At 40.8% G+C, this 230,686-nt stretch carries 211 protein-coding genes, 21 tRNA genes, 3 rRNA genes, 6 pseudogenes, 2 riboswitches and 2 other annotated features (1 of these 245 cut by a window edge); of the genes and pseudogenes, 164 read left to right on the top strand and 77 right to left on the bottom strand.

Features of this window, described 5'->3' with window-relative positions; all coding sequences use genetic code 11:
* Nucleotides 1-193: 193 nt before the first annotated feature.
* The gene (locus tag NYE65_RS09860; RefSeq protein WP_057277968.1) at nt 194-901 is read right to left on the bottom strand and encodes an MgtC/SapB family protein; all 708 of its coding nucleotides are present in this window, start codon (nt 899-901) and stop codon (nt 194-196) included.
* Nucleotides 902-1,051: 150 nt separating this feature from the next.
* Here NYE65_RS09860 and NYE65_RS09855 point away from each other — a divergent pair, with 150 nt between their 5' ends.
* Nucleotides 1,052-1,951 carry a DMT family transporter gene (locus NYE65_RS09855; protein ID WP_412762716.1) on the top strand — a complete coding sequence of 300 codons (900 nt, stop codon included), beginning with the start codon at nt 1,052-1,054 and terminating at the stop codon, nt 1,949-1,951.
* 32 nt (nt 1,952-1,983) lie between these two features.
* Here the strand turns inward: NYE65_RS09855 and NYE65_RS09850 are convergent, their stop codons facing one another.
* The gene (locus NYE65_RS09850) at nt 1,984-2,169 is read right to left on the bottom strand and encodes a hypothetical protein (protein ID WP_034310479.1); all 186 of its coding nucleotides are present in this window, start codon (nt 2,167-2,169) and stop codon (nt 1,984-1,986) included.
* Between the two features lie 434 nt (nt 2,170-2,603).
* Between NYE65_RS09850 and NYE65_RS09845 the strand changes: the two genes are divergently transcribed.
* From NYE65_RS09845 to NYE65_RS09730, 24 genes are all read left to right on the top strand, one after another.
* Nucleotides 2,604-4,154, top strand: a 16S ribosomal RNA gene (locus NYE65_RS09845).
* Nucleotides 4,155-4,329: 175 nt separating this feature from the next.
* A 23S ribosomal RNA gene (locus NYE65_RS09840) occupies nt 4,330-7,262 on the top strand.
* Between the two features lie 119 nt (nt 7,263-7,381).
* Nucleotides 7,382-7,497, top strand: a 5S ribosomal RNA gene (gene rrf, locus NYE65_RS09835).
* Together the 16S, 23S and 5S rRNA genes with 21 tRNA genes alongside form the textbook arrangement of a ribosomal RNA operon.
* An 11-nt stretch (nt 7,498-7,508) precedes the next feature.
* Nucleotides 7,509-7,584: transfer RNA gene (locus NYE65_RS09830), tRNA-Val, on the top strand.
* Nucleotides 7,585-7,594: 10 nt separating this feature from the next.
* Nucleotides 7,595-7,670 (top strand) — tRNA-Thr (locus NYE65_RS09825).
* A 22-nt stretch (nt 7,671-7,692) separates the two neighbouring features.
* Nucleotides 7,693-7,768: transfer RNA gene (locus NYE65_RS09820), tRNA-Lys, on the top strand.
* 7 nt (nt 7,769-7,775) lie between these two features.
* Nucleotides 7,776-7,857: transfer RNA gene (locus NYE65_RS09815), tRNA-Leu, on the top strand.
* Nucleotides 7,858-7,865: 8 nt separating this feature from the next.
* A tRNA-Gly gene (locus tag NYE65_RS09810) sits at nt 7,866-7,940 on the top strand.
* Between the two features lie 12 nt (nt 7,941-7,952).
* Nucleotides 7,953-8,041, top strand: a tRNA-Leu gene (locus NYE65_RS09805).
* A gap of 10 nt (nt 8,042-8,051) precedes the next feature.
* Nucleotides 8,052-8,128: transfer RNA gene (locus tag NYE65_RS09800), tRNA-Arg, on the top strand.
* Between the two features lie 11 nt (nt 8,129-8,139).
* Nucleotides 8,140-8,216, top strand: a tRNA-Pro gene (locus NYE65_RS09795).
* Between the two features lie 17 nt (nt 8,217-8,233).
* Nucleotides 8,234-8,309: transfer RNA gene (locus NYE65_RS09790), tRNA-Ala, on the top strand.
* A 28-nt stretch (nt 8,310-8,337) separates the two neighbouring features.
* Nucleotides 8,338-8,414: transfer RNA gene (locus tag NYE65_RS09785), tRNA-Met, on the top strand.
* Between the two features lie 10 nt (nt 8,415-8,424).
* Nucleotides 8,425-8,501, top strand: a tRNA-Ile gene (locus NYE65_RS09780).
* A gap of 20 nt (nt 8,502-8,521) precedes the next feature.
* Nucleotides 8,522-8,614, top strand: a tRNA-Ser gene (locus NYE65_RS09775).
* Nucleotides 8,615-8,717: 103 nt separating this feature from the next.
* A tRNA-Met gene (locus tag NYE65_RS09770) sits at nt 8,718-8,791 on the top strand.
* Between the two features lie 6 nt (nt 8,792-8,797).
* Nucleotides 8,798-8,873 (top strand) — tRNA-Asp (locus NYE65_RS09765).
* A gap of 23 nt (nt 8,874-8,896) precedes the next feature.
* Nucleotides 8,897-8,972: transfer RNA gene (locus tag NYE65_RS09760), tRNA-Phe, on the top strand.
* 16 nt (nt 8,973-8,988) lie between these two features.
* Nucleotides 8,989-9,064, top strand: a tRNA-His gene (locus NYE65_RS09755).
* Nucleotides 9,065-9,068: 4 nt separating this feature from the next.
* Nucleotides 9,069-9,142 (top strand) — tRNA-Gly (locus NYE65_RS09750).
* A gap of 5 nt (nt 9,143-9,147) precedes the next feature.
* A tRNA-Ile gene (locus NYE65_RS09745) sits at nt 9,148-9,224 on the top strand.
* Between the two features lie 12 nt (nt 9,225-9,236).
* Nucleotides 9,237-9,311, top strand: a tRNA-Asn gene (locus NYE65_RS09740).
* A 1-nt stretch (nt 9,312) separates the two neighbouring features.
* Nucleotides 9,313-9,403 (top strand) — tRNA-Ser (locus tag NYE65_RS09735).
* A gap of 3 nt (nt 9,404-9,406) precedes the next feature.
* Nucleotides 9,407-9,478 (top strand) — tRNA-Glu (locus NYE65_RS09730).
* Between the two features lie 41 nt (nt 9,479-9,519).
* Here NYE65_RS09730 and NYE65_RS09725 read toward each other — a convergent pair.
* Complete coding sequence (locus tag NYE65_RS09725; RefSeq protein WP_340860808.1) at nt 9,520-10,269, bottom strand: TraR/DksA C4-type zinc finger protein; 750 nt, start codon at nt 10,267-10,269, stop codon at nt 9,520-9,522.
* Nucleotides 10,270-10,420: 151 nt separating this feature from the next.
* The gene (locus tag NYE65_RS09720; protein WP_063574831.1) at nt 10,421-11,341 is read right to left on the bottom strand and encodes a 1,4-dihydroxy-2-naphthoate polyprenyltransferase; all 921 of its coding nucleotides are present in this window, start codon (nt 11,339-11,341) and stop codon (nt 10,421-10,423) included.
* A gap of 298 nt (nt 11,342-11,639) precedes the next feature.
* Between NYE65_RS09720 and NYE65_RS09715 the strand changes: the two genes are divergently transcribed.
* The 7 genes from NYE65_RS09715 (at nt 11,640) to NYE65_RS09685 (ending at nt 19,597) form a co-directional block, all read left to right on the top strand.
* Complete coding sequence (locus NYE65_RS09715; protein WP_340860806.1) at nt 11,640-13,049, top strand: isochorismate synthase; 1,410 nt, start codon at nt 11,640-11,642, stop codon at nt 13,047-13,049.
* Nucleotides 13,042-14,793, top strand: a complete 1,752-nt coding sequence (gene menD, locus NYE65_RS09710; protein WP_340860804.1) for a 2-succinyl-5-enolpyruvyl-6-hydroxy-3-cyclohexene-1-carboxylic-acid synthase — start codon at nt 13,042-13,044, stop codon at nt 14,791-14,793. The genes NYE65_RS09715 and menD overlap by 8 nt, the downstream gene beginning before the upstream one ends.
* Nucleotides 14,790-15,611, top strand: a complete 822-nt coding sequence (gene menH, locus NYE65_RS09705; protein ID WP_340860802.1) for a 2-succinyl-6-hydroxy-2,4-cyclohexadiene-1-carboxylate synthase — start codon at nt 14,790-14,792, stop codon at nt 15,609-15,611. The genes menD and menH overlap by 4 nt, the downstream gene beginning before the upstream one ends.
* 7 nt (nt 15,612-15,618) lie before the next feature.
* Entirely contained in the window at nt 15,619-16,431 is an 813-nt protein-coding gene (menB, locus tag NYE65_RS09700) for a 1,4-dihydroxy-2-naphthoyl-CoA synthase (RefSeq protein WP_370029151.1), read from the top strand.
* An 86-nt stretch (nt 16,432-16,517) separates the two neighbouring features.
* Nucleotides 16,518-17,999 carry an o-succinylbenzoate--CoA ligase gene (locus tag NYE65_RS09695; RefSeq protein ID WP_328175685.1) on the top strand — a complete coding sequence of 494 codons (1,482 nt, stop codon included), beginning with the start codon at nt 16,518-16,520 and terminating at the stop codon, nt 17,997-17,999.
* The gene (gene menC, locus NYE65_RS09690; RefSeq protein ID WP_340862120.1) at nt 17,996-19,099 is read left to right on the top strand and encodes an o-succinylbenzoate synthase; all 1,104 of its coding nucleotides are present in this window, start codon (nt 17,996-17,998) and stop codon (nt 19,097-19,099) included. The genes NYE65_RS09695 and menC overlap by 4 nt, the downstream gene beginning before the upstream one ends.
* 351 nt (nt 19,100-19,450) lie before the next feature.
* The gene (locus NYE65_RS09685; protein ID WP_153246142.1) at nt 19,451-19,597 is read left to right on the top strand and encodes a hypothetical protein; all 147 of its coding nucleotides are present in this window, start codon (nt 19,451-19,453) and stop codon (nt 19,595-19,597) included.
* Between the two features lie 46 nt (nt 19,598-19,643).
* Here NYE65_RS09685 and NYE65_RS09680 read toward each other — a convergent pair whose 3' ends face one another.
* The gene (locus tag NYE65_RS09680) at nt 19,644-20,339 is read right to left on the bottom strand and encodes a response regulator (RefSeq protein WP_340860796.1); all 696 of its coding nucleotides are present in this window, start codon (nt 20,337-20,339) and stop codon (nt 19,644-19,646) included.
* Nucleotides 20,332-21,942, bottom strand: coding sequence for a sensor histidine kinase (locus NYE65_RS09675; RefSeq protein ID WP_340860794.1), 1,611 nt, complete (start codon nt 21,940-21,942; stop codon nt 20,332-20,334). The genes NYE65_RS09680 and NYE65_RS09675 overlap by 8 nt, the downstream gene beginning before the upstream one ends.
* Nucleotides 21,943-22,082: 140 nt before the next feature.
* Between NYE65_RS09675 and NYE65_RS09670 the strand changes: the two genes are divergently transcribed.
* Nucleotides 22,083-23,147: a DctP family TRAP transporter solute-binding subunit gene (locus tag NYE65_RS09670; protein ID WP_328175683.1), complete on the top strand. Its 1,065-nt coding sequence runs from the start codon at nt 22,083-22,085 to the stop codon at nt 23,145-23,147.
* A gap of 188 nt (nt 23,148-23,335) precedes the next feature.
* Here NYE65_RS09670 and NYE65_RS09665 read toward each other — a convergent pair whose 3' ends face one another.
* From NYE65_RS09665 to yidD, 3 genes are all read right to left on the bottom strand, one after another.
* Nucleotides 23,336-23,566 carry a hypothetical protein gene (locus NYE65_RS09665; RefSeq protein WP_340860792.1) on the bottom strand — a complete coding sequence of 77 codons (231 nt, stop codon included), beginning with the start codon at nt 23,564-23,566 and terminating at the stop codon, nt 23,336-23,338.
* Nucleotides 23,567-23,746: 180 nt separating this feature from the next.
* Nucleotides 23,747-24,715, bottom strand: coding sequence for a metal ABC transporter solute-binding protein, Zn/Mn family (locus tag NYE65_RS09660; RefSeq protein WP_328175681.1), 969 nt, complete (start codon nt 24,713-24,715; stop codon nt 23,747-23,749).
* Nucleotides 24,716-24,836: 121 nt separating this feature from the next.
* Entirely contained in the window at nt 24,837-25,058 is a 222-nt protein-coding gene (yidD, locus tag NYE65_RS09655) for a membrane protein insertion efficiency factor YidD (RefSeq protein ID WP_206758824.1), read from the bottom strand.
* Between the two features lie 209 nt (nt 25,059-25,267).
* Between yidD and NYE65_RS09650 the strand changes: the two genes are divergently transcribed.
* Nucleotides 25,268-25,741, top strand: coding sequence for an S-ribosylhomocysteine lyase (locus NYE65_RS09650; RefSeq protein ID WP_340860790.1), 474 nt, complete (start codon nt 25,268-25,270; stop codon nt 25,739-25,741).
* 37 nt (nt 25,742-25,778) lie between these two features.
* Here the strand turns inward: NYE65_RS09650 and ytzI are convergent, their stop codons facing one another.
* Nucleotides 25,779-25,934 (bottom strand): YtzI protein, encoded by a 156-nt coding sequence (ytzI, locus tag NYE65_RS09645; RefSeq protein WP_340860788.1) that lies wholly within the window; start codon nt 25,932-25,934, stop codon nt 25,779-25,781.
* A gap of 126 nt (nt 25,935-26,060) precedes the next feature.
* Between ytzI and NYE65_RS09640 the strand changes: the two genes are divergently transcribed.
* Entirely contained in the window at nt 26,061-26,501 is a 441-nt protein-coding gene (locus NYE65_RS09640; RefSeq protein WP_048686502.1) for a Dps family protein, read from the top strand.
* A gap of 98 nt (nt 26,502-26,599) precedes the next feature.
* Here NYE65_RS09640 and NYE65_RS09635 read toward each other — a convergent pair whose 3' ends face one another.
* Nucleotides 26,600-26,866: a DUF6154 family protein gene (locus NYE65_RS09635; RefSeq protein ID WP_370020242.1), complete on the bottom strand. Its 267-nt coding sequence runs from the start codon at nt 26,864-26,866 to the stop codon at nt 26,600-26,602.
* Between the two features lie 226 nt (nt 26,867-27,092).
* Between NYE65_RS09635 and NYE65_RS09630 the strand changes: the two genes are divergently transcribed.
* On the top strand, nt 27,093-27,443 hold the full coding sequence (locus NYE65_RS09630; protein ID WP_048686500.1) for a hypothetical protein: 351 nt from the start codon (nt 27,093-27,095) through the stop codon (nt 27,441-27,443).
* A gap of 113 nt (nt 27,444-27,556) precedes the next feature.
* A complete protein-coding gene (gene ytkD, locus NYE65_RS09625) occupies nt 27,557-28,027 on the top strand; it encodes an RNA deprotection pyrophosphohydrolase (protein ID WP_340860783.1) in 471 nt (156 codons plus the stop codon).
* Nucleotides 28,028-28,248: 221 nt separating this feature from the next.
* Here the strand turns inward: ytkD and NYE65_RS09620 are convergent, their stop codons facing one another.
* Genes NYE65_RS09620 through NYE65_RS09610 form a run of 3 tightly spaced genes read right to left on the bottom strand, consistent with a single transcriptional unit; the run spans nt 28,249 to nt 30,829 of the window.
* Nucleotides 28,249-29,040, bottom strand: a complete 792-nt coding sequence (locus NYE65_RS09620; RefSeq protein ID WP_223255909.1) for an ABC transporter permease — start codon at nt 29,038-29,040, stop codon at nt 28,249-28,251.
* Complete coding sequence (locus tag NYE65_RS09615) at nt 29,030-29,800, bottom strand: ABC transporter ATP-binding protein (protein WP_057279181.1); 771 nt, start codon at nt 29,798-29,800, stop codon at nt 29,030-29,032. The genes NYE65_RS09620 and NYE65_RS09615 overlap by 11 nt, the downstream gene beginning before the upstream one ends.
* 27 nt (nt 29,801-29,827) lie before the next feature.
* The gene (locus NYE65_RS09610; RefSeq protein ID WP_063595925.1) at nt 29,828-30,829 is read right to left on the bottom strand and encodes an ABC transporter substrate-binding protein; all 1,002 of its coding nucleotides are present in this window, start codon (nt 30,827-30,829) and stop codon (nt 29,828-29,830) included.
* Between the two features lie 135 nt (nt 30,830-30,964).
* On the opposite strand from NYE65_RS09610, the gene NYE65_RS09605 reads away from it, so the two are divergent.
* The 4 genes from NYE65_RS09605 (at nt 30,965) to NYE65_RS09590 (ending at nt 33,545) form a co-directional block, all read left to right on the top strand.
* Entirely contained in the window at nt 30,965-31,753 is a 789-nt protein-coding gene (locus NYE65_RS09605) for an alpha/beta hydrolase family protein (RefSeq protein ID WP_328133983.1), read from the top strand.
* Between the two features lie 50 nt (nt 31,754-31,803).
* Nucleotides 31,804-32,046 (top strand): DUF2584 domain-containing protein, encoded by a 243-nt coding sequence (locus NYE65_RS09600; RefSeq protein ID WP_034310541.1) that lies wholly within the window; start codon nt 31,804-31,806, stop codon nt 32,044-32,046.
* Nucleotides 32,047-32,267: 221 nt separating this feature from the next.
* Nucleotides 32,268-32,732 (top strand): DUF523 domain-containing protein, encoded by a 465-nt coding sequence (locus NYE65_RS09595; protein WP_340860777.1) that lies wholly within the window; start codon nt 32,268-32,270, stop codon nt 32,730-32,732.
* 42 nt (nt 32,733-32,774) lie between these two features.
* On the top strand, nt 32,775-33,545 hold the full coding sequence (locus tag NYE65_RS09590; protein WP_340860775.1) for a sulfite exporter TauE/SafE family protein: 771 nt from the start codon (nt 32,775-32,777) through the stop codon (nt 33,543-33,545).
* A gap of 254 nt (nt 33,546-33,799) precedes the next feature.
* Here the strand turns inward: NYE65_RS09590 and NYE65_RS09585 are convergent, their stop codons facing one another.
* Together NYE65_RS09585 and wecB are read right to left on the bottom strand one after the other, a co-directional pair.
* A complete protein-coding gene (locus NYE65_RS09585; protein WP_328175677.1) occupies nt 33,800-33,970 on the bottom strand; it encodes a Fe3+ hydroxamate ABC transporter substrate-binding protein in 171 nt (56 codons plus the stop codon).
* Nucleotides 33,971-34,174: 204 nt separating this feature from the next.
* The gene (gene wecB / locus NYE65_RS09580) at nt 34,175-35,311 is read right to left on the bottom strand and encodes a non-hydrolyzing UDP-N-acetylglucosamine 2-epimerase (RefSeq protein ID WP_412761229.1); all 1,137 of its coding nucleotides are present in this window, start codon (nt 35,309-35,311) and stop codon (nt 34,175-34,177) included.
* Nucleotides 35,312-35,506: 195 nt separating this feature from the next.
* Between wecB and NYE65_RS09575 the strand changes: the two genes are divergently transcribed.
* The 3 genes from NYE65_RS09575 to NYE65_RS09565 are packed head-to-tail and all read left to right on the top strand — an operon-like array spanning nt 35,507 to nt 39,395.
* Nucleotides 35,507-36,712: a glycosyltransferase family 4 protein gene (locus NYE65_RS09575; RefSeq protein WP_328175675.1), complete on the top strand. Its 1,206-nt coding sequence runs from the start codon at nt 35,507-35,509 to the stop codon at nt 36,710-36,712.
* 23 nt (nt 36,713-36,735) lie between these two features.
* A complete protein-coding gene (locus tag NYE65_RS09570) occupies nt 36,736-38,052 on the top strand; it encodes a glycosyltransferase (protein ID WP_057279174.1) in 1,317 nt (438 codons plus the stop codon).
* 41 nt (nt 38,053-38,093) lie between these two features.
* Nucleotides 38,094-39,395, top strand: a complete 1,302-nt coding sequence (locus NYE65_RS09565; RefSeq protein WP_034310561.1) for a nucleotide sugar dehydrogenase — start codon at nt 38,094-38,096, stop codon at nt 39,393-39,395.
* 677 nt (nt 39,396-40,072) lie between these two features.
* Here NYE65_RS09565 and pckA read toward each other — a convergent pair.
* Nucleotides 40,073-41,659 carry a phosphoenolpyruvate carboxykinase (ATP) gene (gene pckA / locus NYE65_RS09560; RefSeq protein WP_239859612.1) on the bottom strand — a complete coding sequence of 529 codons (1,587 nt, stop codon included), beginning with the start codon at nt 41,657-41,659 and terminating at the stop codon, nt 40,073-40,075.
* Between the two features lie 429 nt (nt 41,660-42,088).
* Nucleotides 42,089-42,251, top strand: a riboswitch (SAM riboswitch).
* Between the two features lie 163 nt (nt 42,252-42,414).
* Between pckA and metK the strand changes: the two genes are divergently transcribed.
* Nucleotides 42,415-43,608 carry a methionine adenosyltransferase gene (gene metK, locus NYE65_RS09555; protein WP_048686467.1) on the top strand — a complete coding sequence of 398 codons (1,194 nt, stop codon included), beginning with the start codon at nt 42,415-42,417 and terminating at the stop codon, nt 43,606-43,608.
* Nucleotides 43,609-44,083: 475 nt separating this feature from the next.
* Here metK and NYE65_RS09550 read toward each other — a convergent pair whose 3' ends face one another.
* The gene (locus tag NYE65_RS09550) at nt 44,084-44,602 is read right to left on the bottom strand and encodes a gamma carbonic anhydrase (RefSeq protein WP_053537396.1); all 519 of its coding nucleotides are present in this window, start codon (nt 44,600-44,602) and stop codon (nt 44,084-44,086) included.
* Nucleotides 44,603-44,812: 210 nt separating this feature from the next.
* Between NYE65_RS09550 and NYE65_RS09545 the strand changes: the two genes are divergently transcribed.
* Nucleotides 44,813-45,616 carry an alpha/beta hydrolase gene (locus NYE65_RS09545; protein ID WP_134783835.1) on the top strand — a complete coding sequence of 268 codons (804 nt, stop codon included), beginning with the start codon at nt 44,813-44,815 and terminating at the stop codon, nt 45,614-45,616.
* Between the two features lie 62 nt (nt 45,617-45,678).
* Here NYE65_RS09545 and NYE65_RS09540 read toward each other — a convergent pair whose 3' ends face one another.
* The 3 genes from NYE65_RS09540 to NYE65_RS09530 all read right to left on the bottom strand — a co-directional run bounded on the left by NYE65_RS09540 (nt 45,679) and on the right by NYE65_RS09530 (nt 47,738).
* A complete protein-coding gene (locus NYE65_RS09540) occupies nt 45,679-46,074 on the bottom strand; it encodes a hypothetical protein (protein ID WP_340860767.1) in 396 nt (131 codons plus the stop codon).
* A 135-nt stretch (nt 46,075-46,209) separates the two neighbouring features.
* Nucleotides 46,210-46,782 carry a class I SAM-dependent methyltransferase gene (locus NYE65_RS09535; protein WP_328133978.1) on the bottom strand — a complete coding sequence of 191 codons (573 nt, stop codon included), beginning with the start codon at nt 46,780-46,782 and terminating at the stop codon, nt 46,210-46,212.
* Nucleotides 46,779-47,738, bottom strand: a complete 960-nt coding sequence (locus NYE65_RS09530) for a TIGR01212 family radical SAM protein (protein ID WP_328175672.1) — start codon at nt 47,736-47,738, stop codon at nt 46,779-46,781. The genes NYE65_RS09535 and NYE65_RS09530 overlap by 4 nt, the downstream gene beginning before the upstream one ends.
* 168 nt (nt 47,739-47,906) lie before the next feature.
* Between NYE65_RS09530 and NYE65_RS09525 the strand changes: the two genes are divergently transcribed.
* The 4 genes from NYE65_RS09525 to NYE65_RS09510 all read left to right on the top strand — a co-directional run bounded on the left by NYE65_RS09525 (nt 47,907) and on the right by NYE65_RS09510 (nt 55,127).
* Nucleotides 47,907-48,413 carry an SMI1/KNR4 family protein gene (locus NYE65_RS09525; protein ID WP_052137365.1) on the top strand — a complete coding sequence of 169 codons (507 nt, stop codon included), beginning with the start codon at nt 47,907-47,909 and terminating at the stop codon, nt 48,411-48,413.
* Between the two features lie 95 nt (nt 48,414-48,508).
* Entirely contained in the window at nt 48,509-48,772 is a 264-nt protein-coding gene (locus tag NYE65_RS09520; RefSeq protein WP_034310579.1) for a DUF2524 family protein, read from the top strand.
* Nucleotides 48,773-48,925: 153 nt separating this feature from the next.
* Nucleotides 48,926-49,156 (top strand) — a binding site (T-box leader).
* 53 nt (nt 49,157-49,209) lie between these two features.
* Nucleotides 49,210-51,624 carry a leucine--tRNA ligase gene (gene leuS, locus NYE65_RS09515; protein WP_057279170.1) on the top strand — a complete coding sequence of 805 codons (2,415 nt, stop codon included), beginning with the start codon at nt 49,210-49,212 and terminating at the stop codon, nt 51,622-51,624.
* Nucleotides 51,625-51,959: 335 nt separating this feature from the next.
* Nucleotides 51,960-55,127 carry an Ig-like domain-containing protein gene (locus NYE65_RS09510; protein ID WP_340860758.1) on the top strand — a complete coding sequence of 1,056 codons (3,168 nt, stop codon included), beginning with the start codon at nt 51,960-51,962 and terminating at the stop codon, nt 55,125-55,127.
* A 1,011-nt stretch (nt 55,128-56,138) separates the two neighbouring features.
* On the opposite strand, the gene NYE65_RS09505 is transcribed toward NYE65_RS09510, so the two are convergent.
* The 3 genes from NYE65_RS09505 to NYE65_RS09495 all read right to left on the bottom strand — a co-directional run bounded on the left by NYE65_RS09505 (nt 56,139) and on the right by NYE65_RS09495 (nt 58,397).
* Complete coding sequence (locus tag NYE65_RS09505) at nt 56,139-56,738, bottom strand: hypothetical protein (protein WP_268591895.1); 600 nt, start codon at nt 56,736-56,738, stop codon at nt 56,139-56,141.
* A gap of 129 nt (nt 56,739-56,867) precedes the next feature.
* Nucleotides 56,868-57,362 (bottom strand): spore coat protein, encoded by a 495-nt coding sequence (locus NYE65_RS09500; RefSeq protein WP_057279168.1) that lies wholly within the window; start codon nt 57,360-57,362, stop codon nt 56,868-56,870.
* A 132-nt stretch (nt 57,363-57,494) separates the two neighbouring features.
* Entirely contained in the window at nt 57,495-58,397 is a 903-nt protein-coding gene (locus NYE65_RS09495) for a LysR family transcriptional regulator (RefSeq protein WP_063589861.1), read from the bottom strand.
* Between the two features lie 133 nt (nt 58,398-58,530).
* On the opposite strand from NYE65_RS09495, the gene gltB reads away from it, so the two are divergent.
* Entirely contained in the window at nt 58,531-63,081 is a 4,551-nt protein-coding gene (gltB, locus tag NYE65_RS09490) for a glutamate synthase large subunit (protein WP_340860753.1), read from the top strand.
* 16 nt (nt 63,082-63,097) lie between these two features.
* On the top strand, nt 63,098-64,579 hold the full coding sequence (gltD, locus tag NYE65_RS09485) for a glutamate synthase small subunit (RefSeq protein WP_340860752.1): 1,482 nt from the start codon (nt 63,098-63,100) through the stop codon (nt 64,577-64,579).
* 280 nt (nt 64,580-64,859) lie between these two features.
* On the opposite strand, the gene NYE65_RS09480 is transcribed toward gltD, so the two are convergent.
* From NYE65_RS09480 to NYE65_RS09470, 3 genes are all read right to left on the bottom strand, one after another.
* Nucleotides 64,860-65,456: an MEDS domain-containing protein gene (locus tag NYE65_RS09480; RefSeq protein ID WP_340860749.1), complete on the bottom strand. Its 597-nt coding sequence runs from the start codon at nt 65,454-65,456 to the stop codon at nt 64,860-64,862.
* Between the two features lie 89 nt (nt 65,457-65,545).
* The gene (locus tag NYE65_RS09475) at nt 65,546-66,181 is read right to left on the bottom strand and encodes a FusB/FusC family EF-G-binding protein (protein ID WP_340860747.1); all 636 of its coding nucleotides are present in this window, start codon (nt 66,179-66,181) and stop codon (nt 65,546-65,548) included.
* Nucleotides 66,182-66,325: 144 nt separating this feature from the next.
* On the bottom strand, nt 66,326-66,589 hold the full coding sequence (locus NYE65_RS09470; protein ID WP_340860745.1) for a CD3324 family protein: 264 nt from the start codon (nt 66,587-66,589) through the stop codon (nt 66,326-66,328).
* A gap of 358 nt (nt 66,590-66,947) precedes the next feature.
* On the opposite strand from NYE65_RS09470, the gene NYE65_RS09465 reads away from it, so the two are divergent.
* A complete protein-coding gene (locus NYE65_RS09465) occupies nt 66,948-67,592 on the top strand; it encodes an SDR family oxidoreductase (protein WP_096340928.1) in 645 nt (214 codons plus the stop codon).
* A gap of 42 nt (nt 67,593-67,634) precedes the next feature.
* Here the strand turns inward: NYE65_RS09465 and NYE65_RS09460 are convergent, their stop codons facing one another.
* On the bottom strand, nt 67,635-68,201 hold the full coding sequence (locus NYE65_RS09460; RefSeq protein WP_340860742.1) for a sugar O-acetyltransferase: 567 nt from the start codon (nt 68,199-68,201) through the stop codon (nt 67,635-67,637).
* Nucleotides 68,202-68,562: 361 nt separating this feature from the next.
* Here NYE65_RS09460 and brnQ (NYE65_RS09455) point away from each other — a divergent pair, with 361 nt between their 5' ends.
* The 4 genes from brnQ (NYE65_RS09455) (at nt 68,563) to NYE65_RS09440 (ending at nt 73,994) form a co-directional block, all read left to right on the top strand.
* On the top strand, nt 68,563-69,894 hold the full coding sequence (brnQ, locus tag NYE65_RS09455; RefSeq protein WP_328143922.1) for a branched-chain amino acid transport system II carrier protein: 1,332 nt from the start codon (nt 68,563-68,565) through the stop codon (nt 69,892-69,894).
* Between the two features lie 453 nt (nt 69,895-70,347).
* A complete protein-coding gene (locus tag NYE65_RS09450; protein WP_082609479.1) occupies nt 70,348-71,214 on the top strand; it encodes an ATP-binding protein in 867 nt (288 codons plus the stop codon).
* Nucleotides 71,215-71,229: 15 nt separating this feature from the next.
* Complete coding sequence (locus NYE65_RS09445; RefSeq protein WP_340860738.1) at nt 71,230-73,146, top strand: vWA domain-containing protein; 1,917 nt, start codon at nt 71,230-71,232, stop codon at nt 73,144-73,146.
* A 155-nt stretch (nt 73,147-73,301) separates the two neighbouring features.
* Entirely contained in the window at nt 73,302-73,994 is a 693-nt protein-coding gene (locus tag NYE65_RS09440) for a hypothetical protein (RefSeq protein ID WP_340862119.1), read from the top strand.
* 49 nt (nt 73,995-74,043) lie between these two features.
* On the opposite strand, the gene NYE65_RS09435 is transcribed toward NYE65_RS09440, so the two are convergent.
* The gene (locus NYE65_RS09435; protein ID WP_034310614.1) at nt 74,044-74,163 is read right to left on the bottom strand and encodes a DUF4023 domain-containing protein; all 120 of its coding nucleotides are present in this window, start codon (nt 74,161-74,163) and stop codon (nt 74,044-74,046) included.
* Between the two features lie 275 nt (nt 74,164-74,438).
* Between NYE65_RS09435 and NYE65_RS09430 the strand changes: the two genes are divergently transcribed.
* From NYE65_RS09430 to eutC, 6 genes and pseudogenes are all read left to right on the top strand, one after another.
* Nucleotides 74,439-75,812, top strand: coding sequence for a sensor histidine kinase (locus NYE65_RS09430; RefSeq protein WP_328175659.1), 1,374 nt, complete (start codon nt 74,439-74,441; stop codon nt 75,810-75,812).
* A gap of 9 nt (nt 75,813-75,821) precedes the next feature.
* Nucleotides 75,822-76,406 (top strand): ANTAR domain-containing response regulator, encoded by a 585-nt coding sequence (locus NYE65_RS09425; protein ID WP_034311724.1) that lies wholly within the window; start codon nt 75,822-75,824, stop codon nt 76,404-76,406.
* Between the two features lie 144 nt (nt 76,407-76,550).
* Nucleotides 76,551-77,822, top strand: a complete 1,272-nt coding sequence (gene eutH, locus NYE65_RS09420; RefSeq protein ID WP_328175658.1) for an ethanolamine utilization protein EutH — start codon at nt 76,551-76,553, stop codon at nt 77,820-77,822.
* 18 nt (nt 77,823-77,840) lie between these two features.
* A complete protein-coding gene (locus NYE65_RS09415) occupies nt 77,841-79,247 on the top strand; it encodes an ethanolamine ammonia-lyase reactivating factor EutA (protein WP_340860734.1) in 1,407 nt (468 codons plus the stop codon).
* Nucleotides 79,248-79,265: 18 nt separating this feature from the next.
* A complete protein-coding gene (locus NYE65_RS09410; protein ID WP_063574873.1) occupies nt 79,266-80,630 on the top strand; it encodes an ethanolamine ammonia-lyase subunit EutB in 1,365 nt (454 codons plus the stop codon).
* 23 nt (nt 80,631-80,653) lie between these two features.
* Nucleotides 80,654-81,388, top strand: a pseudogene (gene eutC / locus NYE65_RS09405) (ethanolamine ammonia-lyase subunit EutC); the annotation flags it as partial.
* Between the two features lie 515 nt (nt 81,389-81,903).
* Here eutC and NYE65_RS09400 read toward each other — a convergent pair.
* Complete coding sequence (locus NYE65_RS09400; protein WP_328175656.1) at nt 81,904-82,629, bottom strand: DUF4261 domain-containing protein; 726 nt, start codon at nt 82,627-82,629, stop codon at nt 81,904-81,906.
* Nucleotides 82,630-82,889: 260 nt separating this feature from the next.
* On the opposite strand from NYE65_RS09400, the gene NYE65_RS09395 reads away from it, so the two are divergent.
* Nucleotides 82,890-83,609, top strand: a complete 720-nt coding sequence (locus NYE65_RS09395) for a YebC/PmpR family DNA-binding transcriptional regulator (protein WP_053536610.1) — start codon at nt 82,890-82,892, stop codon at nt 83,607-83,609.
* Nucleotides 83,610-83,707: 98 nt separating this feature from the next.
* Here NYE65_RS09395 and NYE65_RS09390 read toward each other — a convergent pair whose 3' ends face one another.
* A complete protein-coding gene (locus tag NYE65_RS09390; RefSeq protein WP_328175655.1) occupies nt 83,708-85,114 on the bottom strand; it encodes a polysaccharide deacetylase family protein in 1,407 nt (468 codons plus the stop codon).
* A 185-nt stretch (nt 85,115-85,299) separates the two neighbouring features.
* On the opposite strand from NYE65_RS09390, the gene NYE65_RS09385 reads away from it, so the two are divergent.
* Nucleotides 85,300-85,815, top strand: a complete 516-nt coding sequence (locus NYE65_RS09385) for a sigma-70 family RNA polymerase sigma factor (protein WP_034310632.1) — start codon at nt 85,300-85,302, stop codon at nt 85,813-85,815.
* Nucleotides 85,800-86,669, top strand: a complete 870-nt coding sequence (locus NYE65_RS09380) for a DUF3298 domain-containing protein (RefSeq protein ID WP_328175654.1) — start codon at nt 85,800-85,802, stop codon at nt 86,667-86,669. The genes NYE65_RS09385 and NYE65_RS09380 overlap by 16 nt, the downstream gene beginning before the upstream one ends.
* A gap of 85 nt (nt 86,670-86,754) precedes the next feature.
* On the opposite strand, the gene NYE65_RS09375 is transcribed toward NYE65_RS09380, so the two are convergent.
* Nucleotides 86,755-86,979, bottom strand: coding sequence for a hypothetical protein (locus NYE65_RS09375; protein WP_328175653.1), 225 nt, complete (start codon nt 86,977-86,979; stop codon nt 86,755-86,757).
* 339 nt (nt 86,980-87,318) lie between these two features.
* Between NYE65_RS09375 and NYE65_RS09370 the strand changes: the two genes are divergently transcribed.
* Nucleotides 87,319-88,812 (top strand): peptide MFS transporter, encoded by a 1,494-nt coding sequence (locus NYE65_RS09370; protein ID WP_328175652.1) that lies wholly within the window; start codon nt 87,319-87,321, stop codon nt 88,810-88,812.
* A gap of 395 nt (nt 88,813-89,207) precedes the next feature.
* Here the strand turns inward: NYE65_RS09370 and bioA are convergent, their stop codons facing one another.
* Genes bioA through NYE65_RS09355 form a run of 3 tightly spaced genes read right to left on the bottom strand, consistent with a single transcriptional unit; the run spans nt 89,208 to nt 91,857 of the window.
* The gene (gene bioA / locus NYE65_RS09365) at nt 89,208-90,590 is read right to left on the bottom strand and encodes an adenosylmethionine--8-amino-7-oxononanoate transaminase (RefSeq protein ID WP_098865843.1); all 1,383 of its coding nucleotides are present in this window, start codon (nt 90,588-90,590) and stop codon (nt 89,208-89,210) included.
* Nucleotides 90,587-91,294 carry a dethiobiotin synthase gene (gene bioD, locus NYE65_RS09360; protein WP_340860724.1) on the bottom strand — a complete coding sequence of 236 codons (708 nt, stop codon included), beginning with the start codon at nt 91,292-91,294 and terminating at the stop codon, nt 90,587-90,589. Before bioD ends, bioA begins: the two co-directional genes overlap by 4 nt.
* Nucleotides 91,273-91,857 carry a biotin transporter BioY gene (locus NYE65_RS09355; RefSeq protein ID WP_034310656.1) on the bottom strand — a complete coding sequence of 195 codons (585 nt, stop codon included), beginning with the start codon at nt 91,855-91,857 and terminating at the stop codon, nt 91,273-91,275. The genes bioD and NYE65_RS09355 overlap by 22 nt, the downstream gene beginning before the upstream one ends.
* 494 nt (nt 91,858-92,351) lie before the next feature.
* On the opposite strand from NYE65_RS09355, the gene bioB reads away from it, so the two are divergent.
* The 5 genes from bioB (at nt 92,352) to modA (ending at nt 97,753) form a co-directional block, all read left to right on the top strand.
* Nucleotides 92,352-93,317 carry a biotin synthase BioB gene (gene bioB, locus NYE65_RS09350; RefSeq protein WP_063577586.1) on the top strand — a complete coding sequence of 322 codons (966 nt, stop codon included), beginning with the start codon at nt 92,352-92,354 and terminating at the stop codon, nt 93,315-93,317.
* Nucleotides 93,318-94,264: 947 nt separating this feature from the next.
* On the top strand, nt 94,265-94,963 hold the full coding sequence (locus tag NYE65_RS09345; RefSeq protein WP_340862118.1) for a polysaccharide deacetylase family protein: 699 nt from the start codon (nt 94,265-94,267) through the stop codon (nt 94,961-94,963).
* Nucleotides 94,964-94,980: 17 nt separating this feature from the next.
* Nucleotides 94,981-95,580, top strand: a complete 600-nt coding sequence (locus NYE65_RS09340; protein WP_340860720.1) for a DedA family protein — start codon at nt 94,981-94,983, stop codon at nt 95,578-95,580.
* A gap of 132 nt (nt 95,581-95,712) precedes the next feature.
* The gene (locus NYE65_RS09335; RefSeq protein WP_340860719.1) at nt 95,713-96,879 is read left to right on the top strand and encodes an MGDG synthase family glycosyltransferase; all 1,167 of its coding nucleotides are present in this window, start codon (nt 95,713-95,715) and stop codon (nt 96,877-96,879) included.
* Between the two features lie 82 nt (nt 96,880-96,961).
* Nucleotides 96,962-97,753: a molybdate ABC transporter substrate-binding protein gene (gene modA / locus NYE65_RS09330; RefSeq protein ID WP_340860717.1), complete on the top strand. Its 792-nt coding sequence runs from the start codon at nt 96,962-96,964 to the stop codon at nt 97,751-97,753.
* 572 nt (nt 97,754-98,325) lie between these two features.
* On the opposite strand, the gene NYE65_RS09325 is transcribed toward modA, so the two are convergent.
* The gene (locus NYE65_RS09325) at nt 98,326-98,820 is read right to left on the bottom strand and encodes a VanZ family protein (protein WP_340860715.1); all 495 of its coding nucleotides are present in this window, start codon (nt 98,818-98,820) and stop codon (nt 98,326-98,328) included.
* Between the two features lie 119 nt (nt 98,821-98,939).
* On the opposite strand from NYE65_RS09325, the gene NYE65_RS09320 reads away from it, so the two are divergent.
* The 3 genes from NYE65_RS09320 to NYE65_RS09310 are packed head-to-tail and all read left to right on the top strand — an operon-like array spanning nt 98,940 to nt 100,356.
* A complete protein-coding gene (locus NYE65_RS09320; protein WP_328175646.1) occupies nt 98,940-99,311 on the top strand; it encodes a hypothetical protein in 372 nt (123 codons plus the stop codon).
* Nucleotides 99,308-99,808, top strand: coding sequence for a hypothetical protein (locus tag NYE65_RS09315; protein WP_340860713.1), 501 nt, complete (start codon nt 99,308-99,310; stop codon nt 99,806-99,808). The genes NYE65_RS09320 and NYE65_RS09315 overlap by 4 nt, the downstream gene beginning before the upstream one ends.
* A 38-nt stretch (nt 99,809-99,846) precedes the next feature.
* Nucleotides 99,847-100,356 carry a GrpB family protein gene (locus tag NYE65_RS09310; protein ID WP_340860711.1) on the top strand — a complete coding sequence of 170 codons (510 nt, stop codon included), beginning with the start codon at nt 99,847-99,849 and terminating at the stop codon, nt 100,354-100,356.
* Nucleotides 100,357-100,431: 75 nt separating this feature from the next.
* Here the strand turns inward: NYE65_RS09310 and NYE65_RS09305 are convergent, their stop codons facing one another.
* Nucleotides 100,432-101,439, bottom strand: coding sequence for a LacI family DNA-binding transcriptional regulator (locus tag NYE65_RS09305; protein ID WP_340860709.1), 1,008 nt, complete (start codon nt 101,437-101,439; stop codon nt 100,432-100,434).
* Between the two features lie 185 nt (nt 101,440-101,624).
* Nucleotides 101,625-102,107, bottom strand: a pseudogene (locus tag NYE65_RS09300) (SDR family oxidoreductase); the annotation flags it as partial.
* A gap of 188 nt (nt 102,108-102,295) precedes the next feature.
* Here NYE65_RS09300 and NYE65_RS09295 point away from each other — a divergent pair.
* The 5 genes from NYE65_RS09295 to NYE65_RS09275 all read left to right on the top strand — a co-directional run bounded on the left by NYE65_RS09295 (nt 102,296) and on the right by NYE65_RS09275 (nt 106,350).
* Nucleotides 102,296-103,051 (top strand): AAA family ATPase, encoded by a 756-nt coding sequence (locus tag NYE65_RS09295; protein WP_034310704.1) that lies wholly within the window; start codon nt 102,296-102,298, stop codon nt 103,049-103,051.
* 178 nt (nt 103,052-103,229) lie between these two features.
* The gene (locus NYE65_RS09290; RefSeq protein ID WP_034310706.1) at nt 103,230-103,610 is read left to right on the top strand and encodes a GntR family transcriptional regulator; all 381 of its coding nucleotides are present in this window, start codon (nt 103,230-103,232) and stop codon (nt 103,608-103,610) included.
* A complete protein-coding gene (locus NYE65_RS09285) occupies nt 103,607-104,293 on the top strand; it encodes an ABC transporter ATP-binding protein (protein ID WP_057279131.1) in 687 nt (228 codons plus the stop codon). The genes NYE65_RS09290 and NYE65_RS09285 overlap by 4 nt, the downstream gene beginning before the upstream one ends.
* Nucleotides 104,290-105,117, top strand: coding sequence for a hypothetical protein (locus NYE65_RS09280; protein ID WP_258249301.1), 828 nt, complete (start codon nt 104,290-104,292; stop codon nt 105,115-105,117). Before NYE65_RS09285 ends, NYE65_RS09280 begins: the two co-directional genes overlap by 4 nt.
* A 24-nt stretch (nt 105,118-105,141) precedes the next feature.
* Nucleotides 105,142-106,350, top strand: coding sequence for a hypothetical protein (locus tag NYE65_RS09275; RefSeq protein WP_340860705.1), 1,209 nt, complete (start codon nt 105,142-105,144; stop codon nt 106,348-106,350).
* A gap of 68 nt (nt 106,351-106,418) precedes the next feature.
* On the opposite strand, the gene NYE65_RS09270 is transcribed toward NYE65_RS09275, so the two are convergent.
* Nucleotides 106,419-107,618, bottom strand: coding sequence for an MFS transporter (locus NYE65_RS09270; protein ID WP_328175637.1), 1,200 nt, complete (start codon nt 107,616-107,618; stop codon nt 106,419-106,421).
* Between the two features lie 12 nt (nt 107,619-107,630).
* Nucleotides 107,631-108,050, bottom strand: a complete 420-nt coding sequence (locus tag NYE65_RS09265) for a MarR family winged helix-turn-helix transcriptional regulator (protein WP_048686687.1) — start codon at nt 108,048-108,050, stop codon at nt 107,631-107,633.
* A gap of 164 nt (nt 108,051-108,214) precedes the next feature.
* Between NYE65_RS09265 and NYE65_RS09260 the strand changes: the two genes are divergently transcribed.
* Nucleotides 108,215-108,616, top strand: a complete 402-nt coding sequence (locus tag NYE65_RS09260) for a hypothetical protein (protein WP_340860703.1) — start codon at nt 108,215-108,217, stop codon at nt 108,614-108,616.
* 208 nt (nt 108,617-108,824) lie between these two features.
* Here the strand turns inward: NYE65_RS09260 and NYE65_RS09255 are convergent, their stop codons facing one another.
* Nucleotides 108,825-109,475 carry a DUF6944 family repetitive protein gene (locus tag NYE65_RS09255; protein ID WP_340860701.1) on the bottom strand — a complete coding sequence of 217 codons (651 nt, stop codon included), beginning with the start codon at nt 109,473-109,475 and terminating at the stop codon, nt 108,825-108,827.
* Between the two features lie 135 nt (nt 109,476-109,610).
* Here NYE65_RS09255 and NYE65_RS09250 point away from each other — a divergent pair, with 135 nt between their 5' ends.
* The 3 genes from NYE65_RS09250 to NYE65_RS09240 all read left to right on the top strand — a co-directional run bounded on the left by NYE65_RS09250 (nt 109,611) and on the right by NYE65_RS09240 (nt 111,805).
* Complete coding sequence (locus NYE65_RS09250; protein ID WP_340860699.1) at nt 109,611-110,084, top strand: DUF4306 domain-containing protein; 474 nt, start codon at nt 109,611-109,613, stop codon at nt 110,082-110,084.
* A 215-nt stretch (nt 110,085-110,299) separates the two neighbouring features.
* Nucleotides 110,300-110,947 (top strand): pentapeptide repeat-containing protein, encoded by a 648-nt coding sequence (locus NYE65_RS09245; protein WP_098186892.1) that lies wholly within the window; start codon nt 110,300-110,302, stop codon nt 110,945-110,947.
* A gap of 168 nt (nt 110,948-111,115) precedes the next feature.
* Nucleotides 111,116-111,805, top strand: coding sequence for a VOC family protein (locus tag NYE65_RS09240; protein ID WP_240520762.1), 690 nt, complete (start codon nt 111,116-111,118; stop codon nt 111,803-111,805).
* Nucleotides 111,806-111,930: 125 nt separating this feature from the next.
* Here NYE65_RS09240 and NYE65_RS09235 read toward each other — a convergent pair whose 3' ends face one another.
* Nucleotides 111,931-112,131, bottom strand: a complete 201-nt coding sequence (locus tag NYE65_RS09235; RefSeq protein WP_098937231.1) for a nucleic acid-binding protein — start codon at nt 112,129-112,131, stop codon at nt 111,931-111,933.
* A gap of 125 nt (nt 112,132-112,256) precedes the next feature.
* Between NYE65_RS09235 and NYE65_RS09230 the strand changes: the two genes are divergently transcribed.
* The 5 genes from NYE65_RS09230 (at nt 112,257) to NYE65_RS09210 (ending at nt 118,277) form a co-directional block, all read left to right on the top strand.
* Nucleotides 112,257-113,534: a glycosyl hydrolase family 8 gene (locus NYE65_RS09230; protein WP_328175633.1), complete on the top strand. Its 1,278-nt coding sequence runs from the start codon at nt 112,257-112,259 to the stop codon at nt 113,532-113,534.
* 45 nt (nt 113,535-113,579) lie between these two features.
* Nucleotides 113,580-113,975, top strand: a complete 396-nt coding sequence (locus tag NYE65_RS09225) for a VOC family protein (RefSeq protein WP_340860693.1) — start codon at nt 113,580-113,582, stop codon at nt 113,973-113,975.
* 457 nt (nt 113,976-114,432) lie between these two features.
* On the top strand, nt 114,433-114,750 hold the full coding sequence (locus NYE65_RS09220) for a thioredoxin family protein (protein WP_258834084.1): 318 nt from the start codon (nt 114,433-114,435) through the stop codon (nt 114,748-114,750).
* A gap of 168 nt (nt 114,751-114,918) precedes the next feature.
* The gene (locus NYE65_RS09215; protein ID WP_034310735.1) at nt 114,919-115,425 is read left to right on the top strand and encodes an RrF2 family transcriptional regulator; all 507 of its coding nucleotides are present in this window, start codon (nt 114,919-114,921) and stop codon (nt 115,423-115,425) included.
* Nucleotides 115,426-115,427: 2 nt separating this feature from the next.
* Nucleotides 115,428-118,277, top strand: a complete 2,850-nt coding sequence (locus NYE65_RS09210) for a YhgE/Pip domain-containing protein (protein ID WP_340862117.1) — start codon at nt 115,428-115,430, stop codon at nt 118,275-118,277.
* An 80-nt stretch (nt 118,278-118,357) separates the two neighbouring features.
* On the opposite strand, the gene NYE65_RS09205 is transcribed toward NYE65_RS09210, so the two are convergent.
* The 4 genes from NYE65_RS09205 to NYE65_RS09190 form a co-directional block, all read right to left on the bottom strand.
* Entirely contained in the window at nt 118,358-118,687 is a 330-nt protein-coding gene (locus NYE65_RS09205) for an ArsR/SmtB family transcription factor (protein ID WP_340860689.1), read from the bottom strand.
* Nucleotides 118,688-119,116 (bottom strand): SRPBCC family protein, encoded by a 429-nt coding sequence (locus NYE65_RS09200; RefSeq protein ID WP_095391274.1) that lies wholly within the window; start codon nt 119,114-119,116, stop codon nt 118,688-118,690.
* Between the two features lie 119 nt (nt 119,117-119,235).
* Nucleotides 119,236-119,679, bottom strand: coding sequence for a DUF6376 family protein (locus NYE65_RS09195; protein ID WP_054399099.1), 444 nt, complete (start codon nt 119,677-119,679; stop codon nt 119,236-119,238).
* Between the two features lie 34 nt (nt 119,680-119,713).
* Nucleotides 119,714-120,319 carry a protein kinase family protein gene (locus NYE65_RS09190; protein WP_063574906.1) on the bottom strand — a complete coding sequence of 202 codons (606 nt, stop codon included), beginning with the start codon at nt 120,317-120,319 and terminating at the stop codon, nt 119,714-119,716.
* A 584-nt stretch (nt 120,320-120,903) separates the two neighbouring features.
* Here NYE65_RS09190 and NYE65_RS09185 point away from each other — a divergent pair.
* Complete coding sequence (locus NYE65_RS09185; protein ID WP_340860683.1) at nt 120,904-124,005, top strand: SH3 domain-containing protein; 3,102 nt, start codon at nt 120,904-120,906, stop codon at nt 124,003-124,005.
* Nucleotides 124,006-124,050: 45 nt separating this feature from the next.
* On the opposite strand, the gene NYE65_RS09180 is transcribed toward NYE65_RS09185, so the two are convergent.
* Nucleotides 124,051-124,485 carry an Rrf2 family transcriptional regulator gene (locus tag NYE65_RS09180; protein ID WP_048690112.1) on the bottom strand — a complete coding sequence of 145 codons (435 nt, stop codon included), beginning with the start codon at nt 124,483-124,485 and terminating at the stop codon, nt 124,051-124,053.
* Nucleotides 124,486-124,797: 312 nt separating this feature from the next.
* On the opposite strand from NYE65_RS09180, the gene NYE65_RS09175 reads away from it, so the two are divergent.
* The 6 genes from NYE65_RS09175 to galE all read left to right on the top strand — a co-directional run bounded on the left by NYE65_RS09175 (nt 124,798) and on the right by galE (nt 133,137).
* Nucleotides 124,798-125,490, top strand: a complete 693-nt coding sequence (locus NYE65_RS09175; RefSeq protein WP_328175629.1) for a DsbA family protein — start codon at nt 124,798-124,800, stop codon at nt 125,488-125,490.
* A gap of 2 nt (nt 125,491-125,492) precedes the next feature.
* On the top strand, nt 125,493-125,903 hold the full coding sequence (locus NYE65_RS09170) for a disulfide oxidoreductase (RefSeq protein ID WP_328175628.1): 411 nt from the start codon (nt 125,493-125,495) through the stop codon (nt 125,901-125,903).
* Nucleotides 125,904-126,400: 497 nt separating this feature from the next.
* The gene (locus tag NYE65_RS09165; protein WP_340860678.1) at nt 126,401-127,042 is read left to right on the top strand and encodes an NAD(P)-dependent oxidoreductase; all 642 of its coding nucleotides are present in this window, start codon (nt 126,401-126,403) and stop codon (nt 127,040-127,042) included.
* Nucleotides 127,043-127,444: 402 nt separating this feature from the next.
* On the top strand, nt 127,445-128,332 hold the full coding sequence (gene galU, locus NYE65_RS09160) for a UTP--glucose-1-phosphate uridylyltransferase GalU (RefSeq protein WP_328175626.1): 888 nt from the start codon (nt 127,445-127,447) through the stop codon (nt 128,330-128,332).
* A 137-nt stretch (nt 128,333-128,469) separates the two neighbouring features.
* Nucleotides 128,470-132,072 carry a CDP-glycerol glycerophosphotransferase family protein gene (locus NYE65_RS09155; protein WP_340860676.1) on the top strand — a complete coding sequence of 1,201 codons (3,603 nt, stop codon included), beginning with the start codon at nt 128,470-128,472 and terminating at the stop codon, nt 132,070-132,072.
* A 93-nt stretch (nt 132,073-132,165) separates the two neighbouring features.
* Nucleotides 132,166-133,137 carry a UDP-glucose 4-epimerase GalE gene (galE, locus tag NYE65_RS09150; RefSeq protein ID WP_328175624.1) on the top strand — a complete coding sequence of 324 codons (972 nt, stop codon included), beginning with the start codon at nt 132,166-132,168 and terminating at the stop codon, nt 133,135-133,137.
* Between the two features lie 196 nt (nt 133,138-133,333).
* Here galE and NYE65_RS09145 read toward each other — a convergent pair whose 3' ends face one another.
* Complete coding sequence (locus tag NYE65_RS09145) at nt 133,334-134,158, bottom strand: hypothetical protein (RefSeq protein ID WP_340860675.1); 825 nt, start codon at nt 134,156-134,158, stop codon at nt 133,334-133,336.
* Nucleotides 134,159-134,222: 64 nt separating this feature from the next.
* Nucleotides 134,223-134,435, bottom strand: a binding site (T-box leader).
* A 147-nt stretch (nt 134,436-134,582) separates the two neighbouring features.
* On the opposite strand from NYE65_RS09145, the gene NYE65_RS09140 reads away from it, so the two are divergent.
* On the top strand, nt 134,583-135,473 hold the full coding sequence (locus tag NYE65_RS09140; protein WP_340860673.1) for a PhzF family phenazine biosynthesis protein: 891 nt from the start codon (nt 134,583-134,585) through the stop codon (nt 135,471-135,473).
* 123 nt (nt 135,474-135,596) lie between these two features.
* Here the strand turns inward: NYE65_RS09140 and NYE65_RS09135 are convergent, their stop codons facing one another.
* Complete coding sequence (locus NYE65_RS09135) at nt 135,597-136,316, bottom strand: pentapeptide repeat-containing protein (protein ID WP_340860671.1); 720 nt, start codon at nt 136,314-136,316, stop codon at nt 135,597-135,599.
* Nucleotides 136,317-136,332: 16 nt separating this feature from the next.
* Nucleotides 136,333-136,611 carry a PadR family transcriptional regulator gene (locus NYE65_RS09130; RefSeq protein ID WP_222620182.1) on the bottom strand — a complete coding sequence of 93 codons (279 nt, stop codon included), beginning with the start codon at nt 136,609-136,611 and terminating at the stop codon, nt 136,333-136,335.
* Between the two features lie 267 nt (nt 136,612-136,878).
* On the opposite strand from NYE65_RS09130, the gene NYE65_RS09125 reads away from it, so the two are divergent.
* From NYE65_RS09125 to NYE65_RS09115, 3 genes are all read left to right on the top strand, one after another.
* A complete protein-coding gene (locus NYE65_RS09125) occupies nt 136,879-137,499 on the top strand; it encodes a class I SAM-dependent methyltransferase (RefSeq protein WP_057279199.1) in 621 nt (206 codons plus the stop codon).
* A 343-nt stretch (nt 137,500-137,842) separates the two neighbouring features.
* Nucleotides 137,843-138,544 carry a class I SAM-dependent methyltransferase gene (locus NYE65_RS09120; protein WP_340860666.1) on the top strand — a complete coding sequence of 234 codons (702 nt, stop codon included), beginning with the start codon at nt 137,843-137,845 and terminating at the stop codon, nt 138,542-138,544.
* A 327-nt stretch (nt 138,545-138,871) separates the two neighbouring features.
* The gene (locus NYE65_RS09115) at nt 138,872-139,705 is read left to right on the top strand and encodes an STAS domain-containing protein (protein WP_034310790.1); all 834 of its coding nucleotides are present in this window, start codon (nt 138,872-138,874) and stop codon (nt 139,703-139,705) included.
* A 118-nt stretch (nt 139,706-139,823) separates the two neighbouring features.
* On the opposite strand, the gene NYE65_RS09110 is transcribed toward NYE65_RS09115, so the two are convergent.
* Complete coding sequence (locus NYE65_RS09110; RefSeq protein WP_340860664.1) at nt 139,824-140,480, bottom strand: potassium channel family protein; 657 nt, start codon at nt 140,478-140,480, stop codon at nt 139,824-139,826.
* A gap of 23 nt (nt 140,481-140,503) precedes the next feature.
* A complete protein-coding gene (locus NYE65_RS09105; protein ID WP_445670412.1) occupies nt 140,504-141,841 on the bottom strand; it encodes a TrkH family potassium uptake protein in 1,338 nt (445 codons plus the stop codon).
* Between the two features lie 173 nt (nt 141,842-142,014).
* Nucleotides 142,015-142,157: riboswitch (cyclic di-AMP (ydaO/yuaA leader) on the bottom strand.
* Nucleotides 142,158-142,486: 329 nt separating this feature from the next.
* On the opposite strand from NYE65_RS09105, the gene NYE65_RS09100 reads away from it, so the two are divergent.
* Nucleotides 142,487-142,678: a hypothetical protein gene (locus tag NYE65_RS09100; protein WP_034310797.1), complete on the top strand. Its 192-nt coding sequence runs from the start codon at nt 142,487-142,489 to the stop codon at nt 142,676-142,678.
* Nucleotides 142,679-143,079: 401 nt separating this feature from the next.
* Here NYE65_RS09100 and NYE65_RS09095 read toward each other — a convergent pair whose 3' ends face one another.
* Nucleotides 143,080-143,679, bottom strand: a complete 600-nt coding sequence (locus NYE65_RS09095; RefSeq protein ID WP_063589913.1) for a TetR/AcrR family transcriptional regulator — start codon at nt 143,677-143,679, stop codon at nt 143,080-143,082.
* A gap of 118 nt (nt 143,680-143,797) precedes the next feature.
* On the opposite strand from NYE65_RS09095, the gene NYE65_RS09090 reads away from it, so the two are divergent.
* The 3 genes from NYE65_RS09090 to NYE65_RS09080 all read left to right on the top strand — a co-directional run bounded on the left by NYE65_RS09090 (nt 143,798) and on the right by NYE65_RS09080 (nt 147,260).
* The gene (locus NYE65_RS09090; RefSeq protein ID WP_340860656.1) at nt 143,798-144,523 is read left to right on the top strand and encodes an ABC transporter ATP-binding protein; all 726 of its coding nucleotides are present in this window, start codon (nt 143,798-143,800) and stop codon (nt 144,521-144,523) included.
* The gene (locus NYE65_RS09085) at nt 144,520-145,536 is read left to right on the top strand and encodes an ABC transporter permease (RefSeq protein WP_340860655.1); all 1,017 of its coding nucleotides are present in this window, start codon (nt 144,520-144,522) and stop codon (nt 145,534-145,536) included. The genes NYE65_RS09090 and NYE65_RS09085 overlap by 4 nt, the downstream gene beginning before the upstream one ends.
* Nucleotides 145,537-146,561: 1,025 nt before the next feature.
* Entirely contained in the window at nt 146,562-147,260 is a 699-nt protein-coding gene (locus NYE65_RS09080; protein WP_340860654.1) for a GntR family transcriptional regulator, read from the top strand.
* A gap of 75 nt (nt 147,261-147,335) precedes the next feature.
* On the opposite strand, the gene NYE65_RS09075 is transcribed toward NYE65_RS09080, so the two are convergent.
* On the bottom strand, nt 147,336-147,923 hold the full coding sequence (locus tag NYE65_RS09075) for a TetR/AcrR family transcriptional regulator (RefSeq protein WP_340860653.1): 588 nt from the start codon (nt 147,921-147,923) through the stop codon (nt 147,336-147,338).
* Between the two features lie 153 nt (nt 147,924-148,076).
* On the opposite strand from NYE65_RS09075, the gene NYE65_RS09070 reads away from it, so the two are divergent.
* A complete protein-coding gene (locus NYE65_RS09070) occupies nt 148,077-148,994 on the top strand; it encodes an ABC transporter ATP-binding protein (RefSeq protein WP_328145168.1) in 918 nt (305 codons plus the stop codon).
* Nucleotides 148,994-150,598 (top strand): ABC transporter permease, encoded by a 1,605-nt coding sequence (locus tag NYE65_RS09065; protein WP_340860649.1) that lies wholly within the window; start codon nt 148,994-148,996, stop codon nt 150,596-150,598. The genes NYE65_RS09070 and NYE65_RS09065 overlap by 1 nt, the downstream gene beginning before the upstream one ends.
* 81 nt (nt 150,599-150,679) lie before the next feature.
* On the opposite strand, the gene NYE65_RS09060 is transcribed toward NYE65_RS09065, so the two are convergent.
* Together NYE65_RS09060 and NYE65_RS09055 are read right to left on the bottom strand one after the other, a co-directional pair.
* The gene (locus NYE65_RS09060; RefSeq protein WP_328175613.1) at nt 150,680-151,429 is read right to left on the bottom strand and encodes a sulfite exporter TauE/SafE family protein; all 750 of its coding nucleotides are present in this window, start codon (nt 151,427-151,429) and stop codon (nt 150,680-150,682) included.
* 766 nt (nt 151,430-152,195) lie between these two features.
* Nucleotides 152,196-152,573, bottom strand: a complete 378-nt coding sequence (locus NYE65_RS09055; RefSeq protein WP_328175612.1) for a hypothetical protein — start codon at nt 152,571-152,573, stop codon at nt 152,196-152,198.
* Nucleotides 152,574-153,028: 455 nt separating this feature from the next.
* Here NYE65_RS09055 and NYE65_RS09050 point away from each other — a divergent pair, with 455 nt between their 5' ends.
* Both NYE65_RS09050 and NYE65_RS09045 read left to right on the top strand, forming a co-directional pair.
* Nucleotides 153,029-154,441 (top strand): LysM peptidoglycan-binding domain-containing protein, encoded by a 1,413-nt coding sequence (locus tag NYE65_RS09050; RefSeq protein WP_340860648.1) that lies wholly within the window; start codon nt 153,029-153,031, stop codon nt 154,439-154,441.
* Nucleotides 154,442-154,744: 303 nt separating this feature from the next.
* The gene (locus NYE65_RS09045) at nt 154,745-155,530 is read left to right on the top strand and encodes a PhzF family phenazine biosynthesis protein (protein WP_328175610.1); all 786 of its coding nucleotides are present in this window, start codon (nt 154,745-154,747) and stop codon (nt 155,528-155,530) included.
* 225 nt (nt 155,531-155,755) lie between these two features.
* On the opposite strand, the gene NYE65_RS09040 is transcribed toward NYE65_RS09045, so the two are convergent.
* Nucleotides 155,756-156,340, bottom strand: coding sequence for a LysE family transporter (locus tag NYE65_RS09040; protein WP_268592120.1), 585 nt, complete (start codon nt 156,338-156,340; stop codon nt 155,756-155,758).
* Nucleotides 156,341-156,443: 103 nt separating this feature from the next.
* Between NYE65_RS09040 and NYE65_RS09035 the strand changes: the two genes are divergently transcribed.
* From NYE65_RS09035 to NYE65_RS09010, 6 genes are all read left to right on the top strand, one after another.
* Nucleotides 156,444-156,998 carry a helix-turn-helix domain-containing protein gene (locus tag NYE65_RS09035; protein WP_268592123.1) on the top strand — a complete coding sequence of 185 codons (555 nt, stop codon included), beginning with the start codon at nt 156,444-156,446 and terminating at the stop codon, nt 156,996-156,998.
* 888 nt (nt 156,999-157,886) lie between these two features.
* Nucleotides 157,887-160,697, top strand: coding sequence for a bifunctional metallophosphatase/5'-nucleotidase (locus tag NYE65_RS09030; RefSeq protein ID WP_340860643.1), 2,811 nt, complete (start codon nt 157,887-157,889; stop codon nt 160,695-160,697).
* A gap of 53 nt (nt 160,698-160,750) precedes the next feature.
* Entirely contained in the window at nt 160,751-165,082 is a 4,332-nt protein-coding gene (locus NYE65_RS09025; RefSeq protein WP_340860641.1) for an endonuclease, read from the top strand.
* A 749-nt stretch (nt 165,083-165,831) separates the two neighbouring features.
* Nucleotides 165,832-166,494 carry an L-serine ammonia-lyase, iron-sulfur-dependent subunit beta gene (sdaAB, locus tag NYE65_RS09020; RefSeq protein WP_034310833.1) on the top strand — a complete coding sequence of 221 codons (663 nt, stop codon included), beginning with the start codon at nt 165,832-165,834 and terminating at the stop codon, nt 166,492-166,494.
* Nucleotides 166,495-166,534: 40 nt separating this feature from the next.
* Nucleotides 166,535-167,410, top strand: a complete 876-nt coding sequence (gene sdaAA / locus NYE65_RS09015) for an L-serine ammonia-lyase, iron-sulfur-dependent, subunit alpha (protein ID WP_053536547.1) — start codon at nt 166,535-166,537, stop codon at nt 167,408-167,410.
* Nucleotides 167,411-168,012: 602 nt separating this feature from the next.
* Entirely contained in the window at nt 168,013-168,552 is a 540-nt protein-coding gene (locus tag NYE65_RS09010) for a DinB family protein (RefSeq protein WP_239859513.1), read from the top strand.
* Between the two features lie 552 nt (nt 168,553-169,104).
* Here NYE65_RS09010 and brnQ (NYE65_RS09005) read toward each other — a convergent pair.
* Entirely contained in the window at nt 169,105-170,445 is a 1,341-nt protein-coding gene (gene brnQ / locus NYE65_RS09005) for a branched-chain amino acid transport system II carrier protein (RefSeq protein ID WP_323603437.1), read from the bottom strand.
* Nucleotides 170,446-170,947: 502 nt separating this feature from the next.
* Nucleotides 170,948-171,328, bottom strand: coding sequence for a GerAB/ArcD/ProY family transporter (locus NYE65_RS27220; RefSeq protein WP_445670446.1), 381 nt, complete (start codon nt 171,326-171,328; stop codon nt 170,948-170,950).
* An 18-nt stretch (nt 171,329-171,346) separates the two neighbouring features.
* On the opposite strand from NYE65_RS27220, the gene NYE65_RS08995 reads away from it, so the two are divergent.
* From NYE65_RS08995 to NYE65_RS08970, 6 genes are all read left to right on the top strand, one after another.
* Nucleotides 171,347-171,931, top strand: a complete 585-nt coding sequence (locus NYE65_RS08995; RefSeq protein WP_340862116.1) for a GerAB/ArcD/ProY family transporter — start codon at nt 171,347-171,349, stop codon at nt 171,929-171,931.
* Nucleotides 171,932-172,717: 786 nt separating this feature from the next.
* Nucleotides 172,718-173,656: an agmatinase gene (gene speB, locus NYE65_RS08990; protein WP_340860631.1), complete on the top strand. Its 939-nt coding sequence runs from the start codon at nt 172,718-172,720 to the stop codon at nt 173,654-173,656.
* A 56-nt stretch (nt 173,657-173,712) separates the two neighbouring features.
* Entirely contained in the window at nt 173,713-175,080 is a 1,368-nt protein-coding gene (locus tag NYE65_RS08985; RefSeq protein WP_340860629.1) for an APC family permease, read from the top strand.
* Between the two features lie 43 nt (nt 175,081-175,123).
* Entirely contained in the window at nt 175,124-176,767 is a 1,644-nt protein-coding gene (locus NYE65_RS08980; protein ID WP_340860627.1) for an amidohydrolase, read from the top strand.
* Nucleotides 176,768-176,878: 111 nt separating this feature from the next.
* Complete coding sequence (locus NYE65_RS08975) at nt 176,879-177,457, top strand: TetR/AcrR family transcriptional regulator (RefSeq protein ID WP_063574937.1); 579 nt, start codon at nt 176,879-176,881, stop codon at nt 177,455-177,457.
* 501 nt (nt 177,458-177,958) lie between these two features.
* On the top strand, nt 177,959-178,453 hold the full coding sequence (locus tag NYE65_RS08970; RefSeq protein WP_057279083.1) for a DinB family protein: 495 nt from the start codon (nt 177,959-177,961) through the stop codon (nt 178,451-178,453).
* A gap of 237 nt (nt 178,454-178,690) precedes the next feature.
* On the opposite strand, the gene NYE65_RS08965 is transcribed toward NYE65_RS08970, so the two are convergent.
* The 3 genes from NYE65_RS08965 to NYE65_RS08955 all read right to left on the bottom strand — a co-directional run bounded on the left by NYE65_RS08965 (nt 178,691) and on the right by NYE65_RS08955 (nt 181,610).
* Nucleotides 178,691-179,221, bottom strand: a complete 531-nt coding sequence (locus tag NYE65_RS08965) for a PadR family transcriptional regulator (protein WP_340860624.1) — start codon at nt 179,219-179,221, stop codon at nt 178,691-178,693.
* A 46-nt stretch (nt 179,222-179,267) separates the two neighbouring features.
* On the bottom strand, nt 179,268-180,449 hold the full coding sequence (locus NYE65_RS08960) for a YhgE/Pip domain-containing protein (protein ID WP_340860622.1): 1,182 nt from the start codon (nt 180,447-180,449) through the stop codon (nt 179,268-179,270).
* A 249-nt stretch (nt 180,450-180,698) separates the two neighbouring features.
* Complete coding sequence (locus NYE65_RS08955; RefSeq protein WP_340860620.1) at nt 180,699-181,610, bottom strand: LysR family transcriptional regulator; 912 nt, start codon at nt 181,608-181,610, stop codon at nt 180,699-180,701.
* 131 nt (nt 181,611-181,741) lie between these two features.
* Between NYE65_RS08955 and NYE65_RS08950 the strand changes: the two genes are divergently transcribed.
* The 3 genes from NYE65_RS08950 to NYE65_RS08940 all read left to right on the top strand — a co-directional run bounded on the left by NYE65_RS08950 (nt 181,742) and on the right by NYE65_RS08940 (nt 183,202).
* The gene (locus tag NYE65_RS08950) at nt 181,742-182,320 is read left to right on the top strand and encodes a LysE family translocator (protein WP_340860618.1); all 579 of its coding nucleotides are present in this window, start codon (nt 181,742-181,744) and stop codon (nt 182,318-182,320) included.
* A gap of 129 nt (nt 182,321-182,449) precedes the next feature.
* A complete protein-coding gene (locus tag NYE65_RS08945; RefSeq protein ID WP_034310870.1) occupies nt 182,450-182,893 on the top strand; it encodes a cell wall hydrolase in 444 nt (147 codons plus the stop codon).
* A gap of 123 nt (nt 182,894-183,016) precedes the next feature.
* On the top strand, nt 183,017-183,202 hold the full coding sequence (locus NYE65_RS08940) for a hypothetical protein (protein ID WP_255256723.1): 186 nt from the start codon (nt 183,017-183,019) through the stop codon (nt 183,200-183,202).
* Nucleotides 183,203-183,319: 117 nt separating this feature from the next.
* Here the strand turns inward: NYE65_RS08940 and NYE65_RS08935 are convergent, their stop codons facing one another.
* Nucleotides 183,320-183,682, bottom strand: coding sequence for a hypothetical protein (locus tag NYE65_RS08935; RefSeq protein ID WP_340860614.1), 363 nt, complete (start codon nt 183,680-183,682; stop codon nt 183,320-183,322).
* Nucleotides 183,683-184,111: 429 nt separating this feature from the next.
* Here NYE65_RS08935 and NYE65_RS08930 point away from each other — a divergent pair, with 429 nt between their 5' ends.
* From NYE65_RS08930 to NYE65_RS08860, 15 genes are all read left to right on the top strand, one after another.
* A complete protein-coding gene (locus NYE65_RS08930; RefSeq protein WP_328178517.1) occupies nt 184,112-185,701 on the top strand; it encodes a bifunctional metallophosphatase/5'-nucleotidase in 1,590 nt (529 codons plus the stop codon).
* A 205-nt stretch (nt 185,702-185,906) separates the two neighbouring features.
* Nucleotides 185,907-186,419 carry a hypothetical protein gene (locus NYE65_RS08925; protein WP_340860612.1) on the top strand — a complete coding sequence of 171 codons (513 nt, stop codon included), beginning with the start codon at nt 185,907-185,909 and terminating at the stop codon, nt 186,417-186,419.
* 262 nt (nt 186,420-186,681) lie between these two features.
* A complete protein-coding gene (locus NYE65_RS08920; RefSeq protein ID WP_328178519.1) occupies nt 186,682-187,350 on the top strand; it encodes a DNA alkylation repair protein in 669 nt (222 codons plus the stop codon).
* 1,037 nt (nt 187,351-188,387) lie between these two features.
* Nucleotides 188,388-189,002: an undecaprenyl-diphosphatase gene (locus NYE65_RS08915; RefSeq protein ID WP_340860610.1), complete on the top strand. Its 615-nt coding sequence runs from the start codon at nt 188,388-188,390 to the stop codon at nt 189,000-189,002.
* Nucleotides 189,003-189,396: 394 nt separating this feature from the next.
* Nucleotides 189,397-189,837 carry a cell wall hydrolase gene (locus NYE65_RS08910; protein ID WP_034310898.1) on the top strand — a complete coding sequence of 147 codons (441 nt, stop codon included), beginning with the start codon at nt 189,397-189,399 and terminating at the stop codon, nt 189,835-189,837.
* A 329-nt stretch (nt 189,838-190,166) separates the two neighbouring features.
* Nucleotides 190,167-190,628 (top strand): GNAT family N-acetyltransferase, encoded by a 462-nt coding sequence (locus NYE65_RS08905; protein WP_340860608.1) that lies wholly within the window; start codon nt 190,167-190,169, stop codon nt 190,626-190,628.
* A gap of 35 nt (nt 190,629-190,663) precedes the next feature.
* A complete protein-coding gene (locus NYE65_RS08900; RefSeq protein ID WP_340860607.1) occupies nt 190,664-191,395 on the top strand; it encodes a class I SAM-dependent DNA methyltransferase in 732 nt (243 codons plus the stop codon).
* 526 nt (nt 191,396-191,921) lie between these two features.
* Nucleotides 191,922-192,119, top strand: coding sequence for a hypothetical protein (locus NYE65_RS08895; RefSeq protein ID WP_054399311.1), 198 nt, complete (start codon nt 191,922-191,924; stop codon nt 192,117-192,119).
* A gap of 210 nt (nt 192,120-192,329) precedes the next feature.
* On the top strand, nt 192,330-192,836 hold the full coding sequence (locus NYE65_RS08890; RefSeq protein WP_340860602.1) for an RNA polymerase sigma factor: 507 nt from the start codon (nt 192,330-192,332) through the stop codon (nt 192,834-192,836).
* Entirely contained in the window at nt 192,820-193,746 is a 927-nt protein-coding gene (locus NYE65_RS08885; RefSeq protein ID WP_340860600.1) for an anti sigma factor C-terminal domain-containing protein, read from the top strand. Before NYE65_RS08890 ends, NYE65_RS08885 begins: the two co-directional genes overlap by 17 nt.
* A 233-nt stretch (nt 193,747-193,979) precedes the next feature.
* On the top strand, nt 193,980-194,183 hold the full coding sequence (locus tag NYE65_RS08880) for a hypothetical protein (protein WP_340860598.1): 204 nt from the start codon (nt 193,980-193,982) through the stop codon (nt 194,181-194,183).
* Between the two features lie 270 nt (nt 194,184-194,453).
* Nucleotides 194,454-195,194: an MBL fold metallo-hydrolase gene (locus NYE65_RS08875; protein ID WP_340860596.1), complete on the top strand. Its 741-nt coding sequence runs from the start codon at nt 194,454-194,456 to the stop codon at nt 195,192-195,194.
* 112 nt (nt 195,195-195,306) lie between these two features.
* Nucleotides 195,307-195,990, top strand: a complete 684-nt coding sequence (locus tag NYE65_RS08870) for a hypothetical protein (protein ID WP_264896878.1) — start codon at nt 195,307-195,309, stop codon at nt 195,988-195,990.
* Between the two features lie 195 nt (nt 195,991-196,185).
* Nucleotides 196,186-196,368: a hypothetical protein gene (locus NYE65_RS08865; protein ID WP_317779271.1), complete on the top strand. Its 183-nt coding sequence runs from the start codon at nt 196,186-196,188 to the stop codon at nt 196,366-196,368.
* A gap of 66 nt (nt 196,369-196,434) precedes the next feature.
* A complete protein-coding gene (locus NYE65_RS08860; RefSeq protein WP_340860592.1) occupies nt 196,435-196,653 on the top strand; it encodes a hypothetical protein in 219 nt (72 codons plus the stop codon).
* A 304-nt stretch (nt 196,654-196,957) separates the two neighbouring features.
* On the opposite strand, the gene NYE65_RS08855 is transcribed toward NYE65_RS08860, so the two are convergent.
* Both NYE65_RS08855 and NYE65_RS08850 read right to left on the bottom strand, forming a co-directional pair.
* Entirely contained in the window at nt 196,958-197,386 is a 429-nt protein-coding gene (locus tag NYE65_RS08855; protein ID WP_340860591.1) for a hypothetical protein, read from the bottom strand.
* Between the two features lie 87 nt (nt 197,387-197,473).
* Complete coding sequence (locus NYE65_RS08850) at nt 197,474-197,920, bottom strand: hypothetical protein (RefSeq protein ID WP_289317031.1); 447 nt, start codon at nt 197,918-197,920, stop codon at nt 197,474-197,476.
* Between the two features lie 160 nt (nt 197,921-198,080).
* Between NYE65_RS08850 and NYE65_RS08845 the strand changes: the two genes are divergently transcribed.
* From NYE65_RS08845 to NYE65_RS08835, 3 genes are all read left to right on the top strand, one after another.
* Nucleotides 198,081-198,302, top strand: coding sequence for a TetR/AcrR family transcriptional regulator (locus tag NYE65_RS08845; protein ID WP_340862115.1), 222 nt, complete (start codon nt 198,081-198,083; stop codon nt 198,300-198,302).
* A 61-nt stretch (nt 198,303-198,363) separates the two neighbouring features.
* A complete protein-coding gene (locus NYE65_RS08840; protein ID WP_340860587.1) occupies nt 198,364-198,648 on the top strand; it encodes a hypothetical protein in 285 nt (94 codons plus the stop codon).
* Nucleotides 198,649-198,906: 258 nt separating this feature from the next.
* A complete protein-coding gene (locus NYE65_RS08835) occupies nt 198,907-199,815 on the top strand; it encodes a PhzF family isomerase (RefSeq protein ID WP_340860585.1) in 909 nt (302 codons plus the stop codon).
* A 255-nt stretch (nt 199,816-200,070) separates the two neighbouring features.
* On the opposite strand, the gene NYE65_RS08830 is transcribed toward NYE65_RS08835, so the two are convergent.
* On the bottom strand, nt 200,071-201,321 hold the full coding sequence (locus NYE65_RS08830) for an MFS transporter (RefSeq protein ID WP_328178689.1): 1,251 nt from the start codon (nt 201,319-201,321) through the stop codon (nt 200,071-200,073).
* Between the two features lie 194 nt (nt 201,322-201,515).
* Between NYE65_RS08830 and NYE65_RS08825 the strand changes: the two genes are divergently transcribed.
* Complete coding sequence (locus tag NYE65_RS08825) at nt 201,516-202,367, top strand: LysR family transcriptional regulator (protein WP_340860583.1); 852 nt, start codon at nt 201,516-201,518, stop codon at nt 202,365-202,367.
* A 560-nt stretch (nt 202,368-202,927) separates the two neighbouring features.
* Here NYE65_RS08825 and NYE65_RS08820 read toward each other — a convergent pair.
* Nucleotides 202,928-203,419, bottom strand: a complete 492-nt coding sequence (locus NYE65_RS08820; RefSeq protein WP_340860581.1) for a staygreen family protein — start codon at nt 203,417-203,419, stop codon at nt 202,928-202,930.
* Nucleotides 203,420-204,851: 1,432 nt separating this feature from the next.
* On the opposite strand from NYE65_RS08820, the gene NYE65_RS08815 reads away from it, so the two are divergent.
* Nucleotides 204,852-205,046: a CDGSH iron-sulfur domain-containing protein gene (locus tag NYE65_RS08815; protein WP_081109037.1), complete on the top strand. Its 195-nt coding sequence runs from the start codon at nt 204,852-204,854 to the stop codon at nt 205,044-205,046.
* 425 nt (nt 205,047-205,471) lie between these two features.
* Nucleotides 205,472-206,194 carry an SDR family NAD(P)-dependent oxidoreductase gene (locus NYE65_RS08810; protein WP_328178692.1) on the top strand — a complete coding sequence of 241 codons (723 nt, stop codon included), beginning with the start codon at nt 205,472-205,474 and terminating at the stop codon, nt 206,192-206,194.
* 183 nt (nt 206,195-206,377) lie between these two features.
* On the opposite strand, the pseudogene NYE65_RS08805 reads toward NYE65_RS08810, so the two are convergent.
* Nucleotides 206,378-206,859: pseudogene (locus NYE65_RS08805) on the bottom strand (IS110 family transposase); the annotation flags it as partial.
* 322 nt (nt 206,860-207,181) lie between these two features.
* Here NYE65_RS08805 and NYE65_RS08800 point away from each other — a divergent pair.
* Nucleotides 207,182-207,619 carry a bleomycin resistance protein gene (locus NYE65_RS08800; RefSeq protein ID WP_328178693.1) on the top strand — a complete coding sequence of 146 codons (438 nt, stop codon included), beginning with the start codon at nt 207,182-207,184 and terminating at the stop codon, nt 207,617-207,619.
* Nucleotides 207,620-207,838: 219 nt separating this feature from the next.
* Here the strand turns inward: NYE65_RS08800 and hutH are convergent, their stop codons facing one another.
* From hutH to NYE65_RS08780, 4 genes and pseudogenes are all read right to left on the bottom strand, one after another.
* Nucleotides 207,839-209,371: a histidine ammonia-lyase gene (hutH, locus tag NYE65_RS08795; protein WP_340860578.1), complete on the bottom strand. Its 1,533-nt coding sequence runs from the start codon at nt 209,369-209,371 to the stop codon at nt 207,839-207,841.
* A 128-nt stretch (nt 209,372-209,499) separates the two neighbouring features.
* Nucleotides 209,500-210,864 carry an MFS transporter gene (locus tag NYE65_RS08790; protein ID WP_340860576.1) on the bottom strand — a complete coding sequence of 455 codons (1,365 nt, stop codon included), beginning with the start codon at nt 210,862-210,864 and terminating at the stop codon, nt 209,500-209,502.
* A 173-nt stretch (nt 210,865-211,037) separates the two neighbouring features.
* Nucleotides 211,038-212,534 carry a helix-turn-helix domain-containing protein gene (locus NYE65_RS08785; RefSeq protein WP_328178696.1) on the bottom strand — a complete coding sequence of 499 codons (1,497 nt, stop codon included), beginning with the start codon at nt 212,532-212,534 and terminating at the stop codon, nt 211,038-211,040.
* A gap of 109 nt (nt 212,535-212,643) precedes the next feature.
* Nucleotides 212,644-212,825 (bottom strand): annotated as a pseudogene (locus NYE65_RS08780) (IS6 family transposase); the annotation flags it as partial.
* A gap of 345 nt (nt 212,826-213,170) precedes the next feature.
* Here NYE65_RS08780 and NYE65_RS08775 point away from each other — a divergent pair.
* Complete coding sequence (locus NYE65_RS08775) at nt 213,171-213,695, top strand: GNAT family N-acetyltransferase (RefSeq protein WP_328178697.1); 525 nt, start codon at nt 213,171-213,173, stop codon at nt 213,693-213,695.
* 612 nt (nt 213,696-214,307) lie between these two features.
* Here NYE65_RS08775 and NYE65_RS08770 read toward each other — a convergent pair.
* The 3 genes from NYE65_RS08770 to NYE65_RS08760 are packed head-to-tail and all read right to left on the bottom strand — an operon-like array spanning nt 214,308 to nt 215,648.
* The gene (locus NYE65_RS08770) at nt 214,308-214,835 is read right to left on the bottom strand and encodes a permease (RefSeq protein ID WP_328178683.1); all 528 of its coding nucleotides are present in this window, start codon (nt 214,833-214,835) and stop codon (nt 214,308-214,310) included.
* A complete protein-coding gene (locus tag NYE65_RS08765; protein WP_340860573.1) occupies nt 214,832-215,314 on the bottom strand; it encodes a hypothetical protein in 483 nt (160 codons plus the stop codon). Before NYE65_RS08765 ends, NYE65_RS08770 begins: the two co-directional genes overlap by 4 nt.
* On the bottom strand, nt 215,307-215,648 hold the full coding sequence (locus NYE65_RS08760; RefSeq protein ID WP_340860571.1) for a PadR family transcriptional regulator: 342 nt from the start codon (nt 215,646-215,648) through the stop codon (nt 215,307-215,309). Before NYE65_RS08760 ends, NYE65_RS08765 begins: the two co-directional genes overlap by 8 nt.
* A 240-nt stretch (nt 215,649-215,888) precedes the next feature.
* Between NYE65_RS08760 and NYE65_RS08755 the strand changes: the two are divergent.
* From NYE65_RS08755 to NYE65_RS08715, 9 genes and pseudogenes are all read left to right on the top strand, one after another.
* Nucleotides 215,889-217,116 (top strand): annotated as a pseudogene (locus NYE65_RS08755) (IS3 family transposase); the annotation flags it as partial.
* 270 nt (nt 217,117-217,386) lie between these two features.
* Nucleotides 217,387-218,616, top strand: coding sequence for an NAD(P)/FAD-dependent oxidoreductase (locus NYE65_RS08750; RefSeq protein WP_340860569.1), 1,230 nt, complete (start codon nt 217,387-217,389; stop codon nt 218,614-218,616).
* 428 nt (nt 218,617-219,044) lie between these two features.
* Nucleotides 219,045-219,358, top strand: a pseudogene (locus NYE65_RS08745) (MmcQ/YjbR family DNA-binding protein); the annotation flags it as partial.
* A gap of 591 nt (nt 219,359-219,949) precedes the next feature.
* Nucleotides 219,950-220,225 carry a hypothetical protein gene (locus NYE65_RS08740; protein ID WP_340860567.1) on the top strand — a complete coding sequence of 92 codons (276 nt, stop codon included), beginning with the start codon at nt 219,950-219,952 and terminating at the stop codon, nt 220,223-220,225.
* 1,512 nt (nt 220,226-221,737) lie between these two features.
* Entirely contained in the window at nt 221,738-222,124 is a 387-nt protein-coding gene (locus tag NYE65_RS08735; RefSeq protein WP_095395526.1) for a DUF1259 domain-containing protein, read from the top strand.
* 689 nt (nt 222,125-222,813) lie between these two features.
* Nucleotides 222,814-223,674: a transporter substrate-binding domain-containing protein gene (locus NYE65_RS08730; protein WP_340860564.1), complete on the top strand. Its 861-nt coding sequence runs from the start codon at nt 222,814-222,816 to the stop codon at nt 223,672-223,674.
* 285 nt (nt 223,675-223,959) lie between these two features.
* Nucleotides 223,960-224,325 carry a DUF2089 domain-containing protein gene (locus NYE65_RS08725; RefSeq protein ID WP_034310939.1) on the top strand — a complete coding sequence of 122 codons (366 nt, stop codon included), beginning with the start codon at nt 223,960-223,962 and terminating at the stop codon, nt 224,323-224,325.
* 13 nt (nt 224,326-224,338) lie between these two features.
* Nucleotides 224,339-224,728 (top strand): SHOCT-like domain-containing protein, encoded by a 390-nt coding sequence (locus NYE65_RS08720; RefSeq protein WP_340860561.1) that lies wholly within the window; start codon nt 224,339-224,341, stop codon nt 224,726-224,728.
* 10 nt (nt 224,729-224,738) lie between these two features.
* On the top strand, nt 224,739-225,020 hold the full coding sequence (locus NYE65_RS08715; protein ID WP_054399329.1) for a hypothetical protein: 282 nt from the start codon (nt 224,739-224,741) through the stop codon (nt 225,018-225,020).
* A gap of 157 nt (nt 225,021-225,177) precedes the next feature.
* On the opposite strand, the gene NYE65_RS08710 is transcribed toward NYE65_RS08715, so the two are convergent.
* A complete protein-coding gene (locus NYE65_RS08710) occupies nt 225,178-225,336 on the bottom strand; it encodes a hypothetical protein (protein ID WP_164468811.1) in 159 nt (52 codons plus the stop codon).
* Nucleotides 225,337-225,573: 237 nt separating this feature from the next.
* On the opposite strand from NYE65_RS08710, the gene NYE65_RS08705 reads away from it, so the two are divergent.
* Together NYE65_RS08705 and NYE65_RS08700 are read left to right on the top strand one after the other, a co-directional pair.
* Nucleotides 225,574-225,735 (top strand): hypothetical protein, encoded by a 162-nt coding sequence (locus tag NYE65_RS08705; RefSeq protein WP_340860556.1) that lies wholly within the window; start codon nt 225,574-225,576, stop codon nt 225,733-225,735.
* 211 nt (nt 225,736-225,946) lie between these two features.
* The gene (locus NYE65_RS08700; protein ID WP_340862114.1) at nt 225,947-226,438 is read left to right on the top strand and encodes a DUF6584 family protein; all 492 of its coding nucleotides are present in this window, start codon (nt 225,947-225,949) and stop codon (nt 226,436-226,438) included.
* 137 nt (nt 226,439-226,575) lie between these two features.
* On the opposite strand, the gene NYE65_RS08695 is transcribed toward NYE65_RS08700, so the two are convergent.
* Nucleotides 226,576-227,214 carry a YczE/YyaS/YitT family protein gene (locus tag NYE65_RS08695; RefSeq protein ID WP_340862113.1) on the bottom strand — a complete coding sequence of 213 codons (639 nt, stop codon included), beginning with the start codon at nt 227,212-227,214 and terminating at the stop codon, nt 226,576-226,578.
* Nucleotides 227,215-227,322: 108 nt separating this feature from the next.
* Here NYE65_RS08695 and NYE65_RS08690 point away from each other — a divergent pair, with 108 nt between their 5' ends.
* The 7 genes from NYE65_RS08690 to NYE65_RS08660 form a co-directional block, all read left to right on the top strand.
* Nucleotides 227,323-227,775 carry a MarR family winged helix-turn-helix transcriptional regulator gene (locus tag NYE65_RS08690; RefSeq protein ID WP_034310961.1) on the top strand — a complete coding sequence of 151 codons (453 nt, stop codon included), beginning with the start codon at nt 227,323-227,325 and terminating at the stop codon, nt 227,773-227,775.
* A 25-nt stretch (nt 227,776-227,800) separates the two neighbouring features.
* Complete coding sequence (locus NYE65_RS08685) at nt 227,801-228,319, top strand: GNAT family N-acetyltransferase (RefSeq protein ID WP_340860553.1); 519 nt, start codon at nt 227,801-227,803, stop codon at nt 228,317-228,319.
* Between the two features lie 293 nt (nt 228,320-228,612).
* Nucleotides 228,613-228,795, top strand: a complete 183-nt coding sequence (locus tag NYE65_RS08680; RefSeq protein WP_034310968.1) for a hypothetical protein — start codon at nt 228,613-228,615, stop codon at nt 228,793-228,795.
* Nucleotides 228,796-228,863: 68 nt separating this feature from the next.
* Nucleotides 228,864-228,995 carry a DUF6254 family protein gene (locus tag NYE65_RS08675; RefSeq protein ID WP_268590235.1) on the top strand — a complete coding sequence of 44 codons (132 nt, stop codon included), beginning with the start codon at nt 228,864-228,866 and terminating at the stop codon, nt 228,993-228,995.
* A gap of 217 nt (nt 228,996-229,212) precedes the next feature.
* Complete coding sequence (locus tag NYE65_RS08670; protein ID WP_340860548.1) at nt 229,213-229,641, top strand: hypothetical protein; 429 nt, start codon at nt 229,213-229,215, stop codon at nt 229,639-229,641.
* A 155-nt stretch (nt 229,642-229,796) separates the two neighbouring features.
* Entirely contained in the window at nt 229,797-230,141 is a 345-nt protein-coding gene (locus NYE65_RS08665; RefSeq protein WP_340860546.1) for a hypothetical protein, read from the top strand.
* A gap of 140 nt (nt 230,142-230,281) precedes the next feature.
* Nucleotides 230,282-230,686: the 5' portion of a GNAT family N-acetyltransferase gene (locus NYE65_RS08660; protein WP_328177403.1), read on the top strand. Its footprint extends 84 nt past the window's final position; the window shows 405 of its 489 coding nt (coding positions 1-405); its start codon is at nt 230,282-230,284; the stop codon falls past the right edge of the window.

The following is a 230,686-nucleotide window of genomic DNA, read 5'->3' as shown; positions in this document are numbered from 1 at the left end:
CGATTGGTTTAGGCAGGTAAGACTTAGCCATTCATTGATGTCCAACTGGACTTGCCAAGGGGGGAAAATGTTTAACGGAGTGGACTCGTATAGGTATGGAGGAAAGTTAAGGAGAATTTCAAAAGGGGTTCGGAATGTTTAATTCCCAACCCCTTTTATGAAATGTTTGAGTGCAGTCAAACGGCCTTTAATTTTATACATTTTCGATCTCCACCCGTGCAATTTCCTTAAGATTGGAGACGGTGTAATACACTTCCGATGTTCTGACTTTGTGATCGACCAGAACTTTAAGGGTCAAAAGGTGGTTGTCATTTGCCACATCTTTGATTCTGAGATTCTTGATGAATATTTTTTCGTCTTTGATTTTTTTCAGTACGATTGCAATGTCATCTTTATTTTGTACGACCAGCTGCAGAAAGATTTCTTTTTGCCGTAACTTCATCGGTCCGAGCCAGGTGACGATTGCAGGCACCAATTCCACACTAATGATCAATAAGATGACGCCGGCTATGGCCTCGAGGAAAAAACCAGCTCCAACGGCAATCCCGATTCCCGCCGCTCCCCAGATGATGGCGGCTGTCGTTAAACCGGATATGCTGTTGTTGTCACGCCGGAGAATGACGCCAGCACCTATAAAACCGACGCCGGAAACGATCTGGGCCGCAAGACGCAAGGGGTCCATTGTGATATTAACGTCTTCGCTACCCGGGAATTTATAAGCGGATTCCATGGAAACGATCGTTAATAAACAGCTGACAATTGAAATGACCAGGCTTGTTTTTAATCCAACGGGTTTTCGTTTCATTTCTCGCTCTAGGCCGATAATTAGTCCAAGTAGAGCTGAAATCCCCAATTTGATTAGGATTTGCAGTTCCGATTGAGGGTCGAATGTCCATTCCATTTTGTTTCACCACTTCCGAATTATTATCGAAGAATAAAATCGTCTGTTGCCATATACCCGTTTTTCAAAAAAACTACCCTAATAATTTTAACATAGTAGAATAGAGTTCTATGTAACGTAATTCCGTTGAAAGGAGGAATCTAAGTGCAAATGCCAAAAGTGAATCCCTATGTAGCGTTGGCAATCGGTGTGGCATCCGTATCGTTTTCAGCCATCCTTGTTAAATTGGCGACCGCTCCATCGGGTGTTATCGCCTTTTACCGTTTATTATTTACCGTCCTTCTTATGTTGCCGGTTTTCGTGGTGAAATACCGTCATGAACTTAAATTCATTGAAAAAAAGGATTGGCTGTATTCGATTGCGGCAGGAGTGTTTTTGGCTTTTCATTTTATCTTATGGTTTGAATCGCTTAATTACACATCGGTCGCAAGTTCAACCGTCCTTGTAACCCTCCAGCCTTTATTCGCTTTTGCCGGAGCCCACCTGTTTTTTAAAGAAAGATTTTCAGTGAAGGCAATATTGAGCGGCATCATTGCGATAGCAGGCAGCCTTGTAATTAGCTGGGGTGATTTGAGAATCAGCGGCATGGCGCTTTGGGGAGATATTCTTTCGCTTGTCGCATGTGCGCTCGTAACCGGATATTTACTGTTTGGTCAAAATGTCCGAAAACGCATCTCTTCTATAACATATACATTTGTCGTGTATGCAATCAGCGCCGTCGCCTTGTTTTTTTATGTGATCTTCAAGGGAGAGGCATTGGCGCCTTATCCTGCTTCCGATTGGATCTATTTCGTTTTGCTTGCCATTTTCCCGACTTTATTAGGACATTCTTTATTCAATTGGTCACTAAAATGGTTAAGCACATCGACGCTTTCGATGGGAATATTGCTTGAACCGGTGGGAGCGACAATTCTGGCTTACTTCATATTAGATGAACCGATACTCTGGACGCAGGTCCTTGGAGGTACCATCATATTGGGTGGTTTGATGATGTTCTTAAAGGATGAAAAGAAAAGCAAGGAACATAAAGAGGCGCAAGTCTCCGTATAAAAGCAGTAAGTCTCCCGACTTACTGCTTTTATCTAATATGGGTGAAACAAATAGGTGATCCGTGTGAAAATCAAAGCGAAAGTAAAGCTGAATAAAAACGTCGTACCGTTCACCTTGCCTTTTTCTCTGCTGAACTTGATGGCTTCATAAAAAGCGGTACTGAATAAGTAAAGGGCCATACTGTAGGAAATGAGTAATCCGATTAATGGCAGATTCATTGCTTCACCTCATGGAAAAAAGATATCTATATATGACTATTTGTGTTTCTTTGGAAATATGCTTCGTTTATTCATAAAACATGGGCATGGCCCGGATGTAGGGGAGGGGTGTGATGATGTAAAGAATATATAGAAGGAAATAGGTGAAAATGTTTTTTTTGAAAAAAGTTTTAAAAAACGTATTGCAAACATTTTTAGTACATGGTATATTATTTCTTGTCGCTAAGACAGCAACTTAAACAGCTAACAAGTTGTTAAAAAAGATTTTAAAAAAGTTGTTGACGAAACGTGACAGAATGTGTTACATTATAGAGGTCGCTTCTGAGAGAAACGACATCGAAATTGCTCTTTGAAAACTGAACAAAACAAAGCGCCAACGTTAAATTTTAAGTGAGCACACACTATCAAAAAAGCAAATGAGCAAGTCAAACATTTCTTCGGAGAGTTTGATCCTGGCTCAGGACGAACGCTGGCGGCGTGCCTAATACATGCAAGTCGAGCGAATCGATGGGAGCTTGCTCCCTGAGATTAGCGGCGGACGGGTGAGTAACACGTGGGCAACCTGCCTATAAGACTGGGATAACTTCGGGAAACCGGAGCTAATACCGGATACGTTCTTTTCTCGCATGAGAGAAGATGGAAAGACGGTTTACGCTGTCACTTATAGATGGGCCCGCGGCGCATTAGCTAGTTGGTGAGGTAATGGCTCACCAAGGCGACGATGCGTAGCCGACCTGAGAGGGTGATCGGCCACACTGGGACTGAGACACGGCCCAGACTCCTACGGGAGGCAGCAGTAGGGAATCTTCCGCAATGGACGAAAGTCTGACGGAGCAACGCCGCGTGAACGAAGAAGGCCTTCGGGTCGTAAAGTTCTGTTGTTAGGGAAGAACAAGTACCAGAGTAACTGCTGGTACCTTGACGGTACCTAACCAGAAAGCCACGGCTAACTACGTGCCAGCAGCCGCGGTAATACGTAGGTGGCAAGCGTTGTCCGGAATTATTGGGCGTAAAGCGCGCGCAGGTGGTTCCTTAAGTCTGATGTGAAAGCCCACGGCTCAACCGTGGAGGGTCATTGGAAACTGGGGAACTTGAGTGCAGAAGAGGAAAGTGGAATTCCAAGTGTAGCGGTGAAATGCGTAGAGATTTGGAGGAACACCAGTGGCGAAGGCGACTTTCTGGTCTGTAACTGACACTGAGGCGCGAAAGCGTGGGGAGCAAACAGGATTAGATACCCTGGTAGTCCACGCCGTAAACGATGAGTGCTAAGTGTTAGAGGGTTTCCGCCCTTTAGTGCTGCAGCTAACGCATTAAGCACTCCGCCTGGGGAGTACGGCCGCAAGGCTGAAACTCAAAGGAATTGACGGGGGCCCGCACAAGCGGTGGAGCATGTGGTTTAATTCGAAGCAACGCGAAGAACCTTACCAGGTCTTGACATCCTCTGACAACCCTAGAGATAGGGCTTTCCCCTTCGGGGGACAGAGTGACAGGTGGTGCATGGTTGTCGTCAGCTCGTGTCGTGAGATGTTGGGTTAAGTCCCGCAACGAGCGCAACCCTTGATCTTAGTTGCCAGCATTCAGTTGGGCACTCTAAGGTGACTGCCGGTGACAAACCGGAGGAAGGTGGGGATGACGTCAAATCATCATGCCCCTTATGACCTGGGCTACACACGTGCTACAATGGATGGTACAAAGGGCTGCAAACCTGCGAAGGTAAGCGAATCCCATAAAGCCATTCTCAGTTCGGATTGCAGGCTGCAACTCGCCTGCATGAAGCCGGAATCGCTAGTAATCGCGGATCAGCATGCCGCGGTGAATACGTTCCCGGGCCTTGTACACACCGCCCGTCACACCACGAGAGTTTGTAACACCCGAAGTCGGTGAGGTAACCTTCATGGAGCCAGCCGCCTAAGGTGGGACAGATGATTGGGGTGAAGTCGTAACAAGGTAGCCGTATCGGAAGGTGCGGCTGGATCACCTCCTTTCTAAGGATAATTACGAGAGCGCTTTTGTTTTGTTCAGTTTTGAATGAGTAATTCATTCAAATAGGAAGACGAACATCACGATGTGATGGATTCTTTCTGCTTTGTTCCTTGAAAACTAGATAATAGATAGAAGGCAATTAATTTTTTTCAAAGCATCTGTAAGATCTTTTTTAACGGTTAAGTTAGAAAGGGCGCACGGTGGATGCCTTGGCACTAGGAGCCGATGAAGGACGGGACTAACACCGATATGCTTCGGGGAGCTGTAAGTAAGCTTTGATCCGGAGATTTCCGAATGGGGAAACCCACTGTTCGTAATGGAACAGTATCTTTACCTGAATACATAGGGTACTGAAGGCAGACCCGGGGAACTGAAACATCTAAGTACCCGGAGGAAGAGAAAGCAAACGCGATTTCCTGAGTAGCGGCGAGCGAAACGGAATTAGCCCAAACCAAGAGGCTTGCCTCTTGGGGTTGTAGGACACTCAACATGGAGTTACAAAGGAACGGGGTAAATGAAGCGACCTGGAAAGGTCCGTCGAAGAAGGTAAAAACCCTGTAGTTGAAACTTCGTTCCCTCCTGAGTGGATCCTGAGTACGGCGGGACACGAGAAATCCCGTCGGAAGCAGGGAGGACCATCTCCCAAGGCTAAATACTCCCTAGTGACCGATAGTGAACCAGTACCGTGAGGGAAAGGTGAAAAGCACCCCGGAAGGGGAGTGAAATAGATCCTGAAACCGTGTGCCTACAAGTAGTCAAAGCCCGTTAATGGGTAATGGCGTGCCTTTTGTAGAATGAACCGGCGAGTTACGATTTCATGCGAGGTTAAGTTGATGAGACGGAGCCGCAGCGAAAGCGAGTCTGAATAGGGCGAATGAGTATGAGGTCGTAGACCCGAAACCAGGTGATCTACCCATGTCCAGGGTGAAGTTCAGGTAACACTGAATGGAGGCCCGAACCCACGCACGTTGAAAAGTGCGGGGATGAGGTGTGGGTAGCGGAGAAATTCCAATCGAACCTGGAGATAGCTGGTTCTCTCCGAAATAGCTTTAGGGCTAGCCTCAAGATGAGAGTATTGGAGGTAGAGCACTGATTGGACTAGGGGCCCCCAACGGGTTACCGAATTCAGTCAAACTCCGAATGCCAAATACTTATTCTTGGGAGTCAGACTGCGAGTGATAAGATCCGTAGTCGAAAGGGAAACAGCCCAGACCACCAGCTAAGGTCCCAAAGTATACGTTAAGTGGAAAAGGATGTGGAGTTGCTTAGACAACCAGGATGTTGGCTTAGAAGCAGCCACCATTTAAAGAGTGCGTAATAGCTCACTGGTCGAGTGACTCCGCGCCGAAAATGTACCGGGGCTAAACGTATCACCGAAGCTGTGGATTGACACCGTATGGTGTCGATGGTAGGAGAGCGTTCTAAGGGCGTTGAAGTCAGACCGGAAGGACTGGTGGAGCGCTTAGAAGTGAGAATGCCGGTATGAGTAGCGAAAGAAGGGTGAGAATCCCTTCCACCGAATGCCTAAGGTTTCCTGAGGAAGGCTCGTCCGCTCAGGGTTAGTCGGGACCTAAGCCGAGGCCGAAAGGCGTAGGCGATGGACAACAGGTTGATATTCCTGTACCACCTATACATCGTTTGAACGATGGGGGGACGCAGAAGGATAGGGTAAGCGCGCTGTTGGATATGCGCGTCCAAGCAGTTAGGCCGGAAACGAGGCAAATCCCGTTTCCATTAAGGCGGAGCTGTGATGGCGAGGGAAATATAGTACCGAAGTTCCTGATTCCACGCTGCCAAGAAAAGCCTCTAGTGAGATGTAAGGTGCCCGTACCGCAAACCGACACAGGTAGGCGAGGAGAGAATCCTAAGGTGTGCGAGAGAACTCTCGTTAAGGAACTCGGCAAAATGACCCCGTAACTTCGGGAGAAGGGGTGCTTTTTAGGGTGAATAGCCCAGAAAAGCCGCAGTGAATAGGCCCAGGCGACTGTTTAGCAAAAACACAGGTCTCTGCGAAGCCGCAAGGCGAAGTATAGGGGCTGACACCTGCCCGGTGCTGGAAGGTTAAGGGGAGAGGTTAGCGCAAGCGAAGCTTTGAACCGAAGCCCCAGTAAACGGCGGCCGTAACTATAACGGTCCTAAGGTAGCGAAATTCCTTGTCGGGTAAGTTCCGACCCGCACGAAAGGTGTAACGATCTGGGCACTGTCTCAACGAGAGACTCGGTGAAATTATAGTACCTGTGAAGATGCAGGTTACCCGCGACAGGACGGAAAGACCCCGTGGAGCTTTACTGCAGCCTGATATTGAATTTTGGTACAGCTTGTACAGGATAGGTAGGAGCCTGAGAAGCCGGAGCGCCAGCTTCGGTGGAGGCGTTGGTGGGATACTACCCTGGCTGTATTGAAATTCTAACCCGCGCCCCTTATCGGGGTGGGAGACAGTGTCAGGTGGGCAGTTTGACTGGGGCGGTCGCCTCCTAAAGAGTAACGGAGGCGCCCAAAGGTTCCCTCAGAATGGTTGGAAATCATTCGTAGAGTGTAAAGGCACAAGGGAGCTTGACTGCGAGACCTACAAGTCGAGCAGGGACGAAAGTCGGGCTTAGTGATCCGGTGGTTCCGCATGGAAGGGCCATCGCTCAACGGATAAAAGCTACCCCGGGGATAACAGGCTTATCTCCCCCAAGAGTCCACATCGACGGGGAGGTTTGGCACCTCGATGTCGGCTCATCGCATCCTGGGGCTGTAGTCGGTCCCAAGGGTTGGGCTGTTCGCCCATTAAAGCGGTACGCGAGCTGGGTTCAGAACGTCGTGAGACAGTTCGGTCCCTATCCGTCGCGGGCGCAGGAAATTTGAGAGGAGCTGTCCTTAGTACGAGAGGACCGGGATGGACGCACCGCTGGTGTACCAGTTGTCTTGCCAAAGGCATAGCTGGGTAGCTACGTGCGGACGGGATAAGTGCTGAAAGCATCTAAGCATGAAGCCCCCCTCAAGATGAGATTTCCCATGGCGCAAGCTAGTAAGATCCCTGAAAGATGATCAGGTTGATAGGTCAGAGGTGGAAGCATGGTGACATGTGGAGCTGACTGATACTAATAGATCGAGGACTTAACCAACGCTTTTTAAAAAATGAAATACCTTCTTATTATCTAGTTTTGAAGGAATGAAAATTTCTTCTTGCATTTTCTCAAAAAGACGTTATAATAATATATGTCTTGGAAAAATGTTAACATTGTTTGGTGACGATAGCGAAGAGGTCACACCCGTTCCCATTCCGAACACGGCAGTTAAGCTCTTCAGCGCCGATGGTAGTTGGGGGTTTCCCCCTGTGAGAGTAGGACGTCGCCAAGCAGGTTTCATATGGAGGATTAGCTCAGCTGGGAGAGCATCTGCCTTACAAGCAGAGGGTCGGCGGTTCGATCCCGTCATCCTCCACCATTTTACACCTGCCGGTGTAGCTCAACTGGTAGAGCAACTGACTTGTAATCAGTAGGTTGGGGGTTCAAGTCCTCTTGCCGGCACCACTTTTTAAGATAGTACAAGCACGAGCCATTAGCTCAGTTGGTAGAGCATCTGACTTTTAATCAGAGGGTCGAAGGTTCGAATCCTTCATGGCTCACCATTTATATGCGGGTGTGGCGGAATTGGCAGACGCACCAGACTTAGGATCTGGCGCCGCAAGGCGTGGGGGTTCAAGTCCCTTCACCCGCATCTTTCATGCGGAAGTAGTTCAGTGGTAGAATACAACCTTGCCAAGGTTGGGGTCGCGGGTTCGAATCCCGTCTTCCGCTCCACTTTTCGTATGTGCCGGGGTGGCGGAACTGGCAGACGCACAGGACTTAAAATCCTGCGGTAGGTGACTACCGTACCGGTTCGATTCCGGTCCTCGGCACCATCATAAATATGCGCCCGTAGCTCAATTGGATAGAGCATCTGACTACGAATCAGAAGGTTGTAGGTTCGACTCCCGCCGGGCGCACCATGTTTTTATTGCGGGAAGTAGCTCAGCTTGGTAGAGCACTTGGTTTGGGACCAAGGGGTCGCAGGTTCGAATCCTGTCTTCCCGACCACGTGATTTTTAATGAATGGGGCCTTAGCTCAGCTGGGAGAGCGCCTGCCTTGCACGCAGGAGGTCAGCGGTTCGATCCCGCTAGGCTCCACCATTTTTCAATCAGAAACTTATATTATATTGGCGGTGTAGCTCAGCTGGCTAGAGCGTACGGTTCATACCCGTGAGGTCGGGGGTTCGATCCCCTCCGCCGCTACCAATAAATATAAGGACCTTTAGCTCAGCTGGTTAGAGCAGACGGCTCATAACCGTCCGGTCGTAGGTTCGAGTCCTACAAGGTCCACCATATTCATTTTTTTAAGCCGTGGAGGTATACCCAAGTTCGGCTGAAGGGATCGGTCTTGAAAACCGACAGGGGAGTCAAATCCCGCGGGGGTTCGAATCCCTCTACCTCCTCCATTTTTTCTAAAAGCAGCAAGTTGTTTTAAAACAACCTTACATAAAGGATGCGGACGAAACAATATTCACGAAAACTTGATGCTAATCGTTTCATTATTACCGTCGCGGGGTGGAGCAGTCCGGTAGCTCGTCGGGCTCATAACCCGAAGGTCGCAGGTTCAAATCCTGTCCCCGCAATTATTAGGTCCCGTGGTGTAGCGGTTAACATGCCTGCCTGTCACGCAGGAGATCGCGGGTTCGATTCCCGTCGGGACCGCCATTATTTAAATTGAATACATATGTGGCTCAGTAGCTCAGTCGGTAGAGCAAAGGACTGAAAATCCTTGTGTCGGCGGTTCGATTCCGTCCTGAGCCACCATATATTACAAATTACGGCGATTGTGGCGAAGTGGTTAACGCACCTGATTGTGGTTCAGGCATTCGTGGGTTCGATTCCCATCAGTCGCCCCATTTCGCGGGTGTAGTTTAGTGGTAAAACCTCAGCCTTCCAAGCTGATGATGAGGGTTCGATTCCCTTCACCCGCTCCAAATATGGGCCTATAGCTCAGCTGGTTAGAGCGCACGCCTGATAAGCGTGAGGTCGATGGTTCGAGTCCATTTAGGCCCACCATATTCATATTGTTCCGCAGTAGCTCAGTGGTAGAGCATTCGGCTGTTAACCGAACGGTCGTAGGTTCGAGTCCTACCTGCGGAGCCATGGGGAAGTACTCAAGAGGCTGAAGAGGCGCCCCTGCTAAGGGTGTAGGTCGCGCGAGCGGCGCGAGGGTTCAAATCCCTCCTTCTCCGCCAGTTGGCCCGTTGGTCAAGCGGTTAAGACACCGCCCTTTCACGGCGGTAACACGGGTTCGAATCCCGTACGGGTCATAACAAAAAAGGAAGCATACATTCATGTATGCTTCTTTTTTTTATTTATTTTCCTTGATATAACCGTCTTTTTGTTTATAGGGAATGTCTCCAAGTTGGGATTGTATATTTTCTTCTTTCAGGGTATCTTCATATTCCTTTTGCTTTTTGTTCGGTATATCCACTCTCGTTTTTCCTTCGATATCATTTGCGGCAAATCCTTCATAGTCTTCAGGAAATCCATCCGTTTCATCCTCGTTTTTATAAAGATCATTGTAATTGTCATGATCACTGGTATAATCAGATGGCGTTTCTGATGTACCGAATTTGGCCACTTCCCCAAAGCTATCTTCTTTAGCCGCCATTTCGATTCCATGACGATTTTCAAAATGATCACCCTTGGATGGAATCAGTATATCCTCTTCCACTGGCCTGTCTTGTGAAAGCGTTCGTTCTGGGGCATGCTCGACACAGTAGAGGGTGCTTGGGATTGCTTCAAGCCTCTCGATGGGGATTTCCTTATTGCAGGTTTTACAATGGCCATACGATCCTTCTTCCATGGCTTTCAAAGCTTCTTCTATTTTCTCCATTTCGGATTGTGCATGCTCATCGAGTGCTTGATTCCGTTCCATTTCGAATAATTCGGTCCCTAGGTCTGCAGGATGATTATCATAGGATGATAATTCACCTACGGATTCCGTCTGGCTTTTATCCAGAACTGATTGTTCATCATTTTGAATTCTATTACATAGCTCATTTTTTTCCTGAAGCAGTTCTTTTTTTAATTTTTGCGTTTGTTGTTTCGTTGCCATATCCAATTCACTCCTTCTAAACTAAAGTCCAAATCTCTTTTTATATTGATAAGGTGGTTGTATTATCTATTACCCGAATCGGAGTATAGGAAAACAATATGGCACGGAAGATAGAAAAAAGGACTGAGCGGATGGGCTCAGTCCCCGGAGACTATATAAGATAGCTGATGAATAATCCAATGGCCATGAGTAAGCCAAAGAAGGTGTTCGTTTGGGCAGTGGCTTTCATTGCCGGCACCATCGTGATCGGCTGTGTTTTACCTACGAAGCCTTTTATTGCGGCCATTGCCTTCGGTATGCTAAGGAAGGCAAGGAGAATCCAAGCCGTAACGCTTCCGGTAAGAACTAGCCCAACAAGCCATAGATAAGAGAAAGCGAACATGATTGCCATGAATGTCAGGGCGTTTTTCCTGCCCATCACGACTGGCATCGTTTTGCGGCCATGTGCCTTATCCCCATCATGATCCCGGAGGTTATTGGATAAGTTGATCAGCCCTACCAGTATCCCACTTGGAATGGCAATTAAGATGGCTGTTGAAGAAACATCACCGGTTTGAATGAAAAAGGCGATCAGGATTATCAAAAAGCCCATGAACAATCCAGAAAAAAGTTCCCCGAACGGTGTATATGAAATGGGCAGGGGACCGCCTGTATAAAGATAGCCGACAAGCATGCAAACGAGGCCTACTGCAGCTAGCCACCAAGACGATGCGGCACAGATATAGATTCCAATGATCAAGGCGATGGCATACATCCCAAGGGCCAAGTTCATGATTAGTCTGGGGGTCATCCCATGGCGGACGATCCCGCCTCCGATGCCTACGGATTCCTCCGTATCCAGGCCTCTCTTGAAATCATAGTATTCATTGAATAAATTGGTTGCAGCTTGAATCAGGATACTTGCAACCATCATGGCAGCGAATAGTAACCAATTCACTCCATCTTCCAAAAGTGCAATCACAGTTCCAAGTAAGACTGGGACAAAAGCTGCGGTTAGTGTATGTGGACGAATTAACTCCCACCAAATCTTCCAGGTCCGTTTAAGGGGAAGTCCGTCGTATTCTGTTTGCATTATTTCTCTCCTCAAAATCATTATTGGTTCTCTCGAAATTATAACAAATATTGAAATGTTGCACAAAAGGTTATCCTAATAAATGCAGGAAAAGTGGGTATGGGTGTAATTGAAATTCATGGGTGATGCATTTCCAAAATCAAGGGTATTTCTCTACATTCGCTAAGATTCATATAATAAGGAAAAAAGCAGGGAAGAATCGTTCGGTAAAGGGGCGTTTTATTGACATGAGGTTCAAGGGAGGTGTATCTTTAAATAGGTTAAATAGCTTTTAAAATGTACATTTGGGGGGATTTTTTTGGCTATCTCAGAGGAAACTGAACAGTTTCAGGGACTGGCTTCAGCTATACAAAAGGCGAAGGACTTGAATGATCAAGTTCTATTCAGTCATATTAAGAAGATTAAATGCAACAGCCCCCTTTCATTTTATCAAGCTGGAAGAGAACGGTATGCAGGTGAACGCTTTTTCTGGGAGGACCCTGCAAAGGAAATAACCATCACCGGTTTAGGCAATGTTAAGAAACTCAAAGCGGCATCGAATGCCGAACGTTATAGAGAAGTCGAAAAGAGCTGGATCAAACTGCAGAATGATGCTGTCAAAACAGGAGTGACCGATGTAGAAGCGACAGGTCCTTTACTGTTTGGGGGCTTTTCTTTTGATTATGAAACTGACAGTACGCTCCTTTGGAATCAGTTCGGGGACAACCTGTTTTATATACCTGCCTTCATGCTGTCAATAGTGGGGAAACAAGCTTACTTAACGACAAACTTACTTTGTTCGCCTGATGATTCAGAAAAACTCTTCATAGATATGATAAATGAACGGGAAGCTTTCCTCTTCGAAAGCTTGGATGGCAATGGATTGGGTGCAAATTCCCTTGTTATGCAGAGGGAAGTCGAACCTAAGGAATGGAAGCGGACGGTCGCAGAGGCTGTTCAGGAAATCAAGACGACAGATCTCGACAAGATTGTTTTGGCAAGGGAGCTTCGACTTGGTTTTGAACGTTCCATCGATTCAGGGAAAGTGCTTGAACAATTGATTGCTGAGCAGCCATTGAGTTATATTTTCAGTTTGGAGGCTGGTGGTGACTGTTTTGTCGGTGCCACTCCCGAACGTTTGATTAAGAAACAGGGAAATGAAGTTTTTTCTACCTGCCTTGCCGGATCGATGCGGCGAGGGAAAGATGAGCAAGAAGATGTTTGTCTTGGTGAAGAATTGCTTCATGACCAAAAGAATTTACAAGAGCATCAATATGTCGTGTCGATGATATCCAATGCTTTTGATTCTGTATGCGAAAAGGTGATGGTCCCAGCCGGACCGACACTTATGAAAAACCGTCATATCCAGCATTTGTACACACCGGTTCGCGGTATATCCAAGGAAGGTGTCACGATTTTTGAATTTGTCGAGAACCTCCATCCCACACCTGCCATGGGCGGACTTCCAAAAGAAAAGGCTGTTGTCCGAATTCGGGAATTGGAAGGTCTGGAACGCGGATTTTATGCGGGGCCTTTAGGCTGGGTGGATACGTATGGGAACGGGGAATTCGCTGTAGGGATACGTTCTGCCCTTATACAGAACAATGAGGCATCGCTCTTTGCCGGGTGCGGAGTAGTGGAAGATTCGACACCCGAAAGTGAATTCCGGGAAACGGGGATTAAATTCAATCCGATGTTAAGTGCTTTAGGAGGAAATCTTAATGAATGACCGAGATGCATTGACAGCGTATGCTGCTTCATTCGTCGATGAGCTTGCACAAAATGAGGTGAAGCATGTGGTGGTGAGCCCAGGTTCACGATCCACGCCACTGGCTTTGCTGCTAGTAGAACATCCTGATATCGAAATTCATATTAATGTGGATGAGCGTTCGGCTGCTTTTTTTGCCCTTGGTTTGGCTAAGGCCTTAAAAGAACCTGTCGGACTTCTTTGTACGTCCGGTACAGCCGCTGCAAACTATTACCCAGCCGTCATCGAGGCTTTCTATTCAAGAGTGCCGCTTATTGTACTTACCGCTGACCGTCCGCATGAATTGCGTGATGTCGGAGCCCCGCAGGCGATCGATCAGATACACCTTTACGGGAGACATGTAAAATGGTTTGTCGAAATGGCACTTCCTGAAAGCACGGATGGGATGATGCGGTATGCCAGAACGGTCGGTGCAAGGGCAGTGGCTACTGCGGCCGCTGAACCGGCAGGGCCTGTACATTTGAATTTCCCGCTTCGGGAACCATTGATTCCGGACCTGGAGCAAGCAAAGGAGTACCGGCAAAATAAAAGGACGCCTGCAGTGTTGATTGACAGTGGAGAACGGTCATTGTCCGCATCACATTTAGAAGCGGTTGCAACTACATTGTCAAAAGCTAAGCAAGGTATCATTGTATGTGGCGAATTACCGCATCCAGAGATGAAGCAAGCCATTGTCGCATTAGCGAAAAAACTTGCTTTTCCGGTACTGGCTGATCCCCTTTCACAGTTAAGGAGCGGAAGTCATGATAAAGCCGTCATCATTGATGCGTACGATACGTTTCTGCGTGATGAAACGGCAAAAGCGGCATTCAGGCCGGAAGTGATCTTGCGATTCGGGGCAATGCCTGTTTCTAAACCGTTATTGTTATTCATGAAAAAACAAAAACAGGCGATTACTTTGGTCGTCGATAGCGGAGCAGGCTGGCGCGAACCAGCCGGTTTGGCAACGAATATGATTTACAGCGAAGAGAAAGATTTTTGTCTGGGAATAGCTCAAAGCATTACTTCTTCCCCTGATGATGAATGGCTTCGCTTATGGCAAACCGTCAACGGAGCGACGAAGGATGCCTTAGCCTCCGTCAGGGATGAAGCGGAGTTAAGCGAAGGCAAGCTGTTCGCCTTGCTTGCTGATATGATGCCATTGGAGTCGACGTTATTTGTCGGGAATAGTATGCCTATACGAGATTTGGATACTTTCTTTTTGAATAATGAAAAAGGAATCCAAACCATTGCCAATCGCGGGGCGAATGGCATCGATGGTGTCGTTTCCACTGCACTTGGCGTGAGCACGGTATCGAAAAATACGGTGCTGGCGATCGGGGATTTAAGCTTTTTCCATGATATGAATGGCTTGCTTGCAGCAAAACTTCAAAAACAAAATATCACGATTTTGCTGGTTAATAATGATGGCGGCGGCATTTTTTCCTTCTTGCCGCAGGCGAATGAGAGGGAACATTTCGAAACGCTATTCGGCACGCCCCATGGGCTTGATTTTTCACATACTGCCCAGCTTTATGGCGGTAAATACAACAAGGTGCAAAATTGGGATGATTTCGAGAAGGTATTTACCGAGTCGTTCGAAATTCAAGGTCTGAAAATCATCGAAGTACCGACAGAAAGAGAGTCCAATTTACAAAAGCATCGAAATTTGTGGAGCTTTGTTTCCCAGGAAATAAAAATGGTGTTAGACGGGGAAATATCATGAATATTGTCAGCAAGGATGTCAATTATGCTGTTGAAATAACGGGAAATGGGGATCCTCTTGTACTTTTGCATGGATTTACGGGAAATCGGGATACATGGAAATTTCTCATCCCGCTACTGAGTGACAGGTATACGCTGATCATGGTCGACATCATCGGACATGGCATGTCTGCGTCACCAGCCGATCATCGAAGGTATGAGCTGGAAAATGTGGCTGAGGATATCAAGTATATTTTGGATGTGTTACATTTCCCGAAAGCCCATATTCTTGGATACTCGATGGGCGGAAGGCTCGGATTGGGATTTGCCTGTTTGTATCCTGAGTATGTTGATACATTGATACTGGAGAGTGCTTCACCAGGTCTTTTAACAGAAGAGGAACGGGAAATCCGAAGGGGAAATGATCGGAGGCTTGCCGAACGGATTCTTGCAAATGGCATGGAAGCGTTTGTGGATCAATGGGAAAGCATCCCGCTGTTTGAAAGCCAAAAACGGTTGTCGGCCAAAACCAGGTCAGCCATTCGGGAGCAGCGGTTGGCAAATGACCCTGCCGGCCTTTCCAATAGCCTTCTTGGCATGGGGACCGGCAGTCAGGCTTCTTACTGGGAACAACTGCAAACCCTTGATTTCCCGGTGCTCCTTGTAACCGGTGAACTTGACCATAAGTTTTGTCGAATAGCGGACTCGATGAAAAAAAAGCTGAAGCGCGCCGAATGGAAAATAATAAATGATGCGGGACATGCGATTCATGTGGAAGTTGGAGAAAAGTTTGGTAAAATAATAAGTGAGTTTTTAAAGCGAAATATAAGGAGGAATTAATGTGACGATTCAATGGGAAACAATACGTGAATATGATGAGATTTTATATGAAAAATATAACGGGATTGCGAAAGTGTCCATCAATCGACCGCATGTACATAATGCATTCACGCCAAAAACGACTGCTGAAATGATTGATGCATTTGCAAGGGCGCGTGATGATTCCAGCATTGGTGTCATTATTTTAACAGGTGTAGGCGGCAAAGCATTCTGTTCAGGCGGAGACCAAAAAGTCCGCGGAAATGGCGGATATGTGGGTGAAGATAACATTCCGCGTCTAAATGTTCTTGATTTGCAACGTTTAATCCGTGTCATTCCAAAACCAGTCGTAGCCATGGTGGCAGGATATGCAATTGGCGGAGGTAATGTCCTGAACGTGGTATGTGACTTGACGATTGCTGCTGACAATGCAATTTTCGGACAAACTGGACCGAATGTAGGAAGCTTTGATGCTGGTTATGGTTCTGGCTACCTTGCACGTATCGTGGGTCATAAAAAGGCGCGTGAAATCTGGTACCTATGCCGTCAATACAATGCACAGGAAGCATTGGATATGGGATTGGTCAACACGGTCGTGCCTTTAGACCAATTAGAAGCGGAAACGGTTAAATGGTGTGAAGAAATGCTTGAGAAGAGCCCCACTGCACTTCGTTTCCTGAAAGCGGCAATGAACGCTGATACGGATGGTCTTGCAGGTCTTCAGCAATTGGCTGGTGACGCTACACTTTTATACTATACAACAGAAGAAGCAAAAGAAGGCCGCGATGCATTCAAAGAAAAACGCACTCCGGACTTTGGGCAATTCCCTCGTTTCCCTTAATGAAACGCGTGAATCGATGAGACTGACAGCTTGGCGGAAAATCGCCGGGCTGTTTTCTATATCAAAAAGGAAGAGGGGAAGCAGCAATGGCAGAAGAAAAGTTGCCGAACTGGCTGAAAAATCGGGCGCATCTTTCACCGGATCGCCCGGCAATTGAGTTTGAAGGTCATACGTATAGCTTTCTTGAACTGTATACTTTATCGGAGAAGATGGCTGGAAGGCTTTCAAGCATTGGTCTGGGCGCTGGCGATTCATGCGCGGTTTTGCTCCGTAACCATATTGATGGTGTTGTCGTTATCCATGCACTATTTCATCTCGGTGTGAAGATTGTGATGCTGAATAATAAGCTAACGGCAAAAGAGCTGTCCTGGCAGATCGAGGACAGCAAAACTGCCTATCTGGTTTCGGAAGGGTCCTTCTCCGGCAAACTCGCTGATATTGGTGAGATTCTCCCGGATTTGAAGCTTCACTTAATGGAAGAATTGCCGGATGAAGGCACAGCAGGGATACTTCAAGAGTTTTACCTTGAGGATACCGCTACGATCATGTATACATCTGGCACGACAGGAAATCCAAAAGGGGTGATCCAAACATTCGGCAACCATTGGTGGAGTGCCGTAGGGTCTGTTTTGAACCTTGGATTGCATGAAGAGGATTCTTGGTATTGTGCGGTTCCGATCTTTCATATTAGCGGTTTATCCATCTTGATGAAAAATGTGATTTATGGCATGAAAGTCGTTTTGGCGGAACGTTTCGATGAACGGGAAGCAAACCGGAGCATTCAGGAAAATGGCGTGACGATCATTTCGGTCGTGACGGCGATGCTGAATAGGATGGTGCAGGATATGAAGGGAACAAGCTATCCAAAAACCTTCCGCTGTTTCCTGTTGGGCGGCGGCCCTGCACCCGTCCATTTGCTTGAGGTATGTAAGGAGAAAGGGATTCCTGTCTATCAAACATATGGGATGACCGAAACGTCTTCACAGATTGTGACGCTGGCACCGGAATATAGCATGACAAAAATCGGCTCTGCGGGAAAGCCTTTGTTTCCTTCGCAGTTACGGATTGAGAAAGACGGCACGATGTGTGAACCGGGTGCAGTGGGGGAAATCGTGGTATCTGGTCCGAATGTGACGAAAGGCTACTTTAATCGGATGGATGCTACACAGCAGGCCATTACCGATGGATGGCTTTATACTGGGGACCTTGGTTATCTCGATGAGGAAGGTTTTTTATATGTGCTTGACCGACGCTCGGATTTAATCATTTCCGGCGGTGAAAATGTCTACCCGGCCGAGATTGAAAATGTCCTTAGTACGCACCCCGATGTGTTCGAAGCGGGAGTGACGGGGACAGAAGATGAAAAATGGGGACAGGTCCCGCTTGCTTTTGTTGTTCTGCATCAAGGTGCAGAGCTAGGTGAGAGCGAACTGCTCGAATATTGCAAGGAGTATTTGGCACCCTATAAGATTCCCCGGAACGTGATATTTTGTAAGGAGCTTCCCCGGAATGGAGCAAGCAAGCTTCTTAGACGGGAACTGAAGAAGGAGATGGGGGAATGGCAATGAAGTTATCCTCCATTTCCCTAAAGCTCATTAAGGCCCCTTTAAAGCGTCCATTCAAGACGCATCTCGGAACGGTAAGCGACCGGGAAGTGATAATAGTCGAAGCCATGGATGAAGACGGATTGATTGGATACGGGGAAGCTGTGCCTTTTACAAGTCCTTGGTATACCGAGGAAACGACCAAAACATGCTTTCATATGTTGGAAGACTTCTTAATCCCGCTGACATTGGCCAGTCAGATCAGTCATCCTGATGAGCTGCCGAACTTATGGAGCGGAATCAGGCGGAATGCAATGGCGAAGTCGGCTTTAGAGCAGGCAATCCTCGATTTGTATGCGAAGCAGAAAGGAGTCTACCTTGGACGGCTGTTTGGCGGCGAACGAAGGGAAGTGTCCGCTGGCGTAGTCATTGCATCGAATGATATAGAAGATGCGATGCGCCAGATCGATGATTTTTCCGGATCCGGTTATCAGCGATATAAAATAAAAATAAATCCTCAAAATGATCTGGAGTTTTTAGCGGAAATCCGTCGGGCCTATTCTGATATCCCGCTAATGGCAGATGCCAATTCAGCGTACACTCTTGATGACATCCCGCATCTGCAGAAGCTTGATGACTTCAAGCTGATGATGATTGAGCAGCCGCTGGGGCATGACGACATTGTGGAACATTCATTTTTGCAGAAACAGCTGCAGACACCCATTTGCCTTGATGAAAGCATAAATTCATTTCATGATGCAAAAAGTGCACTGTCGCTCCAGAGCTGTGGGGTCATCAACATTAAGATGGCTAAAGTCGGCGGCTGGATGGAAGCGGTAAGAATTCATGATCTATGCCTGGGAAATGATGTGCCCGTTTGGTGCGGCGGTATGATTGAATTTGGGATTTCACGTGCACATAATATTGCACTTGCCTCATTAAAAGGGTTCACGATTCCCGGGGATATATCATCTTCATCCCGTTATTGGGATGGAGATATAATCGAGCCTGAAGTCATCGTCGAAAATGGCATGATCCAAGTTCCCGATAAAGCTGGAATCGGTTTTGCCATCAATGAAAAGCGGCTAAAGGAATTGACTACATATAGTAAACTGTACAAATGAAACAACAAAGGAGGTGCATGGGCCACCTCTTTTGATCAAATATTGATCATATCTCCTTTTACTCCCACGATCTATGCAACTTACCCAATTCGTACTTTATTGGACGGAAACCCCACCCTTTTGGAACATGATTTTAATAGGATACTAACATTCTTAGAAAAGAGTACGGCTGACTGAAATCAACCTGAACATTTTTTATTTGTCTGCAGATTTTTTTGAAAAACCATTTAAATGGCCCGATAAAACATTATTTTTTCGGAAAATGGGGCTTTGTCTATTTTTCCTTTATTGGATTATTTTGTATAATGAATGAAAAGAAGGGCAACCAAAGGGAAAAGGAGGGGAGAGTGTATGAAAAAACCATACCTTATTGCGGAAATTCTACTAAGAAGGGGCATGCCTGACTATGTCATAAAAGAAGTGACGGCTTTGAAGGAGTGCGAGCTGTTTCTTTTGAAGCGAAAGTGGGGCCTATATGACCGGAAGACAGGTGCGTAAAGAATGAAAGTAAAAAGGGAACCGTTTCAAGCCGGTCCCCATGCGGTTAAGTTTTTTTTAGCCGGTACCTATTGACTGGACGGCCTATGCTGCCATATTGTACGTCAAGCTGAAGGACTTCTTCGCCATGCAAGTATTCAAGATAGCGCCTAGCTGTAACTCTGGCGATTCCAATTCCATCAGCCACTTCTTCTGCCGATAGTGACCCAGGCTGGGTTCTTATGAACTTCGTCACTTGCTCAAGAGTCGCGCCATTCAATCCTTTCGGAACATCATATTTCGGACGCGCTTCAGAATGTGTTTTATTTTGAAAGAGGATTCGGTCGAGCTGATTTTGGGAAATTTGATGATCAGGTTCAACCTCCATCCGAAAAGCATAATATTGTTCCAGCGTATGTTTTAGCCTATCGAATTTAAATGGCTTGATTAAATAGTCATAAGCCCCGTTCTGTATCATTTTTCGAATCGTTTTCTGATCATTTGCCGCTGAAATGATGATGACATCCACATCAATTTGCTCTTTTCTAATTTGATAAAGTGTATCAACCCCGTTTAAAGATGGCATGAAGATGTCCAAAATGACAAGGTCGGGTTTAGACTGCCTGATTTTTTCCAGACCTTCAAGCCCATTTGAAGCTGTATCAACGATTTTAAAGGCAGGCAGGCGCTCGATGAACTGTTTGTTGACCTCTTGGACCATTGGGTCGTCTTCAATTAATAGTACACGAATTTCGTTAGTCATTTTGGTTCTCCTCTATATCATGCATCGGAAAAGAAAGAAAAAAGCTTGTTCCCTCATTAGGGCGTGTCGTGAATTTCATTTCGCCGTTCGCTTTTTTTACAATTTGGTCTATTAGATAAAGACCAATTCCTGATCCTTCCGCACCTTTTGTTGTAAAACCATATTCGAATATATCTTTATGAATGTCCTCGGGAATGCCGGGTCCATTATCCTCAAGCACGATTTGACAATGACGTTCATCCTGGTAGATGGATAGATAAACCTGTTTTGTTTCCTCTGAACAATACTTTAGCGCTGCGAATGAGTTTTCGATCAGGTTTCCGATTATCAAAACAAAATCGTGATGATCCAAACCAGCGGGGAAGCGGTCCAATTTTGTGTGTTTGTCCATGATGAGCTCGATCCCGAGTTCCCGTCCCAAGGAGATCTTACTTAATATCAGCCCCACTAAATTATCATCGTGAATGTGCTTCGTTAAAAACCTGGTCAATTCCTCTTGTTCTTCCGTGATCTGAAAAATGTAATGCAGCGCTTCGTCAAGATTACCTAGCTGGATCAATCCTGCTATCGTATGAAGTTTGTTCATATGTTCATGGTTTTGAACGCGCAGGGCTTCAACGAATGCTTTGACACTAGTCAACTCTTCAGCTAGCTTCGTCACATCGGTGCGATCCTGGAAAATGGCCACGGCACCGATCGTTTTATCCGCAATCTTTATCGGTACCCGGTTGCTCACAATATTCCTGTTTTGAACGGAGATTTCCTGATTGAAGATGGGAGATGTCCGATCGAGCACTTCCGGGAGACGGGTATCGTGTATGATATCATTGATATTCTTGCCTATGACCGCACCTTTGATCTTGAATATCTGCTTAGCCTTTTCATTGAAAATCGTGATGGCCTGATTATTATCTATGGCGATGACCCCTTCATGCATGGCATTGAAAGCGGCTGTCCTTTCAACCAACATCCGTGAAATTTCATGGGGTTCCAGTTGGAAGGTTTCTTTTTTAATCCTTTTTGCCATGAGCCAAGAGCCGCAAACACCGAATAGAAGGGTAAGAACCAGGATAATCGCGATTTCGCCTTTCAGGTCCTTGATTAATTCCGGTATCGTAGGCAGGATATTCCCGACCAGCACGACGCCGATTTGCTCTCTATCTCCATCGAGGATCGGGACAAAGGCGCGGACGGAAATGCCAAGTTCGCCAGCAGCCTTTGAAAGGTATTCGTGTTCAGCGAACGCAGCGCTTTCATCACTGCTGCTGGATGGGGTCCCCAATTGACTGAACACCGGGTGGGAATAACGTATATGCTGATTGTTGAGTACAACTATATAATCCGCTTGATGGATTTTTCTTAAGTTTTCAATAATCGGATTAAGCTGCGTCCATCCTTCAGGTTCACGGACCAATTTCTGTACTTCAGGGAGTTCGGCAATGGTATGGGCTGTGATCATGGATCGTTTGCCGATTTCATCTTCCCTGACCGAAACGATATTTCCGAATATAAAAATCCCGCCTATAAGTATCGAAAAAGCGACGATTACGAATGATAGCAGGGTGATTTTAATTTGAATGGGCATATGAAAGGATTTATCCATTGGTTTTCCTCCATTACTTCTATACTTAATAGTAACAGAATTTCTATCACTTTTCGCTATTTTTCGCGCAGTGTATTACGACAGCAAAAAGCTGTGATAGAATAGTGATAATGTGAAGTGAGCGGTGAGGAGTTGTCGGTATGCGTGCATTATGGGGGTACTTCTTATTAATTGGCTTGGGGCTGTTGATAGCCGTGTATATATCGTTTCAATCGTTCTTTACAAGCTTCGGTTTCAATTTGCCGAAGGATGAGGAGCAGGTCGGGATGAAGGATCAAATCGTGATTAAGTTCAGTCATGTCGTTGCCGAAAATACACCTAAAGGGCTAGCTGCAAACCGATTTGCCCAACTTGTCGATGAATATACAGACCATCGTGTCAAAATAGAAGTTTATCCTAATCAGTCATTATATAGTGATCAGGAAGAAATCGAAGCATTACAAGAAAACAAGGTGCAGATGATTGCACCGACTGCATCTAAAATCACGAGCATATCAAAGAAATGGATGCTATTGGACCTCCCTTACGTCTTTCCAACGGATGAGGCCTTGCAGGAAGCGTTGAATGGGGAAGTGGGGGAAGAGCTGCTCAAGCAGCTGAATATCATCGATATCGAAGGACTCGCATTTTGGTCGAATAACTATAAACAGATTACAAGCAGTAAGCCGATACGGCATCCAAGTGATTTTGCAGGAAAGCATTTCAGAATCATGCCAAGTGCAGTCCTGGAAAGCCAATTCAAGCATTTTGGAGCGACAACTTCGGTCCTGGAGTTTAATGAAACGTTCAAAAGCCTTGAAATCAACGAAACGGATAGCCAGGAAAATACGATTTCGAATATCTATTCCAAGAAATTATATGAAGTGCAAAAATATTTAACGATCAGTGATCATGGCTATTTAGGGTATGTAGTCATGATAAACGAGCAGTTTTGGAACAAACTCCCGTTGGATATTCAGCAGCAAATCCAACGGGCGATGGATGATACAACGAAATGGCTTTGGATCAAATCAAATGAATTGAATCAGGAACAGCTAAGTGAAATCCAGCAAAAATCGAATATCGACATCTATAAACTGTCAGATGAAGAAAAGAAAGAATGGATGGATGAGATGACCGTCATCTATCCGGAATTCGAATCCACGATTGGAACCGAATTGATGACGAAAATGGAAAAGATCCGTGAGAAGTATTTAAAGGAATAACTAACGTAAGGGAATCCCATTGAAAGGGGGTTCCCTTCTTCTTTATCGTTCCCGATAGAAATACTCTTCTGGATTTTGTAAAAAATCAATCATCTCTTCATAATCATATGTTTTTAAAACCAAACCATTTTCATCAAACACGATGAATGCAGGTTCTTTCTTTAAATCAAGTTTTGGATATTGCTCATTCAATGACTTGTAAAAGATGCTTCATTTGTAATTGGGCCCACATTGGTTATATTACTCTCTTCTAGTAAATCAAATGTAATTTCTTTACCAACGGCTTGGAGCGAATATGTGTGACCCTCACTAGGCAAAAGATTCGGATGAATTCTAGCGTAATCATCTTTTTCATCCGTGCAAGCAACTAGCATCGATAGGAGTAGAAACGTTAAGCTTACATTTATGATCTTTTTCATATTTTCCCCTCTCTAAGCTTACATTTAATTATTCCATAAATTGTAATTATTAAAGCTTATCATAGGTTGCTCAAGAACAGGAAGCTATCATGCTTTGTCAGGAACCGAAACTCCAAGAACTCTTTAGAGTACCGAGGTACAAAAAAGAAGCGAATCCAAAGGGAGCCGCTTCTTTCTCGTCTATTGCAAGGCAGTTTGCAGTGTCTTGACGTTTTTTTCCATTAAACTGAAGTAATCTTCGCCAGCTTCGATATCTTTTTCCGTCAACACGGAAAGGTTATGGAGCTCAAGCGATTTCGCTCCCATTTCCTTTTGGATGATTTCGGTAAGTTTAGAACTGATATTCTGCTCAAAGATGACATAGTTCAAGTCTTCTTTTTCAGCCATGGTTACGATTTTCCCCAGTTCCTTTTGAGAAGGTTCGTTTGAAGACGTTAGTCCTGTGACGCCAATTTGTTCCAATCCGTAGCGTTCCTCCCAATAACCATATGCAGAATGGGAAACGATGATCTTATTGGTACGGCCCGACTCGATCGTCGTCGCGAATTTTTCATCAAGTGCCTCAAGCTTTTCGGAAAGATCATTGAAATGGCTGTTGAAATATTCTTCCTGTTCCGGCATTTTTTTCGTTAATTCGTCCTTGATGGTTTTAGCCATGTCAATGGAATAGACGGGATCTAACCACAAATGCGGATTAACGCCCCCATGGTCATGACCGTCTTCTTCATTTGCATGCTCTTCTTCATGGGCATGTTCGTCTTTATGCTCATGCTCCTCTTCATCAAGATGAACCGTTTCGCCCACCGCAATTGTGCTGACGCCTTCTTTGCTTAGAATTGGTTCAGCCTTGGTTACAAAGCCTTCAAGATTATAGCCAATATAGAAAAATAGGTCTGACTCAGCCATTTTCACAATATCTTTTTGAGAGGGTTCGAATGAGTGTTCATCCGTTCCTGGAGGATAAACCGTCTCGACATTCACGTACTCCCCGCCAATGGCCTCAGTGAAGTATTGTAAAGGGTAAACCGTCGTATATATATCCAAGGCATCCTTGGTTTCTTCTTTACTCGATTCTCCCTTTGAGTTGCCGCAGGCTGACAGAAATACCGCAGTAACAAGGAAAAGGGAGAGCAATGCTCGAATTTTCATATGATATGCTCCTTTATAATTCGTATTGATTACGATTTGAATTTTATGTGGTAAAAACGAAATGATTACGATTTGACTTCTGTATGATACAAAAGATTGCAAAGGAAAGCAAGGGTTTTTTCTATTGGTCCTTACTTTTTTCTTTTTTTTCTGGAACAAGGTCAATGCCCCCTGGATGAAACGGATGACATTTAAGAATCCGGATGAGTGCTAACCAGCTTCCTTTTATAGGTCCGAAACGATTGACCGCTTCCAAACCATAATGGGAACAAGTTGGATAAAAACGGCAGGTGGGCGGTTTTAATGGAGAAATGGCAACTTGGTAAAAACGGATGACTCCCATTACTATTTTTTTCAGCACGATGCTTTCAGCTCTTTTCGAGTAAATTGACTACCCTCAATTATAGCATATTTTCTAAATTTCCCAAAAGGGTAAAAAAGGAATGAGCCTATTGGCAATCCGATTGATATAATGAGAATTAATTTTAAAGGATGAAATATATTGTTATTCAAGGTAAAATAGAGATGACATACAATTAAGGAGTGAATTAAATGCCTTCAGTTGAAAGCTTTGAATTAGATCATAACGCTGTTAAAGCCCCATATGTTAGACATTGCGGTGTCCATAAGGTAGGAACAGACGGTGTTGTTAATAAATTTGATATCCGTTTTTGCCAGCCGAATAAACAAGTGATGAAGCCGGACACGATCCATACCCTGGAACATTTGCTTGCATTCAATATCCGTAAGCATTCCGAGCGCTTCGATCACTTTGATATTATCGACATTTCGCCAATGGGATGTCAAACAGGATATTACCTTGTGGTCAGCGGCGAGCCGACTGTGACGGAAATCATCGATGTTCTTGAAGATACATTCAAGGATGCTGTTACAATTACCGAAATTCCTGCTGCAAACGAAAAACAATGCGGCCAAGCAAAATTGCATGATCTTGAAGGAGCTAAGAAATTAATGAATTTCTGGCTTGCACAAGATAAAGAAGATCTTCATAAAGTTTTCGGTTAATAAAAAAGTTCCTGTCCATTTGTGACAGGAACTTTTTTCATTTTTTGGGTTCTTCTTTTTTTCCCTCATCCTCTGGCAAAGGTTTGACCGGATCCACTGTATGCTTGTAGCTGTAACCTTTTCCGATTGTTAAGACCGATAGTGCCAATACAATCAGAATCACAATAATGGAGATAACTAAAACCGTAATCATATACTTTCCAGCTCCTAACGTTCACAATTTAGATTCATTTTAGCATAAGAACCGAGTCAGATAATGTTTCAATTTTCGAATAGAGGGAATTATAAAGGTATAACCAACTTACGGAGGTAGATATTTATGGCTCAGAAAAAATTAGGAACTTTAGTGAATAAGGAAATAGCAAACTTCAGTGTTCTTTATACAAAAATTCATAATTACCATTGGTTCGTGAATGGACCGCACTTCTTTGAACTGCACCAAAAATTGGAAGAGTTATATAAAGAAGTGACATCCAACTATGACGAATTGGCTGAAAGACTATTGGCCATTGGTGAAAAGCCGGTTGCTACCCTTAAAGAGTACATGGAATTAACGACGATCGAAGAAGCGACAGGTAATGAAAATACAGAAGATATGGTCCAAAGCGTCATAAGTGATTTTGAAAAGCTTTCCGAAGAGTTCCTGGAAATCATCGAAGTTGCCGAACAAGAAGATCCGGTTACGGCCGATATGCTGACAGGCATGAAGAAAAGCTTAAACAAACATGCTTGGATGCTGCGTGCGTATTTAGGACATTAAGATTTAGGAAAAGCCCTGCTTCGGCAGGGCTTTATTTTTTTTTTAAAACCTATAAAAAAGGCATCCATCAAAAGAGGGACACCTGACATGGTATGTATTTAATGAATATTCCTAGGCGGAAAATGTGTAGGTTTCGTGTCGCTCATACTATTTTGAGCAAACTTCCCTTTTAACGTTTCAATAATGTAAAGGCCCATTAAATTGGTTAGTTCCTGATCATCCATCTCTTGAAGCAATTCGAAAATTTCCTTGCGGTCAAGCTGTTCCAGAACCGCAAACGTAAGCATATCAATATCTTCTTCATCACCAGTCATCTTATCACGGTACATATTGTATAATTCTTCAATTAACTTCAAAACTTTCACCTCACATTTATTAGAAATCCGTTATCTCTTTATATGTAGGTTATCAAAAAAACCTCTGGGTGCATATAAAAATCTTAAGGGATGCTTGGGCTTATTATATGTTTTACCCTTTGAAAGATACTTTAATCTATTATTTAACATCTTTGTTCTTCTGTAAACAAAATTTTCCATCGTATGAAGTGGGGAAATACGTGAAAAATAAGCGTAGGATATATGGAAAGGGTGGATGAATGTGTCTGAAGACAGGAAAAAATATTACATTTGGCTTCCGAATGGCCAGATAACACAAGATAGGGAAAGTTCTCCATGGAACTTCGAAATCGAGGCGACAGATAATGAAATCATCAAATTACGTGAATTATTTGATTACAATTATTCAATAGGGGAAGAAAATTTTTACCGGGCACATGTCCCATACCTTCAATATCATTTTGACCGTGAAAATGATAAGCAGGATATCACCCTTCAAAAAATTTACGAAATGATTTACGCCCTGGGAACTGAAGAAGGAAGACGGCATATAGAAAGCATGGGAATACTACAGGCAAAACCAACAGACGATGGCCTCGAATATTGAGGGTCCATCGTTTTTTTGATGTAATGCAGATTCCCGCTGGATAGTGATTTTTTTTACCCATATAATGAAACAAGGAGCATGGCACCATTTCTTATACGGAGAGAAGGGGAAAAATGAAACGATTTCTTGATAAGAACGGATATAAGGTCGAATTCTCCGAGAATCCTGTCTTTGGAGAGCCTTGGCATGTTTTTGTGCTTAGCAGATATAAGGGCAGGTGGGTATTGACCAAACACAAAGAAAGGGGATTCGAGTTCCCTGGCGGTAAACGGGAAGCAGGGGAATCCATTGAAGAAACGGCCATACGGGAAGTTTATGAAGAAACAGGAGGCTTGGTGGGCCAGCTGCAATTTTTGGGACAATATAAAGTGCATGATCCAGTGAAGCCATTCGTTAAATCAATATACTATGCCGAATTGCGTGAAATAGAGAAGAAACAGAATTACCTGGAAACGGATGGCCCGATCTTTATGGAATCATTGCCGGATGTACTCGGTGAGGAGTTTAGCTTCATCATGAAAGATGAGATTGTACCGTTGAGCTTATCGAGACTGGATGATGGCACTTTGCAAAGAAACGAGTGAATGTCTGGAACTCACGAGTAAAACGGTAGAATTCACGAGTAAATCGCGAAAACTCGCGAGTAAAAGTCCGAAACTCACGAGTAAATGTCCGAAACTCAAGAGTAAATGTCCGAAATTCACGAGTAAATCATCAAAACTCGCGAGTAAATCGCCGAAACCAACTACATTCATGTTTTAACTCAGCATGAGTGAAAAACTGCCGAGGGTTATCGGCAGTTTGGTCAGTCTTTGATTAATTTTCGCTCGAGCAGTTCGACTAGTTGATACATGATTGTGGCAAAGACGGCAATGATCATCAAGGCAAGCATTACAAGGGTGAAGTTGAAGACTTGAAAGCCATAAATGATTAGGTAGCCGAGTCCTTTGGCCGAAACAAGGAATTCCCCTACGATGACGCCGACCCAGGAGAGGCCGACATTCACTTTCAATGTCGAGATGATCGTTGGGAAGGATGCGGGTAATATGGCTTCCCGAAAAGCTTGTGTTCTTGTGGCGCCAAAAGTTTGGAGTACTTTCAGGTAGTTCGGGTCCACTTCGCGAAATGCAGTGTAGACGACGATGGTGGTGATGATGATGGAGATGATCGCCCCCATCGAGATGATGGATGGAAATCCAGGGCCGAATGCTACGATGATGATGGGGCCGAGTGCCACTTTCGGCATTGCATTTAATATGACGAGATAAGGATCAAGTGTTTTGGATAATCTTGGCGACCACCAAAGCAGGGATGCCAGGATCGTTCCAAGCAGTGTTCCTATGATAAAGCCGAGAACGGTCTCGAATAGCGTCACTCCGGAATGGGATAGCAGGGTTCCATCACCCAATTTCTGTATGAAAAGATGCCACACTTTAGTCGGGGAGCTGAAGATGAGCGGATCGATCAGTTCCTTCCTGGATAAAAGTTCCCAACTGCTGAAAAAAACGATGAAAATCAGGATCTGATAAAAGCGAATGAGCCTGTTTTCTTTTTTTAATGAGGTTTTATATTGGTTATGAAGCTGTTCAATATTCAAGGCTCTCAAGCTCCTTCCAGATCGTTTGGAATAGCATTGGATACTGCGGATGGTTGCGTGCATGGAAAGGCGTGAGTTCACGCAATTCATCGGGCACCTTGAAGGTTTTGTGCACGCTACCCGGGTTCGCGGAAAACAGAAAGATGCGGTCACTCATTGCAATGGCTTCACCGATATCATGGGTGACGAGGACGGCTGTCTTTCCGAAGGATTTCAGGGTTTCAAAAACAAGGTCTTCCAGTTTCAACTTGGTTTGGTAATCTAGAGCAGAAAACGGTTCATCAAGCAATAGGATTTTTGGGTCGACCGCCAGTGTCCGTGCCAGTGCAGCCCTTTGCCTCATTCCTCCCGATAGTTCGCGCGGATATAATTTTCCGGTGTCTCCCAATCCAACGTCACTTAAAAGTTTAAGCGTTTTTATTCTCTCAAGTCCTTCATCTTTTTTAATCAGTTTCAATCCTAATAAGATATTTTCTTCTATCGTCTTCCATGGAAATAGATAATCCTGCTGCAGCATATAGCCGATTGAAAGGTCGCTGTTGGCTTTCAGCGGTTTGTTTTCGAGCAGGATCTTTCCTGAAGTGGGCGGAAAGAGCCCGGCGATGATGGAAAGCAGGGTGGTTTTTCCGCAGCCGCTCGGACCTAGAAAAGAGACGAATTCACCTTTTTCAATGTCGAGGGAAATGTCCGCAAGTGCGGTCGCTGCCGTCTGATTTGAAAAATAAGTATGGTGAATGTCTTGGATTTTTAAAAAGCTCATCGGACATCCTCCTTACCTTTTGCTATGTTATTTTGTGACTTCTTCAGCAAAGTCGGTATTGACCAGCTCTTCATGGCTAATACGTGATGGAAGCTCGCCTGCTTCATCCATGATGTTTTGCAGATTGTTCCATTCTTCTTCATCAAGAATGGGATCGGTGGCAAAGGATCCTTGTTCTTTGTAGCGGTTGATGACTGTTTCCATCGTCTCGAGATTGGTATCCTCAAAATACGGCTGAATGACTTCGGCAATTTCGGCAGCATCGTTTTCCTGAACCCAATCTTGTGCTTTCTTCAAGGCCCTCGTGAATTTTTCGACAGTCTCTTTGTCTTCTTTCAAATAGCTTTCTTTAGCCATATAAACTGTATATGGAAGATGACCGGACTCGGTACCGAAAGAAGCGACGATATAGCCTTTTCCTTCTTTTTCAAACACACTGGCCGTTGGTTCGAACAGTTGAACGAAATCGCCGGTTCCGGAAGCGAAGGCAGTTGCGACATTCGCGAAATCAATGTTCTGGATGAGGTTCAAATCTTTTTTCGGGTCTATGTTATGTTTTTTCAATACGAACTCGCCGGCCATTTGCGGCATCCCGCCTTTGCGTTGGCCTAGGAATGTAGAGTTTTTCAGCATATCCCAATTGAAGTTGTCAATTTTTTCACGTGAAACAAGAAACGTTCCATCCGTCTGTGTTAATTGGGCGAAGTTGATGACGGGGTCATTCGAGCCTTGTGCCTGAACGTAAATCGATGTTTCGGAGCCAACGAGAGCAATATCTGCGCCATCGGAAAGAAGAGTGGTCATCGTCTTGTCGCCGCCTGCCGTCGTTTTCAAATCAATGCTGAGGCCTTCATCTTTAAAAAATCCTTTTTCGATCGCGACATATTGCGGTGTATAGAAAAGGGAGCGGGTTACTTCGGCAACCCTGACCTTCGTTGTTTCCTGTTCTTTGTTGCCGCATGCGCCAAGCGGGATCACCAGCACGCACAGAAGTAAAAATACGACACCTGCTTTACACCATTTTTTCAAAATTCCTTCCTCCTTGATATATGGGTATTTTGCCTACATTATCGTATGAACGGAAGAAAAAAATGTGAATGCCTCTCAGGGGATAAAAACAAGCGGATGTTTTACAATAAGAATAAAGAGAAAGGAGAGTGGAAATTGGAGAACGGAACGATTATTTCAAAACAGCGGTTTCCATCACCGCATCCACGAATCCATCTTTATTCAGTTACGTACATATCACAAGGCCTGAAGGTAAAGGGGTTGCTGGCTGAACCGGTTGATGGCGAAATACATGACGCCTTCTTATATTTACGCGGCGGGATTAAAAATGTCGGCAAGGTGAGGCCTGCAAGGATCGTGCAGTATGCTGTAGAAGGTTTCATCGTTTTTGCTCCTTTTTACCGTGGAAATCAAGGCGGGGAGGGAGATGAGGATTTTGGAGGCGAAGATCGATTCGATGCGATATCAGGATTCAATCTTCTTGAACAGCACCCCAGGGTGAACAAGGATCACATTCATATCCTCGGATTCTCCCGTGGCGGCATCATGGCCCTTTGGACTGGGATATATTGCAGGAACGCAGCGTCGATTGTTACATGGGGAGGTGTGTCGGATATGTTTTTAACATATGTCGAACGGGTCGATATGCGTCGAATGATGAAGCGTGTCATCGGCGGAACACCTAAAAGATGCCCCGATCAATATGAATACCGTACTCCATTGTTTGCGATTGAAGATTTGAATGTACCCGTCCTGATCATACATGGTGAAAAAGATGACAATGTCGCCATAGAACACGCATACCGGCTGGAAAAAAGATTGAAAATGCATGACAAAGAGGTCGAAAGCTGGTATTTCCCTCAATTCACGCATTACTTCCCGCCTGCCGTAAACAGAAAAGTAGTCGAAGATTTAACATCTTGGATGAAAAGTAAAACCGAATAATGATAGAATGAAGGATATACTAAGTATATTGGTAAGAGGAGGAGATACACATGGGCATGCCTATGGAGCTAAATACCATGATCGTTACTAAAGGGAACGAAACCCGTGAAGAAGAAAACATTTTTCGGCTGGCGAAAGCTGGTTACAGGTTATACCCTATCGATATTCCAATCGATGTCCGCAAAACGATCCAATCTGATTCAAGCGGAACAGCCGTTATCCAAAAAATTGAATGGACCAGTGAAAAGACCATCATTACGTACCAACTGCTATCACTGAATTCAACTAACTAAATAGACAAGCGCTTGCCGGGAATCACCTTCGCTGCAAGCGCTTTTTTTGTTTTGGCGGAATTCGACAGATGCGCGGATAATTCGGCCAGTGTGGAAAAAATTCGACCCAAGCAAAACGGGATTTTATCAGCTTAGAATCCCTGGTGGATATTCAATCTTCGAAATGATTGTCACGAAAAGAGTGGTAAAATGGTGTAAAGTGCATGAGGCGGGGTGGTTTGATGATTTTGGTGAGTTCTTGTTTAGCGGGCCTTGAGGTAAGATACAATGGTACTCACAGCTTGGATGATGGAATTATGGCGTTGATGAGGGAGAAAAAGGCTATAGCTGTTTGCCCTGAGTTGCTTGGCGGTTTTTCGACACCGAGGGAACCTGCTGAGATAGTTGGAGGTGAGGGTGGCGATGTCCTTGATGGAAAAGCGAAGATCATCGAAAAGTCGGGCAGGGATGTAACGGAATTGTACATAAAGGGGGCGAATCTCACGTTATTGAAAGCTCAGGAGGTAGGGGCGACGTTAGTCGTTTTAAAAGAAAATAGTCCATCCTGCGGGAGTGCCACGATTTATAATGGGGAATTCAAGGGGAAGAAGAAGGTCGGGAATGGAGTGACCGCGGCTTTGCTTAGGAGGCATGGGTTCACGGTCATTTCAGAAGAAAGGTTATTCGATTATCTGGGTGGAAAATGAGTAATGGCATTTTAGATTGTGCTTTTGAAAGAAGGGGAATACATGGAGGATATCAATCTCTATACTTTGCTATTTTTAGTACTTGCGGGTTTTATTGCCGCATTCATCGATTCCGTAGTGGGCGGGGGAGGGTTAATTTCCATTCCTGCTTTATTGTTCACGGGGATATCGCCTTCAGCGGCACTTGCCACTAACAAGCTGGCGGGTACCATGGGGTCTTTAACGAGTACGATTTCATTCATTCGGGCTGGAAAAGTGGATTTCAATTTCATCATCAGGCTGTTTCCAATCACCGTGATTGGAGCGGCGTTAGGAGCATACGTTGTACATTTCGTTTCCGCAGAGATATTGAAGCCCCTCATTTTGATCTTGCTGGTCATTGTCGCGATTTATACGTTGATAAAAAAGGATTGGGGTAAAGATGCAAAGTATAAAGGGCTGACAAGGAAGAAAATGATTCTTTTGATAATCATTATATTTACGATTGGTTTTTATGATGGTTTTCTTGGACCAGGCACAGGTTCCTTTTTATTATTTTCATTTCTGATCATTGGGTTTGATTTTGTCCAGGCAGCCGGGAATGCAAGAATATTGAATTTTGGAAGCAATATTGCCGCACTTATCATTTTTTTATCTATGGGGACCGTCAATTTTGCCTATGGAATCCCGATGGGTCTTGCAATGGTCGCGGGAGCATTGGTAGGAACGAACTTTGCCATAAAGAAAGGTGCTTCCTATGTCCGTATCTTATTCATTTGCGTCACGGTTTTATTGATTGGAAAAAATGTCCTTAATTATTTTCATATTTTTTGATGGAGTGTTCAGCGAATGAATTCCTATTAAAAATGGCCGTGGATACAATGCGTATTTTCGGCCATTTTTAAACAAGGTCATTCGCTTCTTCAGGTGTTGGGAAATCAGCTTCCCCGTAGGTTTGCAGTACGCCATGAAATACTTCTGCATAAAAGGCCAATGCGACTATTGCTGTCCATCAAAAATTAAATAGGGGGTAACTTGATTTTTCATACTAATCCTCCTGTTTCGTGTTGACTATCCATTCGGCAGAATTAAATTTTCTTATCAAAACAAGCTTCGCAGATGAAACTTCCTTCATTTTTTATATATGCTTTTATTTCAGTCATCCCTTTACGCTTTGGATAACGCATTTTCACAAGAACGACTTCGTCCCCTTTAATTTCTTTACCACATTTAACACAATTGGGATCTTTCCCGAACATTACAGCACCTCCAAGGTAATAGATTGACTTCAGTGAAACGTTAAATCTCCCCAAACTATCACATATGTATTTAACATTTACAAATCTAAATTGGACTTTGCTTTAATCCTTCGCTTAAAGAAAATGAAGGCAGCCGTTTCATAATCTGGCTGAATAGAAAAAGCCTGCCGATTACGTGACAGGCTTTTCTCTCTATTTTATTTTTTATAATGGAAGGGGGGATTTCACTTTGCAATGCGTTAATAGGATATCGACAATCCGCTTTGAAGCGAATCCATCTCCATATGGGTTGGAAGCTGTCGCCATTTCTTTATAGGTTTCTTCATTTGTAAGTAATTCTGAGGCTAATTGATAAATTCGTTCTTCCTCAATTCCTGCCAATAAAAGGGTACCGGCATCGATTCCTTCCGGACGTTCTGTTGTATCGCGTAACACAAGGACAGGAACGCCAAGTGAGGGAGCTTCTTCTTGCACCCCTCCGGAATCTGTCAATATGAGATGGGCGTGCGCCGCAAAATTATGGAAATCGAGCACCTCAAGCGGCTCTATTAAGTGAAGCCTTTCCGTTTCACCGAAAATCCGGTATGCAATTTCACGGACAACCGGGTTTTTATGAAGCGGGAAAACAACTTGGATATCCGTGTAATCTTCAAGCAGCCGTTTGACGGAACGGAATATCTCTTCCATTGGTTTTCCGATATTTTCCCGTCTGTGCGCTGTCATCAATAACATGCGATCTCCATTCAAACCAGATAGAATCGGATGTTCATAGTCTTTACGTACTGTTGTTTTCAAAGCATCGATAGCCGTATTGCCAGTAATATGGATACAATCACTCTTTTTATTTTCCAAAATTAGATTCTCTGCCGCCTGATTTGTAGGGGCAAAGTGCAAATCAGCCATGACGCCTGTCAGCTGCCTATTCATCTCTTCAGGATATGGAGAATACTTATTACCAGTCCGCAGACCAGCTTCGACGTGACCAATCTGTATCTTATTATAGAAGGCTGCCAGGCTGGCGATGAAAGTTGTCGTGGTATCCCCATGTACGAGGACGATATCCGGTTTTATTTCTTTCATGAGCGAACTCAATTTTTCAAGCCCTCGAGTTGTAATCTCTTCTAATGTTTGTCTATCCTTCATCATATCCAAATCGTGATCTGGATTTATTTGAAAACATTGCAAGACTTGGTCGAGCATTTCCCTATGCTGGGCGGTGACCACCACGATGGTTTCTATTTCTTCTGGATGCTTTTTCAGTTCCAAAACGACTGGTGCCATTTTGATAGCCTCTGGTCTTGTACCAAATACGGTCATGACCTTAATACGTTGTTTAGGCATGCTCATTTCCTCCCCTTCTGAATGTCTCCCCCATTATAACGGGAAGTTCATGGGAAATATAAAAACGAAACAAATATTAACAGAATTTTTACAATATTAATAATGACTTTATACTTCTTTAACCTTAAGTTAATATCTGGCATTTACAATATAAAGCAGGAAGTAAGCTAAGCAGAATAGAGGTGATAGGCGAATATGAAAAGCGTCCTGATGATCGTGCAAAACTTTTATCCGGAAATCGGAAGTGCGGGAAATAGAATGAAAAATATATATCTCCATTTGAAAAGAAACGGATTCGAGGTAACGGTCATCACATTGAAGCCGAGTTATCCTAATCAAAGTTTATATCAAGATACAAAGTTTTGGGATGAAGATAGCATTGAAGAAGATGTCATCAGGATTAAGCCGGACAAAGTGAAGAGGTATACAAGCAATATGGGGAAGCGGTTGCTTCATTATCTTGAAGCGATGTGGCTTTTCATCTATACAATCATCCGTCTCGAAAAAAAATATGATTATGTGTTTGCCACGACCCCGCCGATCTTCCCTACATTGGCAGCGTTGATCGCCAAGAAAAAGATGAAGGCGAAACTCATTACCGATGTCAGGGATTTATGGCCGGAATCGTTGATAGGTGTAGGCGTATTCAATAATAAGTGGGTTTTGAAAATCGCTTTCTTCCTGGAAAGGAAGCTATATAGGCATTCAGATTTTATCATCATCAATAGTCCTGGTTTCAGGGATTATATCATTGCAAAGGGAGTCAAGGAAGAGGCCATCCAATTCATCCCCAATTCGCTTACAGCGGATGAGCTGACGTTAAAGAACTTGCTTACACCCATATCGGAAAAGGTAATCAAGGTCGTTTATGCGGGGAATATTGGACTGGCCCAGGATTTGAAAAAACTGATAGCCGTAGCTGAAAAGCTAAGGGAACATAAACAAATCGAGTTCTCGATGATTGGATATGGATATCGGATATCCGAAGTGGAGAAGGAGATAAGCTCTAGAGGGCTGACTAATATTAAGATGATTAATGCGATGAATCGAAGAGTGACTCTTCATGAAGTTTCAACGTCTCATATTGCCTATGTGAGCTTGGTTGAAAAAGAAGTCTTCAATAAGGTCCTGCCTGGTAAAATCATCGATTATATGTGTGTCGGAAAACCCATTGTCGGTGATGTGGACGGCAGGGCCAAGAAGATGCTCATAGAGGCGAAATGCGGGTTGGTGGCAGAGAGCAGAAATGTTGATGAAATCTGTCAGCATATATTGACAATGGCCTCAGATCCGGCCCTTCGTGAAGAACTGGGAGAAAACGGTCATCGGTATGCTAAACAACATTTTCAATGGTCTAAAAATATTAAAGGTCTCATCAACGTGATGGAAGCGTCAGGCTGAAAAATCCGGAAGTGGAGGACAACATGGCGAAGAAAGTATGTATGTTCGTGTGGAATCACTTTACGAACGATGCGAGGGTTCTAAGAGAATGCACAGCACTTACAGAAGCGGGTTATGAAGTCGATTTAATTGCCATTCATAACTGGAAAATCGAGGGTTTGGCCAAAAAGGAGAAACACCAAAATGGTTTCTCGGTCACTAGGGTGAATAACCGCTGGGAGGCGCTTAATAAGATTCTCAGGATCGTAGGCAAATTGAAGAAAAAGAAGTTTGAAATCGCCCTATTTGCCTTAGTGATCTGGAATACGTTGTGGAATTTGAACTTGATCAACGGCTGGGTGGGGTCGGGAATACTGTTCGGTGCATTTGCACTCCTTGCGCTGGGCACCCTGTTCATCACGAAAACGAAGCTGCCGACACTATTAACGAGGAGTTACATTTTTGGTCAAATGATCTATCATGGCCGGAAAAGGAAATATGATTTTTATCATTCAAATGACTTGAATACGCTCATGCAGGGAGCGATCAGCAGTAAATGGCTGAGAAGGAAAAAGCTGATTTATGACTCGCATGAAGTTCAAACGAGCAGAACGGGATATAATAGCCGAATTTACGGGATGATGGAGAAATTCCTATTAATGTTCGTCGATGAAATGATCGCCGAAAACCATACGAGAGCTAAGTATAACGAAGACTTATATGGTCTGTATCCCAAGGTGGTCCATAACTACCCGATTCCAACCAATCCGGAGGAAAGTACGGCCGTGAATTTGCATGAGCTGCTCGATTTGCCAGAGAATGAACCGATATTGTTATACCAAGGCGGCGTTCAAATGGGAAGAGGGTTAGAGCAATTGGTTGATGCTGTCCCGATGATCGAGGGCGGAACGGTAGTTTTTATCGGGGATGGAAGGATCAAGGATGAATTAATGAAGAAAGTGAGCGACATGAACCTGGAGCATCGTGTGAAGTTCCTGCCGAAGGTTCCGGTCGACGAGCTGCTCCATTATACAAAAAATGCGTATTTAGGTTTTCAGATATTGAATAATGTCTGCTTTAATCACTACTCCGCTTCTTCAAATAAATTGTTTGAATACATGATGAGCGGTGTGCCAGTGGTTGCCTGCAGCTTTCCTGAAATTCAAAAGGTTGTCGATACGGAAAAAATCGGTGTATGTGTCGATTCGCATGATCCAAAATCAATTGCCGAAGGTGTCAATTACTTATTGAAGCATCCTGAGAAAAGGGCGGAAATGAGCCAAAACTGCCTGAAGGCGCGACAAAAATACAATTGGAAACAAGAGAAGGAAATCTTTATCGAAATCTATCAAACAGCTTAACAAATTTGAGTGCAGCAGAAAAATAGATAGGAGTGGTTTATATGAAACTTTGTACAATCGGACTAGGTTATATAGGACTTCCAACTTCTTTAATGTTTGCGAAATACGGTGTCGATGTTGTCGGCGTGGATATCCACCCTGAAATTATTTCCAATTTGAATAGCGGCAGGCTCCATATCGAAGAACCTGGATTGGATGAGGTATTAGAAGAAGTGATTGCTTCCAATAAGTTCCGAGCTGCGTTAAGCCCGGAACATGCGGATGTTTTCATCATCGCGGTGCCTACTCCAAATAAAAAGGACATGCACCAATCCTGTGATTTAACACATGTCATGGATGCAACCTCAAACATTCTTCCTTTTATCAAAAAAGGGAATGTCATCATTATCGAATCGACGATAGCGCCAAGAAGCATGGATGATCATATTAAACCGATGATCGAGAGGACGGGCCTTACCATCGGAAAAGACATTTTCCTCGTACATTGTCCGGAACGCGTTTTACCTGGAAGGATTCTTGAAGAGTTGGTTCATAATAACCGTATCGTAGGGGGCATCACCGAAACATGCTCATATAAAGGAAGTCTTGTTTACAAAACTTTCGTTCAAGGGGAGATCATTCAGACCGATGCGAAAACGGCTGAAATGTCCAAACTGATGGAAAACACCTTCAGGGATGTAAATATCGCCCTTGCGAATGAGCTTACGAAAATCTGTTTCGAGCTGGACATCAATGTTTTGGATGTCATATCGATGGCAAACAAACACCCTCGTGTCAATATACACCAACCAGGACCGGGAGTTGGCGGCCATTGTTTAGCGGTCGATCCGTATTTCGTCGTTGCAAAGGCGCCTGAGTATGCGAGAATCATTAAATTGGCCCGTGATACCAACGTATCGATGCCTTATTACATCGTTAATTCCGTAAGGATGATGCTAGAGGGGATCCGGAAGCCAAAAGTAGCTGTTTTCGGTCTAGCATACAAAGGAAATGTAGATGATATTCGTGAAAGTCCCGCGATTGATGTCGTCAATATCTTGATGGGGATGGAAAACATGGATGTAGCCTTGCATGACCCGCATGTCAAATCTGGAAAGATGCCAGTCGTATCAGTGGAAGACGCTGTAAATGATGCCGACTTGATACTTATCCTGACTGACCATGATGAATTTAAACAGATGGATTATGATAAGCTATCGAATCTCATGAGCAATAAATTAGTTCTGGATACACGCAATTGCATTGATGCAACGAAAACAGATATCCCGGTGGCCAACCTGGGCAATATATATCAATACAAAACGGTGTCCATGAAAAAAGACAGGAATAAAGCGATCATCTAAAAACTTGGACAACATCGATAACGGAATAACGATTAAGGAGGCACTGACTATCATAGTGCCCTTTTTCCACTGAAAAAAAGGACCATGCAAGAGCGTGGTCCTTTCAGAACGTGGAAACCGATCCAGTTGGTTTCAGAAATCCTCACCGCAAGCATCCTAGCAGAGTCTCGGCTAGCCAATTATTCGAGCGCAGCCGCCATATTTCGAGCTTCAAGGCAGTTATAATTCGACTACAGATGCCGTATTTCGGGGTACAAGGTAGTAAATTCGACTGAAAGAGCCGTATTTCGGGCTGTAAGCTAGTAGATTCGAGCGCAGCCGCCGTATTTCGTGCTATAAGGCAGTAAATTCGACCACAGATGGCGTATTTCGAGCTGAAAGGCAGTGAATTCGACGGTAGACGTGTATTCGGGTGCAAGGCAGTAAATTCGAGCGCAGCCGCCGTATTACGTGCTATAAGGCAGTAAATTCGACGGTAGACGTGTATTCGGGTGTAAGGCAGTAAATTCGAGCGAAGATGCCGTATTTCGGGTTACTTGGTGCTTTATTCGACAGTAGACGAGGTATTTCCCTTTCCATTTAATAAAGTAAACCATAATCATGGTTTGGGAAAAGACATTTCTTGCCGACAAACTGAAAGGACCAAGCACGGGCTTGGTCCTTTTGTGTACAATTTATTAAGCTGTCGGGCCGCCAAGTTCTTCGATTTCACTTGGAACGCTTTTGAATTTCTTGAAGTTTGCACGGAATTGTGCGGCAAGGTCTGTTGCTGCTTCTTTATAAGCGGCAGGATCTGCCCAAGTCTTGATTGGTTGAAGCACTTCATCAGGAACACCAGGAACATGAAGCGGGATATCCAAACCGAAGATATCATCTTTGATCGTTTCGATGTTCGCTAATTCACCTTCAAGCGCCGCTTGTACCATTGCACGGGTGTAAGCAAGTTTCATACGGCTTCCAGTTCCATATGCACCGCCAGTCCATCCTGTGTTGACAAGGTATACCTTTGCATTGTGCTCGTCAATTTTATCACCAAGCATCTCAGCATAGCGTGTAGCTGGAAGCGGTAAGAATGGTGAACCGAAGCAAGTGGAGAATGTAGCTTCCGGTGAAGTTACGCCTCTTTCAGTACCAGCCAATTTACTAGTGTATCCGCTTAGGAAGTGGAACATTGCCTGTTCTTTGGAAAGCTTGCTGATTGGAGGCAGAACTCCTGAAGCATCAGCCGTTAAGAAAATGATTGTATTTGGATGTCCTGCAATACTTGGGTTCACGATGTTATCGATTGCTTGCATTTGGTAAGCAGCACGAGTGTTTTCAGTCAATGAACTGTCATCATAGTTTGCTTCACGCGTATCCGGATCAACAACAACATTTTCCAATACAGCACCAAAACGGATTGCATCGAAAATTTGCGGTTCTTTTTCACGTGAAAGGTTGATCGTTTTTGCATAGCAGCCGCCTTCGATGTTGAATACGCCGTTAGAAGACCAGCCGTGCTCATCATCGCCAATCAATTTACGGCTAGTGTCTGCTGATAAAGTTGTTTTGCCTGTACCGGACAGTCCGAAGAATAAAGCGACGTCCCCTTCACGTCCTACGTTGGCAGAGCAATGCATTGGAAGGATTCCAGCCTCTGGAAGTAAGTAGTTCATGATCGAGAAGATCGATTTTTTCATTTCTCCTGCATATTCCGTTCCGCCGATCAGGATCGTACGGCGTTCAAATGATACGATGATGAACGTTTCGGATGTAGTTCCGTCCACTTCGGGGTCCGCTTTGAAGTTAGGTGCAGAAAGGATCGTGAATTCAGCTTCGTGACCTCTCAGTTCCTCTTCGTTTGGACGGATGAACAAAGTATGGGCGAAAAGGTTATGCCAAGCATATTCATTAACAACACGGATGGGAAGACGTGATGATTCGTCTGCACCAGCGAAACCTTTAAAAACAAAAATCTCTTCTTTTGCTTTTAGGTAGTCAACTACTTTATTATATAGTTTATTGAACACATCTTCGGAAATCGGCCGGTTCACGGGACCCCAATCGATTTTATCTTTAACTGATGCTTCTTCCACGATATATTTATCTTTAGGTGAACGACCAGTATATTTGCCAGTTTCAGCTTTTACCGCGCCGGTTGATGTTAAAACGCCTTCATTTCTGCTTAGTACTTTTTCGACCAATTGAGGAACTGATAGTTGAGTTTGCACATTGTTTCCTGTTAATAATTGGTGTAACTCATTAGAAACATCTACAGAATTCATATATGAGGTACCTTCCTTTGTTTGAGTTTTTAGATTACAATTAGTATAACACATTCATTTAATTAGTCTATACTATTTCTTTTAATTTGTGATTATTTTCAGATAGCCGCATTAATCATTTTAATCCGGCAGGAACCGAGTCAGGATGATTGCATATACTTTCATGAGGAAAAATTTATTTAAATAGGAAGTAAGTAAACAATATATGTCTAAAGGGAAAGTCTGGATGTCGTTCCTTTTCGATATTCAATACTTTATTATTAATGGCAATTTACAACATTTCTATTCGTATATTGCGTTGTAAACCCCTCTAGGACGTTGTATCAACATGTTTTTTCAAATGAACGCCATTCTGGGTGGAAATGTTCTTTTTAGAAAAGCATTGACAAATTCCAGCTAGATACGATAATATCTTAAATTGTACGGATTCTCTTATCCCGAGTTGGTGGAGGGACAGGCCCTTTGAAACCCAGCAACCTGCCATATTGAACTTGACTCCAAGATCGATCGCCGAAAATAAAGCGAAGGTCTTCAAGGAATAGTGGTGATGGTGCTAACCTGAGCAAGGTAAAAAACCCTTGAACGATAAGAGTGAAAGGATAGAAGACAGAATTTTAAACCTTTCCTCATTTGCCAGGGAAGGTTTTTGTGTTTTTTATAAGTAATTCTGTGTCTATAGTTGAAACTAATGAGGGAAACGAGTTCCGTAAAAATCAGGCTTATGCCTACAACATACTAACTTCCAAGGAGGAAATATGATGTCAAAGAAACGTCTATTTACTTCTGAATCTGTTACAGAGGGCCATCCGGACAAAATTTGTGATCAGATTTCAGATTCCATTTTAGATGCTATCCTAGCTAAGGATGCAAATGCACGTGTTGCGTGTGAAACTAGTGTAACTACAGGTCTTGTACTTGTTGCTGGTGAAATTACAACGTCCGCTTACGTGGATATCCCGCGTATCGTTCGTGATACGGTTAAAGGAATTGGCTATACACGTGCGAAATACGGTTTCGATGCTGAAACTTGTGCCGTTTTGAGTTCCATTGATGAGCAGTCTGCCGATATCGCAGCTGGTGTCGATAAAGCATTGGAAGCTCGTGAAGGAAATATGTCAGATGAAGAAATCGATGCAATCGGTGCAGGGGACCAAGGTCTTATGTTCGGATTCGCTTGTAATGAAACAGAAGAGCTTATGCCGCTTCCGATTTCATTGGCGCATAAACTTTCATTCCGCTTGACTCAAGTTCGTAAAGATGAAACTCTTGCTTACCTACGCCCTGATGGTAAAACACAGGTAACCGTGGAATATGATGAGAATAACCGTCCTGTACGTGTAGATACAATCGTCATCTCTACACAGCATGATGCAGAAATTACGCTTGAACAAATTCAAGCCGATCTAAAAGAACATGTGATCAAAGCTGTCGTTCCAGCCGAGTTGATCGATGCAGATACTAAGTACTTCATCAACCCGACTGGCCGTTTCGTAATCGGCGGACCTCAAGGGGATGCTGGTCTTACTGGACGTAAAATCATCGTTGATACTTACGGCGGATACGCTCGTCACGGCGGCGGTGCATTCTCTGGTAAGGATGCTACTAAAGTTGACCGTTCTGCTGCATACGCTGCACGTTACGTTGCGAAAAACATCGTGGCAGCCGGCCTTGCCGACAAAGCGGAAGTTCAATTGGCATACGCAATTGGTGTGGCAGAGCCTGTATCGATCTCCATTGATACGTTCGGAACTGGTACAGTTAGCGAAGAAGTCCTTGTTGACCTAGTTCGCGCAAACTTCGACCTTCGTCCAGCTGGTATCATCAAAATGCTTGACCTTCGTCGCCCAATCTACAAACAAACAGCTGCATACGGACACTTCGGCCGTACAGATGTTGATCTTCCATGGGAACGCACGGACAAAGCAGAAACATTAAAAGCACAAGCGTAATTCATATAAAAAAAGGTGTCCCGTTATTTGCGGGGCACCTTTTTTATGGATTAACTTAGCCGTCTGCGGGAATAATTCAAGAAATCCCAAAGAAATTCAACTTTAAGGGCCTTACTCATGAATAATGAGCGTTTATTCGTGAATTAGGAGCAAATACTCGTGAGTTTCAGCGATTTACTCGTGAAATTGGTGCAAATACTCGTGAATTAGAGCGAATTACTCGTAAGTTGGTGCGATACTCATGAATAATGAGCGTTTACTCGTGAATTAGGAGCAAATACTCGTGAATTAAAGCGATTTACTCGTGAAATTGGTGCAAATACTCGTGAATTAAAGCGATTTACTCGTGAAATTGGTGCAAATACTCGTGAGTTTCAGCGTTTTACTCGTTAGTTAGTGCGATACTCATGAATAATGAGCGTTTACTCGTGAATTAGAAGCGAATACTCGTAATTTTCAGTCAAGTGCTCGTGCGTTACTTTATTCGTTCCGCGGTTTTATAGTATTGGCCTTTTTCGGCGTATTCGCGTACGATGCGTTCCATATCCTGACGATCTTCTTCGTTGATTTCGCGGATGACTTTAGCTGGACGTCCGAATGCCAACATGTTCGGTGGAATGACTTTGCCTTGGGGAACGAGACTGCCGGCACCGATGAAAGCCCCTTCGCCGATTTCGGCTTCATCAAGTACGATCGATCCCATGCCGATTAAAGCTCCTTTGCGGATTTTACAGCTATGTAATATGACCTGATGGCCAATGGTTACTTCATCCTCAATGATCAATGGATTATTTGGGCTTTGGTGCAGGATGCTGTTATCCTGTATACTGACTTTTTTTCCGATGATGGTTGGGGATACATCACCGCGAATGACGGAATTGAACCAGATTGATGTTTCGTCGCCAATTTTGACATCACCTGTGACGACAGCATTTTCAGCAATATAAGCGCTTTCAGCAATTTCAGGTTCTTTGCCTTTATACGGATAAATAATCATTTTCAATCATTTCCTTTCCGAAGAGAATGTTTTTATGTATTATTTTAATATACCGTATGCAAATACACTTGGCTATTTATAATAGCAATGTACAACTTGTTAGATTTCTTTTTTGTCGAAAATCACGAATATGGTTATAATTTATATATATTATTTCAACTATCATGGATCGTACACAACAAGTGAAAAGTGAAAGGGGGATTTCGAATGTGGAAATGGGAGACAGAAGGAGACGCAAAGGGCGTCATTGTCATCATTCATGGGGCAATGGAACATCACGGACGTTATAAGTGGGTAACACAAATGTGGCTTTCAGCTGGATACCATGTCGTCATGGGCGACCTTCCTGGGCAGGGTATGACTACTCGCGCCTACCGGGGACATATCGATTCCTTTGATGAGTATTTGGACGAAGTGAAAAGCTGGATAGAAGAGGCTTACGAATATTCGTTGCCGGTCTTTTTACTTGGACACAGCATGGGCGGTTTGATTTCGATACGCCTTCTTCAGGAAGAGGAATGGGACATTGCAGGAGTGATTCTTTCTTCTCCTTGCTTGGGCCTCGTGACGAAGCCGCGGAAGTTCCTTACAATGCTCTCGCATGGTTTGAACATCGTTATGCCTCAGTTCAGGGTGGATTCCGGATTGACACCTGAAATGGCGACGAGAAGTGCGGAAATCCGTGAATCCGATAGAAACGATACATTATATATCACAAGGGTTTCGGTTCGCTGGTATCGTGAGCTTGCACAGGCTATGAAGGATGCTTTTGAAGAGATTCCTGAATTTCAGGATGTGCCGCTTTTGGTCATGCAGGGCGGAGATGACCGGATCGTGAACAAGAAGGCGGTTCGTGAGTGGTTCAATTATAATTTGGCCAGTGAAAAGCAATATAAGGAATGGCCGAAGCTTTATCATGAAATCTTCAACGAACCAGAGCGTGATGATGTATTTCAATATGCGCTGAGTTTTGTTGAAAACCGTTTAAAGATATTAGGGTATGTCGTTTGATCCGTACATACTTCAAGATAAATGAAAAACTGCCGAAGTTAGACTTCGGCAGTTTTTTTGGATCAGCCTGCGTTTTTAAGCAATTCGTTCGACTTGATGACCGGTGCCCAGAAAGTAACCGGGTACATGAATTGGTTCAAATGTGTTAGTTCCTTTTTATTGGATAATGCAGTGGATAGGAGATAAATGGATTTGAAGGTCAAGTCATTGGCAAATAGGTCCAAAAGCGTCGCTTTCATATTCATGATCGCTTCATGGTTTTGGGTGGAAATCATTAAATCGAGCTGTGGCAGGAATTTATCAAAATGATGGTTAAATTGTTTGAGGTCCTCCATGGTTTTTTTTTCTTCTGTCAACGAGTTGAGCGAGCTGACAAAATCCCCGTAGTGCTCGCTTGAATCCCGTTTGATTTTTTCAGTCAATATATCCGTCAGTAATGAAGTAGGCAAATGTTCCATTTTCTGCACCCTCTTATCTATTTTCTTTCATTATAATCATTATAGACTAAAAATTCAAAAAGTTATGATTGGTAATTCTGCTGCCTGCGAGCTGGGATTGAAAAGACACCGTTCGAATAGAACGGTGTCAAGTGATCATCTCTTTTCAATCGCGACAATGAATGGCGGATTGTTTGCTTGGTTGATGAAACCGTATCTCAGGATATGGGCTTTCTGTTGAGGGAAGTTCTCTACATAATCCATCAATGCATCCCGTTCTGCCGATCCCCCTGGATGACCATGGTATATGACGAGGATGATGATGCCTTCAGGCGCCAGCAATTCGAATAGCTGTTCAATGGCTGATATCGTCGTCTCGGCTTGGGTGATGATTGATTTGTCTCCGCCAGGTAGGTAGCCCAGGTTGAAGATGGCGCCTGTGACCTTTCCGGAATGTTCTTTCCTGATATATTTGCTTAAATGTTCATGCCCATCGTGAATGAGGGTGCAGTGCTCTTGTAAATTCTCGGCGTTCAGTTTTGCCGTTGTGGTTTCGATCGCTTCTTTTTGAATATCAAAACTATAGACATGTCCGTCTGTACCTGTAAGTCCTGCAAGAAAGACGGTATCAAAGCCGTTGCCCATCGTGCCATCTATGGTTATATCCCCGGGGCGGACCGCTTTTTCCAGCAGAATCCTGGCGAAAGGCAAAATTCGATCTAGCTTCATGATTGTACCTCCATGTGATGATTTTTCCCCTGCCAGCTGTTGCGGCGTTTCAGTTCGGCGTCAATGGCATTCAGGACATCCCATTTATTGACGCTCCACATTGGACCGATCATCAAATCGATCGGACCGTCACCCGTAATGCGGTGAACGATCATTTCTGGAGGGATTATTTCCAGCTGGTCACATACAAGGCTGACATAATCGTCACGGTCAAGAAACTCGAGCAGGCCTTTTTCATATTGCTTGACCATCGGTGTCCCTTTCAATAGATGAAGTAAATGGATCTTTATCCCCTGCACATCGAGTTTGGCGACTTCACGGGCTGTTTCCATCATCATGCCGTAATCTTCCTGAGGCAGGCCATTGATGATATGGGAGCAGACGCGGATGCCGTGCTTGCGCAGTTTATCGACACCTTCTTTGTAGCAATCGAAGTCATGGGCGCGGTTGATCATCGTTGCGGTCTTTTCATGGACCGTCTGGAGACCCAGCTCGACCCAAAGGTAAGTGCGTTCGTTCAATTCCGCTAAATACTCGACTACATCATCTGGAAGGCAATCCGGGCGTGTCGCGATGGAGAGTCCGACGACACCTTCCTGGGTCAATACACTTTCATATTTCTCGCGAAGCTCTGCCACGGGTGCATGCGTATTCGTGAATGCCTGGAAATAGGCCATATATTTTCCATCTTTCCATTTATGGTGCATCCGTTCGCTGATTTTCTTAAACTGGACGTCCAAGGGTTCAACCCTGCTGCCAGCGAAGTCACCAGAGCCTGAGGCACTGCAGAAGGTACAGCCGCCATGTGCGACGGTGCCATCACGGTTGGGACAGTCAAAACCGCCATCCAAGGCAACTTTAAAGACCTTATGTCCAAAATTTTCTCTCAGGTGGTAATTCCATGTATGATATCGTTTGTTGTCCGTTGCATATATAAACGGGTTTGCTTGATTCAAATCAGCAACCTCCTAAATAAAATAAAGCGCACCATATATTATACAACATTCTCGTAGCTAGGTCTTTTTTTGGAAAAAAAGCGTATACTGTATACTTGAAGGCTAAATATTTTGCTGCTATTTCCATTTTATCTTTGAATGACTATATCCAATCGGGAGCTGATGGACATGACCGGTCAAGTTGAAGAAGCGATCAAACAAATGAAAAAGAAATTAGCCGAAAATAATCAGGTGATCGAAGTAAATGAAGATGGGTTCACATACAAAGCCACTTGCACCTTCAATTCACCTGCTTCGGATGAACAAATTCATTCCTTTGAAAAGAAAACCGGACTGCTTCTGCCTGAGGATTATAAGGAGTTTTTAAAAATAACCAATGGATGCCGTCTGTTCGATAATGTGGAATCAGGCGGGGAAAACGATTTATACAGCTTGGATGATATTATTAATTACACATATGAAAATTCCTACGAGGGATGCTATAAAGTGGCCTGCATTTATCAAGATAATATCGTGATCGATGGGGAAGCCGTCGCCAAAGGCGATAAGGAGTATTTAATGGTAAAAGGCCATATCGATGATTTTGAAGAAGGCGAGAAGCTCCATATGGGCTTTGCCGAATGGATCGAGCAGTTCATTTCCCATCAAGGTGAGAAGTTTTGGGATAAGGGTTGATTGCTCAAAAAAAATGATAATCCTCCCGTTATTTGCTCAAACTAGAAAAGATGATTCCGAATCATCCAAATGAGACGCGAAGGAGAGGGTTTGAAATGGCAACCAGACAATCCGTCGATCATTTTTTAGAGCAATGTGAAGGGGCTCTCCATTTTGCAGAGTTCGAATTTAACGAGGCCTCACGGCAGGAGCATTATGATGATGAACAATTTCAAAATTCGCAAAGGTATATCGAAGAGGCTTTGACGGATATGGAACGATTGTATGCCAGTTCGAATGACCAGCAACGGGAAATGCTTTCGCGGATGAAGCAGCAGTTGAACGAATTGAGGAATGAAATGATTTTACTGCGACATTAAATGGAAGCAGGGGAGCTATGAATGAATAGCTCCCTTTTTTGCACGAATTTTCCTGAATTCGCATATATAATGAAAAACCTGTCGATAATGTTTATGTACGGCTATTGCAATTATCGGTGAAATTGACTAGAATGAAATAAAATCAATATTCTCATAAAGACTATGATGAGGAATAGTAGCGGTTTAAACCAGTAAAGAGAGTTGACGGGTGGTGCAAGTCAACCTGGGACGGTCGCGAACTCGCCTTGGAGTCCCGGGTGTGAATTAATAAGTAATGCCTGGCGTTTTAATCCATGTTACGGATGTTTTAAGCTGGGCGGATTTTAGCTATCGCCAATGTGGGTGGTACCGCGGGAAGATATACATAATCCTCTCGTCCCTATTTTGGGATGAGGGGTTTTTTATTGTTTTTTAAACGGAAATTAGGAGGAAATCATATGAGTTTTGACCATAGAAGCATAGAAACGAAATGGCAAAAGTATTGGGAAGGCAATAAGACATTCAAAACGGGTGAAGATAGCGGCAAACGCAAATTCTACGCGCTGGATATGTTCCCATATCCTTCAGGGGCCGGTCTTCATGTGGGGCACCCGGAAGGTTATACGGCAAGCGACATCCTGGCACGGATGAAACGGGCACAGGGGTATAATGTATTGCATCCGATCGGGTGGGACGCCTTTGGACTTCCGGCAGAACAATATGCGATCGATACGGGAAATGATCCAGCTGAATTCACGGAGCACAACATCAACACGTTCCGCCGCCAAATCAAAGCCCTTGGATTTTCTTATGACTGGGATCGTGAAATAAACACGACAGATCCCGACTATTACAAATGGACGCAATGGATTTTCTTGAAATTATATGAAAAGGGCCTTGCCTATATTGATGAAGTGGCCGTTAACTGGTGTCCGGCACTTGGCACGGTATTGGCGAATGAAGAAGTCATCGATGGGAAAAGTGAGCGTGGAGGCCATCCTGTTGAGCGCCGCCCAATGAAACAGTGGATGCTTCGTATCACGGCGTATGCTGACCGTTTAATCGACGATCTAAATGATGTGGATTGGCCGGAAAACATCAAGGATATGCAGCGTAACTGGATTGGCCGTTCCGAGGGAGCAGAGGTTACATTCAATATCGATGGCTTTGATGAAACATTCACGGTGTTCACGACTCGTCCGGATACGTTATTCGGTGCAACATATGCCGTATTGGCACCTGAACATCCGTTTGTCGATAAAATTACGACAGCTGATCAAAGTGCGGCAGTTGAAGCCTATTTGGATGAAGTGAAACATAAAAGCGACTTGGAAAGAACAGACTTGGCAAAGGATAAATCAGGAGTGTTCACGGGGGCTTATGCGATTAACCCGGTAAACGGCGAAAAAATGCCGATCTGGATTGCCGATTATGTGTTGATCAGCTACGGAACAGGAGCAATCATGGCCGTTCCTGCCCATGATGAGCGAGATTATGAGTTCGCAGTAAAGTTCGACTTGCCGATCAAGGAAGTCGTAGCTGGCGGAGACGTGACAAGTGAAGCATATACAGGCGATGGACTTCATGTGAATTCGGAATTCCTTGATGGGTTGAATAAGGAAGATGCCATTTCGACCATGATCAAATGGCTGGAAGAAAAAGAAATCGGCACGAAGAAAATAACATACCGCCTTCGCGACTGGTTATTCAGCCGTCAGCGTTACTGGGGTGAACCGATTCCAATCATCCATTGGGAAGACGGCACGATGTCGCCAGTGAAGGAAGAAGAACTTCCATTGATTTTACCGAAAACTACGGACATCAAGCCCTCGGGGACAGGCGAATCACCACTTGCGAACATATCGGAATGGGTGAATGTAACGGATGAAAACGGACGAAAAGGACGTCGTGAGACGAATACGATGCCGCAGTGGGCAGGAAGCAGCTGGTACTTCCTTCGTTATATCGATCCGGATAACAAAGAAGCACTTGCCGATCCTGAAAAATTAAAAGAATGGATGCCGGTCGACATTTATATTGGCGGCGCTGAGCATGCGGTGCTTCACTTGCTTTACGCTCGTTTCTGGCATAAGTTCCTGTACGATATCGGTGTCGTGCCAACGAAGGAACCGTTCCAGAACCTATTTAACCAAGGAATGATCCTTGGTGAGAATAATGAAAAAATGAGTAAATCCAAAGGGAACGTCGTGAACCCGGATGATATCGTGGAAAGCCATGGTGCCGATACACTTCGCATGTACGAAATGTTCATGGGGCCATTGGATGCTTCGATTGCCTGGTCCACAAACGGATTGGACGGTTCCCGCAGATTCCTTGACCGTATCTGGCGTTTATTAGTCAACGATGACGGGACGATCACAGATAAGATGACAGAGACGGATGACACGGGCAAGCTCGAAAAAGTCTATCATCAAACGGTTAAAAAAGTGACCGAGAACTATGAGGAATTGAAATTCAATACGGCGATATCACAATTGATGGTATTCATTAATGATGCTTATAAAGCGGATTCGCTTCCTAAGGTGTATATCGAAGGCTTCGTAAAGCTGCTTGCACCAGTTGCACCGCATATCGCCGAGGAGCTTTGGTCTAAACTGGGCCATTCCGAGAGCATCACGTACGGAACATGGCCGGCTTTCGACGAAGCGAAGTTAGTGGATAACGAAGTCGAAATCGTCATCCAAATCAACGGAAAAGTCAAAGCGAAATTAATGGTGCCGACTGACACTACGAGAGAAAAACTGGAAGAAATCGCGATGGGTGATGATTCCATCAAAGAACAAATCGATGGGAAAACCATTCGTAAAGTGATTGCCGTACCAGGCAAATTAGTCAATATCGTCGCAAACTAAATAAAAATGATTGGAAGCTGTCCCGCATATTATTACTGCGGGGACAGCTTTTTTTTCGTGGCATTGGCTGATTATAGGAAAAATGTCATGTTAGGATACTCACCGATTTAACTCTATTAGCGATCAATCTGCCAAATGGACATCTACAATCGTCATGAGAGGAAATCGGAATGTAAATAACTTGCCTAATTGGTTCATGCGAATCATTTTTCAGCTCTTTGGCCAAATAAATCAAGCATTTGACATAAAAAAGGGAAAAAATTGGTTGATAAAATTTTACAGTGTGATAGTTTGGTATAGTACTATATTTTTAACCAATTATTGGAGGGAAAACCGTGAAATTTAAGAATGTGAGTCGAATTACGGCGTTTGCACTAATTTTTGCACTGATTTTCAGCTTGATGGTTCCACTGAATTCTCAAGCAGCAGCTGCAGCACCCATTGAAAATGTAAAAACGATTAAAAATGGGGACACTCTGGACGGAAAGTTTGAAAAACCGGATGTTCAATGGTACCAAATCAGTCCCACAACAGAAGAAGTACAAAAGTTCTCCCATATTGAGTTCGAAGTCAATTCGGACAAAATCTTGAATATCTCCGTATATCAAGATAAAGAAAAAGCAGAAAAAGATGAGAGCAATTATATTGTCTCTGCTTATCCTGATGAAAAAGCTGTAGTCGATTTCCCATATGCATGGAAAGGCACATATTATGTTAAAGTTGAATATTTCGGCGATACGGATGATGAGGGAAATCTCATTCCGGATGCGGAAAATGTAGCTGAATACTCCATCAATGCGCATTCAGTAACATTGCCGCCATCTGCCGGGGACGAAGGGGAGGAGCTTGAATCTTGCCCGGTTGAAGTGAGTGTAAACGATAAGAAAACGGGAGAATCCATGTTAAAAACACTCCGCGTGTTTAGAGATGAAGTTCTCACGAAGTCGTCTGAGGGACGTACCCTTTCCTCTTTATACTATAAAGCTTCGCCATTCCTGGCCCTTCACCTGGCTGGTAATAAAACGGCAAGGGAAGCCGTTTATAAACACTTAGTCGAGATTAAGCCGCTTATTGAGGATCTTAATGAAAATGGAGCAAGCAGTACGGCAGTCATTAGCAACAAGCAGCAAGAAGCGATCAAGGCCTTATTCAAAAAGTCGGCAGACGTTGCTCCGGCCGGATTGAAAAAGGATATGGACGCCATTGCAAAGAAAATCAATCTTGATAAGCTTGCAGGTGAGAGGATCGTTGATATCGCAAGCAAAGCGGGAGTCGAACTTCCTGCTTCGAAAAATGTAAAGAACAAATATATCGTCAAACTTAAACCTGGGAAGTCATTAAGCGCTGTCCAATCCAAGATAAGCGGAAAAGGATATGGAACATTATCGGCACCTAAGCAACAAGAGGTTCTGTATGATGATATGTATGTCGTCGAGTTAAAGAACCAAGCTAAAATGAGCACAGCAGCTCTATCCGGTATCGAAAAACTTCCAGAAGTGGAATATATCGAAGCGGTAAAAACGTACAAAGCACTTTCTTCCGACATTCAATCACCGTATCAATGGTCTTTGAATAACGCCGGCGGGGAAGAAGGCGTAAAGGGAGCGGACATCGATAACGAAAAACTGCAGAACCTTATCAAGAAACGCAATTTAAAAGATACGTTGGTAGCGGTTATCGACACAGGTGTCGATGATTCACTTGCGGATCTACAGAGTGTCGTTGAAATGGAGTCAGGTAAGAATTTCATCGATAAGAAAGAAAAAGCAATCGATGACAATGGACATGGTACACATGTATCCGGAATCATCGCTGCCAAAGCAGATAACGGTTATTCCATGCAAGGAATCAATCCGGCAGCTAAAATCATGCCTGTGAAGGTCTTGGACTCTTCAGGATTTGGAGACAATGAGAAAATTGCACTAGGCATTAAATATGCCGTGGATCATGGTGCAAAGGTCATAAACCTTAGCTTGGGCGGAGAATATAGCAGGACGATTGAATATGCCTTGAAACATGCCGCTGCCAAGAATGTAATGGTTGTCGTAGCAAGCGGTAATGATGGGATGGAAGGTCTTTCTTATCCTGCATCATCAAAATACGCCATATCCGTCGGTGCAACCAATGCCCTTGATTTAGTATCCGATTATTCCAATTATGGATCGAAGTTGGACATGGTCGCACCAGGGACAGCCATCCCAAGCCTTGTGCCTAACGGGAATGTTACCTACATGGATGGTACATCAATGGCAGCTCCCCATGTTGCGGCAGCCACAGCCTTATTATTATCCGGAAACCCTGGGTTGAAAGTGAATGAAGTAAGGGAAATCCTTCATGAGACATCGGAATATGTCGCTTTTGAAGAAGAAGATAATGTAGACCCTTATGAGGACTATGTACCGGAAGATGGGGAAATCATCATACCGGAAGAAGAACTTCCTGTCGGAAAAGATTTAGTCTCTGGATACGGAAGATTGAATGCGTACAGTGCACTTAGTGCAGTGGACCTGAATGCTAAAGTCAATCTTGTGATGGATACGCAAACAAAACTGACTGGTTCAGCTAAAAAAGGGTCAGTGATCGAAGTGAAAAGCGGAAGCAAAACGCTTGGTAAAGGAACGGCGTCAGCCAACGGAACGTTCAGCGTTACGATTCCGGTCCAAAAAGCTGCGCAGCTGCTTACTGTGAATATCTCTGATTCTTCCAAACTAGCAGTATCTTCAATCAAAGTATTCGTGAATAAGGGTGCAACCCCTAACAAGCCAACTGTCAAAGCTTTAAGTGACAAAGATACGTATGTAACGGGTCAATCGCAAGCGGACATGAAAATCTCGATCAAAAATAGTGCCAAAAAAGTGATTGGTTCAGGTAACACGGACAGCAAAGGAAATTTTAAAGTGAAAATCAGCAAGCAAAAGGCCGGAACTAAACTTTCAGTCACGGCTACAGACTTAGCGAAACGTGAAAGCAAGGCGGCAACCGTGACGGTTCTCGATAAAACAGCCCCGGATGCACCGAAAGTGAATGAAGTAAGCGATAAAGCAACAAAAGTAACTGGTAAAGCGGAAATCGGTTCAACCGTTACCGTGAAGTACAGCAATAAAAACATCGGAACGGCAAAAGCTGATAGTAAGGGGAACTTCTCCATCAAAATCAGCAAGAAAAAAGCAGGGTCCGCATTATACGTCTCAGCAAAAGACAAAGCGGGCAATACAGGAAAAGCTGCAAAAGTAATCGTTAAAGATAAAACGGCTCCAGGAGCACCAAAGGTGAATGAAGTAAACGACAAAGCAACAAAAGTAACAGGTAAAGCGGAAATCGGTTCAACCGTTACCGTGAAGCACAGCAATAAAAACATCGGAACGGCAAAAGCTGATAGTAAGGGGAACTTCTCCGTCAAAATCAGCAAGAAAAAAGCAGGGTCCGCATTATATGTCTCAGCAAAAGACAAAGCGGGCAATATAGGAAAAGCAACAAAAGTAACAGTGAAAAAATCTAAATAGCAGTGAAGGCCGTTTAACTTACATGTTAAACGGCTTTTTTTGTGAGAAAACGAATGAAAACACCGCTCGATGATATGCGGTGTTTTTGTCATGAGCGTGTCTTGTGCCTGTGCTTTGTCATAGCATGATATCAGATCTGGAGCTTCATGTTTTAATTCTGAAACCTCATGTACTCGCCGTTCTTACATCATTAATCTGTTCAATAATAAATATCAGGAGGAAATATAATGAAAAAAGGAAGAGTAATAGCATAAGGTATTATTTTAGCTTCCTCAATTGGGTTAGGAACGCTTTCGGTTGAGGCTGGGAATGAGCGTTTGGGGTAACTTCCTGCTTAAATCCAAATCTCTTACTATGTGCTAAAAATGTTAACATTAACAGTTTAATGCATTATAAGAATCAATCTTTTATAAATGATTCCTTATTTTAAATGTATATACCTAGGGCGGGATTTTCGAGGGTCCATATATCCGCCGTTTATTTGATGTCCGAGAGAGCTTGCAATGACTACTGCTGCAAAGAGGAGGAGGATTTTCTTCAATTAAATATCTTCTTTCCGTTTTTTATTTTTAAAGATTACACCCAAATGCCTTATTCTTCAACCCCCTTTTTATGGATGTCGAATTAATTGTGACAAACATTAAATGATCGTTTTTAACTAATGTATCAAAGATGAAGTAGATGGTATTAATTTAGAAGTGAAAGACTTTAAACAATTCACTAATATATGAGAATAATAAGAGGATGTGAATTTATGGGAGTCAGCTCTTGGGGGACTCTCATATGCTTTTGGATCCGCTAATTCCCCCACTTCGATATTGAATTGCTCTTAAAGCATGAGTTTTTATCTAGCTTGATGCAGAATATATGTAATTCGTCGGGCGGCTAATTGGGATTACTGTAAGGCTAGGGAGATGACTGAGAGGGGAGGTCTTGATGCAGTAAATAGGGCGGAATGAAAAAACAATGCAGGGGCATGTTCGATTTAACTTGCCCCTTTAATTTGTCAGCTCATTTAGTGAATTCACTTCTCAGGAGGTAGACCACATCGTATTCCTTCAACTCGTCCATATGTCCTTCCGTATCACCATAAAAATCAGTGGAAAGTGAACGTATGCCTTCATTTCCGCTTGAGTAACATATACTCGCCAATGCAAGCTTGTTTGTGCTGTTTATTTTGAGTTTGCCAGCACCGCCCCATACGCTGGAATCCATTTCATCAATGGTTTCAGGATAAGTAACCGTATCCGTACCATCATAGTTTTGAATGCTTACATTGAACATCGATCGTTTTTGGTCATCATCCGTTTTCGATGTCGTAAAGATGATTGTCCCATTCTTTTCAATCCCCGTTGTCATGCGTCCCATTTCAGGTTCGACAAGTTTGCCAAATTCATATTTTTCGACCCAGACGGACATCTCCTTGTATGTATCATCCACACTGAAATCGATAAGAAAGGAATGTTCACTTGAATTCTCCAGGATGGCTTTCTCCCTTGCTGTCAGCTCTGGAACTGAAAGGATATTCACGGATTTTGGCTCAACGGCCTTACAGGCAACTAAAGAAAATGGGAGCAGGGAAAGGATAATGGATAAAATGATTTTTTTCATGATTTTCACCCCTTGAATACTAAGGACCTAATTAAATCCAATTATAGTATATTATAACATTATAATGAAAAACGGAATCGGAATGCGGCAAAAAAGGCAAGCAATCGGAATGCTTGCCTTTTTTCGTATTTAGAAAGGTTGGGAAAGAGCCTTATTGGCAACATCGACGTCATTTTGAAGCAATTGGTTCAAGTCGTAAGCAGGATAGAGATTTCTTTCATAAAGGTAGTTGAAAATCTTGGCATGGGTATCGATGGCTCCATTTAAATGTTTCTTAAATACCTTTCGAAGGGAAGGGGTGGCTGTTTCCGTAATCGCCATTGCGTAATTTTTGATAGATGATTTGGCAAAGCCCAGCAATTCCCCGGCAGCGGCGGCCGATGCGTCATCTCTTGATGCATCGTCATCCCTGCCCGTTTTAGGCGTCAACGGGTAAAATTGCAGCAGCTCCATGATATTTTGGGTAAGGGTGTCAATCGTTTGCTTATATATCGTTTTTAGAATGGGGTCTTTTATTTTTGGATAAGCAATTTTAAATTTCATAAGGGCATTGGACTGGGCGGCGACCAACTCATGAAGCTCGAGTGTCTCATGCCAAGCAAGATGTGAATGGGTGGGTTGCATGTAAATTCCTCCTGAACGAATAATCTTGATACATTATTCGTTCAGTGGGCTATAGGTAAGTTGTCTAGTGAAATATTTATGGGAAGATCTGTCCCATCTTCAATTTTCATTAACAGTTTTGAAGGCCATGTTTTATTGATATTGTTCGAGAACAGAGAAGAACTTTTTGGCAAATTGGTAAAAAAGTTTTTCTGATGGAGCCAAGTCCCTGTTTTTAGGAGTGATGATGCCGACCGTCCGTTTGACTTCGGGCGTATCGATCGGGATCTTGACAGTGAGTCTTGGAATGACTTCATAAAAGGTACTGTCAGGGAGCAGACTGACTCCGATTCCGGCAGAAACGAGCCCTTTTATGGAATCCATGTCTTCACCTTCCGAGGCGATGTTCGGTGTGAAACCGGCTGCTTTGCAGGCTTCGAGAGCGATAGTGTGAAAGATATATCCTTTTGGAAACAAGACGAAGGGATCATTTCTTAAATCACTTAGGCGCACACTCTTCCTATCAGCCAATGGGTGAGTGATTGGCAGTAAAGCGGATATGTTTTCCGTGAACAGGATATGACCCTCGATATCTGGATCGTTTGTCGGGATCGGTCCAAGGAAGGCTAATCCTATTTCGCGATTTTTGACAGCTTCCTTTAAAGAGGAATAAGATCCCTGTCTTAAGTGGAAGCCGATATTCGGCTGCTCATCTTTAAAAGCGGAAATGACGGTAGGCAGTAAATGGGTGGAGAGGCTGGTCGGGAACCCGATTTTAATGCTTCCGTGTTCAGGGTCCAAAAATTCCTCAATTTGATATTTGGCATATTCAATCGCCTGTATCGCCGTTTTGGCATGGATCAAGAAAATTTTACCAATCGGAGTTAACTGGATATTCCGGCCGATTTTCTCGAATAAAAGTACGCCAAGCTCATCTTCCAGTCTGGAGATTTGCCGGCTGATTGCTGATTGTGCGATATGCAGGTGCTCTGCGGCTTCTGAGACGTGTTCCCTCTCGGCGACTTCAACAAAATAACGTAATTGTCGTAGTTCCATTTATTCATCCTCCTGCCATTCATCTCAAATTGAGATGGATTCTACTAGAATTATATATTGTTTATATCGATTTGAAAACCTAGAATAAATGTAAGTGACATAACGGTGTAAGAATAAGATGGGGGCGATTAATATGACATACAATCAAATACCAAAAGCACAAGGGCTCTACCATCCTGAATTTGAACATGATGCATGTGGGATCGGTTTATACGCTCATTTAAAAGGGCTTGCTACACATGACATCGTCAAACAAGGACTGAATATGCTGTGCCAATTAGATCATCGCGGCGGACAAGGCAGCGATCCCCTTACAGGAGATGGCGCAGGATTAATGGTACAGATTCCTGATGAATATTTCAGGCTGGCATGCCCGGAAATGAATTTGCCGGCAAAAGGACGCTATGGTGTAGGCATGCTCTTTTTCTCTAACAATGATGGTGAACGGAATGAAATCGAAGCTCGTTTGAATGCATTTATCGAACAAGAGGGCCAAACGTTATTAGGCTGGAGAACGGTTCCTGTTGATGCAACGAAAATCGGGGAGGTCGGCAAGGAGACATGTCCGGCGATCCGCCAAGTATTCATCGGGGCAAGCGTAGAGATTACCGATGATTTAGCTTTTGAGCGCAAATTGTTCGTTATCAGAAAACAAGCTGAAAACTGGGCCCGGGAACGCGGCAATCGTTTTTATTTTGCCAGCCTTTCAAGTGCTACGATCGTATACAAAGGATTGTTGACGCCAGAGCAGGTGGATGCTTTTTATCTTGATCTCCAACAGGAGTCTTTCGTTTCCGCTTTCGCTTTAGTGCATTCCCGCTTCAGTACGAATACTTTTCCTAGCTGGGAACGGGCACATCCAAACCGTTACCTGATCCATAATGGTGAAATCAATACGCTTAGAGGCAATGTGAATTGGATGAAAGCGCGTGAACAGCAGTTTGTTTCGGAAGCATTCGGGGATGACCTGCAAAAGGTCCTGCCTATTCTGGATATAGACGGCAGTGATTCCTCGATTCTTGATAATGCACTTGAATTCTTCGTGCTTGCCGGGCGTAAACCGGCACATGCGGCGATGATGCTCATTCCTGAACCGTGGACGGAAAATCCGCATATGACGAAGGAAAAGAAAGCATTTTACGAATATCATAGCATGCTCATGGAGCCATGGGATGGACCGACGGCCATATCCTTTACGAATGGCAAGCAAATCGGTGCCATCCTTGATCGAAATGGTTTAAGGCCGGCAAGGTATTATGTGACAAAAGATGATTACATCATTTTCTCCTCTGAAGTCGGCGTGATCGATGTGGAGCCGGAGAATGTATTATATAAAGATCGTTTAAGTCCAGGCAGAATGCTTTTAATAGATTTAGAGGAAGGCCGTATTGTTTCCGATGAAGAGATCAAGTCGGAAATGGCCCAGGAAAATCCATACCAGCAATGGCTGGACGAACAGCTTGTTCAATTAAGTGACGAAGAACCTGTGCTCGAAGGGGAGCCTTTGAGTGATTTATTATTCAGGCAAAAAGCGTTCGGATACACGTATGAAGATGTCCAAAAGTATTTACTGCCGGTCATTAACGAAGGCAAAGATCCACTGGGCAGCATGGGCAATGACATTCCGTTAGCGGTCTTATCAGATCGCCCGCAATCGCTTTTCAACTATTTCAAGCAATCTTTTGCACAGGTAACCAATCCGCCGATCGATTCGCTGCGTGAACAGATCGTCACGTCAACGATGACATTTCTCGGTGCGGAAGGAGATTTGCTGAAGCCGGATGAAACGAACAGCCGCCGCATTCAATTGGATTCGCCTGTTTTGACGCCGGGTCAAATGCAGCAGTTGAAAGAAAATGCCTATCCTGAATTCAGGAGCAAAGTCATTCACACTTTATTTTCAGAAGATTTAGAGAGTGAACTCGATCGCATCTGCCGTGAAGCGGAACAAGCGATCGCTGATGGTGTCAGCCTTTTGATATTATCTGACAAGGATATGAGCAAAGAAAAAGCTGCGATTCCTTCCCTGCTGGCTGCGAGCGCCCTTCATCAAGAGCTGATCCGCCATGGTAACCGTACGAAGGTGAGCATTATCGTTGAATCGGGGGAAGCAAGGGAAGTCCATCATTATGCATCCCTAATCGGGTATGGAGTGGATGCGATTTACCCGTATCTTGCTTATGAAACATATAAGCAGGCGGTATTGGAAGGCAGTTTGGCCGCCAGCTACGAAGAAACGGTAAGGAAATATGTAAGCTCTGTGACAGAAGGCATCGTAAAAGTGATGTCGAAAATGGGGATTTCAACGATTCAAAGTTATCGCGGCGCACAAATTTTCGAAGCGGTCGGAATCGGTGCTGATGTGATCGAACGCTATTTCAGCGGTACGGCATCGCAGCTTAGTGGAATCGATTTGGTAACGATCGCAGATGAAGCGTTGATTCGCCATAGGAAAGCTGCAGCCGATTCCCTTGATGAAACGCTTGAAAGCGGAAGTGATTTTCAATGGAGAAAAACAGGGGAACATCATGCTTTCAATCCTAAAACGATCCATACATTGCAATGGGCGTGCCGGAAAGGCGATTATAATTTATTTAAGCAATATTCAAACTTGGCGAATGAAGAGAGACTTGGGTTTTTACGGAATTTATTCTCGTTCGATCAAAAACGCCAAAGCATTTCAATAGATGAAGTGGAATCCGTGGAAACCATCGTCAGCCGATTCAAAACGGGCGCGATGTCATTCGGTTCATTGAGTCAGGAAGCACATGAAACATTAGCGATCGCGATGAACCGTTTAGGCGGAAAAAGCAATAGCGGTGAAGGCGGGGAGCATCCTAGCCGTTACCAACTGGATGAAAACGGCGATAATCGCCGCAGCGGTATTAAACAAATTGCGTCCGGCCGTTTTGGAGTGAAAAGCCATTACCTTGTTAATGCCGATGAACTTCAAATCAAAATGGCGCAAGGTGCTAAGCCGGGTGAAGGCGGCCAGCTGCCCGGAAATAAAGTATATCCTTGGGTTGCAGAGGTCCGCGGTTCCACACCGGGTGTCGGCCTGATTTCACCGCCTCCGCATCACGATATCTATTCGATTGAAGATTTGGCACAGCTGATCCATGATTTGAAAAATGCGAACCGTGATGCCAGGATCAGCGTCAAGCTTGTGTCGAAAGCAGGCGTAGGCACGATTGCAGCCGGCGTGGCCAAAGGAGCCGCAGATGTCATCGTTATCAGCGGGTACGATGGCGGTACGGGTGCATCACCAAAAACGAGTATCAAACATACTGGTCTTCCTTGGGAGCTGGGTCTTGCCGAAGCACACCAAACATTGATGCTGAATGGCCTGCGCAGCCGTGTTGTCCTTGAAACGGATGGGAAGTTAATGACGGGACGCGATGTGGTCATGGCCGCTATCCTTGGAGCGGAAGAATTCGGCTTTGCTACAGCACCGCTTGTGGTCCTAGGCTGTGTCATGATGCGTGCTTGCCATTTGGATACATGTCCTGTCGGGGTAGCTACCCAAAACCCTGAACTTCGCAGCAAATTCACTGGAGATGCGGATCATGTCGTGAATTTCATGCGCTTCATCGCTGAGGAAGTCCGGGAAACGATGGCTGAGCTTGGCTTTAGAACACTGGAAGAAATGGTCGGCCGCACTGATGTTTTACAAGTGAGCGAGCGGGCGCAAAACCATTGGAAAGCGAAGCATCTGGACTTGACGACACTTCTTTTCCAACCGGAGGGGATTCGTACGTATCAACTTCCGCAAAACCATAAAATAGAAGAATCCTTGGATATCCGTGAGATTTTACCTGTTGTGGAGCCTGCTTTAAATGACCAAACCCAGGTGGATGTCAGCTTCCCGATTACCAATGTGAACCGTGTGGTCGGAACGATCGTCGGCAGTGAAGTATCCAAACGCTACGGTGAGGAAGGGTTGCCTGAAGATACGATCACACTTCGTTTTACAGGATCGGCGGGCCAGAGCTTCGGTGCGTTCATTCCAAAGGGGATGTCGATGTATTTGACTGGCGATGTGAATGACTATGTTGGGAAAGGCTTATCTGGCGGGAAGATCATTGTCACGGCACCTTCTGGCAATCAGATCGAGGCCGGGGACAATGTAATTGCCGGAAATATCGCCTTATATGGTGCAACAAGCGGCGAGGCCTACATTAATGGGCGTGCGGGAGAAAGATTTGCCGTACGGAACAGTGGAGTCAATGTCGTCGTTGAAGGAATTGGAGACCATGGCTGTGAGTATATGACTGGCGGACGCGTGGTCATTCTGGGCGACGTCGGCAAAAACTTTGCGGCAGGCATGTCAGGCGGCATCGCTTATGTACTTGCTGATGATGCAGAAGAGTTCAAGGCATTATGCAATGGCGAAATGATAGAATTCGAGACGCTTGATGATATGGATGATGCCAACGAAGTAAAAGAAATGCTTTACAGCCACCTTCATTATACAGAAAGTGCCAAAGCATCGTATGTACTGGAGAACTGGGAGGATTTCGCTAAGAAATTCGTAAAAGTCATTCCGAAAGATTACAAACGGATGATCAAAAGCATCAATGAGCAGAAGCGTGCAGGGCTATCGGATGAAGAAGCGATCATGAGTGCATTCCAAGCAAATGCCGTTCAAGATAAAAAAATCACTAAACAAGCTGTGATGCAGTAAGGAAGGGGAGAGAAAGATGGGAAAAGCAACAGGATTTATGGATTATCCGCGAGAAAAACCAAAAGACCGGAATCCTCTCACTCGTTTAAACGACTGGAGAGAGTATACAGCTCCTTTCTCTGACGAAAAGTTAAGTACACAGGGAGCGCGGTGTATGGACTGCGCCACCCCTTTCTGCCATATGGGCATGGAATTGAACCGAGTCACTACGGGCTGTCCGATTCATAACCTTATTCCGGAGTGGAATGATTTGGTGTACCGCGGCAGATGGAAAGAAGCATTGGACCGTTTATCGAAAACGAATAATTTCCCTGAATTCACCGGGCGCGTCTGCCCGGCCCCATGTGAAGGGTCTTGTACGGTAGCGATAAGCGATCCTGCCGTTACCATCAAGAACATAGAACGGACCATCATCGATAAAGGATTTGAAAATGGCTGGATAACGCCTCGCATCCCTGAAAGCCGGACCGGCAAGAAAATTGCCATCATCGGTTCAGGCCCGGCAGGAATGGCGAGTGCCGACCAGTTGAATCAAGCAGGTCATTCGGTCACGGTTTATGAGCGCTCAGACCGTGCAGGCGGGCTGTTGACATACGGAATCCCGAACATGAAACTTGAAAAGGATATCGTTGCACGCCGAATCAAATTATTGACCCAGGAAGGCATCGATTTCATTACCAATACAGAAGTAGGCAAAGATATAACAGCTGAAGAACTGCAAGATCAGTATGATGCAGTCATCCTTTGCACAGGTGCCCAAAAGCAGCGTGACCTGGTAATTGAAGGACGCGGGGCATCAGGCATTCACCTTGCAATGGATTACTTGACTACATCGACTAAAAGCCTGTTGGACTCCAATTTTGAAGACGGCAAGTTTATAGACACAAAGGGGAAGGATGTCATCGTCATCGGCGGCGGGGATACAGGAGCTGACTGTGTCGCAACTGCCCTTCGCCAGGGATGTAAGAGCGTCGTACAATTCGGGAAGCATCCAATCCTTCCGACGGCCCGTACATCTGATAATATGTGGCCGGCCTACCCGAATGTCTTTTCCCTTGATTATGCGTATGAAGAAGCGGAAGCGAAATTCGGTGCAGATCCGCGTCAATATTCAATCCAAACAAAAAAAATCGTCGCCGATGAAAATGGCAACGTTAAAGAACTGCACACAATCTCCATGGAAAAAATCAAAGGCGATGACGGAATGTACATTTTCAGGGAAGTTCCAGGAACTGAAAAAGTATGGCCTGCACAATTCGTTTTCATCGCAATCGGATTTGAAGGAACGGAAATGCCGCTATTAACTCAATTTGGCGTAGAAACAGTCAATCAAAAAATTGATGCCGTCTATGGCGAATACAAAACGAATGTCGAAGGAGTTTTCGCTGCCGGAGATGCAAGAAGAGGGCAAAGCCTCATCGTTTGGGCAATCAATGAAGGCCGAGAAGTGGCAAGAGAAGTGGACCGCTACTTGATGGGTGCAACCGTATTGCCTTAAACTCAAAAAAAAAGAAGTGCCATTATGGCGCTTCTTTTTTTCTGTGGTGGGAAATATGTACTCACGAGTAAATGCCCGGAATTCACGAGTAAAGCGCCAAAACTCACGAGTAAATGCCCGGAATTCACGAGTAAATGTACAAAACTCACGAGTATAAGCTCATAACTAACAATATTCCGGCTTAAATATACAAAGAATTCACAACAAGTGGTCGGTAACTCAATATAATGCAACGGAAAAAACACGCTTCGGGGAATCCTAAGCGTGTAAGTGTATTATTTCAAACAGTTGGCAAGTATTGTTCACAGATGGTGATATCATCGTCTTCTAGAACATAAGGATGTGTTTCCAGCAAAATGGTTTTCAGGTATTCTGGCATCCTCTCACCTTTGTACGCACAAATTAATGGAAATGACAGCAGATTTACAGCTTTGTCTACTGTTCTCTCAAATTCCTCTATGATATGCAGGGGCTCTTCCAAGGTTGCCCATTCAACATGTGCCCATGATCGGAAAGAGATTTTATTTTCGACATAGGGCTGAACCGTTTTATTAAAGTATTCTTCGATTGCAGGAGGATGATAACTGCCGCTTGAGCAATAGAAATCGAAGTTGTTCACAAAGTGAAGGAGCTTCATTTGATCTTTTGTTAACCGAGTGCTTAGTTCTTTATGGATAATGGGGTAAATACGGTCATTTTCAACAAGAATGACGTAATCCCCCGCCATGATGCCATCTTGGATATAACTTAAAACTTGTTTAATGTAATTTTCCATTTCATTATAGGAATATAGCACATGAACATTTTTTTGGTCTTCGAACAACTGATTCATTTTGCTTTTCAATATATCAATCCTTCTTTCATGTATCGTTTCCATTATACAAGAATTCCATAGCAGGACAAAATGAGAGTTGTTTAACAAGGGAAAAAAGCAATCCTTCTCCATTGAAGGATTGCTTTTCCGTTTTATTTCAGCCGTTCGATCAGGTCGGTCATTTTATCCAAAGTGGTTATGTTCTGGTTGCATTTCATGCTGTCCAGACAAATATAATTCCCTTTTTTAATGAATGTCCCTTGGACGGTTCCTTTTGTTTCAGACATGAACATCCCTACTTCTTCAAAGCGGCTGCATATGGCACAGATCCCTTTTTTGTTGGCAGGTTTAATGGTTCCATGCATTCCGGTGAGTTTATGATGATGGGGGGCAATGATGAATTTCTTTCCGGATCCGACATCATCCCATCCCAGGTATGAAATCTCTCTCAAATCGATGTTTTCCAACAAAGGGGTTTTTAATTTCTTTGCTTTAGGAAATAGTTTTTTTATCGTTTTTTCGGTTACTTCTTTAAATGGGATCACAAATGGCTTCACCTGTAGTAGAAAGGCTTCGGCTTGTGCTTGATCTTTGATGGTATCCACTGGATCCAGCAGTTGTTTTTGCTCTTCGCTCAAGTCACTGAATAAGCTTAGTACCCTTTCTTTGGCGACTGTTTTCAGGGTGTTGATCACATCCTTATCGTTGGCAGTCGCGTGTCCATTTATGAGAATTTGTGTTTGGGATTTTATGAAGTTATACTGCTCGCTCCTGATAAAAGGTTCCATTTTCTTCACTCCTGTTTCTTCAAGTGTTACCGTTTCTCTTTACTTTACATAAATTGCATCTGCTTTAAAAGGGGGGAAACGACTAAGAAACATACTCGGCATACAAATAGCACTGATATCATTATCAGTGCTACCCGTGTAATCCTATTTAGAATAAACGATTTTCTTGATGGTTTCCGCGGAGAGAAAATGTTCCTCGGCTAATTGATGGATGGAATGCCCGTCTTTGAAAGCATATTTTATAGAGGCATTTCGGTCATCAATCAATTCCCTTGATCCCGAACGGGTTCCCCATTTGTGATGGGCTTTTTCGGGTTTAGGGATATATATGGTTTCACCTTGCACATACTTTTGAATTTCAATGATCAGCTTTTCAGGTAAAACGGCCGTCGCTTTTACATACTTCATTTCTGCCAGCCCCTTATTCTTTATTAAGAATGAAATAAGGTGCAAAGCCGAATATTAGAAATGATAAGGCGGGCGATTAATTTAGCTTAATTCAACCCCATGCAAAGTATCGCCTCCAATACTAGGCTTTGCATGAGACGCTGCAGAAGGTGGCATTAACATTCGTATTGCCATCTTTACACCTCCCCTTTGTGTTTCTGAAGAACACGTGTTGTTCTTATTATAAAATAGAATAGGGTGAGTTGCCAAACTTTTTCCAATGTTAAAGCTGAAATTGCGTGCTGATTGTTTGATAATGTTCTGAGTCCATGAAATAATTTGGAGGGAAACCAAACTAAACATTATGGGAGCTGACTTTATGAAAGTATTCGTAGTTGGGGCAAATGGGCAGATCGGTAAACATCTTGTAGATTTATTAAAAGACAGCCCGGATCATAGTGTACGGGCAATGGTTCGCAAAGAAGAACAAAGTGAGCATTTAAAGAAAAATGGAATTGAATCTGCAGTCGTCAGTTTAACTGGATCAGTGGATGAGATTGCGAATGCGGCAAAAGGCTGCGATGCCATCGTGTTCACAGCAGGGTCCGGAGGTAGCACCGGTGCTGATCAAACGCTGTTGATTGATCTGGATGGTGCAGTTAAAACGATTGAAGCGGCAGAAAACCTGGGAATCGACCGATTCATCATGGTGAGTGCTTTTCAGGCCAATAATCGCGAAAACTGGAATGAAGCCATCAAACCGTATTATGTGGCCAAGCACTATGCGGATAGGGCATTGTTACAAAGCGATTTAAATTATACGATCATTCGGCCTGGCGGTCTGGTTAATGAACCGGGAACGGGCAAAGTGACCGCCGCCGAGGAATTGGAAAGAGGATCGATTGCCCGTGAAGATGTGGCTCGAACGATTCTTGCTTCATTGACCGATGAAAATACCTATAAGCGTTCATTTGATTTAATCTCTGGCGATACTGCAATCGCGGAAGCCTTGAGGAAAATTTAACGTAAAAAAGGGGCAGGGCCACTCAGGGGGAGTGGACTCTGCTTATTTAATTCCTTCGATATGCTTGATGACCTTCGCTGGATTTCCACCGACAACAACGCCTTCAGGAACATCCTTTGTTACGACGGCCCCTGAGGCGACAACGGAATGACTCCCTATTGTAACGCCAGGATTGATGATGGCACTTCCTCCAATCCATACATGATCCCCTATCGTAACCGGTTTTCCGTATTCCACTCCAGAACTGCGTTCAAAGGGATCCAGCGGATGTGTAGCTGTATAGATATGCACTCCGGGAGCCAACATGCAGTCCCTGCCAATTTTCACTTCGCAAACATCCAAAATGACACAATCAAAATTAGCATAAAAGTTTTCCCCGACAGAAATATTGTATCCATAGTCACAACGGAAAGTGGGTTCAATATATACATTTAGCCCAGTAGAACCTAAAAGCCGTTTCAGCAGTGCGGTCCGTTCATCTCCTTCGCCTTCCGTTGTCTGATTGTATAACCGAGTCAACTTTCTGGCATTTTCCCTATCTCTGATTAATTCCGGATCAGCGGCGATGTAAGGTTTCCCGCTCACCATCTTTTCTTTTTCAGTATTCATGTATGCGCCTCCTGTTTCTTTTTTTATATAGTTTGAAAAAATATCTGAATATTAAAACATTTTTCCTGCAAAATAAATTGCAGTACTTTTTACTCAACTTTTCTGTTGAATCTAAATGCCTCTCTCGTTTTTTAAAAAAAGAAGTTAGAAAAGAAAGATTTTTCCGAATAATGAATGAAATAGCTTTGACAAACGTTCCACCGGATTTTATAGTAAGAAGAGTTATGGATGATTCATAGTTTCATGAAGGTCCATTTTAACAGATCAGTAGAATGGTTCGAAGTTCATGTCATTTTTTTTCGGAAATTGTGTACAACTCTTTTCTTGGTTAAAATAATCACAAAACAATGGAGGGCTCTATATGTCACAGAAAGCACCGCTGTCTTTCGTCATTGTAACAGGATTAATGCTTTTTGCTTTATTTTTTGGTGCAGGAAACTTAATTTTCCCTGCCATGCTCGGTCAATCCGCGGGGACCAATTTATGGTCGGCCAGTTTAGGATTCATCATTACTGGTGTTGGACTGCCATTCATTACAATATTGGCCTTTGGTTTTTCAGGAAAAAATGATGTTCAATCGCTTGCAAGCAGGGCACACCCCTTATTCGGCATCATTTTCACCGTCGTTCTTTATTTATCTTTGGGACCGCTTTTCGCACTTCCCAGAACGGGGAGTGTATCCTACGAAATAGGGATTAAACCTTTCCTATCTAATGATGTCGGTTTTTTACCATTGCTGATATTCACGATCATATACTTTGGGATTGCCTGTTTATTATCCATCAATCCATCAAAAATGCTCGATATCGTCGGAAAAATATTAACACCTTTATTATTGATTTTCATCGGGATTCTCATTGTGGTCGCAATTATTAACCCAATGGGTGAAATTCAGGCACCAGCGGCTGATTATTCAGATAATTCTTTCTTTAAGGGGTTTAAAGAAGGATATTTGACCATGGATACGCTGGCCGGATTTGCATTTGGGATCATCGTCATCAACGCGATCAAAGATAGAGGGATAACATCAAGAAAAGAAGTCTTGGGCTTCTGTCTGAAAGCCGGCTTAATCGCTGCCACCTTGTTGGTGATCGTTTATGCGTCTATAACTTATGTAGGTGCAACAAGTGTGGAGAAACTCGGTCAACTGGGTAATGGCGGGGACGTTTTGGCTCAAGCCTCGAACCATTTTTTCGGACCGGCTGGTGCCGTGTTGTTAGGGTTGATTGTGATCGCTGCTTGCCTGACTACAAGCATCGGTTTGATAACGGCTTGTGCTACGTATTTCAATAAAATACTGCCTGCCGTATCGTATAAATCATATGTCGTCATCTTCTCCGTTTTCAGTGCGGCCGTTGCCAATGTAGGTTTGACCAAGCTGATTTCCATTACAGTGCCTGTGTTAACTGCGCTTTATCCCGTGGCGATCGTTTTGATCGTTCTTACGTTCTTCCATTCCTTATTCAAAGGGAAATCGGAGGTATATTTAGGAAGCTTATTATTAACGGCCATCATCAGCATAATGGATGGAATAGTGGCATCAGGCATTAAACTGGATGCCGTTTCGGACCTTTTCACTCAATACCTTCCACTATATAGTGTAGGGGTGGGCTGGGTGATTCCTGCCATCATCGGCGGTGTATTGGGCTATATGGTATACCTATTGAAAGGTGACCCTAAGGAAGCCTATTAAGGGATATCAGAATGAACCTCGAATAACGTTGATTTCCACTCCAGGCACTCGCTTTCCGCGGGCGGTCCGGGAGCCTCCTTGGCGCTCTTTCCGCCTGTGGGGTCTCCCTTGGCCGCGCTTTTCCGTAGGAGTCTCGTACCTTCCGTTCCAATCAACTGGATTGTCTTTAAAGAAAAAACTGTAGTCGGTTTCATCTTTAAGCTTGATTAAGACAGGGTTACACTTTCGGTTTTTATTGTTTTATGAACCCTATTGGATTGAAGAAACTTGCGACACTCAGTTTGTTTTGATGAGTTTTGGTTAGAGTAAGGAACGGACTTCTGAAATGAAAAACTCAATTTACTCCGAGTTTATCTACCGTTGGGGAGCTGTCTTGATGACAGCTCCTTTTCTTAGTGTTTGTTTTTAATGGGAAAGAGCCTTAAAATGTTCAGAAAGGGGTGTAGGAACATAATGATCAATCGATTACCAACAGAAATAGCAAATATATTACAAGCAAGCAAAAAGAATCCTGCTCAATTTGAGGAATTGATCAGGAGCGGCGGATATCTCCCTCCCGAGATGGAGTTGATGGTGGATGCCATCACGGCCTTGAGCATGGGGAAGAATATCCTTTTGAAGGGTCCGACAGGGGCTGGAAAGACAAAGTTTGCCGAGACTTTATCGAACTTATTCAATCAGCCGATGTTCAGCGTCAACTGCTCAGTCGACTTGGATGCAGAAAGCTTATTGGGCTTCAAGACGCTGGCTTACAAAGAGGAAAAACAAGTGATAGAATTCGTACCTGGACCAGTGACCAATTCGATGAATCACGGTCACTTCTTATATATAGATGAAATCAACATGGCAAAACCGGAGACTCTGCCGCTTATCAATGGTGTGCTTGATTACAGAAGGACGATAACGAATCCGTTCACGAATGAAGTGATAACGGCAAAAGAGGGCTTTAATGTGATTGCTGCAATCAACGAAGGGTATGTCGGGACAGTGCCGCTGAACGAAGCGCTAAAAAATAGGTTTGTCATCATTGAAGTTCCTTATATCGAAGGGGAGCAGTTAAAGCAATTGATAGAAACCAATACAAAGCTGAAGGACCCAAGAAGTATTGATTTGTTCGTTAAACTGTCGAGTGATTTGATAAATGCCGTGAATCAAGGGAAGGTGGCTGAAGATGCGGCGTCGATCAGGGCTTTGCTTGATGCTTGCGATCTGAGTGTGTTGATCCCGCCGAAACGGGCGATACTTCGTTCCATTGTGGATAAGTTGGACGAGGAACGGGAGCGTGAGTTCGTGAAGAACTTGGCTGACACATTATTCTAACTAGGAGAATGCCTCATGAAGTATATCCGGTTCAATGATTCAATAATAGATACAGCACTTTTTTTACAGCTTCAGGATCTATCGACTGTTTTATCCGGCATTCCTGAGCTGGAATTCGAATACAATTATGGCTCCTTCATTGATCTGATCGAGAATAAGGTCACTGCCAGCCACTTTTGGGAAAATGGCAATAAGGAAGTGAAGGAAGCAGGGCTGAAAACGGACGTGCTTCTTAGAACGATAGGCACGCTGCATCATACAACAATCCGGAGCATGAAGGAGTACCAGGACAGCATCGGGGAAAGTTCACTTCCGAAGTTTGCAGCCCAATTATTCGCTTTGCTGGAAGATTTGCGATTGGAAGAATTGGTGAAGAAAGAAAGACCAGGCACGAAAAAATGGTTTTCGATAAGGGGGGCTTACCTTAGACAATATTTCGAAAGCCAATTGGCGACGAATGTCACAAGAAGTTTTGCACTGGATGAATTATATTGCCTCATATATTTACTGCTTCAATCCGACAGGCCGGATCCGATTTTTCCGAGAGCCAACGAAAGGCAGCTGGAAGAACTGGAGAAACTCAAACCGTTCATCCATTCGGTCTTTGATGCCACTAAAACCAGTGATATCACGAGGATTTGCGAGCAAATCGTTTTCCGTGTGAACGATGGGTACGAAGATACGATGAATGAATATTTCATTTTCCCCATTGCAAGTGTGGAAAAGTATAAAGCAAATACCTTATTTGATGAACTAACTAGAAATGATGAACTGTTGAACGATGATACAGATGATGCAGACGAAGAAAAAAGTGAGTTCATTGATGAAAAATTCTCGACTTGGCATCGGGAGAACAAGAACGGTGAAAGTAATTCGACGTTTCTCCAATTTGAATTGGAGCAGGGAACGAAAACAAGCCTGATGGGCGGAGGTGCCCGGGAAGCGGAAGATGCCGACCAAGCACTGGCTTCGATCCAGGGTTCATCAGGGGAAAGTCAACAAAAGGAATACAATCAGCAAGAATCGCTGGAGAAGAAACAAACCAATATGGGCAAAAGCGGTGAACATCCATTTGGTGAAGAAAATAAAGACGTCGTTCAGGTAATCAAAGAAGCCAAAGTACCAACACTTATGGAAGAGAAACGCTACCGAGAGTTTGTTGCGGATATCGAACCGTTCAAGAGGAAACTCTCCAGTACCATTGAAAAGACGCTGGAAAATAAAAAGAACGCACCAAGAAAAGATTTGGTTTTTGGCCGTTTATCAAAGAAATTACTCCCGCTTGTATTTGAAGAAAATCCAAGGGTCTTTTATAAAAAGAACCAGGATTCTAATGAAATGGATGCGGTATTCACATTGCTTATCGATTGCTCGGCTTCCATGCATAACAAAATGGATGAAACGAAACGAGGGGTCGTCCTGTTTCATGAAGTGCTGAAGAAATTAAGGATCCCCCACTCGATCGTGGGTTTCTGGGAAGATGCCAATGAAGTGAGGGAAGGATATCAGCCGAACTACTTCCATGTGATCCAGTCCCATTCCGATTCTCTTTATCTAAACTCAGGAGCTAAAATCATGCAGCTTGAGCCAGAGGAAGACAACCGCGACGGATACAGTATCAGGGTTGCCACAATGGAATTGGAAAAAAGGCGCGAAAAAAACCGTTTCTTGCTCGTATTTTCCGATGGTGAGCCGGCGGCAAGCGATTATGATCAAAATGGAATTGTCGATACACACCTTGCTGTTTCGGAAGCCAGAAAAAAGGGCATCGAAGTCATCGGCCTGTTTTTAGCGGATGGAGGCATCGATGAGAGTGAAGAGATGACAATGAAAAACATCTATGGCAAAGAACGCCTGATGATTCCGAGTGTAGCTGAATTGCCAGAGCAATTTACACCGCTGTTAAAAAAATTGCTGCTGAAGACCATTTAAGAAACATATAGATAAAAACGCAGTAGGATTCAAGTTTTGGATCTTACTGTTTTTTTTTTGCTTTGTCAACTATTGGTGGAAACTTAAAATGAACGTCGAATGAGATTTCTTTTGTCGTGATTGGGGTAAACCATAGATGAGGAGTGATCATTTTGATGAATGTACTTTTTATGCTGCTTTATTTTATAATCATTGTTCTTGTAATTGAAATATCGGTCACCTTGATGAAATTAACTGGATTAAAAGGCACAGTGGCAAGATTTCAGGTTATTTCCATGCTGACGGGCACTGGTTTTACAACTGACGAGTCAAAATCCATTATCGATCACCCCATTCGACGGAAAATAAGCATGTTCTTAATTTTATTTGGTGCATTCTCGCTTGCTGTCATCATTTCATCGATCAGTACATTGCTTACAGATGATCTGCGTTTGATGGAGTTAAGCATCATTATTGGAATCCTGCTGGTTTTAACCATTTTAGTGAAGGTTCCATTTTTGAATAATAGATTATCGAATAAGATGAAAAGTGAAATGTACAATCATTATGAATTATGGGAACACCCGATAGAAGAGGTCTTATTTTTAGAAGATGAAGACGTGGTCATGGAGATCGATATTTATGAGGACTCGGAGTTCATCGATGTCAAAGCCTTTGATGTCATTTCAGATGGAGCCGACATCAACATTTTATTTATTGAAAGCGGAGAAGTGAAAATCAGAAAAGAGCTATATGAGTATAAAATCAAATTAGGGGATAATCTCTTTTTATATGGAAATAAAAAAGAGATAGAAGAAACATTCTCTAAAGAAATCGAAGAGATGAAGAAGAAAAGTGCATCAGACTGAAAAGATCCCAGCCTATATTAAGACTGGGGTCTTTTGAAGATTGTCTTCATTAATGTTTTTTATTCGGTAACTTCTGAGCGGGATTCCCATTACCTTGACGGCGCATATTGCCTTCTTGCTTTTTTTGCTGCTCTTGTATGCTTTCAACAAACTCCTTTGAACTTTTCATGGAATGTACCTCCTCCGTTATTTTCTTTTTTACTATAACCAGAAAAGGTGGAATTCATGAGTATGCAAAAAGGAACGGTGGTCATATATGGACGTAAAGTGGTAATTTTGTTCCACAAGTGAGTTGAAAAGAATATGGGTCAATCGTTTTAAATATCGCTATCTAATGTTAGAATACATTACATTAGAATATTTTGAATATTGACAAAAATAAAGCCGGTATCTATAATAATCAATAATAATATCCATGAATAAACGTTTATTGGGGTTTTGCCTATGGAACGGATAATGACCGTCCGGGATTTATGTGCGTTGCATACTCATTTATTGAACAGTGATATTCAAATTCTTGAAAACCTATCAACGAATTTACCGTTGATAGCCGATTTGAATAAAGCGAATGTGTTTATTGATTGTCCGGTGCGTGAAGGGAAGCATGCCATTGTCGTTGCAGAGGCATGCGGACACTCCGTGAAATCGGTTTACGATCATCCAGTTGTCGGTAAATTTGCTTATGAGGCATTCGAACCGGCCGTATTTTATGTATTGCGCACCGGAAAGGACATGTTCGTGAATCGGGCATTGACTCAAGAGGGAGCGATGGTCCAGCAAAGTGTCGTTCCAATCAAGGGGGAATGCAATCGGGTCATCGCCGTTTTGATCATGGAAAAGGTGATTCATGAAGAACCTGAATCTTTCAATCAGTTTGATAGGCAAGATCAACAAAATTCCTTAGTTCCTGAATTTATCGAGGAGTCCATTTTCCTGATTAATAACCAAAACCGACTTGTTTATACGAATCCTGCTGCCATTAATTTAGTATCGGAAATATGTTTGACGGACTGTGTTTTAGGTGAATCGATTTTCGATTATTTTCCTGGCTTTGCCGATGTTCTTGCTTCAAAAGAGGACATTTTGATGAAGGAAATGAACATTGGTAAAAAGATTATCCAACTAAAGAAGTTCCATTTGGGCAACAAGAATTCCAATGAAACGTTCATCATCATCCGGGACCTGACTGAACTGCGGGATAAAGAAAGGGAGCTGATCAGCAAGTCAGTAGCGATTCGTGAAATTCATCATAGGGTGAAGAATAATTTGCAGACAGTGGCCAGTTTACTTCGGCTGCAAATGAGGTTAGGAGCCCCTGAAGAAAGCAAGCCCCATTTATTGGTCAGTTTGAACCGGGTGTTAAGCATATCGTCGGTTTATGAAATCATTTTGGCAAGCAGTCAGGTTGATCATGTGGATTTGCTGGAGCTTATTAGAAAAATAGGCGATATGATCGTTCATACGGAGGGGCAAGCTCGCCAATGCGTAAGCATTGAATATAGGGGTGAGCTTCATTCGATTGATTCCGACATTGGCATTTCGGTCGCGCTGGTGGTGAATGAGCTCATTCATAATTGTGTGAAACATGCTTTCAAGGAAGGGACGGAAGGGAACATTACCGTATCCTTGCAAAAGGATGGTCCTGAATTGGAACTTCAAGTAAGAGATGATGGCATCGGATATTCACCTGCAGTGAAACCTTCTTTGGGGCTGGATATCATCCGTATGACGGTGGAAAATGATTTGGATGGGGAGTTTTCGATTCAGCGGATTAAAGAAGGTACCCTGGCTTCTGTAAGATTTCCATACAAGAGGTAGGTGGGAGAAGTGGACAAGAGGATTTTGGTCGTGGAGGATGAATCGATTGTTCTGCTTGATATAACGATCATGCTCAAGGATGCAGGCTTCGATGTGGTTGGACATGCCCGTAATGGCGAGAAGGCGATTGAATTGGCACATGCACTGCAGCCGGATCTCGTTTTGATGGATATCAAAATGCCGAAAATGAATGGGCTTAAGGCTAGCGATGTGATATCCAATACCTTTCAGATTCCTGTCCTGCTTTTAACTGCATTCAGCCAGCGTGAATATATCGATGAGGCGAAGCGAGCGAACATCGTCGGATATCTTGTAAAGCCAATTACGGAGGCGAATCTGATACCGGCAGTGGAGATAGCTTTGCTGCAAGCAGCCAATACAAAGAAGTATCAGGAACGAAATGCTCAATTGGATGAAACGCTCACAAATCGCAAAGTCATTGAAAAGGCAAAAGGAATCATCATGAAAAGGAAGAATGTGAGCGAAGAAATCGCTTACAATAAACTGAGAAGGCTTAGTATGGATAAGCAGCTTTCCATGGAGACGGTGGCACGTCGAATCATTGCAAATGATCAAAAACAAGTAAATAGATGAAGCAATGGCGCTTTGATGGACCAAATTGGTTGTAGGTAGGCATTTCTGCCTAAAAACCTAAGTTTGGGCTATAAGAGGCGTCTTTTTTATACCCTTTTTTTAAGTCGATAGGCCAAATCAAATCGGAATTCAGGGGGAATATGTATGGAGATGGTAGGTAAATTCGTTATTTATATCATTATGGCGTGTGCCGTTGTCGGTGCTATTGCATCGATTAAAGACAGTGAGCAGGGCTTGGGGAAACAGTTCATGGAAGGTTTGCATACCGTTGGCCATATATTTATCCCGGCAGCTGGAATCATGGCCTCGATCCCTTATTTATCTTGGTTCATCAATACAGTATGCGGCCCGGTTTTCGCTGCGATCGGTGCAGATCCCGCCCTCGCCGCAACAACGATTTTGGCGACGGATATGGGGGGTTACCAATTAGCGGCCGAGCTGAAGGAATCCTATGAAGGCTGGATCATGGCGATGATTGTCGGCTTTATGTCCGGGGCAACGATTGTATTCTCGATTCCAATGGGGCTTGCGATGCTGGAAAAGCGTGATCATAAATACATGGCACTTGGTGTCATGTCAGGAATCCTGACGATTCCGATTGGCGCTTTTATCTCAAGCGTACTGGTGGTGGCGACGAATTCGAAAATCCGCGAAGTGATTTCCACGAATGCGGATTCTACCTACGAATTCGCGTTGAGCTATTTGAAAATTGCCCTGAATCTTTCTCCGCTTCTTATTTTTGTGGTCTTGCTCGCGTTAGGTCTTTATTTCCTGCCGGATTTGATGATCAAAGGTTTCATGTGGTTTGGAAAAATATTGGACGCCGCGATTAAACTAGTGCTCGTGTTTTCGATCGTGGAAATTTTCACCGGATTGTTTTCCAAAGTATTTGGTGCTTGGGGCTTCCATCCGATCATGGCCGATAAGGCAGACCAGTTCCGTGCCCTGGAAACGGCGGGGTATATCGGGATCATGCTGGCAGGTGCATTTCCAATGATTTACCTGATTCAAAAATATGCAGGCAAGCCATTGGAAGCGATGGGCGGGAAAATCGGGTTGAGCAAAGCCGGGAGTGCAGGGATATTAGCCACGGTAGCCAATATATTGGCAATGTTCAAGCTTGTTAAAGAAATGCCGCCGAAGGATAAGGTCATAAACATTTCCTTCGCTGTGTGTGCGGCCTTCCTATTGGGTGATCATTTATCATTCACAGCCAACTTTCAGCCTTCCTTAATATTACCGATCATTGTCGGAAAGCTATCTGCCGGAGCGATTGGGATCGGTCTTGCTTACTGGCTGTCCGTTCCGAAAGCTTTGGAATTAGAAGAAAAGGATCGAGCAGCAGGAGTTATCGGCATAAATGAATATAAAACGAAAAACGAGGAAGAAAACAGCAATGAAATCCAAGTGGTGTAAAACTGGGGTGTGATTTTAGTGAATGAACAGGTGGAACGAATCATCAGTGCAGGAATTGATATTGGCACCAGTACGACGAAACTTGTTATCAGCGAGCTTTCGCTTAGGAATGTGGCGGGTGGCGGACAGGTGCCAAAAATTGAAATTACCGATAAGGAAATTCTATATCGAAGTCCCATTTTCAGGACCCCGCTTGTATCCGAGACGGTAATTGACATACCTGCTGTTCAAAGAATGGTGGAAAGTGAATACCAAAAAGCAGGCATCACGATCGAAAACATACAAACAGGGGCTGTCATCATCACTGGGGAAACGGCAACCAAACAAAATGCAGAAGAAATGGTGTACAGGTTATCTAATACGGCGGGTGAATTCCTTGTAGCGGCAGCCGGTCCGGATTTGGAAGGGATCATTGCCGCCAAGGGATCCGGCGCCTATCAACATTCCATCAAGACAAGAAAGACTGTAGCGAACATAGACATTGGCGGGGGGACAGCGAATATTGCCGTATACCGTTCAGGCATGCTTTGCGGAACCTGCACACTGCATATAGGAGGCCGTTTGGTGGAGTGGGAAGGAGCGAAGGTGAAGGTTGCTCCTTCAATAGGAAAATGGCTGAAATCAATAGGGCGCTCTCCTTTGAATGGTGAAGGGGCAATTATCGCAAATGAAATGGCGAAGGTGCTTTCGAGGTTTTTGGCTGGCTCCTTCACAAAAGAAGATGAACTTCTATTAGTTGGGATGGAGCCATCTTGGACAGAACGAATAGACGTGTTGATGTTCTCGGGCGGTGTCAGTGATTGCATCTATCATGAAGAACGGGAGGACGAAAGCTTCCGGGATATCGGCATGATGCTTGCCGCCTCCATTAAGGAAAGTGAAGAATTGGCCGCATGGGAGTGGGAACAGCCTGTTGAAACGGTTCGGGCGACTGTACTTGGAGCAGGCGCACATACAACTGAAATCAGCGGAGCAACCATCGAAGTGAATGATTCTCATCTGCCAGTTCGTAATATTCCAGTCTATCGGGTCGATTTTCATGGCGGGCTTGATGATGTAACCGCGAAAATGACACAAGCTGTTCAGGATGCGATCACAATATACGATGCTTTACAGGAGGGGCTGAATTTTGCCTTTTATTTAACGAATTTACCTTATCAATCATTTCGGGACATTCACCGGCTTGCAGTCGCTTTTACCGAGGCACTGAAGCAAAAACCGAATCGGCAGCAGCCTCTGATCATTGTCATGGATAGTGATTATGGAAAGGCACTTGGTCAAACCATTCTTGCGAACCAACCGGATCTGCCGGTCATCTGCATTGATCAGACAGAAGTGGAACATGGTGACTATTTAGATATAGGAAGGCTGCTGCGGACAGGGGTCGTTCCGGTTGTAGTAAAAACGCTAACGTTCCACAGTTAGGAAAAGGAGGATCATACGATGAAATTATCCACTCAATACTTTGGGGAAATCCATCAATTCAAATCGTTGAAAGAAGTCCTGGCCAAAGCGAATGAAGAGAAATCAGGAGATAGGCTTGCGGGAATTGCAGCAGATTCCGTTCAAGAACGGATTGCGGCGAAAGCGGTGCTTAGCGAATTGACTTTGGCGGACATCAGGAACTATCCCCTGCTTTCCCCGGAAGAGGATGAGGTGTCGCGGATCATAGATGGTCTCATCAATGGAACCATCTATCAATCTGTGAAGAATTGGAGCGTTGCCGAACTGCGTGAATATATTTTGAGTGACGAAACGACAGGCGAGGACTTAAAGCGATTAAGCAGGGGATTGAATAGTGAAATGATTGCAGCGGCAGCCAAGTTGATGTCGAACCTCGACCTTATCCATGCAGCCAATAAAATCGAAGTGCTCACCAAGAATAATGGCACGATCGGATACAAAGGAACGCTAGCTTCGCGCCTTCAGCCTAACCACCCGACAGACAATGTGGATGGCATGCTGGCCTCTTTAAAAGAAGGCCTCTCCTATGGAATCGGGGATGCACTCATTGGAATCAACCCTGTCGATGATTCGGTCGAAAGCGTAAAGCGGCTGCTTCATGCGACACAGGATGTCATCCAGAAATGGAACATCCCGACCCAAAATTGTGTGCTTGCGCATGTGACCACGCAAATGAAGGCCGTTCAGCAGGGGGCGCCTGCTGATATGATCTTTCAAAGCATAGCCGGAACGGAAACGGCCAATCGCTCTTTTGGAATTAACGTACAATTGCTCGAAGAAGCTAATGAGATAGCGAAGGCCTATGGCACCGGCACAGGCCCGCAGCATCTTTATTTTGAAACGGGGCAAGGCTCCGAGTTATCGGCCGAAGCGCATTTCGGTATCGATCAGGTGACGCTTGAAGCCAGGAACTATGGATTTGCCCGTTATTTTGACCCGTACATTGTCAATACGGTCGTCGGTTTCATCGGACCTGAATATCTATATAACAGCAAGCAGGTCATCCGGGCAGGGTTAGAAGATCATTTCATGGGGAAAATGCATGGACTGCCGATGGGGGTGGATATTTGCTATACGAATCATATGAAGGCGGATCAAAATGATATCGAGGACTTGGGTGTACTTTTAACGGCGGCTGGTGTGAATTTCATCATTGCAACTCCGATGGGTGATGACTGCATGTTAAACTATCAGTCTTTGAGTTATCACGATATAGCGACTTTGAGGCAAACGATGGATAAGCGGCCTGCCCCATTATATGAAGCTTGGCTGGAGAAGATGGGGATTATGGAGAACGGAAAATTAACGAAGCTTGCCGGTGATCCAACTATATTTAACCATTAGGAGTGGATGATATGGGAATGACTAATAAGGAAGATTTGGATGCCATGATAGCAAAAACCCCTGCGCGGATAGGGGTAGGCAGGTCAGGGACCCGGCCGAAAACGGATTCGTGGCTGAAATTCCGTTTTGACCATGCAGCGGCCGTCGATGCTGTATATGGTGAAGTCAGTGATATTCTTTTGAAGCGCTTGGATTTATTCAAGGTGAAAACGAAGGCCGATGATAAGGAAGTCTATTTACGGCGTCCGGATTATGGCAGGAAGCTTTCGGATGAAGCAAAGAGGGTGATAGATGCCAAATGCATAAAGGCTCCAACGGTTCAAATCATCATTTCCGATGGCTTAAGTGCCAAGGCAATCGAAGAAAATGTCGAGGACGTCTATTTATCTTTCAAACAATCTTTGGCAGTGGCAGGTCTGGATACGGGTACACCATTTTATATTGAAAAGGGCCGGGTTGCCGTGATGGATGATATCGGTGAAATCCTTGGACCTGAGGTCATTGTCCTGTTGATCGGTGAACGGCCCGGTCTTGTCAGTGCTGAATCATTGAGCGCTTACATTTGCTATAAACCACGTTTGGGCACCATTGAAGCGGAGAGGATGGTCATTTCCAACATCCATAAAGGAGGGATCCCCCCTGTTGAAGCTGGAGCGCATCTTGGCACGGTCATTCAAAAAATCCTCAAATACCAAGCGAGCGGCATGTCCCTCGTGAAGAAGGAACATGAAGAAGAAAAGCGTGAAAAACTCGGTTGAACCCCTAGTGTCTAAAAAGGAAGTTCGGATGGTCTCATTTGACGATCATTAAGACTAGGTCGTTGATTTCCTCTCCAGGCACTCGCTTTATATGTTTTTTATTTTTTATGAATCCGTTATTGGATGGAAGAAAATTGCGACACTCCTGCCGAAAAGCTGGCTAACCAAGACCCCACAGGCGAATTGAGCCGAGGAGGCTTGGCAGACAGTCGGCGGAAAGGGAGCAGATTTCTGAAATCGACTGGAAATACTTTTTAAATAAAAAAACTGCAGGCACTCGCTTTATATGTTTTTTTTATTGTTTTATGAATCCGTTATTGGATGGAAGAAAATTGCGACACTCCTGCCGAAAAGCTGGCTAGCCAAGACCCCACAGGCACTTGAGCCGAGGAGGCTTGGCAGACAGTCGGCGGAAAGGGAGCGGATTTCTGGAATCGACTGGAATACTTTTAAAATAAAAAAACTGCAGGCACTCGCTTTATTTGCCTGCAGTCTGGGGGGAGCGGATCGCTCCCCTATTTACTTGTCCCTAAATTCCATAAACCAAACGGGTTGTAGAAGGGATGTTCTTCTTCATATCTAAAGTCTTGAAGGCCCGTCAAAATAAAGTCGGGTGCATCTTGCTGAATGCTAAAGGTTTCGCCATTCTTAAAGAGAGGCCGTTCACCTACATGGTAATAATTAAATGTGTTAAGCAGGGCAGCCGCCTCTTTCGGACTCATTGTGTTAAGTGTCACGGCATCCGGAAGACCAAAGGCTTTCATTCCGAAAGAACAATAATAGTCTTCCTCTCCAATGATCGTGACAAAATGGGCATATACCGAGAGAATATCCGGGCTATGATGAAGATGCTGCCAATCTTCCTTTGAATGGGCAATTCCCGCCGTTTCTATTTTCACTGCCATTCCGTCTGCCTTGAGGATCGCTGCCCCGGCATCGATCAAATCGATAACAGTTCCGGTATCGGATACATCGGCTATTATATAAACGGTAAAGGTATGGCCATTGATTTCCTCTAATGCATTCTCTGAAAAGGCGTCTTTACTGGCGTAAGAAAAGCTCTCTTTTAAAGTGGGTTCATAATCATGGATCTCCGCCTGAAACGTAATGTTCTTATCACTGTTATGAAAAACATTCCCGGCTAACAGATACCCTTCGCTTTGGGAAGCAACCGTTTGAATCAATTCTGTCCGGTCCTTCCATTTACCGGGTATCCCGATGATGATTTGGTTGTCCTTCATGGATCATCTCTCCTTTCCAATCACTTCATACTATACCACTACTGATGTTTTCCATAGCATTTCATGAAAAATGGCGCGAAGTACCGATAAATGCCAGTGAGGGATGTGCAGGACTTTTTCAAAATTATACAATTGATGTATAATATAATCTAGTAAACGTATAGCCTATCTTCAAAGGAATTCCCCTTGTGGGTTTTCTCATAGGGCCGTATCTTAATTATCTATTCGTATATATCAATGATGAAAGAGAGTGGAATATAATGGGTCGTAAGTGGAATAACATTAAAGAAAAAAAAGCGTCAAAAGATGCTAATACTAGTCGGATTTATGCTAAGTTCGGACGGGAAATATATGTAGTGGCAAAACAAGGCGAACCAGATCCAGAATCCAATCAGGCATTAAGGGTCGTACTTGAACGTGCGAAAACGTACAATGTTCCAAGAGCGATCATTGACCGTGCGATTGAAAAAGCCAAAGGCGGTTCGGAAGAAAACTATGACGAACTTCGTTATGAAGGATTCGGTCCAAATGGTTCAATGGTCATCGTGGATGCATTGACAAACAACGTGAACCGGACGGCATCCGATGTACGTGCCGCATTTGGGAAAAATGGCGGGAATATGGGTGTCAGCGGATCTGTTGCTTATATGTTCGATGCAACGGCTGTCATCGGGATTGAAGGTAAAACGGCTGATGATGTTCTTGAACTGTTAATGGAAGCGGATGTTGATGTACGAGACATCATTGAAGAAGAAGAAAGTGTCATCGTTTATGCCGAGCCTGAACAATTCCATGCTGTACAACAAGCATTCAAGGATGCAGGAATCAGCGATTTTACAGTGGCAGAGCTGACGATGCTTGCACAAAATGACCTAACCCTTCCGGAAGATGCACAAGCACAATTCGAAAAAATGATTGATGCATTGGAAGATTTGGAAGATGTTCAACAAGTTTATCATAATGTAGATCTTGGTGAATGATAAAATGAGCAGGCCTTTGCTATATGATCAAAGGTCTGCTTATTTCATTTAAAAGGAAAGAGCCTGTTCCGAATCACGAAACAGGCTCTTTCCTTTTATTATTCACTTATGGTGATTCCGGAAAGTTCACGGTCTTTCTTTACCTTTTCCAATTCTGAAATAGTGACAAGTTGATAATCTTGGTCATGCAGTTGTTTAATGATTTTTCCTGCAGCCTGGGCGCTAGTTTGATAGATATCATGCATTAATATGACTCTGCCATCTTTGGCTTTGCTCATCACTTTGTTTACGATTTTCTTTTCATTGCGTTCTTTCCAATCCTCTGGATCGACATCCCAAAGTGAGACTTTCATATCCTCCATGTATTCCCGCACATTATGGTTAATCGCTCCATATGGGGGACGGACGAGATTTGGCTCAGTACCTGTAGCCTTTTTTACAGCGTCTTGGGTCTTTTCGATTTGATCTTCGATTTTGTTCTTGCTTAAGCGCGTCAGCTGCGGATGATCCCATGAATGGTTGCCGATCTCATTTCCTTCCTGCAGCATTTTTTGCAGAACTTCCGGATAGTGCTGTACGCGGCTTCCAAGTACGAAAAACGTCGCGTGACCATCATATTTTTTCAGGACTTCCAGGATGGACATGGTATGACTTGGATGCGGCCCGTCATCGAACGTCAAGGCAATGACCTTTTTTGAAGGGTCGATCCATTCATTTTGCACGGGCAGTTTGGCGACGATATGTTTTGGCTGCCATTCCTTTACACGATCCTCATTCAAATCTTGACTTTGATATGAATCTAGCAAACTATCTTTAAAAAGATCCTTCTTGATGGCTATTGTATGGGTCTTAGTTGAATCATCAGTCTTAACGTAGAAAACGAGCGTATTTTTCAAGACTGAAAAAGAATTGAAGTTGGCTGCCTTCAGTTTGTTTTCCTTTTTAATGAGACTGTTAGAAATGCCTTCTTCTTCCTTCTGCGTTAACTCTTCAAAAACAATATCGGATAAAACGGATAAATAATCAGTATCCGTGGCAAAGATGTCTTCTATGGAGAGCTTTTGCTGAGATGGAATATCATAAGTGAAGATCTGGGTTCCAGACTGCTTCTTTCCTTCCACTTGCTCATATTTATCGAAGGAAATCGTAATGGTCTGTTTGCTGAAATGGAGGATCGTATAGGTGAGGTTAAGCTCGGAAGCTTTTCCGTCGGATGCTTTCCATTTCTTTTCATAATCCTTAATTTCTTTCTTTATGTAGGCTTCTAGCTGCTTGTCGATATTTTCTAAATGCAGAACGGGCCTGCTGGCTGAATACCCGCCTTTCGTATTATCTTTCACATACGTTTGAATATCGGCTTCTGGGTAATTTTTATCAGTTGTATAGGCCGAAACGGTTCTCTTCTTATCAAAAGCAAGGCTTTTAATGGCTAACCCCATCGTTCCTACAGCAGCTGTTAGACAAAATAGAAAAATAAAGACATTTTTATAATTTAATTTCCTCATGATGCACTCCACCTCGATAATCATTCTACTATATAGACGCGTCAAAAGCCTTAAAAGTTTGTAAAAAATTTCATTTTTTTATATTTATATATTTTCTTGCTCATTTTCAAACTTTTATGGCTGCACCAACGTCTATTCTTTGTACCCAGGATACGTAATTTAAATGTAAGGAGCTCTAACATGTAATGAAAAACCCAGAAATGAATCAATTAATCGCGGCCCGGATAACCGAAAGGCAAGAGAATTTGTACAGACTTGCTTTTTACTATGTCAAAAACCAAGAGGATGCCCTGGATATCGTGCAGGAATCAATCAGGAAAGCGCTAGCCTCCAGCAGCAAAATCAAAGACGCCGCTTCTATAGATAGTTGGTTATATAAGATCATCGTCCGAACGGCACTGGATGTTTTGCGGAAGAAGAAGAAACTGACCGTCGCCGATGATGAAACAATAGAATACTTGCGCCGCGGTGAGGAGGATCACTATCCTGACTTGGATTTGCAAAAGGCTCTGGAAGGACTTTCAGTCAAGTACAAAACGGTAGTCGTCCTCCGTTTCTTTGAGGACCTGAAGCTGGACGAGATAGCGGAAGTGCTGGAAGAAAACGTAAGCACGATTAAAACGAGATTATATAAAGCGCTGCAACTATTGCGGATCAACATGACTGAACGGGAGGAAACGAAAAGATGGAAAAAAAATTAAAAGATCTGCGGGAAGAATATCTTAAAATACCGATACCAAAGGAATTGAATGATGTCGTTCAAGCAGCCTTGAATGAAAAGCCAAGGAAGAAGCCGAGAGTTGGCAGGAATATCCTCGTGTCAGCGGCTGCAGCGCTCCTGATCGTGACAGCTTCCGTAAACATCAGTCCGGCAGCGGCGAAAGCCATGAGTGATATACCGATCGTCGAGAAGGTCATCAAAGTGATTACCTTCGTCGAATGGAAAGAAGAAGCGAATAATTCTTCGGCGGTAATCAAAACGCCTGCAATATCCGGTCTCGAGAATAAACAGCTCGAAGATAGCTTGAATGAAAAATACTTATCGGAAAGCAAGCAGCTTTATCAGGAATTCACGGATTCCATGTCAAAACTGAAGGAAGGGGAAAAGGGCAATATCTCGGTGGAAAGCGGATATGTGATATTGACGGATAATGAAACGATATTATCCGTACAGCGTTATACGGATACGATTTCTGCTTCCAGTTCTACAGAAAGTCAATTCGATACAGTCGACAAGAAAAACGAAGTGCTGTTAACGCTAAATAGCTTATTTAAAGATGATCGCTATCTTCAGGTGATCAGCGAGAACATCAAGGAACAGATGAAGCGGCAGATGGCTGAAGATCCGGAAAAGATATATTGGGTGGAAGATGATGATTTTACTGCTTTTAAAGGCATCGATGAAAACCAAAACTTTTATATAAACGAAGATGGCAAGCTAGTCATCGCCTTTAACAGCTATGAAGCTGCGCCGGGGTACATGGGGGCCGTCGAGTTCATCATCCCGACAAAGGTGCTGTCAGACCTTCTTGTTGGCGATCAATATATCCATTAAAACGGCCATATTGTAATTCTATGATGGGCGGAAGGTTTTTAAAACGGCACAATATCCATTAAAAAAGACGAACAACGTTACTTACTTACAGTAACCTTGGTTCGTCTCTTTTTTGTTTGAATTTCATCTGGTCCAGTTCCAGCCTCATTTTTTCCGTCTCCATAAGGAAGTTTTCATGTTTAAGTTTTTCAAGCTCCAGTTCAACTTCTAGCATCTTATGTTTGTTTTTTGACTGTTTTTCGAAATGGCTTGTCAGTATTCCGAGTATGGGGATGGAAAAAATCATTACCACGGTTATGATCCCGAACATTATGGTGCCTCCTCTTTTTTTATATCTATTATACGGTGAATATAACGGTTGTGGTGGGGTTATTTCAAAATTCATCATTTCCTTTTCTCGTTAATAAGTGCATGGCAACCAAAGTGATATCAAGCGTAATACCATGGATAAAGTTAGGGTAATATATCATTGATGGACGCTTTCTATTAGATTATATGGACTGTTTTTTAGTGCGAAATCCGGACTTTTGCTTGTATGGTGGAAAGCCTACTTCTATTTATTTTGAAATTAATTATTTAAATATACTAAATATTTGTTTACAATAGTGAAATTTAAAGTTATTATACAATAATAAAAGGAGGGCTAGGTATGGCAACGATAAATAAACAGAAAATTGTGGATAGTGTACCTCAAAAAGGTTTTTTTGGAAACCCTAAAGGATTATTCACCCTTTTCTTTACTGAGTTCTGGGAGCGTTTTTCCTATTATGGCATGAAGGCCATTCTTGTTTACTATATGTATTACGAAGTTTCTAAAGGGGGATTAGGCCTTGATGAAACCACGGCCCTTGCCCTTGTATCCATCTATGGATCTTTAGTATATATGTCAGGTATAATTGGCGGCTGGCTCGCCGATAGGATTTTCGGGACTTCAAAAGCCGTATTTTACGGCGGTATCTTGATCATGCTCGGGCATATTGTCCTTGCTGTACCAGGCAGTCTTTCCATGTTCTTTGTTTCCATGGTACTCATTGTTCTGGGTACTGGTTTATTAAAACCGAATGTTTCCAGCATTGTCGGGGAAATTTACGCAGAAAATGATGAACGCCGGGATTCCGGTTTCAGTATATTCTATATGGGTATCAACATGGGTGCATTCCTTTCACCATTTGTTGTCGGTACAGTCGGTATGGACTACAGCTTCCATCTTGGTTTTGGACTTGCAGCAATTGGTATGTTGATTGGCCTCATTGTCTTTGTTACAACAAAGAAAAAGAACCTGGGCTTGGCTGGAACTCTTCCTGCTAACCCATTATCACAGGATGAAAAGAAAAAAGTATTCACTAAATTGGGGATAGCCGCACTTATCATAGCTGCCATCATTGGCATCACTGCTTCTGCAGGCATCTTAACGATTGAAACTTTTATTAATCTTGTAGGTATTCTAGGAATCGTAATTCCGACCCTTTATTTCATTTTCATGTATCGCAGCCCGAAAACGACTTCTGTTGAACGTTCACGCTTGATTGCCTATATTCCTTTGTTTATAGCAGCCGTCATGTTCTGGGCGATTCAAGAGCAAGGTGCAACAATATTGGCAAGCTATGCAGACAAACGGACACAGTTGAACTTTGCAGGATTGGAAATAAACCCGGCATGGTTCCAATCTTTGAATCCTTTGTTCATCATCACCCTTGCACCAGTATTCGCATGGTTATGGATTAAATTAGGAAAGCGTCAGCCGACCATTCCGCAAAAATTCTCGATAGGCCTACTGTTCGCCGGTTTATCATTCCTGGTGATCCTGCTTCCTGTTTATTTCGGTGGATCAGACGCATTAGTCAATCCGTTATGGCTTGTACTTAGCTATTTCCTTGTAGTGCTTGGAGAACTTTGTTTATCTCCTGTCGGACTTTCAGCAACTACAAAATTGGCTCCGGCCGCATTCTCGGCACAAACGATGAGCCTGTGGTTCCTGGCAAGTGCAGCAGCACAAGCACTGAACGCACAAATCGTCAGATTCTACACTCCTCAGACCGAAATGGCTTATTTTGGAGTGATCGGTGTTGCTTCAATAATCCTTGGACTGGCCCTGATGGCCTTATCACCAAAGATTCAAGGTTACATGAAAGGCATTCGCTAACACATTAAAAAAGATGACCTCCGAATTAACGGGGTCATCTTTTTTTTTCATTTTTTGTGCCCTCGAAAATTCCCGAATGGGTGCTATATCGATTTTTATTTGAGGTCGTGATTCAAACCTTTAACTTTTTTTAAATAGGATCCACAGTGGACACTAAGACAAAAAAAACAATCTTGGGTATGGGCTCGATATCGAAGATAAAAAAAATACAATATCCTAAAATGAAATATATCGAAAATAGAATACCTAAGTACAATCTATTTTTCATTTATTTCTTGCCTGAAGCCGGGATGCCGCCGGAAATCCCTTTGTTCGAATAGGTGAATTCATCCAATATTCAAGCGAAAAAAGGGCATCTCATTGAGGTGCCCTTTTTAATTCCACATCTTTTTGAATCAGTTTGCTGCTGGGATCAATCCTTTATGAATGGAGACTTCCTGAATGGCGCGGTAGACGGTTTCGACCATGAAATCGAGTTCCTTTTCTGACATGGAAAGGATCGGCATCATCGTGATGACTGGACCGAGTTCCCGGATGATCAGGCCATTTTCCCGTGCTGTATGGATGATTTCGGAAACGACATTCTCTTGGAGGGTGAACGTTTCTTTTGTTTGGCGGTCTTTAACGATTTCCACTCCAATCATGAAGCCGCGCTGGCGGATATCGCCGACTATCGGAAGTTCGTATAGCGCTTGCAGTCTTTTTGATAGGTATTTTGATTTTTTCTGGATGTCTTTAATGAGATTGCGGCTTTCCATTAGCTCGATATTCTTCAGGGCCAGGGCACAGGCAAGCTGATTTCCTGTATAGGTGTGACCATGATAGAAGGTTTTATGTTCTTCCCGTTCTCCCAAGAAGGATTGAAAGATCTGCTCATTCATGATGGTGGCGGCGAGTGGCATATATCCCCCAGTGATCCCTTTACCCATGCACATGATATCGGGTACGACGTCTTCCTGTTCGCAGGCAAACATCGTACCGGTTCGACCAAAGCCTACAGCCACCTCGTCACAAATTAAGAGGATATTGTACTTTTTGCATAATTGCCCGACCTCTTTCAAAAAGCCATGGGGATGGGTAATGATGCCTGCTGCTCCCTGCACAAGCGGCTCGATGATCAATCCTGCAATTTCCTCAGATTGTTTCTGCAGTAACTTCTCCAGTTCCTTCAAGCAATGGTTTTTCACTGCTTCTGGATCTCCATATTCAGTCATGTGATAGGCATATGGTGAAGGGGCTGAAATCCGTTGAAATAAGAGGGGCTTAAAGATTCTATGGAATAGATCCATTCCGCCCACACTCACGGCACCGACAGTATCTCCATGGTATGCTTCGTCAAGCGAGACGAATTTGTTTTTATTCCGATGCTTGACGGGATCGATATTCTGCCAATATTGATAAGCGACTTTAAGGGCGATTTCCACAGCGGCTGATCCCGTGTCGGAGTAAAAGACTTTCGATAAAGAACCAGGAGTGATCTCTGCCAGTTTCTTCGCCAGTAAGATCGATGGTACATTCGCAGATCCGAGCAGCGTCGAGTGCGCGACTTTATTCACTTGCTCAATTAGGGCGCCGTTTAATTCCGGCTCGTTATGCCCGTGAACATTCACCCATAATGAAGCATAGCCATCGAGGTAGCGTTTGCCATCCACATCAATCAGGTAGCTGCCTTCGCCGCGTTCGATGATAAGCGGTTTACTTTCCCGATACGTTTTCATTTGTGTGAACGGATGCCATACATATTCCTTATCCCATTGTTCTAAATCCTGACTGTTCATGCTTCGAACACCTCTTTCAGTTGTTGGGTATATTCTTGATCACCAAGCAAATCAAGGATGCAGATCCTCAAGTCCTTTCTAACATCGGCCAGTGTCGGGATGCAGGCTAGGCCCTTCAGCCCAGTCAGCTTTTCAATGGTTTTGATATTGTCTTGGTGAATCCGATCTTCTGCCCGGTAATGATTATACAAAATGGTTTTCACGTTTATATCATGGACTTGGGCATAAGAATGGGTCGTCACGACATCATGAATCGCCCCTAAACCGCTTGTGGATACGAAGAGGACAGGCATCCCGCAATCCCTTATGAAATCGGCCGTCATATAGAAACCTTCCGTTCGTTCAATAAGCGGCACAGCCAATCCGCCAGCGCCCTCGACTAATACGATGTCATACATTTCCTCAAGTTCGTGAACCCTTTCCACGACTTTCTTCTCATCGATGAGACTGCCGGTTAATTTAATCGCCAAATGTGGGGAGGTTTCAGGTTCCAGTGTGTAAAACCCCGCTTCCTTTACACCGAGTTCCTGCTCAAACCAAGATATATCCGGGTATGTATGATTTTCCTCATTGATTCCAGTTTGAAATGGTTTAAATATCGTGACGCTTTTTCCCAATGTTTGAAGAGACAGATAGAGTGCACTCGTGACGATGGTTTTTCCAATATCCGTGCCAGTTCCGGTTATAAAGTAGGCTTGGCCCATGGATGATTCAGCTCCTTTACGTTTATATATCTTGCAATGCGCGGCCGTACTTGCTGAATGATGACAGCACATAGAATGCATAGCATTAAATCACCGGGTACAGGTAACAAAAAGCCGTAAAGAATCGTTTGGCTGATGGAAAGCGGCGTTTCTACAATCCACTTCATGGCACCATACAGCCAGATGCAGCCGAAAAGGTAAACGGTCAGCAAAGTGGCGGCATTAGCAAAGAATATGGAACGAATCGTGGAGAGGGAAAACCGGTTGATCAGCCATCCATTTACATAGGCTCCCAGTATATATCCGAGCAAATAGCCGAAAGTGGGTTTGAATATATAGCCGAATCCCCCGCCTTCAGCAAACACGGGCACCCCGATAAGTCCGATCAAGACGTAGCATAACTGACTGAGCATCCCAAGCCGGGGCCCCAACAATGCGCCTGCCAAATAGACTGCCAGAATTTGCAGCGTGAATGGTATGTAAGGGATAGGTATCTTAATAAAGGCGCCAATGGCAGTTAGCGCGGTAAAAAGGGCCACATAAGAAATCGTCCTTGCTTTCAAATTTTTACCCCCCTTTTTTTGAAAGTGCTGGCAGAATGCCCACTATTAGTTTGCCTGATTCCTATTTTATATGTCAACTAATTTGTTATTTAGTTAACATATAATGTGCCAGTTTTCTTAGGTTTAAAGGACAACTAGGAAAATATTGAAAAAAGGCCATTGAATAATATTTTGTATGTATGTTATTATTCTAACAATATGTTAACTTGTTGTAATTTAGGTTAACAAATATTATCACTCCATTGATACTGCTAAATGTTAATTGCCCATTGAGGCTGATGGTGCACATGCAACCGGTTGGTTGGAGGGGAAAGTGGTTTAGGTAAACTCGCGGCTGGAGCAGCAGGTTGCAGGAAGCGGGTCTATTACTGGATATCTTCCGTTTTATGTGCGGAGAACCGGAACAGGATATGTTCTTTTTCAAGGAATGGCGATTCGGCACAAAATAAAAGAAAAGAGGGATAGGTTTGGAAACATTGGTAAGGGATTGGAAGATGTTAGCGGAGAACGTTATCAAAGGACATAAAGTGACGGAGGAAGAGGCATTATCCATCGTCCAAGCCCCAGACGAAGAGGTTTTGGAAATTCTGAATGCAGCCTATCTCATACGTAAGCATCATTATGGGAAAAAGGTAAAATTGAATATGATCATCAATACGAAATCAGGATTATGTCCTGAGGATTGCGGCTACTGCTCGCAGTCGATCGTGTCGGAAGCCCCGATCGATAAATATGCTTGGCTGACTAAAGAAAAGATTGTCGAGGGAGCGCAAGAATCAATTCGCCGGAAGGCGGGTACTTATTGCATTGTCGCTTCTGGCCGTCGTCCGACCAACAGGGAAATCGATCATGTCATTGAAGCGGTAAAAGAAATCCGCGAAACGACGGATCTTAAAATCTGCTGCTGTTTAGGTTTCCTGAATGAGGAACATGCCGGTAAACTAGCCGAAGCAGGCGTTCATCGCTATAACCACAACTTGAATACATCACAGGAAAACTACAGTAAAATTACATCGACACATACATATGAAGACCGGGTAGATACAGTGGAAGCTGTGAAAGAAGCCGGAATGTCCCCATGCTCTGGAGCCATTTTCGGAATGGGTGAATCTGAGGCGGAAGCGGTGGAAGTCGCTCTATCCCTACGCAGCCTTGATGCAGATTCCATTCCTTGTAATTTTCTCAATGCAATTGACGGAACGCCGCTAGAGGGAACTTCCGAGCTGACCCCCACTAAATGCCTGAAATTGATTTCGATGATGAGATTCGTTAATCCTAGTAAAGAAATTCGCCTGGCCGGGGGCCGGGAGGTCAATCTCCGTTCCATGCAGCCCATGGCACTTTATGCAGCCAATTCCATCTTCGTCGGCGACTATTTAACGACAGCTGGTCAAGAACCCACAGCGGACTGGGGAATCATTGAAGACCTGGGATTTGAAATTGAAGAATGTGCCCTTTAATTGATAAAGAAGATTATTGAGAGAAACTAAAAAAACACCCTTAGGGTGTTTTTTTAGTTTGTCGACTAAAGGGGTGGTCTGGTCCCACCCCCGAACCATAATCTTAAACATAACTAGTTTATCCTTCAGAGTTTTTTACAGTAATCCTTAAAGGATGGAAGAAATTTGCGGGACTCCTGCCGAATAATTGGGTAGCCGAGCCCCCGCAGGCGCTTATGCCAAGGAGGCTCGGCAGGCAGTCGGCGGAAAGGGAGCGGATTTCCGAAAGTGGGTATGTGTAATGATTTCCACTCCAGGCACTCGCTTTCCGCGGGCGGTCCGGGGAGCCTCCTCGGCGTTCGCCTGCGGGGTCTCCCTTGGCCACGCTTTTCCCGCAGGAGTCTCGTACCTTACGTTCCAATCAGCTGGAACTTCTTTTTTAAGAGATATTGTAGGAAAACTGGCTCTTCTTCTCCAATTCGTCTACAGTCTGGCGGTTTCATCAATTTTTTGACAAAAGGAGTTTCGAATTGCTCTCACCTCGAACCATAATCTTAAAACAAGACTAGTTTATCCTTCATGTTTTTTTACAGTCCCCCTTAAAGGCTGGAAGAAATTTGCGACACTACTGCCGAATAACCGGCTAGCCGAGACCCCACAGGCGCTTGTGCCGAGGAGGCTTGGCAGACAGTCGGCGGAAAGGGAGCGGATTTCTGGAATCAACTGGAACGGTTTTCAAAGAAAAAAACTGCAGACATTGCAGTAATAGAACTAATGTCCTTCAACCTTTACAAAAATAAAAAAATAATGATAAGTGAAAATAATGAAAAAAAAATGCTAAATTGTTAGTGAGGTTTTATAATGAATTACCTGAATACTATAACATTTGCTGCATTGTAGTAAAAGATTATGATATAGGGAAAGGATCAGTATTGGTAATATCAATAATGAGAGGATAGTTTTGTGTGATGCATATATGGCTGATTAGTTTTATTATTTTATTATTGCTATTAATATTTTATACTATTATCCCAACGGTGCTAATTCGTGTATGCAGCTTGGGAATAACCAAAAAAATCAATTCGAATAATGGGATTGCGCTAACTTTCGATGATGGCCCAAACCGTGAATATACCATAAAATTACTAGATCTTTTAAAAGAATATGAGATAAAAGCCACATTTTTTGTTGTGGGCAGTAAAGTGAAAAGTAATCCTGGGATTATTAAAAGAATGCATGAAGAGGGACATACGATAGGTATCCATCATTTTCATCATGTTTCAAGTTGGGTCCTATCACCAATTCATCTGCGAAAACAGTTGGAAATGACTGAAAAGGCGATAACGGAATGCACGAATGAAAAGGTGATATTTTATAGACCGCCATGGGGCCATTTCAATATCTTCACCCCACTATTCAGTAGGAAATATAAAGTGATTATGTGGTCCGGCATCTTTGGGGATTGGAAAGTCGAACATTGCAAAAGCACTCTGCTTGATCAGCTTCGAAGCGCTTCAACAGAAGGTTCCATCCTATTGCTTCATGACTGTGGTGAAACATTGGGAGCGGATAAAGAGGCGCCAGGCTATATGATTGAAATATTAAAGATTTACCTGCAGGAGAGTAAGGAAAAAGGAACACACTTTATTTCTTTAAAAGACTTATAACTAATTCTGGGGGTATTATGGATATAGATACGCTTATACATTTTATTGATTCATATGGATACCTGATCATTTTTCTTTTTTTATTCTTCGGCATCGTGGGCGTGCCTGCTCCAGAAGAATCACTTCTATTTCTAATTGGGGTGCTGGTTGTCCAAGGTAAGCTCTCTATGGGTTTAGCGATGCTGTGTGCAATTCTCGGCGCCTTTATCGGAATGCTTGCAGCTTATGCATGCGGAAAATATGTGGGGTATCCATTTATAAAAAAATATGGAAGATTCATTGGGATTACGGCTGAACGCTGGGAGAAAGCAAAGAGAAACTATACGGATAATGCACGAAAAACGTTAGTATTGGGATTTTATATTCCGGGGATGAGGCAAATAAGTCCATATTTTGCAGGAATCTCTTCTATACCCTTTCGGAAATACTTCCTCTTTTCCCTATTAGGCACTATACTATGGACCGTCCCTTTTATAGTGGCCGGTTATTATGTGGGGGATGCTTTTAATGTTAATCCCAAATATGTTCCATATTTAGGTGTTATATTTTTAGTTATTTTTGTACTCTATGTTACTATCAAATACATTAAAAAGAGAAAACAAAGATCCAAAAGTTGAGTCGGCTCCTTATTAAAAAACGTCGGAAATAAAAAATCGATTTAAGGAATTTGTTCAACGATATTGTAAGAAGAAGATATCATGAACTATATATTTTGTATTTTCAGAATGATTTCTTAGGAGATGACACATATGAAGAAGATTTTGTTTTTACCTCTCTTTCGAATGCAGTCGGGACATCATCAAGTTGCAGAGGCATTGATGGATATGTTAAAAAAGCATTCGAATGGGATTGCTTATAAAAAAATCGATCTAATCAGTTATACCAATACATCTCTAGAAAAATTCATTGCAAATAGTTATCTGACATGGATCCGTTATGCGCCGGAAACCTATAATCTTGCCTACAAGAACCTGTTTTATGTTCACTCGCAAAAGGAAAGTGTATGTAAATGGTATCAGCAATTATTCATGAGTAAGATGGAACGATTGATAACGGAAGAAAATCCTGATTTAATTGTGTGTACACACGGTTTCCCTTCATATCTTTTGAGTCAGTTAAAGATGAAAGGGAAGTGCAGCACACCGGTAATAAACGTGTACACGGACTTTTTTATTAATAATGTGTGGGGAAGCGAAGGGATAGATGCCCACTTTCTTCCTAGTCAAGAAGTGAAAGAAAAACTGATGAGTAAGCGCCAAATACCAAAACAAACGATGATGGTCACTGGCATTCCCGTGCACGAGGAAATCACAAAAAATGCCCGTGTCCAAAGAAACACAGAACGGCCAAAAATTTTGATATCCGGAGGAAATAGCGGTCTGGGAGGGATTTTGAACTTAGGTGATGAGTTAAAGAACTCAAGAGACTTTGATTATTTAGTTCTTTGCGGAAATAACAACAAGCTTTATGAAGAAATCAATACATGGAACTTACCTCATATCAAACCATTGCCCTATATCTCGTCAAGGTCTGAAATGAATAAGCTTTATGAAGAAGTTGACGCAATCGTTACGAAACCGGGCGGTGTCACGATCAGTGAATCATTGCGAAAAAGGCTTCCGATTTTTGTTCATTCCAGACTTCCGGGGCAGGAGGAAATCAATCTGCAGTATCTAAAACAGCAGGGCCTTGTATTTAAACTTAATCAGAAAACCCCTTTTGAAAAACAATTGCTGAGTATATTGAAGGATCAGAAAAAAATGAAAAAATGGAACACATCCATAGAATCCTATCATAAGGAAATAGAGTTGGAGAAACCCGAGGGAATAGTGGAGGTCATGAAATTGATCCTTGATCTTAATCAAAATGGTACGCCTTCCTATCTAGCCCGACAGCCCAAACTTCTTTATAGCTAAATGCATGGTGTTCCAGAATGGATACGGAAGGCTGCTGAATTAGCAGCCATCCTTTAATGAAAGGTCGGAAGGAAGAGTGACTTTGAAAAAAACATACCTTATGATTTTTTTGATGATGATGCTTGTGATGGCGGGGGCAGGGTGTTCAAGTGATGAAACAGAAATGAAGCCGCAAGCCGGAGGAAAAGTGGAATTGACGGTTTCCGCAGCTGTAAGTTTGCAAGATGCCTTGAATGATATAAAGAAGTCTTTTGAAAAAGAGAATGCAAATGTGGAAGTTCATTATAACTTTGGGGCCTCTGGAGCTCTTCAGCAACAGATATCCCAAGGCGCACCTGTTGACCTGTTTTTCTCAGCAGCAGAAGATAAATTTGATAAATTAATAGAAGAAGATCTTATTGAAGAGAAGAATGGAATCGATTTAGTCGGCAATGACCTGGTGCTGGTGGTGCCAAAGGATTCCAAAAAGGAAATCGGATCACTGGAAGACCTCACAAAGGCCGATAAAATTTCGATTGGCACTCCAGAGTCTGTACCGGCAGGGCAATATGCGAAACAAACTTTGGAAAACATGAACCTTTTCAAAGAGATGGAAGATCGATTGGTATATGCCAAGGATGTGCGGCAAGTGCTTACATATGTGGAAACGGGAAATGTGGACGCAGGCCTCGTTTATAAAACGGATGCGCTCAACTCATCAAAAGTTGAGGTAATTGCAGCAGCCCAGGGAGATTTACATGATCCGATCATATATCCCGTGGGAATGATCAATAACCTGGATCATGCCAAGGAAGCCAAGCTATTCTATGACTATCTCCAAACGGAAACCTCCATGGAAATCTTTGAAAAATACGGATTTAAGAATTTGAAATAACCGCCAATCCGGTGGCTTACAGTTTAACTAGGACTTGTACAATGATCGTCGATTTCCACTGCAGGCACTCGCTTTCCGCGGGCGGTCAGGGAGCCTCCTCGGCTTGCGCCTGCGGGGTCTCCCTAGACGCGCTTTTCCCGCAGGAGTCTCGCACCTTTCGTTCCAATCTTCAATTTGTTTTTAGACTTTAGGCGAAATCTTTTTGTCAACAGTTTAACTAGGACTTGTACAATGAACGTCGATCTCCACTACAGGCACTCGCTTTCCGCGGGCGGTCGGCCCTCGGCGCCCTGCGCCTGCGGGGTCTCCCCTCGACACGCTTTTCCCGTAGGAGTCTCGCACCTTTCGTTCCAATCTTTACTTTGTTTTGAAATTTTAGGTGAAATCCTTTTGTCCAAAAACTCTAACCACCAATCTGGTGGTCTTTTTTTTATTCATCCGCAGTAATATTAGGTATATTTCCCTTTATATTGAAACCTCTTCTTGCCTTACACGTAAGAATAAGGACATGCATGTAATCGTTTTTCAATCGCTGCGTAATATGGACCTTGCGACAAAAGAAGGACAGCACATTACTGTCCTTTGGCTTGACTGCGAATGGTACCATTCTTTTTGAAAACGATGTACAACAGTTTAATAGGCAGGTATCCTATAACCCCGCCGAGAGTCTTCAGGATCAAATCATCGGTATCAAAACTTCCTAATTCAAATAAAAGCTGAAGAATCTCATAGGTGAAACTAAGACAGAATGTTGCAATCAAGATCGATTTGAGTTGGGAAAACCTTTTTGACAGTAAGGGAAGCATCAAGCCGAAAGGTACAAAGCCGATGATATTCCCCGCTATATTTTCAATCCGGATCGATGGGTTAACATCCGCTAAGAACAGGTAATGGGCAATGGTTTTAAAAGGGATGAAGTTATGGGATCCCCAATAGCGGCCATGGGAAAAACTTATATGACCATTCATTTCGGTTATCGAGAAGGTTTTAAATAAAATGAGCTTTGTAAGGATTAATAGATACAGAACCAAAAATAACGATAATACTATTTTCACAAAAATTTTCATGATACAACTCCAATATTAAAGTGGGAAATATTTATCATTTTATAATAAATGGTATATGATGAGTTTAATGTAATAATTTACTATATTTTTTGTTCGAATTACCAAGGAGGGGTAAAACAGTGGAGGAAGCAATAATTGATTTTGTCATTGCGGTCATATTAATTATTGGTTTCACATACGGTCTCATTAGGCAATTTAAACATTGTGTCAGTATCAGGAAGGGAAATAAGTCGGAGTATGTACATTACAAGAGGGCATTGATTGGAAACTATCTGGTTTGCCTATCCTATTCAGGGTTTCTTTTTTCTTATATTTTGAATTCATTATTGGCATCCCGAATTATACAGGCTTCATTTGTTACAAGTGATAATACAAGTTTTTGCAGTTTCAGTTTTCTTGCCATTCTATTAATCGCCAAATTTGGGATTATTCCTAAGGAAAATGAACAAGTTGAATTACAAGAATACATAGTTGAGAAAGAGGAAATATGAAGAAAATTTCACTTATGATATTAATCGCATGTATTTCGATCACCTTTCTATTGAATGTTGCCATGCCTGAATTTGCTGGCAAAATGAAGCATAATATAAGTTCCATGAATATCCTTTATTCATACAGTGTCACAAAAACATTCTCGGAACAAACCCATGATACGATCGAAATGGCATCCGTTCCTTCAGGGAAAACAGAGACCAGGGATGCCGATTTCCGAAGTGATGTCAAGCTTGAGGGCACGCCGCTGAATATTAAAAGTGTAGTGAGAGAGCACTTGAATAAACCCCAAGTGTATAAAAATAAAGAAAAGTTAACCGGGCCCGAAAAGGGGTTTTCATACCGGACATATCATCTTACCAAAAATTATGATAAAGGAAGATATACAGTCATCCGAACGAATAAAATAACGGGAAAAGAAAAGGTGTATGCCGGAACTTACTATGAGCCGAGCACGCAAGATCCTATCGTAAAATGGTCGCGTGATGAAAAATGATGGCGGTAATACGATTTTATGTAAAGTTGAGTGGTTATATGGAAAAAACAGTGAAAATCAAGCAATATAACCCTGATTGGGTCAGTGAATTCCATCAGGAAAAAGCGAGGATAATGGAAGTTTTAAAGAACGATTCCCTTTGTGTCGAGCATATTGGAAGTACATCCGTCATGGGGTTGGGGGCAAAATCGATTTTGGACATCATGGCTGGGGTCCAACATTTAGCTGAAGCTGACGCGTTCATTGAACCTTTGAAATCGATTGGGTATGAATTTGTCCCGCATAAGGAGTTTCCCGAAAGGCGTTTCTTTAGAAAAGGCCAATGGAGAGCAGGGACGCATCATTTGCATATCTATAGATTCGGAAGTGGACAGTGGAAGAATCAACTTTCATTCAGGGACTATTTAAGAAGCCATCCGGACGTACGGAAACAATATCAGCAATTAAAAATGTCCTTAGCAGAAAAGCATCCTGCAGATAAAGTGGGGTACACAAAAGCGAAAGCGCCATTTATCCTAAATGTCATGGAATCAGCAAAAGGCGGTTGACTTCCAGGGTAAAGTTTTGAATTACTTGAAAAATGGTAACGGCAGTGGTTTAAACTGCCGTTTTTGTATGAACAATTAGCATGAACTTCGAACGATGAGTTCGGGGGCAAACCGATAAGTAATGTACGGGGCCTGATCCGAATTGGTTATCCGGTTCAATAGTAACTCAGCTGTTTTAATTCCCATTTGCTGAATGGGCTGTCCAATTGTCGTGATGGATGGTTCATAAAACTCCGTATAAGCGACGTCATCAATGCTGACAATGGCCACTTCCCCAGGAATCGAGATTTTTTGCTTTTTTAAATAGCTAAGGATTTCACGTAATACTAAATCATTTCCTGCCACAATGGCTGTCGGTGGATTTTCTGCATCGAGTATCCGGTCCAATTTTTCTTGAATTTGGTTTCGGGGTAAAGAATGAATATCATCCTCCCTTACTTCCAATTTATGAGATGCCATCGCTTTTTTAAATCCTTCGATCCTCTCCAGCCTTGGTGTGATCGGGATATCAATCGGTAAGGTTAAAAATGCAATGTTTTCGTGTCCTTTTTCAGCCAGCATGGAAACAGCTAAAAAGATTGCAGCATGATTATCTAAAAGAACGGAATCGGAAGTTACCCCATCAACTAATCGATCGACGAAAACCATTGGAATGGAATGATCGATCAAGTAATTATAGACTTTAAAATCATTTCCTACCGGAAAGATGATGATTCCATCCACTTGCGTAGAAACGAGCAAATCAAGGTATTCTTTTTCTTTCTCTGGATCATCGGCAGAGTCACATATGAATACTTTCATGCCGTGCTGCTGAAGCTGTTCTTCTACGGTACGAATGATTTCAGTGGATAAAGTATGTAAAATATTAGCTACGAGTATGCCAATGACTTTTGTTTTTTTCACTTTTAAATTCCGGGCATTATCATTGGGACGAAAGTCAAGTTCTTGGATGACTTGCTCGATTCTGTCCTTTGTTTCAGCACTCATATAACGAAAACGCTGGTTAATATATTGAGAAACCGTACTTTTGGAAACACCGGCCTTCTCAGCAACATCTGATATGGTAGTTTTCTTTTTTTTCATGATGTTCTCCTAAAGGATATTATTTCTTGAACTAGAACGGGATACCTTCATCATAACAAAGGAGCATGACGATTCCAACGCCAGTTAGCTGATTTTGTTAAACATTGGATGTAAGAAACACCCTAAGCACTTTGGCTAAGGGTGTTAACCTTAAACGATTGATTTACATATCCTTGATCAGCGGATTAACGAACGAGCCAGCCACCATCAACAGCGAGGATATGGCCATTCATATAGTCAGAGGCCTTGCTGGCAAGAAAAACGACAGTTCCCATGACATCAAAGGGTGTTCCCCATTTTTCAGCAGGGATCCTTGAGAGAATGTCTTTGTTTCTTGATTCATCTGCACGAAGCGCGGCAGTATTGGCCGTTTCAATATAACCTGGGGCAATCGCGTTTATTTGAATGTTTTTAGACGCCAATTCATTAGCGAAGGCTTTGGTCAGACCGGCAACGCCATGTTTACTCGCAGTATATGCGGGTACGAACTTGCCTCCTTGGAAGGTGAGCATCGAAGCGATATTTATGATTTTCCCGCTGCCTTGTTCAACCATTTCTTTGGCAACGAGCTGACTGAGAAAATACAAGGAATTAAGGTTAATGTCCATTACTGCATTCCAATCCTCGTCTTTATATTCCAATAAAGGAGCACGGCGAATCGTTCCTGCAAGGCAAAACGGCAGATATCTGGCCGCATCATAATGGGACAATGAAGATTCACATAAACGGTATGCGGGCCTGTTCATTTAGAATCAAACATTATCAATCTGTCAATTTGAATAATCTATGGCGTCTTGGATTGTTGCTTTCTTAATGGAATGGCACTAAATACATTATCTACAGAAGGGGATAACAAATGAAATTAGATTATGATTCACAGTATATCAGGGGCATCTACCTCAATAGAGACCGAATCTCTTCTTATGACCATTTCCCACTTGATCTTCCGGTTATCAGGCACCTTCAGGAAGTGGCTTTTCATCCCAGTGTTACCTATGTCATCGGGGAAAATGGAATGGGGAAGTCCACCTTGCTTGAAGGTATTGCGATAGCGTATGGCTTCAATCCAGAAGGAGGAACGTTGAATTTCAATTTTTCCAATTATGATTCACATTCCAATTTGGACGAATACCTCCGTTTGAAAAAAGGCGTATACAAACCGAAGGATCATTTTTTCTTTAGGGCGGAAACCTTTTATAATTTAGCTACGAATATAGAGGAATTGGACAGGGAGTCATCGTTTGGGTCGAAAATCATCGATTCCTTCGGTGGAAAATCGCTACACCAGCAATCTCATGGGGAATCGTTTTTTTCTGCTTTTGTAGAACGATTTCAAGGTGATGGATTGTATATCCTCGATGAGCCTGAAGCTGCTTTGTCCCCATTGAGACAAATATCGATGCTGGCCAGGATAAATGAGCTTGTTCAACAAGGTTCCCAATTCATCATTTCCACCCATTCCCCGATCATCATGGCCTATCCGGATGCTAAAATCCTCCAAATTTCAGATGAGGGAATGAGTGAGGTGGCATTAGAGGAGTCCAATCACTATTTGTTAATGAAACAGTTTTTCGAAGATAAAGATCGGCTGCTTCATCATCTGTTTCAATGAGATTTTAGCATCTCCAACGAAAACCCCGTCTGCACTGCGCATTCGGGGTTTTCATTTTTTTGGAATTGGTTGTTGACAGCTTAGGTGTATTATGGGTATAGTACATCTATAAGGTGTATGAACCACTTAGTACATACACACATATCAGACTTTTTTAAATAAATAGGGGGTGGTTTTAATGAACGTAAATACCCGGGAACCGGTATATCTGCAAGTCGTTAGACATTTCAAAGAACAAATAGCCATTGGTAATTTCGTGGCGGGGCAGGAAATTCCCTCCCGAAGAGAACTGGCGGCTTCACTCAATATAAATCCCAATACCGCTCAAAAAGCGTATAAAGAAATGGAGGAACAGGGCTTGATTCATACAGAACGAAATTTCCCCAGTCAAATCACGACGAATGAAACGATTTTACAGGCTGTAAGGCAGGAATTGATTTTGGCGGCCGTCGATACATTTGTCGATGCGATTCGTCCGATTAATGTACCGGTTGATGAACTGCTTCGTGTGGTTAAAGAAAAATACTCGGAAGAAATAAGGGAGGAGGAAGAAAAATGATAGAAGTAAAAAAGATCTCCAAGAATTATGGACGGAAAAAGATCTTGGATGATGTTTCATTTACAGCCAATAAAGGAGAAGTCACTTGTCTGATTGGGATAAATGGTGTCGGTAAAACGACTACACTCAAAGCGATTATGGGATTGACGCCATATAAAGGTGAAATCCTGATCGATGATCAAAAGATGACAAAGGACAGTTATGAAAAAATCACCTTCATTCCGGACGCACCAACCATGCTTCCGCAAATGACCATTAAACAGGCCATGGTTTTCATGTCGGATTTCTATACGTCCTGGAATCCGGAAAGAGCTAACCAGCTAATGGGGTTTTTCAAGCTTAAAGAGGAGAATCGCATTTCGGAATTGTCAAAAGGGAATACAGCTAAGCTCAACCTGATGCTTGGTTTATCCCTTGACGTCGATTATGTACTGATGGACGAACCATTTTCGGGAATCGATATGTTTAGCCGCGAGCAAATTGCCGATGTCTTTGCGAGCCACCTGATTGAAGATAGAGGAGTCATCATCACGACCCATGAAATCGGTGATATTGAACATTTGATCGATAAGGTCATTTTATTGGATAACGGTTCAGTGCTTAAAGAGTTCAATACAGAAGAAATGCGGGAAGAGGAAGGGAAATCGGTAGTCGATGTAATGAGAGAGGTGTATCAATCATGATGCGATATATAAAACTAGTGAACTTTGAAATCAACCGTTTCAGTAAAATCTATCTTAGCTTATTGTTGATCACCTTAGTTTCGCAATTTGCCGGAGTGATCATCGTAACGAAGAGCCTTCTTAATGATGCCAGGGATATCATGAAAGAAGAAAGACTATCTGAAGCCGCTTATATTACCAATTATGGAGGCATTGATTTTAACCATATCGCCAATAGCCTCTTGTTTGTAGGACCGATAGCGCTGAGTGCGGTTGCCCTTATTTTTTACATTTTCCTTATTTGGTATCGTGATTGGTTTGGAAAGAATACGTTCATTTATCGTCTATTGATGTTACCGACATCCAGATTATCGATCTACCTTTCAAAAGCTACGTCCATCTTCCTGATGGTATTAGGGTTGATTGCTTTCCAAATCATCATTTTACCTATGGAAAATGCCCTATTTAATTCGAATGTGCCGGAAGCGCTCTTGAGTGAAATGTCAATTTCTACTATCACGATAGCCAATCCGATTTTGTCATTGATCATTCCAAGCACGTTCACGCAATTCCTGATTTCCTATGGCATCGGTCTTATGATCATGTCGATATTATTCACGGCGATCATGTTTGAAAGAAGTTTCCGCATAAAAGGATTCATAATGGGCTTGTTATATTGCGGAATCGCTGCTGTGTTGTTTTTAGCCCCAGTTTTAATGGAAATCGGGAATTTCTATTTCTATCCAAATGAATTATTTGGCCTGATGCTCGCAATAGGGATCATTTTGACAGGATTATCGGTTTGGCTTGGTGCTTGGTTATTGAAAAATCGCGTTACCGTATAACAACTTTAAAGGAGAGTGAACAAGGTGAAACGTTATTTATGCAGCATCATTATTGGAATGGTTGTCATCTTAAGCATCGGGACCTATTATGTCAAAGTAGCTTCCTCCGCTTCCAGCCTTCCAAAGTATACGTTCAAGACACTGGAAGGCAGCGATAAAGAACTTGATCCGGTGATTATAAATGCTTCGCTTCAAAATGGCAGTAATTTTTATGAACCATTAACAATTGAATCCAATACAACGAAATATGCCAGCGAAAGGTCTTACTTGGAGAACCTAACTGGAAGACAAGATCATCTAATTGAAAGATTGGTAAAAGAACATCGTTCATTTATGCGTGGCAAGGATTCAATTAGTTCTTTATATGAAGACGATGATTTTCTTGCTTACGCTAGGGTGAATAGCGAATATACAAAGAGCGGGAATATGGAAGCAAAGTTTGATATCGGTTTACTGGTGAAGAAGGACGAAGAGGAAACTTCATTCCAAATTGAGCTTCCGAATCAAGGGAGAATCATGAATGCTGATGTCAGGGATGTGCAGTTGGTCCATTCAAAACTACAGGTTTTAACGATGAATGATGTGAATTCCAACAATGAGAAGCAGACAAAAGAGGTTCATCTGTATACGATCGATGTAGCCAATAAAAAAGTCTTGAGCGATAAAACCCTTGTATCTGAAACCTTTACTGACCCTAATCAAGTTGGTTTTGAGATGCCAATCGATATTGCCCCCTCACAGCCAAACAACATAGTATTCATTTTGGTAAATAAAGGGATAAATCAAGAGGATGGCTTTAAGGAAAAACTAAAGGAAAGCAAGCTTTTATCTTATAATTATGAAACGGAAAAATTAGAAACGGTTAAAAAAGGATCACTTAGCCTGGACATGGCTAGATCAGGATATGCAGACGGAAAAAACCTTTATGCAGTTGAAATGAAATCAGGTAAATATCGCGTTAAAACGTTTGAGCTTGGCAGTCAAAAATTAACGAGTGACACCGAGCTGGATATAGCCGCTAATAAAGAAGAGCAATATACCGCTGCCTTTAAGAACGGGCGTGTGTACTTCCTATTGAACGGAATGAATCAAGAGGGCAAATCAAACAAGCCTGCCAAACTTCTGATTGCAGATTTAAAGACTGGAAAGACTTTATATAAAGGTGAAACAGTCATTAATAAAAAGAACAGCAAAAGTTTTCAACTTTATTTCGATGACCTGGAAATAAAATAAGGACCTACTATAGCTAGAAGCTGTTAAATGAAAAAGGGATATCCTCCAATGGGATATCCCTTTTTCATTTAAATGGAAGCCAAGTTCGTTCTGGCTGTACGTTCCCTCTTGCCGTGCAGGAAGTGGTAAAGGACGGAGGTCAAGATGACCAAAACGCCCAAGATGACATAAAGTGTGCTGTAACCTGTAATCGGAATGATGAATCCCAAAATATAAGGGCCGAATCCAAGTCCTGCATCAAGCATGATAAAGAAGGTGGACGTTGCCATCCCCATTCGGTGAGGCGGTGTCAGTTTAACGGCAATCGCCTGCGAGCTTGATTGCATATTACCGAATCCGAGGCCAATGAGGAAACCAGCTGCCAGTAAAGTGAAACTATTGGTTGTCATACTTAGAAGCAGCAAGCCGACTCCGAAAATAATGAAAGCCGGATACATGATGAAGTTCGATCCTTTCCGGTCCATCAATGGTCCTGAGAAAGGACGTGATATCAATACGGCTACTGCGTACACTACAAAGAAGAAGCTTGCCGTATTGACCAGATCGATTTCGATGGCATAGAAACTGATGAAAGAAAGGACACTGGAATAACAGAATGCCAATAACAGAGTGATGATTGAAATGGGCAGTGCCCTAGGTTCAATGAAATTGGAGAGCTTGAATCCTTTGCTTTCCGTAACTTTTGCCGTCACTTTCAATGCCGGGACATATAGGAAGAATGCTGTAATCAGGGAGATCACACCTAAAGCCAGGCAGAAACTGAAAATGATTTGGAAGCTTGTATGTTGGGCCATAAACAGACCGATGAAAGGACCGATAGCCGTCGCAAGTGTTGCGCTCATGCTGTAATAGCCGATGCCTTCACCCTTTCGTGTCGGCGGAATGATCTGCGCGACGATCGTGCCTGTCGCAGTACTTGCCATCCCCATTGCCATCCCATGGATCAGGCGGTTAACAAGCAGGAAGCCGATTCCAAGGTCCACGAAATAAAGAAGTGTTGTCAAAGTGAAAAAGATCAAACCTATGAATAACGTTTTCTTACGGCCGATTGAATCAATGAAACGGCCAATGAACAGACGTCCGATCAACGTCCCGATAATAAAAATTCCCGATATGAGTCCGGCTTCGCTTGTAGAAGCATCCAATTCATTAACAGCATAGATGGCAAGTGTCACCATCAGTAAATAAAAGATTAATGTTATGAAAAAATTGATGGACGAAACGATGACAAAGTCCTTCGTCCACAGTCTGGTTCTGGATTGATCCATGTTATTATCTCCTTACTTTATAATGTTATTTCTAATTTCGCCCATGATGCGTATGGCAGCGAGTTGTTCCTCTTCCGTGATCCCTTTCAAGATTTCCTGTTCATATTGATCGATTGTCACGCGGACTTCACTGTAGACCTTTTTGCCAAGCTCCGTAAGCCGCATCCTTTTCTCGCGTTTATCTTTGCTTGGCACATGCTCGACATACCCCAGCTCTTCCAAGCGGGCAATGGTCCTCGTAATCGTGGGTTTCTCCACGCTTTGGTAATTGGCAAGCTCTACAAGCGTCGCCGAACCATAATTGTTCAAGTAATACAAAATGGACCATTGCGCCCTGTGTAAATCATGCTTGTTCAGCTGGATATTAAGATTATTTTCAAAAGGCCGGTACAGCAGCAATAATTGCTGAAAGAATTTTTGGAAAGTCTTTATCAGAAACACCTCTTATCAATATATAGTTATCATGAGTAATCGTTACCCTGAGTAACTATAATACCAAAATAAATCCATTCTGTCCACTCGGATTTGTGTTGTTTGTTTAATCAGGTTTTTAGTTAAAATGAATGGGAATATAGGAATAGGAGATGATGTGAAGCATGAATAAATCTATGATCGCGTTAATTGCCGCAGCAACAATGCTAACTGCTTGCAATAATGACAAAGCCAATGAAAACGAGGAAAAATCTGTCCAATCAACGAATGAAAATCAAACCCAAACTGAAAATGAACAACAAAAACAACCTTCGCAAACAGAAACTCAATCAAGCCCTGAACATGGAAAGTGGTCTTCTTTGCCCGAATATGACAAAATCATCGAGCAAATCGGCAATGAAGACTATACTTTTAATAAGGAAACGGATAACGATGGTAAACGGGTATTCCTTATTGAACTTAATGGTGAAAAACAATATAAAACTGTTTTCGTCAAAAATACCAATCGCCTGAAAATTATCAAAATAAATGGCGGCGGAGAGGTTTATGACGGAATCTTACAATAATTGGACCTGTGTAAGTGTTGGTTTTGATAAAGGGGTCGTGGGTAAATTTCACGCCGCTTCCCGGCAACAGGTTGATGAGGTTGCCAGGAAAGTTAAGGGGAGGAGTTACCACCATTTACGCCGACAAGCATCCATTTGCCGGCGGGTAGGATCATTATGCGGTATATTTCGAAGATCCCGATCGGAGGAAGGTCGAAATCGCGGCCCCTTAACAATAGTTGGCATAGCTATATTGGCGGTTATGTCCACCATTCCCTCCTTCAGGTTCGGGTTCTGGGCCAAGTGAAAAGGCCTCGATCAATATGAATGCACCGAAAACCTGGGTCCAGCTGCCTAGTAAAAGAATATGTTCTCCCAACCGTACTTTTTCATTTAAAATGAAAATATTTCCAATGGATTCCAAAAAAGAACCGGCTGCAATGAGGCCATTTCCCTTGATCTCAAAAGAGCGTGAAATGGACTCCTCAGTCAGCGATGCCCCGAATGTTTCAAAAGCGGCACCCAGGCCTTGGATTCCACTGCCGATTGCATCGGTTCTGGTGCCCTCTTCCACTGAACCACTCAACTGCATATCTATTCCAACTGCATTTGCGATATTGCCAATGGCCTCAAGCCAAGCACCGAAAATGAAATAGGTTTCCGAACGTTCATTTTCCGGGTTCAGCATTTTCGAACGGCCGATTGCTTGCAGCGAATTTCCAACGGCTTCAATGCCATTCCCTTTGAGGACGAGATCTTTTCCGAGGTTAGTGCTCGTTAAAGTTTGCCGGGTTTGCCCGATTGCACCTACAAGTGTGCCGATGCCGAGTAACCATGCTGCTGAAATAAGGAGGTCATCTCCATTTCCATGAGTGATCATATCTTAAACGCTCCTTATAAGTGGTTAGATTATATTATTCAGGAAACAGTGTTTGTTTACTTAATGCTTTATCACTTTGGGCTCTGGTTGTAAGTTATCCATTTATTGGTATAATGACAGCTGGAGGAGATGATGTTGACTTTTAACAATTTTTTGCAAATGATTATCGCAGCAATTTTCTTTATGGTTTTTACGTTTTGTACCTGGTATGAAGGAAGCGAAATTCTGGATAGACCTTGGGAATGGAAGCATTCCACGCATTTTACACACATAAATGATGAACAGGCGATAGAGGCAGATGATATTTCGAATTTTGATCATTTCGTGTATGCCACAAAATTCAAACCGTTATTTCCATTTCTTATGGTCACCACAGCGTCGTACTTAATCATTCTTACGGGATATATCCTGTTCCAAAGAAGGATGGCCCTATTCTTGTTGGGATTTGGAGTCCTTTTTCTGTTTTCAAGCGGTTTAGTATCCAATTCCCCGACTGTTGGAGGAAATATCTTTCAAGCATTTTTTCTGATAGGCGGAATGATAGCGATAATGGCTGCAGCTCTCTATTATTATCGGATGCCAAGACGATTCAATACGCTCATGAAGTAAGCAAGCTGCCGATGAGGCAGCTTTTTTTGTGCAAATTGTTGACACAAAATAACGAAAAATAATAGTCATTTTCGCGAAATTCTTAGATTGAACTTCACTGTAATGTAGTTTATAGTTAAGTCGAAATTTAGTAGACCAGTTGCTATAATACCGGCGATGAACCCCTATCGATTGGATAAATCAGTGATTGAAGACTAAAGCGAAAAGGTGATAATATGTCAGGCAAAATCAAAATTGAACAGCCAAAAATCCCCCAAGACTTAACACAAGCGAACTTTCAGGAAATATATTATCAAGATGAGCCTTATCTTGAGTCCCGTATCATAACCAACTGCACGATCGATAGAGAAAAAATGGACAAAATCGTATTATCACAGGTTGTTTTTAAAAATGTGACGTTCAGTGATGTATCATTCAGGAATATCGAGCTGACGGATGTCATCTTTGATCATTGCGATTTAACGAATGCCGATTTCATGGGCGGCTCGATTCATCGTGTGGAATTCAAAGAGTCCAAACTTTTAGGCATTAACCTTTCTGACGCAAGCTTAGGGAATGTCTTTTTTGAGAATTGCAACCTGAATTTAAGTGCCTTTGGTTATTCCAGTTTAAAGCAAGTGAGGTTCGATCATTGCTCATTGGAAAGTGCTGATTATTATGAGTGTAAATTCATTAAAGTGAAGTTCGAAACATGCAGATTAAATGAAGTGAACTTTTCCCGGACACCGCTCAAGGGAATTGATATTAGCAGTTCTGCATTTCAAAGGATTACCGTATCCCCGGAAGATTTAAAAGGATGCGAAGTTTCCCCGGACCAAGCGATAGTCTTTGCGGCCATGCTCGGACTGAAAATTAAAGAGTGAACCTTTCAATAAGGCTGAAGCGAGGGACCGCCGAATTTGGCGGTCCTTTTTGAGTTATTTGTGGTGAATATAGGCAGAGTGAATAAAATGATATGTATAGAAAAGTACGGAATCTTTGCACAAATGCAGTATTGCTTTACAATATTTGTTAAGTGGAAGGGGGATTGAATGTTGATTATCAATAAGGTCACTTTGTATGGTCATGCCTGGACTGAAATGCGGAATTTTTATGTTGATGTGTTAGGATTTGAGTTACTATCGCAAACGGTTGATGCTTTTGAAATTAAGGCAGGGGAAAGTGTGCTTGAAATCAAAAAATATCATTACAAAGATAAGCCCTTTTATCATTTTGCCATGAACATTCCGACCAATTTATTTACTTCGGCAAAAGCATGGGCGAAATCAAAAGTGGAATTGACCAGGGAAGAGGATGATGACGAAGTTTATTTCAGCTTTTTAGACGCACGGTCTTTTTATTTTTTAGACCCTTCAGGCAACATTGTCGAGTTCATATCGAGATATTCCGTATCGCCCCAATCCGCGGCTGATTCTTTTTCGGCTCACAACGTCCTGTGCATCAGTGAAATAAACATTACGACAGATGAAGTCAGGGCTTTGGGAAATCGGTTGATCAGCAATGGTGTGCCTGTAAGGAATGGTGAAGCGATAAGAGAAGATGGATTGAATTTCATGGGTGAACATGAAGCAGGTTCGTTTTTACTTTTAGGTCCAAGGAAACGGCGTTGGATTTTCTCGGATAAAGAGTCGGAAACCTTTCCGCTTTCGCTAGTCATAAATCAGCATCTATATATTTCATTGGATGGCGAAGGATTTATGGAAATGAAAAAGGTGGAATGATGTCGATTTATATTTTGGCAATAAAGCAGAAGCAGGGCTGCCTGTCATTGACGTATTTCCAAACCAGCATTCATTCTGCCAGTCTTCTGCTTACAAATGTCGATTAGCTGTATATATTTATATTATTACTTAATAAATTCTCTAAAATTATTAATATAGAAAGCTACATAACCGCAATTTGGGCATACAGATGCTTTAGGGTTTGAAGAAACACTATTGAAAAGTCCTTTCTTTTGGCTAATCTTAATTCCATTCATACCGCCTTGTACATTTACTTTGCAATCATCTATCATTTCAGTTTGGCACTGATTACAAATTCTTTTCATCAAAAAACACTCCTTTTTCATTTAAAAATTACTTAAGCAGGAACACTCACAATTCGATTTATTTTAATATAAATATCCAAAAGTCATTATGACATTTTGAATTACATAACCCAAGGAGCAAAGCCATGAAAAAAAGAAGTTTATTGATAGCGGTGGGCGTGATCGTTTTTGGGATCATTGCCTCGATAGCATTGGTTTCTCAAACCAAAAAGAAAGAGGTCGCCGGTAAGAGGGCATTTCCCCAGCATACAGTCTATCAAGCGGGGACGATAAAACCTGACAATCTGTCACAGGAGGAAATGGATGCTGCCGTGGCGACTTTTTATGAAACCTGGAAAGATAACTATCTTAAGCAGCCTGCAGATAAAAATGATGAATATTATATTTTTTACAATGATAAAGGATATGCAGAGCCCAAGAATGCAGTGACCGTTTCTGAAGCGCATGGTTATGGGATGATGATAACGGCAATCATGGCAGGCAGCGAGGACAAGAGGTACTTTGATGGGCTTTATCGTTTTTATAAGGCGCATGGAAGTGTTCATGACCCTTCATTGATGGCGTGGCAGCAAGTAAAGGATAAATCGGGTAAAATCATCAATACGCCAGGGGATGCCGATTCAGCAACTGATGGCGATATGGATATCGCCTATTCATTATTATTGGCTCACCGCCAGTGGGGAAGTGAAGGGGAGATCGACTATCTTGCAAGTGCAAAGGACATATTGGATGCGATCATGTCGAATGAAATAAATCGGTCGCAGTCCCTTGTTAAACTAGGGGACTGGGCGGAAGATGAAGATGACGTATACGGACAATCGACTCGTTCCTCTGACCTTCTTCTCAATCATTTTAAGACATTTGAGGCGGCGACTGGGAATGATGAATGGAAAGATGTAAGAGATAAGGCCTATAAGGTCATTCAATCTATTTATAAGGAGAAAAGCGGCAATACTGGCCTCATCCCGGACTTCATTGTACAATCCAAGGGAGAATATCAGCCGGCAGAAGCGGGCTTTTTAGAAGGGGAGAATGACGGCAATTATAGCTGGAATAGCAGCAGGACCCCATGGCGCTATACGCTCGATTACTTACTGACTGGTGATGAAAGAGCGCTGCCGCAATTAAAGAAGATGAATGATTGGATTAAAGCGGAAACGGAAGGCAACCCTGAAAATATCCAATCCGGTTATACGCTAAGCGGAAAAGCCGTGGAAGAAGGGAATAGTACAAGCTTCGTCGCTCCATTCATGGTGAGTGCCATGGTGGATTCCTCCAATCAGCAATGGATTAATCGCTTATGGAACCGGACGATACAGGAACAAGATGATGATGACTATTTTGCCAATACGATAAAATTACAGACAATGATCGTGGCTTCGGGTAACTGGTGGGCGCCATGATTGAATGGAAGAAACCAATTAAAGATGAAAAGGAGTTTGATGAGGATGATGAAGGTCACACCTTTCTTGATGTTCGAAGGTAATGCGGAGGAAGCGATGAATTATTACACATCTTTAATCGAAGGATCGAAAATAACCAGCATTGTCCGGTATGGTGCAAATGAATCAGGTACAGAGGGAAGTGTCATGCAGGCTACCTTTACCTTGAAGGATCAGGAATTCATGTGCATCGATAGCAATGTTAAGCATCAATTTACATTTACACCATCGTTTTCAATTTTCCTTACATGTGATAGTGAAGAGGAAATCGGCAGGCTTTATTCGAGCTTAACTGATGGCGGACAAGTGATGATGCCATTGGGTGACTATTTCTTTAGTAAGAAGTTCGGCTGGGTATCTGATAAGTTTGGTGTTTCCTGGCAGCTTACTCTCCCAATATGAATGAAATGAATAGGCCACTGGATAGTGGCTTTTTTCAGTTTGTTGACCAAAGGGGGTTCGTAAGTGGGGATTCATGGAGAAAGTAGCCGGTCTATTTCGTCATTCATGGAGGACCTGGGGGCGAGCACATCGGAATTAAACCGTTCCTGACGCCGTTTTCGCCTGCCCTTCTTCTGATTGCCACATCGCCGAATCGATTCCTGACAGTGAATTGATCATTTTTGAAAAAAGCTGCCACTATCTTTTCATTGATGAAAATAGGGAATTCATTTCGAGGATTTCTTCTTTCATTAAACGAGAGATTTGGACACAAAGAAAACGAGGCATCATATCCGGGCAAGAGTTAGATACTTTTAGGATAAACCGTTTGTGCTGTGAAGGAATTAATTATATATTAATCCTTAGTACATTAATTCATGGATTAAAGTATGATGATAAGAAAAGCCCGGAGGAGACAATCATGAAAAATATCAATACAGAACAAGAATATCGTGAACAAATCAACCAAGAGGGACTGACGGTCGGGATTTTTACGACTACATGGTGTCCGGACTGCAAACGTTTAGACATGTTCATCGATGAGATCACTCAAGAACATCAAGACAAACAGTGGTTTACAATCGATCGTGACGAGTTCCCTGAGATTTCCGAAGAGCAAACGGTAATGGGAATTCCATCACTTTTAGTATTTAAAAATGGGGAAAAGGTTGCGCACCTGCACAGTGCAAATGCTAAAACTCCAGAAGCGGTCAATGAATTTTTAAAAGACCTATAAAAGAAAAGGTGAACCCCATGGTGCTGTAATGAGGGGTTCATCTTTTTTTTTAGAAATTTTTTCTGGAAATGACTTGATTTCTAAGGTGAAACGGGGTTTAATTATAGATACCGAATATCCATTATGGATATATGATATCCACATACATACTAAAAGAGGTGAAATGATTTGCAATTAACAAAAGGGGTCGAGCAAGCTATATGCATCATCGTTATACTCTCTACCCAGGATAAAAATGTCCCGCTTTCGTCAAATGAGATCAGCAGGCGATTAGAGGTGTCTCCTTCTTATTTGAAAAAAATCATAAGGAAATTGGTCGTAAAGCAGATAATCACTTCCGTTCCTGGTAATAACGGCGGCCTTACTCTTGCCAAAAGTGTAGATAAGATTAAAAACCTTGAAATTATTGAGGCGATGGAAGGTCCCATTTCGATGTTTCCGGATACAGGACTTATAGAAAAAGCGTTTAAAGATGGAGAGTATGCAGAGAAGGGAATGGACGTCCTTCGTCGGATGTTTTCTCGGGCGGATCAACTTTTAATAGAGTTCTTTTCCAGCCAAACAGTGGCGGATTTGCTTAAAGAAAGCTTTGGCACCACGGACATACCGACCCTTAATTGGAATACCGCGTCATTGAGTGATGTACTGCGTGAAAAGAAAGGTGAAAAGAAGTGAATATGCTTAAACAAGAATGGAAGCTTTTCCTTACGAATCGAAAATTGGTCGGTGTCGCAATCGTTTTACTGTTCGTCCCGATTATTTATGGGGGGTTATTCCTTAGTTCCGCTTGGAATCCATACGGAAATACAGGCAAATTGCCTGTTGCAGTCGTGAATAAGGATGTAAAGGCGGAATATGAGGGGAAAACCTTAACAGTCGGTAATGAGCTAGTCGAGCAATTAAAGGACAATGATGATTTAGAATGGCATTTCGTAACGGAAAAAGCGGCGAAAAAAGGTTTCGATGATGGTACATATTATATGGTCGTCACCATTCCGGAGGACTTTTCAAAAAATGCTTCTACCGTCATGGATGATGAGCCTAAAAAAATGAATCTGACGTATGATGTGAATCCTGGACGCAGTTTCGTTTCTGAAACGGTCGGGAAACAGGCAACGAATAATTTGAAAACGGAAATTGCCGAAAGTGTCACAAAAGAATATGCAGAAGCGATCTTCTCCCAACTGGATGAAATCGGAGAAGGATTCGGCGATGCGGCAGATGGGGCATCCAAGCTGGATGACGGTGCAAAAAAACTGCATGATGGAAACAAAGAAGTGACGGAAAATCTGAATAAGTTAGCTTCGAGCACATTAACTTTTAAAGATGGAGCGAATAAACTCCAAGTGGGCGTTGGCGAGTTTTTGGAAGGAGCCAACAAGCTTGAAAGTGGCGCGTCGGAATTGAATAAGGGTATTACACAATATACCTCCGGTGTCGGTCAGTTGCAAAAGGGTGCGAACGAACTCGCATCAGGCACAGGGGAATTAACTAATAATAGTGAAGCGCTTATAGAAGGTTCTTCCCAGCTTTCCACTGGGCTGGCCAAAGTGGTTCCAGGAGCGCAAACTTTGAATACTGGATTGGCACAAGCGCAAACAGGCAGTGCGAATTTGAATGATGGGTTGAATCAATTATCACAAAATGCAAGCCAGCTGACGGATCAATCGACAGGAATTCCAAAATTGGCAGCAGGTCAGCAGAGTTTAAATGAGGGAATCAATAAACTGGCAGGAGGAAGCCAGGCGCTAAATGACGGGCTGAAAAAAATGGATGGTCAATTGCCCGGAGAAGAACAGCTGGATCAGCTTAAGCAAGGACTGACAAGCATTCAAAGCGGTGTAAATCAATTGCAAGAAGCGGTTCCAGCAGGAAGCAGCGCGTCCGGTACCGTATCCGGCATTACCGAAGACCTCAATAACAGTCAAACGGCGTTAACGGAACTTCAATCAACGATTGCGAATAATGGTCAGAGCACGATCAGTGCCGTTCAAAACACGGAAGCCTTCAAAAGCATGACCAGTGAACAGCAATCAGAAGTAATCGGAGCCATTCAAAATGAACTTCAAAGCCAGGCGGAGGCACAAAAACGAATCGCAACGGCTCTTGCTGCAAGTGTATCAGACTTATCAACGCAATTAACGGATAAAGTGATGCCTGTATTGAATGGATTAGGGCAGCTTCCGGAACAAGTGGCCCATTTAAATAATGCGGTGAATAAAGTCAATCCAAACGCTGTTTCAGCGTTAAACGGATATACGTCAATAAGGAACGCACTGGAAGAACAATTGATTCCTGGTGCGACCCAATTAAATGGCGGCTTGAATGAAGCTGTAGAAGGCAGCAATCAATTAACGGCGGCAACGCAAAGTTTAAATGAACGGACACCGGAATTAGTGAAGGGGATCAACCAGTTAGCACAAGGCGGTTCCTCGTTGAATAATGGCCTTTCAAAACTAACTGAGGGATCTGGTCAATTGGTTGATGGAGTTTCACAACTGCAAGCAGGTTCATCCTCCTTTGGGAGTGGCCTTGAGAAGTACGCATTTGGTGTTAGCCAAGTTGGAGAAGGGGCAAGCAAACTGGCTAATGGGGCCAATCAACTGGATGCCAACTCAGCGGCCTTGAACGAGGGCTCATCAGCACTTGTTAAAGGAACTGAACAATTGGCAGGCAATCTGCCTACTTTGAGCAATGGGGTCATCCAGCTTGCTGATGGCGCGGGTAAGATCAATGAAGGTTCATCAGCACTTGCTGAAGGTTCCGATAAATTGGGTGAGGGAATCTCCTCACTTCAAGATGGAACGGTCGAGCTTTCGGAAAAACTCAGTGATGGTGCAAAAGAAATTAGTGAAAATAAAACAACCGATGATAATTACAGCATGATTGCTGAACCGACACAGGTCAAAGAACAAAAAAGCAGTGACGTGCCGAATTATGGTCATGCACTGGCTCCTTATGTCTTGTCTCTAGGGTTATTTGTTGGAGCCATTGCCTTCAATATGGGATTCCCGACAGGCTTGCCTTCTACTAGGCCTACATCAGGAGTGGCATGGTGGTTCAGTAAATTTACGGTCCTATTCATCCAAGCGACGCTTTCTGCATTAGTGTTGGATGCGATCATGATTTGGGGAATGGATTTACAGGTAGAGAACATGGGGCAATTCATTGGGGTTTCCATACTGACTTCCCTAACGTTCATGTTCATCGTTACCTTCTTGACCGTAGGATTTGGAAATCCAGGTCGTTTATTGGCGATGATATTCCTTGTATTACAGCTAGGTGCAAGCGGAGGAATGTTCCCTGTGGAACTGACAAATAACTTCTTCAGTCATGTTCACCCGTTCATTCCGATGACATACTCTGTCATGGGCTTCCGCCAGGCGATGAGTACGAGCCTTGGGGCGGATGCATTGACAGCAAGTATAGTGTTCCTTACTGGATGCATCATTGTCTTTAATCTGCTGCTATTGCTAACGATGGTCATCAAGAAGCGAAAAGCACATAATATTGAGATGAATGCATAAACAAAAACCCCCGGTGCAATGCGCCGGGGGTTTTTTCATTATGTTGGTTCATTCGTGTCCTTTTCTTTTTCGATGACTTTCTATCCATTTTCCCCTGAATTTTCAATCACATGTTTAAGGATGGATAATTTGTTATCCCAGAATTGATCGTAAAAAGAAAGCCATTGTTTCAATTCCGCTAAAGGTTCCGGCTGAAGCCGAAAGCGTTTCTCTCTTCCTACCTTCCGGCCACTGACCAATTCAGCTTCAGAAAGTATATGAAGATGCTTGGCAATTGCCGTACGGCTCATGGAAAAGTGAGAAGTGATTTCTGAAATGGGTAAATCCCCTTCAGCAAGCAATTGCAGGACCTTTCGGCGGGTTGGGTCGGCGATAGCCTGAAATACATCATGTTTTTCTGATGCAGACACTTAGCCCTCAACAGCCTTTTTAAGACCTTGATTAACGATCTGTTCCCAGCCATGATTCATTCTATCGCGAATCACTGAGCTTTTTTCGTTCGGTTTCGTAAGAATCGTATCAGGCTCTTTCCAGCCGCCATGAATAAGGGTGAACTCCGTTTTGCCATCCACTTCTTTTAAAAGGAAGGAAATGAACCAACCGTCCGTATCCCAACTGAATGAAAGGCGATGAGGAGCATCTAACTCCGTTACCTTACAAGGAGATGGGCCAAAGGGAGATTGCACATGGAACTCATGTCCCACTTTCGGTTGAAAATCATTTGGCATAAACCATGAAGCTATGCCCTCTGCAGTGGAAACTGTATCCCAAACTTTTTGGATAGGTGCTTCAAGAATAACCGTCTTCTTGATATCCTGTAATGTATTTTCCATACTGATTCTCCTTTGTAAGTGAAATTATGAAACCAATTGGTTTTGCTTTGTTGATTATATAAAACCTTTTGGTTTCATGTCAATAATTTGTTTCATGCGATTCCTTTTTATTCATTGCAGGAGGCTTAATTTCCCAACTCTTCGATTTGTTTTGCCAATCCCGTTATATTATCGATTGATTTCATTATCTCTGAATCTTCCAATGCCTTAGGATCAATTTGGCCCTTTTCAATATTATTCAGATATAATTCAATTCCATCTGACAGCTGTTGATTTGAGCTGACGATCTTCTCATGGATGCCTTCAGCGATTTGGGGTGGTTCAGTTGCATTGAATTCTTCAATCTCCGTTTTCATCAATTCCAGTTCTTTTTCAAGATTTGCTCTTGTTTCGGCATTCGTGATGGCGTCTTGTGACATGGCGGGAACCTCATTGGCAAAATCCTGAACGGTATTTACATACTCCGTCGCATCATCTGCATACTCCAATGATGAATTGACTTCTTCTAATGCTGAACATCCGCTTAATGTAAGGATGGACAGCAGAGCAATGGTCATTATTTTTTTCATATGTGCCTCCAATGTGATTTTTTTATAGTAAGGATCAGATGGGCAGAAATCTTTTTTTATAAATTGCTGCAATGGAATTGAGTATGAAGCTGGGAATCTTCTTCGGAAAAAACGACTTCGAATAGAATAGGTGAAAAGCACTTTTCAAGTCGTGCCACTGATTACAGGATTTCACTTGCTTAAACCTTGCAACGTCAATGATCTTCACCTTTTTTTCAGAAGTGATGAAGATGTTTCGTAAGTGGATATCCGAAGGGTTCAATCCCTCTTTCCTTGCCAATTGCAGCGCATGGTCTATCTCCGCAATGTTTTCTTCCGTTATTGGGATCCCCAATGTTAAACATTCAAAAAGAGTGTTGCCTTCAATGTGATCTATAACCAGGTAATTTACCCCCGCATCATATAGGGTTGGATAGTATTCAATGGATTGGACGGTTTTGTATATATCAGCTTCAACTTTAGCTGTGTGAGTATGATCCGGGAAAAAGACTTTTAGTGCTTTATTGGTGGAATGTATTCGGAAAACATATGCGCTTCGGCCTTTTCCGATCAGTGATAAAGATGGGTCGGCATCGAGCAATACATGCTTTTTATCATCGGAAATCTTAACGCTTTGAGCTAATTCATTATAGTTCTGCATACTTTTCACCTCTATTGTGCAATTTTTCGAATCAAAAAAGACGGTATAACCGATTATTGGTTATACCGTCTTAAATTAAAAGACCTCACCAAATAATCGGCAAGGTCTTGCAAACAACTAAAATCAGTTGCCAATAAAGCCGAGGATTCAATCCTGTACTGACGACTTTATTGTATAGCTACTCCCCTTAACAGAAGGATTCTTATAAGTTATATACAGTAATTATATAGGTCATTGCCTCGATTCGTCAAATATAAGGATCGTGTTCCTACCCTTTATATATATTCGATTTAGGCAGAAAGATGCTCGTCTCATTAGCATTAATTTGAGCGGCAAGTAATTATATCAATATACTTAATAGTCATCATTTGCTTGTCGCATAAGTTTCATTGCGAATGTTTCTATATAATTACTTAAATGTCTATTAGTTTACCATTGTGTTACAATCACTTTTATCTCCCTATAGATCTAAAGGAATATGTTATATTTTAGACGAATGAGCATATTTACCTATATTATCATACTGATTTTAACCGATATTTAAATAAATGTTAAAAATATAATTCTTTAGTAGGGAGAATGGGATGAAGAAATTAATTATACCAACTTTCTGTTTTGCAGTGTTGTCCACAGTTGCTTTCGAAGAAAAAATATCTGCAGCTCCACTACATGCCGAACAGGCCAATATTGAGGACGTCATGTTTGTGCAGGTGAATTCCGGATCGCTCAATATGAGAAAAACCGGGGCGGAAGGTGCCAGCATAGTCGCAAAGCTGGCAAATGGCACACAGGTGACGGTGTATTCGGAATCCAAAGGCTGGGCGAAGATCAAGGCCAATGGAAAAGAAGGATATGTCAGTACCAAGTATTTATCGGCAACGAAGCCAGGGACTTTAACGAAAACAGCAATAACCATTAAAAAGACAACTAAATATGTGAATGTGAGCACAGGTTCACTTAATATGCGGAAAAGCGGGAGTGATAGTGCCAGCATAGTCGCAAAGCTGACAAGGGGTATACAGGTGACGGTGTATTCGGAATCCAAAGGCTGGGCGAAGGTCAAAGCCAATGGAAAAGAAGGATATGTCAGTACCAAGTATCTATCGGCAACGAAGCCTGGAGCGGTAAAAAAGGCTGCGGCGACCGTTAAAACGACAGTGAAATATGTGAATGTGAGCACAGGTTCACTTAATATGCGAAAAAGCGGGAGTGATAATGCCAGCATAGTCGCAAAGCTGACAAGAGGCACACAGGTAACGGTCTATTCGGAATCCAAAGGCTGGGCGAAAATCAAAGCCAATGGAAAGGATGGATATGTCAGCACGAAGTATCTATCGGCAACGAAGCCAGGAACAGTGACCAAAGCTGCGGCAACGGTTAAAACGACAACGAAATATGTGAATGTGAGCACGGGATCACTCAATATGCGAAAAAGTGGAAAAGCTACCGCAAGCATAGTTGCCATCCTTTCAAAAGGGACGAAAGTGACGGTGTACTCGGAATCCAATTGCTGGGCGAAAATCAAAGCCAATGGAAAGGATGGATATGTCAACACCAAATATCTGTCTGCTTCTAAGCCGGGCTCGGGATCAACGGCAGCCACGCCTGAAAAAACGACGACGAAATATGTAAACGTAAGCTCTGGAACGCTCAATATGAGAAAAAGCGGAAAAGCTACCGCAAGCATAGTTGCCATCCTTTCAAAAGGAACGAAAGTCACGGTGTATTCGGAATCCAATGGCTGGGCGAAAGTCAAAGCCAATGGAAAGGACGGATATGTCAGCACGAAATATCTATCTGCTACAAAGCCGGGATTGGGATCAACGGCAGTCACGCCAGAAAAAACGACGACGAAATATGTAAACGTGAGCTCTGGAACGCTTAATATGAGAAAAAGCGGATCGGAAAGCGCTAGCATAGTCGCAAAGCTGTCAAAAGGAACGAAAGTGACGGTGTATTCGGAATCCAAAGGCTGGACGAAGATCAAAGCCAATGGAAAGGACGGCCATGTCAGTACCAAATATCTATCGACAACAAAACCAGGAACGGGATCAACGGCAGTCACGCCAGAAAAAACGACGACGAAATATGTAAACGTAAGCTCTGGAACGCTCAATATGAGAAAAAGCGGGTCGGAAAGTGCGAGCATAGTCGCAAAGCTGTCAAAAGGAACGGAAGTGACGGTGTATTCGGAATCCAAAGGCTGGGCGAAAATCAAGGCAAATGGGAAGGATGGGTATGTCAGTACTGACTACCTCTCAACGGCAAAGCCTGGAACGGACTCCAAACCATCCATACCTGAAATAACGACAACCAAATATGTAAATGTCAGCTCGGGTTCACTGAATATGCGGAATAAGCCGTCGGATAGTGCTTCCGTCATTGTGAAATTGGCAAGGGGTGTAGAGGTAGAAGTCATCTCGGAATCAAATGGCTGGTCAAAAATTAAAGCGTATGGCGGAGAAGGTTATGTCAGTACGAAATATCTATCAGCAACGAAGCCAGGTTCTGTACCGGGACTGAATCCAGATGGAGAAGCAAACACATTAGTTAAATATGTAAATGTAAGTGATGGCTCGAGTCTGAATATGCGTTCAGCAGCATCGGCTTCCGCTTCAATTATAGCCAAGCTTGTAAATAATACGACCGTAACGGTGTATTCAGAGTCTAATGGCTGGTCAAGAGTCACGGCCAATGGAAAAACCGGATATGTCAGTACGCAATATTTAACGGCCAAAGCACCGGAAGGTCCGGGAAGCTCGAATGGATCGATAATCAGGATCGATAAAGAGTATAATCTAACGATGGAAAAGATGGTTGAAATTCAAATGGCCGTAAACGGTCAGACGGATAAGAAGTATAAAACCTACATACGCGAAGATGGATTAACTTTAATCAATTCAACAAAAGGTACCGTTAAAGGAACCGGATGGCGTGTCAGGGGCGGAGCTGGATCGAATTATTGGGCAGTCGGCCCTGTAAGCAATTATCAATCATTGACCATTAAATCAAAAGTAAGGGGCTCTGACGGATATTATTGGTATGAGGTGGACTATAACAAGACATGGGTAAATGCCAGTCCGGAAGATATAGAATATAATCTTAACCCAAATAATTTCGTGAATGATCCAGTCCATTCATTCCAATTCGTCAAGCTCTCCCAAGTCACCAACATGAACGTCTCTGAAGTGAATAATAGAATCCTTTCAGGCAAAGGGATACTACAAGGCAAAGCGGCAACCTTCACTGCAGCAGGGGAAAAATACGGGGTCAATGAAATCTACCTGATTTCACATGCTTTGCTGGAGACCGGGAATGGCACTTCTCCATTAGCGACTGGCGTAAAGGTGAACGGGAAAACGGTCTATAATATGTATGGAGTCGGGGCGTTTGACGGAACGGCGCTAAGCAGCGGCGCTCAATACGCCTATAATGCGGGCTGGTTCACCCCGGAAGCGGCCATCATAGGCGGTGCTGAATTCATCGCCAAAGGATATATCTCTGCTGGACAGGACACACTTTATAAAATGAGGTGGAATCCTACAGCTGCAGAGAAATATGGATATGCATCACACCAGTATGCGACTGATATTGGCTGGGCAACAAAACAAGTGAAACAGATTTATAATTTATATAGTTTATTAGATTCATATAAATTGACGATTGAGGTTCCTAAGTATAAATAAGGGAACAAAAAAACACATGAGTCCGGCTCATGTGTTTTTTTTTGGCTACTCAGTTTTATCCTTTTCCAGTATCCCCTTGACGACATCCTCGATCGTCACCACTCCCAACGCCTTTTCCAAGGCAAGTTCAGCAACGGAAAAGATGGGTTCTATTGTGTCTTGTATATTTCTTCCAACAGTGCATGCTGGATTAGGATTTTCATGAATTCCAAATAATTCTTTATCGGAGACAACGTTGACAGCGTGATAAACATCGAGCAATGTGATATCAGACAATTCCTTGGCCAATGTCGCTCCGGCGATACCCGGCCGAACATTCACTAAACCTGCATTCTTCAGCATGCCAGTGATTTTTCTGATTAAGGCTGGGTTGGTGTTTACACTTTTTGCAATAAAATCGGAAGTGTTAACGCCTTCTTTGTTTATTTCTAAAAGAGATAATATATGGATTCCTACGGAAAAGCGGGTACTGATGGACATCTCTTTTTTCTCTCCTTTAAATCTCTATTCCTATATAGTATAAATTATTTAACATGTAATTCAAGTGGTTACAAGTTATAATGACCTGCAAGAATAATATTTATCCATTAACCGTTTCCTTGTCAAGTCACGCCGTTGCTGCAAAGGCAAAAATAAAAAGTATGTGTAATTGACAAACAAGCATGGTGAAACTTATATTATAACGTGTAAATGAATCAGTTACAGGTGAAAGGTGCAGGAAGGGGGAACTGAAATCGGCCGCCATGGCTGGGTAAGGAATATCGACACAACTACAAGTGATGGAGGTATATGATGGCTAATAAAAAAAAGGGTAATCAAAAACAATCTTCTGCATTCACGTTTTGGATCATCGGGTTAATCGCTGTAATCATTATTGGCTTTATATTTTTAGCAAATGGGAAAAAAGACGAAGATACAGCCGTTAATGAAATCGATTATAAATCACAACCTTATTTGGGAGAAAAATCGGCTCCTGTCCAAATAGTGGAATTTGGGGATTATAAATGTCCGGTCTGTAAGACATTCGAGAAGCAATTCTTCCCTTCTATACAAAGTGAATTGATTGATACTGGAAAAGCGCAATTTTATTTCATGAATTATTCGTTCATTAACGTCGATTCAACCAGATCCGCTAAATTCGCGGAAAGTGTTTATCAGGAATTAGGCAATGAGACCTTTTGGGAATTTCATGAGCTTTTGTTCGATAAGCAGCCAGCTGACTTGAAATATGAAAAGGAAGATGTCTTTACGGACAAATTCTTAGAAGAAACATTGAAAGAAATCGCAAATGACAAAGATGTGAAAAAAGTCGTTACCTCGTTTAATGCCAAAAAGTCCGAGGACCAATGGAACAAGGATATGGAGTTGGCCGACGAATTGGGCGTTACTGGAACACCTTCCTTATTTGTCAATGGCAAGAAGTTTGAAGGAAATACAATCGATGATTTAGTGAAAATGGTTGATGATGCAGCGAAGGAGAAATAGTGATGAACAAGCCTCTATTATTTTCTTGGATCCTGTCCATCATCGCCACTGCCGGAAGTCTCTACTTTAGTGAGATTCTCCATTATGTACCCTGCACCTTTTGTTGGTACCAAAGGATCCTGATGTACCCGCTCGTTATCTTATTGGGCCGGGCCTTTTATGAACAGGACCTGAAAATCTATCGATACATCTTCCCATTATCGATTTTGGGCATGGCGGTGTCAGGGTATCACTATAGTCTGCAAAAAATTCCAGCACTACAGCATTTCGAAATGTGCCAAAGCGGTGTTCCCTGCTCAGGTGAGTATATAAATTGGCTAGGATTCATCACGATCCCGTTTTTGTCATTCATCGCCTTTACGCTCATCACAATCTGCATGGCACTGCTAATGAAAAAGAAAATCAGCATGTAATGAAGCGCACCATTCTAAAAGGAATGGTGCGTTTTTATATCGGATGAAAATATCGACGAAAATCAGGATATATCATCAAAACTCGGACTATATCGACGAAAAACAGCAACATATCAGCGGAAAATCAGGATATATCTTCGGAAATTGTAATATATCATCAAAACTCGGACTATATCGACGAAAATTAGCAATATATCATCGAAACCTGGAATATATCCACGAAACTGCGGATATATCTCCGAAAATTGCAATATATCAGCGAAAATCGGACTATATCGACGAAAAACAGCAACATATCATCGAAACCTGGATTATATCTCCGAAACTGCTGATATATCGACGAAAATCGGCAATATATCAGCGAAAATCGAATTATATCTCCGAAACAACTCTAAAAAATAAAGTTGACAAAATGTTAACCTGTAACTTATATTATTACATGTAATTAATTTAGTTACAATTAATGTTTCAAAAACAATATATAGGAGGAATGTAAAATGAAAATCGGTATTATTGGTGCGAGCGGAAAAGCTGGAAGTCTGATTTTAAAGGAAGCATTTACTAGGGGACATGAAGTTACAGCCATTGTCAGGGATGAAGCTAAAGTCCAAATTCAAGGAGCTTCCGTATTGGAAAAAGACATATTCGATCTGAAAGCAGAGGATATTAAAGAATTCGATGTTGTAGTGAATGCATTTGGCGCTGCTCCGGGGAAAGAACATCTGCATGTGGACGCAGGAAAAATCTTGATTGAAGCAATGAAAGGCGCTCCACAAACGAAACTGATTGTTGTTGGCGGAGCTGGAAGCCTTTTTGTTGACGAAGCAAAAACGATTCGTGTCCTTGATACGCCTGAGTTTCCTAAAGAATACTTTGCAACAGCGTTTAATCAATCCAAGAACCTTGAAGATCTGCAAAACGCCACTGACATACAATGGACCTTCATCAGCCCTTCCGCCTTCTTTGATCCGCAAGGAAATAGAACAGGCGGGTATAAACTGGGTAAAGACAACCTTCTTGTAAACTCAAAGGGCGAAAGCTATGTAAGTTATGCCGATTTTGCCCTTGCAGTACTTGATGAAATTGAAAATCCGCAGCACATCAACCAGCGCTTTACCGTTGTTGCCGAAGCTGAATAATTTAGTGACGTCTCTCCTCTGGGGTGACGTCTTTTTTTTCGATAGTAACTTCTGAAATCGGCGCATACTCGCCAAGGAAGCCGTTGATGTATATTTCACGCTGATGAGGATCAAAGAGCTGACGGTGGGCACCGATAGGGAAGAAGCCAAGCGGAAATTTGAAGCGGGTGAGATGATCAATAATTGATAAGTATTTAGATCTATGAGCTGTAAGTAAGAATATAAGGCCTTTTCCTTAAAAATCGGGGAAAGGCCTTAAATATTTTGGTTGCGTTTACAAATGAAGGAATTTTTTCTGTTAATATATTTACAAAAAGAGAGTCTATGTTACTATAAAAAGGATGATTCAGAAAAATTTGGGTTGTTTTGTTGATTTATCCTAATATGAAGGAGTTACAAAGAATGAAAAAAGTTAAAAAGGCCATTATACCTGCAGCGGGATTGGGAACCAGATTCTTGCCCGCAACGAAGGCCATGCCTAAAGAAATGCTGCCAATAGTCGATAAACCAACTATACAATATATTATAGAAGAAGCCGTGAAAGCGGGAATTGAAGATATAATCATTGTCACAGGAAAGAACAAACGAGCGATAGAGGATCATTTTGATAATGCGTACGAACTAGAGAATAACTTAAGTGAAAAAGGGAAATTCGATTTATTGGAGAAGGTGCGATACCCATCGAATTTGGCTAATATCCATTACATTAGGCAAAAAGAACCGAGAGGCCTCGGACATGCTGTTTGGTGTGCACGTAACTTTATTGGTGATGAGCCATTTGCCGTCCTTTTAGGCGATGATATCGTGGAAAGCGATGTGCCCTCCCTGCGTCAATTGATCAACGAATATGATGCGACAGGTTCATCCATCATTGGTGTGCAGCCGGTGAATGAGAGCGAAACACATAGATATGGCATCATCGACCCGCTTACGCAAGAGGGCAGGAGATACGAAGTGAACCGTTTCGTCGAAAAACCAAAACAAGGAACGGCACCATCCAACTTAGCCATAATGGGAAGATACATACTGACTCCGGAAATATTCGATTTCCTGGCCAAGCAGGAAACAGGGGCTGGCGGTGAAATCCAGTTAACGGATGCCATCCAAAAACTGAATGAAATCCAAAGTGTCTTCGCTTATGATTTTGAAGGGAAACGCTATGATGTCGGAGTTGTCGATGGTTTTGTGAAAACGACAATTGAATTTGCCCTGCAACGTCCCGAATTAAGAGACGACATTTTAAAAGTAATGGAAAATATCCTCGAAATGCACAAGGCAGTGGAAAAGTGATCTTTTAATTTAATAGAGTAATTAGTTTAGAAAAAATCTCCAACTATTGATCATTCATAGTTGTTATTTTTGGTTACTGAAATGCAAACATAATTTTGAATGGTGAATATAAATCCATAAAAGGGGATGCCTATTTAGTGAATAAGAAGGTAATAAAAAGAAAAGTCGATTTCCTTAAACAGCCTATCGTTAATTTCCTATTAAAGGAAAATCATCAGCGTGTAAATAGATATGCAAAGTATTATGAGAAATTAAGCATTCAAAAAAACACCATTCTATATGAGAGCCGTGATGGAAACAGTATGACCGACAGTCCATACGCGATGTTTAAATATATGCTGGAAAATCAGGACTATCAAGATTTTGTACACATTTGGTCCATCCAGGATTTCAGTGTCCTCTCAGGTGTAATGGCGAAGTATAAGGATATGCCGAATGTTCAATTTGTTCAACGTAATTCAAAGGAATATTTAAAGTGGTTGGCGACAAGTGAGTATTTAATCAATAATTCCACATTCCAGTCTTTCTTCATCCCTAAAAGCGATCAGATTTACATCAATACCTGGCATGGAACGCCCCTTAAGAATATGGGCTTTGATATACCCGGTAACCCTTCGGTCTCTCAAAACGTGGTCAGGAACTTCTTGAGTGCAGATTTCATTTTGAGCCCTAATGCCCATACTACCAACATATTTACACATAGCTATAAGTTAAATGGATTGTATAAAGGTGAAATAATAGAAGAAGGATATCCGAGGATCGATTTGACGCTGAATACTAATCCGGGGGAGTATAAGGATTATTTAAGGACCCTGGGTTTGAAAATCAGTGATGCTAAGGAAAATATTTTATATGCCCCGACTTGGAAGGGGACGAACCTGGCCAAGGTGGATAATGATCTTCTTCAAATCATTGCTGATATTCATTATTTACAAAGTCAAATCGGTGAACAATATAACTTATTAATTAAGGTGCATCCATTTCTATATAAAGAAGCGGCCAAGCATTCGGAAATCAAGGATCGGCTAATACCAGACCATGTGGATACAAATGAATTGCTTGCTGCAGTCGATTTGCTTATCACGGATTATTCCAGCATTTTCTTTGATTACCTTGTTACCGATAAGCCCATTCTATTTTACACTTGGGATACGGACGTTTATGCAGAGCAAAGGGGACAATATCTCCAAAATGACGAACTTCCGGGACCCATGCTTTTTAACTCAAAAGAATTGGCGCTAGCCATTAAAGATATTAAAGATGTGAAATTGAGATATTCCGATAAATATAAAAAAATGCAGGAAAAGTTCACGAACCATGAAGATGGAAAAGTGACAGAGAGAATAGTCAAAAATATATTCAATAAGTCTACGAAACAACTAAACACCATTACCGGGCTGGATTCCGCAAAGGAAAAAATATTAATTTATCCGGGCGGTTTGAGGGATAACGGGATTACATCCTCTTTCCTTAACTTAATGAATAATATTGATTATGATAAATATGATGTCAGCTGTTTTACGGCCACTCCTCACTCATACGAGGTTTTGAAAAATATGGGCAAGGTTAATAAGAATGTGCGTTTTCTATTCAAACCTGGCTTGCCTGTTTATAACATATTGGAAGTCTATAAAGATAAATTCATCCATAACAGAGGGGAAAGAGGTTTCTTAGGGAAGAAGCTTTACCCGGAAAATGCCTATATTAGAGAGCATGCACGTTTATTCGGCAAAACAAAGTTTGATTTTGTTATCGATTTTAGCGGTTATAGCCATTATTGGGCTAAATATCTGCTGGCGGCGGATGCAAAAAAGAAAGTTTGTTATATGCATAATGATTTGCTTTCTGATAGTGAACGCATCATTAACGGAAAGAGACCGCACCGGATTAATCTAAGGGGGATTTTTTCGGTATACAATCGATTTGATAAATTGGTAAGCGTGTCTGAGGGAACGATGGAATTAAACCGAAAGAATCTATTGGAGTATGCAGACTTCGATAAATTTGATTATGTAATGAATTCCATCAACCCGGATAAAATCCTTCAAATCGAGTCAAATGAGCCTGAAGGTAGTGAAAATGATGAAAAGGCGATGATCACAGAAAACTTCAAAGCGAGGGCGATATTAAAGGATGTCAAGGATCATCCTGTTTGGAATACCCTTCCGGGAATTTCAAATGCCGCTCAATTTCCATTGGAAGAACGATTTGAAGGTGCTGAAATCGTGATTTCGAGGAAAACCCATGCTGATCAAAAGACTTTTTATAAATTCAGTCATGACAATCAAATAATAGGCTGGATTAGTGAAGAAGCTGTGGAGTTGCTGCCAGACAGCATCATTTATGAAAAAGAAGTGGATAAAATAGCAAGGTTAGTAAGACCTCGATCGAACTATATTTGGTCCTTGCCGTATAAAGTTGAAGGAACGTACAAAGTTTCCGGCAGTCATGATTTTAAAGGGATCATTGTAAAAGTCGATAGGGAAGCAAAAACCCAGCATTCGATTTATAGCAGAATATCAGTAAAAGACAAGACCATAGGCTGGATAGATAATTCGGCTTTATCCGTGCTTGAACATTGTACAATCAATGAAGACATGAGCTATAATGACAAGCTGCAAATCATGATGAAAAGAAAATATATAATATCGAGAAACTATAAAAACAATAAAAAGTTCATCGATAAGATCGAGAATAGAACGCTGAAGGAAATAAACACCGGTAATCAGAAGTACGGTAAAATAACCAACCCGGAAGATCATACAATCTGGACGAAGGCATATCCGAACTACAAGGCTAAAAGAGTGAGCAAGGCAATCGATTTTGAAGGGCAAATCGTCAGAATCATCAAGTATAATAGAACCAACAAAGGCGGCTATTACCTTTTCGAGATAGACAATAAGATAATAGGCTGGCTAAATACTGGAGCATTTGAAATGATAGAAGAGCCAATGGTGTTAAAGGAACGGGAAGTGCGCGGCAATGCCGAAATTAAATTAGGCGATTATCATATATGGGATAAGCCTTATGGGCTGCAAGATGCCATGGTCTTGGAAAATGGGCCAACCTTTAATGGCCGGATCGTTGAATTCGATAAAGAAGCGGTTACTCAACTTGGTACGTATGCCCATATATCATTGGATGGGGTATCTATAGGCTGGATCGATAAACAGGCGTTAATCGTACAAGTGGTCCATGGGTTGGAAGTGAATGATCAATTCGTTCCATATCCTGATAAAAATGATTTTAACTTTGTCAATATGGGAAGGTTATCCCCTGAAAAAGGGCAAGATAATTTGATTCGTGCATTCGCAGGCTTTCATGGGAAACACAAAAATAGTAAACTGTATATTTTAGGACAAGGACCTTTAAAGGAAGATTTGCAGGCAATCATTGATGAGCTGGACTTAAATCATTCCATTCATCTTTTGGGTCAGCTTGAAAATCCATTTTCGTTCATGGAAAAATGTGACTGCTTCGTTCTTTCCTCACATTATGAAGGCCAGCCTATGGTATTATTGGAGGCAATGACCTTAGGAATGAAAATCATGGCTACTGATATAGTGGCTAACCGGACCGTTTTGGAAAACGGTAAATATGGTTTGCTTGTCGAAAATAGCATAGATGGACTGGAAAAGGGCTTATCTACCATGGTTAGTGATGATAATCCTGAACTAGCGAAGTTTGATTACACCCAATATAATGGATTGGCCATGGAAACCTTCAATAAATGCTTATAAAACGAGGGAGGTCCTTATAATTAGTCCTCCCATTAATGACATATGCGAGATTTAAAGATTCATTCAAGCTTAAAGTAAAAGGGGTAATACTATATGATTTTGGTCGTTGGCGGTGCAGGATATATTGGAAGTCATCTTGTAAAAGAGTTAGTGAAAACTGAAGAGGTTGTCATTCTGGATAATCTCTCAACTGGATTTCGTTCGCTGGTTGATTCGAAGGCCACCTTGGTGGAAGGGAATTTAGGGGACGAAGCGGTCTTGAATGAAATTTTCCTTAAGTATCCGATTAAAGCGGTCATGCACTTTGCCGCTAATAGCTTGGTCGGGGAGTCTGTTCAAGATCCTTATAAATACTATGATAATAATGTAGGTGCAACTCTTACATTATTGAATACCATGCTTAAGCATGATGTTAAGAATTTCATTTTTTCATCAACGGCAGCTACGTACGGGATACCAAATGTGGATATGATTGATGAAGATCAGCCAACGAATCCGATTAACCCATATGGCCGCTCTAAATTGATGGTGGAACAGATCGTAGGGGACTTTGCAAAGGCATATGGACTTCATTATGTCGTCTTGCGTTATTTCAATGCGGCCGGAGCACATGCGTCAGCAGAAATCGGTGAAAGCCATGATCCGGAAACACACCTGATTCCAATCATTTTACAGCATTTATTAGGTCAACGTGAGAAGATTTCCGTGTTTGGTACGGACTATGACACAGAAGATGGCACATGCATTCGTGATTATATCCATGTAACGGATCTAGCCCAAGCTCATATAATCGCGCTTCAAGCCCTATTAACCGGGAAGAAGGATACGGCCATCTACAACCTTGGGAATGGAAAAGGATTTTCGGTTAAGGATGTAATCGACACTTGCGAAAAAGTCACAGGAGTTAAACCGACAGTTGAGTATGCAGACCGTCGCCCTGGAGATCCAGCCCGCCTGGTTGCTTCGGCCGACAAGATATATGAAGAACTCGGTTGGAAGGCATCGATAAATTTGGAAGAAATCATTGAAAGTGCGTGGAAATGGCATAAATCTCAAATGAATTAATGGTCCCTTGGGACTCGGTAGTCATTTCGGACTGTAGACAAACTCGAAGAAAAAAAACGAGTTTGCCTGCAGTTTTTTTATTTGAAGAATGTTCCAGCTGCTTTCAGAAACCCGCCCCCTTTCCGCCAACTGTCTGAAAGCCCCAAGCGCCTGCTGTGTCGGGTCTTGGCTAGCTAGTAATACGGCAGTTTTCATTCTAACCTTGAAGAGCTTTCCGGATTGATTTTTTCAGGGCTTTTACAAAATTTTGACGTGTTTCTTCGGTTAATTCCAATAGGGAAAGGTACGGATTTAAATCTTCCAGCTCTACTAATAAAAGTTCACCATGCTCATTCCGACAGGCATCTACTCGTTGGATGCCCCAATCAAGATTGTTCCAATCAATAAATCGTTTAGCAAAAGCCAGGTCTGCTTCAGTAGGGACATATTCTTTTAATTCCCATCTTTTCTCTTTATCAGGCGCATAAAGGGCGTATTGAAACTCCTTATCGATAAAATAAAAAGAGACTTCATACTCAAAGTTGATAAATGGCTGTACCAATGTGTTCTTTGATTTTGCATCCATTTTATTTCCCAATTCTTCTTTCGCGGCAAATTCCAAACCGATGGAATCCGCGCCATCTTTAGGCTTCACTATATACGTTTCCACATTGGGAAGTTTATGTAAAGATTCAATTGTATCGATGGTCGGAATGACAGGGAATTGGGCATTCGTCAGTTCAATTAAGTATACCTTCCCGTTCATATCAGCCTTTCCAACAAATGAGTTGTATGTTTTCAAATGGCCAGCAGCCACTCTATTACGGAATGCTAGATACTTGTCTTTAAAATTGGCTACTGGACCGGCATTTCGAAAGACGATCAAGTCAAAATCCTTTTCAAACGTTTCAATGTCTTCAGGATGGCAAAGCACTAACTGAAAATCCTCCCTAAGCTTCGAGGTAAGAAACAAATCCTCCTCATAATAATTTCTTCCTTTTGCCTCATAGTATAAATCCGTTACGAATAATAGTGTCTGCATGACTCCTGCACCCGCTTTCCCGATATTTTCATTGATTGGTTTACATACAAAAAATCCCGTCTCATTAAGAGACGAGATTTGAACTCGCGGCACCACTCTTGTTTAATAATTAAACACACATCCCACTTAACGGGGGGAAACCGGTAAAGCTTACTGAAGCTTCGGCTTTACTTCTCGGGGATGATATTCGGTCAGATTCAGGAAACTGGCTTTCAGCAAAGCACCAGCTCTCTTTGGAACAGAACGATGACGTACTCCTTCCCTTCATGGAATTTTACGTTTGATGAATTTGAGTAATTGTATAATAGTCAGAAAATAAAATCAATGGTTGTTTCACTTACTATAGGACGAAAAGGGAATATGGATAGAGATATAGAATTACTATTCAAGTGAAGCACCATCATTTAATTAGGAGATGTTAGATTTGAAAACGGTAAGGGTTTTTCATTACGATGCGTTCAGCAGTAAACCGAATAAAGGAAATCCGGCAGGTGTGGTTTTAGAAGCGGATGGACTGACCGAAAAGGAAATGCAGGATATAGCGATGAAGGTGGGGTTCAATGAAACCTCTTTTCCGATGGAATCCGATATTGCCGATCTTAGGATCCGTTATTTTACACCGGGACACGAAATGAATCTTTGCGGACACGCGACAATGGCTACTATCCATGCACTGAAGACCAGGGGATTATTGGATAAAGATGAGCTGATGATTGAAACAGGAGCGGGAATATTGCCAATCAAGATCCATGCGACGGCGGGGCCAGATATATATATTACGATGAAGCAGGCCGCGACGGAGTTTGAAGCGTTTAACGGAGATAAAGCTGGCTTAGCCAGTTCTTTCGGCCTTGATATAGAAGATCTGGAAAGTGAATTACCTATTGTTTATGGAAGTACAGGTTTATGGACTTTACTGGTTCCGGTAAAGGAAAGAAGTTCATTTAAAAGGATGAAGGCCAACAATAGCCTGTTTCCGCAATTATTAAAGGAAATGCCAAGAGCTTCCGTTCATCCCTTTTGCCTGGAAACGTACGATAATGATGCCCATATGCATGCCCGGCATTTTTCCTCGCCCTTTTCAGGTACGCTTGAAGACCCGGTTACAGGAACGGCTTCAGGTGTAATGGGCGCTTATTATGCAAAATACATAAAGGGTGATCTTGAAGATGAGGTGCATCTGTTAATCGAACAGGGGCATGAAATCGGAAAGGATGGCAGAGTTCGCGTTACAGCTACCAAGAACGATGGCACATACGATATTGAAATCACCGGGAATGCTGTCTACGTTAAAGAATTTGAAGTGGAAGTCTAAAGACATAATGAGATACAATTCTGAAAAAGTATATTGAAAAAAAACTGTGCTAAGACGTTACGTGTCTTAGCACAGGCATCGTGTAAATCAGAAACACGGGGTGGAAGCGACAATCGCTGTCCTTTAGATGAGGGTCACGCCGCTAAGATCAACCTTTGCTCCATGTAAAAAGTTGTAAGTGAGTTTATCCATCGAAGCTCCTGTAAAGTCGATTTTCTTTAAATCGGACATCCGAAATTGAACATTGATGAGGGTGGTATCGCGGAATGATGCCTTTCTCAATGAAGAGCCTTCGAAAATGGTTTGTTTGAAAGTTTCCCCATCGAATATAAGTCCTGATAAATTACAGCTTTTAAAATGGGTTTTATTATAAATGCTGTTCTTGAAAGTTACGCCTTTTAAATTGGCACTTTTAAATAAGGTGCCAGTTAAATTGGTGTTTTCAAAGATGCAATGATCTAAGTTACTGTTTTTAAATGTGCTGTTCGTCAGGTCGGAATGGCTGAAGTCAGAACGGCTTAAATCGCAGGAATTGAACTTCCCATCATGGACCGAAACCGAGCGGAAGTCGGAATCCAACAAGCGATGCCTGGAATAGTCCATGTTTATCGCCTGCTCAAGCACATTATATTGTAGGTTGAGGGATTCCATGAGCTCTGATACCTCCCCAATCGAATCAACAGTCAGCTTAAATGCTTCCTGTTCACTGGCACCATTCCTTCTATGGTCATTGTATTTTTCCAGTAAGTTTTGCAGCAGTTCTTCTTCCAATTCCGTTGCTGTTTTTGCACTTTTGTACGGAGCAAAAATGCTATGAGCATGTGCATTCAGTTTTTCAATCACATTTCATCTTCCCTTCTTAGAGAAGGCGCTCAAGTATTCGCTTGGCCTGCTCCCAGTCATTTTTATTTTGGATATATGTGTTTTCCCCGATTGGGGTGATTTTGTAATATTTCCTTCTTCCGCCTTGTGTGGCATCTCCCCAATAAGAGATGATGCATCCATCCTTTTCCAGACGTTTTAGGCTGGAATACATCGTCGCTTCCTTAATTTCATATTGCTCATTGGAATTCGTATATATCAGTTTGCTGATTTCATAACCATATTTATCGCCACTTTGCAGGAGTTTTAGAATCATCGTATCTACATGTCCGCGAAGCAAGTCAGAGGATAATTGTCGTTGAACCAAATCCTCACCTCCTTTGGTATATCTTATAGTATGTTACTATGACAGTCAAGGTAGTTTGGTTACTATGGATATTACAGATTTGGAGGGTTTATGAAAAGAAACATGCCAATTTTCGTGAATCACTGCATCGCATACTTTTTAATTGTACTAATTTTCCATCCGCTTTGAAGGGATTTATGATGTTTCATGGAAGAAGTATGTAAGGGGGTGGGCATGTTGAATAATTCGTGGAATAAAGTGATTTATAAATTTTGGTCGCCCGTTTATGACAAAATCTTCAACTCTCATCTCTTTTTAGATGCCAGGAAAAGAATGTTTGAAGAGCTGGATTTTCATGATCATGCAAAGGTCCTGTTTGTGGGCGTAGGTACGGGGGCCGATTTGGAGTTGATCAAAAACCTTGACCTTGAGATAACGGCAATAGACCTGTCAGCGGATATGTTAAAAAAAGCGATGGGGAAATTTGATGATGCATCGATCAATTTCCTCGAGATGGATGCACAGCATATGGAATTCACTAATGAATCGTTTGACTATGTGGTGGGAAGTTTGGTTCTTTCCGTCGTACCTGATGCCAATGAATGTCTTCGGGAAATGATCAGGGTTGTAAAAGGCGAGGGGAAAATAATACTATTCGATAAGTTTATTTCTAAAGATGAACGGCTTTCAGTGCCCAAAAAGCTTCTGAGGCCAATCATTCGATTTTTAGGAACGGATATTGGCTTGAGGTTTGAAGACCTGTTCAGTGGACATGGGGATATTATGGAAATTGAAGAAGATCGGCCGATCATGCTGAATGGAATGTATAGAAAGATAATCATCAGTAAACGGTTATGAGGACATCAGGATACCAGATAGAGCTGAGTTTTGTTTTTTGAAGCTAAACCGGATACGCTGTAAAGAGCATGTAATATTTGACATGCATGTATAAAACCCATGTCTTCACTAACATGGTTAATGAGCTGATCATCGGGTTATTGAGTAAGAACGGATCCATACCATCAGAAGGCAGTTTACATGCATCATTGATACCTTTAAATTCCAGTGAACATTATATAAACAACAAGGTCCAATGGTGTCTGAACGTCATATGTAACGAATTTTTTATGCGGCTGTTACAGAGGCACCGGGCGAAATCAGTATAATTAAATCGTGGGATACAAGGAAAGAGGTGATGGTTTTGTCGGAGACGATTACAACCTATGAAGATCTATTGAACATGCTGGACTCATTATTGCGTGAACCAACTGGATTCTGGAATGGTTTTTATGAAGACCGCTCAAGAGGGGTTCCCTTTTTCGAAAATTTCCCTGATGAGAATTTGGTTTCATATTTTGATGGTGGGTTAATTGGGCCAGGGAAGGTTCTTGAGCTTGGATGCGGACCTGGAAGAAATGCCATTTACCTTGCTCAAAAGGGCTGTTCCGTTGATGCGGTGGACCTTTCGAAGGAAGCCGTTGAATGGGGAAAAGAACGGGCAGGAGATAAAAATGTCCAAGTGAACTTCATTCAAGGGAATATATTTGATTTGGATATTGCAAAAGGACAATATGACTTCGTATATGATTCAGGTTGTTTTCACCATATTGCTCCACATCGAAGGATGAATTATTTGGAGATGGTGAAAAAGGCGTTAAGGCCTAAGGGGTTGTATTCGATCACTTGTTTTGTCGAAGGCGGCATATTGGGTGGTTCCGATATTTCAGATTGGGAAGTATATAGGCAAAGAAGCCTTAAAGGCGGTTTAGGTTTTACTGAAGAAAAACTCAGAATGATCTTCAAGGAATTCGAAGTGGTGGAAATACGGAAAATGAGGAAAATGGAACAATCGGATGAAACCTTTGGGGTGCAAGGTTTATGGACGGCTTTATTTATGAAATGAGAAGGAGAAATGGTTTTAAACCGAAGGATCTGGGATCAGGTCCTTTTTTGCGTGGAAATTGTTAACAAAAAATAAAAATGGTAAACTATAACAACAATATAAAGTTTTGGAACGGGTTTTTACCAGAATGATAGATGAAGGCTTTTGCTGATCTTTTTTTTTAAAACATGGTTTCAAAAACAGCTGGGAAGGTATATGGAAAGAGGGAGCCATCAGGAATCAGAGAGCTTAAGGTTTTAAGTATGGAAGAGGTTGTCTTCGATGCTTGCTTTGTTGATAAATTAGATTTATCGATTGCTTTTTATAAAAACTAAATAGGAGGAGTTTATGCACGTAAATAAAGAATTATATGCCTTTTTATTGGGTGTGGCAGCACAATTGACTGAGGATTGGTACGCATCCTTGAATAAAAGTGATAGTACGGGTGTATATAGCTCAACCGATCCCAAAGTGATTAAAAAACTTAAGCAGCAAAATAATGAATTCCATTTACGTTTCTTTCAAGTCTTTGATACAGAGGAGAGGGAATTCTTTAAGCAGCTTGGTGATTGGATTGAAGCGATCGGTCAGGATGAGCAGCATTTAAACACACCCATCTATTTTATATTGAGGGAGTTTTTCCGAACGCAAGAGCAATACCTGGATTATATTGACCGGTTTGTGAAATTGCATGGAGATCAATATACACAGGAGGAAATAAACTCCTGGTATCGGATAGTGGTGAAGGTGTTCAGTGAAGTGATGGAGAGGTTTACGGAAGCGAATCATAGGTATGCCAATAAAATCATGAAAGCCCAACAGGCAACGATCGATGAATTGAGCACACCCATCATTTCCCTTAAAGATAACACGGCATTGCTTCCCCTGATAGGCGATATTGACACGACGAGGGGCATGTCCTTGCTTGAAAACACCTTACAAAAGTGCGCTGAAAAAAATGTCACCAGACTTTTCATTGACCTATCCGGCGTTCATTCAATAGATAGCGGATCCGCACACCAGCTGTCTCAATTGATTGAATCCTTGCATTTGATCGGAATTCAAACAACCCTTTCAGGACTTCGGCCGGAAATAGCCATGACTGCCGTTAAGCTTCAACTTCCTTTTGATAAAGTGACGATAAAGTCCACTCTTGCCCAAGCGATCAGTACGATAAAATAATACATACATACCCTGGGCTCGGGCATGTTCGTTATAAATTTCATCGAGAAGACCTCCATATGGCGGTCTTCTCGTATGTATTAGCCTTCAAAAGGAGCAAAAGCCGGAACCTGCCGGATTATTCAATATTGGCAAAGACGGCTAGATCTTCTTTATTGCCAACCACTAAAAGCATATCTTTTTCATGGATATCCTGATCCGGTGACGGTGCTATGATAATTTCTCCATTACTCACGATGGCAATGACGCTGATATTATATTTTGCCCGTAAATCAAGCTCCCTGAGGCTTTTTCCCTTCATGCTCATGGGGAGGATGATTTCCTCGATAGTGTATTCTTTAGAAAGCTCGATATAGTTCAGCATGTTAGGGGAAAGGAGCTGGTTCGCGACCCTTTCCCCCATATCCCTCTCAGGGTAGATGACCCAGTCGGCACCGACTTTTGTCAGCACCTGACCGTGATTTTTATTAAGTGCCTTGGCAATGACCTTTTTGATCCCAAGCTCTTTTAAAAGCAAGGTAGTTAAAATGCTCGATTGCATGTCATTTCCGATGGCTACGATGACACAATCGAAATTACGGATTCCGATTGCTTTCAATGTCTCTTCTTCGGTCGTATCCGCCATGATTGCATGGGTAACGTTCAGTTCCGCATTCTCGACTCTTTCCTCGTTCACATCAATACCCAAAACCTCTTGGCCTGCCGTATATAATCTATGGGCCACACTGGTTCCAAATCTGCCTAAACCTATCACGGCATATTGTCTTTTTCCCATCTTTTACGCTCCTTCATGCATTATTAACCAATCATGATTTTCCCTTTTGGACGTCGGAACGGATCTGGCTTGCGCCTCATGGCGATAGCAAAGGCAAAAGTCAAAGGACCAACACGTCCTGCAAACATCGTGAAAATGATGAGCATCCGGCCAACCGGTGATAATTCCGGAGTCAAACCCATTGAAAGTCCCACGGTGGCGAAAGCTGAAGTGGCTTCAAACAAAATCATCAAAAAGTCAGATCCGCTTTCAGTGATGGTCAGCAGAATGGAGATGGTGGAAACCACGAATACACCAATGAATGTGACGGATAATGCTTTAAAAATCGTTTCACTCACGATGCGGTGTCGGAACAAGACCACATCACCCTTACCTTTAATCTGTGACCAAACCGTTCCGGCAATCGTCGCCAATGTCGTCGTTTTAATCCCGCCGCCAGTCGATCCGGGTGATGCCCCAACGAACATCAAGAAAATGATGAGCAGTAATGCAGGCTGAGTTAAATCAGGGATATTCAGCGTGTTGGAGCCTGCCGTCCGTGGTGATACCGATTGAAATAAAGAAGACAGTATTTTACCCATGAAAGATAAAGGCTGCAATGTCTTGGCATTGCCGTACTCGAATAAAAAGATTAAAATCGCGCCGGCAATCGTAAGGGTCACGCTAGTCGTCAGAACGATCTTCGTATGTACGGATAAACGATGTGTATTCCGATATTCGTATAGTTCATTCATCACGATAAAGCCTATCCCGCCAAACGTGATGAGGAAGGCAACGGTAAGGGTTACGAATGGATCCGATACATAAGGGGTCAAACTCCTGAATTCCCCCATTAAATCAAAGCCGGCATTATTGAAATTCGAGACGGAATGAAAAACACCGTAATAGATCGCCTTGCCGGTTGGCATGTCAAAAGAAAAGCGAATCGATAAGATAAGGGCACCCATGCCTTCAATGATGGCCGTGAAAATTAACAGCCATTTCACTAATCTGACTACACCCGCCATGGATAGATTATTTAACGACTCCTGCAGAACTAACCTGCCTTTTAAAGAAATCTTTTTGCCTAATAATAAAAAGAAAAACGTCGCAAATGTCATGAACCCTAGGCCGCCTACCTGAATCAGTGTTAAGATGACCAACTCACCAAAAGTGGTGAAGGTCGATCCCGTATCCACAACGACCAGTCCTGTTACACATGTAGCGGAAGTCGAGGTGAATAAAGCATCCAGAAAAGAAAGACCATGGCCATCTTCTGTGGAAACCGGCAGGGTCAATAAATAGGCCCCAAAAAGTATCAGGATGGCAAAGCCAAGTACAAGTATTTTTGGCGGATCTAACAAATTTTTTGCTTTTATCAAATTGATCATCCCTGCCTATAAAAATGAAATGTGTAAAACTGTATGAATATCTTAACCATCAATCCTCATTCCGAATCTTTTTAAAAGGCATAATAAAAAGACCTGCGAAAACATCGAATAGCTTATTGCCACAAAAAGCGTGCAAAAAAGGCTCCCGAAATAGGCGGTCTTATGACCTCCTTCGCTTTAGCCGACGAAGTTAGCTGACGGGTAGGATGGCGAAAGAGCTGATCTCATCCCTTCTGCAAGGCAGAATTAACCCCAAATGATTGGGTCCTCCGTACTCATTTATAATGAGTTTTGGCCGAAATGCATTAAATTGATAAACGTATTCTACTCCCATCATTTAGCAGTTGTAAACCCCTAAATCGTAAAAAAATATTTCTTTAACAAAACTGAAAATTTACGTTTTATTTACATTCAGAAAACGTATTGACAAATATTAGTTAGCACATTATGATAGGTTCGATTAATCCAATTAAGATAACCGGCATCGATCTACTTTATTCAATAATTTCAAGCAGAACATGCTATTGCCATTCGAAATTTGTAATAGATAAATTATGTTTCTTTTGTAAAAGATAAAGGAAAAAGCAGTACATTATTAGTTAAATTCAATACATTTTATTAAAAAGGCGGGCAATTATGGAGAAGACGTTCAATAGATATGTTATTAATGCTACAGGCAAGGGTGGCCAAACATATTTAACACAATGCCAGGATAAAGATGCACTAAGGAAATGGATAGCCGATCATGAGGATCAAATCATCATGAATGAATTAAGGATAACGGATAAGAAAAAGAATCCGTTTTTAAAACTGTTTTCCCCAAGGTAAATCAACTGATTCCAACATTCATAGCGGTATTCAATTATTGTAATTCCCTGTGTTCTATCCAGGAACGGTGAGCGAAAAATCCATATCTTGTTTTGCTTTTAAACTCATTATATTTAATGAGTTTTTTTGCGTTATTTACAGTTTTGAAACAATAATGTTAAAATTTAGTAATGTTTAATGTGGACGTAAAGAAAAGTAAAATGAAATGACCACTTTCCTAGAACAGCCGAGGATTGTTGGGTATTTATGGGGGGCGTCGCAAATTGGTCTCGTTCCTTGGGGACGGGGGTTTAAATTGTACGATCAAAGGGGGAGAAGCGATGACATTAAGAAATGCATTGGTATCCTGGAAATACCCTTCCATTCTTTTGTGCGGAATAGGTATCTCCAACTAAAATCGTTCATTGGATGAATGTGCGCAATTGGCTGATGAAGTTCAAGATTTGAAAATGGATTTTCGCCATTTCTTCCGCCGTTTGTTCTTCACAGTTCTCCAGCCACTCAGTAATCACCCCTAAAATCGCCGATGTCAGGAAGGCGTGCATATACATGCGGAATGCTTCATCTTTAGCTGCAGGATGCAGGCTGATCAAACGCTCCAACAGTACTTCACCGAAAACCCGTTTTATTTTTTTCGCAAAAGAAGGGTCGCCCTGATCACCAAGAATGGCCCTTAATGCGTGAGCATGTTCACTGATGAATTGAAAAATTGCTATGAAAGGCGGATAAAGTTGCTGTTGATTAAGAGCCAAAAAAGCCTCTTTAGGCAAAATGGCAGTAATGCGGGTTTGAAGTTCATGTAACAATTCCTGCTGTAAGTGATCCATCAATTCATATTTATCTGTGTAGTGCAAATAGAATGTGCCCCGATTAATATTGGCACGCTCTGCGATTTTCTTCACGGATACATGTGAGAACCCCTCTGCTTCAATAAGTGCAATAAAATGATGTTGTATCTGCTTTTTCGTCTTTTGTACCATATCCTCATGAATCGATGCCATGGAATGTCTCCTTCACTAAACATTTTTCCAAATGTGTTGATTGTATTAGACCGAATGCTACCTTAGAATGATGATACACTCAACACCGTGTTAATTAAAGAGGGAGGATGTGTGTGCAATGAAAAATGTGATTTCCATTGATGGAATTGCTAAGGGTTTTCAGCAGAAGAAGGTCATTCAGCCAATGAGCCTGAATATTGAAAAAAGCGGAATTTTTGGTTTGTTAGGTCCATCCGGATGCGGAAAGACGACTTTGATTAAAATGATTGTCGGATTAATTAAACCCGATGCGGGTAAAGTCACGGTTCTGGATCATGAAGTGCCAAATGAATCCCTGTTAATGGATGTCGGCTATATGGCACAGTCCGATGCTTTATATACAGAATTGACGGGAGCTGAAAACCTCGAATTTTTTGCGAAGCTATACCGTTTTTCGAAAAAGGAACGAAGGGAACGCATTCAATATGCAGCTGAAATCGTACAGCTGACGAATGATTTGAACGTTCGGGTTGCCCATTATTCAGGGGGAATGAAACGCCGTCTTTCACTTGCGGTTGCACTCATCCAAAATCCGGAGATTCTCATATTGGATGAACCGACAGTAGGAATAGACCCTTTGCTGAAACAATCGATTTGGGAGGAACTTGAGCGTTTAAGGAATGAAGATGATAAGACGATCATCATCACGACGCATGTGATGGATGAAGCGGAACGATGCGATAAACTGGCGATGCTGCGTGAAGGTGAAATCATCGCGGCAGGAACCCCTGAAGCTTTAAAAACTCAATTTGCCGCGGAAACGCTTGATGATGTTTTTTTAAGGATTGGAGGCGGCATAAAATGAGAATTGCCTCTCTTGTTACTCGTATTACCCAGCAGATGCGCCGGGATCGAAGGACGCTCGCTTTATTTTTCCTGGCTCCATTGCTCATTTTAACGCTCATGTATTTTATTTTCGATACAGAGGCAAGTGATTTGAAAATCGTTGTTACAGGCAGTGATGAAACGATCGTTAAAGCATTGAAAAAAGCGGATTTTCAAGTGACGGCTGCTGAGGAATTCTCACAGGAAAAGATGATTGAAAAGGATGCGGATGGCTGGCTTCATGTTGAAAATGGCAAAATGAAACTCACACTTTTGAACGACGAACCTACCCGGGCAAAGGCCGTTCAAATGCAAATGATGCAAGGCTTGCAAGGGAATGAAAAAAACACTCCTTCAATTGAGGAGAAATATGTTTACGGAGACGCCAACACAAAGGGGTTTGATACATTCAGTCCGATGCTCGTCAGCTTTTTCGTTTTCTTCTTTGTATTTTTAATAGCGGGGATTGCGCTTTTGAAGGAGCGTACAAGTGGTACGTTGGAACGGCTGCTTGCCACCCCGATCAAAAGATACGAAATCGTAGCGGGCTATGTGATCGGATATGGCTTATTTGCTCTAATTCAAACCATAATTGTCGTGCTTTATGCTGTCAATGTATTGGATATCGTCCTTGTTGGCTCCATTTGGCTCGTTTTACTGACGAATATACTGGTCGCGCTCGTTGCATTATCCCTTGGTACATTACTATCGAGTTTCGCGACATCCGAATTCCAAATGGTACAATTCATTCCGCTGGTCATCGTGCCGCAAGTCTTCTTTACAGGGATTTTCCCATTGGATGGCATGTCAGACTGGCTCCAAAAAATCGGCAAGGTCATGCCTCTCTATTACGCATCGGATGCCATGAATGGCATTATGTACAAAGGTTTCACGTTCAATGAGGTCTTACTGGATCTGCTCATTCTCCTGGCCTTTGCCATCGTTTTCATCACCATCAATATCATTAGCTTAAAAAAATACCGTGCACTATGAAATCAACTTATCAAAAAACAAAAAAGCAGGATTCCCGGAACATGGGGAACCGGCTTTTTTTACTGCATACTTTTAGTTGAAAGGGATTTTGATACTTACACCTTTTTGACCATGAGCCTTTCATTGTTATAATCTGATTCGCGGCGCGCCTGCGGGGTCTCCCATACCACGCTTTCCCCGCAGGAGTCTCATACCTTATGTTCAAATCAACTTTGTGTTTTAAAAGAAAAACTGCAGGCAGGTTTCATTACGAACCAAGTTTTAGACTAGTTTATCCTTTAAGTTTTTTTACCTATAATCCTCATTGGATGGAAGAAATATGCGACACTCCTGCCGAAATACTGTCTAGCCGAGACCCCACAGGCGCTTACGCCGAGGAGGCTTGGCAGACAGTCGGCGGAAAGGGAGCGGATTTCTGAAATCAGCTGGAATGTTTTCTCGAAAAAACTTTAGGCTGGTCTATTTCGAACCAAGTTTAAGACTAGGTTATCCTTTAAGTTTTTTTACCTGTAATCCTCTTTGGATGGAAGAAATATGCGACACTCCTGCCGAATTCTGTCTAGCCGAGACCCCACAGGCGCTTACGCCGAGGAGGCTTGGCAGACAGTCGGCGGAAAGGGAGCGAATTTCTGAAATCAGCTGGAATGTTTTCTCGAAAAAACTTTAGGCTGGTCTATTTCGAACCAAGTTTAAGACTAGGTTATCCTTTAAGTTTTTTTTACCTGTAATCCTCTTTGGATGGAAGAAATATGCGACACTCCTGCCGAATTCTGTCTAGCCGAGACCCCACAGGCGCTTAGCCGAGGAGGCTTGGCAGACAGTCGGCGGAAAGGGAGCGGATTTCTGAAATCAGCTGGAATGTTTTCTCGAAAAAACTTTAGGCTTCTCTGCGGATTTGTCAGCAGTCTGAAAGTAACAGAGGTTTCTTTACAATCGTTATAAAATAAACTATTGTAAAGAAAACCTATCATTCAGTCTAAATTATTGTTCTAAATCATTATGTATAGAGGAAGGTATATGGAAATATGGTTGTAAAGTATAGAATGGTCGTAGAACAAATGGAGAAAGAAATATTAGATGGAAAATATACATTAAATACTAAGTTACCCACTGAAGAAGAGTTGATTAAGAAGTTCGATGTCAGCAGGAACACCATTAGAAAAGCAATCAACATATTGGTTGAGCAGGGGTATATCTATCAAGTTCAAGGAAGCGGCATATTCCTTAGGGAATTTACCAGACCGGGCTGCATTTCGATGAGGGATATGGGTGGCTTAACCAAAGTGTTTCCAAATGATGAAATGAAAAGTAAAGTGTTGAAGTTAGAATTAATAGAAGCCGATGAAAAATTGGCCAAACGAATGAAATGCAAAGTAAAAACCAAAATCTATAACCTGAAAAGGGTTAGATACTTAAATGGTCAACCCATTGTAATAGAAGAGTCCTTTTTCAATAAAGATATCATTCCGATCATAAATAAAGAAATCGCAAATGGTTCCATTTATGAATATATAGTCGAGGATTTGAAGTTGAATATCGGGTTTGCGGATAAAATCATTTCGTGTGAAAAACTTAATGACGATGATGCTGGGCTTTTGGACTTGCAGCCAGGTGATCCGACTTTAATCGTTGAAAGTACGGTCTTTTTAAAAGCGGGAGCCGTTTTTGATTTATCAATCGAGAAATATAATTACACTTCAGCCAAATTATTAACATTGACTTAAAGAGTGCAGGAAAATTCTTGAATAAGATTATACGGTGTGAATGGGAGATATCGATTCACACCGTTTTTTCTTCATTCATTTCTCTTTTTCCCCAACGATCCCATAAAACAAAATCTTCATAATATCCTCAGTCAAAGGCAGGATGCTTTGATAAACCTCTTCCCGTTGGATATATTCATTCATTGCTTTTATATAAAATAAAATCGCTTCATTAGATAAGTTCGGATCAACATATCCTTGTTCCTTCCCCTGGTTAAACAGATCGATAAAGCGGGGCAGGGCCTTTTCTGTATATATTTTTTCCATATAATTGATTCCGGAAGTATATTCCTTCATTAAATATTGATAAAAATCTTCATGAATTTGTTTGGCCGTTTCATTCTTCGTGAACATGAGCTGCTTTATTTTTTCAGGGAAGTCCATGTTGCTGGCCAGTATTTGTTCAAATTCATCCAATGCCTTATCTGTATAATAAACAAAAACCTCATGAGTTAGATTATGTTTGCTTTCGAAGTAATTATATATCGTTACTTGAGATACATTTGCTTTTTTTGCTATTTCCCCAATCGAAATCTTTTGGACACCATACTCCATGAATAAAGCCAAGGCAGCCTCTAATATATTTAATTTTTTTTGTTCCCTGCGTCGTTGAAATCCGTCCATTTGTTTCACCTCAACCTTAGTTTAATTAAAAATATGTAATAGAACAATTAAATTAGTTCATAAACTATTGTCAGGAATTATTCTTTTGTATATTATGAACTAAATCAGTTAAAATATTTCATATTTTTTCAATGAGGAAGAGGTGGATGAGGAATGTCAGTATTGAAAACAACGGATTTAACGAAAAAATTTGGAAAGTTCACCGCTTTAAATGGTGTGAACATTGAAGTGAATAAAGGGGAGGTATTTGGGTTCATCGGTCCCAATGGTGCTGGAAAATCAACAACGATCCGTGTGCTGCTCGGGATTTTAAAAGCGACGGATGGAGAAGCGAAGATTTTTGGCAAGGATGCATGGAAAGATGCCGTTGAAATTCATAAGCGAATCGCGTATGTTCCGGGAGATGTGAACCTATGGCCCAACTTAACAGGCGGGGAAGTCATTGATCTATTTGTTGAATTACGCGGGACGAATAATAAAAGCAGGCGCGAAGAACTAATAAAAAAATTCGATTTGGATCCTTCCAAGAAATGTGGAACATATTCAAAGGGAAACAGGCAAAAGGTTGCTTTGATTGCTGCTTTCTCTTCTGATGCCGACCTTTATATATTGGATGAACCAACATCAGGTCTAGATCCATTGATGGAAAGGGTTTTCCAAGAATGTGTGATGAACGCGAAAAATGAAGGAAAAAGCATATTGCTTTCCAGTCACATTCTTTCTGAAGTGGAAAGGTTATGCGATAAAGTGGGAATCATTCGGCAAGGGCAAATAATTGAAACGGGAACATTGGATGAGTTACGACATTTAACGAGAACGAGCTTGCTTGTAGAAACGAAGCAGCCTATTCCTGCTTTAGGGAATGTAAACGGTATTCGGGATATCGTGATGAAAGACCAGGCACTTTCATTCCAAGTGGATACAGATGAGTTGGATAATGTCATGAAGTATATAAGCCAGTTTGGAATTGTGAAATTGGAAAGCGCGCCGCCTACATTGGAAGATTTATTCATGAGCCATTACGAAGGCGAAAGGAAGACTTCTGATTCTGGGGCGGGAGGTGCGTTATAATGGCGAACCAGTCCTATCATAATACAGGAAGACTTTCCCGATTCATCGTACGGCAAGATCGGATTCGGATCCCTGTTTGGATCATTTCCTTATCCGTCCTTTCCTTTATGGTTGCGATGGCATTCACCGATCTGTACCCGACTGGGCTAGAAAGGCAAACCATTGCAGAAACGATGAAGAACCCTGCAATGACAGCGATGGTGGGGAAAGGTTACGGCCTGGATGACTATACAAACGGAGCGATGATGGCGCATCAAATGTTACTGTTATCCGCTATGGCCGTGGGGATAATGAGTATTTTACTTGTTACACGCCATACACGCGCAGATGAAGAGGACGGCCGTATCGAAATGATCCGTTCTTTGCCGGCTGGACGATTGGCTAATTTATATGCAACCATTTCCGTATCGTTTGGAACGAATGCGTTAATCGCGATAATAATGGGTTTCGGGTTGTATGCTCTGGGAATAGAAAGCATGGATTTGGAAGGTTCCCTTATGTATGGAGCTGCGTTAGGGGCAACCGGTATTTTCTTCTCGGCAATAACGGCATTATTTGCCCAGCTTACCGAGAGTGCTCGAGGTACGATGGGTTACTCCATCACTGTATTGCTTCTCTCCTATCTTATTCGGGCGATAGGGGATGTCAGCAATGAAACACTTTCCTGGTTTTCACCATTGGGTTGGGTTTTAAGTTCAGAAGTATATGTGAATAATTATTGGTGGCCAATCATCCTTACGATCGGTGCGGCAATCATTTTGGTTGCCTTATCTCTATATTTGAATGCCATCCGTGATTTGGAAGCTGGATTCATTCCGGCTAAGCCCGGCCGGAAATATGCTTCATCGTTTTTAAAAAGTCCGCTTGGTCTCGCGCTGAGGCTGCAGCGTACAGGATTGATCGCCTGGGCAGCCGGGATGTTCATTTTGGGAGCATCTTACGGTTCCGTATTAGGCGATTTGGAATCCTTTTTTACAAATAATGAAATGATGGCCGAACTATTGACGCCAGTTGAAGGCTATTCACTGACAGAACAATTCTTGACAATGTTGATGTCAGTCATCGCCATGATATGCACCATCCCGCCTTTAATGGCAATGTTAAAGCTTAAAGGGGAAGAAAAAAAGAACCATACTGAACATTTACTGAGCCGTGCTGTATCCCGTACAAGGCTTATGGGCAGTTATCTTATCATCTCCGTTATTGGCGGTTTTCTCATGCTTGCGCTTGCTGACATCGGTCTTTGGGCAGTCGGGAATTCCGTGATGGATGAAGGGGTTGCTTTCGGCACTATATTTAGTGCAGCGATGGTCTACCTGCCTGCGATGTGGATCATGATTGGTATCGCCGTATTGTTTATTGGCTTTGCACCAAAATTATCCGGCTTGACTTGGCTTTACTTGACCTACTCAATCTTAGTCGTTTATTTAGGGGGAATGCTTCAATTCCCGGAATGGATGGCAAAACTAACACCGTTCGGCCATATTCCGAAGCTTCCTGTTGAAGATATGGACTTCATGAAAGTATCCATGCTTACAATCATAGCTATCTTATTACTGGCTGCAGGCTTTCTCGGATATAACAAACGGGATATTCGCGGTTGACGATTCGACTATGATTCTATTATTCCTGAAAAAAGCCTGATTCCTCGTTGTTTTAATGAGAAATCAGGCTTTTATTGGTTATCAGTCATGGGGAATCAATAATAGTACTCCTAGTGCAATGATGATGAAGAATAAATAACTTTCGAATTTCTTCGCGGGAATTCGCTTATTCATGAAGATTCCGAGACCTGTCGCAAGTAATATAGCTGGAATGGAATAAACGTAAAGAATAAGTGAATCGGCTGTCCAAAGTCCGCCTAGCGCATGACCTGTCACGACCAGGATACCGGATATCAGGAAATGGGCTTGCAATGTTCCGCGGAATCGATCTGGATCCCATCTTCGCAAAGTTCCATAGACGACGACCGGCACCCCGTTAAAGTTATAGGCGCTGCCAAGGGCTCCCGACGCAAAACCGAACGGCCATACCCAGCCCTTCGAGTTAAGTAATGGTTTATCCACAGCCTGAAAAAGTCTTTGCTTAAGAAGAGAATATCCCCCATATGCAATCAAAAAAACACCCAGTGCAGAAGTAATGATCATAGAAGGTGCGTAATGGAGCAAAGCCAGGCCGGCTGGTATGCCGATCACCGTTGAAGCCGCCAGCCTGATTAATACCGAGCGTTCGATATGCCGCCATCCGCTAACGACGGTTAGTGAAGCGACGGTAAGACCGGCCAATCCAATCAAGGAAACCGAAGTATTAAGCGGAATGTGAAGTAAGGCAAGCAGAGGCATGCTGACAATCGCTTCACCGAACCCGAACATCGTCCGCATCAAGGCGCCGATAAACACTGCCGCCACCACCAATATGATGCTGCTGATCGTCATTCGTTCACCTCCTAAAAGCACAGTACCCCTTCTATAATTATACCATACCAATCCAATTTTAGACCGAGGTAACCGCACTTAAAAACGGGTTATTTAAGACCCTTTACACTCTTTTTAAAGCGTTTGATTAACTATTTAATGGAGAGGTACACACCCCTTGTTTTTGTTTCTTAAGAGTCAAAAATAAGGCTGGGAAAGCGGGGATATATCTTGAGGTGTTAATTCAGATGAAACTCCATTAATTTCTACTTTCGCATCAACTAAAACAAAAACAATTAGTCATACTGGAACTTTAGGAGTTTTAGGAGTCCCTAAGCCATAAAAGTGAAAGACAATAAGCCCCTTGGCTACAAGTGGTTTATTTTGGTGTAACTGCGTACAATATCGCTAAGTTTCATCAAAAAAAACAATTAAAAAGTAAAATTAATAAAATAGGGGGACATGAAAGGGACAGTGATGGTTTTAGTAGGGGAGTTTTCATGTACCCACAAAAACACTAGGCTTTGCCTATTTCAACAACTTAGTTGGGGACAGTTCTTCCTTATGCTCTTTCTTCCGCCAATACCTTTAAGTTATGACACTTTCCATTTAGATAAATCAAGTAATTATTTTCCTGCATAAGAAAAGGCTGAAGTGGTAATTCTTCAGCCTAAAAAACCCTATATATATTAGCAGTCATATTAAGGTGTTTACGCACTCATTCTAGAAGAATATCCTTTAGCATTTACGAATCAATCTCAGGTCTTTTTTTCATTCAGTTAGTGAATTAATCATAAAAGATTAAATGCATATCACTGTTAGTCCTTGATTTCGCAAAAAATTCTGCTTCATTTCCTCCATCAACAAAGTTACCAATACCCCAGAAAATACCACATTGGCCTCGATCTAAATATCTTACCCCTACATAATCATTATAACTGTCAGGATCATACTCCCATAATTCAACTTTTAACTTACCAGCTGGACCCACGTAAGAATCCCGACAAATCTTATAATCACCACCAGTAGAGGCAAATACATCACTTTCAGCACCATTAGAATAAAGAGATTGTTCTCCTAAGTAATCCCAGCCACTTGCAAATGTAGAAGAAGGGAACAACAACGCAGCGACCAATGCCACAGCACTCATTTTAAACATTTTCATGCTCATTCCTCCTCACCCGTTTTGACTTATTATTCTCCATATAATTCTAATCAATATTTTTTATATTATCATCTATCCAAAGATTCACTTTTTCATGAAGCGTTTTTGGAGTATCCACTACTTCATGCCCAACATATGGAATTAGAAAAAAGTGAAATGTGCTCGTCATTCAGTTTTGAAATGTAGTTCTGAATCATTTTAAACTTTTAAGCCTTCCCGGTTCAGGTAAACGAATTACCTCTGAATCCACCATTTGTGTAGAGACGTCTCGATTTCTAATACCAGCAATCAGCACATTCACTGGAATTGATAGCTGCCATTATTATTTTTTTCCCTATATCCTTTACAGGCTTATGAACACATTCATTTAATGAGTGTTGAACGCAAAAAACATATTAGGGCTATCCAGGGAATAAAATGAAAGGGATATTTTAAAGGAAAGCGGGGCTGTGCATGTGAAAATCCATGTGGTGAATAGGGGGGATTCTTTGTGGGGAATTTCCCAGCAGTATGGTGTCAGTATCAACCGGATTGTTCGGATCAATGGCCTTGAAAATCCAGATAAGCTGGTGATTGGCCTAGCTCTTTTGATTCCTGAACCTTATCTTCAGTACAGGGTTCAGCAAGGGGATACTCTAAATAATATCGCAAATCAGTTTGGAATTACGGTACAGGAAATCATGCAATCGAATCGCATCACAAATCCTTCCGCTATCTATCCAGGGCAGAGACTAACCATCCCGGTTATTTATCATACCGTAAGGGAACGAGATACCCTTTATGATATAGCGAGACGTTATGGAACGACAGTTCAGGCCATTATGCTGATGAACAGGATTACAGATCCGTCCAATATCCATATCGGACGGATAATGAGGATTCCCCAGAAACCAAAACCCATCATTGAAGTAAATGGTTTTACAAACGTTTACGGGCAAGCCGGTGCGGAGCAGGTACGTGAAGTAGCCTACGATTTGACCTACGTAAGTCCATTTGGTTATAGAATGAGGCAAGATGGCAGCTTAGAAGTCATAGATGACATCCCGACGATCCGGGCGGCACAGTCGACTGGCGTCATACCCATGATGTGCATAACGAATTTTTCCGCGACGGAAGCGGGAACTCAGCTTGCCCATACGATACTTTCCGATTTAAGTTTAGTGGAAACATTATTAACCAACGTCATAAAAACGATGAAAGATAAAGGATACCGTGGATTGAATATCGATTTTGAAAGTGTAAGACCAGAGGACCGTGATTTCTATAATCGCTTTCTCCAAAGAGCAGTGGATCGATTGCATCCTGAGGGTTACTTTGTGTCATCCTCCCTTGCCCCAAAAACTAGCGCCAATCAAAAGGGGCCATTAGTTGAGGCACATGATTATCCAGTTCACGGACGGCTGCTCGACTTCGTGGTGCTGATGACATATGAATGGGGTTACCGAAAGGGGCCGCCGCAGGCAATCTCTCCCATTAATGAAATAAAGCGTGTCCTTGACTATGCCGTAACGGTGATACCAACAAATAAAATCTTCATAGGGTTTCAAATTTATGCACGGGACTGGCTTATTCCTCATGAAGAGGGACAGGAAGCAGAGACATTCGATATGCAGGAAGCCATCAGACGCGCCGTCCAATATAATGCAGAAATAAAATATGACGAGACAGCCCAATCCCCTTATTATAGGTACAAAGATGATCAGGGACGCACACATGAAGTTTGGTTTGAGGACGCACGCAGTGCCAAAGCCAAATTCGATCTGGTGAAGATTTACAGGTCAAGGGGTCTCAGTTATTGGGTACTTGGTTATCCGTTCCCCCAGAATTGGGAACTGCTTGGGGATACATTCATTGTACGGAAACTGTAGGGTGTTTTGTTACGGCAAGGTAGATCACATAATTGATATAGTAATGGGCAGCTTTTTTTATAAAGCTGTCTATTTTAGTGATTTCGAAATGCACTACAAGAATTACCGGTTTTTTATGACAACGTTTAAAAGCGTCTGGAACCTGAGTAGATAAAGGGACTTAATCGAGGACGCCATATGGTGGTCCTTTTCATTTTAATGAGAACTCTTTAAAAAACCAAGGGAATGGTCATTCAAAAAAGGAAAAGGGCTCCTCATTGTGGAATTAGGAGACTAGATTATCACTTACCGGAGGAACATTTTATGGAACTAACCATCATAAATACGTTTACAGATCAACCTTTTAATGGAAACCCTGCTGCAGTCTGCCTTCTTACCGGGGAAAGTGACAGTGAGTGGATGCAGAGAATAGCTAAAGAGATTAATATGCCTGTTACCGCTTTTATTCAACCTCATAATGGTGAATGGAAGCTGCGATGGTTCACACCTTCTATTGAAATCCCGATTTGTGGACATGGGACGCTGGCAAGCTCCTTCTTTTTATGGGATAAAGGATACGTGCCAAGGAATCAGCCGATTACCTATCAGACGAAAAGCGGGCTTCTTATTGCAAAATTCGTTGAAGGAATGGTTCAGCTGGAATTTCCGTCATTAAGGGAGAAGGAGACCGCTGCCCCTGATTTACTGATAAAGGCTTTAGGTGTTGTGCCTGCGTATGTTGGGCAAAACAAATGGGATCTTCTAGTCGAAGTTCAATCAGAGGAAATCGTAAGGAATTTAAAGCCGGATATAGACTCCATTGCCCAATTGCCGGTTAGGGGCGTCATCGTGACGAGTCAATCCGATAACAGTGAATATGATTTCGTTTCACGTTTCTTTTCCCCTGCCCAAGGTCTTGACGAAGATCAAGTAACCGGCTCGGCCCATTGCTGTCTGGGACCCTATTGGAAAAGCAAGCTGGACAAAAGTATTTTTATAGCTTATCAGGCATCGGAAAGAGGCGGACTGTTGAAAGTTGAAGTAACGGAAAACACAGTTAAACTTTCCGGCCATGCCGTCACAATATTCGAAGGGAATTTAACCATTTAATGCAGGGGGAAGATTTGAGTGGGGTCCATCTGAATTTTTAAAAAAGTTGAATGGGGCGGAGGTACGAGACTCCAGCGGGAAAGGCGCGTCCAAGGGAGACCCCCACAGGCGCATAGGCGCCGAGGGTGGACCGCCCGCGGAAAGCGAGTGCCTGGAGTGGAAATGAACGTTCGAAATTTACAACTCAGCAATCCTTCTTAATGAAGGTTTGCACCCTTACCCTTTTTAGTGTGTAAGAATCGAAATGGCACTATACACTAATAACAAAGCCATGATTACATTAAACTGACTTCTATACTTTGATAAAAACGTTTGAAAAACAGAACCGAACATACTCCAGCAGAACGTACTCATAAAACCAACGAAAGCCAGAAATAATGAAAAGAATAGTAAGCTGAAATTTGAAGAGTAATAAGGTAGGATGAAGGTCGATATTGCCGTGATGCCATATAAGATTCCTTTTGGATTTATGAATTGTAAAAGCATGCCTGCTATAAAACTATTGTTCTTGTCATCATTATCGTCCTTCGCTTTAGTTGAACTGAAAATGATTTTCATGGCCAGATACAGCATGTAAATTGCACCAAGGATTGTCATGATAAATTCAATCTTTGGTATGAAATTTTCAAGCAAAACATTAAAATAACTGCACAATAACATGATTACAAAAAAACCGGCACCTACTCCGAAACAAAATTTAATCGTCTTTTTTAACCCGTACTTGTTCGCAAATAACATGGCCATGATGTTATTTGGACCCGGAGTGAAACTTGTAACAAAAACAAATAGCAAAAAAGATAGTAATGGCATGGTTGACTCCCCTTTGTATGCTATAATGACCAAAAATGACACTATAACGATTTCCTTTTTATTGTACAATGCCGACGTTATATTGTAAATAAGGAGCATTTATATGGAAGAAATAAATTTTATTATTGCTAACAATTTAAAAGCCATCAGGGAAAGTAAGAAATTAAGTCTTGAAAAGGTTGCAGAATTGACTGGAGTAAGCAAAACGATGATTGGACAAATAGAAAGGGGAGGATCGAGCCCTACGATTACGACGATTTGGAAAATAGCCAATGGATTAAAGATTTCATTTTCTTCATTGATAAATAATCCTCAGCCGGATACAAAAATTGTTTTAAAAAGTGAAATTCAATCATTATCTGAAGATAACGGCAAATATCGAGTTTATCCCCACTTTCCCTTTGAGGATGAGAAGCGCTTTGAAGTATATTCAGTCGAGATAGAAAAAGGTGGATTCCTAAGTTCCGATTCGCATAGGGAAGGAACAGAAGAGTACATAACTGTTTTTGAAGGGGAAGTGACTGTACGTGTAAATAACGAAGAATTTACAATAAGGAATGGTGATTCTATCAGGTTCAAGGCTGACAGACCGCATGCCTACCATAATTCAGGGGATACAATAACTCGATTAAGTATGATCTTATATTATCCAACTTAAAAAATGGAGTAATGTAGTTCTGTTAATATATCTTAGCAAAGTGAATATCCCCTATGGATTGACTGTTGGTATGGTCTGCCTGTTGGGGATCCTGCTTCAAGCCGATTTTCTGGTTTTCTTACAGAATCGGCTTTTTTTATTTAGTCTTCTTCAAGCCCAATTACTTGAAGTACAATATTTTACAATGTCTATAAACTATATTTAACCATCCCCTACTAATATAGAAATGTACCTACTTATCCACTGTAAGAAACCCTTGGAGGATTCGTCCATCCTGCAGCAAGCCGTCTCTTGATTCTCGCAATACGCCAATTTCCTATAACCCACATTGATGGAAGAAATTTGCGACACTCCTGCCGAATATCTGGCTAGCCAAGACCCCACAGCCGCTTGAGTCGAGGAGGCTTGGCGGCCAGTCGGCCGAAAGGGGGCGGGTTGCTGAAATCAGCTGGAATGTTCTTTAAAAAACCGCAGGCAAACTCGCTTTTCTTCGAATTTATGTACAGTCTGAGAGAGAGCTAACTCTCTCTCTTTTTTATTTTTGGTTAATTTAGGTATAAAGACCAAGGGTGATATCGACTGAAAATGATGCTATTTTACTAGTGGATCGTTTTTTTGATATATCATCTATCTGTTACTAGGTATTTTAGGGTGATTATAATGAAAATATTCTGTTAATATTCAGTGTGTTATTGTAAATTTGTTTTAAAATTGGATTATTTTGTTGTAATATAGGAGATACACGAATCTTTAGAGGAAAAAAGTAGGGTGGATTTGTGTATGGGTAAGTAAATTTGTCGGAATTCAGTTTTTGGAAAAGCGTGTCAATTATATGGATAAGTTAGCAGAATGTTATGCCAGTATAGAACTAATGGGGGGATTACGATAATGGGGAAAAAGAAAATCGTAAAAATTGCTTCAGCTACCATAATGGCTGCGACAACGATCGTAGCAGTAGCGCCGGCACCATCGGATGCTGCCACTAGCCTGAATAGTAAAATCAAAACGGCCAAGGCCGCCATCAAAAAACCATTCGATACCTATTTCTACACTTCTAAACTCGCTTCAGTGTCCACTATTGAAAAACAAATCAAGTCTGCAAAACAAGCAAAAAAAGACATCAACTCTACCATTAAAAAATCAATGTTAAGCAAAAAAGAAAAAGATGCCAAATACAAAGAAATCGAAGCTTATGATAAGTACATCACTCGTTCGGAAGGTTATGTAAAAGGATATAAAGCGGCTGAGAAAGCAAAAGCTGCACATGGCAAATCGATTGGCAACCTTACGAATTCAATACTTGCCAAGAAATCCATTGATATCAGGAATCAATACGAAGCACTGGATAAAGCCGTGAAAAAGGCAGATAAGGATATTAAAGATACGGTTTACGGTGCGAAAATCGAAAAGCTCCTATACGATAAATTCACTAAAGCGACCAAAACAGCTTTGAACGGTGACCTGAAAGTTCCACACTACTATGAAAAAGCTGCTTACTGGGTGAAGAAAGGTGATTTGAAGACCGCGGATAAGCGCATGCAAACCGTTTCTGCGCAATTGAAGAAGGTCAGCAAAACATCCAAGCTCGGAAAAGCCATACACGCCTATGTTAAAGAAGTGAAAGGTAAGTATGATGATGCGGTATATGCAGAAAAGAAAAAAGAAGTGGCAAAGCGGGTAAATGCCTATGTAGCTCTTGCCAATGGGGAACTTAAAACGAAAGAACAGATAAACGCGGCTAAAAAAGCGAAAGCAGCGATTCATTTAAATGGAATCAAGGAGTCGGATCGAAAGGAATTCCTTTCGAAAATGGCATTGGCGGATAAGAAAGTCGCTGCCGCTGAAGAAGCTTTGAAAAATCCTGCGAAAGCGATCACGCTTTCCTTGATGCATACGAATGACACGCATGCCCACTTGGATAATGTGGCCAAAAGGGTGACGGCTGTTAAGGAAGTGCGTAAGAATAAGCCCCAAGCTCTTTTAGTTGATGCAGGTGATGTATTCTCGGGAACTCTCTATTTTAATGAATTCAAAGGGCAAGCGGATCTTCGCTTCATGAATTTAATGAAATATGACGTCATGACATTCGGGAATCATGAGTTTGATTTGGGTTCCAGCGCCGAAGGTCATCAAGCTTTGGCTGACTTCATCAAAGGGGCAAAGTTCCCGTTTGTCAGTTCCAATGTGGACTTCTCCAAAGATGAAAAGTTCAAGGGACTATTCTCGGACCTGATTTCAAGTAAGCCGGAGCAAGGGAAGATATACAATGGCATCATAAAACAAGTGGATGGCCAAAAGGTAGGGTTCTTCGGGCTTACAACTGAAGAGACGAAAGATATTTCAAGCCCAGGAAGTATAGAATTCGAAAACTATCTTGAAGAAGCCGAAAAGGCGGTCAAGGCCTTCAAAGGCATGGGGGTCAATAAGATCGTTGCCGTATCCCATATCGGTTACGATGACAATGCAGCCTATGACAATGATTTGACATTAGCTGCCAAGGTCAAGGGCATCGATGTGATCGTGGGCGGACATAGCCATACGCAGTTGGACGCCCCCGTTGTTGTCGACAAAGATGATAAAGGCAAAACGAAAGAGCCGACTGTCATTGTCCAAGGGTATCAATATAGCGACTATTTAGGAACGATCGATGTGGAATTCGATAAGCAAGGCAAGATTGTCGGACAAGCCGGTCAGCTGATTAAGCTTTCTGAAAAACAGGATGATGCTGAAGCGGCAAAAGTGCTCGAAACCTATTCCTCGAAGATTAAGGAACTGAAGGAAACGAAGACAGGTGCAACAGCTGTGAAGGCCTTGGAAACACCGCGTGATGCAGGGGATGCAACCAAGCCGAGCGTCCGCAAAAATGAAACGGAACTGGGTAATTTAATTACGGATGGAATGCTTAGTAAAGCGAAGGAATTCAATAAGGATACGGCAATCGCATTCCAAAATGGCGGGGGAATCCGCGCTGGCATCGATCAAGGTGAAATCACTTTAGGGGAAATCCTCACCGTTTTGCCGTTTGGGAATACGTTAGCGACGATGAAGCTTACGGGTGCAGAAATCAATGAAGCATTAGAGCATAGTGTAAGCCTCGCCCCTAAGGAAAATGGCGGCTTCCTGCATGTTTCCGGAATGAAATTCACCTACGACAGCTCGAAGGAAGCAGGCAATCGTGTGACAAAGGCAGAAGTCCTTGGACAAGATGGAACATATTCCGAATTGGATCCAGCGAAGGAATATGTCGTGGCGACCAATGCTTTTACAGCCAAGGGCGGAGATGGATTCACCGTTTTCAAGAAGGCTTATGAAGAAGGAAGAGTGACGGATATCGGACTCGCTGATTGGGAGAATTTACGTGATTATGTAAGCGGGCTGAAAACTGTCGATCCAAGCATCGAAGGACGCATCAAGGATGTGGCGGGAAGTGATACAGACCCGACCGTGGTATTGGCTAAAGACTTTGGCGGAACGGCTGATGAGCCAAAAACACATGAAGGCAATGTAGTTGTGGATATCACGGATATTGCTTCATTGGAACATGCAGTGGTTATAGGGAATCTTACATTAACGGGAACTCCTCCGGAGGATTTTACTTTTTCAGAGGTTACAGTGGAGGGTGATTTGGATTTATCGGGACTTAACGGTAAGAACGTAAGCCTGAGCGGTGTCACGGTGAATGGCGAAACCATTCTTTAAGCGGTTTTCAAATGATTGCTGAGCCTGTGGAAAAAGTTGGAGGGGTTGAGATCTTGAAGAAGAACGGGATAAGCAAGCTTTTCTTTGCCATACTGATCATACTGTCAACGGTTCTGCCAAATGCAGCCGCAGCAAATGCCGAAGGGACAATATCGGTCGTGGAAGCGATTAATAATAACAGCGGAACGGCGACGGTGAAGGGATATATCGTCGGTACAGCTAAAAGCGGTACAAGCTATCAACAAACATCGCCTTTTACTGAAAGTACGAACATAGGCATTGCCGATAGTCCGGATGAAACGGATGTTAAGAAAATCATGCCTGTTCAGCTTCCGGCCGGAAGTATCAGAACGGCCTTGAATTTGGTGGAACATCCGGAATTACTTAAAGCGCAGGTGACGATTACGGGGAAGCTGGAAAAGTACTTTTCAGTACCCGGCCTGAAATCCGCAACGGATTTCACGATCATCACTGATGGGGGAACAACACCTGAACAGCCTGATGTGAAGGTTCTGGATTCCATTGCCGAGGCGCGCACGAATACGGAAGATGTCGTGCAGGTCGATGGGGTGGTCACGACGGGACTTGGTTATTGGGGAGGAAAAGGTTTTTATATCCAAGATGAAACGGCAGGGCTATATGTTTATGGTTCATCGTGGCCTGCGGAAGTAAAGCAAGGGGATAAGGTTAGATTAATCGGACAAGTATCCGCTTATAATAAGGAATTACAAATCCAACCAACTTCCCTTGAAGTCGTATCTTCTGATAATGAACTTCCTGTAATCCAAAAGATTGATGCCTCAGGGGTAAATGAGGATACACAAGGTGAGCTGGTCACCATCGATAAGGCGACCATTACAGAATTGGCCCCATCGGGCACATACGGAACATTTGAATTCAAAGCGGAAGATATTGAAGGGAAATCCGTCATCGTTCGCCATGATAACCGGACCGGTTCGAGCTATGAAGATTTCGTGAAAAGCTTTAAAGCAGGGGATGTCATTTCCGTAACCGGAATCGGATCGAGGTTCAATGACACGTACCAGTTGAAGCCGCGTGGTATTGAAGATTATGAACTGGTGAACAAACCGGCCGTTTACACGGATATTTTCCCTGGTACGGTTAGTGAAAATACAAAAGTATCACTTGAATCTGGTTGGGTAGAAGCGAAAATCCATTATACGCTGGATGGATCCGCACCAACGTCATCAAGTGCTGTGTACACAGAACCTATCATTTTAACGAAAGATACGGTCATCAAGGCAATCGCTGTCAACGACAAGACATCGGAAGTTTTCACATTTGCCTATACCGTTAACAAAACCACTGAAGTGAAGATTCGTGACATTCAGGGGATGAATCATTTTTCATCTTATGAAACTCAACTCGTCTCAGGTGTGGAAGGTGTCGTCACTTATGTAAAAGATGCGAATAACTTTTACATGCAAGATCCCAACCCGGATAAGGACTTAACGACTTCCGAGGGAATACTTGTGTATAACAAAGCGCATGGTCTAAAAGCGGGCGATCATGTCAAAGTGGCAGGTAAAGTCGCCGAATGGTATATCGAAGGATACGCTGAAATGAAAACGACGGATCTGCCAACAACTGAATTGACCAATACGACGATTGAAAAGCTTGGCACTGCATCGATGCCAGAACCGATCGTCATCGGAAAGGATGTCATTCCGCCGTCTGAGAACATTGATGATGATAGATTGACAGATTTTAATCCGGGTGAAGACGGCATTGATTTCTACGAGAGTCTGGAAGGAATGCTTGTAGAAGTATATAACCCGAAAGTGGTTGCTCCCCAAGACTATGGTGAATTGGTCGTGATCCCAGGGAATATGGAAACGACGACAGCAGTTGGAGGCGTCAAAATAACGGAAACGGATTTCAACCCTGAAAGAATTACCCTGGATATAAATGATGAATCATTTGCAGCCAAAACGGGTGATTTCTTTGAAAGCCCGGTTACCGGTGTAATCAGCTATGGATATAGCAACTATAGGGTAGTGACGGATAAAGCCCAGCTGCCGGCGTTAAAGGATGGCGGTGCGGTCAGGGAAGTGACATCTTTAGAGAAGGATGCTGATGAGCTATCGATCGCTTCCTATAATATAGAGAATTTCTCCACTCAAACCGCTAATTCGAAAGTTGAAACGATCGCAACTTCCATCATTACCAATCTTAAACAACCCGATATCATCGGGGTAACGGAAATGCAGGATAACGATGGGGCAACAGATAGCGGGACAACGGATTCTGCCCAAAGTGCCAAGAAGTTAACCGACAAAATAAAAGAGCTGGGCGGACCGCAATATCAATACATCGATATCGCTCCAGAAGATAAACTTGATGGCGGTGCACCTGGCGGGAATATCCGTGTAGGCTTTTTATATAATGTCGACCGTGTCAAATTGACTGAAGGAACGAAAGGGACGGCAACACAGTCCGTGGCTTTCAAAGATGGAAAACTTACCTTGAACCCTGGACGAATCGAGCCTGCCGATCCCGCCTTCAAATCAAGCAGAAAGCCTTTAGCGGCTCAATTCGAATTTAAAGGCGAAAGCGTAGTGGTGGTGGCCAATCATTTCAATTCCAAGGGCGGTGACCAGCCGTTATTCGGCAAAAACCAGCCACCTGTCCTTTCAAGTGAAACGCAAAGGCTTCAAATTGCCTCGATCGTCAATCGGTTTGTCAGTGATATCAAGTCACAGGATGCCGAAGCGAATATCGTCCTGCTTGGAGACTTTAATGATTTTGAATTTTCGGCTCCGCTTAACACATTGAAGGGCAAGGATTTAACCAATATGATCGAGAAAGTCCCTTTTGAAAAACGTTATTCTTACACATACCAAGGCAACTCACAAGTACTGGACCATATCCTGGTATCGAATAATATGGCCACGGCCACAAAAGTTGATATTGTCCATATAAATTCATCCTTCATGGAAGTTCACGGAAGGGCTAGTGATCATGACCCTGTACTGATTTCAACCATTTTATCTGAATCAGGCGGAGTTGAAACTCCCGCTCCAGAAAAAACATATAATCTGACAAACGTTATAACAAAAAAACTTACGATTGCTTCACCTAGTGCTTTGATCGATATTGACGAAACATCCAGCATCGAAGAAGGTATCTGGTTAAAAGGTTCATATGCTGTACTCAAAGGCCTTGGGCTGAAGAATGCTGCTGTGACGATTAAACCGGATAAGGATGGTGCAATCATTGATTTTGGCGGCATGGCGGTGAAGGAAGTCATCATTGATAATGCCAATGTAAAAGAAATCAGAGGCGCTGAAAATGTTCAGAAATGGTCGGTAACAGAAGGTGTCGACACATCGAATATCAAATTTTTCGATTCCAAGGGGGAAGCAATTGCTTCCCCTTTCGACCCTAAAGAAAATCATGCGCCCGTCTTAACGAAAACACTGGAAAATCTTGAAGTGAAAGCCGGTTCAAAGGTCACCATCGATTTAAGTGAGCACTTCTCAGATCCTGATGGGGATAAGCTGACCTTTTCATCCACTATCGGTACAGTCACTGGCCAGACATTAACGCTTCCTGCAAATGAAGCTGGAACATACCTTGTCGCAGTCAAGGCCGAGGACCAGCTATCGGAAACGGTTGCCCGTTTCACGTTGACCGTATCGAATGATAAGCCGCTTGAAGCTTATTACGAAGCGGCGGCAGGAAAAACGGGAACGGAATTGAAAGCGGTTCTGCACTCGATAATTAAGGGCCATACGATGCTATCTTATGATCAAGTGTGGAATGCCCTTAAAGAAACGGATGAAGATCCGGTGAACAAACAGAATGTCATCTTGCTTTACTCTGGAAAATCGATCTCGGAGAACGCGAATGGGGGCAATACCGGACAATGGAACCGCGAACATGTTTGGGCAAAGTCCCACGGTGATTTTGGGACAAGCAAAGGTCCCGGGACAGACCTTCATCACCTCCGTCCCGCTGATGTGACAGTCAATGGAAAACGAGGCCACCTTGATTTCGACGAGGGGGGTCAAACATATAGTGGATGTGAATGTAAGTTTGATTCAGATTCATGGGAGCCGCCAGACCATGTTAAAGGCGATATAGCACGGATGCTATTTTACATGGCCGTCCGATATGAAGGAAACGGCGAGTTGGATCTTGAATTATCCGATACAGTCAATACGTATCCGAAGCCGCTTCATGGAAAGCTATCGACACTTTTGAAATGGAATGAGCTCGATCCAGTCGACGATTTCGAGAGCCATCGCAACGATGTCATTCAGGACTGGCAAAATAACCGCAATCCATTCATCGACCATCCTGAATGGGCATCCGAAATTTGGGGTCCCGCTGGATCCAGAGATGAAAAAAAGGCGAGTTAAATCGGAGATCGAAGGGAAAAGCAGCCTGATGGCTGCTTTCAGACTGTAGACAAACTCGATGAAATCGAGTTTGTCTATTTTTATGGCTTGTACAATTTGAACGTTGATTTCCACTCCAGGCACTTTCCGCGGGCGGTCCGGGAAGCCTTCTCGGCGCCTTTGCGCCTGCGGGGTCTCCCCTGGACACGTTTTCCCGCAGGAGTCTCGTACCTTACGCTCCAATCAACTTTGTATTACCTTTTAGAAAGAGCCCCATTTGTCTACAAACTCGATAATACTTGATTTTTCCTACAGTATTTTTGAGTGTTTATAGAATTGAAACGTTTATTTCCATTCCAGGTACTCTCTTTCCGCACAGGAGTCACGAACACCCGCTACGATCAGCTTAGTTATAAAATTAGATGCAAACCGTACTGATCGGTTGAAGGAATTGCTTTGGGTCAGCTGGTTTAGGAACATCCTTATTAAAAGTGTCCGCCAGGCTGCTTTTTTTTGTTTTCTTCAAATTTAAAGGATAAAGGCTAATTATCTTAAAATACTGAAAAATCAAATATTATTTCTAAGTTAAATAATAAAAAAATATTGGTAGGTATGTTATGTAATATATGTTAATATGGGATATGCAATGAAAGGGTTTTCATTGCAAGAATGATAAAAATATTTTAATATAGTAATAATGCCGCTTTTTGATCTTCATTCACTTTAAAAGACGGTTAAAAAATTTATTGCCAGAAATGGGGCATTACACGATGAAATACAGATCTGCATTCGATATAATCGGTCCCGTCATGATTGGACCTTCAAGTTCACATACAGCAGGAGCTGCCAGAATTGGCAGAGTAGCAAGGACATTATTTGGAAAGCAACCGAAGAAAGCGATTATTTCTTTATATGGTTCTTTTGCAAAAACATACAGGGGACACGGTACGGATGTTGCTGTCGTAGGTGGGATCTTGGATTTCGATACGGATGATGAACGAATCCCTGCCTCTTTAACGATAGCGGAAGAAGCCGGTATGGACGTTTCCTTTACAATCGAGGATACTGTGATGGATCATCCTAATACAGTCAAAATCAGATTGTTCGACGAGGATAAGGAATTGGAACTTGTCGGGATCTCGATTGGCGGCGGAACGATAGAAATAACGGAACTGAATACATTCAAGCTCAAATTGTCAGGGGAAAACCCAGCCATTTTAGTCGTGCATAACGATGTGTTTGGAATCATATCTTCCGTTTCGACCGTATTGGCGAATCATGAAATCAACATTGGTCATATGGAAGTCTCACGAAAAGAAAAAGGCCAAATGGCCCTCATGGTGATTGAAGTCGATCAGAAAATCCAGAGCGATGTCATGATGGAAATTGAAGGATTGGAAAACGTGTCGCAAGTCATAAGGATGGTTGAATGATCATCATTAAAAGTGCTGGCATAGATATGGAGGTAAAAACATGTTCCGAAATGTAGCAGAGTTGGTTGAACTTGCTGAAAGTAAAAATGTGAAAATCGCGGAAATCATGATTTTACAAGAAATGGAGTTCTCAGGCCTGTCGAGAGAACAGATCATCGAAAAGATGGACAGGAATTTGACAGTGATGGAACAAGCGGTGGAAAGAGGTCTGAAAGGTGTGCAATCCGTGACAGGCCTAACGGGCGGAGATGCCGTTCTTTTGCAAAATTATATCAAGTCGGGCAAGGCACTGGCTGGTAATTTATTATTGGATGCCGTCAGTAAAGCTGTTGCGACGAACGAAGTGAATGCAGCAATGGGAATGATTTGTGCCACTCCGACTGCAGGTTCTGCGGGCGTTGTGCCCGGTACATTATTTGCCGTGAAAGAAAAATTAAACCCGACCCGGGCAGAGATGATTGAATTTCTTTTCACTTCCGCTGCCTTCGGATTTGTGGTTGCAAACAATGCTTCCATTTCTGGAGCGGCTGGTGGCTGCCAAGCAGAAGTGGGCTCGGCAAGCGGAATGGCCGCAGCTGCGATAGTGGAACTGGCCGGCGGTACACCAAGCCAAGCGGCAGAAGCGATGGCGATCACTTTGAAGAATATGCTTGGATTGGTTTGTGACCCAGTGGCTGGGTTGGTTGAAGTTCCTTGTGTGAAACGTAACGCAATGGGTGCATCCAACGCAATAACGGCAGCTGATATGGCACTTGCGGGCATTACGAGCCGCATTCCATGTGACGAAGTGATCGATGCCATGTATAAAATAGGATTGACCATGCCGGTTGCACTTCGTGAAACGGCAGAAGGCGGCCTTGCTGCGACTCCTACTGGGCGAAAATTGGCAAAGGAAATTTTCGGTTCATATAAATAAACATCCAATCCCATTAACAAGAGGTTTGTTAATGGGATTTTTAATTTGTCTTAAAAATAAATGAGGTAATTTTGTGATTGAAAAAAGGAAATTAGAGGAAGACCGAGGGATTTGGCGTTTTTGGACACGGAGATGGAAACAGTCGTTGAAAAATCTGAATTATCAGTGAATATGGAGCCATAGCAACTTTGTGAGTTATCCCTTTCAATGATAAGATGAGTACGAAATTCACTATGGGAAGGATTGATTCTTCATTAATTTTCTCGAACTAACGTACACGTCGGCAATGGAAAAAGCGATGTTTCAGGCTCATGGAATCGGCTATGCACTATATGCTCAAAAACTGGAGCAACGCATGATGGTTGAACAAGAACGGGAACAGGATTATCTACAGGGCAGGCGTATATCAGAGGAGATGAGAGCCAATCTTTTTTTGGGGAGCTAATTTCGATCTGCGATATCGATAACATAAACGAAAAAATCGGAAAAAGGAGCAATCGAAAAGATTGCTCTTTTTGTCCGGCCATAAAGGATATTTTTCCATTAAAAGAAGGAAACAACACTTTTAAATAGAATGTACGTTCATGAAGAGGAGGATGGTCTTGTTGGAGAGAAGAGCATTGCTTGTATCAGCATTACCGGGATATGATGAGGAAATTGGACGGTGGCTATGGTGTTTAGAAGATGTTCGCCGTACGCTTATATCGGAATTGACTGGAATCAGCCAAAATATACTCGATTCGAAAATCGATGAAAGGCAAACGATTGGCTCGATGTTATATCACATCGCGCTGATAGAGGCAGATTGGTTATACGAAGAGGTCCTTGTTACGGAATGGGATTCGGAAATATCCGCGTTGTTTCCAGTAGGGTGCCGTGCTGAAGATGGCTCCCTAAATCATATTGAAGGACAAACATTGGACGAACATTTCTACCGACTCAATAAGGTGCGTGAGGTATTTCTTTCAAACTTCCGCACGATGGACCTGACGGATTGGCGTAAACCGAGGGTACTTGATCAATATGACGTTACACCTGAATGGGTCGTTTACCATTTGATTGAACATGAATCACATCATCGAGGTCAGATTTTCCAATTGCTGAAGAAATTACGGAATAAATGTGAAATTAAAGAAATGTGATGTTTTTATCCCTGCTATCAACATGGTCTCACCCCGAACCATCCTTAGTGTTTTTTACCGTTATCCACAGGATTGTTTAATAAAAAAGAACCCGAAGACAAACTTGCTTTTCTTTCAGTCTGGAGCTGCCTTTATGGCAGCTTTTTTGTATGTTGAGTTACGGAGTGGTTGGATATTTATGGTGGATTACCCATAATGAGTTACAGTTTATGGTATATTGGTTAATGTCAATCTTCAACATGGCCCAAGACAAGACGGAGGAAAAAAGAATATTTCTCGGAGTGGGTGTGCTTACGTTTTTATTTGTTTTTAAATTAAAGAACAGTTCCAAGCCTTCACGGATGAAAGCAGTGAGGTTTCCGATCTTTATGAGGTTATAGCGGTCAGTGCTGAGACGGTGACGCCATCGTAAATTGAAATTATGAAAACAAGACTTGGTTATGGTTTATGGGATGAAACCAACTGAGACGTTTTTTAATAAAAAAACTGTAGGCAAACTCGCTTATCTCGAGTTCGTCTACAGTTTATATGCCTGGACTGATTTTATATCATTTAATCTATTTGGTGATCATGACCGAACTTCGACTTTAAGACGCTGCTTGCATACCCAATGAATCCCCCAACAATGGCGGGGACGATCCACCCAAGCCCAGCTTCATACATAGGAAGTATTGCAGTGAAGAAATCATTGATGAATGTAATGTGTACACCTGCTCCATTTAATCCATCAAATAGACTGACGATGAATGTTAAAAGTAAGCTGCCTTGATAAACTTCAGGTCTTCCCTTAAATAAGGAATGAAGAAATGTTAGGAAGATCAAAACAATGGCTAATGGATAAATGGCTGTCATAACCGGTACTGAAATGGCAATTAACTCAGTTAGTCCAATATTGGCAATGATTGCACTGAAAATGGATAAACTTATGGCAATCGTTTTATAAGGCAGACTTGGAAATAGTTTATGGAAGTACGTCGAGCAAGAGGTAATGAGTCCTACGCTCGTCGTAATACAAGCTACTGTGATCATTAAGCCCAATAATAGCCCACCATATGATCCAAAGTAGTAATCCGAGACTTTCGCCAAGATAATGCCTCCATTATCCAAGCGTCCAAGTTCCCCAACGCTTGAAGCACCCATATAAGAGAGAGCTGTATAAATGGTAGCAAGGATAACCGCCGCAATGGCAGTCGCTTTTCCACAAACGATCATGATTTGTTTTTTTGTTTTCGCACCTTTTTCTTTGATGGCATTAATGATGATGATGCCAAAAACAAAAGATGCAAGAGTATCCATTGTTAAATATCCTTCTCTGAACCCGTTGAAAAATGGTTGAACCATATAGTGCTCGGCAGGTGCTTCAAAATCTCCAATTGGATTAACGAAAGCGACTACCACCAGGATTCCAATGAACGTCAACTTGATGGGTGTCAAAACTTTCCCCACAATTTCGACAATTTTCGCGGGATTGAGCGAAAGAAGGCATGAAACTGTAAAAAAGATGATGGTGAAAATAAGTAAAGGCAATGGACCTGGATCTTCAGGCAAAAAAGGTTTTACACCAATCTCAAAAGAAACGTTTCCTGTTCTAGGCATGGCGAATAATGGACCAATGGCTAAATAAAGAATGGTTGTGAATACAATACCAAAGACTGGATGGACACGGCTTGCTAATGATTGTAAGTCATCTTTTCCAGAAAAACCGAGTGCCAGCACACCAAGTAACGGTAATCCTACTCCTGTGACCAAAAACCCTGCATTAGCCGACCAGATATTCATACCTGCCGATTGACCAAGCATTGGCGGGAAAATTAAATTCCCTGCACCGAAGAAAAGGGCAAATAACATGAACCCAATCACTACTATAAATGAAGATGGAACCTTATTAGACAAAATAAACCCTCCGACCAAAATTTGCTATTTTAGAAAATTATTAAATTTTCTAAAAATTATATAAACAGTAATACTAAGACCGTACAGTATTATAACTAAATTAAATTGATATTTCAATATATTTTTTGTTTTTTATTATTTACCTTGATGATCAGTGATCCGCCCTTATCTTATTTTGAACATCTAAAGTCTGCTCATACTCATGAAATTTGAAATATAAAGGAAATGAGGATACGGAAAAAACTGCTTTGCGTCGCGAAGCAGTTTGAGCTCATGATAAAAAGTGACGGTTTTGATGCGGTAATAAGGGAGCTGCTTTGGCAGCGCTTGAGTTTGTAGACAAAAGGGGGAGTAAAAATAACTTGTACTCAACAGGGTTTGTATAGTCTTCTTCTGTCAATAATGGTTATGGAATCAGAATTTCTGCGTTTTGTCTATAACTTACCGTTTTGTCGTGAAAGGAACTTATGAAAATGCTCGAGAAGGGTAAAATCGGAAGCCGTCAACTGTTGATATTAGTGATTCTATATACGCTTGGAGATTCTATTTTAGTCCTTCCCTCCGTTGTCGCTTTCGAAGCTGAACAAGATGCTTGGTCCAAACCAAGACGCGCGGCCATGAGGACGACACTCATAAAAAGAATCATGATCACTTGAATCGGAGTATCAGGCATAATATGACTTATCATAAAATCACCAATTTCACTCAGATATGTCGCTGTAGTTATAAAGAAGTAGCTTATAAATAGAAGAGAAATTGCCATTCCCAGCCACTTCCCCAGAATTTTTTGGCTGTATTCCACTAATGTTAAATCAGGATAACATTTCCTTAAGGCCTCATATATCAAAACAATCAATAACGGTGCTATTGCCACGCTTATCATGCCCGAAAATTTCAAAACCTGCAACCCGTATGGGAGGGGGGAGTGAAACAGGTTATACGGGGTTCTATACCATTTATTGTTTTTCCGTTTATTGAACCGGTTGCGATTCTAATGATCCTCCCGTTCGTAAGTCAAAAAGCCAGAATAAGAAAAAGCCTTTTTGTCGGTCAATTGTTGGCTGGAAGTGTTTTGATCATTATAACCATGTTAGCCATTCTTGTACTTGGTTCCGAGTCAATAACAAGACAAAATTATTCAATCTATTTGTTGGCAAAGAAAATAAATATCGCTGATTTCCTGACGCGGCTGGAAGCAATAATAGCCATAATATGGTTCATCACAATTTTTATTAGATTTAGTTTGTTTTTTTATGTGACCGTTTTAGGTACGGCACAAACGTTAAAATTGCGAGATTATCGTCCTCTGGTTTTTCCGTTTGGTATCCTCTTGATTGCCTTTACTCTGATGATGTCACCGAATATTGTCCATTATAATAAATTCATTACAGAAATCTGGCCGTTTTATGCCATGACATTCGGGTTTCTGCTGCCATTGATATTACTAATAATCGCCAAAGTTCAGAAAAATGATCAACGTAACTAAGGCGGGTCTATCAGTTAAGAAACTAGTGTGAAATTCCATTAGAAGCTCAGGTGTCATTTTTTACTTTGTCTCAGTTTTATAGAACTCCTCGACCGTCTATTTCCACTACAGGCACTCGCTTTCCGGGCGGTCGGCCCTCGGCACCGCTTTTCCCGCAGGAGTCTTACACCTTCCGTTCCAATCAACAGTACTAGATGCTCCTTCATGGTTTTTTACAGTAATCCTTAATGGATGGAGGAAATTTGCGACACCCCTGCCGAAATACTGGCTAGTCGAGTCCCCACAGGCGCTTGCGTCGAGGAGGCTTGGCAGGGGCGGAAAGGGTGCGTATTTCCGGAATCACCTGAAATGTAATTTAAGAAAAAACCGTATGCTGGCTCATTAGAACCAAGTTTAAGACTAGATGCTCCTTCATGGTTTTTTACAGTAATCCTTAATGGATGGAGGAAATTTGCGACACTCCTGCTGAAATACTGGCTAGTCGAGACCCACAGGGGCTTGTGTCGAGGAGGCTTGGCAGGCAGTCGGCGGAAAGGGAGCGTATTTCCGGAATCACGGAACGTTTTTTTGGTATTACGAAATAGTCAAATCGACTATAAAAAATAGTTTGACTTTTTTAACAATTATGTTTATATTTGGTGTAATACTAACTACCGTTAGTTAATATAGTGCAAAAAAGTAGGTGTTATACATAAAAAGTAATTCAATGAATCATGGTTTGTAAGCGATTACACATTGTATTTGTAAATCATATCAGAAGACTTTTAAAACCAGGAGATGATAATTATGAAATATCCACTTACACCAGATGTAAAGCCAGAGTTTTGTACAACAGGAACTTTTATGCGTTTACCTTCTCAAAAGCATGATGCAAAGCTGGCAATTGTAGGTATGCCTTTTGATACAGCAGCGTCTTTTCGGGTAGGAGCCAGGTTTGCTCCCCAAGCCATTCGCCAATCATCCATGACCCTGTTTCCCTATCATCCGATTCATAATGTATATCCTTTTGAACAAATGAACGCCATTGATATTGGCGATATCCCTGTTATTCCCCATAATATTCATCGAAGCTATGAGCTAATGAAGGAATCCATTCATGAATTGATGTCCAAAGGGGTCATACCGATTGGATTAGGGGGAGACCATTCTGTTACTTTAGCTAGTTTACGAGCTGCGGCAAAGGTATATGGACCTATAGCCATGATTCATTTTGATTCCCATACAGATACCTGGGATACATATTATGAGGAAAAATATTGGCATGGATCTCCTTTCATTCGTGCCTACGAAGAAGGTTTACTGCAGGAAGATAAAGTGTTTCAAATAGGAATCCGCGGCACGCTAAACCACTCTGGAGATTTACAGGCAAGCCTCGATTTAGGTTATCGTCTGATTACAACTGGTGAACTTTCCAATCGTGGATTTGAAGATGTTTTGAAAGAGATTAGAAAAACGATTGGTAACACCCCTTGTTTCTTGACATTTGATATAGATTTCGTTGATCCTTCTTTTGCCCCAGGAACAGGTACACCTGAAATTGGTGGTTTTAGCAGCTATGAAACATTAAAAATGATACGTTCCCTAACTGGATTTAACTTTATAGGATATGACGTGGTTGAAGTGCTGCCTTCATATGATCCAAGTCAGATCACTTCACTTTTAGCGGCAACACTTGTACATGAATTTGCCAGCCTGGCAGCATTAGGTGCGAAAGAAGATAATTAAAATCACTTTAACTTAAAAAAAGCCCATTTATTTAATAAAGGAGGCAGTTCTTTGCGATGAAAGGATTACCCGAGCTTAAGCGTTTACTGAATACAAGATATGTGATTGTATTTGGACTTTCCTTTATGGCGCCTGTGACAGTCTTTAGCACATATGGCATCGCTATTGATCGTACCCATGGAATGATTCCGACAGCATACATAATCGCGTTAATTGTCATGCTATTCACTTCATATAGTTACGCAAAAATGGTTCAGGTATATCCCACTACCGGGTCAGCTTATACCTTTGTGCAGAAAGGTATTAATTCACACCTTGGTTTCCTGGTAGGATGGGTGATTTTATTGGATTATCTTTTCAGTCCTATGATCAGCGCTTTACTTTTTGGGATTATGGTGAATGCTTATTTCCCTGGTATTCCTATCGTTGCCGTTATCATTTCTTTTATCATTGCTGTGACAACGATTAATATTTTAGGAATTAAGGTCGCTGCAAATGTGAATACCTTTTTGGTGATATTTCAATTTCTTTTTATCATGATCTTCAGCCTGCTTTGCATAAATGGACTTTTAGCAGGAAAAGGCACCGGGGAGTTGTTTTCTAAAGATCCTTTTTTTAGTCCAGACGTGAATATTAATAATCTGCTTTCGATTGTACCTTTATTATGTTTTAGTTTTCTTGGGTTTGATGCGGTTACTACACTTGCAGAAGAGACCAAAAATCCGAAAAAAACACTTCCTAAAGCTATTTATGCTACGACATTGATTGGAGGGTTATTATTTGTTGCAGCTACCTATTTTGCACAATCGATTTTCCCGAATTTCAATGCTTTTAAGAACCCTGATACAGTTATAGTCGATATCATGATTTATACCGGGGGTAATTTTCTGAATAGTTTGTTTGTTTCTGTCGTAGTGACATCCGCTACTGCTTCTGCGATAGCTTCAGGAGGCAGCGGAGCCCGGATTTTGTATGCAATGGGGAGAGATAATGTTCTGCCTAAGCGGATATTCGGATATGTTTCTCCAAAATTTCAAACGCCCATATTCAATATCTTGATCATTGCTTGTGTTGCAATGAGCGCCGTATTTTTGGATATCGCAACGGCTACTTCTTTCATTAATTTTGGGGCACTGTTTGCTTTTACTTTCGTTAATCTTGCAGTGCTTATCCATTATTTTGTGAGACATAAGCAGAGATCTCCTAAGAGTATCATTTTATATTTCCTTCTTCCCTTAATAGGCACCGGCATAACTATATTGTTTATGACAAAGTTGGATATCCATTCATTAGTATTAGGAATCACATGGATGACAGTAGGGTTCATTTACTTATTGTACTTAACAAAAATGTTTAAGGAACGTCCTCCTGAACTGAATTTTGCAGAGCAAAAAGAAGAATTCGATGTGAAACTCGTGCAATGATCAGTTACTGTTTTATTATTTTGAATGAAAAGAGGTAAACTCCATGACTATTAAAAAAGCGGATATTGTCCTTTCCAGTGATGCTATTTTCACAGGGCTTACACATGAGCCAACGTCTGGGGCAATAGCTATCTTAGGTGACAAAATTTTGAGTGTAGGATCAAAAGCAGAGATTGAACCTTTTATAGGAAGTGGTACAAAAGTATTTAACTATGGAAATCAATTGATTATGCCTGGATTTCATGATTTTCATCTCCACATTATGTTCAGTGCACTAAGTTTAACTAGTATTAATTTATTTGAAGCCAGGTCAGCTCAAGAAGTGGCTGCAAAAGTACTGGAGTTTTCTAAAGAATGTCCTGAGGAAGGATGGATTATCGGCATGCAATGGGATGCAGGTTATTGGCATGATAAACAAGAGCCCCATTATAGTATTCTTGACGCTGTCATTCCAGATCGTCCTGTCGTTCTTTTTCATGCTGAAGGTCATTATACATGGGTGAACAGTAAGGCCATGGAATTAGCAGGAGTTACTGAGGAAATACGTGATCCGGATTTTGGTCGCTATGAAAGAGATAAGAATGGTTTACTTACTGGAATTTTATATGAAGAAGCCCAGCAAATCGTTTTAAAAGAGGCATTACGGTTAACACAAAATAAAAAAGAAACGATATTAAAAGAGTTTTTACGATTGTTATCGCAATATGGAATTACTTCTGTAAACGATTTGTTTGCGCCAATAGATGACTTCCTTCAAGACTATGATCTTTTTGAGAAATTGGATAAGCAAGGAGAATTAACGACTAGATTTCATATCACTCCTGAATTGGATGGCAATTTGGACAAAGCTCAAATACTGAGAAATAAATATGTATCAAAGAAACTGCAATTCTCAGGATTAAAGCAATTCGTTGATGGAACAGTCACGGGTCATACCGCTTACTTCCTGAAACCTTACTCCGATCAATTGGATATTTGCGGTCATCCAGCTCTAGATCCAGAAGTATTGATCGATCGAGTTGTTAAAGCGGATGAACTCGGATTTAGAATCAGGTTTCACGCTATTGGAGATGCGGCAATTCGTTTAGCTTTAGACGCTTTTGAAGAAGCTGTACGCAAGAATGGAAAAAGAGACTCAAGGCATACAGTCGAGCATATTGAAGTAATTGATTCGGATGACGTTGAACGTTTTTCAAAACTGGGTGTCATTGCCTCGATCCAACCTGATCACATGGCTGCTTCATCAAGAGAGGTATATTCTTCAATAATAGGTCCTGAAAGGGAAAAAAATGTGTTCCTGACGAAGTCGCTATTAAGTACAGGTGCATCTTTAGCTTTAGGAACAGACTTTCCGGTTTCCATCTCATTAAATCCAATGAGGCAAATATATACTGCGATTACAAGAGTTGATAGTAGCGGAGATCCACAAAACACATGGCATCCTGAACAAAAACTCACTTTGGCAGAGGCATTGCAAGCATATACATATGGCTCAGCCCATGGATGTTTCAGGGAGCACGAGCTAGGTACAATAGAAGAGGGGAAACTTGCTGACCTTGTGGTTTTAGACAGAAATCTATTTGATATTCCAGAAAGTGAAGTGCTCAAAACTAAAGTGGAACTAACGATAAACGATGGGAAAGTTGTGTATAAAAGCGAAGAAACTTCTTTATCAAGCATATTCTAATTCTTATCTTTTAGAGAAAGAACCATGTTCCAAGATGTTAAATATTTAGTTTAAAAAAGGAAATGAGTTTATAATGAAATTAACTGACGTTGGATAGTTTGGAGGCTCATTATGACAAAAAATGAAATAAAAAACATTTCCTTATCACTTTTTACCAAGTACGGATACGAGGGAACTGCTTTATCTGAAATTGCCAAGAGGGTAGGTATACAAAAACCCTCAATCTATAACCATTTCAAAAATAAGGATGACCTTTTCTTGTGTCTGTTTGAAGAAATCCTGGAAGAGCATATACACCAGGTCGAACAATTTGTCGAAGAGATAAATACACTCTCTTCTGAAGAAAAGCTAAAGCACATCCTTCTAGATACTTGTAACTATTATAAAAACCATGAAGATAAAGCAACATTTTTAAAGAGGGCAATGATTTTCCCGCCGGAGCATTTGAAGCACATCTTAAATGAAAGTTTCCTTAGATCTGAAGAATCATTTTCCGCTATCTTACATGCTATCTTTGTCGAAGGAATAGACAAAAAAGAAATACGCCAAGGGAAAATTGAGAACTTAATCATGTCCTATTTCTGTTTGATTGATGGGATATTCATGGAATTTTCTTATTATGGTAAAGAGAATATGGAACCTAGAATTCAAAATATATGGGAAAATTTTTGGTATGGACTAAGTGGATGATACGTTCAAAAAGTTCATGCTCTAAAAACGATCAAATAGGAATACTTATCTGCTCATTCCGATTAAGTCTGTGAGGGGCTGTACAGTGATTCGTTGATTGGAACGTAGGGCACTCGCTTTCCGCGGGCGGTCCGGGAAGTCTCCTCGGCGCCTATGCGCCTGTGGGGTCTCCCCTGGACACGCTTCTCCCGCAGGAGTCTCGCGCCTAAAATCGAAGTTTCTTCCAATACCCTGAAATTGGTAAAGTTCCATCAAACATCTAAAAGATAACTTTACGATTACTAAAATGGTCAGTTTTTCTTTCTCAGTCAACACAACTTATGATAAACTGATATTATCAGAATTTTCCAAATGATGGAACGTTCATTGTTCCGTTATAGGGCCAGTTTAATTGAACAAGGAATTGGCATGACACCTTGGTTAGTTATCTAAAACACGTCGCAAATGAATGTTGACCAAAGGGATTATCTATTAAAGGGATTAAATTGGAGGGAATGGAAAATGGATGTAAAGACCCTTTTATTACAACAATGGGCAAGTTGCTTAGATGAAGAAGACTGGTTTCCACCACTTGAAAAAGTGCTAGAGGATATTACTTTTGAACAGGCAATTTGGAAACCAGCTGATGGTGCAATGAATTCCATTTGGGAATTAGTTTGTCATTTACTTTTCTATGAAAAGAGATTTCTGATGCGGTTTCTTGGTGAAACAGAGAATGAACCACAGGCAGAAAATAATGACTCTACATTTCGACTACCAACTGAGACGTTAGAAAATTGGAAAGAAACAAAACAAGAATACTTTTATGTTCATCGCGAACTTGGAAAAGTATTAGCAAAATCAGAACATGAAGATTTGTATAGACAGGTTCCGGGTGAAGATAATTCATTAGTGCTTGAACTGAAGAGTTTAGCCATGCACGACGCATATCATATTGGGCAAATTGTATTCCTTAGTAAAATGCAAGGAGCTTGGCCAGAGAAACGCAGCTTTTAAAAATGCTTACAATGATTCGATCATAGGGAGCTTTAATGAATAAGAACGGGAACGTCCAAATCGGACGTTCCCGTATTTTATCCTACTTTTTATAGAGAAGAAACCCTCATTGGATGGAAGAAATATGCGACACTCCGCCGAATAACCGGCTAGCCGAGACACCACAGACGCTTGGCAGACAGTCGGCGGAAAGGGAGCGGATTTCTGAAATCAACTCGAATTTGCCTGCAAGTAAACTCACAATTCCTTTGTCTTAATCCTTTTGATTAACTCTTCAAACCAAGATATTGTGTGATCTGTTCTGGTCGAAAAATAACCCTCCAAAAATTCACGAATATTCTCGTTGCCTTTAGGTTCTGGCTCGAAATTCCCAAGCTTCTCCCAAATAGCCTTGATGGACTTTACTTTTCTTTCTAATATATCTACTACTTTATCCCGGTCCACATACTTGATGTTGGCTAAACCAACAATCATATCCTTGATTTCATCCGCATTTTCAAATAATTTATAGATTTTTTTTGGTAGTTCTTCGCGACCCTTATCCGTAATCGCAAATACCTGTTTATCAGGCCGGTGTTCTTCTTTTATCACTTCAACTGGCTCGACTAAACCTTGTTTCACCAATGATTCAAAATGGTAGTACAGTTTACTTTCCGTTAATCCGCCCAGGCGATCCAATGGAATGGGTTCTGAAAGCTGCTTTTTTAATTTATAAGGATAATTTTTATCCTCCATCAGCTTACTCAATATAAAAATTTGAATAGACATTTTCTACGCTCCTTTAAGAAGTATTATCTCCTTATTGTAGCAAAACCTAAGCTGTGATTTCTGCCGCTTTCTTTTCAACTTCTGTTTCAGAAACCTGTACTGGCATCGGTTTGTGTAAAAACGCGACAATAGCCATGTTAATTAACATCGCAGCGGCACCTACCGCAGCCATTGACCAAATATACGGACTTGGACTGATGCTGCCAAATAGGTTTGCAAAGTATGCTTGCACCGAGTAATACATCGGTGAAATGTGGCTCATCCATTCATATGGTGCGTGCATCATATCACGTGTGATGGTGGCACCATTCGCTATTGTTTGCATTAATAAAATCGGTAAGTTTAAAATCATGCCGCCTTCACCAAATAAGAAGATTAAAATCGCGGTGAAATTAAAACATACCATATAGTTCAGTATTTGTTGACCTACTATACCGAAGAATAGGTCACCGCTCGGCTTATCAATTAAATAGGCTACACCTACAGCGATGATTGATGAAACCACGGCAATCAATAATGCAGCCATTTGCACATAAGCGAATAACCGTGTTTTGCTTGCTTTTCCCCGGCTGGCTCTAAATGCACCTACTAATTGCATGGCCCCGATCATTGCCCCTACATAACCGGCCATTGTTAAGAACATCGGCAGCATATTATGATTCATGCCATCGGGTATTTCGTTGATTGTAACGACATTTCCTACATAGGATTTCTCAATCTTTTCCGCTAATTCAGCAGCTTGCTTTTCTGGTACATTAAAGTTCATCAATACGCCCTGAGCTGTTTGTTGCGAGAATTGTGTGCTTAACTGATTGTTAATTTCAGTTACGACAGAATTCATGGTAGAAGAAACGACTGTTGCGCCTGCCTCATTGATTGTAAAGTCGATGCTTGATGACGCTTCACCATTTTGAATATTTTCAGAGAAGGTTTTTGGGATGTGTACGACTAATGCTAAATCATTGTGCTCCAAATCCTTTAAGGCTTGTTTATTTGTTATATCCGTCTCGATTTCTTTAAAGGGTAAATTTTCTTGTAAATTTTCGGCGATCATTGCCCCATTTTTACCAGCATCATCATTGATGATGGCGATAGGTAATTTATCGACATTTCCTGGAATGGCTGTATACCCAGGCAAGAAGATGCCCAGCATGGCAACTGCATAGAAAATCCCCATAAAGATTGCCGCTGTTGCACCTCGTGTTTTTAAGAATGCAGTAAATTTCATATGTTGAATCCATCCTTTTGTTTTAAAGTATATTACTCAATTTAAAGTACTAAAGTTAGAGTAGTTTAAAAGAAGTACTTAGGATTTTATTTTATTTTTTTCATAAAGTCAATCGGAAAATTTTATGTTTCCTTATTCAAAAATAAAAACCCCCGACACTTTGTTGGGGGAAATTTGTTATTTAGATTCCTTCGGCAACCTTGTGTGCAAAAAAAAATCCTTCTCTGACTAGCGTATAGGATCTTGATTTCATTCCATTAAGACACCCATTTTCTCGGTGTTACTAAACGAGTTTAATACAGCCTCGACAAAAGCCTCTACCGCAGGGGACTGCCATTTTTTCTTTTTTATCAGCATATAGGAATAAATGGGATTGAGGTTTTCAGAATGATTTAGGATTTTAAGCTTGCCGCTCTCGACTTCTTCTTTCACTGTGATATAAGGCAGAACAGAAAATCCAAGTCCGCTCATGACAATCTGTTTGATTGCTTCTATACTCCATAACTCCATGGTTTGAAAGTTCTCCATTTCATTCTTTAATAGATATCTTTCAAACATGGTCCGATAACTGCAGCCTTCTTCATTTGTGATGAAAAAATGATTGGTGTTGGCACCGGCTTTTTTAAATTCATCAAAATGATCAGGACCGTCAGGACTGCTCACAAGGACGATCTTCTCCTCAATCAAAGAATGATGAATGCATTTTTCCGGGTTTATTTCCGGATAGACCATTAAAGCGACATCAACCCGCCCGCTTATTAAGTCGACTTGGTTTTGGCCGCATGGACCATTGGTTAATATGATTTTGACATTGGGATATTTCAAGGAAAAATCCCTTATTATGGGACCTAACCTTGAGATTGTTAATGACTCCGGTGCAGCCACTTTTAAAACACCTTTAACTTCATTCGTGCTACGCATGTTCTTGATCTGTTCATGAGTGGAAAGTAGATCTTCAGCTAACGGTATTAAGTCTCTGCCTAGTGCAGTAAGCTGCAAATTTCTATTAGTATAAGTAAAAAGTTCCCCGCCAATCTCATGTTCAAGCGCTTGTATATGGGAGGTTATCGTGGATTGAGTATAGCCCAACTTCGAAGCAGCCTTTGTATAACTTCCTATTTCGACAATAGTCTGAAACGTTTTAAGGTGTCTAATTTCCATATCGTTCTCCTTAAATTGGATGATGTATCGAAAAAAATGATAATGAATTTTTTATTTTCAATTTTATTTATAGTTATAGTCATCTTACAATAAAGACTGTTCGTTAGGAAATAGTGAATGAAGGTGGAATTATGAGTATAATAGCGTTTCTTTCGTATGTGATGATTACATCAATTACGCCTGGCCCAAGTAACATCTTATTGATGAATGAAGCAAGGAGGTTTGGCTTTTTTGGTTCATGGAAGTTCACGGGCGGCATTTTGGCAGGATTTGCAGTATTAGGGATCATGAGCGGAGTATTTACAACAAGCCTCTACAATTGGATTCCTATTGTAGAGCCATATTTTAAAATAGCCGGTGCCGTATATCTTCTTTACTTGGCATGGCAGATTAGTATGGCCAAAGGTTCAAAGAAGGATACCAGAGATGTGCAGTCTTCCTTTTTATCAGGATTCATTCTTCAAATCCTCAATGTCAAAAGTATTTTGTTCTTTTTAACCGTGTTTAGTGCGTTTATTTTACCGTTTAATGAATCGCTTAAATTCGTAGCGATGTATTTAGGGTTAACTATTTTACTGGGGTGGATGGCATTGCTTTTGTGGTCAGGGTTCGGCTCGCTGTTCAAAGATTTTTTTGCTAAACATGACAAGTCATTTCGGTTAATCATGTGTTTGTTATTGATTTATTCTGCCGGTACAATTTTTCTGTGAATACTAAAAAAGGATCATCAACCAATCATGCAACAACGTTTGCTTTAACGGAAGATCTGAGAGTGTCATTTTCACAAATGATGACATTAGTGCAGGCTGTTTTTCATACGATATATTTGGGGTGAAAAAATGCCAAGAGTAAGTTATCGAAGTTCAGACGTGGATTTAATGGCAAGGATGATGAGAGCTGAAGCCGAAGGTGAAGGACTGCAAGGAATGTTGTATGTTGGAAATGTAATTGTTAATCGCCTTAAGGCAAATTGTTTAGACTTTAAAGAGTTAAGAACAATTCCACAAGTCATTTTTCATGTACAAGGAGGAAATTATTCTTTTGAAGCTGTTCAAAAAGGTAATGTATTTTATCAAAGAGCGAGAACTGCTGAAAAAAGATTAGCAAAACAGAATTTGGATTATTGGAGGCAACACCCAGGGAAATATGCGCTTTGGTATTTTAATCCATATGCTCCATGCCCACCGACTTGGTACGATCAACCTTTTGCCGGTCAATTTAAAAATCATTGTTATTATGAACCAAAACCTGGAACATGTGAAAGTGTCTATACAGGAGGTTAGGCCGTCATTTCATTTCAAGGAGCTGATTAGCAGCTCCTTTTTTTTAGGCAATAATCGGGCACTCCAACAAGGTTTTTTTGGTAAAATAAAGGGGGAAATGAGTTGTTGTTTGGGGGATTTTTAGTGAAGGCTATAATATTTTATATTGTTGGTGTATTCATTCTCTATATAGTTATTGAAACAGCAGTGAGAAGAGGAATTAACCATTCAAATATTGGTCAATTTCTTGAAAAAAAGTATGGAATGAAGGAAGATAAAAAGTCTTTTCTTGATGATGATTTGGATAATGAAAATAAGACGGATTATTAAAACAAGGGAGGTTGCTGTGGCAACCTTTTTTTAGAGGGGAAGTTAATGTACGATCTCTTTTTATAAAACAAATTCAACAAGACAACAATGATAGCTCCAGTTTGTCGGATAGCACACTTATTCAGCATCTTTCCGAGGGCGACGAAATTCGGCGTAGTAGACCTTTCTTTTCTGTGGTTCGGATTCAATATTTTCGATGAATGCTGCTTTGGCTTTCTCCAGTAACAACCCCTTTAATTCCCGAAGCTTCATTGGTCCCACTCCTGGCATCTTATCAGGTATATGTACTTTGAAATCCCTCTGGCGTTTATAAAAGCGGATGCTAGCAAGCCCCGTTCTTTCGGCTTTACCCAAGGTATATGCAAATTCAAATCGCTGCTGAATGAATGAAGACAACTCAGGCAGCCCTAAACCTTCATAGAGGGGAGGGAATTCATGATAAACGGGAGGTTCTATGAATGATATTGAAGAAATCTTCAAATGGATACTCCTCCTTTGGCGGAATAAAGACATACATACGTTGCCTATATTATTGTGCTCTGGGCCAATTTTTTAAACATCCATACAGCGGTCTTGCTTTCCTGTAAGCAGGAACTGTCCAGCTTTTTATTAGGGCTCCTCAGCACTTTTCCTCTACTGCAATTTCAAAATATCCAATCTATACTTATTATCAAATTAAAGTATTCTACTTAAACTAAAGCGTACTTTACTTTGAACACCTGGAACTGATCAGCAGTTCCGGGAGCCTTTCTAAATGATAAGCCGTATGAGTTTTTTAAAAAAGATATGCATGTACGGGGTTCATTTAATAATTATTATATAAAACATAACAAAAAATCACGGTCCCTTTATGCGGATATAAAATTCTAGAGTTATTCTTAATTTACATCTAGAGGGAGGGATCCGAAGTTGTCAAAATTTCAGGCCATAACTTCTTTGTTCATCTTGGTATTTATCATCATTTTCGTAACTTATAAAATCACAGCATTCTCATCCAATCATTCCACAACGAATCATTCCACATCCAACCGCTACATTCAACTACAATTATTAGGGGTTAATGATTTTCACGGCCAACTAAATAAATATCAAATGGTTTCAGGAACCATGGCAGGCGGTGCTGAATACTTGGCTGCCTATTTAAAAAAATATAAACAAGAAAACACAAATACATTACTCGTTCATGCTGGCGATATGGTAGGAGGAAGCCCTCCAATCTCTTCTCAATTTCAAGACGAACCCACGATCGAATTTTTAAACCTCCTGCACTTTGATGTCGGGACACCTGGAAATCATGAATTGGACGAAGGCGTAAATGAAATGAAACGTCTTATTCATGGAGGATTCAATAAAAAAACAGGGTATTTTCAAGGTGCCAATACTGCTTACAGTTCTGCAAATATCATCGACAGAAAGTCGGGCATTCCCTTATTACCACCGTATGTTATTAAACAAATGGACGGAATTGATATTGGGTTTATCGGTGTGGTCACAAAAGAGACCAAGATGTATGTGTCCCCTGAAAATCGAAAAGAAGTAGAAATTACGGATGAAGTTTCAGCTATTAACCGAACCGTAAAGCTTTTAAAGGAAAAAGGAATCGAAGTGATTGTTGTACTGGCACATGATTCAGCTAAATCAGATAAGGCAGGTGCAAATTCCACTGGGGATATAGTGGAGATGGCTCCAAAAATCGATGATGAGGTCGATGTCATTTTTGCGGGTCACAGCCATGAATATGCCAATACGGTTGCAGCCGGTAAACTGATCGTTCAAGCTTATTCTAATGGGAAAGCCTTTTCTCAAGTAAAGCTTGAAATTGACCCGCATTCTAAATTGATTGTTAAGAAACAAGCAAAGATCATTGCCGCTTCACATCACCATATAAAACCGGATGAAGAAACGGTCGCCCTTCTAAATAAATATAGAAAAAGATTGGGGAGCAATTTTAATCAGGTAATAGGGGAAATGCCGGAAGAAATCAGACGAAATCAAGATGCAAACGGTGAATCCCCATTAGCGAAAATGATTGCAGAATCTGAGCGCGAAGCCATGGGGGTAGATATTGCTTTTGTCCATCAAGGCGAAATGCGGAAAAGTTTAAAAAAAGGGAAGATCACTGTAGAAGACCTTTATACAAACGTGCCTATGGGTCATAGTGTCAGTAAGTTAATTTTAACAGGAGAGCAGATAAAACTTGCTTTAGAACAGCAGTGGACGAAAGATTATGAAAATAGGTTACAAACGGTTGGCTTAACGTATGATTGGGAGGCCAAAGCTCCAATTGGCAGCCGAGTCGTTGTGCTGAAAGACAAGAAGGGTCAAGAGATTCAGCCAAACAACGAATATGAAGTAGCGGTTAGTAATTATTTAGCTTCAGGCGGTGATAACTTCACTGCATTTGAACAAGGCAGACTCGTAGAATCCGGTCCGCAAGTTGTCACTGCACTTATACGTCATATCCAACAGAAGTATCCTCCCTATTCATTGAAAGAATGAAGGGGAAACATAACGGGTGCGTTTCTGTATTAAGCAGGAACGCCTTTTCCCTAATGTAAGCAGGTCAGAGCAAATACAAGGAATTTGTCTTCATCCTAGGGAAATATAGTAATGAACTTAAGGGGAAGGTTAGTTGAATAAGAAAAAGGAATAATGAAAAGTAAAATAAGAAGTTGAGTAACATCACTAGAGGGGAGAAAGTAATATGGTTGATATAGATGACCGAACGGTGTTTGAAAATAACGGCATAGATTTTTGGGTTTGTGATTGTATAACAGAACCGGAGTATATGTATAGTGTTGACGGTGAATATGAAACAACTTTAATTGAATTCTGGAAAAACTACAATCGTTTTCCACTTAAGGTTATCCATAACTTTGTAAGGGAAATGGATGATTTAGATAACGATGATAAAGTGTATAGATACCAAATTGACGAGGTTCATTCGATAGATGAACTAAAACAAATACTAGACGATGTTGGGTGGAAATTAACCTTGGAAGACTTTTTTATTACTAATTCGTCAAAGGAAATAAGATTTAAGAAAATTGATAGAGAAACAGTAAAGGGTAAAATTCCGGCACAGTGCCCTCTATTCGAATTAGGTCCAGGCGATACTCTAACAGAAGTGATTATACACGGACATTCTTTTTTAGTTGGTACAAATGACTCTAATTTATCCACGAAAGAACAAGTCAAAAGAATTGTACTATCCTGAAAGCTATTCATAACTTTCGTTGTTGAACTACCGGGTGCGTTTCTTTAAAAAGGAATGCTCTTTTCGTATCCAATTAAAAGGAAGTAAATGTTATTGTTATATTAAAGATGGTTGCTCTTCTATTATAGGTGGAGAAAGCTTTAATAAAATATTAACTTTGGAAGCACACCACTGCAATAAGACTTATAACGAAATTAAGTTCTTGATATATCCCGTCAAGGACATATTATGAAACAGTGCTTTAATAAAGGAGTTGTATAAAATGAATGAAAATAAAGGTACAGAAATAAATCGCTTTTCAAAAGCAGAAAACATTCTACCTCAGATCAATAGTAAAACTAAGCTAGGCGACTTACGAAAAATCGCGAAGGACATTAAAAAAGATCACGAACTAGCTATGGAACTTTGGTCAACCGAAGAGTTTCTGCCCAGACTATTAGCAATCTTAATTATGGACAAAAAACTTCTTTCACAAGATGTGCTAAATAAGCTTGATAAGGATATGCAGACTCACACTTTTGATGAGCGAAATAACTTAATGGATTGGTTAATGGCTAATCAGCTCACCAAAGACAAGAAGAAAATTGCATTGATGGAGTCATGGGAAAATAGTCCTTCTGCTCTTCAAAGGCGAGCTTTCTGGTATTATCAAGGGCGATTGAGATGGACTGGACAAACACCGCCTGATAACACCGCATACTTGCTATCTGCATTAGAAGCTAATATTACGCAGGAAGAACCGGAAGTTCAATGGGCTATGAATTTCACCGCAGGCTGGATAGGCGTTTATGATGAAAAGAATCGTGCACGTTGTATTAAAATTGGTGAGAAAACGGGTCTTTACAAAGATGAAATAGTAGCAAAAGGATGTACTCCCAGCTATTTGCCGGAGTTCATTACAATTGAAGTTAACAAACGACATAATAATTAGTTAACTCTGAAAAATTTATTAGGGTTTAATGCAAAAAATAAAGGAATTCAAAGCCTCAATATGAAAATTGTAATAGGTTTGGACTTCATTTATAACTTTAGAGTTAAACAAGGATAGAACAGAATTAACTATCACTTTGCCAAACGAAAACCGGTCACCTACACAAAAGCAACGATGGATCCGGAAGAGTTTAATCTAGAATTTGAGTGGTGAAAAATCATCCATAAAAAGGTACAAGTGGGTAGAAAAGTTAAAAAATAAGGCGTGTTTTTTTGGGGGGGAATATTGAAAATTAAGATATTTTTAAACAAGTAGTAAAGAGAATTTGTAAAATTAACAATATCCCCCAGAAACCTAAATTTGAAGTTATCGATATCTTAATGGTTATTAGTATAAAGAACCATTTAAAAGATGAGTAGACTTAGATTGTTTTAATATTTTAAATCTGATTTACCGAATAATTGGACCATTAGGGATAAGATTCAATCAACAAATTTACCTCTTTCCAAATTCGGAAAGACTTGGCTAGAGTAACTTTATCTTTTAAAAAAGAAGATTATGATGCTTTAAATGGCAAAATGAAAGAATTTTGTGAATAAATGTACTTAAGCTAACGGGTGCGTTCGTTCTATAAAAGGCTGCCAATTGGCGGCTTTTTTTACAAAACAAAAAAGGAGCTATATAGCTCCTGGTAATTTCAGCCCTTGTTATATATACCAAAAGGCGATGTCAACTTCCGTCATAATAAACATAGGCACAAATTGATCCATTTCCCTTGCCAATCCGTTTACTTCATTTCAAATTCAGTTACCCATCTGTTCGCCGCACTCAACATGAGCCCATATTCTAAACTTTGCCATCAAGATAGTTTAAGGTGTGAGTGAGATAGTTTAATATAAATGGAGGATTAACGCCACGTTGATGATGGACTTTCTGTCTGAAAGATGTAAAATATAGGTTTGATTGAAGTTCATCTTATTTACATAATGGAGCATAATGAAGGTTTAAGTGATAATGCAATCAGGAGGAATTTTTCAATGGCTTTGTCCGAAATGAATAGTAATTTGTTTAGAATGATTAATAATCTAGGTAAACAATACACGGATTTAAATCCTTTCTTTGTATTCATCGCTGAGTACATGATTTTTTTCTTAGCATTCGCAGTCCTGATGTTTTTGTTTTCTCGAAGTATTAAAAATAGAATCATGGTAATCTGTGCATTTATTGCATTAGTTATCTCGGAAATATTGGCGAAAATAGCAGGGCAATTCCACTCGAATTATCAACCTTTTGCTGAGTTGCCCAACGTTAATAAGTTAGTTGAAAAAGCAGTCAATAATTCATTTCCAAGCGACCATACGATCATATTTTTTTCATTTTGCATAACCTTCTGGTTGTTCAAAAGGGGTTGGGGATTTTTATGGGGAATTTTGGCTGTTCTTGTAGGCATTTCGCGAATTTGGGTAGGTGTCCATTATCCATCAGATGTTCTTGTCGGAGCCATCATCAGTATCGTTTCCGCGATGATCGTTTACAAAATTGTTCTTAAGTTAAGTCTGACCAAGAAATTTTTGAGAAATCAAGGGGTGGGAGAACAATCCATTCTATCTGCCCTATCCAAACAAAAGAAAGGTCAGTCAAAGGACTATTAAAAAAGGGTTAAATAATATACAAATTAGCAGACCAAATCGGTCATTGCTTCACTTGCATTTATTGTTTTAGTCTTGTTTCAAGAACCGAACGGAGCAGGACAAAAAATATGTATTTATTAAAAGCTGATTTACTTCTTGAAATGTAATAATTATTAAACAGTAAGTTTTAAACAACGGTTTTTCAAATAAAAGGTCGAAAGTATAACAAAAGGTTGCTAAGGCAGCCTTTTTCTTATGGCACAAAAGGGGCAGGTTAGTTGAATAAAGGGAAAAAAGAATGCAATAGTTTTCATTTTACTTAAAAGCTGTAAGTTATTATAACTAAGCATTTATATTATATAAATAATGACATGACTGTAGGCTATTTTTCATACAATATTTTTGGGGTGGAAAAATGACAAGAGCAAAATACACAAGTTCAGACGTTGACTTAATGGCAAGGATGATGAGAGCAGAAGCCGAAGGTGAAGGAAAACAAGGAATGTTATATGTTGGAAATGTAATTGTGAATCGTCTTGTAGCTAATTGTTTAGACTTTAAAGGTTTAAGAACAATTCCACAAGTCATTTATCAAGTACAAGGAGGAAATTATTCTTTTGAAGCTGTTCAAAAAGGGAATGTATTTTATCAAAGAGCGAGAGGTATTGAAAGAAGATTAGCAGAACAAAATTTGAAGCACTGGAGACAGCATCCGGCTAGATATGCTCTTTGGTATTTTAATCCATATGCTCCATGCCCTCCAACATGGTATGATCAACCACATACTGGTCAATTTAAAGACCATTGTTTTTATGAACCAAAACCTGGAACATGTGATAGTGTTTATAGAGGTTAAGCTTACTCTTTGAGTAAGCTTTTTTTACATATTTAAAATATTTATACATAATAAAACTTTTAATAATAGTTTTATCTAAAAAAGTAAGATTGTGAATTATTGTACTTCAGCTAACGGGTGCTTTACCTGAAGATCAGAGCTGTCTTTAAGGCAGCTTTTTCTTATGCAACTAAAGGGGCAGGATAGATTAGGTACATTTCTTCGCAAAAAAGGCTACCAATTGGCGGCCTTTTGAAAATACGGTTCTTAGCATTATCATACATTCGCATTAAAATGAAAAACTACCCTGTTTGTGTCCACCGTTTATTCGTACTAATGAGGGATTTGTTATGAAAATTAGTCAAACCAGGAATTATAAATCGATCGCTAAATTAAATAAATATGTACACGATTTACATTCAAATTTATACCCTAAATACTTTAAGGAATATAACTTTGAGAATATGAAGGAAGTTTTCAAAAGTCTGGTTAATAACGAAAGTTTCATTTTCCTTTTGTTGGAAGATGTCGAAGAAGCTCTTGGATATGCTTGGATAGAAATAAGAGAATATCCGGAAAATGCGTTTAAAAAAGGATATAAGTCTGTTTATGTACACCAGATTAGAATAGTAGAAACAAAGAGGAATAAGGGTTATGGTTCAAGTCTTATGGAATGTATATATGAAATGGCGAACGATCGAGAAATAGATTTAATAGAATTAGATTATTGGTTTGAGAACAGTGTTGCAAAGGACTTCTATAAAAAGCAAAATTTTATAAAGTACAGAGAATTTGTTTATAAAGAACTGTAATATTTACTGAACTAATAATGTAGGGAGGTAATTTGATGGAATACAGAGGTGCATCAGCTTACAATGATGATAAATTTTTCGAGAATTATATCACCAGAAGAAATCGTGAGGAAAGTCCAAACAATATTATTGAAAAGCCTATATTGCTAGAACTTATTGGTGATGTAGTAGGAAGAAAGGTGTTAGATTTAGGGTGTGGTGAGGCTAAACTTGGTGTTGAACTTCTACAAAAAGGATGTATCTCGTATGACGGTGTAGAAGGTTCAGTAAATATGGTTAGAGAAGCTACTAAAAACCTAAATGGGACAGAGGGTAATGTGCATCTTTCTTCAATGGAAACATGGAATTTTCAATCAGAAAATTATGATTTAGTTGTTTCACGTTTAGCTCTACATTATTTAGCAGAATTAAAGGATATTTTTCAAGAAGTTCATCGTTCTCTTGCAAATAACTGGAAATTTATATTTAGTGTTCAGCATCCTATATTAACTTCATCAATAAAAAGTGCAGTAGCTTCCTCTTCAAAAGCAGATTGGATCGTGGATGATTATTTTAATAGTGGCGAACGAATAGAACCCTGGATTGATAAAAGGGTTGTTAAATATCATCGAACTTTTGAAGAATATTATCAACTTTTAAAGTTAGCTGGATTCAAGATTGAAGATATTAGAGAAGGCACTCCAAGAGTTGAGGAATTTAGCAGTGAAAGTGAATATAAACGTCGAATGAGAATTCCATTATTCTTGATTTTTTCTTGTAAAAAATAAGAGGTTATTTCAATGGTGAATTACTTCAATAAAGGGAGGTTTGCTACGGTAACCTTTTTCTTAATGAACTCCCATGAAAATTAAAAAAGCTCAAAATCCAGAAAAAATCACAACAAAATAGACCCAGTAAAAACGCTTTTTAAAAAAAGGCTGAGCCTTATGAGTAATCTGATTGAGTTTGGTAAAACGTTAAACAAAAACCTCCAATTATAGCAAATTAAGTAGAGGCGCGCGACGACCAAAAAAGGATTAATCTCCCATGAGTGCTACCCATAAAGGGCGCGACAGTCGGTGGTACACCGTGGTCGTCGGAGTCAGACTAACGGATGGGCTCAAAGGCACCATAGTTCAACGACCTTCTTCGCCAGCCATTAAAACATTATCGACATAGAGACCAATTTTCATTCTCTGTGGTGAAGCGCTGATTTTTGCGCTTCATGGATGGCTAACGGGTGCGTTAGTTCAACAAGGAATAATGCATTTGAAATAGAATTTATATAGTACGTCAATTAAGGAAGAAGGCTGAATGATATTGATTAATACAGTTTTTTCATATGTTCTTCTCGGTGTGATAATTTTCTACGCCTTGGAATGGGCAGCTGTTGGTTCAGGTTTTAAGGTACTAATTGGTGGGTGTTTTGGTTTACTTTTATATATAGCTATTCATTTTAGTAAGAACAAAAAAATAATGAGTGATATGGAAGAGCTCGATGACAGGCAATAATATCCTAACAGGTGCCTTACATCAATAAGGGAGTTGCTTTGGCAGCTCTTTTTCTTATGGAACTAAAGGGGCAGGTTAGTTGAATAAGAAATAGATAATAGACCAAATGCGATCCTTCAATCTAAGAATCGCTTTTTTGCGTGATAATTTTAAGGATACTGTATACTTTTTAGCTCTTCTTACGTTATAAAGACGAGAGGAGGAAAATTATTGAAGAGTCGGTTCTCGAATGACCAATTAATTAAAGTAATGAATGAGCTATATTATTATTTAAAAAAGCAAGGTGCTGATTCGGAGACAGCAAAAGATATTGTCCAAGAATCAGTTTATAAGTTGATGATACATATTGAGTCAATTGATACCGACAAACATAAAGCTTGGCTTTTTAGGGTAGCGATAAATTTGTATTACGATTACTGTCGAAAAAATAAAAAATCACAATTCCAACTATTAGACGAAAATCTTGTATCTAATTCAAAATTGATTGAGGATTTAATGATTACAAAAGAAAATCAAAACCAAATAAAAAATACTCTTGAACGCCTACCATTGATATTTAAGCAATTACTCCTTCTTAAATACGATTTGGAATGGTCTTATCAACAGATTGCAGAATATCTAGAAATGAAACCAAGTAGAGTGAAAACATATTTAGCCCGTGCAAGAGCAAAATTTAAAGAATTATATTGGAGGGAAGAAAATGAAAGATCAAAATGAAGAAAACTTGAAATCAATTTTTGATGAAAACTCTTTAGATAAAACATTGAAAAAAGCAAAACGTATTACTTTCTTGAGGACACTTCTAATATCTGCAATTGTATGTATTCTTATAGTTTTTAGTGTTTATAGGGCTAATACTTGGTGGATAAATAAAAAAGGTAGTGAAATAGCTTCTAATCTAATTATAAGAGATGCAGTAATGAAAGCTCCTAATACAATAATATACACGGAAACGATAGATATAGGGTTATTTAAAGGAACAATTAAACGGGAAGTATATAAAGTTATTGAAAATAAAGTAATTCCTTGGGATTCCCAAGAGGTGAATTATGGATTAAAGGGATTTTATTCAACATCGTTTTCATCTTACAGTACAAAGATTGATGATACCACTCAACTAAACTTTCCAAGTGGACAAAGGGAAATGTTATATTATGTTCCGCAATTCAAATACAAAACATATTCTAATGATTTATTAAAACTCAAAGAATACCCAAACGATAAATATATCGAAATGGCAATCTCCTTTGATAAGAGTTATTCATTAAATGAAGTTAAAAAAATGATTCCTAATTCAATCAAACCAACGTGGTTTTGGGTAAATAACTACTCGAAAAAATCCGATTTTAGAGATGAACCTGAATCAGGACAATGGTTATTCGGAATATCAGACCCATCTTCAAAGTTAGGACAAGCATTAAGTACATCTAATGTGAAAAGTGAATCAGACTTCTTAAACCGTTTAAAGAAATCTAATAAGAATGACTACCAATTCATAAGTAAACGCCAAAAAGATGGTTTGATTATAGGTGCAGTTGTTACTGGAACAAAAGAAAATTTACTATTATTGCAAGGACAACCTTATGTAAAGGCATCAAGTATAGGTGCCACTGTAGAAAAATATTAATATAAACAATCAGAAATCAGTGATTTTTATGTAGTTCTTAATGAACTAACGGGTGCTTTACTTCATTACCAGGAGCTGATTCAGCAGCTCCTTTTCTTATGGAACTAAAGGGGCAGGATAGTTGCATAAGAAATTAAAGAAAACAGAGTATTATTACTTTTATAAATAACCAAAAAAACGTTTATTATAGGAATGTTGTTTAAAATTTGAAAAATTAAAGGTGGCAAGACAATTTGAAAAAATGGGAAAATGTAGCGTTTGGTAGTTCAATTTTTATTGTACTAACTTTCCTTCCTCCGTATCTTGATAAAATTGGTATTTCTTTTTGGCTTAAATCGGTATGTATAATTGCTGTACTTTTTGGTGTTCTTTTTATTGTATCTAAAATCAAATTCCTTCAGAAATCGGTAACAAGAAAAGTAGGCTGGCGACTTTGATTACAGTATTTATTTTCTTAGCTGTTTTGGCTAATTTAATCAACTAACGGGTGCGTTAGTTGAGAACTGGGGCTGCCATTTGGTGGCCTTTTTGCTTAATGAACTAAAGGGGCAGGATAGTTCTATAGTGCAACAAATAAAAATATTGACAAAAAATATTTTATGTGTTATGATTAAATATTTGTTATTGAAACCTCCTTAGTTAATTGGTAAATTAAACTAAACAGTTATTTAGATATGCAATTAATTAATAATTTTGGAGGGAATTTAATGAGAATAGCTAATGGAGTTGAAATGCTTGAGTTAGAAGCTGAAGCGTTTGGAGGGAAAGCAGTCATACACCCGACGCTTCTCTGGGATGATAAAGAAGCTATTTTGATAGATACAGGAATGCCAGGACAATATAAGCAAATAATCTCAGCAATGGACAGAATAGGTTTATCATTAGATAAATTAAAAGCAGTTATATTAACACATCAAGATATTGACCATATTGGAAGTGTGCCCGAAATCATAAAGGCAACTAAAGGAAGTATTGAAGTATTCGCTCATGAACTTGATAAGCCATACATAGAAGGGGAAATTTCTCTTATTAAAACGAACCCTAAAAGTATGGCTAAGATTTTGGACTCTCTTCCAGAGGACCAATCAAGAATAATGCTTGAACTTTGTAAAAATCCTCCAAAAGCTAAAATTGATACTACTTTATCGGACGGTCAAGAACTACCCTATTTCGGTGGGATAAAAGTTCTATTTACTCCTGGACATACCCCTGGACATATTAGCCTTTATTTGAAAAAAAGTAGAGTTCTTGTTGCTGCTGATGCAATGATTTGTATAGATGGGAATCTAAGAGGACCCGTTGAGCAAACAACACTCGATATGGACACTGCGATTTCTTCTTTAGATAAATTTTTAAGGTACGATATTGAATCTGTAATTTGCTACCACGGGGGAGTATGTAATAATAAGGTTCATACCCAAATTGAAAATATCATTAAAAACTTATAGAACTATCAGAAGCGATTCTTCATTAAGAGAGATCGCTTTTTCTTATGGCACTAAAGGGGCAGATTACTTCAAGATATGAAGGTATAATAAGATGTTAAGAGGTGATTAAAAAATGGCTAATGAAAAGTTATTTACAGCTATTTATATTCCAGAGACACCTTTTGTCAATGGAGAATTAAAGCCTAAAAAGGCAAAGAAATATAACTTTGAATTGTCAGTAAGTAAAAAAATGGTAAGTAATCTTTATCATTTTATTTATAAAAGGGAAGAAAAACAAATTCACAGTTATTATTTCGAGGATTTAGAAGATGGCTTGGAAAGATATTTGTTTGTGGAAAATAATGATTTATATGATGACTTTGTTTCGCAGTTTTGGGGCGGAGGACAAAGGTATTGGGAAAGTGGTATGGACGTTTATTTAGATGTAGATAGTCCTGAAGAGGTATTCGAACATTTAAACCATGTAGTTAACAATAGATTTTATGATGAGGATGAACCTATGCCTATGTGCCATATTTTTGGTCAGCAAATGTGGCATAGTGACGCTTACCTTATTGCAAATCGAACAGCTTTATTGGAATTAAAAGAGGCGATTGATGTTGCCTTAAAGCATGAAGAAACAAGATTGGGTCTAATGCCTTCTGATGACGAGGGATATGATTTATTCATTAAATGTGTTGAAGATGATTTTGAATGGGAAGAGTTAGAAATGCCTTATCATGATAGAGAATGTTATGTACCTGATGAATCGGTAGGTCTTCCTCCAAATAAAACTTTTAAAAAATATAAACTTTAGAATCCAATCTGCAAGTTGTTTTCTTAATGAACTAACGGGTGCTTTACTTCATTAAGGGAGGTTGCTGTGGCAGCCTTTTTTCTTATGGAGCTAAAGGGGCAGGATACTTGAAGAAGAGCTATGTTAAAAGCCAAACCATTATTACTAATTTATGGTAACATTAAATTAATGAATTTTATTAGGAGAGCTAAAATTATGGGTATTATACTTTCAATTTTTTACGGCTTTGTTGGGTTATTTATTCTATATATAGTTATTGAAACAGCAGTAAGGAAAGGAATAAACAGTTCAATAATTGGTCAATTTCTTGAAAATAAGTATGGAATTAAAGAAGATAAAAAGTCTTTTCTTGATGATGATTTAGATAATGATAAATAAATTGGATTTTTAGCTAACGGGTGGATCAGATATGAAATTCGGAAAAAGTCTAAAGGAGTTAAAATAATGAAGGTACTTATGAGGTATTTTATGTTAATTACTATTTTAACAATAATTTGTGGTTGTCAAAAAAACTATTCTGGAGAATATGTACAATGGGGAGATACTGTTGAGAATGTTGACACAAAAAAATTAAAGGAAAATGATATCCCATACAAAATAAAGGATAATAAAGTGTTTATTCCCGAAGATGCTGCAAAAAAGGCAACTTTTTGCTGTACATAATACAATAATTTTTTTCCTTAAGAAACTAATGTTTAAAGTAATAGTTAAAAAGGAAAATATCATTTTGGACAAGAACAGATTGTGAAATAAGGATCGGAGCTGCCTTTAAGGCAACCTTTTCTTAATGAACTATCGGGGCAGGATAGTTGAAGAGAACTGTTTCATCTTTATTCAACAATTGGGCCATTTAATTGAACATATAGATGGAGTTTAAGGATCAAAAGAAAAACCCTATATTAACAGGGTTTTTATCAAACTTTATTTTAAATCAACAGAAGTATTTCTCCCTCCATTTTTATTTTTATCATCGAAAATTTCCAAACCAAGCTTCTGCATTGCAATCATTATATATAGTACTACCTGTAGTACATCTTAGCTCTATTCTATATTCTCCTTGCCTGGTAATCATAAGAGCATCCTTATAAAACCTCTTCCCAGCTGAGAGATAACCTTGGTCTACTATCTCATTAGACCAAATGTTTACAAATCTATAATGTATCGTTCGAGTTCCTTTATTATGAACTCTCATGTCGAAGACTTGACCAAACCACATATGTCTTACTGGTGTATATTCGCATGTTTGTCCTGGCTGCAGTAATCCATCTCCACCACGGCTCGACGGACAATTATAAGTTAATGCACTAGCTTCTGGTACTGGTGTAACAAAAATAATTGAGGAAGCTATCATTGTAACCGCGCTAATTGTAGCAAACAATTTTTTAAGTTTCTTCATCTTTTCCTTTTCTTCATCTCCTCTTTAAAACTACATAAGCTCAACATCAATGCGTATACCACATTATTTTCTTGATAAGAAAGAGACCTAATAAGTAATAGTAAGGTAACCGCTGAAGTAATAATTAGACCAAGAATCACGAATGTCTACATAATATTTTTGATATTTTGCTAACCCACTGAATCTTGCATAGGGAAGTGCACCTCCACCTGTATTAGTAAAACCTTTATATCCTGTACAGCCAACACCGCCCGGTTTACACAATCGGACACTAAGCATACTTGTATCCCACCATTTTTCCTTAACACCATTATTGCGGTTAATCTTATAAAGGCTTGTTAAATCTACTTCAACAGTATTTAAGTATTGTGTTGTCACACTTCCATCCCAGGCGCCATCCTCAGTTCTCCAATATTGTGGATCAGTCATAGTAGCACTTGCTTTTGGTGCTGAAAACCCCAATAGAGATAATCCCATAATCACAGAAACAACCATAGTTTTCCATTTCTTTTTGAACCCTTGAGTTAATGTCATTAACAGCACACTCCTTTATAATTGGTTTTAAGCACCAACTAGTCGGTACTTATTAATAAATTATATAAAAGGTAATGTATTCCAATCAATGAAAATATACAAAATTTTCTAAAAAGGTTATTTTAGGTTAAATTATTTTCAAAAGCAATCAGAAGACACCATTAACAAATTAATCCAATCAGGAATTGAACTATTTTCTAAACAAGGTTATTCAAGAACAAGCATTGATCAAATTGGAAAACACGCTGGTTATTCAAAAGGAGCTTTTTATGCTCATTTTTCAAGTAAAGAGGAATTCATGCTAAAGTTAATAAAAGAAGGTATTGATTTCTATTTTGAAGATTTAAGGAAGCTCTTAATGGAAAGGATCGAGATTCACTAAATAAATTTAAAGAATATTCTATGCGTTTGGTAAATGAAGCTTATGAAAAGGGTCTTCTCCTATGCTTCTTCAAGGATGTATGATTTCAAATGAATTCCCACAGATAAAAGAAAGGCTTATTCTTCAGATGGAGGAATGGAGAACATATTTTACACATTTTATTCAAGAAATGAAAAATGAAGGTATTGTCGGAAGTCCATTGGATGCTAGAACTTTAGCAACTGCAGGAAGGGCTCTATTTAATGGTTTTAACTTGCAACACTTTGTTGATAATCGAATTCAAATTCAGGATACATTAACTGTTGTTATTGAGCTGTTTCAACTCCAAGAACCTAATAAGAAATAACGGCTATTGATTGACAATAAAAACGTTTAAATACTAATAAAGTTGTTTCAAAAAATGCCAGTCATGTTATTCCATAAAAGGGCGCAATTCTTGAAGAAGTTTCGCTTTTCTTATAGAACTAACGGGTGCAATAGTTCTTTAAAGAGCTGTGACGATCACTCTTTTTCTTGTGGAGCTAACGGGGTAATTTTTAATATAATAAGAATTATAGATAGTATAAAGGACCGGAAATTCACTATATTAAAGGTGGGAAATGACATGGCAAGAAAGTACCGATTATTTCAAATTGATTCATTTACGAAAGAAAAATTATCAGGTAATCCTGCTGGTGTAATTACAAATGCAGATGGGTTATCTTCGGGTGAGATGCAGAGGATTGCTAGAGAGCTTAACAATTCGGAAACGGCATTTATATTTAAATCAGACAATAGCGAATCTGATGTACATATTCGTTTTTTTACGCCTACTCATGAGGTTCCCATCTGTGGACATGCGACGATTGCTGCCCACTATGCTCGTGCAGTTGAAAATAGTTTAAATACAGGTAAAGTTTATCATAAAACTGGTGCCGGCATTTTACCAGTCGATGTGATTAATGAAGGTAATGATTACAAAATTATAATGACCCAGGGTAGTATAAGTTTTGATGCGGTAATTGATGGTCTAGCTTTAGAAAACATATTTACAGCTTTCAATATTAGTGAAAATGATTTATTAGAAGATTGTCCAGTACAAATCGTTTCTACCGGGCATTCCAAGGTGATGATTGGAATTAAAAATTCGGAACTTCTTCACCGATTAAACCCTAATATGGATTTACTAACAAAAGTCAGTGGATTAATTAATTGCAATGGTTTCTATGTGTTTACGATGAATGCTCCCGACTCTGATATTTTAATTCATGGAAGAATGTTTGCTCCTGCAATTGGAATTAACGAAGACCCTGTTACAGGTAATGCGAACGGTCCTTTAGGCGCATACTTGATACATCATAGACTTGTCAAACATGATAATAATTTATTTAGTTTTAAAGCAGTGCAGGGCGAAGCTATAAAACGGGCAGGTATCATTGATGTTCAAGTGAAAATTTGTAATCAGGAGCCAGAGGAAGTAAGAATTGCAGGAAATGCTGTAATCGTATTTAAGTCCGAGTTATTACTTGATTAGCATTTCACATGAAAAATTGAATCGAAATGGATCTTTATTAATACGAATTTCAGTCATTGTAAACTGTAAATAATAATAAAGTTATTTCTATGACGGTGAATTTTGTATTATTTTTAATGGGGGAATTTGTGAAATAATACACTCAAACTAACGGGTGCGTTAGTTGATTAAGGAACACAAAAAAGATCAATCTTTTTAATAGTATAAGGGCATGTTTTGATTAATCTTTTTTCAAAACATGCCCTTACTATTTATTCATTTATCAAGGTTGTTTGTATTAATTTGATCAAACTTTGTGGTGATCCCATGATCCGTTCTTTTTTTTATTTTTACTCTGTATAAATTAATCGCTCCCAAAGCTACAGATATTCCGGTCAAATATAGGGCATGTTGATAACTGTTCAATAGATTAACGACTAAACCGAATAAAGAGGGTGCTATGACAATGAATAATTGATTTAATGTCAATGCTGAACTCACCGTTAAACCTATAAAACGTGAATCCGATTGCTCTGTGATACAAGCAATAAAAATGGAATACCAACCAATGGCTACAAAACCCAAAAGAAAACAAAATAATAGCATCAAGATTTCCATTTCAACAGTCAGGATGAGTGGCAGCATCACTGTAAGAATTACGGTAACAGCCATCACAATAAGCAATAATCTTTCCCTTTTACCTTCAAAGAATTGATCACTCGCCCATGCGATGACTACCCGTCCAACCATACCACCTATTAAAACGACGCTTAAATATTTTCCTGCCTCTGTTAATGCATAGCCCCCTTCGTTATGCAAATAACTCATAAAATGCCCAATGATAATCATCTGTAATGACATCATCACAACACCCACTATATACATCGGATATAACTCTTTATTATTCTTGATGACACTCATTTTCTCCTTGAACCCGACCGAGGTTGATCCCGTTTTACCCGTTCTTTCTGGTTCGTTATATAATATTAGGAAGAGCAGCCCTCCCATTATTGCTACGATACCTTGTACTACATGTACTGATGACAAATTGAAATGATAATATGTATAGGATAAAACTACAGAGGCTAGAGATCCTCCAAGCGGTATTCCCGTCTGTCTTATCCCTAGAGCCAGACCTCTATGTTCGTTTGGAAACCATTTTACGATGGCCGTGCTTCCACCGGTTTGAGCACTTCCGTACCATATACCGACCAACAATAATAAAAGCAGCAATACAATATAATCATTAACAAAAACTAGCGTTAAAGCTGAGAGACCCAATAAAATGTTCCCCCACCCGATAATGTGTTTTTCCCCTTTTTTATCCATCAAGTAACCGAACGCCAGCATTGAAAACATCGGACCAATATTGACCGCTGAAACAATGAAGCCTGTTTGAAGTGGTGTTAAATTCCATTCAATTTGATAAAATGCAGCGATGGGTCCCATGCCATATGTCACAAAGGTTGCTGCAGTTTGGGATAACGTGGCCACCAATACGATTAACCATTTATAATATGTATGCATTAAGAAATTCTCCCCCTATGCTTGATGTATCGTTCAATAATAATTCGGTGGGATAAATTCTTATTTTTAGCTTCTAGCATTATCTAGTCTCCCTTACTTATTAACTAACTAGAGTTTACTCTGACTGCCCAGAAGCGTAAAATGGAGGAAAATGATAGGGGTCATAAATTTTTTTTATAGGGTGTGCCAACTATATGAACATCAAAGAAATAGCATTGAAAATTGAAATATTAAACCGTCAAAATTTAAGTAAGTCTGCAGAAATCACGAACTATACTCAATCCGCCCTTACGGCTAAAGTGAAAAAAATAGAGTCGGAAATTGGAAAACTTGTTTTTAAACGCACGCCCCAAGGATTGAAAATCACTAGCGTAGGAATACAGTATAAAAACTATCTTCAACTTATTTCACAAGAGTACGAAGAATTTTTACAAAACATTGGTGCCATTCAAACTAACTCTAAAGTGGATTTTGGCACATCACATACAACTTTGAAAATCTATGGTGCCCATATCGTGAATACTTTGAATATGAACGACATTCAAATGGAAGTGGATTTCGCCGTAGATTCCAGTAATGCCATAAACCAAAAAGTGCACAATTCCGAATTAGATTGTGCACTCATTAGTGAACCTATTAAGAAATATCCCGACTTAACTTATGAAATCGTTGCAACTGAAACATTCGAGGTCATTTCAAGTAAGGACCATATCATCAATTTTGATTGGGAAACACCTATTACATTGCTCGTATTGAGTATAGGTTGTATGTATACAAGAGCTGTGACCGAATGGCTTATGAATAATCAAATACCATATAAATTAAAAGAAATAAAATCAATCAGCAGTATCCAAGATTTTTTGCAAATCAGCAATACCATTGCAGTATTGAATACTAAGCTTATAGAATTATATAACTATACAAACATTCACTATTACAAATTAAGCTTTAACAATGTCATTAATACCGTTTTCGTTTATAAGATAAACGACGGCGACCAGAACAATATCGTACAATTAAAAAATGTTCTGAAGACGATTGGTTAATTATTAAAAAGGGGTTTTATCTTTAGAGTTGCTGAGGCAGCCTTTTTCTTATGGCACTAACGGGGCAGGTTAGTTTAGGATCAAGAACTGGATCCATACTAAAAGTAAATGAGTTTTTTTATTAATGGAGAAAAAACTGAAATTTACATTGTTTAACTCAAAAGTAATGTTTGAAAAACGGAGTGCCAAAGAAGTGGCGTTCCGTTTTTCTTATTATATATTTGCATTTTAGTAAGGAGAGTATGGAATATTATAATTTAAATCGTAAGGATATGGTGGATAATAAGGGTAGGGTGGATAATAATATCCAAATCCAGGACCTGGAGCCAATAATGCTCCAGCAGCAAGACCACCTAAGAAGCCTAAGCCAAATCCGAATCCTGGGCGTACGCGTTAATAATCATTGATCAAAGCAATTCCTCCCTCTATCATTTCAATTCAATAAAGGATATGCATTAATAGCCTATATGATTGGGTCTCTACCCCAATGTTTTAAATTTACATTACAAAAAGCCTTGTGGTTTACAGTTGGAATTGAGGAGGCGTGGCTAGGGTCAATTTTAAGGGTGGGGAAGGTCAGGTTGTTTGATAGTTTGGTTCAAATATTGGCGTGGTGTACCATAAAAAGCAACCTGCCTATATTGCGGATAAATGGATAAGTAATGGATAAAGATGGGTGCATCGACGAGGAGGGGATAGTGTACGTAAAATTGACGATCACCATAGACAATTCCATTAAGTGCTGTAGCCATTTCTTTTTTTAATATTTTAAAACGAGTGTCTGCAAATTTTTGACTGAACTCTCCACCATCTACATACGCTTTTCCTATTAAATTTAAACAACCATGTGAATCTTTTTTCCATTCTGCTAATACTTCGTCACGCATTTTGGGGTTAATGGATTTGTAGTTGTACATATATCCAATATCCAAAAATAACTCTGCTGTAATATCTGAATGTGTGAGAGTATATTTTCTTCCTTCAACTGGCTGAGCGAAAGTGGTAGGTGGAATAAGTTTGACGGATAATTTCTGAGGATTAAAAACGGACATATACAATCCCCCTATATTTAAAATCAATGTGCTTGATTCCCATAGATAAACATAAATTTAGATGTATTACTTTATGTGGGTCAATAACTATATGACTGTATTGGTGCCTAGGAAGGATATAACGATTCATAGATGGCTAACGATGGCTTTAGCTCAAGAATGATCGCTTCAGCGTTCTTTTTCTTTATTCAAGTAAAGGATTAGTTTAACGCAGCCTCAGGATTAAACTTGTGTTCGTTGGGGAATTTATTCTAATTTCAGTTTAAAGAACGCTAACCGAAATGATTAACGCTCTATACGTGATGGAAGGGAACACGCAGGTGGCGGATACCTGGTGATTACAGAATTAGATTCAAAAAAAAATGATCTCTGATTATGAAAGCCCACTCGCTTCTAAAGTAAGACTGAACGATACGATTACGAAGGTCATGCGAGGTGTTTTAATATAGAGTTGGAGTCGGTGGAGAACAATGGAAGGAAACAATATCTCTTAAAGCAACCGAATAATGATTCCATCTTCCTCCGAAAAACCTATAGCCATAAACTCTTGACTCCCCGACAGTCGTTAAAAAAAACCAGAAATTGTCTCCGTTTCTAAGCCACAAATACGTGAAACGATACAAACAATTTTGAAGACCCCAGGGATTCAGGGCATAGGGTAGCATTTGTCGTATATATACCATAATTCGAGGTTCACTCCTTATTTAATTAGACTTATAACCAGTTTATGCTCAGGGACAAATCTTGGATTGGGTGTATGCCTAATAGCCCACCTAAATTCAAATATGAATAAAGAAGCTTATATGAAATTGTTTAAGGATTGGGCAACTATTTTTATTGAGAACGGTATCTCTAATCCAAAGGAAATTATGAACAGTTTAAATAGGCTATGGAGATGTTCAACTAACGGGGCAGGATAGTTCTAGAAGCGTAGCTTATTCGAACCGTGACTATTGACTACTTTTATCAAAACACCTAAAATTTAGTAATGGTATTAATTAGGCGGTGTGAATTTGTTAACTAATATAGGAATTCCAGGATTAATTCTATCTTCTCTTTGCGTAATATTAGTTTTGATTTTACTAAGAAAACTAGTGCAATCTATTAGACGGTAAAACCGTCTTTTTTTTGTCACAGTATATGTCACCTCTACAATAAGTCTTATGGAACTAACGGGGCAGGATCGCCGCCACAGAAGTTTCTTATGCAGCTAAAGGATCAGGTTAGTAGAATAAGGTTTTTGGAACTTTTTAAAGTAATATCCTCTAAAAATAAGGGGGAGGGCGATAAAATGTGATGTGTTTTTATTGGTATAACACTTCTTCTTTTGGTAATTGCAGGATGTCAATCAAATAATATTGAGGAAGTAGAACTTATTTATCGTTTAAAGTTATTCCCCCATGGCAAAAATGTTTTAAAAAAGAGGTGATTTATTATAGCTACTATTAAAGTTAATGATAATGGTTCATTACGTGTATCAGGGAATGTAGAGCTAGTCGATGGTGAAGGGAATAAAATTGAAACAAAAGAAGCCTTTTCCCTATGCAGATGTGGACTTTCCGATAATAAACCTTTTTGTGACGGATCCCACAAAAGTAATTTCGAAAGCGTAGTTAGGGCAGAATAAAGCTAGTGGGACAGAAGCTTTAGGGCACCCTTTTGGGAAATCGAACCCCAAAAGGCCGCCCGATTCATTTTTCTTTTACGAAGAGTATGTTGTTGAACTATCGGGTGCGTTAGTTCATTAAGGATCACAAAAATAATCAAACTTTTTTATAAAATAATCAAGAAGATTAAAAATATATGTTGTTCGAAAAAGGGGAGGGTATAGATATTGCCTTCCCCTTTGCGTTTACAGATAAATTTGTATGACTGTATTGTTTATAATGTACTCGATTTTGTATCTCAAAACAGTTTAGAGATTGAATTGGTGCGGTTTTGAGTGGATTAATAACTCTATGTACTCAAATTCATGTCCCCAATGTACTTATCTTTGTGTCTTCGTACATCAGGGGATACTTAAGATGTATAGTTATTAGAAGGGGTGATAGGATGAGTAAGAACTTTATTATATTTGGAGCAAGCCATGGGCTAGGCGATGCATTTGTAAAAGGTTTACCCACTAAGGGAGATACAGTATGGGTGGTGTCACGCACACGACCAATTAGTTTAGATGTAAATGATGGCGTAAATCGTAAATGGCTCACAATTGATTTATCTAGTCAACAACAAATTCCTTCTTTAAAAGAAACTTTAAAAGACATTCCTATTGATGTATTAATTTATAATGTAGGAGTATGGGAAAAGCGAGGTTTTGAAGATGACTATACGTTTGATAAGGATGAAGTTGGGGATATTTCGAACTTAATTAATATTAATTTAACTTCCACTATTACTTATATTCAGGCGCTTTTACCTAATTTAAGACAGGCGGAAAATGGAAAAATTATATTAATTGGTTCAACAGCAGGTTTAGATCATACGAATAGTGCACAAGTTTCATTTGTCACATCTAAATTTGGCTTACGTGGTATTACAAATGCTTTACGAGAGCATGTGAGAAAAGATATGATCTCTGTAACGTGTATTAATCCAGGAGAGCTTGCTGCTGAAGTACCATATGAAGAAGGTGCAGAAAAGGCAATTATGTTGTATCAAGGTACACGTATTCCTGTACAAGACATTGTAGCCGTTGTCCATTGCGTTATTAATTTATCGCCTGTTTCATGTGTAAAGGAAATTAATATTCCTGCCATAACAGACTTAAATGCATAATTGTATAGCATATGAATAAAGTTTTTCCGTATATTATAAAATTAATCATTCGGTACTACATACTGCTCCCATTTTGGTCAATCTTTTTTCAAAATGGGAGCTAGTTAATTTTCCTAGAATCAATGTTTGCAGCTCCCTTTTAATCTTTATTCTATAGTTACACTAACAGTTGATCTTAATTCCTTCACGGAAAACTTGATCAAGCACTTGTAATTTTGTTTGTACATAAATACCTGTTATATTTTCGTGTTGTCTTGTAAGATTACGAAGGTTTAAGAGTTAAATCCCACGTTTTTTATAAGGCTCTAGCTCCTCTTTATAGTACAGCTCGCAAAGGTGATGTGCATCAATTATATCTGTCTTTACTTTGTGTAAAATAGAGCTCTTCGCACGATAAGAAATAAGTGGGTTAACGATAATTAATAAGTAACCTCTCTCCTCAAAATACTGTACAACGGGCGTATGATAATGCCCTTAGATTCCAATACAATAGGAAGTTTGATCCCCGTTATATTTTCTATTTCTCTCAGGAAGTGAAAGAGTGTTTCTAGTCCTTCAATGGTATGCGTAACTTTAAAACTGCCTTGATAAGGCTTCTTCTTCTCCAAGAATGCTTGAACCTGACTTTCACCTTTCGCTACATCCAGACCAATTACTGGATTCATTTATTATCTCCTCCTAAAGAATATTGCCGGTACCCCTAAATCCTTCTTGTAGTATCATAGCTTCGCTTGTTATACGAGATCTAGTCCCAACCAGCCTAATCAAGTTTCTACAAGTAGGGGGCGAACTGTTTAGTTGACGGGGTCCAAGCCCCGTGGGCAGGAACGTTCTACCCCGGCTACCGTTATCATATATCGATATAAAAATTGTTCAACCAGAAATAACTGGCTGACCTTTATAATACGAAGGGGCAGGATTGTTGAACAAGGAATGATAGAATAAGGGGTACATTTATTAACAAAATTGGATATGGAGATAGATATGATGTTTAGACTAAATACATTAGTACCAGAGTTATCAGTTTCAGATATAAATAAAAGTCTTAATTTTTATTTAAACATTCTCTCGTTTAAGTTAGAATATCAACGTCCAGAAGATAAATTCGCTATGCTATCTTTAAATGACTGTCAAATTATGATTGAAGAGATAAATGGTTATTGGCAGACAGGGGAGTTATCATATCCTTTTGGGAGGGGAATTAACTTTCAAATAACGGTAAGTGATATTAACGAATTATATAAGAGTTTAAGAAAGCATCAGTATCCGATTAAGATGGAAATTCAGAAGAATTGGTATAGAGCAGATACTAAATTAAGAGGACAAAAGGAATTTTTAATCATGGACCCAGACGGATATTTATTAAGATTCGTCCAAAGCTTGGGGGAAAGAGAAAATGAAGGAGTTCCAGTTGTTGGTGATTAACTTGTTTTAATGGAAAACTGCATGTAATCTCGTTCATGAACTAAAGGGTGCGTTATTTGATGAAGGAACACAAAAATAATCAATCTTTTTTATAAAAGAATGATCCAATTAAATATTATAAGGGCATGTTTTGATTAATCTTTTTTCAAAACATGCCCTTTCTATTTATTCATTTTATCAAGGTTTCTTATATTAGTTGGATCAAACTTTGTTTCAAAGCTACAGCAAAGGACCGATTTTTGCTTCTACATGCTTTACAATTTCTGCTGAATGAACCAGTTCCGCAGCTATACGCATGTCTTTGTATAAAATTCTGTCCTGCTCAAGGCGAGGCACATATTTTCTAAACAAATCGCAGGCTGCAGTCGTTCCTGTTCCAGGCTGTAACGGCTGAAGGAATTCAATCCCCTGGCAGCTGCACATCCATTCGATCCCAATCACTTTTTCAGTATTGGCGATTACTTTCAGTGCCTTTAAAGCTGCAGATGTCCCCATGCTTACATGATCTTCCTGTCCCCCTGTTGTCGGAATGGAATCCACAGACGACGGATGTGAATAAACCTTATTGTTAGAAACCAATGACGCCGCGACATATTGCGGAATCATATAGCCCGAGTTAAGCCCACTTTGCTCGATCAAACACGGGGGCAGCTCGCTATACTGAGGTGAGACGAGTCTAAAAATCCTTCGTTCAGAAATATTGGCCAATTCAGATAGAGAGATTGCCAGAAAGTCCATGGCTAAGGCTATCGCTTCTCCATGACAATTGGAAGAGGATATCGCTCTTGCACCCTCTTGATCATCAAAGACCAACGGATTATCTGAGGCTGAATTCATTTCTCTCTCCACAATCGTCCTAACGTAATCAACAGCGTCTTTACAAGCTCCATGCACTTGTGGAATGGACCTAATACTAAGAGCATCTTGTGTGCGGTAATCTTTAAATTTTTCCGCGATCTCACTGTTTTCTATTAGCTTATGAATATTATCAGTTGTCTTTTTTTGTCCAGGATGACGTTTTACTTTACTAATTTTAGGATCAAAGGCATAGTATGTTCCTTTAAGCGCCTCAAAGCTGATTATCGAAACAATGTCTGCCGCCCTAAGAACATTAATGGCATCATAAACGGCCAGAGCGCCAATTGCAGTCATATCTACCGTGCCATTAATCAAAGAAAGCCCTTCCTTTTCATGCAGTTCGATTGGCTTGATTCCGGCCTTCTTCAAAGCCGTCTCGCCATCTGTTAGTACGCCCTGATTATAGGCCTCACCCATCCCCAAAAGAACCAAACTGATATGTGCCTGATGATTTAAGTAACCTAAGGAACCTTCTCGAGGGACAAATGGTATGACATCTTTATTCACCATCTCTGCTAATCTTTCTACCGTTTCAAGTCTTACTCCAGAATAACCAAGGGATAAATTTTTGATCATCATCACCATAATTGCCCTTACTATTTCCTTCTCCAAAGGATCCCCCATACCGCAAGCATGACTCATAATTATATTTTTTTGCAATTCTCTCGAATCAGAGGCTGAAATTTTAATTTTTGAATTCTCTCCGACTCCGGTCGTAATTCCGTATATTACTCGCTCCTCCTCGACAAAACGCTCGACTATATCCCTTCCTTGGCTAATTCTTTTCTTTACACTCATAGACAGCTCCAAAGGGGCATGATGCCTTGCTACTGAAATCAAACCCCCAATACTAAAATCATCGTCAGTAATCATTACTTTTTCTTGTGTTTTCATAATAAACTCATCTCCTATATTGTGCGGCTTGACCAAACATTAACTTTTATGATGCTTAAGCCATTGGAATAGTAAAATTTCGCAACGAGACCACACTTTTGTGAATTGGAATGATATTCCTTTTCATATCAATTAATCTTCTTATGGTTCAAGGAGTTTAAGTTTGAATTACTTACTTCATTAAAAGGATTACTTGCCTCGCTTAAAGATAGTGACTTTGTCTCCGGTGCCCAGGCTATCGAAATGATAGTACCTATTAACAGAATAGCCGTCATTCCAATCATCGAGGCATCCAACCCTATAGTGTTCATACTAAGGGGCAGGAGGAATGTCCCTATAGCAGAACCAATTCGGCTGAACGCTGTCACAAAACCAACCCCTGATGCGCGAATTTCGGTTGGGAAAAGTTCTGCCGGATATGTTAGCGTAAGATTTGAATTTGCTGATAATATAAAAGTAAAAGCCAGAAAAATCGGAATTACTAAAAATTTTGGTTCATGAAAAATGCTAAGCATAAGCAAGCAGACGGTCAGGATTGCAAACGTACTAATCGTGAAACCTCTGCGAGAAAATTTCTCCATAAGCCAAAGACCAGCAATCGAACCCAATATTAGGAATATGTTTAACCACAGGTCTACAGTGAAGTTTTCTGCTAAACCCATACTATTTAAGATAGACGGTAGGAATGTGTAGATGGCAAAGTACGGAATGACAATACAGACATAAAATAGACTTCCAAAAGCAGTTCGCTTCCGAAATTTTTTGTTAAAAAGAGCACGAAAGCCATTTTTATTTTGAGTCCCAATGACAGTTTCGTCGATTTCCGCATTAGGCCCGATATACTTCTTTACGATTTGGCGTGCTTCATCAATACGTCCCATGCTGATGAGCCATTGTGGTGATTCAGGCGTTCCGATTCGCAGTAGCAGCACAATGAATGCAGGGATTGCAGCACTAGCAAGCATCCAACGCCATGATTCCGGACCAGCTTGTCCTAAATAATATCCGACAATGGTTGCAGAGACGTAACCCACCGTCCAGAGCACATTTAGAGAAGCCAGTAAGAACCCCCTATACTTTCTAGGCGCGAACTCGGCAAGTAAAGTCGATCCGACTGCATAATCGCCTCCGAGAGCAAAACCTATCAGTAACCGCAAAATTAACAACTCTACGGGACCATCCACAAATAGTTGCAGCAACGAAGCTATAGTGACCAATAAGAAGTTAAGCAGGAATATTTTCTGTCTGCCTATGCGGTCAGATAACCCTCCAAGTACTAGACTACCGAAAAAGAGCCCGATCAAAGCAGAACTTCCAATTAGTCCTACCCACATCGAATTGAGTTCCATTTGTGGGCTAAGGAGAGTAAGAGCCACTCCAATAATCCCAAGAGCATACCCATCAGAGAAATTTGAGCCAAAAGTAAGCGCTGTAATTTTCATATGGAACTTGTTAAGTGGAGCGTCATCCATCTTAAATTTTTGTTCGGTCATAAGCGTCATTCCCCTTTTCAATATTTGATTTTTGGGACACTTCCTACTTCTCTAGTTTAGAGAAGGAAAGCGATTGAAAACAGACGTCTATTTTTTGAATTTTTCTAATTTTTTTCGGATTTAAAGTGTAATGTAAAGCGCTTACATTTAAAAACTATAATTATTTTAGATTTCTATACTTTTTTACGATTTCTAAATGAACGAGGGGTTGTACCGGTTTTTTCCTTAAAAATTTTGCTAAAGTAATTTGCATTTATAAATCCTGTTTTATCTGCTACATCTTGAATCGAGAGTTTTGTATCTATCAATAGACGCTGCGCTTCGTTTATCCGTGTCTTTGTTAATAGCTGTCGGAACGAGCTTCCATGTTTTTTTGTTAAGAGCGAGCTAAAATACGCTGGACTTCTGTTTACTTGGTTCGCAACGTCCTCAAGCCTTAGCTCTGGGTTAGTAAAATGCTCCTCAATGTACCGGATGGCCTGCTCAATCACATTTGTACGAGCGTTTTCTCGATTGTTATTTGCCCGATCAAGAACTTCATATAAGAACAGCAATAACTCCTGGACGATCCTATATAGAATCGGATTGTATAAGATGGATTCAAATACTTGATGATAACGTCTCTCAAGCATCCCGTCGTCAAGGTAAAATGACTTCATGAAGCGTCGGACTTGGGCTAATAAGCTTGTTAACCGGGTTCGCAATAAACCTGGCTCGGGATAGGGATCTTCCTTATTCAAAAATTCTTTATACATCCACTGCTTAATTTTGTCCCTATCACCTTCGTTCAGCATGTCAATCCATTCGCGCTGTTCAGACGGGGATAAAAATGGATCGATCATAACCCAGTTCACCTTATCCTCAATGACCGAAAGCTGCCGATATCCTTTGAAAAAACGAATTTCTAGCGCTTGCTTCGCATGAAGATATTTTTCATTTAACGAAAGCAACGGGTCATTAGTATCATATAAAACTAGTGACATGGGCTCCGAAAACTGCTCTTCCCATTCGGTTAGAATCCGATTGCCTATGTGCTTTAATTGTTTGAGTGGTTGTGGCTGCTGGTTATCGAATGAAAAAACAGAAACAATCATGTCGCTTAGCGGCAATACAACCGGTCGGTTCTTAAATGGATACTCTTGCAAAAAAGATAGCAATATAGGTTGTTTCTTCGAATTTTCCAACTGCATCAGCATTAATCGGAAATTGGCACCTAACGTTTCTTGATGTACGAATAGAGAACTGTAAGATACAGAAGGCACCTCAATTTGAGCCGATGGTTCTTGTTTCTCCTCAGTTTTTGAAACGGCCTTGCAGCACTGGGTTAATACTCGTTTGATATGGTCAGGCGACTGAGGTTTTACCCATAGATCATAGGCATGAAGCTCGATGCCTTGAAGCGCACGTTCAAATGTGGCTTCAGCCGTCATGACGATGACCTTTTGTATGTACCGTTTGGTCACCTCCTTAAAGCTGTCCCACGTATCCTTTGGAATCATATCGAGTTCAATGCAAACAACATCTGGTACTTCGGCCTCTATTAGATGAAATACCTCAGATACTGAGCCTGCTAATAGAATATGATCAAACGGAATCGAAAACGAAGAAACTAGCCATCCAATCCCTGTTCGTTCATTTTGATCGCGATCAGCAATTAACAATTTAACCATACAGGTACTCCCTTAATGATAGATTTTTTCTTATTAATTATCGCCAAACCAAGCTTATTTTCATCACTACAGTGTCTATCAGATTAAGGGTTCTGATGCAAAAAACAGATTATGATGAAATTCCAAACAACTTATGTATGAATTTGACATCTTTTTTGACAGATTTCACATGTTGGTGAAGTTGTCCTTTTTTCATCGTGTGTATCGCTTTAATAACACTCAATATAGAAGTTGGTATTCCCTACGTCTTGAATCCCAGCATTAACGCACACGCTTCTTAATGAAACGATACCAGCTAATAGGATGTCAATATCTTTCTCTAAAATTTTCAGATCATGTCCCACGAGCAGGTACGTTCTACCCCGGCTACCGTTATCATATCGATATAAAAATTGTTCAACCAGAAATAACGGCTGACCTTATAATACGAACGGGGCAGGTTAGTGTAAGAAGGATGTAAGTTAGCTGAAGATCGAAGCTGTCTTTAAGGCAGCTTTTTTGTATGGAACTAATAAAGGGGCAGGTTAGCTCAAGGAGGATATTCGTAGCAATAAATAGAATGCTTTATACAAACTTAATCGTATAGAAAACTCTTCTATTCAAAGTTTCATGCAAAATAAACTGAGGGAGTAGCTAATGAATATTCGTATTTTAAAAGAGTCCGATGCCCATTTATACCAGGAAGTGCGATTAAATGCATTGAAAATTAACCCAGAAGCATTTGGTTCAACATATGAGAGAGAGGTGGGATTTTCATTAGAAACGGTAAAGGAGCGAATAAAACCAATAAGGGACAAGTTCATTGTAGGTGCTTTTGATAATAGAAAATCTTTAGTTGGAATTGTTACTTTTATACGTGAAAACGATCTCAAAACCAAACATAAAGGGAATGTTTTTGGAATGTACGTAGCTCCAGGCAATCGAGGTCAGGGTTTAGGGAAATCATTAATGAATGAACTTATAAGTAAGGCAAAGAATTCTGATGGATTGGAACAAATAAATTTAACTGTTGTATCTGATAATGACTCCGCAAAGAAACTATATAAGTCTTTAGGATTTGAAGTATATGGTACAGAACGAAATGCCTTAAAGTATAATGGGCACTATTTTGATGAGGATTTGATGGTTCTAACGTTAGCTGAAGATCAGAGCTGTCTTTAAGGCAGCTTTTTCTTATGGAACTAAAGGGGCAGGTTAGTTGAACAAAATATAAAGACTGATAAAGCTAACAAGTACCATACTTCAAGAAGGAAGTGTGGTTATTCTTATTGAATTAAAGAAGTGGCATGGTTTAGAAGAAAATAAAGGTACTTAATAGTGAATGGGGTTTTTAAATGACAGAAGAAGTTTTTCATATACCATATGGGGATCACCCATCCCAATTCGGTATATTGCGTATGCCAGAACTAAAGGGTGCGTTAGCTGAAGATCAAAGCTGTCTTTAAGGCAGAGCTTTTTCTTTATGCAACTATCGGGACAGGTTAATTTAATAAGGGAATTAAAAAGGGGATTCAGTAAATACTGAATCCTCTAACCTTTTGCTGCATACAGTAGTCCGTTGTAAGTGCAGGGTTAACGGAAAATGCCGGTATTCATGAGCAATTTTGAAGACAAGTCCAGTAGCGACAAGTGAATAATCTCAAGAGATTTTTCAACTTATTTCCCTAGTGTTTTTCATAAAAGGTCCGGATCCTAATGGAATATTAAAAATTTAAAAGCTACAGCTACAAAAGAATCTGGGATTGAGGGGCTCAAAGACTTATTGATTTGAATCTATACTTCCTTAGTTATATCATACCTTAACAATTTTTGTTGACCATAAATTTTTTCAAAAAGAATTCCTGTTAAATAGTAAAACACGAGGCCAAAACAAATGTGAATAAGTGTAAATTTAGGACCAAATGAAGTGAATTCATATACTAGAACTGGCAATTTCACTGTTGACCAAGCGCCTAAGAAAAACACTATATAGCGGACACTGGCTCCTTTTTTCAATAAAAGTACTGCAATTGGAAAGGCTATATAAAGAGGACCTGCAGCTACTGTTGCTAATAATAAGGTGAAGAAGACACCATATATACCTGATTTTTTACCCATATATCGAATGAGTGATTCTTTCTTTACCCATTGATCCAATAATCCCACTAATATAAATATAGGAGGAAGTAGGAATAACATATCCAAAATACTTTTACCAGTTAATTGAACTGTTGTCATAGCAATAGCTTGATTCATAAATGCAATTAGAAGAAGCCCTAATAATAAAATGAAAAAGAACCGAAATCTTTTTAGTTTGTTCATGTCATCACCACCCAAATAATCAATGCAAATAGAAGAGACATTATTATGGCAGAAATATTTCGAGCATAAGCAAAACTTCGTCCAAAAGTTTTTTGTTCCATAGATAAAGTTGTAAGTCCCACAGACATTAATGTCGACATTAATACCGCTACTTGTGGAAGAGCAGCACCATTTTGAACTAATGTATCTCCGAGAGGAAAGACGATAAAGCTTGGAACTAAAGCAATTGAGCCAATGAGTGTTGAATAAATGATGCCTAGTAGGCCAGAATTTTCGCCAATAATTGAAGAAATAAGGGACGGTGTCAATAAAGATAATGCTAGCCCAACAAAAAGCATAATAGCTAATAAATCCGGTAAAACATTGCGAAACATTTTCCATGAACTTAATAAGGCTGCCTTTGTTTTATGTTTATCTTTTGTAAAAGAAATACCCAAATAAATAATGGCTATAGTATATAGAATAACTCCACTAATCATTATTTTGAGCATTCCATTCTTTATATTTTTCTAGGAAGAACGCTAAATTTTTAATTTTTCCCTCAATATCTATTTGAAAATCTTCTAATTTTCTTTTTCCAACTGTAGTGATTTTGTACATCCTTATCGGTTTATCTCGATCAGATGCATCCAAATAAGACTCAACAGCGCCTTCTTCCTCTAATTTTTTTAGTGTGCGATATAATATGGCACTATCAATTGGATTGATGGGAAGCTCTTCCTCACATTTTTTCAGAAGTTTCCCTCCATAGTTATCTCCCTCTGTTAAAAACAGCAATAGAAATGCACCTGTATGTCTCCCTGTATGTTTCATGAAATATATAACCTCCAAATATTAATGTAAAAATTTTTCCGGTAACGAGTTACTGTTAATAACAGTATGCTTTCATAAACAGTAATGTGTCAATTTTTTTCTTTGTGATAACAAAAAAATAGAATGTGAAGGTCACTTAAACTAAAGGTGTGTTAGTTCATTAAGTAAAAAAGCCGATCCTTAACTTGGAACTGCACCCCAATTGTTAGACACAACTAACAAATGGAGGTGCAGTTTTTTATGTCCAGATTTTCTTCAGAAGAAAAAATACAGGCAGTAAGACTAGATGGTAATGAGGGCGGAAAAACAATTGCTAAATTTACTGGTGTTCATCCGAGTTTACTCCATCATTGGATTAAAAAAATTTGAACTTTTTGGTGATGATGCTTTTGGAAAACGCTATACACCCTACCCCGCCCAGTTTAAACTAGTTGTACTCAATTACAGGGAAACAGCGGCGATTTTTAATATTCCATCTTATGAAACGCTTCGAAAATGGAAAATTGCTTATGAAACCAGGAGGATTTTATGCTCTATAATCAAAGAAAAAGGGGCGTCCATCCATGAAAAATTAAAAATAATAAGACCTCAAATTCTCGAGTACCCGATGAAGGATCAATAGAGGCTTTACAGGCGGACAATGAACTTTTACGTATGGAGAATGCCTATTTAAAAAAGTTGGATGCCTTAGTTCAAAACAAGGAAAAATAACCAAAAAAGACAAAGCACAAGAAGTCTATGAATTAAGGAATGCATTCCCGGTGAAAGCACTTATACAGCTCGCAGACATTCCGCGTAGCACGTATACTATTGGGTGAAAAACTTCGGCCGTCCTGATCCAGATGCAGAACTGAAAGTATTGATTAAATCTGTTTTCGATGAACATGAAAGTCGGTTGGGTACCGACGTATTCGTGATGAACTTAGAAATCGCGGACACAAATTTAACTACAAATAGGCACAGCGTATCATGAAAGGACTAGGGCTAAAATGTCTGGTCCGGATGAAAAAATATCGCTCTTACAAAGGAACTGTGGGCACGGCACTAAATATTTTAGATGGCAATTTCAAATCTGAAAAACCAAATGAGAAATGGGTTACGGATATTACAGAGTGTAAATTAAATGGGGAAAAGCTAGATGTATCGGACTTATTTAATGGAGAAATCATTACGTATACAATCGGTTCAAGACCAACCTACTCACTCATTTCAACGATGTTAGATCAAGCTTTTAACACGTAACAGACGACGATACTCTCCTTATTCATTCAGGTCAAGGCTGCATGATTTAAATGAAACAATTCCGTGATGCCCTTAGAGGGAGCGTGGCATTACGCAAAGTATGTCTCGCAAAGGGAATGGTCACGATAACGCTGTTATGGAAAATTTATCTGGTATCATGAAAACGGAACTTCTTTATCTAAAAGAATATGAAAGTGTGGGACACTTTAAACAAGAACTAGCAAAATAGATAGAATACTATAACCACAAACGAATCAAGCCCAACAGGCTGCCTAACGATACAACCTGTCTAACTTAGGGGGGGCAGTTCACTTAGAGGAAATCGACTTTTCAGGTTGGAATTCCCTTTACTTATTTGGTTTTAACTTCCATAATTTATGCATGAGTATATTCTTATCAATTTCCCCCATTACTTTAACTCGTAGGAGCATTAACTTTTAGAACTCTGCTAATGGATAAGCAAGTTAATAATTATACTTAAAAATGGAGTGATACGATGAATAAGACGTATGATGTCATCATTACTGGTGCTAGATGTGCCGGCTCTACCCTGGCAATCTATCTCGCTAAGGCAGGTTTCCATGTGTTGTTAGTGGACCGATCGACTTTTCCAAGGGACACATTATCAACCCATACCTTTTTCAATAATACTGTTGCTCTTCTTCGTGAAATAGGTGTCCTGGACAAGTTATTGGAAACAAAAGCACCACCGGTACGGGATATTAAATTTCAATTTGAGGATACCGTGATAGAAGGTCTCATCCCCGAGGTTTACGGAGAGGACAGTTGTTATTGTATTAGAAGAACTTATCTCGATCATATCCTACTTGAAAAAGCCAAATCTCAAATGAATGTAACCGTTTTAGAAGGATTTCGTGTGACGGATGTCATTCGTGATGACGAAACAGTAATAGGTGTGAAAGGTTTAGGCGGCAACAACGAGAAACAAGAATTTTTGGCTCGCCTGGTAGTCGGAGCAGACGGTCGTTCCTCTATTATTCGCAAGCTGGTAAAAAGTGAACTCAAAATAAGTATTCCAGCAACAGTCGGCATCTATTTCGGGTATTTCTCTGGATTTCGCCACGATAATGTCCCTAAATTTGAAGTATACAAGATAAAAGATAACACAGCCATTCTCTTTCCGACGAATGATGATTTATATGTTATTGCCGGTATTTTCCCATTAGAAAATAAGGAATTGATAGAACGGTTAAAATTAAATCCGGAGAGCTCTCTACGCAATCTCTTAACAGATAACTTTCCGAATACAACAATTGGGGCGCGCTTGAAAAATGCAGACCTAGTAGAACCGGTCAAAGGCATTCTAGGATATGATAATTACTGGTATAAAGGAATGGGAAAAGGATGGGCGTTGGTTGGAGATGCAGTTTGTTTTAAGGATCCTGGCATGGCACAGGGTATCCATGATGCTATATATGGAGCACGTTTATTATCCAATATTCTATTAAAGTATAAGGGACAATCCTATCAATCAAATCAAATGTCTGAAGAATATCAGAAGGCAATAGAAGATGAGTTTATGGTTCGGTTTCAAATGGGATGCCAAATTTCGAAGAATGAACGCATATCTGAACAACAGGATGCTGTCAACAAGCTAATCAGTTCCCATCCAGAGGCTATAGAGAAGTTTTTAGGGATTTACAATTACGCAAACGAGCCCTTTGTTTTAGAAAAAGAAATCGCACGAATTATGCAGTCGTTCTAGCTTTGATTTTTAGAAATTAAGTGATTCAAGTACAAAAATAATTTGACAAATAGGTGCATTGCATTCATAAGGGTACCTATTTTACTAACGGGTGCTTAATTGAAGATCCGGCTGCCATCGGGGAGCTTCTTTTGTTTATGTAACTAACGGGGCAAGAAATTTCAATGATAAACCCAATTAATCCCACGGTATATTATGTAATGTAAATACATAAGAGCCTAATTTTTCAGTTTTTCTTATTGTTGGGATAGTAAGTATTGTTATTTAGGTGTTTTTATCAGAGCATGGACCGATGGACAACAACAAAGAGCAAATTTTGTGGTTAGTTTATTGAGGGAGTTTAGTGCAATAAAGTGTCCAGGGGTTATAATAAGGATGCAGCTTTATTAAAAAACTAGCAAGTTATTATGTTAGAGAAGAGGTTAACAATGAAAAATAGAGAGGGAGCTATCGGTTACTGTCTGGGAATGGGGAATACATATGAAGATTATCCAGGAATTGGACGTTAATGAGACATATAGATAACAAGAAAGCGTTTGCGTGGATATTTGAAAAAGATGGCCATATTTGGATTAATGTGAAATGTGAACCCGGTTTGTTGGATTATTGGCGTCAGATTTACCATTCGGTAGTTCCGGCATTTCATCTTAATAAGGACCATTGGAATTCGATAATTCTTGACGGTACTGTTCCAAAGGAAGATATTTACGAAATGATAAAACAAAGCTATATGTTAACTAAAAAAATAATAGTAAAGTTAATTTCAAAAAGTGAAGGCATTGATTCAGCAGGAAGGATTTATGCCTTTTTCTGTGGAACTTACCATGATTGTGAAATAATCTAATTACAAGTAACGGGTGCTTTAAGGTTAGCCAGTTTTACTGGTTGACCTTTTTTAATAGAATCTAAGGTTAATGAACTTATTGCCGTTGGTGGGAACTTTGACTTTGCTCAAGAAGATGAACTAAAACAAGCAGATTTTGTAGTGAATAACTTCATAGAAATCTTAGAGTTAGTTTAAATTCTAAAAGGCCGCCAGTTGGCGGCCTTTTGAAAATACGATTCTTAGCATTATCATACATTCGCATTAAAGTGAAAAACTACACTGTTTGTGTCCACCGTTTATTCGTACTGTAACACAATCGTTATGTATTTCTCGGGTTTGTGTCTTCCCTCAAACGGCCTCGCTTCTGGAATAATTTTTTTAATGTAGCAAATTCTATTCATAACGTGTTGTTGGGGTCCCTTAGCAACCCGTGACAATTGGAATACTTGGCGTGTTTTAATCCTAAAAAATCAAACCATACTATCTATAAGAGGTGAATTTACTTAAATGAATTTCCCTGAAATACATACAAACTTTTGGGACGCCGTGATAGCAATACCTGTTATAATGCTCCTAACTCAAATAATTAAAGTTTACTTTAATGTTTCAAAAAAAATCGTACCTTCCATAGCACTGGCACTTGGCCTGATGTTTTCCATTTTCATTAGTCATAGGCACAGCTTAGTAGCAGGTATCTTTATGGGGTGGTTTTATGGTTATGCTGCGATTGGAAATTATGCTGCCCTAAAAACGACCATAATAGCTTATAGAAATAAAGAATAAGACTACTTTCCCAAAATAAGCTGTTTGAATAAAATGTCTTAAACTTAAATAAATGTCCATTTTCAGGCCATCCTTTTAAAGGATGGTTTTAAGCTTTGAAAATTGTTGCACAATTTGTGTCAACTCCGCGAAAAGTTTTATAGAACTATCAGGGCAGAACAACCGGAATGATAAATATAGTAAAATAATGTATAAGTGGTGACGATATTGAAAAAGTATCTTGTGTTTTTAATTAGTTTCGTAATGATATATATGGGATTTCAAATAGGATCAGGTTTGATTCTTACTGCTTCTTATACTCCCGATTTTTCTTCGATAGAGAATAATTTAAGTCAAGAAATAGTGTTTGGTAAGACTTCAATTCCATTACTGGTAACATTGCTAACTGCTACATTAGCTTATTTTCTTTCTCAAACGAAATTTAGAATCTCAAAAAATTAAATAAATAACGGGTACGTTAGCTTAAGATCGGAGCTGTCTTTAAGGCAGCTTTTTCTTATGGCACTAACGGGGCAGTTTAGATAAACAAAGGTTTGGATTTTTATGGTAGTATTTTTAAGGAGGAGGAAGATTTCAATGAAGAATCTAAACCAGAAATTTCTCTTATTTTTCAAGGTGGGACAACAACCACTAAAATAAGCCCGGGGGGTTAAAAAATATGAAACAATTGGGGACGCTATACTTTTTCTGTGGAAAAATGGGCGCAGGAAAATCAACTAAATCGTTTAGTGGAAAAGAATAACAAGGAGTTCAACACAGCGTTAAATGAGATGATTCGTGTGTAAAGAGTACCTTCTGTTCTTGGATGTACTCTTTATGATATAAAATGAAATGTGAGTAAGAAAAGTTTTAATGTATATATTAAAACGTGCGTTAGCTGAAGATCGGAGTTTTCTTAAGGCAGCTCCTTTCTATGCAACAAACGGGGCAGGTTAGTTCCATAAGCGTTGTGTACTCGAAATCCGAAGGTTTAGTTTATTTATTTTTACCCAACTTCTCGTTACCCCGTTTAAAGTTACCCGTAATTTTAGCTAACAATAACTGTAGTTCTGTTATATTATTTTCAACTTCATTGATTCTTTCTATTAGACGTAGAGCCTCCCTATCCTTTAAAAATTTAATTTGTTTACCTTTGTAACAGATTACTACTGTTCCTTTTTCGTTATTCGATGAGTAAATGGTTCTTCACTTAATCTGTTTCGTTTGTCTATATCGCTCACTGCACCGTCTCCCTACTTATTATAGTTCAAAGATTATATTCAAAAAGGCAGTTGATTTTCCTGTTTTCTTTAAATATTTTTATTCACAGTCTGTGTCAAATCTGTGATACGTCTTATAGAACTAACGGGTGTTCGTTAATTAGTGAGCTGTGACGATCGGCCCTTTTCTTACAGGATAGTTTGAATAAGATATGAGTAATCAGCATAATTCTTATTTCAAAATAGATATATATCCGTTTCGGATCTATTCATTAGTTCATATCCTATTAATACTAGGGAGGAGATGAATAGATTGGCATCTAATGATGAATTGATTTGTCAAAAGTTTGCTAGGATTATCGGCGGCCAAGAAGGATTTGCTGGTGGCAAATGTGTGGCAACCATAAATCGAAATGAACTCAAAGTGAAAATTTTAGGGAAACGTTTTGGAGTAACTTCTTCTTTCTCATTTGAATCCAGAGATAATCATACTGGACGGGCATTGTGCCTAGGCAGGGTAGCACTCTTGCAAAAAGAAGTCGAGAATTTTGTTGCTTCCATTCTTAAACAAGGAATAATAGTTTCATCCATACACAATGAGTGGCTTTTCGATAAACCGAATTTGGTTTACGTTAATATCGAAGCTGTTGATGATCCATTAGTTTTTGCAAGGAAAGTCAGAAAAGCGCTACGGAACTAACATATTTCCTTAAATCGGTAAAATTGAGCTGGCATAAACACGGTAAAAAACGAGTGTTGTTGAACGAAGGGTGTGTTAGCTGCAGGCTGGGCTGTCTTTAAGACAGCCTTTTGTTATGGAACCATCGGGGCAGGTTAGTGGAAGAAGGAATTTATTGATCAGCTAAAGAATAGTATTCGGTTAAGGTTGATTTTAATGATTAAACAAACTTAATATCAGGAGGGAAAAATGGTTGATACTAGTTATGAGAAACAACATTTGAAAAAACTCAGGATTTTTATTTATATCACGATAGCATTAATATTTTCAATGATATTTCTATTTATTAGCATTTTTCTTTTGTTTTTTTCTATGTCAGGCATTTTAGACTTTGTGTATTTTACACCCCAAATAGCCATTTTCTCATTCGTGATTTCTATTGTATTTTCTGTTTTAGCTATAAAAAATCACTTTGGTAAGATATTGTTAGCATTAAACATATTTCTCATGCTATTTATGATTTTTTATGGTCCATAACTAGATACCATTAAATGAGGACTGCACATTTTAGATATGACTAATATGTGTAGTCCTTTTTCTATTAATGGTGGAAAAATGTTTGTTTTTTGAAGGTGATTCTCTTATTTTGTTGTATTTTTACTAATTGATAGGTTCATTCAAAATACAGTAAAAAAACGGAGGGAAATCACATGCTTAACAATTGGAAAAAAACACTGATGGCTGGAGTGATCAGCTTATCCTTGCTAGGTACTGGGTATTTCAGTCATGACCTGATCTCCTCGCAAAACGTCTCGGCTGAACCGGCAGCTAATAATGCACCAGGGCATTTGAAAAAATCGGAGTCTTCCCAGCTTGATGAAATTATCAAACGTGGATACATCCGGGTAGGAATGACGGGGGACTACAAACCATTTACCTATTTGAACCCGGAAACGAATGAGTATGAAGGCTTTGACGCGGACGCTGCCAAAGAGCTTGGCAAAGATCTTGGTGTAGAGGTGAAATTTGTCGCTACCACCTGGCCTACGATGATGAAAGACCTGCAAGCGGACAAATTTGATATCGCTGTGGGCGGTGTGACCCGCAACACTGCCAGACAAAAAAGCGCTTATGTATCCCAAGGTTACCTTTCATTCGGTAAGGTGCCTTTGATTCGCAAGGAAGATAAAGACAAGTATCTGACCATTGAAGATATCAACAAGCCTTCTGTGCGCATTGGCGTAAATCCAGGCGGAACAAACGAAGAATTTGTCCGTCAGTATCTAAGCGATGCTAACATAACGGTTGTAGAAAACAACCTTGATATCCCACATCTTGTAGCAGAAGGTACGTATGATGTTATGATCACTGACACAGTAGAAGCAATGCTATATGCAAAAGCTGATTCAAGATTGCATGCGGCTCAAACCGACAAGCCTTTCACAAACAGTGAAAAAGGTTATATGATCCCAAGAGGTGATTTCATTTATGCAAGCTACTTGGAAATGTGGATGGATGAAATGAAGCTCCAGGGTAAATTTGATGCCCTCTACAAAAAGTGGGTGGAATAGAATATTGAGGTGTTGCCCATTTATTACAACACCTGTGTTAGTACCTTAAAAAAGGCCATCATTTGAAAACAAGCGTAACCCCGTTTAAACTTTGGGCGGGGTTACGCTTGTTCAATTACATTATGGTAAATATAATACTTGGGTTGAATATATAAAAATCAATAATATTAAATAACAAATTAATATTATTGATTTTTTCGGTTTAATAATTTAATTTTTGTATTTATATTTTTAATTTATTGTTATATAATCGAATCAACTAAAAGGGAGGAATTGCATTCCATTATGGCTTATAAAGTAATCACAGAGTGTCCTGTCTGCAGTAAAACATTGAAAATTACAAAGTTGCAGTGCTCTCATTGCCACACTACGATTGAAAATGAGTTTGAATTATCTAAGCTGGCATCCTTATCAAAGGATCAGCTTCATTTTGTGGAAGTATTTTTAACATGCAGAGGGAATATCAAAGAAGTTGAAAAGGAGCTGGGGATTTCGTATCCCACGGTTCGAGGCAAGCTAACAGACATCATTTCATCCCTTGGATATGTGCAGAAGAAGAAAAATGAAGTAGACGAGAAAAAGGTTGTCACCATGTTGGAAAATGGCGAAATCACACCAGAAGAAGCCATTAAGCTCTTAAAAGAGGAATAGGGAGGAATTTATCATGAAAGAGGAAATAACAAGAGTGTTAACAATGGTTCAAGAAGGGAAAATTGACGCAGATAAGGGATCTGAACTGATTCAAATCTTAAAAGAGAAAGAAGATACAGGTAATAAGCTTTTGGAAAAACCGACAAAATATTTAGATAAAACATTAAAAATTCGTGTTGTATCAGCCGAAAATGATAACGTCACGGTCAACTTGCCTATAAAACTGGTCAAGGTAGTATTAATGGCTGGACACAGCATCGCAGCGAGTATTCCTCAATCGGAAAAATACGTTAAGGATGTAGACATAAGCCTTATCATGGAAGCAATCGAAAACGAATTAGATGGCCAAATTGTTGATATTAAATCGGCAAACGGGGATACCGTTTCAGTCATCATTGATTAGTGAGTTGTTTATGATGCATGTAAAAGTGAAAGCAAAAGACGTTCGATTTACCATCCCAGTTCCATATGCCATTTTAAATATTGTTATTTCCATTTTATCTTCAAAATTTCTTCAGCAAAATGTAAACAAATGGACAAAAGAGCACTTCGAAAGAAAAAAACTGGACTTTACCTTCCCGCATATAGACAAAAATATGCTAAAGCCTATCGTCAAGGAACTGAAAAATTATAAAGGGATCGTGCTAGTTGATGTCAGAGCTAAGGACGGCACTGAGGTTAAGGTTAGACTATAATTTATTTTAGAATACACCGACCACTGCCTGGTATTTTGAAGGAAAATCCTTATTTCTCACAAAGTTATTTAATTTAAAAGCTTAAACAAGCATAACCCCGTTCTATAGGACGGGGTTAAAAATATGTTGTTGCGCCCGATTGTTGACGGGCGCTTTTTTAATCGCGCATTGCTCCTGCCTCTCGGGAAGTCATTGCACCTTGTCCTTCGCTTACATCTTTTTGAATTTGTTGTTTTACTTTTTGTGCATCGGTTCCGGCAAATTCCGGTTTCATAATGGAGCCCGAGTTCCCTTTAGCTGGTTGATTCTGCTGCATACAATTCCTCCTCAATTTATGTTTAACACTCTTATTATTTACAAAAAGGTTCAAAAGTACTAAATGATTTTAGAAGCCAATTGCCTTTGAAATATAGACCTAAACCCTTTAACAACCGCTCGGAAACTCAAGTGATACCCTACATACTTGATCGAATTATTTTGTGGGAATTGAAGGGAATATATGTGTCATAAAGAATATATATTAAAAAAATAATATTGAAGAGAGGGATATATCATGATTAGTGAAAAGAGCAAAGAAATCATTGAAAATTATATTATGGCCTACAATTCGTTTGATATTGAAAGTATGGTTAAATTCCTTCATAAAGAGATCAAGTTCAGGAATTTCCCGAATGGCGAAATGAACACAGAGACCAGAGAAACTTTACTATTATAGTCGAAAAAAATACGATGAAAGTCCATTCATCAGGCAAAGATACCATTTGCGAATATACTAAAGTCGATAAAATTAGAAATAAGTATGAAAAATCCATGGGAGTAAAAATTGCAGATTGGTTTATGGAACTAAAGGGGCAGGATGTTGGAGAAGGAACTATTTTGAACGATCTAGAAATAAAGACTATAAAGAAAAGATATGAGGTGTTTGTATAGAAAAGATACCTGTTAAAACGATTAAGAAGATAGAAGAGGACATTGAAAAAAATGATTTAGGGAAAGCAAGGGATAGGCTACACGGTTTAATTTCGACCTATCCTAATGAGTTAGAATTGCGCAGAAAGCTGGGGGACATCTATTTTGCATTGAAATACCCTTCAATGGCAGGTCGTTACTGGTATTTAGAAAAGAATAAGACATCAGAGATGGTAAAAGCGTGTATTTTGTTCGAAAAATCTATGGGAAACGATCCTTTCAGAATAGCACGAGCTCTGAAATTTAAAGGTGATAGTGAAATTTTAATAGAACTGGAATTGGATCAGGTAATTTCGCCTATACAAAATAAAGTGAAAGAGAGTCTGCTGGAACAACATGACGATCGATTGAAAGATAATTTGTTTAGTTTGGGTTGCTTCTCAATAATCATATTAACAATTCTATTTGCATTAATCGGAGTTTACGCTCTTTTCACCTGGATATTTTGATCCGCAATCTTGCTTTATAAGAGAGTTTTATAGTACTTGTTCTTTACCTAACGGGTGCGTTACTTTTAAAATCTGGCTGCCATCGCTGGCAGTCTTTTTAGGGGCAGGTTAGTTGAGCAATAAAGATAAAAATCATTCTATATTGAATGTTTTTTATCTTTATCATAATTCGGTGATGTACTAGGGTGTGTTAATATGCGGTCTAATATTTTTTCAGTAAATGGCATAAAGTAATTGAGTATCAGCCCGCCTAAACAAACGGTTAATAAAGTTCCAACGCCAATTGGTCCATTTGAAATCATTGCCATTATCAAGAATGCAAGGTAAATGGCTGTTCTCGAAAAAAATATATTTGTTTTCGTTAATTCTTGTATGATTAATGTTAATCGGTCAACTGGAATCGGTGCAAAATTTGTGTGTAAATATGTTGCCGTTCCTAATCCTATAACAACCAAGCCGATTCCAAAACAAATAACTTTGCTGTACCATAGTTCAGGTGTTATCAAATTGTGCAATATAAAAAGCCACATATCAATCCCGATACCCGTTATAAATGCTGTTAACAACCCCAAAACTTCTGGTCTTTGCCTTTTTAAAAATGAATTAAAACATATCAATATCAAAGCTATTATGATTTCCCAACTTCCCACAGTAAGCCCCGCATTTATGGATAGTCCCACCAAAAGTGCATCAAAAGGTGAAGTCCCAAGATCTGATTGTATAGTGAAAGAAATACCAAGGGTTAATATTAAAATTCCTAATACATAAAAACATATTTCACTATACAGCCCCCTTTATTTTTTTTGTTGCAAACACAACAAAATTACTTTAAATTTAATATAGGTCATTTTTATTGCATAAAAATACGTGCTAAGGAGTTCATTATGAAGGAAATTCTTCGTGAAATTGGAATGATAGCAAGAGCATTAGATTCCATAAGCAATATCGAATTTAAAGAACATGACCTTACAAAAGGGCAGTATTTGTACCTTGTGCGAATATGTGAAAATCCAGGAATGATTCAGGAAAAGTTAGCTGAGATGATAAAAGTAGATCGAACAACAGCAGCTCGTGCTATAAAAAAACTTGAAATCAATGGCTTTATTGAAAAGAAAGAAGATAAACACAACAAAAAAATTAAAAAGCTCTTTCCAACGGAGAAAGGAAAAAGTATTTATCCTTTTATAAAAAGAGAAAATGATTATTCCAATACCGTTGCATTAGAGGGACTTTCGGAAAGAGAAGTAGAAACCATTTCCGATCTTCTTCAAAGAGTAAGAAAAAATGTAGAGAAAGACTGGGAATTTGTAAAAAAGGGTAACAAGAGAAATTATTGATTATATAAAGGAGCGGCATACCTAAATGACTACAAATATTAAAAAGTGTACCCTAGACGATTCGCGCATTCTTCAAGAAATTAGTTATGAAACATTTAATGAGACATTTAAGCATCAGAATTCACCCGAAAATATGAATGCCTATTTGGAAAGGGCATTTAACTTAAACCAGATAGAAAAAGAATTATCCAATACTTCTTCGCAATTCTTTTTTGTTTATTTTAATAATGAAGTCGCTGGATATTTAAAGGTCAATACCAATGATGCTCAGACTGAAGAAATGGGTGATGATTCACTTGAAGTCGAGAGGATTTATATAAAGAACAAATTTCAAAAACATGGGCTTGGTAAGTATCTGCTAAATAAAGCAATGGACATGGCGATGGAACGTAATAAAAAGAAAATCTGGCTGGGCGTATGGGAAAAAAATGAAAATGCCATTGGTTTTTATAAGAAAATTGGGTTTGTTCAAACTGGAGCCCACTCTTTTTATATGGGTGATGAAGAACAAACGGACTTTATAATGACCAAAACACTCATATAATTTATCTTGAAAGGTACATCATTCATAAATAAAAATGAAGGAAATTCAAATTCGAAACAAATGGCAGAGCTGATGATGGAAAAGAGATTAAAAAACCACCTATAAGCCCTATTTAACCCTCAAATTCAATAATTTTTGGATGGTACTGCACGAGCGGTTAAATACGAATTCGAACTCATTATTCACTTTATTATTTACCCGAATTACATGACGGATACATGCTACTGCCGGTTTTATTCGGAGTATATTTCTTCTTTTAGATCTCATACTAAAGATAAGAAGGAGGGGTATACATGGCAAAACGAACAAAGAAAAATGATGCAGATCAAAAAAACAAACAAGGGTTTGATTCAAGCAAAACTGATTCTGAATTCTCTAAAGAATTCGGCAGTGCAAATGCCAATCAAGCACATAAAAATAAAGCAAAAAAAGAAAAAGCATCTAAAAATCAAGGTGAGTGGAAAGGCATGCATTGATGCCTGCTCGAGTACGCTTATCTTGCTTCAAACTTTTTACTTAACTTTATGTAAAGGAGCTTATTTAGATGACTCAATCTAAGCGACAACAAGAACGCCAATGGAAAGATCGTAAACAATCTCAGAATCCACATGGTAAGGTCCATTCATTTGAACAATTAGCTGAAGATACGGGCAAAAATGAATCTGGAACTAAGTAAAACGGTTCTCTTTTCGTTACCTAAAGGCCATAATCATCGATGATTATGGTCTTTTTAGGTATCTATACGAGCTGGCTTTTTTATGGCAGTCGCATGGACAATAATTCGTTGTCATCCCCTTAAGTAGATACTGTAAAAGACAAAGACTACATAAAAATGCGGATTATTACAAAACCTTTTAGTAAGGAGTTTTTTGGAAGGGGGGAAGATCAGATATATGTTTTCATTACGGGGAGATGCTCATAAAATTTATCTTCAATTAAAAAAAGCATCAAACAAAGACCGTTCTTTCAAAGGGATGAAGAAACTGATTGAAGTGGAAGAAATTCAAAATTTTTATAGTTCGATTGATAGCGATACGTTAAAAAAAGTTTATTATTGTATGATAAAAGAGAAAAACGGGTCGGGGATCATTCCTATTATAATATCCTCTGGGCCTTGGCTTTTTCTTCTGTTTTCAAATCAATTGCAAGATTTCCTTTTTAAAGATGGGAGTTTGCTTTGGGTCGTCTTTAGTATAATATATATTTCCATTCTTTCCATAAGTGTGTTTCTTCACTTTCATGAAAGATCATGGTCTTTTGTTCATATTGAAGTCATTCAAGAAATTTTACATGAACGAAAAGGGATAAGGGGGAAGGCCTGAGGTTCCCTCAATTTTTCGGATGATAGTTATCTACAAACTCAGCGATTCTTTAAAATAAGAATCGCTTTTCTTATTGAACTAATAGGATAGGTTACTTTAACAAAAGTCATGTGAAATATAATAAAAAGCGTGTAGTAGAGGAGTCAGAAAATAATATGGAATGTTTTTGTGAACAAAAAGAAACATATGAGTTGAAAGTTGAAGGGGATGTTGGGGCGGATCCCATATGGTGCAATCAATGTGGTTGTAACTTGGATATAGAGGACTTTCTAATTTCAAATACGTTAACAAATGAATTGATTGAATGGGTAAATAGGTATGGTGAATGGATTGATTGGGATGAAGATAAATTGCTTCCTAATGGGATTGAACTTGAAGAAGAACACAATAAACAAGGCTTAACTTTAACGGATAAAATTAAGAAAGAACTTGAAGGGAAATATAGAATTAAATTTTCACCTTCGGCAATGGCAAGAATGTATGCAAATAAAAATCATTAACCCTTATTCCACGGAGCTGTCTTTAAGGCAGCTTTTTCTTTTGGCAACTAAAGGGGCAGGGGAGTTCATGAAGGACAAATGGAAGTTTATATCGAAATTAATGAAGTAAGAGCTTAATAAATGGTAAAAGAGGGATAACGATGACTGTTTCATTCAACCCCGTTTCCAAAGATGAAAAGCATATTCTTCAGAATTTATATTCCCTTTATTTACATGACCTTTCGGAGTTTACCGAGGGTTTAGACATATCAACAGATGGCTCATTTGAATTTGATTCATTTGAATTAATATGGAAGGAGGAAGGATTAACCCCATACTTTTTGAAAAAAGATATGAAAATTGCAGGGTTTTTATTACTGTTAGAAAGGCCATTTTTAAATAAGGACTATGATTACAGCGTTAATGATATTTTCATTTTGAAAAAATATAGAAGAAAAGGTACTGCAATATCATTATTAAAGGAATTGTTTAAACAAAAAAAAGGTAGGTACTTTGTCGTTCAATTAGCCAATAATATCCCTGCTGTTATATTTTGGAGAAAGATT

The sequence above is a fragment of the Peribacillus sp. FSL R5-0717 genome, assembly GCF_038002945.1.
In the GTDB taxonomy this organism is placed as follows: domain Bacteria; phylum Bacillota; class Bacilli; order Bacillales; family DSM-1321; genus Peribacillus; species Peribacillus frigoritolerans.
This window is presented reverse-complemented; position numbering and strand designations above follow the sequence as displayed.

Coding starts and splice junctions, on each gene's coding strand:
- NYE65_RS09860 (WP_057277968.1), bottom strand. CDS start 901: ATGGAATGGACATTCGACCCTCAATCGGAACTGCAAATCCTAATCAAA.
- NYE65_RS09855 (WP_412762716.1), top strand. CDS start 1,052: ATGCCAAAAGTGAATCCCTATGTAGCGTTGGCAATCGGTGTGGCATCC.
- NYE65_RS09850 (WP_034310479.1), bottom strand. CDS start 2,169: ATGAATCTGCCATTAATCGGATTACTCATTTCCTACAGTATGGCCCTT.
- NYE65_RS09725 (WP_340860808.1), bottom strand. CDS start 10,269: ATGGCAACGAAACAACAAACGCAAAAATTAAAAAAAGAACTGCTTCAG.
- NYE65_RS09720 (WP_063574831.1), bottom strand. CDS start 11,341: ATGCAAACAGAATACGACGGACTTCCCCTTAAACGGACCTGGAAGATT.
- menD (WP_340860804.1), top strand. CDS start 13,042: ATGAATGACCGAGATGCATTGACAGCGTATGCTGCTTCATTCGTCGAT.
- menH (WP_340860802.1), top strand. CDS start 14,790: ATGAATATTGTCAGCAAGGATGTCAATTATGCTGTTGAAATAACGGGA.
- NYE65_RS09695 (WP_328175685.1), top strand. CDS start 16,518: ATGGCAGAAGAAAAGTTGCCGAACTGGCTGAAAAATCGGGCGCATCTT.
- menC (WP_340862120.1), top strand. CDS start 17,996: ATGAAGTTATCCTCCATTTCCCTAAAGCTCATTAAGGCCCCTTTAAAG.
- NYE65_RS09685 (WP_153246142.1), top strand. CDS start 19,451: ATGAAAAAACCATACCTTATTGCGGAAATTCTACTAAGAAGGGGCATG.
- NYE65_RS09680 (WP_340860796.1), bottom strand. CDS start 20,339: ATGACTAACGAAATTCGTGTACTATTAATTGAAGACGACCCAATGGTC.
- NYE65_RS09675 (WP_340860794.1), bottom strand. CDS start 21,942: ATGGATAAATCCTTTCATATGCCCATTCAAATTAAAATCACCCTGCTA.
- NYE65_RS09670 (WP_328175683.1), top strand. CDS start 22,083: ATGCGTGCATTATGGGGGTACTTCTTATTAATTGGCTTGGGGCTGTTG.
- NYE65_RS09665 (WP_340860792.1), bottom strand. CDS start 23,566: ATGAAAAAGATCATAAATGTAAGCTTAACGTTTCTACTCCTATCGATG.
- NYE65_RS09660 (WP_328175681.1), bottom strand. CDS start 24,715: ATGAAAATTCGAGCATTGCTCTCCCTTTTCCTTGTTACTGCGGTATTT.
- yidD (WP_206758824.1), bottom strand. CDS start 25,058: ATGGGAGTCATCCGTTTTTACCAAGTTGCCATTTCTCCATTAAAACCG.
- NYE65_RS09650 (WP_340860790.1), top strand. CDS start 25,268: ATGCCTTCAGTTGAAAGCTTTGAATTAGATCATAACGCTGTTAAAGCC.
- ytzI (WP_340860788.1), bottom strand. CDS start 25,934: ATGATTACGGTTTTAGTTATCTCCATTATTGTGATTCTGATTGTATTG.
- NYE65_RS09640 (WP_048686502.1), top strand. CDS start 26,061: ATGGCTCAGAAAAAATTAGGAACTTTAGTGAATAAGGAAATAGCAAAC.
- NYE65_RS09630 (WP_048686500.1), top strand. CDS start 27,093: ATGAATGTGTCTGAAGACAGGAAAAAATATTACATTTGGCTTCCGAAT.
- ytkD (WP_340860783.1), top strand. CDS start 27,557: ATGAAACGATTTCTTGATAAGAACGGATATAAGGTCGAATTCTCCGAG.
- NYE65_RS09615 (WP_057279181.1), bottom strand. CDS start 29,800: ATGAGCTTTTTAAAAATCCAAGACATTCACCATACTTATTTTTCAAAT.
- NYE65_RS09600 (WP_034310541.1), top strand. CDS start 31,804: ATGGGCATGCCTATGGAGCTAAATACCATGATCGTTACTAAAGGGAAC.
- NYE65_RS09595 (WP_340860777.1), top strand. CDS start 32,268: ATGATTTTGGTGAGTTCTTGTTTAGCGGGCCTTGAGGTAAGATACAAT.
- NYE65_RS09590 (WP_340860775.1), top strand. CDS start 32,775: ATGGAGGATATCAATCTCTATACTTTGCTATTTTTAGTACTTGCGGGT.
- NYE65_RS09585 (WP_328175677.1), bottom strand. CDS start 33,970: ATGTTCGGGAAAGATCCCAATTGTGTTAAATGTGGTAAAGAAATTAAA.
- wecB (WP_412761229.1), bottom strand. CDS start 35,311: ATGCCTAAACAACGTATTAAGGTCATGACCGTATTTGGTACAAGACCA.
- NYE65_RS09575 (WP_328175675.1), top strand. CDS start 35,507: ATGAAAAGCGTCCTGATGATCGTGCAAAACTTTTATCCGGAAATCGGA.
- NYE65_RS09570 (WP_057279174.1), top strand. CDS start 36,736: ATGGCGAAGAAAGTATGTATGTTCGTGTGGAATCACTTTACGAACGAT.
- NYE65_RS09565 (WP_034310561.1), top strand. CDS start 38,094: ATGAAACTTTGTACAATCGGACTAGGTTATATAGGACTTCCAACTTCT.
- pckA (WP_239859612.1), bottom strand. CDS start 41,659: ATGAATTCTGTAGATGTTTCTAATGAGTTACACCAATTATTAACAGGA.
- metK (WP_048686467.1), top strand. CDS start 42,415: ATGATGTCAAAGAAACGTCTATTTACTTCTGAATCTGTTACAGAGGGC.
- NYE65_RS09545 (WP_134783835.1), top strand. CDS start 44,813: ATGTGGAAATGGGAGACAGAAGGAGACGCAAAGGGCGTCATTGTCATC.
- NYE65_RS09540 (WP_340860767.1), bottom strand. CDS start 46,074: ATGGAACATTTGCCTACTTCATTACTGACGGATATATTGACTGAAAAA.
- NYE65_RS09535 (WP_328133978.1), bottom strand. CDS start 46,782: ATGAAGCTAGATCGAATTTTGCCTTTCGCCAGGATTCTGCTGGAAAAA.
- NYE65_RS09525 (WP_052137365.1), top strand. CDS start 47,907: ATGACCGGTCAAGTTGAAGAAGCGATCAAACAAATGAAAAAGAAATTA.
- NYE65_RS09520 (WP_034310579.1), top strand. CDS start 48,509: ATGGCAACCAGACAATCCGTCGATCATTTTTTAGAGCAATGTGAAGGG.
- leuS (WP_057279170.1), top strand. CDS start 49,210: ATGAGTTTTGACCATAGAAGCATAGAAACGAAATGGCAAAAGTATTGG.
- NYE65_RS09505 (WP_268591895.1), bottom strand. CDS start 56,738: ATGAAAAAAATCATTTTATCCATTATCCTTTCCCTGCTCCCATTTTCT.
- NYE65_RS09500 (WP_057279168.1), bottom strand. CDS start 57,362: ATGCAACCCACCCATTCACATCTTGCTTGGCATGAGACACTCGAGCTT.
- NYE65_RS09495 (WP_063589861.1), bottom strand. CDS start 58,397: ATGGAACTACGACAATTACGTTATTTTGTTGAAGTCGCCGAGAGGGAA.
- gltB (WP_340860753.1), top strand. CDS start 58,531: ATGACATACAATCAAATACCAAAAGCACAAGGGCTCTACCATCCTGAA.
- gltD (WP_340860752.1), top strand. CDS start 63,098: ATGGGAAAAGCAACAGGATTTATGGATTATCCGCGAGAAAAACCAAAA.
- NYE65_RS09480 (WP_340860749.1), bottom strand. CDS start 65,456: ATGGAAACGATACATGAAAGAAGGATTGATATATTGAAAAGCAAAATG.
- NYE65_RS09475 (WP_340860747.1), bottom strand. CDS start 66,181: ATGGAACCTTTTATCAGGAGCGAGCAGTATAACTTCATAAAATCCCAA.
- NYE65_RS09470 (WP_340860745.1), bottom strand. CDS start 66,589: ATGAAGTATGTAAAAGCGACGGCCGTTTTACCTGAAAAGCTGATCATT.
- NYE65_RS09465 (WP_096340928.1), top strand. CDS start 66,948: ATGAAAGTATTCGTAGTTGGGGCAAATGGGCAGATCGGTAAACATCTT.
- NYE65_RS09460 (WP_340860742.1), bottom strand. CDS start 68,201: ATGAATACTGAAAAAGAAAAGATGGTGAGCGGGAAACCTTACATCGCC.
- brnQ (WP_328143922.1), top strand. CDS start 68,563: ATGTCACAGAAAGCACCGCTGTCTTTCGTCATTGTAACAGGATTAATG.
- NYE65_RS09450 (WP_082609479.1), top strand. CDS start 70,348: ATGATCAATCGATTACCAACAGAAATAGCAAATATATTACAAGCAAGC.
- NYE65_RS09445 (WP_340860738.1), top strand. CDS start 71,230: ATGAAGTATATCCGGTTCAATGATTCAATAATAGATACAGCACTTTTT.
- NYE65_RS09440 (WP_340862119.1), top strand. CDS start 73,302: ATGAATGTACTTTTTATGCTGCTTTATTTTATAATCATTGTTCTTGTA.
- NYE65_RS09435 (WP_034310614.1), bottom strand. CDS start 74,163: ATGAAAAGTTCAAAGGAGTTTGTTGAAAGCATACAAGAGCAGCAAAAA.
- NYE65_RS09430 (WP_328175659.1), top strand. CDS start 74,439: ATGGAACGGATAATGACCGTCCGGGATTTATGTGCGTTGCATACTCAT.
- eutH (WP_328175658.1), top strand. CDS start 76,551: ATGGAGATGGTAGGTAAATTCGTTATTTATATCATTATGGCGTGTGCC.
- NYE65_RS09410 (WP_063574873.1), top strand. CDS start 79,266: ATGAAATTATCCACTCAATACTTTGGGGAAATCCATCAATTCAAATCG.
- NYE65_RS09400 (WP_328175656.1), bottom strand. CDS start 82,629: ATGAAGGACAACCAAATCATCATCGGGATACCCGGTAAATGGAAGGAC.
- NYE65_RS09395 (WP_053536610.1), top strand. CDS start 82,890: ATGGGTCGTAAGTGGAATAACATTAAAGAAAAAAAAGCGTCAAAAGAT.
- NYE65_RS09390 (WP_328175655.1), bottom strand. CDS start 85,114: ATGAGGAAATTAAATTATAAAAATGTCTTTATTTTTCTATTTTGTCTA.
- NYE65_RS09385 (WP_034310632.1), top strand. CDS start 85,300: ATGAAAAACCCAGAAATGAATCAATTAATCGCGGCCCGGATAACCGAA.
- NYE65_RS09380 (WP_328175654.1), top strand. CDS start 85,800: ATGGAAAAAAAATTAAAAGATCTGCGGGAAGAATATCTTAAAATACCG.
- NYE65_RS09375 (WP_328175653.1), bottom strand. CDS start 86,979: ATGTTCGGGATCATAACCGTGGTAATGATTTTTTCCATCCCCATACTC.
- NYE65_RS09370 (WP_328175652.1), top strand. CDS start 87,319: ATGGCAACGATAAATAAACAGAAAATTGTGGATAGTGTACCTCAAAAA.
- bioA (WP_098865843.1), bottom strand. CDS start 90,590: ATGAACAGTCAGGATTTAGAACAATGGGATAAGGAATATGTATGGCAT.
- bioD (WP_340860724.1), bottom strand. CDS start 91,294: ATGGGCCAAGCCTACTTTATAACCGGAACTGGCACGGATATTGGAAAA.
- bioB (WP_063577586.1), top strand. CDS start 92,352: ATGTTAGCGGAGAACGTTATCAAAGGACATAAAGTGACGGAGGAAGAG.
- NYE65_RS09345 (WP_340862118.1), top strand. CDS start 94,265: ATGCATATATGGCTGATTAGTTTTATTATTTTATTATTGCTATTAATA.
- NYE65_RS09340 (WP_340860720.1), top strand. CDS start 94,981: ATGGATATAGATACGCTTATACATTTTATTGATTCATATGGATACCTG.
- NYE65_RS09335 (WP_340860719.1), top strand. CDS start 95,713: ATGAAGAAGATTTTGTTTTTACCTCTCTTTCGAATGCAGTCGGGACAT.
- NYE65_RS09325 (WP_340860715.1), bottom strand. CDS start 98,820: ATGAAAATTTTTGTGAAAATAGTATTATCGTTATTTTTGGTTCTGTAT.
- NYE65_RS09315 (WP_340860713.1), top strand. CDS start 99,308: ATGAAGAAAATTTCACTTATGATATTAATCGCATGTATTTCGATCACC.
- NYE65_RS09310 (WP_340860711.1), top strand. CDS start 99,847: ATGGAAAAAACAGTGAAAATCAAGCAATATAACCCTGATTGGGTCAGT.
- NYE65_RS09305 (WP_340860709.1), bottom strand. CDS start 101,439: ATGAAAAAAAAGAAAACTACCATATCAGATGTTGCTGAGAAGGCCGGT.
- NYE65_RS09295 (WP_034310704.1), top strand. CDS start 102,296: ATGAAATTAGATTATGATTCACAGTATATCAGGGGCATCTACCTCAAT.
- NYE65_RS09290 (WP_034310706.1), top strand. CDS start 103,230: ATGAACGTAAATACCCGGGAACCGGTATATCTGCAAGTCGTTAGACAT.
- NYE65_RS09285 (WP_057279131.1), top strand. CDS start 103,607: ATGATAGAAGTAAAAAAGATCTCCAAGAATTATGGACGGAAAAAGATC.
- NYE65_RS09280 (WP_258249301.1), top strand. CDS start 104,290: ATGATGCGATATATAAAACTAGTGAACTTTGAAATCAACCGTTTCAGT.
- NYE65_RS09270 (WP_328175637.1), bottom strand. CDS start 107,618: ATGGATCAATCCAGAACCAGACTGTGGACGAAGGACTTTGTCATCGTT.
- NYE65_RS09260 (WP_340860703.1), top strand. CDS start 108,215: ATGAATAAATCTATGATCGCGTTAATTGCCGCAGCAACAATGCTAACT.
- NYE65_RS09255 (WP_340860701.1), bottom strand. CDS start 109,475: ATGATCACTCATGGAAATGGAGATGACCTCCTTATTTCAGCAGCATGG.
- NYE65_RS09245 (WP_098186892.1), top strand. CDS start 110,300: ATGTCAGGCAAAATCAAAATTGAACAGCCAAAAATCCCCCAAGACTTA.
- NYE65_RS09240 (WP_240520762.1), top strand. CDS start 111,116: ATGTTGATTATCAATAAGGTCACTTTGTATGGTCATGCCTGGACTGAA.
- NYE65_RS09235 (WP_098937231.1), bottom strand. CDS start 112,131: ATGAAAAGAATTTGTAATCAGTGCCAAACTGAAATGATAGATGATTGC.
- NYE65_RS09230 (WP_328175633.1), top strand. CDS start 112,257: ATGAAAAAAAGAAGTTTATTGATAGCGGTGGGCGTGATCGTTTTTGGG.
- NYE65_RS09225 (WP_340860693.1), top strand. CDS start 113,580: ATGATGAAGGTCACACCTTTCTTGATGTTCGAAGGTAATGCGGAGGAA.
- NYE65_RS09210 (WP_340862117.1), top strand. CDS start 115,428: ATGCTTAAACAAGAATGGAAGCTTTTCCTTACGAATCGAAAATTGGTC.
- NYE65_RS09195 (WP_054399099.1), bottom strand. CDS start 119,679: ATGAAAAAAATAATGACCATTGCTCTGCTGTCCATCCTTACATTAAGC.
- NYE65_RS09190 (WP_063574906.1), bottom strand. CDS start 120,319: ATGCAGAACTATAATGAATTAGCTCAAAGCGTTAAGATTTCCGATGAT.
- NYE65_RS09185 (WP_340860683.1), top strand. CDS start 120,904: ATGAAGAAATTAATTATACCAACTTTCTGTTTTGCAGTGTTGTCCACA.
- NYE65_RS09180 (WP_048690112.1), bottom strand. CDS start 124,485: ATGTCCATCAGTACCCGCTTTTCCGTAGGAATCCATATATTATCTCTT.
- NYE65_RS09175 (WP_328175629.1), top strand. CDS start 124,798: ATGGCTAATAAAAAAAAGGGTAATCAAAAACAATCTTCTGCATTCACG.
- NYE65_RS09170 (WP_328175628.1), top strand. CDS start 125,493: ATGAACAAGCCTCTATTATTTTCTTGGATCCTGTCCATCATCGCCACT.
- NYE65_RS09165 (WP_340860678.1), top strand. CDS start 126,401: ATGAAAATCGGTATTATTGGTGCGAGCGGAAAAGCTGGAAGTCTGATT.
- galU (WP_328175626.1), top strand. CDS start 127,445: ATGAAAAAAGTTAAAAAGGCCATTATACCTGCAGCGGGATTGGGAACC.
- galE (WP_328175624.1), top strand. CDS start 132,166: ATGATTTTGGTCGTTGGCGGTGCAGGATATATTGGAAGTCATCTTGTA.
- NYE65_RS09145 (WP_340860675.1), bottom strand. CDS start 134,158: ATGCAGACACTATTATTCGTAACGGATTTATACTATGAGGCAAAAGGA.
- NYE65_RS09130 (WP_222620182.1), bottom strand. CDS start 136,611: ATGATTCTAAAACTCCTGCAAAGTGGCGATAAATATGGTTATGAAATC.
- NYE65_RS09115 (WP_034310790.1), top strand. CDS start 138,872: ATGCACGTAAATAAAGAATTATATGCCTTTTTATTGGGTGTGGCAGCA.
- NYE65_RS09110 (WP_340860664.1), bottom strand. CDS start 140,480: ATGGGAAAAAGACAATATGCCGTGATAGGTTTAGGCAGATTTGGAACC.
- NYE65_RS09100 (WP_034310797.1), top strand. CDS start 142,487: ATGGAGAAGACGTTCAATAGATATGTTATTAATGCTACAGGCAAGGGT.
- NYE65_RS09095 (WP_063589913.1), bottom strand. CDS start 143,679: ATGGCATCGATTCATGAGGATATGGTACAAAAGACGAAAAAGCAGATA.
- NYE65_RS09090 (WP_340860656.1), top strand. CDS start 143,798: ATGAAAAATGTGATTTCCATTGATGGAATTGCTAAGGGTTTTCAGCAG.
- NYE65_RS09085 (WP_340860655.1), top strand. CDS start 144,520: ATGAGAATTGCCTCTCTTGTTACTCGTATTACCCAGCAGATGCGCCGG.
- NYE65_RS09080 (WP_340860654.1), top strand. CDS start 146,562: ATGGTTGTAAAGTATAGAATGGTCGTAGAACAAATGGAGAAAGAAATA.
- NYE65_RS09075 (WP_340860653.1), bottom strand. CDS start 147,923: ATGGACGGATTTCAACGACGCAGGGAACAAAAAAAATTAAATATATTA.
- NYE65_RS09070 (WP_328145168.1), top strand. CDS start 148,077: ATGTCAGTATTGAAAACAACGGATTTAACGAAAAAATTTGGAAAGTTC.
- NYE65_RS09065 (WP_340860649.1), top strand. CDS start 148,994: ATGGCGAACCAGTCCTATCATAATACAGGAAGACTTTCCCGATTCATC.
- NYE65_RS09060 (WP_328175613.1), bottom strand. CDS start 151,429: ATGACGATCAGCAGCATCATATTGGTGGTGGCGGCAGTGTTTATCGGC.
- NYE65_RS09055 (WP_328175612.1), bottom strand. CDS start 152,573: ATGAAAATGTTTAAAATGAGTGCTGTGGCATTGGTCGCTGCGTTGTTG.
- NYE65_RS09045 (WP_328175610.1), top strand. CDS start 154,745: ATGGAACTAACCATCATAAATACGTTTACAGATCAACCTTTTAATGGA.
- NYE65_RS09040 (WP_268592120.1), bottom strand. CDS start 156,340: ATGCCATTACTATCTTTTTTGCTATTTGTTTTTGTTACAAGTTTCACT.
- NYE65_RS09035 (WP_268592123.1), top strand. CDS start 156,444: ATGGAAGAAATAAATTTTATTATTGCTAACAATTTAAAAGCCATCAGG.
- NYE65_RS09030 (WP_340860643.1), top strand. CDS start 157,887: ATGGGGAAAAAGAAAATCGTAAAAATTGCTTCAGCTACCATAATGGCT.
- sdaAB (WP_034310833.1), top strand. CDS start 165,832: ATGAAATACAGATCTGCATTCGATATAATCGGTCCCGTCATGATTGGA.
- sdaAA (WP_053536547.1), top strand. CDS start 166,535: ATGTTCCGAAATGTAGCAGAGTTGGTTGAACTTGCTGAAAGTAAAAAT.
- NYE65_RS27220 (WP_445670446.1), bottom strand. CDS start 171,328: ATGATAAGCGTGGCAATAGCACCGTTATTGATTGTTTTGATATATGAG.
- speB (WP_340860631.1), top strand. CDS start 172,718: ATGAAATATCCACTTACACCAGATGTAAAGCCAGAGTTTTGTACAACA.
- NYE65_RS08985 (WP_340860629.1), top strand. CDS start 173,713: ATGAAAGGATTACCCGAGCTTAAGCGTTTACTGAATACAAGATATGTG.
- NYE65_RS08980 (WP_340860627.1), top strand. CDS start 175,124: ATGACTATTAAAAAAGCGGATATTGTCCTTTCCAGTGATGCTATTTTC.
- NYE65_RS08975 (WP_063574937.1), top strand. CDS start 176,879: ATGACAAAAAATGAAATAAAAAACATTTCCTTATCACTTTTTACCAAG.
- NYE65_RS08970 (WP_057279083.1), top strand. CDS start 177,959: ATGGATGTAAAGACCCTTTTATTACAACAATGGGCAAGTTGCTTAGAT.
- NYE65_RS08965 (WP_340860624.1), bottom strand. CDS start 179,221: ATGTCTATTCAAATTTTTATATTGAGTAAGCTGATGGAGGATAAAAAT.
- NYE65_RS08960 (WP_340860622.1), bottom strand. CDS start 180,449: ATGAAATTTACTGCATTCTTAAAAACACGAGGTGCAACAGCGGCAATC.
- NYE65_RS08955 (WP_340860620.1), bottom strand. CDS start 181,610: ATGGAAATTAGACACCTTAAAACGTTTCAGACTATTGTCGAAATAGGA.
- NYE65_RS08950 (WP_340860618.1), top strand. CDS start 181,742: ATGAGTATAATAGCGTTTCTTTCGTATGTGATGATTACATCAATTACG.
- NYE65_RS08945 (WP_034310870.1), top strand. CDS start 182,450: ATGCCAAGAGTAAGTTATCGAAGTTCAGACGTGGATTTAATGGCAAGG.
- NYE65_RS08925 (WP_340860612.1), top strand. CDS start 185,907: ATGGTTGATATAGATGACCGAACGGTGTTTGAAAATAACGGCATAGAT.
- NYE65_RS08920 (WP_328178519.1), top strand. CDS start 186,682: ATGAATGAAAATAAAGGTACAGAAATAAATCGCTTTTCAAAAGCAGAA.
- NYE65_RS08915 (WP_340860610.1), top strand. CDS start 188,388: ATGGCTTTGTCCGAAATGAATAGTAATTTGTTTAGAATGATTAATAAT.
- NYE65_RS08910 (WP_034310898.1), top strand. CDS start 189,397: ATGACAAGAGCAAAATACACAAGTTCAGACGTTGACTTAATGGCAAGG.
- NYE65_RS08905 (WP_340860608.1), top strand. CDS start 190,167: ATGAAAATTAGTCAAACCAGGAATTATAAATCGATCGCTAAATTAAAT.
- NYE65_RS08900 (WP_340860607.1), top strand. CDS start 190,664: ATGGAATACAGAGGTGCATCAGCTTACAATGATGATAAATTTTTCGAG.
- NYE65_RS08895 (WP_054399311.1), top strand. CDS start 191,922: ATGATATTGATTAATACAGTTTTTTCATATGTTCTTCTCGGTGTGATA.
- NYE65_RS08885 (WP_340860600.1), top strand. CDS start 192,820: ATGAAAGATCAAAATGAAGAAAACTTGAAATCAATTTTTGATGAAAAC.
- NYE65_RS08875 (WP_340860596.1), top strand. CDS start 194,454: ATGAGAATAGCTAATGGAGTTGAAATGCTTGAGTTAGAAGCTGAAGCG.
- NYE65_RS08870 (WP_264896878.1), top strand. CDS start 195,307: ATGGCTAATGAAAAGTTATTTACAGCTATTTATATTCCAGAGACACCT.
- NYE65_RS08865 (WP_317779271.1), top strand. CDS start 196,186: ATGGGTATTATACTTTCAATTTTTTACGGCTTTGTTGGGTTATTTATT.
- NYE65_RS08860 (WP_340860592.1), top strand. CDS start 196,435: ATGAAGGTACTTATGAGGTATTTTATGTTAATTACTATTTTAACAATA.
- NYE65_RS08855 (WP_340860591.1), bottom strand. CDS start 197,386: ATGAAGAAACTTAAAAAATTGTTTGCTACAATTAGCGCGGTTACAATG.
- NYE65_RS08850 (WP_289317031.1), bottom strand. CDS start 197,920: ATGACATTAACTCAAGGGTTCAAAAAGAAATGGAAAACTATGGTTGTT.
- NYE65_RS08840 (WP_340860587.1), top strand. CDS start 198,364: ATGCTTCTTCAAGGATGTATGATTTCAAATGAATTCCCACAGATAAAA.
- NYE65_RS08835 (WP_340860585.1), top strand. CDS start 198,907: ATGGCAAGAAAGTACCGATTATTTCAAATTGATTCATTTACGAAAGAA.
- NYE65_RS08830 (WP_328178689.1), bottom strand. CDS start 201,321: ATGCATACATATTATAAATGGTTAATCGTATTGGTGGCCACGTTATCC.
- NYE65_RS08825 (WP_340860583.1), top strand. CDS start 201,516: ATGAACATCAAAGAAATAGCATTGAAAATTGAAATATTAAACCGTCAA.
- NYE65_RS08820 (WP_340860581.1), bottom strand. CDS start 203,419: ATGTCCGTTTTTAATCCTCAGAAATTATCCGTCAAACTTATTCCACCT.
- NYE65_RS08810 (WP_328178692.1), top strand. CDS start 205,472: ATGAGTAAGAACTTTATTATATTTGGAGCAAGCCATGGGCTAGGCGAT.
- NYE65_RS08800 (WP_328178693.1), top strand. CDS start 207,182: ATGTTTAGACTAAATACATTAGTACCAGAGTTATCAGTTTCAGATATA.
- hutH (WP_340860578.1), bottom strand. CDS start 209,371: ATGAAAACACAAGAAAAAGTAATGATTACTGACGATGATTTTAGTATT.
- NYE65_RS08790 (WP_340860576.1), bottom strand. CDS start 210,864: ATGACCGAACAAAAATTTAAGATGGATGACGCTCCACTTAACAAGTTC.
- NYE65_RS08785 (WP_328178696.1), bottom strand. CDS start 212,534: ATGGTTAAATTGTTAATTGCTGATCGCGATCAAAATGAACGAACAGGG.
- NYE65_RS08775 (WP_328178697.1), top strand. CDS start 213,171: ATGAATATTCGTATTTTAAAAGAGTCCGATGCCCATTTATACCAGGAA.
- NYE65_RS08770 (WP_328178683.1), bottom strand. CDS start 214,835: ATGAACAAACTAAAAAGATTTCGGTTCTTTTTCATTTTATTATTAGGG.
- NYE65_RS08765 (WP_340860573.1), bottom strand. CDS start 215,314: ATGATTAGTGGAGTTATTCTATATACTATAGCCATTATTTATTTGGGT.
- NYE65_RS08760 (WP_340860571.1), bottom strand. CDS start 215,648: ATGAAACATACAGGGAGACATACAGGTGCATTTCTATTGCTGTTTTTA.
- NYE65_RS08750 (WP_340860569.1), top strand. CDS start 217,387: ATGAATAAGACGTATGATGTCATCATTACTGGTGCTAGATGTGCCGGC.
- NYE65_RS08740 (WP_340860567.1), top strand. CDS start 219,950: ATGAATTTCCCTGAAATACATACAAACTTTTGGGACGCCGTGATAGCA.
- NYE65_RS08730 (WP_340860564.1), top strand. CDS start 222,814: ATGCTTAACAATTGGAAAAAAACACTGATGGCTGGAGTGATCAGCTTA.
- NYE65_RS08725 (WP_034310939.1), top strand. CDS start 223,960: ATGGCTTATAAAGTAATCACAGAGTGTCCTGTCTGCAGTAAAACATTG.
- NYE65_RS08720 (WP_340860561.1), top strand. CDS start 224,339: ATGAAAGAGGAAATAACAAGAGTGTTAACAATGGTTCAAGAAGGGAAA.
- NYE65_RS08715 (WP_054399329.1), top strand. CDS start 224,739: ATGATGCATGTAAAAGTGAAAGCAAAAGACGTTCGATTTACCATCCCA.
- NYE65_RS08710 (WP_164468811.1), bottom strand. CDS start 225,336: ATGCAGCAGAATCAACCAGCTAAAGGGAACTCGGGCTCCATTATGAAA.
- NYE65_RS08705 (WP_340860556.1), top strand. CDS start 225,574: ATGATTAGTGAAAAGAGCAAAGAAATCATTGAAAATTATATTATGGCC.
- NYE65_RS08690 (WP_034310961.1), top strand. CDS start 227,323: ATGAAGGAAATTCTTCGTGAAATTGGAATGATAGCAAGAGCATTAGAT.
- NYE65_RS08685 (WP_340860553.1), top strand. CDS start 227,801: ATGACTACAAATATTAAAAAGTGTACCCTAGACGATTCGCGCATTCTT.
- NYE65_RS08680 (WP_034310968.1), top strand. CDS start 228,613: ATGGCAAAACGAACAAAGAAAAATGATGCAGATCAAAAAAACAAACAA.
- NYE65_RS08675 (WP_268590235.1), top strand. CDS start 228,864: ATGACTCAATCTAAGCGACAACAAGAACGCCAATGGAAAGATCGTAAA.
- NYE65_RS08670 (WP_340860548.1), top strand. CDS start 229,213: ATGTTTTCATTACGGGGAGATGCTCATAAAATTTATCTTCAATTAAAA.
- NYE65_RS08665 (WP_340860546.1), top strand. CDS start 229,797: ATGGAATGTTTTTGTGAACAAAAAGAAACATATGAGTTGAAAGTTGAA.